This is a genomic window from Pseudomonas fluorescens, assembly GCF_003732425.1.
GTDB lineage: Bacteria > Pseudomonadota > Gammaproteobacteria > Pseudomonadales > Pseudomonadaceae > Aquipseudomonas > Aquipseudomonas fluorescens_BE.
On the sequence record NZ_MOBX01000014.1, the window covers coordinates 531,502 to 757,206 of the forward strand.

At 59.9% G+C, this 225,705-nt stretch carries 223 protein-coding genes, 4 tRNA genes, 3 pseudogenes and 1 riboswitch (2 of these 231 cut by a window edge); of the genes and pseudogenes, 129 read left to right on the top strand and 101 right to left on the bottom strand.

Annotation, left to right across the window (positions count from 1 at the left end; translation table 11 throughout):
* The 39 genes from BK670_RS19500 to recX form a co-directional block, all read left to right on the top strand.
* On the top strand, positions 1–644 hold the 3' portion of the coding sequence (locus BK670_RS19500) for a baseplate J/gp47 family protein (RefSeq protein ID WP_123452105.1). It extends 352 nt beyond the left edge of the window; 644 of the gene's 996 nt are visible here — the last part of the coding sequence; its start codon lies beyond the left edge, outside the window; its stop codon occupies positions 642–644.
* Positions 641–1,276: a phage tail protein I gene (locus tag BK670_RS19505; protein WP_123452107.1), complete on the top strand. Its 636-nt coding sequence runs from the start codon at positions 641–643 to the stop codon at positions 1,274–1,276. The genes BK670_RS19500 and BK670_RS19505 overlap by 4 nt, the downstream gene beginning before the upstream one ends.
* Positions 1,277–3,733, top strand: a complete 2,457-nt coding sequence (locus BK670_RS19510; RefSeq protein ID WP_259697579.1) for a phage tail-collar fiber domain-containing protein — start codon at positions 1,277–1,279, stop codon at positions 3,731–3,733.
* Positions 3,734–3,743: 10 nt separating this feature from the next.
* Positions 3,744–4,283, top strand: coding sequence for a DUF4376 domain-containing protein (locus BK670_RS19515; RefSeq protein ID WP_123452109.1), 540 nt, complete (start codon positions 3,744–3,746; stop codon positions 4,281–4,283).
* Between the two features lie 104 nt (positions 4,284–4,387).
* The gene (locus BK670_RS19520; RefSeq protein ID WP_003222199.1) at positions 4,388–4,573 is read left to right on the top strand and encodes a hypothetical protein; all 186 of its coding nucleotides are present in this window, start codon (positions 4,388–4,390) and stop codon (positions 4,571–4,573) included.
* Positions 4,574–4,575: 2 nt separating this feature from the next.
* Positions 4,576–5,742, top strand: coding sequence for a phage tail sheath protein (locus tag BK670_RS19525; RefSeq protein ID WP_095119266.1), 1,167 nt, complete (start codon positions 4,576–4,578; stop codon positions 5,740–5,742).
* The gene (locus BK670_RS19530; RefSeq protein ID WP_103520481.1) at positions 5,742–6,248 is read left to right on the top strand and encodes a phage major tail tube protein; all 507 of its coding nucleotides are present in this window, start codon (positions 5,742–5,744) and stop codon (positions 6,246–6,248) included. The genes BK670_RS19525 and BK670_RS19530 overlap by 1 nt, the downstream gene beginning before the upstream one ends.
* Positions 6,249–6,420: 172 nt before the next feature.
* Entirely contained in the window at positions 6,421–7,002 is a 582-nt protein-coding gene (locus BK670_RS19535) for a phage tail assembly protein (protein ID WP_123452111.1), read from the top strand.
* Between the two features lie 129 nt (positions 7,003–7,131).
* Positions 7,132–9,597, top strand: a complete 2,466-nt coding sequence (locus BK670_RS19540; RefSeq protein WP_123452113.1) for a phage tail tape measure protein — start codon at positions 7,132–7,134, stop codon at positions 9,595–9,597.
* Complete coding sequence (locus BK670_RS19545; protein WP_123452115.1) at positions 9,594–9,977, top strand: phage tail protein; 384 nt, start codon at positions 9,594–9,596, stop codon at positions 9,975–9,977. Before BK670_RS19540 ends, BK670_RS19545 begins: the two co-directional genes overlap by 4 nt.
* Positions 9,970–10,182 carry a tail protein X gene (locus tag BK670_RS19550; protein WP_123452117.1) on the top strand — a complete coding sequence of 71 codons (213 nt, stop codon included), beginning with the start codon at positions 9,970–9,972 and terminating at the stop codon, positions 10,180–10,182. The genes BK670_RS19545 and BK670_RS19550 overlap by 8 nt, the downstream gene beginning before the upstream one ends.
* Before the next feature lie 9 nt (positions 10,183–10,191).
* Complete coding sequence (locus BK670_RS19555; RefSeq protein WP_123452119.1) at positions 10,192–11,220, top strand: phage late control D family protein; 1,029 nt, start codon at positions 10,192–10,194, stop codon at positions 11,218–11,220.
* Positions 11,221–11,363: 143 nt separating this feature from the next.
* Entirely contained in the window at positions 11,364–11,948 is a 585-nt protein-coding gene (locus tag BK670_RS19560; RefSeq protein WP_123452121.1) for a phage tail terminator protein, read from the top strand.
* A complete protein-coding gene (locus tag BK670_RS19565) occupies positions 11,945–12,124 on the top strand; it encodes a DUF2635 domain-containing protein (protein WP_123452123.1) in 180 nt (59 codons plus the stop codon). Before BK670_RS19560 ends, BK670_RS19565 begins: the two co-directional genes overlap by 4 nt.
* The gene (locus BK670_RS19570; protein ID WP_123452125.1) at positions 12,124–13,620 is read left to right on the top strand and encodes a phage tail sheath subtilisin-like domain-containing protein; all 1,497 of its coding nucleotides are present in this window, start codon (positions 12,124–12,126) and stop codon (positions 13,618–13,620) included. The genes BK670_RS19565 and BK670_RS19570 overlap by 1 nt, the downstream gene beginning before the upstream one ends.
* Positions 13,621–13,687: 67 nt before the next feature.
* A complete protein-coding gene (locus tag BK670_RS19575; RefSeq protein ID WP_007908779.1) occupies positions 13,688–14,035 on the top strand; it encodes a phage tail tube protein in 348 nt (115 codons plus the stop codon).
* Positions 14,032–14,328 carry a phage tail assembly protein gene (locus BK670_RS19580; RefSeq protein ID WP_007908778.1) on the top strand — a complete coding sequence of 99 codons (297 nt, stop codon included), beginning with the start codon at positions 14,032–14,034 and terminating at the stop codon, positions 14,326–14,328. Before BK670_RS19575 ends, BK670_RS19580 begins: the two co-directional genes overlap by 4 nt.
* Before the next feature lie 130 nt (positions 14,329–14,458).
* Positions 14,459–16,444, top strand: coding sequence for a hypothetical protein (locus tag BK670_RS19585; protein WP_123452126.1), 1,986 nt, complete (start codon positions 14,459–14,461; stop codon positions 16,442–16,444).
* A complete protein-coding gene (locus tag BK670_RS19590) occupies positions 16,431–17,666 on the top strand; it encodes a DNA circularization protein (protein WP_123452128.1) in 1,236 nt (411 codons plus the stop codon). The genes BK670_RS19585 and BK670_RS19590 overlap by 14 nt, the downstream gene beginning before the upstream one ends.
* A 3-nt stretch (positions 17,667–17,669) precedes the next feature.
* Entirely contained in the window at positions 17,670–18,713 is a 1,044-nt protein-coding gene (locus BK670_RS19595) for a phage baseplate assembly protein (RefSeq protein WP_123452130.1), read from the top strand.
* A gap of 142 nt (positions 18,714–18,855) precedes the next feature.
* Positions 18,856–19,365 (top strand): phage baseplate assembly protein V, encoded by a 510-nt coding sequence (locus tag BK670_RS19600; protein ID WP_123452132.1) that lies wholly within the window; start codon positions 18,856–18,858, stop codon positions 19,363–19,365.
* A complete protein-coding gene (locus tag BK670_RS19605) occupies positions 19,365–19,763 on the top strand; it encodes a phage GP46 family protein (protein ID WP_123452134.1) in 399 nt (132 codons plus the stop codon). The genes BK670_RS19600 and BK670_RS19605 overlap by 1 nt, the downstream gene beginning before the upstream one ends.
* Positions 19,753–20,799 (top strand): baseplate J/gp47 family protein, encoded by a 1,047-nt coding sequence (locus BK670_RS19610; protein WP_123452136.1) that lies wholly within the window; start codon positions 19,753–19,755, stop codon positions 20,797–20,799. Before BK670_RS19605 ends, BK670_RS19610 begins: the two co-directional genes overlap by 11 nt.
* Complete coding sequence (locus BK670_RS19615) at positions 20,787–21,386, top strand: YmfQ family protein (protein ID WP_095112473.1); 600 nt, start codon at positions 20,787–20,789, stop codon at positions 21,384–21,386. Before BK670_RS19610 ends, BK670_RS19615 begins: the two co-directional genes overlap by 13 nt.
* 13 nt (positions 21,387–21,399) lie before the next feature.
* Entirely contained in the window at positions 21,400–22,551 is a 1,152-nt protein-coding gene (locus tag BK670_RS19620) for a phage tail protein (RefSeq protein WP_123452138.1), read from the top strand.
* Positions 22,548–23,063, top strand: coding sequence for a phage tail protein (locus tag BK670_RS19625; RefSeq protein WP_123452140.1), 516 nt, complete (start codon positions 22,548–22,550; stop codon positions 23,061–23,063). Before BK670_RS19620 ends, BK670_RS19625 begins: the two co-directional genes overlap by 4 nt.
* Positions 23,064–23,201: 138 nt before the next feature.
* On the top strand, positions 23,202–24,281 hold the full coding sequence (locus BK670_RS19630; protein WP_123452142.1) for a phage tail protein: 1,080 nt from the start codon (positions 23,202–23,204) through the stop codon (positions 24,279–24,281).
* Positions 24,282–24,288: 7 nt separating this feature from the next.
* Positions 24,289–24,855, top strand: a complete 567-nt coding sequence (locus BK670_RS19635) for a tail fiber assembly protein (protein ID WP_123452144.1) — start codon at positions 24,289–24,291, stop codon at positions 24,853–24,855.
* A 21-nt stretch (positions 24,856–24,876) separates the two neighbouring features.
* Positions 24,877–25,851 carry a hypothetical protein gene (locus tag BK670_RS29750; protein WP_221178377.1) on the top strand — a complete coding sequence of 325 codons (975 nt, stop codon included), beginning with the start codon at positions 24,877–24,879 and terminating at the stop codon, positions 25,849–25,851.
* On the top strand, positions 25,851–26,318 hold the full coding sequence (locus BK670_RS19655; RefSeq protein ID WP_123452148.1) for a phage tail assembly chaperone: 468 nt from the start codon (positions 25,851–25,853) through the stop codon (positions 26,316–26,318). The genes BK670_RS29750 and BK670_RS19655 overlap by 1 nt, the downstream gene beginning before the upstream one ends.
* Positions 26,319–26,356: 38 nt before the next feature.
* The gene (locus tag BK670_RS19660) at positions 26,357–27,277 is read left to right on the top strand and encodes a gp53-like domain-containing protein (protein ID WP_123452150.1); all 921 of its coding nucleotides are present in this window, start codon (positions 26,357–26,359) and stop codon (positions 27,275–27,277) included.
* A 2-nt stretch (positions 27,278–27,279) separates the two neighbouring features.
* Positions 27,280–27,708, top strand: a complete 429-nt coding sequence (locus tag BK670_RS19665; RefSeq protein WP_123452152.1) for a phage tail assembly chaperone — start codon at positions 27,280–27,282, stop codon at positions 27,706–27,708.
* A gap of 43 nt (positions 27,709–27,751) precedes the next feature.
* A complete protein-coding gene (locus BK670_RS19670) occupies positions 27,752–28,954 on the top strand; it encodes a carbohydrate-binding protein CenC (protein WP_123452154.1) in 1,203 nt (400 codons plus the stop codon).
* A gap of 10 nt (positions 28,955–28,964) precedes the next feature.
* Complete coding sequence (locus BK670_RS19675; RefSeq protein ID WP_123452156.1) at positions 28,965–29,183, top strand: hypothetical protein; 219 nt, start codon at positions 28,965–28,967, stop codon at positions 29,181–29,183.
* Between the two features lie 36 nt (positions 29,184–29,219).
* The gene (locus BK670_RS19680; RefSeq protein WP_123452158.1) at positions 29,220–29,786 is read left to right on the top strand and encodes a glycoside hydrolase family 19 protein; all 567 of its coding nucleotides are present in this window, start codon (positions 29,220–29,222) and stop codon (positions 29,784–29,786) included.
* The gene (locus BK670_RS19685) at positions 29,765–30,283 is read left to right on the top strand and encodes a lysis system i-spanin subunit Rz (protein ID WP_123452160.1); all 519 of its coding nucleotides are present in this window, start codon (positions 29,765–29,767) and stop codon (positions 30,281–30,283) included. Before BK670_RS19680 ends, BK670_RS19685 begins: the two co-directional genes overlap by 22 nt.
* Positions 30,284–30,350: 67 nt before the next feature.
* Entirely contained in the window at positions 30,351–30,851 is a 501-nt protein-coding gene (locus BK670_RS19690; protein ID WP_123452162.1) for a CinA family protein, read from the top strand.
* Positions 30,852–30,934: 83 nt separating this feature from the next.
* A complete protein-coding gene (recA, locus tag BK670_RS19695) occupies positions 30,935–31,993 on the top strand; it encodes a recombinase RecA (RefSeq protein ID WP_090282065.1) in 1,059 nt (352 codons plus the stop codon).
* An 8-nt stretch (positions 31,994–32,001) separates the two neighbouring features.
* Complete coding sequence (recX, locus tag BK670_RS19700) at positions 32,002–32,472, top strand: recombination regulator RecX (protein ID WP_007908744.1); 471 nt, start codon at positions 32,002–32,004, stop codon at positions 32,470–32,472.
* Between the two features lie 55 nt (positions 32,473–32,527).
* On the opposite strand, the gene BK670_RS19705 is transcribed toward recX, so the two are convergent.
* Positions 32,528–33,646, bottom strand: coding sequence for an LOG family protein (locus BK670_RS19705; RefSeq protein WP_123452164.1), 1,119 nt, complete (start codon positions 33,644–33,646; stop codon positions 32,528–32,530).
* A 338-nt stretch (positions 33,647–33,984) separates the two neighbouring features.
* Here BK670_RS19705 and BK670_RS19710 point away from each other — a divergent pair, with 338 nt between their 5' ends.
* On the top strand, positions 33,985–34,179 hold the full coding sequence (locus BK670_RS19710) for a hypothetical protein (protein ID WP_077571372.1): 195 nt from the start codon (positions 33,985–33,987) through the stop codon (positions 34,177–34,179).
* Here BK670_RS19710 and BK670_RS19715 read toward each other — a convergent pair whose 3' ends face one another.
* Positions 34,180–34,605, bottom strand: a complete 426-nt coding sequence (locus BK670_RS19715) for a PA3611 family quorum-sensing-regulated virulence factor (protein ID WP_007908738.1) — start codon at positions 34,603–34,605, stop codon at positions 34,180–34,182. It lies immediately after the preceding gene.
* Positions 34,606–34,794: 189 nt separating this feature from the next.
* Between BK670_RS19715 and BK670_RS19720 the strand changes: the two genes are divergently transcribed.
* From BK670_RS19720 to BK670_RS19730, 3 genes are all read left to right on the top strand, one after another.
* Complete coding sequence (locus tag BK670_RS19720; protein ID WP_123452166.1) at positions 34,795–35,541, top strand: tRNA-uridine aminocarboxypropyltransferase; 747 nt, start codon at positions 34,795–34,797, stop codon at positions 35,539–35,541.
* A 223-nt stretch (positions 35,542–35,764) separates the two neighbouring features.
* Positions 35,765–36,415, top strand: a complete 651-nt coding sequence (gene erdR / locus BK670_RS19725; protein ID WP_095050444.1) for a response regulator transcription factor ErdR — start codon at positions 35,765–35,767, stop codon at positions 36,413–36,415.
* Positions 36,416–36,490: 75 nt separating this feature from the next.
* Positions 36,491–36,853, top strand: a complete 363-nt coding sequence (locus BK670_RS19730; RefSeq protein WP_042607041.1) for a diacylglycerol kinase — start codon at positions 36,491–36,493, stop codon at positions 36,851–36,853.
* Here BK670_RS19730 and BK670_RS19735 read toward each other — a convergent pair.
* Positions 36,850–37,776, bottom strand: a complete 927-nt coding sequence (locus BK670_RS19735) for a LysR family transcriptional regulator (protein ID WP_038358063.1) — start codon at positions 37,774–37,776, stop codon at positions 36,850–36,852. The genes BK670_RS19730 and BK670_RS19735 overlap by 4 nt on opposite strands.
* A 133-nt stretch (positions 37,777–37,909) precedes the next feature.
* Here BK670_RS19735 and fpr point away from each other — a divergent pair, with 133 nt between their 5' ends.
* Complete coding sequence (gene fpr / locus BK670_RS19740) at positions 37,910–38,689, top strand: ferredoxin-NADP reductase (protein ID WP_007908723.1); 780 nt, start codon at positions 37,910–37,912, stop codon at positions 38,687–38,689.
* A 184-nt stretch (positions 38,690–38,873) separates the two neighbouring features.
* Here the strand turns inward: fpr and tsaA are convergent, their stop codons facing one another.
* The 6 genes from tsaA to rimO all read right to left on the bottom strand — a co-directional run bounded on the left by tsaA (position 38,874) and on the right by rimO (position 44,114).
* Entirely contained in the window at positions 38,874–39,572 is a 699-nt protein-coding gene (gene tsaA / locus BK670_RS19750; RefSeq protein ID WP_185036798.1) for a tRNA (N6-threonylcarbamoyladenosine(37)-N6)-methyltransferase TrmO, read from the bottom strand.
* Between the two features lie 168 nt (positions 39,573–39,740).
* Entirely contained in the window at positions 39,741–40,511 is a 771-nt protein-coding gene (locus BK670_RS19755; RefSeq protein WP_123452171.1) for an SDR family oxidoreductase, read from the bottom strand.
* A 129-nt stretch (positions 40,512–40,640) separates the two neighbouring features.
* On the bottom strand, positions 40,641–41,111 hold the full coding sequence (locus BK670_RS19760) for a YehS family protein (RefSeq protein WP_038358067.1): 471 nt from the start codon (positions 41,109–41,111) through the stop codon (positions 40,641–40,643).
* A 69-nt stretch (positions 41,112–41,180) separates the two neighbouring features.
* Positions 41,181–41,891: an rRNA pseudouridine synthase gene (locus BK670_RS19765; protein ID WP_123452173.1), complete on the bottom strand. Its 711-nt coding sequence runs from the start codon at positions 41,889–41,891 to the stop codon at positions 41,181–41,183.
* A gap of 191 nt (positions 41,892–42,082) precedes the next feature.
* Complete coding sequence (locus BK670_RS19770) at positions 42,083–42,556, bottom strand: GNAT family N-acetyltransferase (RefSeq protein WP_123452175.1); 474 nt, start codon at positions 42,554–42,556, stop codon at positions 42,083–42,085.
* A gap of 220 nt (positions 42,557–42,776) precedes the next feature.
* On the bottom strand, positions 42,777–44,114 hold the full coding sequence (gene rimO, locus BK670_RS19775) for a 30S ribosomal protein S12 methylthiotransferase RimO (protein ID WP_123452177.1): 1,338 nt from the start codon (positions 44,112–44,114) through the stop codon (positions 42,777–42,779).
* 350 nt (positions 44,115–44,464) lie between these two features.
* Here rimO and BK670_RS19780 point away from each other — a divergent pair, with 350 nt between their 5' ends.
* Positions 44,465–46,306, top strand: a complete 1,842-nt coding sequence (locus BK670_RS19780) for a potassium transporter Kup (protein ID WP_404942486.1) — start codon at positions 44,465–44,467, stop codon at positions 46,304–46,306.
* Positions 46,307–46,482: 176 nt separating this feature from the next.
* Here BK670_RS19780 and BK670_RS19785 read toward each other — a convergent pair whose 3' ends face one another.
* Positions 46,483–46,779 carry a DUF3077 domain-containing protein gene (locus BK670_RS19785; protein ID WP_123452181.1) on the bottom strand — a complete coding sequence of 99 codons (297 nt, stop codon included), beginning with the start codon at positions 46,777–46,779 and terminating at the stop codon, positions 46,483–46,485.
* A 637-nt stretch (positions 46,780–47,416) separates the two neighbouring features.
* On the opposite strand from BK670_RS19785, the gene BK670_RS19795 reads away from it, so the two are divergent.
* The 3 genes from BK670_RS19795 to BK670_RS19805 are packed head-to-tail and all read left to right on the top strand — an operon-like array spanning position 47,417 to position 49,564.
* Entirely contained in the window at positions 47,417–48,184 is a 768-nt protein-coding gene (locus tag BK670_RS19795) for a MarR family transcriptional regulator (RefSeq protein WP_123452186.1), read from the top strand.
* Position 48,185: 1 nt separating this feature from the next.
* Positions 48,186–48,884: a hypothetical protein gene (locus BK670_RS19800; protein WP_123452187.1), complete on the top strand. Its 699-nt coding sequence runs from the start codon at positions 48,186–48,188 to the stop codon at positions 48,882–48,884.
* On the top strand, positions 48,881–49,564 hold the full coding sequence (locus BK670_RS19805) for a serine/threonine protein phosphatase (protein ID WP_123452189.1): 684 nt from the start codon (positions 48,881–48,883) through the stop codon (positions 49,562–49,564). The genes BK670_RS19800 and BK670_RS19805 overlap by 4 nt, the downstream gene beginning before the upstream one ends.
* A gap of 198 nt (positions 49,565–49,762) precedes the next feature.
* On the opposite strand, the gene BK670_RS19810 is transcribed toward BK670_RS19805, so the two are convergent.
* The 4 genes from BK670_RS19810 to BK670_RS19825 all read right to left on the bottom strand — a co-directional run bounded on the left by BK670_RS19810 (position 49,763) and on the right by BK670_RS19825 (position 54,352).
* Positions 49,763–51,058, bottom strand: coding sequence for a virulence factor family protein (locus BK670_RS19810; protein ID WP_123452191.1), 1,296 nt, complete (start codon positions 51,056–51,058; stop codon positions 49,763–49,765).
* Entirely contained in the window at positions 51,058–53,697 is a 2,640-nt protein-coding gene (mprF, locus tag BK670_RS19815; protein ID WP_123452193.1) for a bifunctional lysylphosphatidylglycerol flippase/synthetase MprF, read from the bottom strand. The genes BK670_RS19810 and mprF overlap by 1 nt, the downstream gene beginning before the upstream one ends.
* Before the next feature lie 279 nt (positions 53,698–53,976).
* A tRNA-Met gene (locus tag BK670_RS19820) sits at positions 53,977–54,053 on the bottom strand.
* Positions 54,054–54,275: 222 nt separating this feature from the next.
* Positions 54,276–54,352 (bottom strand) — tRNA-Met (locus BK670_RS19825).
* Between the two features lie 279 nt (positions 54,353–54,631).
* Between BK670_RS19825 and dinB the strand changes: the two genes are divergently transcribed.
* On the top strand, positions 54,632–55,693 hold the full coding sequence (gene dinB, locus BK670_RS19830; protein WP_123452195.1) for a DNA polymerase IV: 1,062 nt from the start codon (positions 54,632–54,634) through the stop codon (positions 55,691–55,693).
* 123 nt (positions 55,694–55,816) lie between these two features.
* Here dinB and BK670_RS19835 read toward each other — a convergent pair whose 3' ends face one another.
* The 4 genes from BK670_RS19835 to BK670_RS19850 all read right to left on the bottom strand — a co-directional run bounded on the left by BK670_RS19835 (position 55,817) and on the right by BK670_RS19850 (position 60,589).
* A complete protein-coding gene (locus tag BK670_RS19835) occupies positions 55,817–56,770 on the bottom strand; it encodes a hypothetical protein (protein ID WP_123452197.1) in 954 nt (317 codons plus the stop codon).
* 17 nt (positions 56,771–56,787) lie between these two features.
* A complete protein-coding gene (locus tag BK670_RS19840; protein ID WP_123452200.1) occupies positions 56,788–58,503 on the bottom strand; it encodes a proline--tRNA ligase in 1,716 nt (571 codons plus the stop codon).
* A gap of 129 nt (positions 58,504–58,632) precedes the next feature.
* A complete protein-coding gene (locus BK670_RS19845) occupies positions 58,633–60,192 on the bottom strand; it encodes an AmpG family muropeptide MFS transporter (RefSeq protein WP_123452202.1) in 1,560 nt (519 codons plus the stop codon).
* Positions 60,193–60,235: 43 nt separating this feature from the next.
* Positions 60,236–60,589 (bottom strand): MGMT family protein, encoded by a 354-nt coding sequence (locus tag BK670_RS19850; RefSeq protein ID WP_123452204.1) that lies wholly within the window; start codon positions 60,587–60,589, stop codon positions 60,236–60,238.
* A gap of 163 nt (positions 60,590–60,752) precedes the next feature.
* Between BK670_RS19850 and BK670_RS19855 the strand changes: the two genes are divergently transcribed.
* Complete coding sequence (locus BK670_RS19855) at positions 60,753–61,760, top strand: DUF481 domain-containing protein (RefSeq protein WP_123452206.1); 1,008 nt, start codon at positions 60,753–60,755, stop codon at positions 61,758–61,760.
* Between the two features lie 118 nt (positions 61,761–61,878).
* Here the strand turns inward: BK670_RS19855 and BK670_RS19860 are convergent, their stop codons facing one another.
* Positions 61,879–62,088, bottom strand: a complete 210-nt coding sequence (locus BK670_RS19860) for a cold-shock protein (protein ID WP_002554837.1) — start codon at positions 62,086–62,088, stop codon at positions 61,879–61,881.
* 355 nt (positions 62,089–62,443) lie between these two features.
* On the opposite strand from BK670_RS19860, the gene dcd reads away from it, so the two are divergent.
* The gene (gene dcd, locus BK670_RS19865) at positions 62,444–63,010 is read left to right on the top strand and encodes a dCTP deaminase (RefSeq protein ID WP_007918616.1); all 567 of its coding nucleotides are present in this window, start codon (positions 62,444–62,446) and stop codon (positions 63,008–63,010) included.
* 107 nt (positions 63,011–63,117) lie between these two features.
* Positions 63,118–63,327, top strand: coding sequence for a hypothetical protein (locus tag BK670_RS19870; RefSeq protein ID WP_007918615.1), 210 nt, complete (start codon positions 63,118–63,120; stop codon positions 63,325–63,327).
* 46 nt (positions 63,328–63,373) lie between these two features.
* Here BK670_RS19870 and pdeM read toward each other — a convergent pair whose 3' ends face one another.
* The 11 genes from pdeM to BK670_RS19925 all read right to left on the bottom strand — a co-directional run bounded on the left by pdeM (position 63,374) and on the right by BK670_RS19925 (position 77,749).
* Positions 63,374–64,030, bottom strand: a complete 657-nt coding sequence (pdeM, locus tag BK670_RS19875) for a ligase-associated DNA damage response endonuclease PdeM (RefSeq protein ID WP_123452208.1) — start codon at positions 64,028–64,030, stop codon at positions 63,374–63,376.
* Positions 64,027–66,516, bottom strand: a complete 2,490-nt coding sequence (locus tag BK670_RS19880) for a ligase-associated DNA damage response DEXH box helicase (RefSeq protein ID WP_123452210.1) — start codon at positions 66,514–66,516, stop codon at positions 64,027–64,029. Before BK670_RS19880 ends, pdeM begins: the two co-directional genes overlap by 4 nt.
* 178 nt (positions 66,517–66,694) lie before the next feature.
* On the bottom strand, positions 66,695–67,459 hold the full coding sequence (locus tag BK670_RS19885; RefSeq protein ID WP_123452212.1) for an ABC transporter ATP-binding protein: 765 nt from the start codon (positions 67,457–67,459) through the stop codon (positions 66,695–66,697).
* Between the two features lie 13 nt (positions 67,460–67,472).
* Positions 67,473–68,591 (bottom strand): succinylglutamate desuccinylase/aspartoacylase family protein, encoded by a 1,119-nt coding sequence (locus tag BK670_RS19890; RefSeq protein ID WP_123452214.1) that lies wholly within the window; start codon positions 68,589–68,591, stop codon positions 67,473–67,475.
* Positions 68,592–68,619: 28 nt separating this feature from the next.
* On the bottom strand, positions 68,620–69,330 hold the full coding sequence (locus BK670_RS19895) for an ABC transporter permease (protein ID WP_007918610.1): 711 nt from the start codon (positions 69,328–69,330) through the stop codon (positions 68,620–68,622).
* The gene (locus tag BK670_RS19900) at positions 69,327–70,055 is read right to left on the bottom strand and encodes an ABC transporter permease (protein WP_123452216.1); all 729 of its coding nucleotides are present in this window, start codon (positions 70,053–70,055) and stop codon (positions 69,327–69,329) included. Before BK670_RS19900 ends, BK670_RS19895 begins: the two co-directional genes overlap by 4 nt.
* A gap of 56 nt (positions 70,056–70,111) precedes the next feature.
* A complete protein-coding gene (locus tag BK670_RS19905; RefSeq protein ID WP_007918608.1) occupies positions 70,112–70,894 on the bottom strand; it encodes a transporter substrate-binding domain-containing protein in 783 nt (260 codons plus the stop codon).
* A gap of 395 nt (positions 70,895–71,289) precedes the next feature.
* The gene (locus BK670_RS19910; RefSeq protein WP_123452219.1) at positions 71,290–72,978 is read right to left on the bottom strand and encodes an ATP-dependent DNA ligase; all 1,689 of its coding nucleotides are present in this window, start codon (positions 72,976–72,978) and stop codon (positions 71,290–71,292) included.
* Complete coding sequence (locus tag BK670_RS19915; protein ID WP_123452221.1) at positions 72,975–74,009, bottom strand: ligase-associated DNA damage response exonuclease; 1,035 nt, start codon at positions 74,007–74,009, stop codon at positions 72,975–72,977. The genes BK670_RS19910 and BK670_RS19915 overlap by 4 nt, the downstream gene beginning before the upstream one ends.
* Before the next feature lie 390 nt (positions 74,010–74,399).
* Positions 74,400–76,850, bottom strand: coding sequence for a penicillin acylase family protein (locus BK670_RS19920; RefSeq protein WP_123452223.1), 2,451 nt, complete (start codon positions 76,848–76,850; stop codon positions 74,400–74,402).
* A gap of 254 nt (positions 76,851–77,104) precedes the next feature.
* A complete protein-coding gene (locus tag BK670_RS19925; RefSeq protein ID WP_123452225.1) occupies positions 77,105–77,749 on the bottom strand; it encodes a glutathione binding-like protein in 645 nt (214 codons plus the stop codon).
* A 146-nt stretch (positions 77,750–77,895) separates the two neighbouring features.
* Between BK670_RS19925 and BK670_RS19930 the strand changes: the two genes are divergently transcribed.
* Positions 77,896–78,453 carry a cysteine hydrolase family protein gene (locus tag BK670_RS19930; RefSeq protein WP_123452227.1) on the top strand — a complete coding sequence of 186 codons (558 nt, stop codon included), beginning with the start codon at positions 77,896–77,898 and terminating at the stop codon, positions 78,451–78,453.
* A gap of 272 nt (positions 78,454–78,725) precedes the next feature.
* On the opposite strand, the gene BK670_RS19935 is transcribed toward BK670_RS19930, so the two are convergent.
* From BK670_RS19935 to BK670_RS19950, 4 genes are all read right to left on the bottom strand, one after another.
* Positions 78,726–78,929: an SEC-C metal-binding domain-containing protein gene (locus BK670_RS19935; RefSeq protein ID WP_034154967.1), complete on the bottom strand. Its 204-nt coding sequence runs from the start codon at positions 78,927–78,929 to the stop codon at positions 78,726–78,728.
* Entirely contained in the window at positions 78,926–79,420 is a 495-nt protein-coding gene (locus tag BK670_RS19940) for an LEA/WHy family protein (RefSeq protein WP_123452229.1), read from the bottom strand. Before BK670_RS19940 ends, BK670_RS19935 begins: the two co-directional genes overlap by 4 nt.
* Positions 79,421–79,524: 104 nt before the next feature.
* Complete coding sequence (locus tag BK670_RS19945; RefSeq protein WP_123452231.1) at positions 79,525–80,001, bottom strand: YchJ family protein; 477 nt, start codon at positions 79,999–80,001, stop codon at positions 79,525–79,527.
* A gap of 4 nt (positions 80,002–80,005) precedes the next feature.
* Entirely contained in the window at positions 80,006–80,503 is a 498-nt protein-coding gene (locus BK670_RS19950; protein WP_123452233.1) for a DUF6231 family protein, read from the bottom strand.
* A gap of 199 nt (positions 80,504–80,702) precedes the next feature.
* On the opposite strand from BK670_RS19950, the gene BK670_RS19955 reads away from it, so the two are divergent.
* The 4 genes from BK670_RS19955 (at position 80,703) to BK670_RS19970 (ending at position 83,408) form a co-directional block, all read left to right on the top strand.
* On the top strand, positions 80,703–81,398 hold the full coding sequence (locus BK670_RS19955; protein WP_123452235.1) for a PA1041 family peptidoglycan-binding anchor lipoprotein: 696 nt from the start codon (positions 80,703–80,705) through the stop codon (positions 81,396–81,398).
* Positions 81,399–81,489: 91 nt separating this feature from the next.
* Complete coding sequence (locus BK670_RS19960) at positions 81,490–82,212, top strand: PA1041 family peptidoglycan-binding anchor lipoprotein (RefSeq protein WP_123452237.1); 723 nt, start codon at positions 81,490–81,492, stop codon at positions 82,210–82,212.
* Between the two features lie 163 nt (positions 82,213–82,375).
* Positions 82,376–82,657, top strand: a complete 282-nt coding sequence (locus BK670_RS19965; RefSeq protein WP_123452239.1) for a DUF1145 domain-containing protein — start codon at positions 82,376–82,378, stop codon at positions 82,655–82,657.
* Entirely contained in the window at positions 82,650–83,408 is a 759-nt protein-coding gene (locus BK670_RS19970; RefSeq protein ID WP_102902680.1) for a hypothetical protein, read from the top strand. Before BK670_RS19965 ends, BK670_RS19970 begins: the two co-directional genes overlap by 8 nt.
* A gap of 219 nt (positions 83,409–83,627) precedes the next feature.
* On the opposite strand, the gene BK670_RS19975 is transcribed toward BK670_RS19970, so the two are convergent.
* A complete protein-coding gene (locus BK670_RS19975; protein ID WP_123452241.1) occupies positions 83,628–84,092 on the bottom strand; it encodes a CopD family protein in 465 nt (154 codons plus the stop codon).
* Positions 84,093–84,191: 99 nt separating this feature from the next.
* Here BK670_RS19975 and dinG point away from each other — a divergent pair, with 99 nt between their 5' ends.
* From dinG to pdxH, 5 genes are all read left to right on the top strand, one after another.
* Complete coding sequence (gene dinG, locus BK670_RS19980) at positions 84,192–86,336, top strand: ATP-dependent DNA helicase DinG (protein ID WP_007918588.1); 2,145 nt, start codon at positions 84,192–84,194, stop codon at positions 86,334–86,336.
* A gap of 95 nt (positions 86,337–86,431) precedes the next feature.
* On the top strand, positions 86,432–88,912 hold the full coding sequence (locus BK670_RS19985) for a beta-galactosidase (protein ID WP_123452243.1): 2,481 nt from the start codon (positions 86,432–86,434) through the stop codon (positions 88,910–88,912).
* A gap of 191 nt (positions 88,913–89,103) precedes the next feature.
* On the top strand, positions 89,104–90,249 hold the full coding sequence (locus tag BK670_RS19990) for a serine hydrolase domain-containing protein (protein WP_123452245.1): 1,146 nt from the start codon (positions 89,104–89,106) through the stop codon (positions 90,247–90,249).
* A 113-nt stretch (positions 90,250–90,362) separates the two neighbouring features.
* Positions 90,363–91,469 (top strand): OmpA family protein, encoded by a 1,107-nt coding sequence (locus BK670_RS19995; RefSeq protein ID WP_123452247.1) that lies wholly within the window; start codon positions 90,363–90,365, stop codon positions 91,467–91,469.
* Between the two features lie 24 nt (positions 91,470–91,493).
* A complete protein-coding gene (gene pdxH / locus BK670_RS20000; protein ID WP_123452249.1) occupies positions 91,494–92,141 on the top strand; it encodes a pyridoxamine 5'-phosphate oxidase in 648 nt (215 codons plus the stop codon).
* 5 nt (positions 92,142–92,146) lie between these two features.
* On the opposite strand, the gene BK670_RS20005 is transcribed toward pdxH, so the two are convergent.
* On the bottom strand, positions 92,147–92,383 hold the full coding sequence (locus tag BK670_RS20005) for a hypothetical protein (RefSeq protein WP_095119201.1): 237 nt from the start codon (positions 92,381–92,383) through the stop codon (positions 92,147–92,149).
* Between the two features lie 168 nt (positions 92,384–92,551).
* On the opposite strand from BK670_RS20005, the gene BK670_RS20010 reads away from it, so the two are divergent.
* Entirely contained in the window at positions 92,552–93,016 is a 465-nt protein-coding gene (locus BK670_RS20010; RefSeq protein WP_007969461.1) for an outer membrane lipoprotein, read from the top strand.
* Positions 93,017–93,081: 65 nt separating this feature from the next.
* Here the strand turns inward: BK670_RS20010 and BK670_RS20015 are convergent, their stop codons facing one another.
* Together BK670_RS20015 and BK670_RS30305 are read right to left on the bottom strand one after the other, a co-directional pair.
* A complete protein-coding gene (locus BK670_RS20015) occupies positions 93,082–93,315 on the bottom strand; it encodes a DUF7683 domain-containing protein (protein WP_123452251.1) in 234 nt (77 codons plus the stop codon).
* 9 nt (positions 93,316–93,324) lie between these two features.
* On the bottom strand, positions 93,325–93,828 hold the full coding sequence (locus tag BK670_RS30305; RefSeq protein WP_404942487.1) for a colicin E3-like toxin immunity protein: 504 nt from the start codon (positions 93,826–93,828) through the stop codon (positions 93,325–93,327).
* Between the two features lie 34 nt (positions 93,829–93,862).
* Here BK670_RS30305 and BK670_RS29995 point away from each other — a divergent pair.
* A pseudogene (locus BK670_RS29995) lies at positions 93,863–93,982 on the top strand (hypothetical protein); the annotation flags it as partial.
* Between the two features lie 67 nt (positions 93,983–94,049).
* Here BK670_RS29995 and BK670_RS20030 read toward each other — a convergent pair.
* From BK670_RS20030 to nhaA, 3 genes are all read right to left on the bottom strand, one after another.
* Positions 94,050–94,301, bottom strand: coding sequence for a pyocin S6 family toxin immunity protein (locus tag BK670_RS20030; protein ID WP_123452253.1), 252 nt, complete (start codon positions 94,299–94,301; stop codon positions 94,050–94,052).
* Between the two features lie 10 nt (positions 94,302–94,311).
* Complete coding sequence (locus tag BK670_RS20035; RefSeq protein WP_123452255.1) at positions 94,312–95,517, bottom strand: S-type pyocin domain-containing protein; 1,206 nt, start codon at positions 95,515–95,517, stop codon at positions 94,312–94,314.
* Positions 95,518–95,753: 236 nt separating this feature from the next.
* Positions 95,754–96,944 (bottom strand): Na+/H+ antiporter NhaA, encoded by a 1,191-nt coding sequence (nhaA, locus tag BK670_RS20045; RefSeq protein ID WP_123452257.1) that lies wholly within the window; start codon positions 96,942–96,944, stop codon positions 95,754–95,756.
* Positions 96,945–97,194: 250 nt separating this feature from the next.
* Here nhaA and BK670_RS20050 point away from each other — a divergent pair, with 250 nt between their 5' ends.
* Entirely contained in the window at positions 97,195–98,289 is a 1,095-nt protein-coding gene (locus tag BK670_RS20050) for a PLP-dependent cysteine synthase family protein (RefSeq protein WP_123452259.1), read from the top strand.
* Between the two features lie 153 nt (positions 98,290–98,442).
* Here the strand turns inward: BK670_RS20050 and BK670_RS20055 are convergent, their stop codons facing one another.
* From BK670_RS20055 to BK670_RS20065, 3 genes are all read right to left on the bottom strand, one after another.
* Positions 98,443–100,056, bottom strand: a complete 1,614-nt coding sequence (locus BK670_RS20055; protein ID WP_123452261.1) for an NAD(P)/FAD-dependent oxidoreductase — start codon at positions 100,054–100,056, stop codon at positions 98,443–98,445.
* 97 nt (positions 100,057–100,153) lie between these two features.
* A complete protein-coding gene (locus tag BK670_RS20060) occupies positions 100,154–100,807 on the bottom strand; it encodes a COG3650 family protein (protein ID WP_123452263.1) in 654 nt (217 codons plus the stop codon).
* Positions 100,808–100,927: 120 nt separating this feature from the next.
* Positions 100,928–101,527 (bottom strand): short chain dehydrogenase, encoded by a 600-nt coding sequence (locus BK670_RS20065; protein WP_123452265.1) that lies wholly within the window; start codon positions 101,525–101,527, stop codon positions 100,928–100,930.
* Between the two features lie 104 nt (positions 101,528–101,631).
* Here BK670_RS20065 and BK670_RS20070 point away from each other — a divergent pair, with 104 nt between their 5' ends.
* Positions 101,632–102,546 carry a LysR family transcriptional regulator gene (locus tag BK670_RS20070; RefSeq protein WP_123452267.1) on the top strand — a complete coding sequence of 305 codons (915 nt, stop codon included), beginning with the start codon at positions 101,632–101,634 and terminating at the stop codon, positions 102,544–102,546.
* A gap of 21 nt (positions 102,547–102,567) precedes the next feature.
* Here BK670_RS20070 and BK670_RS20075 read toward each other — a convergent pair whose 3' ends face one another.
* Genes BK670_RS20075 through BK670_RS20090 form a run of 4 tightly spaced genes read right to left on the bottom strand, consistent with a single transcriptional unit; the run spans position 102,568 to position 105,011 of the window.
* On the bottom strand, positions 102,568–103,044 hold the full coding sequence (locus tag BK670_RS20075) for a DoxX family protein (RefSeq protein ID WP_123452269.1): 477 nt from the start codon (positions 103,042–103,044) through the stop codon (positions 102,568–102,570).
* Complete coding sequence (locus BK670_RS20080; protein ID WP_123452271.1) at positions 103,041–103,799, bottom strand: HvfC/BufC N-terminal domain-containing protein; 759 nt, start codon at positions 103,797–103,799, stop codon at positions 103,041–103,043. The genes BK670_RS20075 and BK670_RS20080 overlap by 4 nt, the downstream gene beginning before the upstream one ends.
* Positions 103,796–104,683 carry an MNIO family bufferin maturase gene (bufB, locus tag BK670_RS20085; RefSeq protein WP_123452273.1) on the bottom strand — a complete coding sequence of 296 codons (888 nt, stop codon included), beginning with the start codon at positions 104,681–104,683 and terminating at the stop codon, positions 103,796–103,798. Before bufB ends, BK670_RS20080 begins: the two co-directional genes overlap by 4 nt.
* A 25-nt stretch (positions 104,684–104,708) precedes the next feature.
* Positions 104,709–105,011 (bottom strand): BufA1 family periplasmic bufferin-type metallophore, encoded by a 303-nt coding sequence (locus BK670_RS20090; protein ID WP_123452275.1) that lies wholly within the window; start codon positions 105,009–105,011, stop codon positions 104,709–104,711.
* Between the two features lie 387 nt (positions 105,012–105,398).
* Between BK670_RS20090 and BK670_RS20095 the strand changes: the two genes are divergently transcribed.
* Positions 105,399–106,715, top strand: a complete 1,317-nt coding sequence (locus tag BK670_RS20095; protein ID WP_259697580.1) for a DUF2599 domain-containing protein — start codon at positions 105,399–105,401, stop codon at positions 106,713–106,715.
* A gap of 33 nt (positions 106,716–106,748) precedes the next feature.
* Positions 106,749–107,987 carry a DUF2599 domain-containing protein gene (locus tag BK670_RS20100; RefSeq protein WP_123452279.1) on the top strand — a complete coding sequence of 413 codons (1,239 nt, stop codon included), beginning with the start codon at positions 106,749–106,751 and terminating at the stop codon, positions 107,985–107,987.
* A gap of 186 nt (positions 107,988–108,173) precedes the next feature.
* Here BK670_RS20100 and BK670_RS20105 read toward each other — a convergent pair whose 3' ends face one another.
* The 5 genes from BK670_RS20105 to BK670_RS20125 form a co-directional block, all read right to left on the bottom strand.
* Positions 108,174–108,875: an ABC transporter ATP-binding protein gene (locus BK670_RS20105; RefSeq protein ID WP_008082262.1), complete on the bottom strand. Its 702-nt coding sequence runs from the start codon at positions 108,873–108,875 to the stop codon at positions 108,174–108,176.
* A complete protein-coding gene (gene livG / locus BK670_RS20110; RefSeq protein WP_077571419.1) occupies positions 108,876–109,643 on the bottom strand; it encodes a high-affinity branched-chain amino acid ABC transporter ATP-binding protein LivG in 768 nt (255 codons plus the stop codon).
* Complete coding sequence (locus tag BK670_RS20115; RefSeq protein ID WP_123452281.1) at positions 109,640–110,896, bottom strand: high-affinity branched-chain amino acid ABC transporter permease LivM; 1,257 nt, start codon at positions 110,894–110,896, stop codon at positions 109,640–109,642. Before BK670_RS20115 ends, livG begins: the two co-directional genes overlap by 4 nt.
* On the bottom strand, positions 110,893–111,816 hold the full coding sequence (livH, locus tag BK670_RS20120; RefSeq protein ID WP_008082254.1) for a high-affinity branched-chain amino acid ABC transporter permease LivH: 924 nt from the start codon (positions 111,814–111,816) through the stop codon (positions 110,893–110,895). Before livH ends, BK670_RS20115 begins: the two co-directional genes overlap by 4 nt.
* Positions 111,817–112,046: 230 nt before the next feature.
* Positions 112,047–113,174 carry a branched-chain amino acid ABC transporter substrate-binding protein gene (locus BK670_RS20125; protein ID WP_123452283.1) on the bottom strand — a complete coding sequence of 376 codons (1,128 nt, stop codon included), beginning with the start codon at positions 113,172–113,174 and terminating at the stop codon, positions 112,047–112,049.
* 352 nt (positions 113,175–113,526) lie between these two features.
* Between BK670_RS20125 and BK670_RS20130 the strand changes: the two genes are divergently transcribed.
* Positions 113,527–113,847, top strand: coding sequence for a DUF2288 domain-containing protein (locus BK670_RS20130; protein ID WP_123452286.1), 321 nt, complete (start codon positions 113,527–113,529; stop codon positions 113,845–113,847).
* A gap of 279 nt (positions 113,848–114,126) precedes the next feature.
* Here BK670_RS20130 and BK670_RS20135 read toward each other — a convergent pair whose 3' ends face one another.
* A complete protein-coding gene (locus tag BK670_RS20135) occupies positions 114,127–116,325 on the bottom strand; it encodes a hypothetical protein (protein ID WP_123452287.1) in 2,199 nt (732 codons plus the stop codon).
* Positions 116,326–116,519: 194 nt separating this feature from the next.
* On the opposite strand from BK670_RS20135, the gene BK670_RS20140 reads away from it, so the two are divergent.
* Positions 116,520–117,416: an NAD(P)-dependent oxidoreductase gene (locus BK670_RS20140; RefSeq protein ID WP_185036799.1), complete on the top strand. Its 897-nt coding sequence runs from the start codon at positions 116,520–116,522 to the stop codon at positions 117,414–117,416.
* Here the strand turns inward: BK670_RS20140 and BK670_RS20145 are convergent.
* Together BK670_RS20145 and BK670_RS20150 are read right to left on the bottom strand one after the other, a co-directional pair.
* Positions 117,307–119,589: a putative bifunctional diguanylate cyclase/phosphodiesterase gene (locus BK670_RS20145; protein ID WP_123452288.1), complete on the bottom strand. Its 2,283-nt coding sequence runs from the start codon at positions 119,587–119,589 to the stop codon at positions 117,307–117,309. The two genes, BK670_RS20140 and BK670_RS20145, sit on opposite strands and share 110 nt — an antisense overlap.
* Before the next feature lie 147 nt (positions 119,590–119,736).
* The gene (locus BK670_RS20150) at positions 119,737–120,105 is read right to left on the bottom strand and encodes a YkgJ family cysteine cluster protein (RefSeq protein ID WP_123452289.1); all 369 of its coding nucleotides are present in this window, start codon (positions 120,103–120,105) and stop codon (positions 119,737–119,739) included.
* A gap of 301 nt (positions 120,106–120,406) precedes the next feature.
* On the opposite strand from BK670_RS20150, the gene BK670_RS20155 reads away from it, so the two are divergent.
* A complete protein-coding gene (locus tag BK670_RS20155) occupies positions 120,407–121,756 on the top strand; it encodes a spinster family MFS transporter (RefSeq protein ID WP_123452290.1) in 1,350 nt (449 codons plus the stop codon).
* Between the two features lie 169 nt (positions 121,757–121,925).
* On the opposite strand, the gene rapA is transcribed toward BK670_RS20155, so the two are convergent.
* The gene (rapA, locus tag BK670_RS20160; RefSeq protein ID WP_123452291.1) at positions 121,926–124,772 is read right to left on the bottom strand and encodes an RNA polymerase-associated protein RapA; all 2,847 of its coding nucleotides are present in this window, start codon (positions 124,770–124,772) and stop codon (positions 121,926–121,928) included.
* Positions 124,773–125,013: 241 nt separating this feature from the next.
* Between rapA and BK670_RS20165 the strand changes: the two genes are divergently transcribed.
* The 3 genes from BK670_RS20165 to ccoM all read left to right on the top strand — a co-directional run bounded on the left by BK670_RS20165 (position 125,014) and on the right by ccoM (position 125,894).
* Positions 125,014–125,355 carry a hypothetical protein gene (locus BK670_RS20165; RefSeq protein ID WP_003222394.1) on the top strand — a complete coding sequence of 114 codons (342 nt, stop codon included), beginning with the start codon at positions 125,014–125,016 and terminating at the stop codon, positions 125,353–125,355.
* Between the two features lie 116 nt (positions 125,356–125,471).
* Complete coding sequence (locus BK670_RS29660; RefSeq protein WP_185036800.1) at positions 125,472–125,633, top strand: hypothetical protein; 162 nt, start codon at positions 125,472–125,474, stop codon at positions 125,631–125,633.
* Positions 125,634–125,780: 147 nt separating this feature from the next.
* The gene (gene ccoM, locus BK670_RS30085) at positions 125,781–125,894 is read left to right on the top strand and encodes a cytochrome c oxidase subunit CcoM (protein WP_003222396.1); all 114 of its coding nucleotides are present in this window, start codon (positions 125,781–125,783) and stop codon (positions 125,892–125,894) included.
* 1,102 nt (positions 125,895–126,996) lie between these two features.
* Here ccoM and BK670_RS20170 read toward each other — a convergent pair.
* Positions 126,997–128,472, bottom strand: coding sequence for an inorganic phosphate transporter (locus BK670_RS20170; protein ID WP_123452292.1), 1,476 nt, complete (start codon positions 128,470–128,472; stop codon positions 126,997–126,999).
* Between the two features lie 373 nt (positions 128,473–128,845).
* Positions 128,846–129,046: a hypothetical protein gene (locus BK670_RS20175; RefSeq protein ID WP_008080067.1), complete on the bottom strand. Its 201-nt coding sequence runs from the start codon at positions 129,044–129,046 to the stop codon at positions 128,846–128,848.
* A gap of 649 nt (positions 129,047–129,695) precedes the next feature.
* On the opposite strand from BK670_RS20175, the gene pcaR reads away from it, so the two are divergent.
* The 11 genes from pcaR to pcaC all read left to right on the top strand — a co-directional run bounded on the left by pcaR (position 129,696) and on the right by pcaC (position 140,784).
* Entirely contained in the window at positions 129,696–130,538 is an 843-nt protein-coding gene (pcaR, locus tag BK670_RS20180) for a pca regulon transcriptional regulator PcaR (RefSeq protein WP_007917109.1), read from the top strand.
* Positions 130,539–130,831: 293 nt separating this feature from the next.
* Complete coding sequence (pcaK, locus tag BK670_RS20185; protein WP_123452293.1) at positions 130,832–132,178, top strand: 4-hydroxybenzoate transporter PcaK; 1,347 nt, start codon at positions 130,832–130,834, stop codon at positions 132,176–132,178.
* Positions 132,179–132,440: 262 nt separating this feature from the next.
* Complete coding sequence (locus BK670_RS20190; protein WP_041070518.1) at positions 132,441–133,298, top strand: CoA transferase subunit A; 858 nt, start codon at positions 132,441–132,443, stop codon at positions 133,296–133,298.
* Positions 133,298–134,077 (top strand): CoA-transferase subunit beta, encoded by a 780-nt coding sequence (locus tag BK670_RS20195; protein WP_123452294.1) that lies wholly within the window; start codon positions 133,298–133,300, stop codon positions 134,075–134,077. Before BK670_RS20190 ends, BK670_RS20195 begins: the two co-directional genes overlap by 1 nt.
* Positions 134,074–135,279 (top strand): 3-oxoadipyl-CoA thiolase, encoded by a 1,206-nt coding sequence (gene pcaF, locus BK670_RS20200; protein ID WP_185036801.1) that lies wholly within the window; start codon positions 134,074–134,076, stop codon positions 135,277–135,279. Before BK670_RS20195 ends, pcaF begins: the two co-directional genes overlap by 4 nt.
* Before the next feature lie 36 nt (positions 135,280–135,315).
* Positions 135,316–136,020: a protocatechuate 3,4-dioxygenase subunit beta gene (pcaH, locus tag BK670_RS20205; protein WP_123452297.1), complete on the top strand. Its 705-nt coding sequence runs from the start codon at positions 135,316–135,318 to the stop codon at positions 136,018–136,020.
* Between the two features lies 1 nt (position 136,021).
* Positions 136,022–136,588 (top strand): protocatechuate 3,4-dioxygenase subunit alpha, encoded by a 567-nt coding sequence (gene pcaG, locus BK670_RS20210; protein ID WP_123452299.1) that lies wholly within the window; start codon positions 136,022–136,024, stop codon positions 136,586–136,588.
* Positions 136,589–136,867: 279 nt separating this feature from the next.
* Positions 136,868–138,166: an MFS family transporter gene (locus BK670_RS20215; protein WP_123452301.1), complete on the top strand. Its 1,299-nt coding sequence runs from the start codon at positions 136,868–136,870 to the stop codon at positions 138,164–138,166.
* 46 nt (positions 138,167–138,212) lie between these two features.
* Positions 138,213–139,577, top strand: coding sequence for a 3-carboxy-cis,cis-muconate cycloisomerase (locus BK670_RS20220; protein ID WP_123452303.1), 1,365 nt, complete (start codon positions 138,213–138,215; stop codon positions 139,575–139,577).
* Between the two features lie 12 nt (positions 139,578–139,589).
* Positions 139,590–140,378, top strand: a complete 789-nt coding sequence (gene pcaD / locus BK670_RS20225; protein WP_123452305.1) for a 3-oxoadipate enol-lactonase — start codon at positions 139,590–139,592, stop codon at positions 140,376–140,378.
* Positions 140,379–140,391: 13 nt separating this feature from the next.
* The gene (gene pcaC / locus BK670_RS20230) at positions 140,392–140,784 is read left to right on the top strand and encodes a 4-carboxymuconolactone decarboxylase (protein ID WP_007957838.1); all 393 of its coding nucleotides are present in this window, start codon (positions 140,392–140,394) and stop codon (positions 140,782–140,784) included.
* Positions 140,785–140,879: 95 nt separating this feature from the next.
* On the opposite strand, the gene BK670_RS20235 is transcribed toward pcaC, so the two are convergent.
* The 5 genes from BK670_RS20235 to emhA form a co-directional block, all read right to left on the bottom strand.
* Entirely contained in the window at positions 140,880–141,683 is an 804-nt protein-coding gene (locus BK670_RS20235; RefSeq protein ID WP_123452307.1) for a methyltransferase domain-containing protein, read from the bottom strand.
* A 268-nt stretch (positions 141,684–141,951) separates the two neighbouring features.
* Positions 141,952–143,211 carry an OprD family porin gene (locus tag BK670_RS20240; protein ID WP_123452309.1) on the bottom strand — a complete coding sequence of 420 codons (1,260 nt, stop codon included), beginning with the start codon at positions 143,209–143,211 and terminating at the stop codon, positions 141,952–141,954.
* A 416-nt stretch (positions 143,212–143,627) separates the two neighbouring features.
* The gene (gene emhC, locus BK670_RS20245; protein ID WP_038358217.1) at positions 143,628–145,088 is read right to left on the bottom strand and encodes an efflux RND transporter outer membrane subunit EmhC; all 1,461 of its coding nucleotides are present in this window, start codon (positions 145,086–145,088) and stop codon (positions 143,628–143,630) included.
* The gene (emhB, locus tag BK670_RS20250) at positions 145,085–148,249 is read right to left on the bottom strand and encodes an efflux RND transporter permease subunit EmhB (RefSeq protein ID WP_123452311.1); all 3,165 of its coding nucleotides are present in this window, start codon (positions 148,247–148,249) and stop codon (positions 145,085–145,087) included. Before emhB ends, emhC begins: the two co-directional genes overlap by 4 nt.
* Before the next feature lie 3 nt (positions 148,250–148,252).
* Positions 148,253–149,410 (bottom strand): efflux RND transporter periplasmic adaptor subunit EmhA, encoded by a 1,158-nt coding sequence (gene emhA, locus BK670_RS20255; RefSeq protein ID WP_123452313.1) that lies wholly within the window; start codon positions 149,408–149,410, stop codon positions 148,253–148,255.
* A 266-nt stretch (positions 149,411–149,676) separates the two neighbouring features.
* On the opposite strand from emhA, the gene emhR reads away from it, so the two are divergent.
* Positions 149,677–150,309, top strand: coding sequence for an efflux system transcriptional repressor EmhR (gene emhR / locus BK670_RS20260; RefSeq protein WP_038358223.1), 633 nt, complete (start codon positions 149,677–149,679; stop codon positions 150,307–150,309).
* A 207-nt stretch (positions 150,310–150,516) separates the two neighbouring features.
* Here the strand turns inward: emhR and BK670_RS20265 are convergent, their stop codons facing one another.
* The 3 genes from BK670_RS20265 to BK670_RS20275 are packed head-to-tail and all read right to left on the bottom strand — an operon-like array spanning position 150,517 to position 153,099.
* A complete protein-coding gene (locus BK670_RS20265) occupies positions 150,517–151,566 on the bottom strand; it encodes an alkene reductase (RefSeq protein ID WP_123452315.1) in 1,050 nt (349 codons plus the stop codon).
* A gap of 29 nt (positions 151,567–151,595) precedes the next feature.
* Complete coding sequence (locus tag BK670_RS20270; protein ID WP_123452317.1) at positions 151,596–152,762, bottom strand: MFS transporter; 1,167 nt, start codon at positions 152,760–152,762, stop codon at positions 151,596–151,598.
* A 34-nt stretch (positions 152,763–152,796) separates the two neighbouring features.
* Entirely contained in the window at positions 152,797–153,099 is a 303-nt protein-coding gene (locus tag BK670_RS20275; RefSeq protein ID WP_007917068.1) for an ArsR/SmtB family transcription factor, read from the bottom strand.
* 170 nt (positions 153,100–153,269) lie between these two features.
* Between BK670_RS20275 and BK670_RS20280 the strand changes: the two genes are divergently transcribed.
* On the top strand, positions 153,270–153,854 hold the full coding sequence (locus tag BK670_RS20280; RefSeq protein ID WP_123452319.1) for an acyl carrier protein phosphodiesterase: 585 nt from the start codon (positions 153,270–153,272) through the stop codon (positions 153,852–153,854).
* A 103-nt stretch (positions 153,855–153,957) separates the two neighbouring features.
* Here the strand turns inward: BK670_RS20280 and BK670_RS20285 are convergent, their stop codons facing one another.
* Both BK670_RS20285 and olsB read right to left on the bottom strand, forming a co-directional pair.
* Complete coding sequence (locus tag BK670_RS20285; RefSeq protein WP_123452321.1) at positions 153,958–154,752, bottom strand: lysophospholipid acyltransferase family protein; 795 nt, start codon at positions 154,750–154,752, stop codon at positions 153,958–153,960.
* Complete coding sequence (olsB, locus tag BK670_RS20290; RefSeq protein WP_007916280.1) at positions 154,752–155,507, bottom strand: L-ornithine N(alpha)-acyltransferase; 756 nt, start codon at positions 155,505–155,507, stop codon at positions 154,752–154,754. Before olsB ends, BK670_RS20285 begins: the two co-directional genes overlap by 1 nt.
* A gap of 153 nt (positions 155,508–155,660) precedes the next feature.
* Here olsB and BK670_RS20295 point away from each other — a divergent pair, with 153 nt between their 5' ends.
* From BK670_RS20295 to BK670_RS20325, 5 genes are all read left to right on the top strand, one after another.
* Entirely contained in the window at positions 155,661–156,539 is an 879-nt protein-coding gene (locus BK670_RS20295) for an acyl-CoA dehydrogenase middle domain-containing protein (protein ID WP_123452323.1), read from the top strand.
* A gap of 166 nt (positions 156,540–156,705) precedes the next feature.
* Entirely contained in the window at positions 156,706–157,785 is a 1,080-nt protein-coding gene (locus tag BK670_RS20300; RefSeq protein ID WP_123452325.1) for a serine hydrolase domain-containing protein, read from the top strand.
* Positions 157,782–158,078: an amidase gene (locus tag BK670_RS20305; protein ID WP_123452327.1), complete on the top strand. Its 297-nt coding sequence runs from the start codon at positions 157,782–157,784 to the stop codon at positions 158,076–158,078. The genes BK670_RS20300 and BK670_RS20305 overlap by 4 nt, the downstream gene beginning before the upstream one ends.
* Positions 158,079–158,779: 701 nt before the next feature.
* Entirely contained in the window at positions 158,780–159,370 is a 591-nt protein-coding gene (locus tag BK670_RS20320; protein WP_123452329.1) for a YceI family protein, read from the top strand.
* A 1-nt stretch (position 159,371) separates the two neighbouring features.
* Positions 159,372–160,529: a phospholipase D-like domain-containing protein gene (locus BK670_RS20325; RefSeq protein WP_123452331.1), complete on the top strand. Its 1,158-nt coding sequence runs from the start codon at positions 159,372–159,374 to the stop codon at positions 160,527–160,529.
* Between the two features lie 98 nt (positions 160,530–160,627).
* On the opposite strand, the gene bglX is transcribed toward BK670_RS20325, so the two are convergent.
* Positions 160,628–162,919, bottom strand: coding sequence for a beta-glucosidase BglX (bglX, locus tag BK670_RS20330; RefSeq protein ID WP_123452333.1), 2,292 nt, complete (start codon positions 162,917–162,919; stop codon positions 160,628–160,630).
* A gap of 260 nt (positions 162,920–163,179) precedes the next feature.
* Here bglX and BK670_RS20335 point away from each other — a divergent pair, with 260 nt between their 5' ends.
* The 4 genes from BK670_RS20335 to BK670_RS20350 all read left to right on the top strand — a co-directional run bounded on the left by BK670_RS20335 (position 163,180) and on the right by BK670_RS20350 (position 166,875).
* Entirely contained in the window at positions 163,180–163,788 is a 609-nt protein-coding gene (locus BK670_RS20335; protein WP_123452334.1) for a LemA family protein, read from the top strand.
* Positions 163,789–163,908: 120 nt separating this feature from the next.
* Positions 163,909–164,664: a TPM domain-containing protein gene (locus BK670_RS20340; RefSeq protein ID WP_123452336.1), complete on the top strand. Its 756-nt coding sequence runs from the start codon at positions 163,909–163,911 to the stop codon at positions 164,662–164,664.
* Between the two features lie 33 nt (positions 164,665–164,697).
* Positions 164,698–165,315 carry a TPM domain-containing protein gene (locus BK670_RS20345; RefSeq protein WP_123452338.1) on the top strand — a complete coding sequence of 206 codons (618 nt, stop codon included), beginning with the start codon at positions 164,698–164,700 and terminating at the stop codon, positions 165,313–165,315.
* A gap of 342 nt (positions 165,316–165,657) precedes the next feature.
* Entirely contained in the window at positions 165,658–166,875 is a 1,218-nt protein-coding gene (locus BK670_RS20350; protein WP_123452340.1) for a class I SAM-dependent methyltransferase, read from the top strand.
* Positions 166,876–166,997: 122 nt separating this feature from the next.
* Here the strand turns inward: BK670_RS20350 and BK670_RS20355 are convergent, their stop codons facing one another.
* A complete protein-coding gene (locus BK670_RS20355) occupies positions 166,998–167,888 on the bottom strand; it encodes a DMT family transporter (RefSeq protein WP_108225299.1) in 891 nt (296 codons plus the stop codon).
* Positions 167,889–168,212: 324 nt separating this feature from the next.
* On the opposite strand from BK670_RS20355, the gene BK670_RS20360 reads away from it, so the two are divergent.
* The 3 genes from BK670_RS20360 (at position 168,213) to BK670_RS20370 (ending at position 169,641) form a co-directional block, all read left to right on the top strand.
* Complete coding sequence (locus BK670_RS20360) at positions 168,213–168,794, top strand: DJ-1/PfpI family protein (RefSeq protein WP_123452342.1); 582 nt, start codon at positions 168,213–168,215, stop codon at positions 168,792–168,794.
* Between the two features lie 13 nt (positions 168,795–168,807).
* Positions 168,808–169,113, top strand: coding sequence for a ribbon-helix-helix domain-containing protein (locus BK670_RS20365; RefSeq protein ID WP_016982789.1), 306 nt, complete (start codon positions 168,808–168,810; stop codon positions 169,111–169,113).
* A 183-nt stretch (positions 169,114–169,296) separates the two neighbouring features.
* Positions 169,297–169,641 (top strand): YegP family protein, encoded by a 345-nt coding sequence (locus BK670_RS20370; RefSeq protein WP_123452344.1) that lies wholly within the window; start codon positions 169,297–169,299, stop codon positions 169,639–169,641.
* 144 nt (positions 169,642–169,785) lie between these two features.
* On the opposite strand, the pseudogene BK670_RS20375 reads toward BK670_RS20370, so the two are convergent.
* Positions 169,786–170,247, bottom strand: a pseudogene (locus tag BK670_RS20375) (dihydrodipicolinate synthase family protein); the annotation flags it as partial.
* A gap of 122 nt (positions 170,248–170,369) precedes the next feature.
* Positions 170,370–171,389: a DUF4917 family protein gene (locus tag BK670_RS20380; protein ID WP_123452346.1), complete on the bottom strand. Its 1,020-nt coding sequence runs from the start codon at positions 171,387–171,389 to the stop codon at positions 170,370–170,372.
* 155 nt (positions 171,390–171,544) lie between these two features.
* Between BK670_RS20380 and yiaY the strand changes: the two genes are divergently transcribed.
* On the top strand, positions 171,545–172,693 hold the full coding sequence (yiaY, locus tag BK670_RS20385) for an L-threonine dehydrogenase (RefSeq protein ID WP_123452348.1): 1,149 nt from the start codon (positions 171,545–171,547) through the stop codon (positions 172,691–172,693).
* Between the two features lie 35 nt (positions 172,694–172,728).
* Here yiaY and BK670_RS30090 read toward each other — a convergent pair.
* Positions 172,729–172,869, bottom strand: a pseudogene (locus BK670_RS30090) (type II toxin-antitoxin system RelE/ParE family toxin); the annotation flags it as partial.
* Positions 172,870–173,076: 207 nt separating this feature from the next.
* On the opposite strand from BK670_RS30090, the gene BK670_RS20395 reads away from it, so the two are divergent.
* The 7 genes from BK670_RS20395 to BK670_RS20425 all read left to right on the top strand — a co-directional run bounded on the left by BK670_RS20395 (position 173,077) and on the right by BK670_RS20425 (position 177,966).
* Positions 173,077–173,811 (top strand): PA3715 family protein, encoded by a 735-nt coding sequence (locus BK670_RS20395; RefSeq protein ID WP_123452350.1) that lies wholly within the window; start codon positions 173,077–173,079, stop codon positions 173,809–173,811.
* Between the two features lie 37 nt (positions 173,812–173,848).
* Positions 173,849–174,565, top strand: coding sequence for a PA3715 family protein (locus BK670_RS20400; RefSeq protein WP_123452352.1), 717 nt, complete (start codon positions 173,849–173,851; stop codon positions 174,563–174,565).
* Between the two features lie 4 nt (positions 174,566–174,569).
* On the top strand, positions 174,570–174,986 hold the full coding sequence (fos, locus tag BK670_RS20405; protein ID WP_123452354.1) for a fosfomycin resistance glutathione transferase: 417 nt from the start codon (positions 174,570–174,572) through the stop codon (positions 174,984–174,986).
* A 60-nt stretch (positions 174,987–175,046) separates the two neighbouring features.
* The gene (locus tag BK670_RS20410) at positions 175,047–175,685 is read left to right on the top strand and encodes a LysE family translocator (RefSeq protein ID WP_123452356.1); all 639 of its coding nucleotides are present in this window, start codon (positions 175,047–175,049) and stop codon (positions 175,683–175,685) included.
* A gap of 79 nt (positions 175,686–175,764) precedes the next feature.
* Entirely contained in the window at positions 175,765–177,114 is a 1,350-nt protein-coding gene (locus BK670_RS20415) for a sensor domain-containing protein (protein WP_123452358.1), read from the top strand.
* Positions 177,115–177,230: 116 nt separating this feature from the next.
* Positions 177,231–177,386: a KGG domain-containing protein gene (locus BK670_RS20420; protein ID WP_007911485.1), complete on the top strand. Its 156-nt coding sequence runs from the start codon at positions 177,231–177,233 to the stop codon at positions 177,384–177,386.
* A 76-nt stretch (positions 177,387–177,462) separates the two neighbouring features.
* The gene (locus tag BK670_RS20425; RefSeq protein ID WP_123452360.1) at positions 177,463–177,966 is read left to right on the top strand and encodes a DUF4142 domain-containing protein; all 504 of its coding nucleotides are present in this window, start codon (positions 177,463–177,465) and stop codon (positions 177,964–177,966) included.
* Positions 177,967–178,054: 88 nt separating this feature from the next.
* On the opposite strand, the gene BK670_RS20430 is transcribed toward BK670_RS20425, so the two are convergent.
* A complete protein-coding gene (locus BK670_RS20430; RefSeq protein WP_038358294.1) occupies positions 178,055–178,465 on the bottom strand; it encodes a low affinity iron permease family protein in 411 nt (136 codons plus the stop codon).
* A gap of 165 nt (positions 178,466–178,630) precedes the next feature.
* Here BK670_RS20430 and tam point away from each other — a divergent pair, with 165 nt between their 5' ends.
* The gene (gene tam, locus BK670_RS20435) at positions 178,631–179,401 is read left to right on the top strand and encodes a trans-aconitate 2-methyltransferase (RefSeq protein ID WP_123452362.1); all 771 of its coding nucleotides are present in this window, start codon (positions 178,631–178,633) and stop codon (positions 179,399–179,401) included.
* Between the two features lie 121 nt (positions 179,402–179,522).
* Here tam and BK670_RS20440 read toward each other — a convergent pair whose 3' ends face one another.
* A complete protein-coding gene (locus BK670_RS20440; protein WP_123452364.1) occupies positions 179,523–180,251 on the bottom strand; it encodes a class I SAM-dependent methyltransferase in 729 nt (242 codons plus the stop codon).
* A gap of 573 nt (positions 180,252–180,824) precedes the next feature.
* Here BK670_RS20440 and BK670_RS20445 point away from each other — a divergent pair.
* Positions 180,825–181,187: a DUF6124 family protein gene (locus BK670_RS20445; RefSeq protein ID WP_123452366.1), complete on the top strand. Its 363-nt coding sequence runs from the start codon at positions 180,825–180,827 to the stop codon at positions 181,185–181,187.
* 86 nt (positions 181,188–181,273) lie between these two features.
* Here the strand turns inward: BK670_RS20445 and BK670_RS20450 are convergent, their stop codons facing one another.
* The 13 genes from BK670_RS20450 to BK670_RS20510 all read right to left on the bottom strand — a co-directional run bounded on the left by BK670_RS20450 (position 181,274) and on the right by BK670_RS20510 (position 195,776).
* Positions 181,274–181,678: a type II toxin-antitoxin system HicB family antitoxin gene (locus tag BK670_RS20450; protein ID WP_123452368.1), complete on the bottom strand. Its 405-nt coding sequence runs from the start codon at positions 181,676–181,678 to the stop codon at positions 181,274–181,276.
* Positions 181,679–181,898: 220 nt separating this feature from the next.
* Positions 181,899–181,972: transfer RNA gene (locus BK670_RS20455), tRNA-Gly, on the bottom strand.
* Between the two features lie 158 nt (positions 181,973–182,130).
* The gene (locus BK670_RS20460; RefSeq protein WP_123452371.1) at positions 182,131–183,018 is read right to left on the bottom strand and encodes an alpha/beta fold hydrolase; all 888 of its coding nucleotides are present in this window, start codon (positions 183,016–183,018) and stop codon (positions 182,131–182,133) included.
* A gap of 316 nt (positions 183,019–183,334) precedes the next feature.
* Positions 183,335–184,027, bottom strand: a complete 693-nt coding sequence (locus BK670_RS20465; RefSeq protein ID WP_123452373.1) for a pseudouridine synthase — start codon at positions 184,025–184,027, stop codon at positions 183,335–183,337.
* Positions 184,028–184,060: 33 nt separating this feature from the next.
* Positions 184,061–184,291 (bottom strand): cysteine-rich CWC family protein, encoded by a 231-nt coding sequence (locus BK670_RS20470; protein WP_123452375.1) that lies wholly within the window; start codon positions 184,289–184,291, stop codon positions 184,061–184,063.
* Complete coding sequence (locus tag BK670_RS20475; RefSeq protein ID WP_123452377.1) at positions 184,284–185,771, bottom strand: sensor domain-containing diguanylate cyclase; 1,488 nt, start codon at positions 185,769–185,771, stop codon at positions 184,284–184,286. The genes BK670_RS20470 and BK670_RS20475 overlap by 8 nt, the downstream gene beginning before the upstream one ends.
* Positions 185,772–185,988: 217 nt before the next feature.
* Positions 185,989–187,761 carry an allophanate hydrolase gene (gene atzF / locus BK670_RS20480; RefSeq protein ID WP_123452379.1) on the bottom strand — a complete coding sequence of 591 codons (1,773 nt, stop codon included), beginning with the start codon at positions 187,759–187,761 and terminating at the stop codon, positions 185,989–185,991.
* A gap of 24 nt (positions 187,762–187,785) precedes the next feature.
* The gene (gene uca / locus BK670_RS20485) at positions 187,786–191,421 is read right to left on the bottom strand and encodes an urea carboxylase (RefSeq protein ID WP_123452381.1); all 3,636 of its coding nucleotides are present in this window, start codon (positions 191,419–191,421) and stop codon (positions 187,786–187,788) included.
* Positions 191,422–191,697: 276 nt separating this feature from the next.
* Positions 191,698–192,339, bottom strand: a complete 642-nt coding sequence (locus BK670_RS20490) for an urea amidolyase associated protein UAAP2 (RefSeq protein WP_123452383.1) — start codon at positions 192,337–192,339, stop codon at positions 191,698–191,700.
* Between the two features lie 11 nt (positions 192,340–192,350).
* Positions 192,351–193,076 carry an urea amidolyase associated protein UAAP1 gene (locus tag BK670_RS20495; protein WP_123452385.1) on the bottom strand — a complete coding sequence of 242 codons (726 nt, stop codon included), beginning with the start codon at positions 193,074–193,076 and terminating at the stop codon, positions 192,351–192,353.
* 13 nt (positions 193,077–193,089) lie between these two features.
* Positions 193,090–193,878 carry an ABC transporter ATP-binding protein gene (locus BK670_RS20500; protein ID WP_123452387.1) on the bottom strand — a complete coding sequence of 263 codons (789 nt, stop codon included), beginning with the start codon at positions 193,876–193,878 and terminating at the stop codon, positions 193,090–193,092.
* Complete coding sequence (locus BK670_RS20505) at positions 193,875–194,690, bottom strand: ABC transporter permease (RefSeq protein ID WP_123452389.1); 816 nt, start codon at positions 194,688–194,690, stop codon at positions 193,875–193,877. Before BK670_RS20505 ends, BK670_RS20500 begins: the two co-directional genes overlap by 4 nt.
* Positions 194,691–194,708: 18 nt before the next feature.
* On the bottom strand, positions 194,709–195,776 hold the full coding sequence (locus tag BK670_RS20510) for a putative urea ABC transporter substrate-binding protein (RefSeq protein ID WP_123452391.1): 1,068 nt from the start codon (positions 195,774–195,776) through the stop codon (positions 194,709–194,711).
* A gap of 63 nt (positions 195,777–195,839) precedes the next feature.
* Positions 195,840–195,940: riboswitch (guanidine-I (ykkC/yxkD leader) on the bottom strand.
* 283 nt (positions 195,941–196,223) lie between these two features.
* On the opposite strand from BK670_RS20510, the gene BK670_RS20515 reads away from it, so the two are divergent.
* From BK670_RS20515 to BK670_RS20520, 3 genes are read left to right on the top strand one after another with little or no spacing between them, the layout of a single operon-like run.
* Positions 196,224–196,487 carry a hypothetical protein gene (locus tag BK670_RS20515; protein ID WP_123452393.1) on the top strand — a complete coding sequence of 88 codons (264 nt, stop codon included), beginning with the start codon at positions 196,224–196,226 and terminating at the stop codon, positions 196,485–196,487.
* Complete coding sequence (locus BK670_RS29665) at positions 196,474–196,611, top strand: hypothetical protein (protein WP_185036802.1); 138 nt, start codon at positions 196,474–196,476, stop codon at positions 196,609–196,611. The genes BK670_RS20515 and BK670_RS29665 overlap by 14 nt, the downstream gene beginning before the upstream one ends.
* Before the next feature lie 57 nt (positions 196,612–196,668).
* Positions 196,669–197,076 carry a hypothetical protein gene (locus tag BK670_RS20520; protein ID WP_123452395.1) on the top strand — a complete coding sequence of 136 codons (408 nt, stop codon included), beginning with the start codon at positions 196,669–196,671 and terminating at the stop codon, positions 197,074–197,076.
* A 67-nt stretch (positions 197,077–197,143) separates the two neighbouring features.
* Here BK670_RS20520 and BK670_RS20525 read toward each other — a convergent pair whose 3' ends face one another.
* Positions 197,144–198,256, bottom strand: coding sequence for an enoyl-CoA hydratase/isomerase family protein (locus BK670_RS20525; protein WP_123452397.1), 1,113 nt, complete (start codon positions 198,254–198,256; stop codon positions 197,144–197,146).
* Between the two features lie 132 nt (positions 198,257–198,388).
* On the opposite strand from BK670_RS20525, the gene ung reads away from it, so the two are divergent.
* Positions 198,389–199,081 (top strand): uracil-DNA glycosylase, encoded by a 693-nt coding sequence (ung, locus tag BK670_RS20530; protein ID WP_123452847.1) that lies wholly within the window; start codon positions 198,389–198,391, stop codon positions 199,079–199,081.
* A gap of 160 nt (positions 199,082–199,241) precedes the next feature.
* Here ung and BK670_RS20535 read toward each other — a convergent pair whose 3' ends face one another.
* The 5 genes from BK670_RS20535 to BK670_RS20555 form a co-directional block, all read right to left on the bottom strand.
* Complete coding sequence (locus BK670_RS20535; protein WP_123452399.1) at positions 199,242–200,276, bottom strand: AbrB family transcriptional regulator; 1,035 nt, start codon at positions 200,274–200,276, stop codon at positions 199,242–199,244.
* Complete coding sequence (locus BK670_RS20540; RefSeq protein WP_123452401.1) at positions 200,269–201,783, bottom strand: tripartite tricarboxylate transporter permease; 1,515 nt, start codon at positions 201,781–201,783, stop codon at positions 200,269–200,271. The genes BK670_RS20535 and BK670_RS20540 overlap by 8 nt, the downstream gene beginning before the upstream one ends.
* 1 nt (position 201,784) lies before the next feature.
* Complete coding sequence (locus tag BK670_RS20545; RefSeq protein ID WP_123452404.1) at positions 201,785–202,243, bottom strand: tripartite tricarboxylate transporter TctB family protein; 459 nt, start codon at positions 202,241–202,243, stop codon at positions 201,785–201,787.
* A gap of 56 nt (positions 202,244–202,299) precedes the next feature.
* Complete coding sequence (locus BK670_RS20550) at positions 202,300–203,277, bottom strand: Bug family tripartite tricarboxylate transporter substrate binding protein (RefSeq protein ID WP_123452406.1); 978 nt, start codon at positions 203,275–203,277, stop codon at positions 202,300–202,302.
* 92 nt (positions 203,278–203,369) lie between these two features.
* Positions 203,370–204,662, bottom strand: a complete 1,293-nt coding sequence (locus BK670_RS20555; protein ID WP_123452408.1) for an OprD family porin — start codon at positions 204,660–204,662, stop codon at positions 203,370–203,372.
* Between the two features lie 236 nt (positions 204,663–204,898).
* On the opposite strand from BK670_RS20555, the gene BK670_RS20560 reads away from it, so the two are divergent.
* A complete protein-coding gene (locus BK670_RS20560; protein ID WP_007911422.1) occupies positions 204,899–205,570 on the top strand; it encodes a response regulator in 672 nt (223 codons plus the stop codon).
* A complete protein-coding gene (locus BK670_RS20565) occupies positions 205,563–206,948 on the top strand; it encodes a sensor histidine kinase (protein WP_123452410.1) in 1,386 nt (461 codons plus the stop codon). The genes BK670_RS20560 and BK670_RS20565 overlap by 8 nt, the downstream gene beginning before the upstream one ends.
* Positions 206,949–207,085: 137 nt before the next feature.
* On the opposite strand, the gene BK670_RS20570 is transcribed toward BK670_RS20565, so the two are convergent.
* Both BK670_RS20570 and ygfZ read right to left on the bottom strand, forming a co-directional pair.
* Positions 207,086–207,907 carry an HDOD domain-containing protein gene (locus BK670_RS20570; RefSeq protein ID WP_123452413.1) on the bottom strand — a complete coding sequence of 274 codons (822 nt, stop codon included), beginning with the start codon at positions 207,905–207,907 and terminating at the stop codon, positions 207,086–207,088.
* Between the two features lie 35 nt (positions 207,908–207,942).
* Positions 207,943–208,884: a CAF17-like 4Fe-4S cluster assembly/insertion protein YgfZ gene (gene ygfZ, locus BK670_RS20575; protein WP_123452415.1), complete on the bottom strand. Its 942-nt coding sequence runs from the start codon at positions 208,882–208,884 to the stop codon at positions 207,943–207,945.
* A 150-nt stretch (positions 208,885–209,034) separates the two neighbouring features.
* On the opposite strand from ygfZ, the gene BK670_RS20580 reads away from it, so the two are divergent.
* Together BK670_RS20580 and BK670_RS20585 are read left to right on the top strand one after the other, a co-directional pair.
* Positions 209,035–209,289 (top strand): FAD assembly factor SdhE, encoded by a 255-nt coding sequence (locus BK670_RS20580; RefSeq protein ID WP_007911418.1) that lies wholly within the window; start codon positions 209,035–209,037, stop codon positions 209,287–209,289.
* Positions 209,273–209,725, top strand: a complete 453-nt coding sequence (locus BK670_RS20585; protein WP_123452417.1) for a protein YgfX — start codon at positions 209,273–209,275, stop codon at positions 209,723–209,725. The genes BK670_RS20580 and BK670_RS20585 overlap by 17 nt, the downstream gene beginning before the upstream one ends.
* On the opposite strand, the gene nadB is transcribed toward BK670_RS20585, so the two are convergent.
* Entirely contained in the window at positions 209,694–211,310 is a 1,617-nt protein-coding gene (nadB, locus tag BK670_RS20590; RefSeq protein WP_123452419.1) for an L-aspartate oxidase, read from the bottom strand. The genes BK670_RS20585 and nadB overlap by 32 nt on opposite strands.
* Before the next feature lie 558 nt (positions 211,311–211,868).
* Here nadB and rpoE point away from each other — a divergent pair.
* The 4 genes from rpoE (at position 211,869) to BK670_RS20610 (ending at position 215,686) form a co-directional block, all read left to right on the top strand.
* Positions 211,869–212,450 (top strand): RNA polymerase sigma factor RpoE/AlgU, encoded by a 582-nt coding sequence (gene rpoE / locus BK670_RS20595; protein ID WP_003172477.1) that lies wholly within the window; start codon positions 211,869–211,871, stop codon positions 212,448–212,450.
* Positions 212,451–212,480: 30 nt separating this feature from the next.
* Positions 212,481–213,068, top strand: coding sequence for a sigma-E factor negative regulatory protein (locus BK670_RS20600; protein ID WP_034153146.1), 588 nt, complete (start codon positions 212,481–212,483; stop codon positions 213,066–213,068).
* Between the two features lie 8 nt (positions 213,069–213,076).
* Positions 213,077–214,042 carry a MucB/RseB C-terminal domain-containing protein gene (locus BK670_RS20605; protein ID WP_123452422.1) on the top strand — a complete coding sequence of 322 codons (966 nt, stop codon included), beginning with the start codon at positions 213,077–213,079 and terminating at the stop codon, positions 214,040–214,042.
* Between the two features lie 210 nt (positions 214,043–214,252).
* Positions 214,253–215,686: a DegQ family serine endoprotease gene (locus BK670_RS20610; RefSeq protein WP_034153148.1), complete on the top strand. Its 1,434-nt coding sequence runs from the start codon at positions 214,253–214,255 to the stop codon at positions 215,684–215,686.
* 82 nt (positions 215,687–215,768) lie between these two features.
* Here the strand turns inward: BK670_RS20610 and BK670_RS20615 are convergent, their stop codons facing one another.
* Positions 215,769–217,202, bottom strand: coding sequence for a M48 family metalloprotease (locus BK670_RS20615; RefSeq protein ID WP_123452424.1), 1,434 nt, complete (start codon positions 217,200–217,202; stop codon positions 215,769–215,771).
* 98 nt (positions 217,203–217,300) lie between these two features.
* Between BK670_RS20615 and BK670_RS20620 the strand changes: the two genes are divergently transcribed.
* Both BK670_RS20620 and BK670_RS20625 read left to right on the top strand, forming a co-directional pair.
* Positions 217,301–217,540, top strand: a complete 240-nt coding sequence (locus BK670_RS20620) for a sulfurtransferase TusA family protein (protein WP_007911399.1) — start codon at positions 217,301–217,303, stop codon at positions 217,538–217,540.
* A 30-nt stretch (positions 217,541–217,570) separates the two neighbouring features.
* Complete coding sequence (locus tag BK670_RS20625; RefSeq protein ID WP_123452426.1) at positions 217,571–218,641, top strand: AI-2E family transporter; 1,071 nt, start codon at positions 217,571–217,573, stop codon at positions 218,639–218,641.
* A gap of 137 nt (positions 218,642–218,778) precedes the next feature.
* Here BK670_RS20625 and BK670_RS20630 read toward each other — a convergent pair whose 3' ends face one another.
* Both BK670_RS20630 and BK670_RS20635 read right to left on the bottom strand, forming a co-directional pair.
* Complete coding sequence (locus BK670_RS20630) at positions 218,779–219,252, bottom strand: peroxiredoxin (protein WP_123452428.1); 474 nt, start codon at positions 219,250–219,252, stop codon at positions 218,779–218,781.
* 10 nt (positions 219,253–219,262) lie between these two features.
* Positions 219,263–219,823, bottom strand: coding sequence for a glycine cleavage system transcriptional repressor (locus BK670_RS20635; RefSeq protein WP_034153153.1), 561 nt, complete (start codon positions 219,821–219,823; stop codon positions 219,263–219,265).
* A gap of 330 nt (positions 219,824–220,153) precedes the next feature.
* Here BK670_RS20635 and dapA point away from each other — a divergent pair, with 330 nt between their 5' ends.
* The 6 genes from dapA to BK670_RS20670 form a co-directional block, all read left to right on the top strand.
* Positions 220,154–221,032: a 4-hydroxy-tetrahydrodipicolinate synthase gene (gene dapA / locus BK670_RS20645; RefSeq protein ID WP_093438308.1), complete on the top strand. Its 879-nt coding sequence runs from the start codon at positions 220,154–220,156 to the stop codon at positions 221,030–221,032.
* Between the two features lie 17 nt (positions 221,033–221,049).
* Positions 221,050–222,165, top strand: coding sequence for an outer membrane protein assembly factor BamC (gene bamC / locus BK670_RS20650; protein ID WP_123452432.1), 1,116 nt, complete (start codon positions 221,050–221,052; stop codon positions 222,163–222,165).
* A 6-nt stretch (positions 222,166–222,171) separates the two neighbouring features.
* On the top strand, positions 222,172–222,933 hold the full coding sequence (locus BK670_RS20655) for an MBL fold metallo-hydrolase (RefSeq protein WP_123452434.1): 762 nt from the start codon (positions 222,172–222,174) through the stop codon (positions 222,931–222,933).
* 28 nt (positions 222,934–222,961) lie between these two features.
* Positions 222,962–223,675, top strand: a complete 714-nt coding sequence (gene purC, locus BK670_RS20660; protein WP_007911389.1) for a phosphoribosylaminoimidazolesuccinocarboxamide synthase — start codon at positions 222,962–222,964, stop codon at positions 223,673–223,675.
* A gap of 83 nt (positions 223,676–223,758) precedes the next feature.
* Positions 223,759–223,848 (top strand) — tRNA-Ser (locus tag BK670_RS20665).
* A 382-nt stretch (positions 223,849–224,230) separates the two neighbouring features.
* Positions 224,231–225,705: the start of a glycosyltransferase gene (locus BK670_RS20670; protein ID WP_123452436.1), read on the top strand. It continues 2,026 nt past the right edge of the window; 1,475 of the gene's 3,501 nt are visible here — the first part of the coding sequence; its start codon is at positions 224,231–224,233; its stop codon lies beyond the right edge, outside the window.

Below are 225,705 nucleotides of genomic sequence, written 5' to 3' on the forward strand. Positions count from 1 at the left end.
CGGTGCCGGCGATTTATGAAAGCGACGACGACGCTCGCTTGCGTTATTACCTGGCGCCCCATGCGCCGGCAGCCGGTTCGCGGATGCAGTATCGCCGCGAGGTTTTTACGCTCGGCGAACGTCCGACGGTGCAGGTCGAATCCACTGAGGCGGGTGTGGTGAACGTCACTTACACCTTCGACCCGGACGGCCTCGCTGCGCAGGTCAAGGATGGCAATGCTCGACGCACCGCACCCGGCGAAGTGCAGGTCACCGTGCTGTCCCGCGAAAGCGATGGCACACCTTCCGCAGCATTACTTGAGGGCGTGCGTCAGCACTTCGCGCGGCCTGATGTGCGACCGGAAACCGACCTTGTCACGGTCAAGGCTGCCGACATTCAGCGCTACAACATTCGTGTCGTCGCCAAGATCAATTCCGGGCCCGACTCGGGCTTGACCAAAGTCGCCGCGCAACAGCAATTGCAGGCTTATGCCGACAGCTGTCATCGCCTCGAAGGTCGGGTCGATCCGAGCTGGATCGACTACACACTGCACAGCGCCGGTGCCGTGCAACTGCAGATTCTCGAACCGCTGGCGCCGATCGTGACCACGGCGTTTCAAGCACCGTACTGTACGGCGGTCGAAGTCGAGGTGCTGACGCTATGAGTGAAAAAACTCAGCGCCCGACGCTGCTGACGGCGAACAGTTCGGCACTTGAACGGGGTTTGGATCTGGGCTTCGGCGCACTGCTTGATCGCATCGCGCCGCCGTTCCCCGAACTGATGAACCCGAGCGAAACGCCGGTCGCGTTTCTGCCGTATCTGGCAGCGGATCGCGGTGTTGCTGAATGGAGCACTGCTGCACCGGAAGCGGAAAAACGCCTGACCGTCGAACTGGCATGGCCCACCGCGCGCCAGGCCGGCACTCGCAAGGCGCTGGAAAACGCCGCCAAGGGTTTGCAGTTAAGACCCGAGATTCGCGCCTGGTACGAACAGACACCGCCCGGCGCGCCGTACAGCTTTTCCGTACGAGCCTTCAGCGACCAACCCTACAGCGAAGAAATCAACGCCCGTCTCGACCGACGTCTGGCCGATGCCAAAAGCGAACGGGATGTGCTGTCGGTCTCCGTTGGCTTGAGCACTTTCGGCAATCACGTCATCGGCGCCGCGACGTTTTGCGGCGAACTGACCACGGTTTATCCGGTGTTCATCGAAGGGCTCGAAACCTCGGGAGAGGCGTTCCTGGCCGCCGGCATGTACACCGTCGAAACATCCACTATTTATCCTCAGGGGGCCTGAATGGCTGACTATTACACCCTGCTCACCAACGCAGGGATTGCCTACGAAACGGCGTGCAAGGCCGCGGGCGTGCCGATCAAGTTGACGCAGATTTCTGTCGGCGATGGCGGCGGCTCGGTCTACAACCCGGCTGCGACTGCCACTGCGCTGAAACGCGAAGTCTGGCGCGGGCCGCTCAATGCCCTGTTCCAGGACGAGAAGAATCCGAGCTGGCTGCTCGCTGAAGTGACCATTCCGCCGGATGTTGGCGGCTGGTATGTACGGGAAGCGGGGCTGTGGACTGATACTGGAATTCTCTACGCCATCGTCAAATATCCGGAATCGTTTAAACCGGTTCTGGCTACGTCCGGCTCGGGGAAAGAGTTTTACATTCGCTCGATTTTCGAGACCAGCAATGCGTCGCTGGTGACGTTGTTGATTGATGACACCGTTGTTAAGGCCACGCGTGCCTGGGTCATGAGTTATCTCGCCGAAGAACTCGGCAAACTCGATGGCAAGCAGTCGGTGCGTGTTGCGGCATCCAGCAACATTGTGTTGAGCGGTGCGCAGCAAATTGACGGCGTCGCTGTGGTCGCTGGTGACCGTGTGCTGTTGCCGAATCAGACGCTGGCCAAGGACAACGGCCTGTGGATCGTTGCCAACGGCGACTGGGTGCGGGCGACCGATGCCAACAGCAGCGCCAAGGTGACGCCGGGTTTGACCGTGATGGTGGAGGAGGGCACGGCGAACGGTGATTCGTTGTGGCATCTGACCACCAATGCACCGATCACCCTTGGCACGACCGCGCTGACCTTCAAGATGCTGGCCGGGCGCACCGGGATTGCTGCCGGGACTTACAAGAGTCTGACCGTTGATGAATATGGCCGTGCGACTGCGGGTGCGAACCCCGAGACGTTGGCCGGATTTGGCATCAAGGATTCGTACACCAAGGCTGAAGTTGAAGCGCTGATTGCCAAGGCATCGGCGTTGCCGGTGGGGTCGATTGTTGCGTTTCCGGTTGATGCTCCGCCGCCGGGCTTTCTGGAGCTGGATAACAGCGTCAAGAGCAGCGCGACTTATCCGGACTTGAGCGCTTATCTTGGCGGCAAGTTCAATAAGGGGGATGAGGGGGTTGGGAACTTCCGGTTGCCGGAGGCGCGCGGGGAGTTTTTGCGCGGTTGGGATCATGGGCGGGGTGTAGACGCTGGCCGTGTGGCTGGCTCGACCCAAAAGGGTACGGTAACTACTTTCGACAGCAACCCGAATCCGAACCTCACGGTCGAGGTTGTGCAGGCATCGGTGGCGGCTGCACAGGCCGATGTATTCATATCCACTGATTATCCTGGGGTAGCCAGGACGTACACGACTTCGGGGGTTGTAACCTCATCGATACTGGCGGATGGCGGAGTTGTGAGGCCGCGTAACATCGCCGTCATGTGGTGCATCAAGGCCTGGAATGCGCCGATCAATCAGGGAACCATCGATGTAGCCGCACTGGCCAAGGAAGTCGAACGCCTCAAATCCGCCGTTCCAGTGGGGGCTGTTCTGGCATTCCCGACGGGCATCGTTGCACCCGGTTATCTGGAGCTGGATGGAAGTGTGCAGAGCATTGCGACCTATCCGGATCTAGCCGCTTTTCTCGGTACAACTTACAACAAGGGTGACGAGGGCGCGGGCAATTTCCGGTTGCCGGAGTCACGCGGCGAGTTTCTGCGTGGTTGGGATCACGGGCGTGGTGTAGATGTCGGACGAGCTGTTGGCAGTGCCCAGGTCGACACCCTAAAAAATCATTTCCACTATCTCCCGACAGAAAGTGGTGGTGGTCAGCAATTTGATCCTGCAGGGCTCATGCCTTCAGTCGTGCTGAAAGACAACCCTGTGGATTGGTTGGTTCGGACAGCGGGTGATAATCACGGCTTCAACGTGCCTTTCGGAACGCCTAGAACCTACAGTCAGAGCGCCGAAGCTGAAACCCGCCCTCGAAACATCGCTGTCATGTGGTGTATCAAAGCCTGGAACGCACCGATCAATCAGGGAAGTATCGACATCGCCGCATTGACCGTTCTGGCGCAGCAAGCGACCGAACTCAATCAAGGCACGACCAAAATCGCAACTCAGGTATTTGTTGACGCAGGCCTCGACGACACAACGATTGTCTCTCCCAAGAAGCTGAGATTTGGCTTTTCGATGAGCCTCGCCAGCAATGGCTTCATCGCACTGCCTAGTTGGCTCGGTGGTTTCATTATTCAGTGGGGAGTAACGACGTTAATCAATAGTGGCACAGGTGCCACGGTTACGCTGCCTATCCCTTTTCCTAATGCAATTTTGAATGCGTTTGCTTCAGTACACGGCAGTGGTGCCTTTACGGCACCCATCAGCGGGGCAGTGGCCCCTGCCTCTAAAAGCACGATCAGCATTTATCACTATGCCGGCGGTGGTGGCGGTGCGAGCTACCGTTGGCTAGCTTTAGGCTATTGAGGTTATGTTTATGAAATACGCAGTATTCAATGACGATGCGACTTTAATGGCTTGCCTCGTCAAAGGGATTCATGAAGTGCCGCGGGACGCCATTCCTCTGAGTGAAGCATTATTTTTGCGAATTACTCAGGAGTTAGATGGGGTATGGACGTTGGTCGATGGCGAGGTGGTCAAGATGCCATTGCCGAAAATCGTTCCTGATTTCGCAAAAAAAGTGGCCGCGGAGCGTTTCAGACGTGAAGCGGTAGGCGTTGAAGTGGATGGCATGCAGATCGAGACGACACGCGACAGCCAAGCCTTGATCGCCAGTACTGGCCTCTCGGCGGTCCTCGACTCCGAATACCGCTGTAACTTCAAGACGATGACAGGCTTTGTTTCGATCGGCTCGACACAGATCATTGCGATTGCCAAGGCCGTCAGGGCGCACGTCCAAGCCTGTTTTGACCGTGAGCTGACTTTGTTACGTGCAATCGAGGCGGGCGAGTATCGGGATGAAATGCTCGCAGAGGGCTGGCCGGATTCATCACTGCCTGAATCCGCAAGTTTGTAATAAACGCCCCGCACCCCGGGGCGTTTTATTGTCCGCTTAAAACAAATCAACACCCGCCAAGCCCCTCCCCACGAGGGGCTTTCCCGTTTATGGAGAAACGAAAAATGGCAACCCGCCAAACCTACACCGTGCTCGTCCCATTCCCCACCGGCGGTGGGCACTGGTCGAGCGTCGGTCAAGACCTTGATCTGCTCGACGTCGAGGCCAGTGCCTTGCACACCGCCGGTCGACTGGAACTGAAAACCCCCACCACCCAGGCCAAAAAGGCCGCTGCCAAGAAGGCTGACTAACCATGGCTGAGGTTCTGAACTTCGAGCACAACGGCATTACCGTCAATGCCACCGAATCCCCCGAGGCCATGGGTGGCCTGGGTGACAACGTTATCGGTCTGGTCGGCACTGCGCCGAAAGCCGATCCGCTGATTCCGCGTAACGCACCGTTCCGCATCAACAGCTTCACCACCCACGCGCTGCTCGATCCGACCGGTTCGGAAGAGGGCACCCTGTACCACGCGGTTTACCAGATCCTCAAAGTGGTCAAGGTGCCGGTCTACGTGGTGATCGTCGAGGCAGGCGCGACCCCGGCCGACACCGTTAACGCGGTAATCGGCGGCGTCGATCCCACCACCGGCCGCAAGCTCGGTCTGGCGGCGCTGGGCAGCGTTCCGGAAGACCTGACCATCATCGGCGCGCCGGGCTTCACCGGCACCAAAGCGGTGGCCGGCGAGTTCGCCTCGTTCGGCAAGCGCATCAAGGCCCGTGTGGTACTGGACGGCAAGGACGCCTCGGTTGCCGATCAAGTGCTGTACAGCCAGGAACTCGGCGGTGCCGACCTCGGTTTCGACCGTTGCCTGGTGGTGCACAACATGCCGGCCGTGTACTCGAAAGCAGCGAAGAAAAACGTCTTCCTGTCGCCTTCCAGTCTGGCGATTGCTGCGCTGGCCAAGGTCAAGCAGTGGGAAAGCCCGGGCAATCAGGTGACCTACGCCGAAGACGTCTCGCGCGTCGTCGAGTACAACATTCTCGACACCTCCACCGAAGGCGATCTGCTCAACCGCTACGGCGTGAGCTACTACGCCCGCACCGTGCTCGGCGGCTTCTCGCTGCTGGGTAACCGCTCGATCACCGGCAAGTTCATCAGCTACGTCGGCCTCGAAGATGCGATCAGCCGCAAGCTGGTCAAGGCTGGCCAGAAAGCCATGGCCAAGAACCTCACCAAATCCTTCATGGATCAAGAGGTCAAGCGCATCAACGACTGGCTGCAAACCCTGGTCGCCGACGAAACCATTCCTGGCGGCAGCGTCTACCTGCACCCGGAACTCAACAGCGTCGAGAAGTACAAGAACGGCACCTGGTACGTGGTCATCGACTACGGCCGCTACGCGCCGAACGAACACATGGTTTATCAACTCAACGCCCGCGATGAAATCATCGAGCAGTTCCTGGAGGACGTTCTCTAATGTTTACCAACCGCGTAAGACAGGCCATCGCGGCCACCCTGCAAGGCCTGCCGTTGTCGGCCACCGTTGAAGAGTTCACCCCGCCGAAGATCGACTTCGACATGGAAAGCATGACGGGCGGGCGCTTCATCGTTGAGGAAATGGCCAAGAGCGCCAAGGCGCTGAATGCCACGCTGAAGCTGCAAGGCACCGGTGCTGAAGTGTTGCTGGCGATGGGCGTGAAGCTGGGCGACGACATCCTGCTGAACGTGCGTGAAGCCGGTCAGGATCAGGACGGCAACACCTGGTTCACCTATCACACAGTAGGCGGCAAGCTGAAATCTCTGGCTGAAGATGCGCTGAAAATGGGTAGCAAAGCCATCACCACACTGGAGCTGTCCTGCCGCACCTACAACCGCCTGGAAAACGGCATCCCGGTGATCGACATCGACGTACGCACCCAGAAGTTCGTGCTCAACGGCGTCGACATCCTCGGTGATGCCCGGCGTGCGGTGCTGATGCCGTAACCCCTCCCGACACCGCAAAACCCTGTAGGAGTGAGCCTGCTCGCGATGAGGCCAGCACATTCAACATCAATGTGACTGAACGACCGCTTTCGCGAGCAGGCTCGCTCCCACAGTGGGCCAGTGTGACTGGCAGAAATTGAGTAATCCCTAAGAATCACCAAGGAATTCATACATGTCGTGGATGCCACCCCAGCATGACCTGTTGTCGCCGATCACCGGCGACGACGGTTCGCAGATCGAGACAATCCAGCTCAAGCCGCTGTTCTACGCCGCGCAAAAAGAAGCGCTGGAACGCGCCGGCGATGATGAAGACGACCAGTTCTTCGAACTGGCGCTGCTCGCCACCGGCCTGTCGGTCAAGGAACTCGACCAGCTCAAGCGCCCGGACTACGTGACCATCGCCCAGTACGTGCACGAGATGTCGACCCGTCCGGCCTCGCACTTTCTCGACCAGGTCGAAGACGCGGAAAAATCCGCCGATCCCGATCAGGTGCAATTGCTGCAACCGCTCGCCGTGACCGGCCGCACCGTGACCTCGCTGTCGCTGGAAATGCCTGCACTGCGTGCGACCAAAGTGATGAAGAAACTGAAAACGGCCAAGGAACGCGCCGAGTTCATCACTGCCCATTGCACCGGCCTGATGATCCCCGATCTGGCCCTGATGAGCGTCCCGGACTGGACGCAATTGCAGGTGCGCATCGACGATTTTTTAAACCAGCCGGCGGCCTACTTTCGGAACGCGACATCGAAGTAATCCTCGATATCGTCCCGCTCATTTACCCGGTAAGTGAGGCGGAGATTCTGGAATGGGACGCCGAAAAGGCGTTGCGCCGCTACGACATAGCGATCACTCGCCTTGGCGTGAAAAAGGAGTAGAGCGGCAATGGCAGACACATCGTTTTCGCTGATGTACGCCGCGCAAACCGCAGGCGCGGGTTCCGGTTTGTCGGCAGGGGGATCGGCCACAGACAGCCTGATCAAACCACTGTCCGAACTGAAAGAGGCGCTGCTCACGGCCAGCCTGGACATCCGCAGTCTGGTGCGTGAACAGATCAAACTCGGCGCCGTTGTCCTGGGGCTGAACACGGCCCTGGCATCGTTCAAGGTGCCAATGGTAACTGCCGCGCCGGCGGCTGGCGGCGAGAGCAAGTCAAAGCTCAAGGCTGAGATTGAACAACGCTCGCCTCCGGCCTACCTGCAATCGGCCATGGCGCTGGAAACCGCCATGGCCCAGATCAAGCAGGTTCAAGGCCTGACTGGCGACCTCGACACAATGTCGAAAGCCAACCTCAAACTGGCCACCGACAAACGATTTGCCGGCAGTGGGGCGACGGTCGTGGATCTGGTGCAGGTCGAAGTCGCGGCTGGCCGATCCGGGATTGGCGCGGGTCTCAAGGGCGCCGACAAGGAACAGGTGCTGCTGGACTTTGCCCAGGATGCAGCGGTCAATGCGTCGGCGTTCGGCATCAGCCTCAAGTCGGCCGGTGAAATGCTGTCGGCCTGGCAAGTGTCGATGAAACTGGATCGCACTCAAGGTCAGCTGCTGGCCGATGCGACTCAGCATCTGGGCAACAGCGGACTGAATGCGACGGCTGCCGACATCGGCTCGGTCGTGCAGCAATCCGGCGAGTCGGCCGTTGCAGCGGGGATCCTGCCCGAGCAGTTGGCGGCGCTGTCAGCCGCGTTGCTCAATGCTGACGTCGACAAGGCCGGTGCCGGGGCGTCGGTGAAAAGCATCAGCGCAGCCCTGGCCAAAGGCCCCCAAGGCTCGGCGGCCGAGCAGTCGGCGTGGAAGGCGTTGGGGCTTGATCCCGGCAAGTTGACCGAAAACGTACCGGACAGCCTTGTCAAAGCGTTGGCGGCATTGAAGCAACAACCGGCAGAGCAGCAAGCAGCGCTGATCAAGACACTTTTCAGTGGCGACGACGGTGTACGCAAACTGCTGGCGAAACCCGAAGACCTGCAAAAAGCGTTTTCGCTGGTCGCTCCGGCCAAACTGGAAGGAACGTCGACGCTTGTGCCCTCGCAAGCGACCCAGAGCAGCCTCGCATCGCCATTCAAGGGGGAGGGGGGCGTGCGCCAGTGGATGGGCAAACCCGGCCAGGCACAGACGCCGCTTTCATTGCTCAAGCCCAATGATCCACTGACACCGGCTTACAGCGGCGCGATTGAACGCAGCGCCGAGCCTGCGGGCAAAGACCCTCAGCGAAGCTGGAACGCGTTCGATGCCAGTCTCAATCGTCTGATCACGGCGTTGGCTCCGGATGCGACCGGCACGCTGGATTCGCTGACGAATATGACCAATGGCGTGGCCGATATCGCTGAAGCCCATCCCAAGACCTCGACGGCGTTGGCCCTTGCGGGCGTTGGACTGTCGGCCATCGTGGTGGCGGTGATGGCCAAGGCATTCGGCAATTTCACCGACAAACTGCTCAAGGGCGTCGCTTCAAAATTGCCGTTCGGTCTTGGCGGTTTGATTGCCGATATTGAAGACCCGAAAGCCAAGAAAACGTCGGCCGGAAATGGCGCGGGCCATGACTGCTGTTGCAAACCGCTGGGCGGCGGGACGGGTGGCAGACTCAAGCCTCGCCGGTCAAGCATCAAGCCTCGAGTCCGACGTGAACAAACCGGTCAAGGTGCGAAAAGCCCCCGCACGGTGACCCCTCGGCCACCACGCATCAGTGCTCCACCGGCACCACCCGTTCTGCCCCGCATGTCCGGCACGTACTGGCCGGGAACCATGACGGCATTTGCAGGCTCATCAGCCGTCAGTCCTGCACCGGCCGCTCCACTGTCCGGTTCTTACGCCAGGGCAGGCAGACTGCTTGCCAGACGGGCACCGCCGCTGCGGTTGCTTAGCGCCGGATATGAAATGGTCAACGGCGTCATGAGCGGCGATAAGCGTGCCGTCGTGTCGTCCGGTGCATCGTTAGCCGGGTCGTCTGTTGGTGCCGCTGTCGGTGCTGCACTGGGTACGTTGATTCTGCCGGGTGTGGGCACCATGGTCGGCGGGTGGCTGGGGAGCATGGCGGGCGGGGCCATCGGTGAATCCCTGGGCGACAAGCTAGGGACACAAGTCGATCGTCTCGGCTCTCCTGCACAGGTCAGTAAAGACCTCATCGCGACCTCGGCGACCTCCACGATCCCTGCGGCACTTGCCTCCACAGCCGCCAGCCAGCCTGTCACGTTCAATTCCACCATTCACATCAATGGTCAGGATCAGGGCAGCGCCCAGGCACTGGCCAATCTGGTGGTGCAGACAACAATGAGTCAGTTGGGCCAGATCATGCCGACCAATCCTCTCGCCACACGACGTGACGCAGCCCTGACCGACGGAGTCGCCACATGAAACAACAAATGGCGCTGGGCAGTTTTATCTTTGGTCTGTCACGCGGCTTTGCCTACAGCAGTTTTCTGCGCAAGTCCGACGGCGGCTGGACGGAACTGCAGATTCTCACCAGCAAACCCAAGTCCCATCAAATCGGACAGAAACCCGAAACCCTGACCATCACCGGCAAATCAATGTACGCGGTGGCCATGGATCGGCTGGATGAGCTACGGGCGCTGCAAGCCCTTCGTGTGCCGCTGCCGCTGATTGATGGCATCGGCCGAAATTGGGGCCTGTGGCGAATCACCATGGTTCAGGAAACCCAAACCTGCATCATCGATGATGGTACGGCGATGGTGGTCGACTGGACCCTCGAATTATCGGAGTTCAACAATGCGTAAGGTTCGAAGCGTGGCCGGTGATTCGTTGAATCTGCTGCTCTACCGCGAAACGGGGCGCAGCGATGATGTGGCTGAAGAAGCGTTGTGGAAACTCAATCCGACCCTGGCCGAGCATGGTCCGATCCTGCCTGCTGGTATCTGGATCGTACTGCCTGAACTCGACAGCAAACCCACCGCAATCAAACCGCTCACAGCCTGGGATTAAGGAGGTCGCATGACACTGGGTTTTACCCCGGCGGTAGAAATCTACGGCGCAAATGCGGCTCTGCTCAATCAACGCCTGATCAGTTGGGAGCACATCGATGCCGCCGGTATCGAGTCCGATCAACTGACCTTGACGGTGGATCTTGAGGGCCTCGAAGGGCTGCCGAATCTGGGCGGGAGGATCGGCCTGAAAGTCGGTTATCTGGAATCCGGGATGGTCGACAAGGGCCAGTTCAAAGTGACGCGACTGACGCCGACGCTGTTCCCGTTCCGCCTGACCCTGGTCGCCACTGCGGCGCCGTTCAGCAAGGATGATGAAACCGGCTTCAAGCAGCGCCGCACTGCCAGTCATGGGCCAACGACACTCGGTGAATTGTTTAGCAAACTGGTCTCGCTCCATGGCTTTTCACCGCGTGTCGCAGCGGACGTGTCGTCGATCAAGATTGCCCACGTCGACCAGTCCAATGAAACCGACATGGGTTTTCTGACGCGCCTGGCGAAAAAGTACAACCTGGTCGCCAAACCTTATGGCGATGCGTATGTGCTGGCGCGGCCCGGTCAGATCAAATCAATTTCGGGCCAGGAACTTCCGGATGTGACGTTGTCGGTCACCCACAACAATCGTCCCGGCGATCAGGCCTTTATCAGCGCCACCCTGGAAGAGGCCGCACGCGAACAGACGCAAGGCTGCAAAACCTGTTTCTGGGATGCGGCGGCGGGTGTGGTGCGCTGGATTGAAACCGGTGTTGCGCCGCACAAGGTCATCCGTCAGCAACAGCCCAACGAAGCCGATGCCATCGCGGTCGGCGAGGGTGAAGTACGCAAGATGTTGCGCAAAAAGTACAAGGTGAAAATCACCTGCCCGGGCAATCCGCTGCTGACGGCTGAGGGGCTGTTGTTGCTCGACGACACCTGGCCGGACTTCATGCGCGGGCGCTGGTCGATCGAAAAAGTCACTGCCAGCGGCAATCGCGAGAACAGCTATCGCTGCCTGATCGATGCCAGCTGCCTCGATCCAAAGGCTGAATCCAAAGACTGACGACACAACTCCCTGTGGGAGCGAGCCTGCTCGCGAAGAGGCCGGAACATCCAACATTGAAGGCGACTGAGACACCGCTTTCGCGAGCAGGCTCGCTCCCACATTGGGTCCTGCGCAATTCTCATCATTCTGGAACACCCCCCATGAAGATCACCCCGATCCTCACGCAGCTGCGTGGGCAATGCCCAAGCCTGGCCAATCATATTGCGGTAGGTGTCGATCTGGCATTGCTGCAAGGCAATGCAGACCTGCCGACACCCTCGGCTCACGTGCTGCCAATCGCCGACGTGGCCAGCAACAGCACCACCCAAAACCTCACCACCCAACCGATCCGTGACCGCTTCGAAATCGTTCTGGTGCTTGACGCCAGCGACGCTACAAAAGCGCTGGATCTGTTGCACGACCTGCGCGCCGAGTTGTGGCGCGCGCTGGTCGGTTTCAAACCCGATGCTGACTACAGCGCCATTGCCTATGACGGTGGTGAGTTGGTGTCGATCAACAGCAGCCGCGCCTTCTACCGGCTGCGCTTTTTTGCCGAGTTCCAGCTCGGTCGCAATCTGCCGAGTCAGCCTGCGGAGAGTTGGCACGAACGTGAACTGGACGGTTTGTCGTCCTTTACCGGGGCCACCGTGCGGGTCGATGCGATCGACCCGGCCGACCCCAACCTGAAACGCCCGGGCCCCGATGGGCGCGTGGAAATGACTTTCTCTGGAGACGTAACCCCATGAGCAATCGCATCACCGTACTGCCGGCCGCTGGCCGCGTCGTACCTGACCCGGAGGCGGGCGATCTGCTGCCGGCCGAAGGCCGTGAAGTGCTGGACAGCGCCTGGTGGCGCCGGCGTCTGGCCGACGGCGATATCACCCTCAAAACTGCAACTGCTAAACAAAAGGGAGCCAAATAATGGCGATCGGATTCAGCAACATCCCTGCGGACATTCGTGTACCGCTGTTCTATGCCGAAATGGACAACTCGGCCGCCAATAGCGCGAGCTCGACCCTGCGTCGTTTGATCGTGGCTCAGGTTAACGACAACATTGCGCCAACCGAAGTCGGCAAACTGGTGTTGGTCTCCAGCGTTGCGCTGGCGAAAAGCATCGGTGGCCAAGGCTCGATGCTCGCCTCGATGTACGAGACCTTCCGCAAGGCTGACCCGATCGGCGAGATCTGGTGCCTGCCGCTGCACAACACTGAAGGCGCGATCGCCAAAGGCGTGCTGACCCTGACCGGCACCGCCACTCAGGCCGGTGTGCTCAATCTGTATGTCGGCGGCGTGCGTGTGCAAGCCACCGTGGTCAACGGTGCTACTGCCGCACAAGCGGCCACTGCACTGGCGCAGAAAATCAACGCCACTGCCGATCTGCCGGTGAGCGCTGCCGCTGCCGAAGGTGTGGTCACCCTGAACGCCAAATGGACGGGCGACAGCGGTAACGACATCAGCCTGCAGTTCAATCGCCTGGGCAAGAGCAACGGCGAAGAAACCCCGGCCGGCCTGACCGCTGCGGTCACCGCCATGACCGGCGGCGCCGGTGTGCCGGATCAGGTGGCGGCGATTGCCGCGCTGGGCGACGAGCCGTTCGAGTTCATCGCACTGCCATGGTCCGATCTGTCGACCCTCAACACCTGGCAAGCAGTCATGGATGACAGCACCGGTCGCTGGTCCTGGGCCAAGCAACTGTTCGGTCACGTTTACAGCGCCAAGCGCGGCACCGTCGGCACGCTGGTCGCAGCTGGCCAGGCGCGCAATGACCAGCACATGACCATTCAGGCGCTGGAGCCGGGCGTACCGCAACCGTTCTGGGTACAAGCGGCGGCACTGGCTGCACGCACCGCGGTGTTCATCTCCGCCGACGCCAGCCGTCCGACCCAAAGCGGCAGCCTGCCGGGTGTCGACCCTGCGCCGGCGAGTGAGCGTTTCACCCTGACCGAGCGTCAGTCGCTGCTCAACTACGGCATCGCCACTGCTTACTACGAGGGCGGTTACGTGCGCATCCAGCGCTCGATCACCACCTACCAGAAAAACGCTTACGGTCAGGCCGACAACTCCTACCTGGACAGCGAAACCATGCACCAGTCGGCGTTCATCGTGCGTCGTCTGCAAAGCGTGATCACCAGCAAATACGGGCGCCACAAACTGGCCTCGGACGGCACCCGTTTCGGCGCCGGCCAGCCGATCGTGACGCCTGCGACCATTCGCGGTGAGCTGATCGCGCAGTACGCCAAGCTCGAACTGGAAGGCCACGTCGAGAACGCTGAGCTGTTCGCCGAGCACCTGATCGTCGAGCGCGACGTACAGGATCCGAGCCGCGTGAACGTGCTGTTCCCGCCGGATTACATCAACGGTCTGCGCGTGTTCGCACTGCTCAACCAATTCCGTCTGCAGTACGACGACGCGGCCTGATAAGCGCGTTTGACGTCAAGCATTCAGCCCACCTCGCGTGGGCTTTTTTATTCAAGGGAGTAACACCATGGGTCAACTGATTGCAGGCACCTGCTACGTCAAAGTCGACGGCGCACAACTGACCATCAATGGCGGCTGCGAAGCCCCGCTGATGGCGGTAAAACGCGAAACCGTCGTCCCCGGCTTCTACAAGGAAACCGACATCGCGCCGTCGTTCAAAGTGACCGCGCTGCACACCGCCGACTTCCCGCTGAAAAAGCTGATCGAAGGCACTGACATCACCGTCACCTGCGAATTCAGCAACGGCAAAGTCTACGTACTGGCCGGTGCCTACCTGGTCGAAGAGCCGGTTTCCAAAGGCGATGACGCCACCATCGAACTGAAATTCGAAGGCATCAAGGGGACCTGGCAATGAGCGGCGCCGTGAAGCTTCAGGTTGCGATCGAAGCTCACGGCGAGCCCCTGACCGAACTCGTCCTGCGTCGTCCGACGGTGCAGGAAGTGCGAGCGATCAAGGCGCTGCCGTACAAGATCGACAAGAGCGAAGAAGTCAGCCTCGACATGGACGTGGCGGCCAAGTACATCGCCGTGTGCGCCGGTATTCCACCGTCGTCGGTCAACCAGTTGGATCTGGCTGACCTCAACGCGCTGAGCTGGGCCGTTGCGAGTTTTTTCATGAGTGCGGCGTCGGCGCCATCACCGACCTGATCGCCGTCGCCTATGACCTGGCCTGGTTCTGGAAGGTTGACCCCGAACAGATGATGGCCAGGCCACTGGATGTGCTCCGCGAATCGCTGGAGCACGCGCAACGGATCAATGCGATGCAGCAGGTGCAGTGATGGCGAATACAAATTTGAGCCTGATCCCGCAGAACTTTCCCGTCACGGTCAACATGCTCGTGGTGCTCAAGGGCGCCGAGAAGATGGAGACCGAGATGAAGGGGCTGCGCGGCAAGGTCGCAGCATTCAAGAAAAGCATGGAAGACAGCGGCCTTGAGCCGCTGGACGTCGCCGGTTTCATTGCCGAAGGTGGTCTGCTCAAGCCGTTTCAGGACGGCATCAAAAAGGCCATCGAAGCGCAGGATGCACTGGCGAAAAAAGCCAGGGCACTCAAGGGGCTGAAAGTGCCGAAGGTGGTGCAGGGGGAAACCTCGGCCAACCTGGAGAAATTCAACAAGGCGCTGGACAACATCTCGCTGAAAATCGGTCAGGCATTGTTGCCGGCGGTTAACGGCATCGTCACGGCGCTGACACCGGTGATGACGTCCATCGGCCAGTTCGTCGCCAACAATCCGTATCTGGTTGAAGGGCTGGCAGCCGCTGCTGTGGCGTTTACGGTGGTCACGGTCGGGGCGATGGGGCTGGTCGCGGTGCTGGGAATTCTGACCTCGCCCATTGGCCTGATTGCTGCCGGGATTGCGGCAGCTGTGGCCGTGATCGTGATCGGCGCACGGTTGATCACCAACAACTGGGGGGCGATCTCGGGCTTCTTCAGCCGAACCTGGCAATCGATTGGCGATGCGACCCGACGCGGCATCGACGACGTGCGCCAAGGCTGGGATGAGATGGTTGCGGATGGAAGGCAACGGTTCGAGTCGATGCGTGCCACAGCTTCGCTGAAGTGGCAAGAGATGCGCGCCGACGCTATCGCAGGTGCCAGCCGTATTGCGGCGGGAGCGTCCGAACGTCTGCACGCATTCGGCGCGTCCATCGAGCAGACCTGGGATTCGGCTCGCACCTCTGTCGGCGCTTACTGGGACAGTGCAGCTGCCAGCACTGCGGCTGGATTGCAAAGCCTCAAGGCCCGGTTGTACACCTCGCCACTGGAGAAAATGAGCGCACTCTGGGACTCGGCCGATGAGTCCGTCACTGGTTACTGGAATCGTAGCTATGCAGCTACGCTGTCCGGTTGGGAATCGGTCAAGTCGACGTTTGACGGCACGCTGACAGCAAAAATGTCAGGCGTATGGGATTCCGCACAAAGCGCGGTCTTCACGGCCATCGACGATATGAGCACCAGGGTTGCTACCGGTTGGTCGAGCATCACATCGCTGTTCGACGGCACGCTGACAACGAATATGTCGAGGGCCTGGGGTTCCGCGCAAAGCACGGTTTTCGATGCGGTTGGCAGCATGCACAGCATTGCGGCGAGCGGATGGGAGCAACTCAAGTCGACGTTCTCCTGGTCTCCGACCGCTATGGTCGAAAGCGCCTGGCAACCCTTGGCGCCGGTTTTTTCAGCGCTGTGGGACGTTCTCCGGGCAGGTGCCCAGCCATTGAAGAACGAGTTTCAGAACCTGTTCGGCAACGCTCCCGTGGAAACGGTCATAGCGAAATGGAATGGCGTCACGGAATATTTTTCCGGTTTGTGGGCAACGCTGAACACAGACGCACAATCGGTGAAAGCAACCTTGGGTGATCTGTTCAGTCAGTCGCCGCTGGAATCTATCCAGCAGAAGTGGCAGCCCGTTCTCGTCTGGTTCAGCGATATGTCGACAAGACTCCAAGGTATTTTCGGACAGATCAAAGAACTGCTCGGCGGCAATGTCTCCGGGTTCTTCGCCACAATCACCGGCACCAGCGCTGCTGCGCCTGCCGGGGCGCCAGGAATGAGCAGCACACTGCCACAAACCTCCGGCGCACTGATTCAACAAAGCGCAATCAACAACCGCACACAACTCGAAGGCGGCCTGACCGTGCGCTTCGAAAATGCGCCGGCAGGGCTGCGCACCGATCAACCGCAAACCAATCAACCGGGCCTGGCGCTGTCTTCGCGCATCGGCTATCGCTCGCTGTCGGCAGGAGGTTCCAATGAACTGGCGTGACCGTTTGTTGCCGGCATCCTTTCGTGGTGTCGGTTTCTGGATTGATCAGGCGAAAACCCCGGTCGGTCGCAAGGGGCAGTTGCACGAGTATCCGCAACGCGACCTGCCGTATTTCGAGGATCTTGGCCAGCAGGCCAAGACCCACGACATCACGGCATTCATCATCGGCGCCGATTGCCTGGAGCAGCGCGACAAGCTGCTCAAGGCATTGGAGGCAGGCAATGGTGAGCTGGTGCACCCGTGGCTGGGACGCCTGCAAGTCAAGGTCGGTGAATGCGACATGACCCACACCCGCCAGGACGGCGGGCTGGTGACGTTCAGTCTGAAGTTCTACCCCGACCGGCCGTTGCCGTTTCCCACCGCCACCGTCAGTACGCAGAAAGTTCTGTTGGCCAAAGCTGATACGTTGCTGGGTTCGGCGGTGGCGCGTTTCGAGCAGGCGATGACGCTGATCAAGGCTGCGCGGATCGGCATCGCCAATCTGCGCAACAGCCTGACCGGGGTCTATGAGGTGATCAAAGAGCAGCTCAAACCGCTGATCGAGCAGTACCGGCAAATCACTGAACTGGTTAAAGCCGTGAAGGAGTTGCCCAAGGAAGTGGCGGCGGAGTTCAAGGGGTTGCTCGGCGATATCAAGGAGCTCAAGGCGTTCGCGAAGGAGGGCTACCGTGGCGTGATTGCCGACGTCTCCCAACAACTCGAAGCGATCCGCAAGGCCGATGCGCCGAAGATCACCACCGGCAAGGACACCAATGCGGCGGCGCAAGCCATGGCCGATCTGGTGCAGGACACGATGCTGGTCAAAGTGGCGCAATGGGTCGCGTCGATGCCGGTGGCGACCCCGGCGGTAAAACTGACGTCGACACCTTCGGTGGCGCATCAGGCGGATCAACCGGTGACCCGTCAGGAAGTACCGGTGACCGACGAAATGAAAGCGCTGCAGAAAGCGGTCGGGGTGGCTATTGATCCGATGCTGGACAAGGCCGATCCCAAGCATCACCAGGCAATCAATGATGTGAAGGAAGCGCTGATTGCGCATCTCAAGGCTGTGGCGTCATCCGGTGTGCGACAGGTCACTAAATCGTTCCAGGAAAGCCTGCCGGCGCTGGTTGTGGCGTACCAGCAATTTGCCGACGCCACACGGGTGACTCAGGTGACTCAGAGCAACGCGATGAACCATCCGGGCTTTTCACCCAACGATGTGAAAGTGTCCAGGGAGTGAGCCATGAGCGAGATGGATAACCATGTCACGCTGACCGTCAACAACATGGAATACGGCGGCTGGAAAAGCGTGGAAATCACCGCTGATCTGGAGCGCCAGTTCCGCACCTTCAAACTCGACATCACCTGGCAGTGGCCAGGGCAGACGGTGGATCAGCGGATCAAACCGGGTGACCCCTGCGAAGTGAAAATCGGCCAGGACCTGGTGCTCACCGGCTATGTGTTCAAGGCCCCGATCAGCTATGACGGACGCCAGATCAGCCTGAGCATCGAGGGCAGTTCCAAGACTCAGGATCTGGTCGACTGCGCGGCCACCAACCGGCCGAATCAATGGCAAGAGCAACCGTTGCTGAGCATCGTGCAGGCGCTGGCGATGGAGTATTCGCTGATGGTGGTCAATCAGATTCCCGAGACTGCGCGTCTCGCCAAGCACACCATCGTGCCGGGCGAGACTGTGTTTCAGTCGATCGACCGTCTGCTCTCGCTGTTTCGGGTGTTTTCCACCGATGACGAGCAAGGCCGGCTGGTGCTGGCCAAGCCCGGCAGCGGTGGTCGCGCCAGCGATGCGCTGGAGCTGGGCAAGAACATTTTGTCGGCCAGTGCGCCGATGGATCAAAGCCAGGTGTTCTCCGAATATCGGGTGATCGGCCAGCAGAAAGGCTCGGACAAGAAGAGCGGGGCGGCGGTCAGCGAGGTTGAATCCAGCGCGGCCGACCTGAGCTTCAAACGTCGACGCACCACGATCATCAACGAGGGCACTGCGCTGACCTTTGAGTTGGCCCAGCAACGCGCCCAATGGGAGAGCGCCACGCGCATGGGCCGGGCGCAGTCCACCATTTATCAGGTGCAGGGCTGGCGTCAGTCCAACGGCGATTTGTGGCGCCACAACACGCTGGTCAAGGTCAAGGATCCGGTGCTCGGGTTTGATGGCGACATGCTGATTTCCAAAGTCACGTATTCGCTGTCGGCGCAAGGCTCGGTGACCACGCTGCAAGTGGCGCCGCCGCATACCTTCGATCCTGATCCAACGCCCCCGAAAAAAACCTGAGCCTGACTCCGAATCCTGTGGGAGCGAGCCTGCTCGCGAAAGCGTCGCCAGCCTCAACATCACAGTGCCTGACCCACCGCCTTCGCGAGCAGGCTCGCTCCCACACTGACCCCATTCGGGCCACTTTTTTGAAGGACAATTCATGAGCCTACTGACACGCCTGCTGGCGCGCGGCACTGTCGTGCTCGCCAATTCGGCATCCAAGCTGCAATCGCTGCAAATGCGCCTCACCGCCGGCGAAGTGAACGACGACCTCGAACACTTCGAACCCTATGGTTTCACCAGCCACCCGCTGGCCGGCGCCGAAGGTGTCGTCACCTTTCTCGGCGGCGACCGCTCCCACGCCATCGCGCTCGTCATCGCCGACCGCCGTTATCGCCTGCAATCACTGGCGTCGGGCGAGGTGGCGATCTACACCGACGAGGGCGACAAGATTCATTTCAAGCGCGGGCGGATCATCGACATCGAGACCGCCACGCTGAACATCCGCGCCAGCAGCGCGGTGAACTTCGATACGCCGGTGATCAACCAGACCGGCAAGATCGTTTCCACTGGTGATCAACTCGCCGCTGGCATCAGCCAGATCAACCACGTGCATGTCGGCGTACAGGCCGGTAGTGGCCAGACCGGTGCGCCGGCAGGAGGCAAGTGATGCTGATCAGCCCGAACCTCCATGCCGCGCTGACCCGCGCCGTACTCATCAGCCTGTTCACCTGGCGCCGCGCCGCCGATGACGACGCCCTCGACGACGAAGAACGTTTCGGCTGGTGGGGCGACAGCTTTCCCACCGTTGCCGACGACCGCATCGGCTCGCGGCTGTGGCTGTTGCGCCGGGTCAAGCTAACTCGACAAACGCAGATGGACGCCGAGTTCTATGCCCGCGAAGCCTTGCAATGGCTGATCGACGACGGCCACTGCAGCGCCATTGACATCATCAGCGAACGCCTCGACGCCCAGCGCCTGAACCTGCGCACGGTCCTGACCCTGGCCGACGGCGAACGTCTGGACATCAACCCCGATAACAGTTGGCAGGTGATCTATGCCGTTTGAAACCCCTTCGCTGCCGGTGCTGATCAAGCGCACCCAAAGCGACCTGGCCGGCGATTCGCTGCGCCAGTCCGATGCGCAAGTGCTGGCCCGTACCCTCGGTGGCGCGGCTTATGGTCTGTACGGTTATCTCGACTGGATTGCCGAGCAGATCCTGCCCGACAAGGCTGATGAGTCGACCCTGGAGCGCATCGCCGCACTGCGTTTGAACCAACCGCGCAAACCCGCGCAAGTCGCCACCGGCAGCGTCAGTTTTACCGCCACTGCCGGTGCCGTGCTGGATGTCGATACGCTGCTGCAAGCGAGCGATGGCCGCACCTACAAAGTCACCACCGCACGCACCACCGTTAATGGCAGCAACATCACAACCATCGCGGCGCTGGATGCCGGCAGCCTCGGTAATGCCGACGCCGGTCTGGCACTGAACCCGGTGCAGCCGATTACCGGCGTCGTCGGCAACAGTTTTATCGTGCTGGCACCGGGGCTCAGCGGCGGTGTGGCACGGGAAAGTCTGGAGTCGCTGCGCTCGCGGGTGATTCGTTCCTACCGCGTCATTCCCCATGGCGGCTCGGCCAGTGACTACGAGACGTGGGCGCTGGAAGTGCCGGGCGTGACCCGCGCCTGGTGTCGTGGTGGCTTGCTCGGCCCGGGCACGGTGACAGTGTTCATCATGCGTGATGAAGACCCGCAACCGGTGCCCAACGATGAGCAATTGGCGGAGGTTCAGGACTACATCGAACCGCTGCGTCCGGTGACCGCGGAAGTGCACGTGCAGCGACCGATTCAGGTGCCGGTGGTGTATCGCTTCAAGAGCGTCAATCCGGACACCACCGCCGTGCGCGCCGCCGTTGAAGCGCAGTTGCGCGACCTGCACAACCGCGAGGCCGATCTGGGTGTGCCGTTGCTGATCAGCCATATCCGCGAAGCCATCAGCAGCGCCGGTGGTGAGTACGATCACACGCTCACTGCGCCGGCCGCTGACGTGCCTGCCGGGCAAAGCGAACTGCTCACCTTCGGAGGCTGCGTATGGGGGGCATAAGAACCGCCGCGCAATATCAGGCGCAACTGCGCGCCTTGCTGCCCAGTGGCCCGGCGTGGGATCCGGAGCGCGTGCCGGAACTGGAAGAAGTGCTGCAAGGCGTCGCCGTCGAACTGGCCCGCCTTGACGCCCGCGCCGCCGACCTGCTCAACGAGATGGACCCGGCCGGCGTCAGCGAACTGGTGCCGGATTGGGAGCGGGTGATGAACCTGCCCGACCCCTGCCTCGGCGCCACGCCACTGTTCGACGACCGCCGCCTCGCCGTGCGCCGCCGCTTGCTCGCGGTCGGCAGCCAGGCCGTCGGTTACTACCTCGACATCGCCAAAAGCCAGGGCTACCCCAACGCCACCATCACCGAACTCGAAGCCCCACGCATGGGCCGCTCGCGTTTCGGCTCGGCGCATTGGGGCACTTGGGAAGCGCAGTTCATGTGGACGCTCAACACCGGCGGACGCCTGCTGCTTGGCCGGCGTTACGGCGCGAGTTACTGGGGCGAGCGTTTCGGCGTCAACCCGGGTTCGGCGCTGGAATGCCTGATCCACCGCAGTGCGCCGGCACATACCAAGGTGCACATCAATTATGACTAGGGAGGAATGAGCCATGGACTATCCGAACAGTGTGCCCAGCGCCGGCTTGGTGAATGGGAAGTTTGTCGATGAAAACCCGATGACCGGGACGCCGGGATCTTTGATTCCGGCAGATTGGGGGAATGGGGTTACGCAGGAAATTCTCAATGTGATCAAGGCCGGGGATCTGACCCCGGACGAGAAGAAATACGATCAGTTGTTGCAAGCGATTCAGAGCGTTTCGGCCAAGGGCTGGAATTTGGATTCGGCGTTGCCGATTGGCGCCTTGCCAACCGCTACCGTTGCTACGGCAGACGGGCGATTGCCAATCACGCCGACCGCGTTTGCTACCAGTGGCGGGCGGTTATCGATTCTGCCTGGTGTACTGATCAGCCTGGGCCAGGAAGTACTGGCAGGTCAGTTGGGTCGTCCGCGCACGTTTACGACACAAGCCTGGAGCAGTGCCGATCTTTTGCCCAACTCTGGTTACTTTCTGCGTGCGCAAGTGGTTGCCGGCGTGCTGACCTTCTACACGCAGCGCGGCACGATCTATGACGCCACGCCCGAAGGCTTGAAGGGCACGATCAATGGTGCGGCGGGAGGCGGTTTCCAATCGACGACGCTGGATCTTTGTCTGGCATGGGTGGTGACAGCCGGTCCCGGGACGGTGCCGATTGTCCGGCCGATTTATAACCGCAGCCGTTTGTCGTGGACGCAGACAGTTAACGGCAATGGTGTGGTTTACCTTCCACTCGATCCACATGCGCGGGCAGCGCGGCTGGTGGTGGGCAATCCGACGCCGCATCCGACGGCTATCAGTTCTGTCGGGTTTGCACCCGCAGGGTGGCTCGGCGGCAATTACTGTTTCTTGAACCCGACGATTGGAACCTCCAATAATTGGGACGGTTGGGCAACTGCAAATGCACCTGTATTGATTTTCTCCAGCAACGTCGTGAGTGACACGACCGTCTCGACCCTCACTGCCAGCTTTGACCATGCTGAATTGCGCTCGCTTTGGCAGAGCTACCAGACAGAACACACGTGGGGCGCCAGCAACGCCGCAAGCGATGAACTGCTGTTCAGCATGGGGCTCAAGAGTCACGGTTTGTCTGACTATGCATCGGGTATCGCTGTCAATTTCACCGCAGCGGTCAACATCAGTTTTTCCTGGGAGTTGATCCGATGATCATCATTCAAGAACTGCATCAGTTCGAGGACGGTCTACGTCCGGCACAACCTTCTGTTGCTCATGATTGGGATGGCGAAAAGTGGCAGATGAATCCCGCCAGAGCCGCCGAGCTAGAACAGCAGGAAGCCGAGCAGCTGTGCAGCAAAGTCGATGCCGCCGCTGACAATGCTCGTACCGCACTGGCCGGCGACCCGCTTAAAGCCATGGAATACGCCCAGGCAGCGGCCGACGCGCAGGCCTATCAGGACGCCGGTTACCCGAAAAAGGAAGTGCCGCTGTCGGTCGCTGCCTGGGTGGTCAAAGGTCGCACCGCCAAACTGGCCGCCGAGCAGATTCTGAGCAAGGCCGATCAACTGACCGACCATCTGTTGGCGCTGCGTACGCTGCGCTTGAAGGCCAAAGCGCAGATTCGCGCGCAGGCTGCCAAAGGCAACATGGATCTGGCGCGCAGCGCTGGTGACGAAGCTTTGGTCGCCATTCGCGAACTGGTCAACGGTCCATCCAGCTAAATCAAAAACCTCAGTTCTGCGTCACCCAAGCCCACTTCGATGTGGGCTTTTTATTTTCTGAAAACAGACCGTGAACAGGCACGCAGAAAGCGCTGTGCCGATGCCGGTCATTTGTCATTTCAAAGGAACGAACATCCTATGGATTATCCAAAAAGCGTCCCCAGCGTCGGCTTGGTTGATGGCCGCTTCGTCGATGAAAACCCGGTGGCGGGAACGCCGGGATCGTTGATTCCAGCGGTGTGGGGCAACAGTGTGACTCAGGAGATTCTGAGTGTGATTACAGGGGGTGGGTTGGTGGCCTCAGAGGCGGATACTAGCCAATTATTCAAGGCGATTCAGTTGATCGTCGGCAACGCCAGCCCAATGCGTTCTGTGATTACTCGGGTTGGAGGGTCCAGGTCATTGACCACCGATGAGTTGGGCTTGGTTCTGATCGATGCCGGGGCCAGCACACTGACCGTCAGTCTGCCTCCAGCCAATACCAGTTTGGGGGTGCGTGACGTCATTGTGCGGCGCGTCGATAACAGCGGTAACCGCTTGATCGTGAGAAGTGCAAGCGGCGATGCGATCAAGTTTCACACCCACCTGAATGCTTCGGGTTATCCGTTTCTCGTATTGATGGGAGCCGGTGACTGGTGGCATTTGCGCAGTGATACAGCGGGCAATTGGTGGCCGGTCGGTCGTCTGGACGGTTCGTCACTCGGGTACGTAGCCTTCGAGACCACTCTGGCTGTGCTGCCCGGGGGCTATGCGGCATTGAATGGTTCCGTACTGAATCGCTCGGAATGGCCGTGGCTCTGGGAACACGCGCAGCAGTCGGGCATGTTGCGTTCCGAGGCGGATCGTGGCGGTGCGTGGACTTCTGGAGACGGCGCCACGACTTTTCGCCTGCCAGAAGCCCGTGGTGAATTCTTGCGTGTCCTGGCCGAAGGCGGTTTGGTCGATACCGGTCGTGCGGCGGGATCTTGGCAAAAAGGTTCGTTGGTTCAGGGGGACAACGGCGTCGCCGACAATATTTTGTTTGCGACAAACATCATTTCCCAGAAGGCCCAGTTGGGTTTCGATATGGGCAACTACGCCGATTACGCCGGCGCCACCGTCAAATACATCACACCTGCTGCGCCGATTACGCCAATTGCCGATTCAGAACTGCTGAACCACGGCGGTATCACGCGTCCTCGAAATATTGCTTATCCGGGTCGAATCAAACTTATCTGAGGTGCCCATGTTTAATTATCTGATTGATCATCTGGGCTGTTTGACCGGCCCTGTCGAGTTTGATGTCACCCCCGGTCTTGGTGTTCAACTGCCGAGTAATGCCGTTCAACTTTCATTCGAGCTGCCGTCGCCCGAAAGCGGGCGAGTGTGGACACTGGTTAACAATGTTCCTCGAGAGCTGACAGACCGGCGCGGTGTGGTTTACCGCAAACACGATGGAGTCAGGCAAATATGGACCGAACTGGGTGAGTTGTCTGACACCCATACAACAGAGCCATGGCCAGGGGAGTTCCATATCTGGCGCGACAACTCCTGGGTACTCGATGAGCAGGCTCGCCTGGCGAGCGTAAGGCAGCAATGCCTCGATCAGCGCGACGCGTTGCTTCGCGATGCCGTGCTGAGAATCGCCCCCCTGCAATACGCCGAAGACATCGGCGATGCCAGCCATGACGAACAACTGCTGCTGATCGAGTGGAAGCTCTACAGCGTAGAGCTGAACCGCATTGAAAAGCAAAGCGGTTTTCCCGAGAACATCTCTTGGCCGGTGGCGCCTGGCGCCGCTGTCGCTGACTGATCCCGCACAAGGAGTCGTGTAATGGATTATCCGAAAAGTATCCCCGGTGTGGGACTGGTCAATGGTGGCTTCATCGATGAAAACCCCGTCGCCGGAACACCGGGTTCACTGATCCCCGCCGCGTGGGGCAACAGCGTCACGCAAGAAATTCTCAATGCGATCAAGGCTGCCGGATTGACCCCGGATGAAGCCAGAACCGATCAACTGGCCACGGCCATTGGCGCTCTCGTTGATTTCACCAAACTGAAAAATACCCCAACCACGTTGGCTGGTTATGGCATCACCGATGCGGTGGGGCGGCTGCTGGCGGTCCGGCAGATCGAGACGGTCGGGATCACGGTTTACAAACCCAACCCAAGAGCCAGGCGCATTCGTGTGCGTCTGGTTGGAGCCGGCGGCTCGGGGGGCGGCTGTGCACCGGTGACAGCGGGTTATCACAGCATCGGCGGTGGCGGTGGTGGTGGTGGTGGTGGTGGTGGTGGTGGTGGTGGTGGTGGTGGTGGTGGTGGTGGCGCCTATGGCGAGAGTTTGTATGACGTGAGCGCGGAAATGATGTCCGGCGTGCCGGTTTCACTGGGAGCGGGTGGCGCTTCACGTAACGCGATGGGGCAGGCCGGTGGTGGTGCTTCTTTTGGCAGCTATATGAGCGCGGCGGGAGGCATGGGCGGGCAAATCCTGACCTTCCCCGTGACAGCCACGGCAGTCGGCTTCGTCCAGGGTGGCGCCGGAGGGCAAGCCGTCACGGGTGGCAACCTGGCTAACGCACGTGGAATTGGCGGTGGTTATGCCATGTACAACGCCAACTGGGGCGTACTGGCAGGAGGTGGTGGGGCGAGTCCATTTGATGGCGGCGGCCCGTTGATGGGCCTCAGTGGTCCCGGTACCTCAGGGAGTCGAGGCTCGGGTGGCAGTGGTTCTTGTTCAACCAGTGCGTCCGCCTCTGTCCTTAGCGGTGTCGGCGGTAACGCCTTCTGTGAAATCTGGGAGTACGAGTAATGGCCGTTTATGCACGGATCGAGAACGGCGTAGTCGTCGAACGGATCGACACCGGTGACTACGCAATCAGCCAACTGTTCGCCCCGTCTTTTGTCGAGTCGATGGTGCGAGTGCCGGATGGTCAGGCGGTCGAAATCGGCGCGCCGATCAGTCAGTTGCCGACAGCTATCGACCCACTGCCCGCGCAGGAAAGTCCGGTGATCCTCCAGGCGTCGGTTGTTGCAGATCAAGCGCCTTCGACAGCCGAACGTAGCTGGCGTCAGGCATCCCTTTCAGCGACCGAATGGCTGGTCACTCGCCATCGCGATGAGCAGGAACTGGGGCGCGGAACCTTGCTCAAGGCTGCGCAATATCTGGAGCTGCTTGAGTACCGACAAGCGCTGCGCGACTGGCCTGATTCTGCGCTTTTCCCCGCAGCGGATTCCCGGCCGTCAGCACCGCTTTGGCTGGTCAGCGTGATTGGCTGAATTCGCCCCGAACTGTATTTCAATCAAGGAGATGAACATTGGACTACCCAAAAAGTGTGCCCAGTGTCGGCCTGGTCAATGGCCAGTTTGTCGATGAGGACCCGATTGCCGGAAAACCCGGCTCGCTGATCCCGGCGGCGTGGGGTAACAGCGTCACGCAAGAAATTCTCAACGTCCTTCAGGCGGCCGGCATGACGCCGAACGAGTCGTCGAACAATCAGTTGTTGGCAGCGTTGCGCAGTCCGGCGCTGTTCATGACTGCGCCGCAGTTTGATGGCGGACGCTCGGCAGCAACGTCCGAGTTTGTGCAGCGGGCGCTGGGCAGCTATGCCAGTGCTCGTGGTATATCCACCGCCGCCCAATTGACTCAGGCCGATGTCGGCTGCTCAATCGGTCTGGGCGGTAACGCGGCATATACCGTGACGCTTCCGGATGCCGCTGCGGTGCCAAGCGGCGCGACGATTAGCCTGCATTGCCGTAACAGTGCGCCCGTCACGGTGGCCAGTAAAACCGGCACGCAGATCAGTCCGCAAGGGGCTTATCTGGCGTCGATCGTGATGAACAATGGGGAGAGTGCGAACTTCGTCAGGGAGTCTGGAGTGTGGGTGGTCTATGGCACCGCTGCGCTGAAGTATTCAGCTAATTACGCCGCACAGTTCGCCACATCGGGATATCAAAAGTTTCCCAGCGGTTTGATCATTCAGTGGGTAACGGGGGGCTCCGATGCGAATGGCAACATGACGGTGTCCTTGCCGATCAGGTTTCCCAATGCTGTCCTCGGCGGTGTTGCCAATGAAGGCTATCCGGCAGGTTGGGGGAGCTCCAACGTCACCGTTTGGGCATTTGACGGCGCGAACTCCACTACAACGACAGTGGTTGCGCGGGTCCGAAATGTGCTGGCTGCAAGTGTGAAGGCTGAGCCGGGTATCTCGGGCCGTATTCTGGTTTGGGGGTACTGACCATGACGATTTACTTTTATGCACAAAGTCTCGGCTTTGATCGCGTCGACAGCGCGCTTCCTGAACTGCCTGCAGGGGCGGTGGAAATCACCCAGGCGCAATACACCGAACTGTTTGCCGGGCAGGCTAGTGGCAAAGTCATCAGCGCCAGTGCCAGTGGTCAGCCCGTTTTGACCGACCCCGTCGTTTCTCCTGAAACGCTTGCCAGCCACGAGCGCGCATGGCGCAACCGCGTTCTGCAAAACACCCAGTGGCTGGTGTTTCGTGATGCCGAAGAACTGGAGGTGGGTGAGGGCACGACCCTGCGTACCGAGGAGTTCAAAGAACTCCTGGCCTATCGGCAGGCGCTGCGCGACTGGCCCAATCATCCAGACTTCCCGGAGGCGCGTTCGCGCCCGGTCGAGCCTGACTGGCTTGAAGATTTGCTGTAGGCCAATGGCTGAGCGGTTCGCTCTCAATCAAGGATAGATATACATGGATTACCCAAAAAGCGTTCCTGGCTCAGGCTTGGTCGACGGCAAGTTTGTCGATGAAGATGCCATCGCTGGAACACCGGGATCGTTGATTCCGGCGAGCTGGGGCAACAGTGTTACTCAGGAAATACTCAGCGCAATTACCGCAGCGGGGTTGAGCCCGGATGAGCAGCAGACCGACCAATTGGCGCAAGCGATCCGGCAGTTGTCCAGACCCGACCCGATGCAACAATTTCCTGTGCAGGTGTATCGCAGGAATCTGCTCATTAATGGCGATTTCCGAATCTGGCAGCGTGGGGCGAGCAATCAGGCCCCCAATATCGGTGGTTACGTGGCAGACCGTTTTCGTTGCGACTGGAACGGCAACGCCGGAGTAAGTATCACGCGTCAGACGTTTCCACTCGGGCAAGGGGAGGTTCCTGGCGAACCTGCCTGTTTCATGCGCTGGCAACAAACTGCGGCAGGCGCAGGGGCAACGACTCACAGAATTTCACAAAGTATCGAATCGGTCAGAACACTCGCCGGTAGGACTGCAACATTGACGTTCTGGGCGCGATCCGATGCCGCGCGGCCATTGCAAGTCGCCATCGCCCAACAATTCGGTGTGGGAGGATCGGCCGCTGTTGTGAGGGTTGTTGACGTCTTTCAGCTGAGTACAACGTGGAGCCGACACACAGCAACGTTTCAGGTGCCTGCCATTTCCGGAAAAATGCAAGGGGCCAGCGATTGCCTGACATTGTCTTTCGACCTGCCTTTGAATGTTTTGCAGACGGTCGATCTGACCCTTGTGCAGCTGGAGGAGGGACCTGTTTCCACGCCTTTCGAAGTTCGACCACTCGCCGAAGAACTGATGTTGTGTCAGCGCTATTACGAAAAGTCTTTTGCGAGCGGAATACCGGTCAGGGCAAACAACGGAACCAACACCTGTATTTCGACATTTACCCAAGTACCGTCAGGCAACATGGGGCAATACGGTATGACCATCGGTTTTCTGGTGCAGAAAAGAGTTCAGCCCACCGTGACCGCGTATTGCCCGGCTGACAGCAGCAATCAAGTCTGGAATCAAACGATCAGCAAGGCATGCACTGGCACTACGTTGCAAGGTGTAACGGATCGCAGTATTTCATTTGCAACTGTCACGCCTGTAGGAAGTGCCCCTGGGCAAACCTTGCAACTGGAATGGACAGCGGACGCGGAAATCTAGGAGAGAATTCATGACCTATCAATTGACCGCTTGCGGTGTACTGCGCACGGAGGATTCAGCGTTCATCCCACCTGATCCAACCAATCGTGACTGGCTTGAATATCAGGAGTGGCTTTTATCGGGCGGTCAGGTGCAGTCCCCCGAGGGAACACTTGGAGAAGCCGTAGAGCAGAGCACCCTGAAAAGTCTGGCAAATAAATGGCTGGCAGGCCTTGGCCGTCAACCATGATTCAATCGGGGCAATATCCAGGGAGGATCAAGCATTATGCAAATAACTGAAAACAACCTTATCGACATCATGCCCAACGCCCGCTCCCAAGCGGGCGTTTTTGTTTCTGCACTCAACAGTGCCATGGCTCGCCGCCATATTGACTCGCCCAAACGTGTCGCGGCGTTCCTCGCGCAAATCGGACACGAGTCGGGTCAATTGCGTTACGTGCGCGAACTGGGCAACAACCAGTACCTGAGCAAGTACGACACCGGGACGCTGGCGCTGCGTCTGGGCAACACGCCCGAGGCCGATGGCGATGGACAGAAATATCGCGGTCGCGGGCTGATTCAGATCACTGGCCGCAGTAACTATCGTCAGTGCAGCCTCGGATTGTTCGGCGATGAACGTTTGTTGTCCCTGCCCGAACTCCTCGAACAACCACAATGGGCCGCCGAGTCCGCAGCATGGTTCTGGGAGCAGAAAGGTTTGAACGCACTGGCCGACCGCGACGAGTTCAACACCATTACCCGGCGCATCAACGGCGGGTTGAACGGTTTGCAGGATCGCCTGGAAATCTGGGCGCGGGCGAGGGCGGTGCTATGCCAATCCCCTGGCGAGTGATCGGCATCCTGTTGCTGGCCGCTGGTGCGTTTGCAGCGGCCTGGCAGTTTCAGGAGTGGCGCTACGGTCGGCAACTGGCCGAGCAGGCCCGGTTAAACGCCGAAACCCTCAATCAACTGACGCAGACCGCCGCGACCGCGCAACAGGCCGAGCAGGATAAACGCCTGGCGCTGGAGCAGCGGCTCGCGACCAGTGAACAAACCCATTATCGAGCGCTGAGCGATGCCCAACGTGATCAGGATCGCCTGCGCGATCGCCTTGCCACTGCTGATCTGCGCCTGTCAGTCCTCATCGACGCAGGCGACGCTGCCCCAGGCTGCAACGTGCCAGCCACCACCGGCGCCAGCGGCGTGGATCATGCAACCGTACGCGCCCGACTTGACCCGGCGCATGCTCAACGAATTATCGCCATCACCGACAGCGGCGACCGTGGACTGATCGCCTTGCAGGCGTGTCAGGCCTATGTCAGAGCGCTGGCGCCCGAACATTTTGAATGAGTCTGTGTATTGAAAGCGCAACCTGCTCGTGTACGGTGGAGGCATTCCACACGATCCGGAGCACGCCGTGAAAGAGATCACTCAACTGGCCGCCGACCTTGGCCGACGTCTGCAACTGCTCAATGCCCACGTCACCACCGCTGAATCCTGTACCGGTGGCGGGATTGCCGAAGCGATCACGCGGATCCCGGGCAGTTCGGCGTGGTTCGAGGCCGGTTACGTCACGTACTCCAACCGGCAGAAAACCCAGCAACTGAATGTGTCGGCCGAGTTGTTCGAGTCGGTGGGCGCTGTCAGTCGCGAGGTCGTTGAGGCGATGGTGCGTGGCGCTCAGGAGAAGAGTCTGGCGCGATTTGCCGTGGCGGTCAGTGGTGTGGCCGGGCCGGACGGCGGCTCGCCCAACAAACCGGTCGGTACGGTGTGGCTGGCCTGGGGCGTTGGCGAGACGGTCACCACTGAGGTTCAGCACTTCCCCGGCAACCGCGACGAAGTCCGCCGACAAACGGTGAAGGCCGCGCTAGAGGGGCTCCTGCGACTAGCGGCACGAGAAATCGAAAATCAGGGGTAGGCGATCCGCGAACGCTGTGGAATAATACTGGCTACTTATACAGGTGTTGGCCGTCAGGCCTTATTGATTACGTGAGGACTTTAATGGACGACAACAAGAAGAAAGCCTTGGCTGCGGCCCTGGGTCAGATCGAACGTCAATTCGGCAAGGGTGCCGTAATGCGTATGGGCGATCAGGACCGTCAGGCGATCCCGGCTATCTCCACTGGCTCTCTGGGCCTGGACATCGCACTCGGCATTGGCGGTCTGCCAAAAGGCCGTATCGTTGAAATCTACGGTCCTGAATCTTCCGGTAAAACCACGCTGACCTTGTCCGTGATCGCCCAGGCGCAAAAAGCCGGTGCGACCTGCGCATTCGTCGACGCCGAACACGCCCTCGATCCTGAGTACGCCGGCAAACTTGGCGTCAACGTCGACGACTTGCTGGTGTCCCAGCCGGACACCGGCGAACAGGCCCTGGAAATCACCGACATGCTGGTGCGCTCCAACGCCGTTGACGTGATCATTGTCGACTCCGTGGCAGCCCTGGTACCGAAGGCTGAAATCGAAGGCGAAATGGGTGACATGCACGTGGGCCTGCAAGCCCGTCTGATGTCCCAGGCGCTGCGTAAAATCACCGGTAACATCAAGAACGCCAACTGCCTGGTGATCTTCATCAACCAGATCCGTATGAAGATCGGCGTGATGTTCGGTAGCCCGGAAACCACTACCGGTGGTAACGCGCTGAAGTTCTACGCCTCGGTCCGTCTCGACATCCGCCGTACCGGCGCGGTGAAGGAAGGCGACGAAGTGGTCGGCAGCGAAACCCGCGTCAAGGTTGTGAAGAACAAGGTCGCTTCGCCGTTCCGTCAGGCCGAGTTCCAGATTCTTTATGGCAAGGGTATCTACCTCAACGGGGAGATGATCGACCTGGGCGTGCTGCACGGTTTCGTCGAGAAGTCCGGCGCCTGGTATGCCTACGAAGGCACCAAGATCGGTCAGGGCAAGGCCAACTCGGCCAAGTTCCTGGCGGATAACCCGGAAATCGCCGCGAAGCTCGAGAAGCAACTGCGTGACAAACTGCTGTCGCCAGCAGTGATCGCCGACTCCAAGGCCTCTGCAGTCAAAGAGACTGAAGACGACCTGGCTGACGCTGATATCTGATTACAGCGATGACCACCGCCGTACTCGATACCCTCGTCGCGGTGCGGCGAACCGCCATGGACCTGCTCGCACGTCGCGAGCACGGTCGAGTCGAGTTGACGCGTAAATTGCGACAACGCGGCGCAGAGGCGGAGATGATCGAAACAGCCCTCGACCGTTTGACGGAAGAGGGGCTGCTTTCAGAAGCCCGTTACCTTGAAAGCTTTGTTTCCTACCGCGCCCGTTCCGGCTATGGCCCTCTGCGGATTCGCGAAGAGCTGAGCCAACGCGGTTTGCAACGCGCCGATATCGAACTCGCCCTGCGCGAAAGTGGTATCAGTTGGCAGGAGCAATTGCAGGAGACGTGGCAACGCAAGTTCTCCGGGCATTTACCGATTGACGCAAAAGAACGGGCCAAGCAGGGCCGTTTCCTGGCCTATCGGGGGTTCTCGATGGAGATGATCAACCGCTTGTTCAGCGGTCGAGGGATGGACGATTAAATCGCTACAATAAAAACGGCCCGCTATGAAAATAGCGGGCCGTTTTTTTTTGCCTTCAGATTGCCTTTGACGGCTCGCGGCTGCGTTGTGCTGTTGGGGGTCTTAAGTCGGCCCAGTTTTCCGGCAGGTTGATGTAATCAATCAACTCCCTCAGACGCCCGTGAGTGCGGGCATTGAAGGCGAAGGCCAGTCGCGTCAGATGGCTGAACTGCGCATCATCCTGTTCCTCACCGCTGTAGGCATGTTGATGAAACTGGTCGCTCAGGCACAGATCGGCAAAGGCCTCCTGCATATGTTCCAGCGCTTGATCGCTAAGTTTGTGATTCATGCGGATCACGAATTGGCGCTTGAGCCAGCGGCTGGAGTGGAAGTTACTGTAGAACTGGTTGATCTGTTCCACCGCTTCCTCAACGGTGTAAACCAGTCGCATCAGTTTCAGATCGGTCGGCAAGATGTAATGGTTTTCCTCCAGTTGCTGGCGGATGAAGTCCATCGCGCCTTGCCAGAATGTGCCGCCCGGCGCATCCAGAAGCACCACCGGCACCAATGGACTTTTACCGGTCTGGATCAGCGTTAGCACTTCCAGCGCTTCATCCAGCGTGCCGAACCCGCCGGGGCATAAAACCAGAGCGTCAGCCTCTTTGACGAAAAACAACTTGCGGGTGAAGAAGAAGTGGAACGGCAGCAGATTGCCGGTGCCATCGACCGTGGGGTTGGCATGTTGTTCGAAGGGCAGGGTGATATTGAACCCGAGGCTGTGATCGCGCCCGGCGCCTTCGTGCGCGGCGGCCATGATGCCGCCCCCGGCGCCGGTGATGACCATCATTCCCGAACGCGTCAAAGCCGCACCGAGCTCGCGGGCCATGGCATACAACGGATGTTCGACCGGCGTGCGCGCCGAGCCGAACACGGTGACTTTGCGTCGGCCCTTGAACTGCTCCAGTACCCGAAACGCCTGTTCCAATTCGCGCAGGGCTTGCAAGGTGATCTTGGCGTTCCAGCGATTGTGATCTTCCTGGGCCATGCGTAGCACGGTCAGAATCATGTCGCGGTAGATAGGGATATTCGGACTGTTGGGGGAAACACGGTTGAGTTGTTCTTCGACCTTGCTGATGAGGTCGGGGCCGCTTTCCTGAAAATGACGGCTGAGCAAGTCATTCGGTTGGTAAGGCATTCAACGTCTCCTTCTGCACAGAGCGGATGGCCCTGACGAGCGGCGTCAGTGCCGCGCTGCAAAAAACACACGATCGGCAGTTCCTTGCCTGCCGTTGAAAAATGATCGGGAATACTCTGAATCTAGACCCTTGCACGCATTTGCGCTGACTTGATCATTGCGCCGTAAAGTTTTGGCTGGCAACCGTTTATTGATTTTCCGCCCGTTGTTTCACCGCTCGTCCGAACGTACACCGAACCGCAAACCCTCTGATTAACTAAAGTACAGGCGCCTTGCGACAGCTTTGCGTATAGGCGCATGCGATTCAAGGATTTGCGGGTGGCAAGGAGGCGGGACACATGGCCAGAGTGATTCTGGAGATCGATACGCAGCTGTATCGAATGTTGAAAGCGGCAGCCGAGACCAATCAACTCAGTCTTGAAGAGGAGTGTTGCCGGCGCTTGGCGGGCGGCGAGCGCCGTTCGCACTATCTGCAGGCCTTGCTGGCCGAACTGCGCGCCGAGGATGAACAGCGGCGCGCCAATTCGAGATGATTACTTCTTCTTCGCCGGGGCCGCTTTCGGGCAATCCGATTCCTGGTAGCTGGCGGAGCCGATCGCCTTGTTGGTTTTTACTTCCGTGAAGTCGTAACGCATGATCGCGCCCTTGGCCATCAGCTTACGGTACGACGGGTTGTTGCACACCGAGGCGCCCAACTGGAAATACACGGCTTTAGGGTCAGCACGCATCTTGTCGGCGTGGCTTTTTTGCACGCTCAGGTGGTTGATCAACTGAGTGCCTTCAACGGTGTAGCCCTGATCAAGAATGTCTTCATTGATTGCGCGTGGCGTGCCGACGCTGCTTTGGGCGGCGACGTTGCGCAGCTCGCGGTTCAGATTCTGCTCACTCAGGGATGCAGCCTGAGCGGTGAAGGACGACGCCAGCAGAATGGCAGCGGTGGGAACGATAAGGCGCAGCATGAAACTCTCCTGATTCGGTGACTGGTGGTTCGACCAGCCCCGTGACTGTGCGTTCAGTGGCGGCGAATTATAGGGGAGCCGGTCGGGAGGGTACAGGCTTGTGCCCGTCGCTCTGATAAACTGCCGGCCTTTATTGCCCTGCCGAGTGTTGTTCGTGTCGAGTTTCCCTGTCTGCCGGCGCTGCCCGCGATGAATCATGCCCCCAACGCCGTAGCTCGCCTGCGCGATCAGCGTGAAGACGAAGGCATCAAGCCGATTCAGGCCCGTGGCTTTCGCTCCGAGCGTTGCCGCGATTGCCGGGTGATCATCAGCCATTGCCTGTGCGCCTGGCGTCCGACTGTCGAAACCCGTTCGGGCGTGTGCCTGATCATGACCGGCAAAGAAGTGTTCAAACCGAGCAACACCGGTTGGCTGATTGCCGACGTCGTGCGCGACAACCACGCGTTTATCTGGTCGCGCACCGAGCCCGATCCGCAGATGCTGGCGCTGCTCAATGATCCGCAATGGCAACCGTATCTGGTGTTTCCCGGCGAATACGTGGAGCCGTCGCGAGTGACCAATACTGTCGCGATCGATAGCAACAAGCGCCCGCTGTTCATTTTGCTCGATGCCACCTGGACTGAGGCACGGAAGATTTTCCGCAAGAGCCCGTATTTCGACCGTTTGCCGATTCTCAGTCTGCTGCCCGACAAACTTTCGCGCTACCGCTTGCGCCGTTCAACCCGCAGCGAGCACTTATGCACCGCCGAAGTCGCGGCTTTGTGCCTGGAGCTGGCCGGTGACAGCGACGCCGCCTCGGCGCTGGACGCCTATTTCGACGTGTTCAGCCAGCACTACCTCGGTGCCAAACAACAGTTGGACATGAATGAATCGACGCCGGCCCACGCCGAGTTGTTGCCCTATATACGAAAGCCGCAGCCGGAGTTGGCCCAATAGTGGCCCATACTGTACAAGCCAGCGGCCGTGCTGCTTGACCACCCCGTCTTCGCTGGGCATGCTTGGCGCCGATTAGGGTGCGGCCAAGGTTTGAAACGCCGTGTTTGCTGATGATTGGCGTTGAACGTGCCCCTGTAGATACCGCTTTCAAGCGGCATCTTGAGTTGCTTTGGCCAGCCCGGAATGCACCGGGTCTGCCATCAAAAACAGGATCATTTGAAAAATGGCCACATACGACATCCTGATTGCCGATGATCACCCCCTGTTTCGTAGCGCCCTGCATCAAGCGGTGACGCTGGGCCTTGGCCCGGATGTTCGGCTCGTGGAAGTGGCGAGCATCGCCGAGCTGGAAACACGCCTGACCGAAAAAGCTGACTGGGATCTGGTCCTGCTGGACCTGAACATGCCCGGCGCTTTCGGGTTTTCCGGGTTGGTCATGCTACGCGGACAGTACCCGCAGATTCCGGTGGTGATGGTCTCGGCGCAGGAAGAGGCCTCGGTGATGGTCAAATCCCGTGAGTTCGGCGCCAGTGGTTTTATTCCCAAGTCCAGCGACCTCAGCGTGATTCAGGAAGCCGTACGCAAAGTGCTCGATGGCGATGTGTTCTGGCCGCCACAAGCGTTCGAGGCGGTCAGTGTTTCCGACGAAGCCAAAGCCGCCAGCGATGGTCTCGCCAGCCTGACGCCGCAGCAGTTCCGCGTGCTGACCATGGTCTGCGAAGGCCTGTTGAACAAGCAGATTGCCTATGAACTGAGCGTGTCGGAAGCGACCATCAAGGCCCACGTCACGGCGATCTTTCGCAAGCTGAATGTGCGCACCCGCACGCAAGCGGCTTTACTGCTGCAACAACTTGAGTCAATTCCGAGCCAATAAAGGCTGGCGTCTTCACGCTTTTTTGACTTTTGTTGATCTAGCTTTCCCCACTTCTTTTTGGTTGGTTTCTACTTTATGTCACCTTTCAAGGGCCAGACCGGCCTGAAACGTATCCTCAATGCCTCCGGTTATTCGCTGGACGGCCTGCGCGCAGCTTTCACCGGTGAAGCGGCCTTCCGCCAATTGGTACTGCTCAATGTCGTGCTGATTCCGTTGACGTTCTTTCTCAATGTCAGCCGTGTCGAGCAGGCCGTGCTGATTGCCGTGTGCCTGCTGGCGCTGATCGTCGAGTTGCTGAACTCGGCGGTGGAAGCGGCCATCGACCGCATTTCGCTGGAACTGCACCCGCTGTCGAAGAACGCCAAAGACATGGGCAGCGCCGCGCAATTCGTCGCACTGAGCATGATCGCGCTGGTGTGGGCAGTGATTCTGCTTTAAGCGATTGTCGGCAAAACGATCTCGTCGCTGCGCTGCACCCCGGCGGTGAAAGCGCGGCACAGATCGAGAAACTCGCGCATGGCTGAAGTCTGATATTTCTGTTTATGCCAGATGAAGTAGAACTGCCGCGCCAGGTCCAGGTCCGGCGTCTCCACCGGCACCAGACTGCCACGGCGGAACGCATCACGCAGTGCGAGCCGCGAGATACAGCCAATCCCCAGCCCCGATTCCACTGCGCGTTTGATCGCTTCGGTGTGTTCCAGCTCCAGACGGATATTCAGCGCGCTGCGATGATGCCGCATGGCCTGATCGAACGTCAGGCGCGTACCGGAACCCTGTTCACGCAAAATCCACGCTTCGTGAGTCAACTCTTCCATGGTCGCGCTGCCGCGTTGGGCCAATGGATGCTGCGGCGCGCAGAACACCACCAGCTCATCCTCGACCCAGCTTTGCACTTCGATGTCCGGGTGGCTGCAATCGCCTTCGATTAGACCCAGATCAATTTCGTAGTGGGCGACTTGTTGCACGATATTGGCAGTGTTCTGCACGTGCAGCTTCACCTGGCTTTCCGGATGGCGCTGCATGAAGCTGCCGATCAGCAGGGTCGCCAGGTAATTGCCGATGGTCAGTGTCGCGCCCACCGACAGCGAGCCGAAACCGGATTTGCCGTTGAGCAGGTCTTCGATTTCCTTGGCCTGATCGAGTAGCGCCACCGCTTGTGGCAACAGCTGTTTGCCGAGGGCGTTGAGGCTCAGCCGTTTGCCGGCGCGGTCGAACAGCTGGCAGCTGGATTGGCGCTCGAGTTCGGTGATCGACGTGCTGGCGGCCGACTGCGAGAGGTTGAGCAGACCCGCAGCACGGGATACGCTTTCCTGCTGAGCGACGGCGACGAAGACTTGCAGTTGACGGAGAGTAAATCGCATATCGATATAACCGATAACCCTTATCTTAATAATCCAGTTAACAGATATTGTCGTCGCTATTAGAATGCGATGCAATTGCGCACCGTCGCCTTCAAAAGCCAGCGCAGACCCAATATCCAGGAGTCAAACGTACATGAGCAACATGAACCACGAGCGTGTCCTCAGTGTTCATCACTGGAACGACACTCTGTTCAGCTTCAAGTGCACCCGCGATCCGGGCCTGCGCTTCGAGAACGGTCAGTTCGTGATGATCGGCCTGCAACAGCCCAACGGCCGGCCGCTTATGCGCGCTTACTCGATCGCCAGCCCGAACTGGGAAGAGCATCTGGAGTTCTTCAGCATCAAGGTGCAGGACGGCCCGCTGACCTCGCAACTGCAGCACTTGAAAGAAGGCGACGAGATCATCATCTCGAAGAAGCCTACCGGCACTCTGGTTCTCGACGACCTGAACCCGGGCAAGCACCTGTACCTGCTGAGCACCGGCACCGGTCTGGCGCCGTTCATGAGCGTGATTCAGGACCCGGAAACCTACGAGCGCTTTGAGAAAGTGATCCTGGTTCACGGTGTGCGTTACGTCAACGAAGTCGCCTACCGCGAATTCATCACCGAGCACCTGCCGCAGAACGAGTTCTTCGGCGAGGCGCTGCGTGACAAGCTGATCTACTACCCGACCGTGACTCGCGAGCCTTTCGAGAATCAGGGCCGTCTGACCGACCTGATGCGCAGCGGCAAGCTGTTCAGCGATATCGGTCTGCCACCGATCAACCCGCAGGACGACCGCGCGATGATCTGCGGCAGCCCGAGCATGCTCGACGAGACCAGCGAAGTGCTCGACAGCTTCGGCCTGAAGATCTCGGCGCGGATGCGCGAGCCGGGTGATTACCTGATCGAGCGTGCGTTCGTCGAGAAGTAAGCCCCCCCTAAAAAGCCCCCATTGCCTATGCAGGCAATGGGGGCTTTTTTATGCCTGAAATATTTCCTTCATGCCTGCCACGATCCATGTAGGAGCTGCCGAAGGCTGCGATCTTTTGATCTTGATCTTAAAAAGCAAGATCAAAAGATCGCAGCCTTCGGCAGCTCCTACATTGGGCGCGGCCTCAGGCCGTGGCAGGAATGACTTCGAGTACGCGGATCTGCTCAGGCGTCGGGTAATGCCAGCGCACATCCAGATCCCAGAATTGCGCGCCGTATTCGCGTTCTGGCGCCGGGGTTTGGTAGGCCGGACGCGGATCCTGGGCCAGGCACTGCTCGATCAGCTCGACCAACGGCTCGCCAAGGCGCTGAGCGTGCGTGTGCGCCTGTTTCAGTGCAGCGTCCGTCCACTGCACGTCAATCAGTTGCGGCGCGGCACTGGCGATGCTGTTGGAGGCGCCGGGGATAATATCGGCGTACGGTACGTAGGGTTTGATGTCGAGAACCGGCGTGCCGTCGAGCAGGTCAATGCCGGAGATGAACAGCCGATTGGCTTCGACTTTGTCCAGCTTCACCACCGATTGACCGATGCCGTTTGGCCGGTGTGTGGCGCGGGTGGCGAACACGCCCATGGACTTGTTGCCGCCCAAACGGGGCGGGCGCACTTTCAGGCGCGGTTTGTCCTCAAGCGCCTGATGGAACAGAAACAGCAGCCACACATGGCTGACCTGTTCCAGGCCCTGCACGGCGTCACCCTGATCGAACGGCGTCACCAGTTCCAGCACGCCACGGGCGGCGGGGGCCAATTGCGGTTGGCGGGGGATGGCGAATTTCTCCTTGAAGCAGGAGCGCACGAAGCCGATGGGGGAGACGCTGTAAGTCATGGTTTGCATTCGAAGCGGGGCGGGGTGCGCATGATAACCCGGCGGGCTTCAAGTCTGGTGCTGCTAGGGCTGGCCTATTCGCGAGCAGGCTCGCTCCCACAGGGGTTGTGTGCATGACACAGATCCAATGTGGGAGCGAGCCTGCTCGCGAAGGCCGCACCGCCGATGTCAGAGGCTAAACCCACCATCCAGCGGAATAATATTTCCGGTCATATAAGCCCCTGCCGTACTCGCCAGACTGATCGCCAACGCCGCCATCTCTTCCTCCCGCCCCCAACGCTTCATCGGGATCAACGCGGTGTCCTCAGCCAACGCCTGCTGATCATTGCCAATATGCTGAGTCATCTTGCTCGGAAAGCGCCCCGGCGCAATCACATTGACGTTGATGTGCTGGCTCACCAGTTCGCGGGCGAGAATCCGCGACAATTGGTGTAGGGCGGCCTTACTTGGCCCGTAGGCATACGCCTGCTCACCAAACGAAGAAATCCCCGCCACCGAACCAATGTTGATAATCCGCGCCGGGTTCGCCGCCGAACCAGCCTTGCGCAACAGCGGCAGAAATTGCTGGATGCAGCTGAACACCGAGGTCACGTTGAGCTGCATGACTTTTTCCCAGCCCTTGACCGGGTAACTTTCCAGCGGCGCGCCCCACGTGGTGCCGGCGTTGTTCACTAGAATATCCAGATGGGTGATCTGCTCGCCCAGGCGTGCGGCCAGTTCCTGCACGCCTTCTTCGGTCGCAAGGTTCGCCGCCACGCCGTGGCACTTGCCCAAGGCGCTGAGCTCTGCCGCGGTTTGATGGCAGGCTTCGGCGTCGCGCGAGCAGACGTAAACGCGCGCGCCAGCCTCGACAAAGGCTTTGGCGATCATTTTGCCGATACCACGGGTGCCGCCGGTCACCAGAGCGGTGCGGCCTTGCAGGGAAAAATACGGGTGCATGGCGAGTCCTGAGTGCTAGGGATCAATACACCCTAGTCGTCAGCCGCAAAAAGCGGAGCCACTATTTTCGCAGGGAATGAACGGTCATGCGCTGCGGTGGCGACCATCAGTCGCCACCGCAGAAGGGGATCAGGCCGGGCGAACGCGCAGGGTCAGACCCTTGAGGAAGTTGCGCAGCAACTGGTCGCCGCATGGGCGGTAGTTGGTGTGGCCAACCTTGCGGAACAGCGCGCTCAGCTCAGGCTTGGACACCGGGAATTCGGCGGCCTTGAGGATCGCGTGCATGTCGTCTTCTTTCAGCTCGAAGGCCACGCGCAGCTTTTTCAGGATGATGTTGTTGGTCACCGGCACTTCGATCGGCTGCGGCGGACGGCTTTCGTCCTTGCCACGCTTGAAGATCACCAGACCGTCGAGGAAGTGCGCGATGACTTCGTCCGGGCAGCGCACGAAACCTTCTTCGTCTTCTTCTTTCTTGTCGAGCCAGGTCACTACGTCAGCGAGCGCCACTTCCATGCCGCCGAGTTTGATGATCTCGACCACCTTCTTGTCGCTGATGTCGAGCATGTAGCGCACGCTGCGCAGTACGTCGTTATGAACCATGTGGGTAATCCTGATGCGTTGTGGGCAGCACGCGGGCGCGCTGCCGGAATGTGTGGCGGCAGTGAAGTCTTAGAACTTCTCTTTGCCGGACAGGTAGCGCCATTGGCCGACCGGGACCTTGCCGATCGAGACGCCGCCGATGCGGATGCGGCGGATTCCGACGACCTTCAGGCCGACCGCTTCGCAGAACTGGGCGATGATCCCCGGCTGCGGGTTTTTCATGGCGAAGCGCAGACGGTTTTCGTTCTGCCAGCTGGCCTTGACCGGCGGCAGTTCCTTGCCCTTGTGGGTCAGGCCGTGCTGCAAGCGGTTGAGGCCGTGAGCGACCATGTCACCTTCGACCTCGACCACGTATTCCTGCTCGATCTTCGCGGCGTCAGCGGTGAGCTTGCGCAAGATCTTCCAGTCCTGGGTGAACACCAGCAGGCCGCTGGCCTTGGCTTGCAGGTCGGCGCTGGCGGTCAGGCGCAGGAAGTGCCCGCGCAAAGGGCGCTTGCTGAAGCGGTGCTCTTCGCTGAGGGTTTCGGCGCTGAGCGACTGCATGGCGGTCTCGACGTCCATACCGGCCGGCGCGTTGAGCAGGATGGTCACCGGCTCCGGCGCAGTGGCTTTGGCGTCCTTGTCGAGCTCGACCTTCTGATCGCCGACCTTGAATTGCGGCTCATCAATGACTTCGCCGTCCACGGTGACCCAGCCGCCCTCGATGAACAGCTCGGCCTCCCGGCGGGAGCAACCGACCAGTTCGATGAGGCGTTTGGAGAGGCGAATCGGGTCAGTCATGACAGGGCCGTAACAAAAAAGGGGTGGGCATTGTACCTGTGTGGCGCCGGTTAAGCCCGGTTCCATTTACACGGTGTTCGTATTCCTTGTGGGAGCCAGCCTGCTGGCGATTGCATCACCGCGGTGTATCTGACTGACCGCGGTGCCTGCATCGCTAGCAGGCTAGCTGCCACAGTTGTTTTTGGGTTGTGTCAGCCGTTACTGGTGCGTTGTTGGTTTTGGCGCAAACGCATGTGCAGCAACGGGTACGGCTGGCCCATGCCATCCACCTCCGAGCGGCCGATCACTTCAAAACCCTGCTTGAAGTAAAAGCCCAAGGCCTGCGGGTTCTGTTCATTGACGTCGAGTTCATCGGCATTCAAATGTTGCAGGGCGTAATTGAGCAGTTTTTTGCCCAATCCCTGGCCGCGATGGGTGGGGTCGATGAACAGCATCTCGATCTTGCCCGCTGCAACTCCGGCAAACCCGGTGATGCGCTGATTGGCGTCTTTGGTGCAGACCAGCATCACCGCATCCAGATAACGGGTGAGCACCAGGTTGCGCAACAGTTCGATGTAGCTGTCCGGCAGAAAATCATGGGTCGCACGAACCGAGGCCTCCCAGACCCGGGTCAGTTCCTGATAATCGCTAAGTTTCGGTGTGTGGATGACCGAATGGTGACGCATGCCCGTCTGCCTCTTGTCCGTTTCAAGGGAGTCCGTCCCCCGCTAAACGATAGCCGTAAAAAAGCCCCGCATCTTGTAAAAAGAGTGGGGCTTTTCAATACAACACTATTCCCTTTGTGGGAGCGAGCCTGCTCGCGAAGGCGTTGGTTCAGTCAACATTTTCAGCAAGTGACCCACTGCATTCGCGAGCAGGCTCGCTCCCACAGGTATGGGGTGATGCTTAGATCTGCTCAGCCCACAGATCATATTCGTCAGCGTCAGTCACTTTGCACCAGACCTTGTCGCCCGGCTTCAGATTGCTGCCATTGTCGATAAACACGTTGCCGTCGATTTCCGGGGCGTCGAAGAAGCAGCGGCCAACCGCGCCTTGCTCGTCGACTTCGTCCACCAGCACTTCGATTTCACGGCCGATGCGCATTTGCAGGCGGGCCGAGCTGATCGCCTGCTGGTGCGCCATGAAACGATCCCAACGGTCCTGCTTGACGTCGTCTGGCACCACTTCCAGATCCAGATCATTGGCCGGAGCGCCATCAACTGGCGAGTACTGGAAGCAGCCAACGCGGTCGAGCTGGGCTTCGGTCAGCCAGTTCAGCAGGTACTGGAAATCTTCTTCGGTTTCGCCCGGGAAGCCGACGATGAAGGTCGAACGGATGATCAGGTCCGGGCAGATTTCGCGCCAGTTCTTGATCCGCGCCAGGGTCTTGTCTTCGAACGCCGGGCGTTTCATCGACTTCAACACTTTCGGGCTGGCGTGCTGGAACGGGATGTCCAGGTACGGCAGGATCTTGCCGGCGGCCATCAGCGGGATCAGCTCGTCAACGTGCGGGTACGGGTAAACGTAGTGCAGACGGACCCAGACGCCGAGGGTGCTCAGCGCTTCGCAGAGTTCGGTCATGCGGGTTTTCACCGGCGCGCCGTTCCAGAAACCGGTGCGATATTTGACGTCAACGCCGTAGGCGCTGGTGTCTTGCGAGATCACCAACAGCTCTTTAACGCCGGATTTGACCAGACGCTGAGCTTCGTCGAGGACGTCGCCGACCGGACGGCTGACCAGTTTGCCGCGCATCGACGGGATGATGCAGAAGCTGCAGCTGTGGTTGCAGCCTTCGGAAATCTTCAGGTAGGCGTAGTGGCGCGGAGTCAGCTTGATGCCTTGCGGCGGCACCAGGTCGATCAGCGGGTTGTGATCCTGACGCGGCGGCACCACTTCGTGCACGGCGTTGACCACTTGCTCGTACTGCTGCGGACCGGTCACGGCCAGCACGCTCGGGTGCACGTTGCGGATATTGCCTTCTTCCACGCCCATGCAACCGGTGACGATGACCTTGCCGTTTTCCTTGATCGCTTCGCCGATCACTTCCAAAGATTCAGCCTTGGCCGAATCGATGAAACCGCAGGTGTTGACCACCACGACGTCGGCGTCCTGATAGGTGGACACCACGTCATAGCCTTCCATGCGCAGCTGGGTCAGGATGCGCTCGGAGTCGACCAGTGCTTTCGGGCAACCCAGAGATACAAAGCCAACCTTTGGATTGGCCGGCGCAGGAGTGGTGGACATGTCTAACCTCGGTATTTTGTGACATCGCTTTCTTGGTGCGAAAGCCGACGGACGGGCGCTTAGGGCGCGCCTCTGATCAAAAAGTGCGCAATTCTAGCGGTGAGCAACGCACTTGACCAGCTTTATGCAGGGAAATACGACGAGTGCTGCGCTATGCTTCGCGCCGTTGAGCTTTACCAATTTTTTACAGTCAACAAAACGTCTGTAACAACCGGTAAAACAGCGCATGCTGCACCACAAAGCATAGTGCTTCATTCAAAGAAGCCGGATCTGAGAAGTAGGAGTGTTGGATGGGTCAGGCAAGTAGTCAGGCGGCGGGCGCCGAGCATTCGGCTGCAAAACCGCTGAGCATGCTGGTCGCGGCAGTCGGGGTGGTTTACGGCGACATCGGCACGAGCCCGTTGTACACCCTCAAAGAAGTTTTCGCTGGTCACTATGGGGTGCCGGTTAACCACGACGGAGTTTTCGGGATTCTGTCGTTGATTTTCTGGTCGCTGATTTGGGTCGTCACCATCAAGTACGTGTTGTTCGTACTGCGCGCTGACAACCAGGGGGAAGGGGGGATCATGGCGCTGACCGCTCTGGCGCGACGTGCATCCAGCCGCTACCCGAAACTGCAAACGGTGCTGGTGATTCTGGGGCTGATCGGTGCAGCGCTGTTTTACGGCGACAGCATGATCACGCCGGCGATTTCTGTATTGTCCGCGGTTGAAGGTCTGGAGCTGGCGTTCGATGGCCTGGAGCGCTGGGTGGTGCCGATGGCACTGGTGGTGCTGGTCGCGCTGTTCCTGATCCAGAAACACGGTACCGATCGCATCGGCAAGCTGTTTGGCCCGGTGATGGTGGCGTGGTTCCTGGTACTGGGCGGTTTGGGTATCAGCGGAATTATTAAACACCCGGAAGTATTGAGCGCGCTGAACCCGATTTGGGGTGTGCGTTTCTTCATCGTGCATCCGGGCATGGGCGTGGCGATTCTCGGCGCGGTGGTGCTGGCACTGACCGGCGCCGAAGCCTTGTACGCCGACATGGGCCACTTCGGCCGCAAGCCGATTGCCCGCGCCTGGCTGATTCTGGTGCTTCCGGCCCTGGTGCTGAACTACTTCGGTCAGGGCGCGTTGCTGCTGGAAAACCCGGAAGCGGCGCGTAACCCGTTCTACCTGCTGGCGCCGAGCTGGGCACTGGTGCCACTGGTGGTACTGGCGACCCTGGCCACGGTCATTGCTTCGCAGGCGGTGATTTCCGGCGCGTTCTCGTTGACCCGTCAGGCCATCCAGCTTGGCTACATTCCGCGCATGCACATACAGCACACTTCCAGTGCCGAACAGGGCCAGATTTACATCGGCGCGGTGAACTGGGCGCTGATGGTCGGCGTGATCCTGTTGGTCATTGGCTTCGAATCCTCGGGCGCGCTGGCGTCGGCTTACGGTGTGGCGGTGACCGGCACGATGCTGATCACCAGCATATTGGTGTCGGCAGTGATTCTGCTGTTGTGGAAATGGCCGCCGTTGTTGGCGGTGCCTATTCTGATTGGCTTCCTGCTGGTCGATGGCCTGTTCTTCGCGGCCAACGTGCCGAAGATCATTCAGGGCGGTGCGTTCCCGGTATTGGCGGGGATCGTGTTGTTCATCCTGATGACCACCTGGAAACGCGGCAAGGAGCTGCTGGTCGATCGCCTCGACGAAGGCGCGCTGCCGCTGCCGATATTCATCAGCAGCATCCGCGTGCAGCCACCGCACCGCGTGCAGGGCACAGCGGTGTTCCTCACCGCGCGCTCCGACGCCGTGCCGCACGCGCTGTTGCATAACCTGCTGCACAACCAGGTGCTGCACGAGCAAGTGGTGCTGTTGACGGTGGTCTACGAAGACATCCCGCGCGTACCGCCATCACGGCGCTTCGAAGTCGAAGCGCACGGCGAAGGCTTCTTCCGGGTGATCCTGCACTTTGGTTTCACCGACGAGCCGGATGTGCCGCAAGCGCTGAAGCTGTGTCATCTGGATGATCTGGATTTCAGCCCGATGCGTACCACGTACTTCCTCAGTCGCGAAACGGTGATTGCTTCGAAGCTGGAAGGCATGGCGCGTTGGCGTGAGGCGTTGTTTGCGTTCATGTTGAAGAATGCCAATGGCAATTTACGGTTCTTTAATTTGCCGTTGAACCGGGTGATTGAGTTGGGGACGCAGGTGGAGATGTAAGCTTCTCCTCAACTGAAAAGCCCCCGTCAGCCTAGTGGCTGGCGGGGGCTTTTTTGTGGGCGGCAACTTCAGATCAAAAGATCGCAGCCTTCGGCAGCTCCTACAGGTTTCGCATTCCATGTAGGAGCTGCCGAAGGCTGCGATCTTTTGATCTTCAAACCTCTACAGGCCTTCAGTTATCTCTGCTCAGACTCGGTCTTCGTCCGCGCAGGTCGTGGGATCAGTGTCTGTATCACATCATCAAGCAAAGCCTTGCCCATCACCGTCAGGTAATGCGCCGCCCAAGCGTGGCGGTCGGTGTCTCTGATGAAGGCAGCGTCCTCGGCGAAGGATTTTGCGAGGGATAGCAGGTCGGAGGATTGGGACAAGGCATCGATGATCGGGATGCCGGCGCGGACGTTGAAGAACGCTTGATCCGAGTTGTAGAGGAAAGGGGTGAAGCCGATGGTTTTAAGATCAGATGGATTGTTCATTGTCAGTTCCCTTGATTTTGAGAGCTGCCGCATCCGATACCAAGCGAATGGGTGGCAGCTGTGCGCAGGTTGGTAAACCGGGGAACCAAGGAAACCGGCACGCTCGAAAGCGTCCCACACACAGCTGCCATAACACAGGGGCTCGGACGGGATTTCGCCTGAGTCGTGTCGGGTGCGCTGTTGCGCCTTATTCCACCGGGTTACCAAGCCCGATCGCTGAATGGGTCAGCGACGTCCGGAGGGTATCCCGTCAAAAAACAGCGCAATAGAGCGGCAGAGCGTCGAAACACGAGTTTCGGAGTTTGCCTACAAGGTCTGTGGGCGTCATCTGATATTGCGAGACGGGAAGTAAACGATACTAAACGTCACGCACGAACCGACGTGTGCAAAGCATTCAGGTACGTATGACGGCATCAGCGGAACAAGAAGTACAGGATGAACCAGAGGAGCTTCGGATCGAAAAGAAGGCCAGTGAACGATTGCTCATCTTTGATTTGGCCCAAGCAATCAGCCATGACGATATGAGGGCAAGGTATGCAGCGATTAGTGATCGACTCAAGGGCTTGACGACCCGGCCTCGTCAGTGAGACAAGTGTCCACGTTTTATGGAATGTGGACACTTGAGGTTTTGATCTAAATGAAGAGTCAAGACATTTTACTTTTGTTCAAAATGGCCAGTCTCCACGCTCAGGAAGAGAACCTCTTGGGGGAGATGGAGGCCGAATCGAATTCGGACAGGGTCGAAGAGCTGCTCAGGCCTTATGTCGTCAGCCGAATGACCGCAGGGGAGAGTGTGGGGAAGCCATTGGTCACCTACTCCACTGATGGGGAAGACACAATCTTCCATCGCCGCGAACTTGATTCGCCTTTCGCTGATGGGCCAGGCTGGGAGGGATGGGCGGAACCAGCATCTGATCCACCGCTGACCAGTTGGAGCGATCTGTACTCTCTGCGTGCGCTGTCTGCCTCTCTCGGACTGAGCAAAAGCGAAGTCTCAAATGCTCTCGCCCGATGCCGGGAATCCGGACTGCTCATTCATGACTACGACACCGGGCTTGCCAAAGTGCACCGCCGGGAACTGCTGAAAATTACCGAGCACGCGCTGAAGTACTTCTTCCCGGTCAAGCCTGGCGCGATGGTTCGTGGCATACCCACAGGTTTTGCGGCGCCTGCGCTGTCCAAAAGCATCAAGAGTGCGGGTGGTTTGATTCCGGTCTGGCCGGATGCGCAGGGAACCGAGCGAGGCCAAGCGATAGTGCCGCTTTACAAAACAGTGCCGGAAGCGGTGAAAAAAGACCGGATCCTTTACCACTATCTGGCGCTAGCTGATGCAATCCGTCTGGGGGGGCCACGTGAGTGTGGTGTGGCAATCAGTATTCTGAAGGCAGGGATGGGGCTGAAATAACATGTCGTCAAACGCGGATCACAACTACGAACTCATTGAGTTCGTGGCTGAAGGCTTGGGCGAGGCGTTTCTCGCCGAAGTTGCCTTTGTTGGCGGTTGCACAACCGCCATGCTGGTTACAGATACAGCCGTGCTGGACGACATTCGTTTCACTGATGACGTTGATCTAGTGATCGAGTTGGCCGGTATCAGCGCCTGGAACCATCTCACCGAACGGCTGGCGGCCAAGGGTTTCAAGATCACGGGTGAAGACGAGGTCAATTGTCGTTTTCGCTTCAATGACGTCGTCGTTGATGTCATGCCTTCCGACCCAGCAGTGCTCGGCTATGCCAACCGCTGGTTCGTCGAGGGGCTGGCGAGGGCGGATAAATTCACCCTGCCCAGCGGCACTGTCATCCAGATATTCCAGCCCACGTATTTTCTCGCGACGAAACTGGAAGCTTTCGCCGGTCGGGGAAATGGCGATCCTTATCACAAGGATGTCGAGGACATGATCATCTTGATCGATGGTCGGCCTGAGCTGTTGGAGGAGGTGGGCCAGACTGACAAGGACCTCAAGGGGTTCATCACAGAGGGAGTCCAGAAGCTGATGGCGCTCGATGGGGTTGGCTACGTGATCGAAAGTTCAGGCTCGGTGCAGGCGAATCCGGGCAGAGGGCAGATTATTCACAGGCGTATGAAAGCGCTGGCCAACGCATGAGATACCACTCCCGATCAATCACTGGGCAAGCCAGCAGAACAAATAATGACTATGCCGGAGCGACCTGTGAGGGTGACGGTGGTTTTTTTGTTGTCGCGGATGGCACTTCCAAGCGCGGCAGTGGACAGCTGGCTGAAAGCTTCGTAAGCGGCATGTTGGCGGCTCATTCCACACAGATGGAGCAGGGGAGCTATCCTGCAGAGCCCGCAGCTGTTGAGCATCTATTGGGTTCAATACTGGCGGATTTTCATGCGTCGTTGCCTGCTGATCAGGCGGGAGCCATCTGTTACCTGATTGGCTTGGTCGCTCATGGCCGACTCACCGTTGCATACGAAGGTGACTGTTCATGCGGGATTGTGACGCTTGCGGGAGCCATCGAGTGGATTACGTCACCTCACTGCAAAGCCAATTGGCGGCGCGACCGTTCGCACTGCGAGTTGGCGCAAGACCCCGCGCGAAATTCGGTAACACGATGCTTGAAGATCAATCGGGTTCCGAACCCTGACTTTGTTTGTTGTGCACTGGACGCTGTTGAGCGCTTGGTTTTTGTCACTGATGGCTTTTGGGCGGATTTGACGCAAGCCCAGCAAAGCAGTTTGTTGGCGGCGCCGGATAGCGACATTAGCGTTGGCGACGATGATGTCACATGGATAGATGTTCAGCTTGGCCAGCAAGACTGAAGAGTTGTCTGAGTTCGGCCCAATACCCCTGTGGGAGCGAGCCTGCTCGCGAAGGCGTAGTGTCAGTCGACGAATCTGTAAACTGACCCACCGCTTCGCGAGCAGGCTCGCTCCCACAGGGGATTTTCGTGGCTGCTGGAATGTAAAAAGCCCCCGTAACTGTGAAGTTGCGGGGGCTTTTTTTGGGCGCGGCTCAGATCACTCTTCGGCAACCGAGTCCTTGCTCTGACGCTTTTCGATCAAATCCACCAGACGCTTGGCCAGCGCCGGATAGTTCTCGTCGAAGTGGTGGCCGCCAGGCAGTTTCACCGCTTCACCCACCGCAGTCTTGTCCGTGCAGCCGCTTTCATCCGTCTCTTCTTCACCATAGATGCACACAACCTTGGCGGCTGGCAGCTTGGCCATTTCCGGGCCGGTGGCGGCTTCTTTGCCGGCGTTGCCGAGCCAGCCTTCGACTTCGATTTCGAAGCTGCCGGTGCGGGCGAAGGCCAGCAGGATGATTGCGTCGACGCGTTGCTGCTCGGTGTCCGGCAGGCGGTTGTAGATCGCCGGCAGGACGTCAGCACCGAACGAGTAACCGGTGAGGATGAAGCGTTTGGTGCCCCATTTCTGCCGGTAGTGCTGCATCAGTTCGGTCAGGTCCAGGGCGCTTTGCTCCGGGCTCTTGTGCTGCCAGTAGTAGCGCAGGGTGTCGATGCCGACCACCGGGTAGCCGATCTTCGCCATCTCGCCGGCCACGTCGCGGTCGAGGTCGCGCCAGCCGCCGTCACCGGAGAGGAACAGGGTCACGGTGTCTTTCGCTTGGCCGGCCGGCACTTCCACCACCGGGATGGCCAGACCGCCGTTGGCCTTGTCGCCGCCAACGAGGATCTTGCGCAGTTCGTTGTTCAGCACTTGCGGCAGGTTGATGTCGTAGTCGCTGATGCTGGTTTCGGCGTTCGGTTGATCGCGCACGAAACCTGCGCTGGCGTCGTCCGGGTTGTCGTTCCAAGCCACCAGCCAGTGGCCGTGGGCGGCGGATTTCGGCAGCAGGTGGGTGCAGCCACCCTTTTCCAGGGCGAGGTCAACGGAGACGGCTTGGGCCTTGTCGTCTTTTTGCTCGGACAACCAACGCCAGGCCAGTACCGCGCCGGGGCCGATACCGCTGACCAGCGTGGCCGGGCCGTTCAGTTCGCGCAGACCGGTTTGCAGGGCGCGGCTTTGCAGCAGGCAGTCCTTGGGCAGAATCACCTGAACGATCTGCGCCGAAGCGCTGCGGCTCAGGGTGGTCAGTTGTTTTTCACTGAGCTTCTGGTCGTCATTAACGGCGATCAGCACCTGCGCCTTGGGCTTGGTGCCGGGGATGATGCGGGTCAAAACGGTGCCGTCTGCCGCCGTAATAGGTTCGAGCGTCGGTTCCGGTGCCGGACGTTTGAGGTACCAGAAACCGCCGCCGGCAATCACGGCCAGCACGATCAGTGCGGCCAGGATGTACTTCAGGGAGCGTTGAATCATCAGCGTTTCACCAATCCAGTCAAGCCGCCCGCGATCAGGGCAGCAGTGTCGGCCAGCGCTACCAACGGATCGAGTCCGGCGGGCACGGCCATATAACGGGGTTCCCAGTCAGGCTGGAACTTGTCTTTGAAGCGGCGCAAGCCTTGGAAGTTGTACAACTGCTCACCACGGCGGAAGACCATCGAGCCCAGACGCTGGGTCAGCGGTGCACCACGCCGGGGTTGCAACCCCGACAACGGCACCATGCCCAGACTGAAGCGCGCGTATCCGTGACTCTTATAGTGTTGAATCAGGCCGACCATCATGAATTCCATGGTCAGCTTGGGGGCATCCGGGTGCGAACGCATCAGATCGAGGCTGGCCAGGTCGTGGCTGTAAGTCTCGAGCAGGTTGGCGAATGCCACCGGGCGCCCTTCGAAGCGAATCACCGCGATGCGGAAATGCTTTAGGTAATCGTCACTGAAACGGCCGAGGGAGAAACCTTTCTCACGCACGTTCTTGCCGGTCAGCCACGCATCGGAAATCACTTTCAGCTCGTCCATCGGCGCCTGACCGGGCTCATGGATTTCCAGCGACAAGCCGTCGCGGGTGCCACGGTTCCAGGTGTAACGCAGGTCCTTCATCTCTTTGCCCTTGGCTTCCAGGTCAAAGCGATGCAGATCGACCCGGGCTTCTTCGCCGAGTTTGATCGCGGTCAGGCCGATGTCCATGTAGTACGGCAGGTTCTCCGCGCGCACCTGGTAGAAGACCGGGCGGGCGTGGTGAATATCGCAGAGGTCGCGGAACTGCCAGATCATCTCGGCGCGTTGCTGGCCGGGGCCGATCGGGTCGTACAGCGCCACCAGGCTGCGGCCACGGCGTGCGTACATCAGGAACGCTTCGTCGTTCTGGTAAAACAGCAACGCCTTGTCACCGGTCAGCGCGAGGCCACCGTCGGGTTGCGACGATGCCATCAAAATCTTCGCCGCGCGATCGAGCTCGTCAGGCGTCGGCAGGTGAATGACCGGGCGCGCGGTGCGCAACAGCCAGGTCAGTGCGATCACCAGCAACAGCACAGCGGCACCGAGCAGCGAGCGCAGGCCACGCGGGGCGTCAGCGTCGAGGGTGAACTGCCACCACAGTTGATGGCTGTACGGTACGTCCTGATAGGCGAACAGCAGTAGCCACGTCGAAGCGCCCAGCACGCAGAGGCTGGCCACCAGATACAACGGCGAGAACGGCAGTTCGGTCAGGCGGCTCGGGCGATAGAACGAGCGACGGAACACACCGAGCAATGCTGCGGTGAGGGTCATCAGCGTGGCTTCTTCCCAGTCGAAGCCTTTGAGCAGCGAGAGCAGGGCGCCGACCAGCAGCAGAATGGTGGTGAGCATCCACGCGGCCGACAGGCGCCGACGCAGGCCCTGAGCCAGCATCAGACAGAGTACGCCGATCAGGCTGGCGCCGAAGTGCGAGGCGTCGACCAGACGATGCGGGATCAGAAAACCGATGTGCTCCAGGCGTGTATCGATCTCGGGGGTAGCGCCAGAAAACAGCAGTACCACACCGGACAGGAACACCAGCACCGCCAGAATAGGTGCTGCCAGACCCGATGCTGCGCGCATGGTCTGAGTCTGAAACAGGCGCTGACCTTCGTTGATCAGCAGGAATACGCACGCGACCAGCAGCGGCAGCACCACATAGATCAAGCGATACAGCAGCAACGCCGCGGCCAGTGGTGCGGCGCCGAGCGTGTCGGCGAAAGCGGCCAACAGGATCGCTTCGAAGACGCCGACGCCGCCGGGCACATGGCTGAGTACGCCGGCAGCCAGCGCCAACAGGTACACCAGCAGGAATGCACCAAACGGCGGCGCTTCTGGCAGCAATAGATAGAGGACAGTCGCTGCAGCGGCAACGTCGAGCGCAGTGATGACCAGTTGCAGGAACGTCAGGCGGCGACCCGGCAGGCGCAGGGTACGGCGACCAACCCTGACCAGCAGGTTGTCGCGCAACGGTTGTTCCGGCAGGCGCCGACGGTAGATGCCGATAGCCAGTACTGCGCCTAGCAACAGCACGGCAGCGGCGACCGTGCCGAGCAAGCCTTCGGACAAACCCAGTGCCTGGGAGGCCGCTGGCAGGTCGCTCAGCGTTGCCAGTGCGGCCAGCGGCGGCAATGCGCAGCCCAGCGACAGGCTGGCGAACAGGGTCATGTGCGCGACTTCCGACGCCCCTAGCCCCAGCCGTGCATATAAACGGTAGCGCACCGAACCGCCGGACAGCAGCGACAGACCGATTGCATTGCCGATCGCAAACGCGGTGAAGCCGCCCAACGCCAAGGTGCGCGGCGGCAAGGTCACGCCGGCATAGCGGCTGGCCGACCATTCGTAGCCGAGCAGGATAATGAAGCCGACCACCGTCGCACCGAATGCACCGAGGAGCGCGGGTTTCGGCACGTCGAGAATCGAGTCGTGCAAGGCATCGAGATCGAGTTCGGCGAGCAGATGACGACAGGCAATCAGCGCAATGGCGAACAACAGCAAGGTGACCCCCAGCCCGATGGGCTGACGGTATTTGCTCAACCGATCCAGCAAGCGCAGGCGCTCGGGTTTGATCGGGTGTTCCGCTGTGACGGTGTCTTGTGGATCAGACGAGTTGGCGCGCATCAATCACCTCTTGGATTGTGCGCGACAGGATGGAGGTATCCAGCCAAGTTACCAATCCCTGTAGAAAAAAATAATCACAAAATACTACGCCTCTCACCGGGCATCGGCGAGGGCAGTTCCTGGATTGCAGAGGCCTTGCCTGCGACTCAAGCATAGTCGCAAGTGAGTACTTCTGAAGATCCCAAGCGGTTCACTGCACAGTGACAGATCATTGTTGCGAAAGGACTTTTTCAACAGATACAAAAAAGGCCACTCTTTCGAGTAGCCTTTTTTGATGTTTGGTTGCGGGAGCCGGATTTGAACCGACGACCTTCGGGTTATGAGCCCGACGAGCTACCAGACTGCTCCATCCCGCGTCTGTGTGGCGGCATTCTACAGGCGAACGGCGAGGTGTCAACCGCTAATCCCATAAAGGGTCAAATAAGTGTGCATTCGCGTCAAACGGTCGCAGCTGATGCGTTAAGTTTCGGAAATGCAAAGAATTCCTGTTTGGCGATCGCTTCTTTATAAGAAGAGGAAATCGACAAAACAGACGCGCACAAAAAAGGCCACTCTTTCGAGTAGCCTTTTTTGATGTTTGGTTGCGGGAGCCGGATTTGAACCGACGACCTTCGGGTTATGAGCCCGACGAGCTACCAGACTGCTCCATCCCGCGTCTGTGTGTCGGCATTCTACAGAGGAACGCAGGGGTGTCAACCCGAAATCTGGATAAATCTGTTGAGGTTCAATCGGTTAGCGCATTTTTCCGGGTGTTTGTTACGCTACAGGTCAGGCTGGGCAAGGCTTTCAGCTCTATTGGCGGCCGCTCGTCGATTGAGAAAATAAATTCAAAGGACATTTCCTACCGCCTGGAAAGAACATTCACACCACTGGTGCTATATACAGGTGTCAGTGAGATACTGCCGATCCGGTTCGCCACGTTTCCTTTTCTGACATGACTCAGCGAAAAATCATCCACATTGACTGCGACTGTTTCTACGCCGCCATCGAGATGCGCGATGACCCGCGTCTGGCCGGCAAGCCGTTGGCGGTGGGTGGTTCGGCGGACCGGCGCGGGGTGATCGCCACCTGCAATTACGAAGCGCGGGCCTATGGCGTGCGTTCGGCGATGGCTTCGGGACATGCTTTGAAGCTGTGCCCGGACCTGACCATCGTCAAGCCGCGCATGGACGCCTATCGCGAAGCGTCGAAAGAAATACACACGATCTTCAGCGACTACACCGACCTGATTGAACCGCTGTCGCTGGATGAGGCTTATCTGGATGTTTCCGATAGCGCGCATTTCGGCGGCAGTGCCACACGCATTGCCCAAGACATTCGCCGGCGGGTCTCCAATCAATTGCACATCACCGTGTCTGCGGGCGTGGCGCCGAACAAGTTTCTGGCAAAAATTGCCAGTGACTGGAAAAAGCCCAACGGCTTGTTCGTGATTACGCCGGATCAGGTCGAGGACTTTGTCAGCGGTTTGCCGGTGAGCAAGTTGCACGGCGTCGGCAAGGTCACCGCCGACAAGCTCGGCAAACTCGGCATCGTCGACTGCCAACACCTGCGCGAGTGGGACAAGCTGGCGCTGGTGCGCGAATTCGGCAGTTTTGGCGAGCGACTGTGGAGTCTGGCCCGTGGGATCGATGATCGGCTGGTGCATAACGACAGTCGGCGTCAATCGATCAGCGTGGAAAATACCTACGACGTTGATCTGCCGGATCTACGCAGTTGTCTCGACAAACTGCCAGAGCTGCTGGAAACCCTGAAAACCCGTATGGCGCGGATCGACAGCAGTTATCGACCGGGCAAGCCGTTCGTCAAAGTGAAGTTTCATGACTTTACCCAGACGACACTTGAGCAGGCCGGGGCAGGGCGGGATCTGGGCAGTTATCAGTTGATGCTGACGCAGGCGTTCAATCGCGGCGGCAAACCGGTGCGGTTGTTGGGGGTTGGGGTGAGGCTTGAGGATTTGCGCGGCGGGTTTGAGCAGATGGAGTTGTTTGAGCGGTAGTTTTCCGGTGTGTCTCAGGGCCTCTTCGCGAGCAGGCTCGCTCCCACATTGGATTGTGTTGTTCACCAATCCCCTGTGGGAGCGAGCCTGCTCCGGGCGGCGTTCCGACGAAGCTTTTAGCTGTCAGTTCGGCCCTGGATCAGCCACCAGACGCCCGGCATCCTTGGTCAGCGACTTGAGAAACTCAGCCTGCAACTCAGGATCGTTTCGCGTCAGTTCGATCAGGCTTTGTTCCAGTTCGCTGGCTTCTTCTTCCAGACCCAGTTCCGACAGGCGTTTGACCCGGTGCACCCACTGGCTCACTTCGTCGTCTTCCAGATCGTCATAGATCAGCCCGTGCGCTTCCAGCAACTTGCCGCGCAGACGACTGCTGATCATCAGCGATGAGTCAGAGTGCACGTCATCCTTGGCGTCTTCGACGCTGATCTGCAGTTTGCCGACATGATTGAGGTCATTTTCGGCAAATGGACTGTCGAGCAGGTTCAGGCGCAGCACACCGTTACGATCGGTGGTCATGTCGAAGGTCTGTTTGCCAGCCTTGACCTGTACCGGACGCTCGCTCCACGGCAGGCTCGAATACTCCGTGCGCTTGTCGCGCTGGACTTCATCAATGCCGGCCAGGTTCTGTTGCGCACGACCGTTGGACTGCGCGTTCATGAACGGGTTGAGCCCGGCAAAACCATAGCTCAGCCAGTCCCTGGTGACGCTGTCCGGCAAGTTGCCGAGGGCGAACACATTGACCACGTTGGCGCCGATGCCACCCACCACGGCTACCGCGCCCAGCGGAATCTCATAGACTTCCCGCCAGGGTTGGTAAGGCGTGTAGCGGTCGTAGCGACGCGTCACTTCGAACTCGGTGACTTCGAAGGTCTTCTGCTCGTTGATCTTCACGCGTCGTTGCGGCAGCTCAAGTTCCTTGGGCTCACCGACATCGATCTGCAGGCTGTGGTCGAGCAGTTTTCGCTCGACCCGCTCTTCGTGCTCGCTGCGTTGTGACATGTGATTGGCACAGCCGCTGACCAGCAGGGCACCGCACAGGGCGGTGCCTCCGAGGCCTAAGGTGTTTCGCTTGAACATGACGTCTCTATCTGGTTTCAGCGGCGGATACGGGCCTGAAGGAAGGACACCACATCGGCGACCGGCAGCGCTTGCGCTTCCGGCTCGGTACGGCTCTTGTATTCCAGATTGCCTTCGGCGAGGCCGCGGTCGCTGACCACGATCCGGTGTGGAATGCCGATCAGCTCCATGTCCGCGAACTTGATGCCCGGGCTGGTTTTCTTGTCGCGATCGTCCAGCAGCACTTCGAAGCCGGCCGCCGTCAGTTCGGCGTACAGCTTGTCGGTGGCTTCGCGCACCTGCTCGGTTTCATAACGCAGCGGTACCAGGGCGATCTGGAACGGCGCCAGGGTGTCGCTCCAGATGATGCCGTTTTCGTCGTTGTTCTGCTCGATGGCCGCAGCCACCACGCGGGATACGCCGATACCGTAGCAACCCATTTCCAGGGTCACCGGCTTGCCGTTCTCGCCCAGCACTTCGCACTTCATCGCCTTGCTGTACTTGTTGCCCAGCTGGAAGATGTGCCCGACTTCGATGCCGCGCTTGATTTCCAGGGTGCCTTTGCCGTCCGGGCTTGGATCGCCGGCGACCACGTTACGCAGGTCTGCGACAGTCGGAACCGGCAGATCACGCTCCCAGTTCACGCCGAAGTAGTGCTTGTCGTCGATGTTCGCGCCGATACCGAAGTCGCTCATCAGCTCGACCGAGCGGTCGATGATGATTGGCAGTGGCAGGTTCAGCGGACCGAGCGAACCGGCGCCGGCGCCAATGGCGTCACGCAGTTCGGCATCGCTGGCCATGACCAGCGGGCTGGCCACGCCAGGTTGCTGGGCAGCCTTGATTTCGTTGAGCTCGTGGTCGCCACGGATGACCAGTGCGATCAGCTTGCCTTCTTCTTCGGCGTGCACGATCAGGGTCTTGATGGTCTTTTCAATCGGCAGATTGAATTTTTCCACCAGCGCCGCGATGGTTTTGGTGTCTGGCGTATCGACCAGGCGCAGCTCTTCGGTCGGAGCAGGGCGCGACGTTTCACGCGGCACCGCTTCGGCTTTTTCGATGTTCGCCGCGTAGTCGGAGCCATTGCTGAAGACGATGTCGTCTTCGCCGGACTCGGCCAGTACGTGGAATTCGTGCGAACCGGCACCACCGATCGAACCGTTATCGGCTTCAACCGGACGGAATTTCAGGCCCAGACGCGTGAAGATGTTGCAGTAGGCTTCATGCATGCGGTCATAGGTGATCTGCAGCGACGCCTGATCAGCGTGGAAGGAGTACGAGTCCTTCATGATGAACTCGCGACCGCGCATCAAACCAAAGCGTGGGCGGATTTCGTCACGGAATTTGGTCTGGATCTGGTACAGGTTGATGGGCAGCTGTTTGTAGCTGCTCAACTCGTTGCGCATCAGATCGGTGATCACTTCTTCGTGGGTCGGGCCCGCGCAGAAGTCGCGACCGTGGCGGTCTTTGATGCGCAGCAGCTCAGGGCCGTACTCTTCCCAGCGCCCCGATTCCTGCCACAGCTCGGCCGGTTGGGTGCTCGGCATCAACACTTCGAGAGAACCGGCAGCGTTCATCTCTTCGCGAACGATCGCTTCAACCTTGCGCATTACCCGCAGACCCATGGGCAGCCAGGTGTACAGGCCCGAGGCGAGTTTGCGGATCATGCCGGCGCGCAGCATCAGCTGGTGGCTGATCACGACCGCATCGGAAGGCGTTTCTTTCTGTGTGGCGAGCAAAAATTGACTGGTGCGCATGGTTGGCCGTTGTCGGTTGCTATGACTGGAAATGACGGAGCAGTGTACCGGCGAGTTTTGCTGACGTACAGAAGTGTGGCCGGAGGAGGGGGCCAACGGCAGGAATCCTCCTGCCGTTGGTGAAACGTCTTACGACTCTTCTGTAGCCGGCGTCGGTACAGGCTCGGGCGTTGGCGTCGGGCCTTCGCGGCGGCTTTCCTGAAACCAGTGCAGGGCGATCAGTATCAGCGTCGGCACACCGAGCAGGGCGGTGATCAGGAAGAAGCTGTGGTAACCGAATTTCTCCACCATCACGCCGGAATAGCCACCCATCAGGCGCGGTAGCAGCAACATGATCGAGCTGAGCAGGGCGTATTGCGTGGCCGAGAACTTCAGGTTGGTCAGGCTCGACAGGTAGGCAACGAACGCCGACGTCGCCAGGCCCGAGCTGAAGTTGTCGAGGGAAATGGTCACCATCAGCATCTGCAGGTTCGGGCCCATGTCAGCGAGCATCACGAACAGCAGGTTGGTGGCTGCCGAGGCTGCGCCGCCGATAAACAGAATCGGCAGAATGCCGAAGCGCACGATCAGCAGGCCACCCATGCCGGCACCGACCAGCGTCATGATCAGGCCGAAGATCTTGCTGACACTGGCGATCTGATCCTTGGTGAAACCCTGATCGATGTAGAACACGTTGGCCATGACGCCCATCACCGTGTCTGACATTCGATACGTGGCGATCAGGCCGAGCAACAGCAGCGCCTGCCAGCGATAGCGCAGAATGAAGTCGTTGACCGGCGTCAGCACCGGGGCGAGGCCGCGACGCCCCATGGTCGACAGGCACAGACCGGTGAGCAGCGTATACAGAATGGCGCGCAGAAAGGCGCGGTCTTCGAGCAGCAGGTCGAGCGGGCTCATGCCGCCGAACAAAACGCTGGCGAAATCGGTGTTGTAGAGCTGAGTGAACATCGCTGGCACGGAGACCAGCAACACGATCAGCACGAACACCGACATCAACTGATGCATGAATGTATAGCGACCGGCCTGCAACTGCGTGCGCAGCGGCACCGGCGGCTCGCGCATGAGCAGCGTGGTCAGCAGCGCGGGAATCATCAATGCGCCGAACAGCGCGTACGTACCGGCCCAGGCTGAGTGCTTGTAATTGAACCCGGTAGACCCGAAGCCCTCAGCGAAGAACAGCGCGCCAGCGGTAGCCAGCAGCGCCGCTACGCGATACCCGGACATATAACTGGCGGCGAGGGCGGCCTGACGGTTGTCTTCGGCGATTTCCAGGCGATAGGCGTCCACCGCGATATCTTGAGTGGCGGAGGCGAAGGCAACGACGACGGCAATGGCGATCAGCCAGGACAGATGCTTCTGCGGATCACAGAAACCCATGCCGATCAGGCCGAGGATCACCAGCGCTTGCGAGAGCACCAGCCATGAACGGCGACGGCCGAGTTTGCCCAGCAACGGCAGGCGCCATTGGTCGAGCAGCGGTGACCAGACCCATTTGAACGCGTAGGCCAGGCCGATCAGACTGGCGTAGCCGATGGTTTCACGGGCGACACCGGCTTCACGCAGCCAGACGGAAAGCGTAGAGAACACCAGCATGTACGGCAGGCCGGCGGCGAAACCGAGCAACAACAGCACGAGCGTCGAAGGACTGGCATAAGCGGCTAGCGCGGCGCGCCAGGTTTTACGGGGCATGGGCTGAAGTCTGCCTCAAGATTGCGAAAACAAAGCGCGCACTCTAACCGCTGTGCTCTACCGGACGCCAGCCATGGCGCTGAATATCCACACGATTGTTCCGGACGGTGATGCCTTCCATGCGCAATCGCGCCCGTTGTTCATCGCCGGACGGGCTGCCGACCGGCAGGCTGATCCGACCGCCAGCGCCCAGTACGCGGTGCCAAGGCAGTTTGGTATCGCCGGGCAACTGACTCAAGGTGCGACCGACCCAGCGGGCGGCGCGCCCCAACCCGGCCAGCTCGGCTAACTGACCATAGCTGACGACTTTGCCTTTGGGCACTTGGGCGAGCGTCGAATAAAGCGCCGTGCGTCGGATTTGCGCATCGTTTTCAACGCTGTCGAGCGGGTCTGTCACGTACACGGTTCCTGAGCATGAACAGTTTGATGGCTTTCAGAGTAATCGGTGATCGCGCAATTGAGAAATGAACTCATCGGAAATAGTCCGGTCAGTCCTTGTCAGGGTCTTATTCCTACGGATAATGCCGACCTTTTCGCAAACTTGAGCCTTAGATTTGCTTATGTTGTCCAGATCCTTGCTGTGCCTTGCTGTTCTCAGTGCGTCCACGCCCCTGCTTGCCGACACCGTCTGGTTGAAGAACGGTGACAAGTTGAGCGGCACCATCACCGTATTCGATGGCGGCAAGCTGTTGATCCAGACCAAATACGCCGGTGCGGTCACCATTGACTGGAAAGAGGTCAAGACGCTGGACAGCGATCAGCACCTGCTGGTCAAGCAGGATGCCTACAGCGGTGAAGTCTCCAAATCGTTGACGGCTGCTGAAGATGGCAAGGTCACTCTGGCCAACGGTGAGGCGCCGAAAACCGTTGAACTGGCGAGCATTCAGCAGATTCTCAAGCCGAAACCGGTAGTCGAGGATCTGGTCTGGAAGGGCAATGTCGACCTGGCACTGGATTATCAGCGCGCCGAGAAAGACACCGATGACTACGATATCGGCTTCAAGACCACGGCGCGTCATGGTCGCTGGCGTCATACCGCCGAAGGCGAGTACAACCGCGAAGTGCAGGACGACGAGACCACCACCGACAACTGGCGCGCCGAATACGCACTCGACCGCTTCATGACCGATAAATGGTTTTGGCAAGGCCGTCTGAACTACAAGCGTGATCACATCGAAGAGCTGGCCCGTCAGCGTGTGGTCGGTACCGGTCCCGGCTACCAGTTCTGGGATGATGAGCTGGGAGCGTTCTCGCTGGGCTCGCTGCTTAACCGCACCGACTACGAGTATCGCGATGGCAGCAAGGACAACTTCTATTCTGTCGCCATGAAGTGGGATTACAACCGTTACCTGATTGGCAAGAAGGTCGAGTTCTTCACTAACGGTGAGGTGGGCAAGCCGCTGTCGGGTGTTGCCGATTACGCGCTGGATGCCGAGATGGGCTTGCGCTACAAGGTCACCGATTGGGCCTCGCTCAATCTCAAGGCTGAGCGTGACATCATCAGCGGCACCAATGATGCGGACTTGAGCAAGACCCGTTACACCGCGGGGTTTGGCGTGGCCTGGTAAGCCATCCACAAAAAAATCGCAGCCTTGCCGGCTGCGATTTTTTTTGCCTGTACAAAACAGACGCCCACAAAAAAGCCCCGCTTTTAAGGGCGGGGCTCTTTTCTAAAGAAGCTACAAGTTAGATAACTTGTACTTCTTCAGCTTGCATGCCTTTCTGACCGCGGGTAGCGATGAAAGAAACCTGTTGGCCTTCTTTCAGGCTTTTGAAGCCGTCGGATTGGATAGCTTTGAAGTGAACGAACAGGTCGTCACCGGATTGTGGAGTGATGAAGCCGAAGCCTTTTTCATCGTTGAACCACTTAACGGTACCGGTTTGGCGATTAGACATGGTGTAACTCCTTGAACAAAGATAACTGCGACTCAGGAAGAACCCTGGCCGAGACTGAGTGCAAAGAGCAGGAAAAATTCTTGTAGATGGTTGGATCGAAATTCAACATATCGTGTAGAGATTCTCAGTGACACAAGCAACACAGTGACGCCACCTTAACCCAGTTTCCGAGAAGTGCCAATGCTTCTTGCGAAGGTTTCTCTGTTTTCGGGATCGGCGGTGTGACGGTTCGTCGCCAAAGCCCGTATTTCATGGGTGTTCGGCGAGAATTGCAGCCCGCACTTTGAACCCGGCGGCGCGCCCGGTAAGATGCGGGACAGAATTTTTCCACCTCGCTATTCAGGACACCCCCGCCATGAGCATCAAATCGGACAAGTGGATTCGCCGCATGGCGCAGGAACACGGCATGATCGAACCGTTCGTCGAGCGCCAGATGCGCGGCAGCGATGACAGCCGAGTGATCTCCTACGGTGTGTCGAGCTACGGCTACGACGTGCGCTGCACCAACCACTTCAAGGTGTTCACCAACATCAACTCGTCCATCGTCGACCCGAAAAATTTCGATCCGGGCAGTTTCGTCGACGTCCACAGCGACGTCTGCATCATTCCGCCGAACTCCTTCGCCCTGGCCAGCACCGTCGAATATTTCCGTATTCCGCGTAACGTGCTGACCATCTGCCTGGGTAAAAGCACCTACGCGCGTTGCGGCATCATCGTTAACGTCACACCGCTCGAACCTGAGTGGGAAGGTCACGTGACCCTGGAATTTTCCAACACCACCAACCTGCCGGCGAAGATTTACGCCAACGAAGGCGTGGCACAGATGCTGTTCCTCGAATCCGACGAGGAATGTGAAGTGTCCTACAAGGATCGCGGCGGCAAGTACCAGGGCCAGCGCGGCGTGACCTTGCCGCGCACCTGATCGGTCCATTCGACAGATCGCGGGAATTCTTTGGCGGGCAGACACTCTATGGGGTGTACTGCCCGTTTTTGCTTTTGGCAAAGCGGGCCTTCGCCGAGGAGTGCCCTATGAAGATCGATCCGCAAATCACTGCCGAACTGGCAAGGCTCGAGCCCAATCAGATTGGCGTATTGGCCTGGTCCTTGTTGGCGCATCCGCCACTGAGCATGGCCGGCGGAATTCCCGGACAGCCCGATCCCGATACCCCCAACGAACAACCGACCGAGCCGGGCGAACCGACGCTTCCGGACGAGCCACCACCGGCACCGGTTGCCTGATCTGCATTGAAAATGAATGGCCAGTCAGCTGAGGTCTACCCAGATTTCAACTGACTGGCCATATTTCGTTGTCACCGATGACGAAAATCCTGCAGCTATCCTCCTTCTCGACCGGATAGCCCCCGGTAAACGCGCCAAAGGCCGGCAACAGGCTAATGCTTTCGCTGAGCCTGAAACACGCCAGACGCAAGCTTTGTCGACCCCTGCCATGCAGCCGATAGACCGGATGCACATGCCCGGCCAGCACGTGTCGTTCAGGATGCGGGTCCGGTTCATGTTGCAAGGCGAATGGCCCGATCAACAGCGGTTCGGGCACGACGCGGATGTTCAACGAGTCAGGCGGATCGCCCGCCCGTTTGTCGTGGTTGCCGCGAATCAGCGTCATTGGCAGCTCGGCATGACGCGCGCGCCATTGCGCCAGAGCGTTTAGCGTGCCCGCTGCATGGGAGCCGGGCCCGTGCAGAAAATCGCCGAGAAATATCAACTGGCGGCAGGGCAGTTTCGCCAGCAATCGATCAATCACCGCGATATTGCTCGCCGTGGTGCCTTGCGGGACCGGTTGACCGAGGCTGCGGTAAGCGGCGGCTTTGCCGAAATGCACGTCGGCAATCAGCAAGGCCTGCTGCGCCGGCCAGTACAGCGCTTTTTCCGGCAGCAGCCAGAGGTCTTCACCCGCGAGGCGCACCGGGTAGGGCGCGCTCATCGGGAGTTGCCCTTGTCGGCGGATTTTTCCAGGTCACCGACCATACGTCTGATGCGGTCAGCCAGTTTCTCTGAGCTCATGCTTTCGCGCATGCGTTCCACCAGCAGTGGAAAACCCAAAGGTGTAGGACGCTTTATCTGATGCACGTCGAGTTTCATCCGGTTGATGTGCTCCAGTGTCTGTTCCAGACGTTGAATATCCAATTCTTCTCGTAAGACTTCTTCCCCGGCCTGGGCCAGCAACAGGTTATCGGCGTCGTATTGTTTGAACACTTCGAAAAACAGACCGCTGGACGCCTGTACCTGCCGGGTGCTTTTTGGCGCACCGGGGTAACCGGCGAAGACCAAACCGGCAATCCGGGCAATTTCACGGAAGCGGCGCAGCGCCAATTCACCTGCGTTGAGGCTGGCCAGCACATCCTTCAACAGGTGATCGGCGTTGAACAGCTGTGCATTCAAATGCTCAGTCCAATCGACGGGTGTAGCGCTGAGCAATTCCAGACCGTAATCATTCACCGCAATCGAGAAGGTCACGGGCTGGCGCTGGCTGACACGCCAGGCCAGCAGGCTCGCCAGCCCCAGATGCACCTGGCGCCCGGCAAACGGGTAGAGGAAAAGGTGCCAGCCTTCGCGGGATTTCAGCACTTCGGCCAACAGGTTTTCGGCGCTGGGCAAGCCAGACCAGCGCATCTGCGTTTCCAGTAATGGCCGCAGTGCGTGCATTTCCGGCCCGACAAACTCACCCTGCGCGGCCGCGCTGAAACGACTGACGACGGCAGCGGCAAGTTCATTGGAAAGTGGCATCCGCCCGCCATTCCAGCGCGGTACGGCGGCTTTTTTCGCGGTGCTGCGTTTGACGTAAGCGGTCATGTTTTCCACCCGCACCAACTCCAGCAAACGCCCGGCGAAGAGAAAACCGTCACCGGGTTTGAGCCGCGCGATAAAACCTTCCTCGACACTGCCCAACTGTTTGCCACCGCCGCCCTTGCTCCAGAATTTCAGATGGATGCTCGCGTCGCTGACGATAGTGCCGATGCTCATGCGATGGCGCCGTGCCAAGCGCGCATCCGGCACCCGCCAGATACCGTGTTCGTCTGGCTCGACCCGGCGGTAATCCGGATAGGCTGTCAGAGACATTCCGCCATGGCGTACGAAAGCCAGCGCCCAGGCCCATTCGGCAGCTGTCAGGTCGCGATAGGCCCAGGCGCCGCGGACTTCTTCGTACAACTCATCGGGTAAAAATCCGCCACCGAGGGCCATGCTGACCAAATGCTGGACCAGCACATCCAGCGGTTTGTGCGGTGACTGACGTGGTTCAATGCGCCGCTGTTCGACGGCGTCACGGGCGGCGGCCGCCTCGATCAACTCTAGGCTGTGAGTGGGCACCAGCGTCACCCGCGACGTGCGCCCCGGGGCATGACCGGAGCGCCCGGCACGTTGCATCAAACGCGCGACGCCTTTGGCCGAACCGATTTGCAGCACGCGCTCGACCGGCAGGAAATCCACGCCCAGGTCCAGGCTTGAGGTGCAGACCACGGCTTTCAGTTGCCCATCCTTCAAGGCTTTTTCCACCCAGTCACGGGTATCGCGTGACAACGAACTGTGATGCAAAGCGATCAACCCGGCCCAGTCCGGCCGCTGTTCTAGCAGCGCCTGATACCAGATTTCCGATTGCGCCCGCGTATTGGTGAACACCAAGGTGCTGGCGCAGGCATCCAGTTCGGCAACGACCTGCGGCAGCATCTTCAGACCGATATGCCCGGCCCAAGGAAAACGCTCGATGGCCGGTGGGAGGAGGGTATCGACCTTAAGCGTTTTTTCGCTTTGCCCCTGAATGCTGATGCCGCCGCCCTGTGGGATCAGCACCTGTTCGGCGTGGGATTGATTACCGAGGGTGGCCGACACACCCCAGACGATCAATTCGGGTTGCCAATGCCGGAGGCGGGCCAGGGCCAATTGCAATTGCACGCCGCGCTTGTTGCCGAGCAATTCGTGCCATTCATCGACGACGATCATGCGCAGGCTCGACAGCGCCACTTGTGCATCGGCGCGGGCGAGCAGCAGGGTCAGGCTTTCCGGGGTGGTGATCAGCGTGGTCGGCAGGCGTCGGCTCTGCCGGGCGCGCTCGCTGCTGCTGGTGTCGCCGGTGCGCAGGCCAATGCTCCACGGGATCTGCAAGTCATCGACCGGCGCTTGCAAGGCGCGCGCGGTGTCGGCGGCGAGGGCGCGCATGGGCGTTATCCACAAGACGGTCAGTGGTTCGGCCGGTGGTTTGCGTTTGCGTGGGCTTTCAACGACAGCGGCGGGTTTGGCAAAGCGATTGAGCGCGGCGAACCACACCGCATAGGTTTTACCGGCGCCGGTGCTGGCGTGGAGCAAACCGGATTCGCCGTTTTTGACCGCTGTCCAGACCTGTTTCTGAAAGGCGAACGGCTTCCAGTTGCGGGCGCTGAACCAGATTTTTGCCAGGTCGGAGGATTTCGCCATGCGGGCTGCGCGCGTTCTGGAGGGGGTTCTTCCAGTGACCACATCAGTGGGCGAAAGGTTTAATCAGGGTGACCGTGTAGGAGCTGCCGAAGGCTGCGATCTTTTGATCTTGATCTCTACAAAGCAAGATCAAAAGATCGCAGCCTTCGGCAGCTCCTACATGAGCCGCACGGCGGCGTTATTTCAGGTTGCCGCTGAGGAATTGCTTCAGGCGTTCGCTTTTCGGGTTGCCGAGTACATCCTCGGGCGCACCTTCTTCTTCCACCAGACCTTGATGCAGAAACAGCACTTGGCTCGACACCTTCCGGGCGAAGCTCATCTCATGGGTCACCATGATCATGGTCCGGCCTTCTTCGGCGAGCCCCTGAATCACCTTCAGCACTTCCCCCACCAATTCCGGATCAAGCGCCGAAGTCGGTTCATCGAACAGCATCACCTCCGGCTCCATCGCCAGCGCCCGGGCAATCGCCACGCGCTGTTGCTGCCCGCCGGAGAGAAACGCCGGGTATTGATCCGCCACCCGCGCCGGCAGGCCGACCTTGTCCAGATAACGCCGCGCACGATCGTCGGCTTCCTGTTTGCTACAGCCCAGCACCCGGCGCGGGGCCATGGTGATGTTTTCCAGCACAGTCATGTGGCTCCACAGGTTGAAATGCTGGAACACCATCGCCAGGCGCGTGCGCAGACGTTGCAGTTCATCGGCGTCGGCGACGTGCATGCCGTGGCGGTCGGTGACCATGCGGATCGCCTGGCCATCGAGGCTCATGGCGCCGTCGTTGGGTTGTTCGAGAAAGTTGATGCAGCGCAAAAAGGTGCTTTTGCCCGAGCCGCTGGCGCCGATCAGGCTGATCACGTCGCCGGTCTTGGCCTTGAGCGAAACGCCTCTGAGCACCTGATGGTCGCCATAGCTTTTGTGCAGGCCTTCAACGGTCAGTTTGTACATGGGACAGACATCCTCAAGGCGAAAGTAGGTAGCCGCTGCGATAGGCTTCAGCGCCCGCGACGTGGGCGATGACCATGCCGGCAGTGGCCATGCGTCGCAGCGAGCGGGCGTACATCACGCCGGCGCTGGTGCAATGAACGGGGGTGACCCGATCGTGGATCGGGTCGATGATTTCAGCGATCTGTTGTCCGGCTTCGAGGTATTGCCCCGCCGTGGCGGTGTACACCAGCAGACCACCGACCGGGGTGGTCACCGGTTCCACACCGGCCAGCGGCGTGGCGGGGAACGGCAACGGCGGTTGCGGTTTGGTCTCGCCGACAATCGCATCGGACTGGATCAGGTAATCGATCAGCGCCTGGCAGTCGCGACTGGCCAGCGGATGGGTAACGTCGCCCTGGCCGCGCAACTCGACGGTCACCGAGAAACTGCCCAGCGGAATCTCGAAGTGTTCGCCGAAGCGCTCCTTCAATTGCCACCACAGCAGGGTGAAGCATTCGTCGAACGACTGACCGCCGGAGTCGGTGGCGAGCAGGCTCGCCTGGGCTTCGATATAGCGCGCCAGCGGTTCGACCTGCGGCCATGCTTCGGGCGTGGTGTAGAGGTGCACCACGGACTCGAAATCGCAGTGCAAGTCCAGCACCATGTCAGCGTCGCAGGCCAACCGTTGCAGGGTCAGACGCTGGGATTGCAGTTGCGTGCTGGCGGTCTGGCGGGCGAGGGCGTCGCGCAGATGCGTGCGGATCAGTTCGAGGTTGTGCTGCGGGTCATCCTTCAGCTTGCCCTCGATGGCGTTGCCGATTTCTTCGCTGAGATCGACGAACCAGCGGTTGAAGTTCTGCCCGCTCTCCAGTTCGTAGCGGCCCAGCGGCACGTCCATCAGCACTTGTTCGAGGCCGACCGGGTTCGCCACCGGCACCAGCACGATTTGGCTGCGCAGGCGCCCGGCGGCTTCCAGCTCCGTCAGACGCTGCTTGAGGTGCCAGGCCACGAGCATGCCGGGCAGTTCATCGGCGTGCAGCGAGGACTGGATGTAGACCTTGCCCTTGGCCTGCTCCGGGCCGAAGTGGAAGCTGTGGATCTGTCGTGCGGTCCCCGGCAGCGGGGCCAGCAAGTCATGAATCAGGTGGCGCATTGTTTATCTCTTTATTCCTGAGCTGGGCCTAGTGAGTCGGCCCGAGGAAGGCCAGCCATCGGCGTTCGGCAAGGCGGAACAGGCCGACCAGCGCAAAGGTGATGGTCAGGTAGATCAGCGCGGCGATGCCGAACGACTGAAAGGTCAGAAAGGTAGCCGAGTTGGCGTCCCGTGCAACTTTCAGGATGTCGGGGATGGTCGCGGTGAAGGCCACGGTGGTCGAGTGCAGCATCAGGATCACTTCGTTGCTGTAATACGGCAACGAACGGCGCAGCGCCGAAGGCATGATCACGTAGGCGTAGAGCTTCCAGCCGGTCAGGCCGTAAGCCTTGGCCGCTTCGACTTCGCCGTGGTTCATGCTGCGGATCGCCCCGGCGAAAATTTCCGTGGTGTAGGCGCAGGTGTTCAGGGCGAAGGCGAGGATCGTGCAGTTCATCGCATCGCGAAAGAAACTGTCGAGCAGCGGCTGCGCACGCACGGCGGCGAGGCTGTAGATCCCGGTGTAGCAGATCAACAGCTGGATATACAAAGGCGTGCCACGGAACAGGTAGGTGTAGAACTGCACCGGCCAGCGGATGTAGAAGTGCGGCGAAACCCGCGCGATCGACAATGGAATCGATACAAGGAAACCGAAGAAGATCGAGGCGCTGAGCAGCCACATCGTCATCGCCAGCCCGGTGATGTTCTGGCCGTCGGTATAGAGGAAGGCGCGCCAGTATTCCTGCAGAAGTTCGATCATCGTACGGCCTCCCGGGCACCGGCGGCGTAGCGGCGTTCGAGCCAGCGCAGAATGACGTTCGAGGCACTGGTGATCAGCAGATAGATCAACGCGGCGAGGACCAGGAAGTAGAACAGTTGATAAGTGCTTTTACCGGCGTCCTGCGCGGCTTTGACCAGATCGGCCAGACCGATGATCGACACCAGCGCGGTGGCCTTGAGCATCACCATCCAATTGTTGCCGATGCCCGGCAGGGCGAAACGCATCATTTGCGGGAACACCACGAAGCGAAAGCGCTGGCCGCGTTTGAGGCCATACGCGGTGGCGGCTTCCACCTGACCGCGCGGCACGGCGAGGATCGCGCCACGGAAGGTTTCGGTGAAATACGCGCCATAAATGAAGCCGAGGGTCAGCACCCCGGCGCTGAACGGGTCGATTTCGATGTATTCCCATTCCAGGTAATCGGTCAGGGTCGTCAGCCAGGTTTGCAGGCTGTAGAAAATCAGCAGCATCAGCACCAGGTCCGGCACCCCGCGAATCAGCGTGGTGTAGAGCTGGGCGGGCAGGCGCACCAGTTTGACTTTTGACAGCTTGGCACTGGCGCCGAGCAGGCCGAGCAACACGGCCACCAGCAGCGACAACGCCGACAATTTGATGGTCATCCAGGTGCCTTCCAACAGCAAAGGGCCAAAACCCTTGAGGCTGAAGGCTGCAAGCCCCAGATTTTGTAAGAGGTTTTCGAACATAAATCAGCAACCTGAGCGGATGGAAAAGGCGCCCATCGAGGATGGGCGCCGGGGCATTATTTGCCGCTGTACAGATTCAGATCGCCAAAGTGTTTCTTTTGAATCTCGGCGTATTTGCCGTCATCGTGTAACGCTTTGATACCTTTATCTAAAAGCGCTTTCAGCTCAGTGTTACCTTTCTTAATACCGACAGCGGTTTTGGCTGGCAGCAATTCGCTGTCGACTGGCTTGCTGACGTCATAGTCGGCGCCCTGTGGCGACTTCAAAAAGCCCAGTTCGGCTTGCAGCATGTCCTGAATGCCGGCGTCGAGACGGCCGGAGGTCAGGTCGGAGTACACCTGATCCTGGTTCTGATAGGCCTGGGTTTTCACGCCGGCCTTGTCCAGCACGGCTTTGGCGTAGGCTTCCTGAATGGTGCCTTGCTCGTAACCGACGGTTTTACCTTTCAGCGACGCAACGTCGGCGGTGATGCCGGAGCCTTTCTTGAACACATAAGCGGTCGGGCCGGAGAACAGCTCGCTGGAGAAGTCGATGACTTTTTCGCGGGCCGGGGTCACGGTCATCGACGAGATCACACCGTCGAATTTATTGGCCTTGAGGCCCGGAATCATGCCGTCGAAGTCACTTTCGACCCACTTGCACTTGACCTTCAGTTCAGCGCAAATCGCGTTGCCCAGGTCGATGTCGAAGCCCACCAGGCTGCCGTCGGCCGCTTTCGACTCGAACGGTGCGTACGAAGGGTCAACGCCAAAGCGCAGCTCTTTGTATTCCTTGGCCAGCGCGGAGCCGGCGGCCATGCACAACGCCAGTGCAGAAAGGGTCAGCAATGCTTTTTTCATTATTCAATCCCTAAGAACCAATATGAGCGCTTGTGGCGCAGAATTATTGTTACTGGAACGCGTACGACCTATAGAAAGTAGCAATTTCCGAACCAGAGTCCCGAACAAGTGTTTTAAAAGGTTGGAGAGAGGTCGTCGAAGAGGATTGCATGCCCGGAAATGGGCATGGCGATTTCGTTGCACTGTTTCGGATCAAAACCCGACCTGGAACGGTGATTTCCTGTGGCGAGGGAGCTTGCTCCCGCTCGGCTGCGCAGCAGTCGCATAACCTGCAATCCAGGTATGTCTGGAAAAATGCCGGGGAGTGCTTCGCCCTCCAGCGGGAGCAAGCTCCCTCGCCACAGGTGATCCAGGCAAGTGAGCTGTTCCCAAAAACACTGTCCCGGGAAAAGGGGTCAGGCCAGCAGATCCTGCAGGGTGGCGAGGCTATCGGCCTCATCCACGGTTTTGTCCTGGCGCCAGCGCAACATCCGTGGAAAGCGCACGGCGATCCCGCTCTTGTGCCGCCGCGACAGGGCAATGCCTTCGAAACCCAGTTCAAACACGAGGCTCGGTTTCACACTGCTGACCGGGCCGAACTTTTCCACGGTGGTCTTGCGCACGATGCTGTCGACCTGGCGCATCTCCTCATCGGTCAGCCCCGAATAGGCCTTGGCAAACGGCACCAGCGCGCGCTGGCTCGACTCGGGCGGGCCGTCCCACACGGCGAAGGTGTAATCGCTGTACAGACTGGCCCGGCGGCCATGACCGCGCTGCGCGTAAATCAGCACCGCGTCGACACTGAACGGGTCGACTTTCCACTTCCACCAGACGCCCATGTCCTTTGTCCGGCCGACGCCATACAACGCGTCGCGTGCCTTGAGCATCATGCCTTCGACACCCAGTCGCCGTGAGGCTTCGCGCTGACGGGCGAGGTCGAGCCAGTCGCTGCCGGTCAGCACCGGCGAGGGTAAAAGTACCGGGCTGTTGCAGCGGGCGATAACATCTTCCAGCTGCGCGCGGCGTTTGATCTGTGGCTGGTTGCGCCAGTCGTCACCCTGCCATTCCAGCAGGTCGTAGGCGAGCACCACCACCGGCACGTCTTCGAGGATTTTCTTGTCGAGGGTTTTGCGGCCGATGCGTTGTTGCAGCAGGGCGAAGGGTTGCACCGCCGGCGGTTCGGTCGATTGCGGATCGAAAGCGTCTTCAGTGCGGGGATGCGTGCTTTTCCACACGACGATTTCGCCGTCGATCACCGTGCCGTCGGGCAAGCCGTGCACCAAGACATCCAGTTCCGGGAAGCGCTCGGTCACCAGTTCCTCGCCCCGCGACCAGATCCACAACCGGCCTTCACGCTTGACCACTTGTGCGCGGATGCCGTCCCACTTCCACTCAATCTGCCAATCGCTGGCCGGGCCGATCAGCGTTTCGAATTCTTCCACCGGTTGCGACAAGGCATGGGCGAGGAAGAACGGGTACGGCTGACCGCCACGCTGGGCATGTTCATCGCTGGATTCAGGCGCAATCAGCTTCAGATAGCTGGCGGCGCTCGGCCGGTTGGACAGATCGGTGTAACCGACCAGACGCTGCGCCACACGCTTGCTGTCCAGCCCGGCCATCGAGGCCAGGGCTCGGGTGACCAGTAGCTTTGACACACCAACGCGGAAACTGCCGGTGATCAGTTTGATGCACAGCATCAGGCTCGATCGATCCAGTTGCGCCCACAGCGCAGGCAATTGGCGGCTCAGGTATTCCGCGGTTTCACCGCGCAGCGGCAGCAGTTTGTCTTCGATCCACTCGGCGAGGCCGGCGTCGGAAGTGTGCGGGTTTTCCGCGAGCACCAGCGAAATGGTTTCCGCCAGGTCGCCGACCGCTTGATAGCTTTCCTCGAACAACCACGGTTGCAGGCCGGAGACCTCGACGGCGAGCTCGCGCAGAATTCTCACCGGGACCAGTTGCCGGGGCCGGCCACCGGACAGAAAGTACACCGCCCATGCGGCATCATGCGGTTCGGCTTGGGCGAAGTAAGTCTGCATCGCCGCCAGTTTGGCGTTGCTCGAGGTGGTCGCGTCGAGTTCGGCGTATAGCTCGGCAAAGGCTTTCATGCGGGCATCTCGGCGATGGTCGGTTCGGTGGCGAGGTTTTCTTCTTCGTCATCGCCGTATTCGGTGTTGAACCCCTGGGCATCCAGACCCTGTTCGCGCAGATGCCGCACCAGTACGCCGATCGAGCCGTGGGTGACCATGACGCGTTCCGCGCCGGTCTGCTCGATAGCCCAAAGCAAGCCGGGCCAGTCGGCGTGATCGGAGAGCACGAAACCGCGGTCAACGCCGCGCCGCCGTCGGGTGCCACGCAAACGCATCCAGCCGCTGGCAAATGCGTCGCTGTACTCGCCAAAACGGCGCATCCAGCTGCTGCCTCCGGCCGAAGGCGGGGCGATGACCAAGGCCTGGCGCATGATCGGGTCGTTCTTTTTCACGTCTCCGGCGTAGATCGTCGGCGGCAAATACACGCCGGCCTCGCGGTAGACCCGGTTCAGCGGTTCGACCGCGCCGTGGCTGAGGATCGGGCCGAGGGTTTCATCGATGCCGTGGAGAATCCGCTGGGCCTTGCCGAACGAGTAACAGAACAACACGCTGGCCTTGCCGGCCGCGATATTGGCCGCCCACCACTGGTTGATCTCGCTGAACACCTGCGCCTGTGGCTGCCAGCGATAGATCGGCAGGCCGAAGGTCGATTCGGTGATGAACGTGTGGCAACGCACCGGTTCGAACGGGGCGCAGGTGCCGTCCGGTTCGATCTTGTAGTCACCGGAGGCTACCCAGACTTCGCCACCGTACTCCAAACGCACTTGTGCCGAACCAAGCACGTGGCCCGCAGGATGAAAACTCAGGGTGACACCGTGGTGCGTCAGGCGCTGGCCGTAGGCGAGGGTTTGCAGGTTGATGTCCTGACCCAGGCGCGCGCGCAGAATCCCTTCGCTGGCGCTGCTGGCCAGGTAATGTTGGTTGCCGCTACGGGCGTGATCGCCGTGGGCATGAGTAATGACCGAACGCTCGACGGGGCGCCACGGGTCAATGTAGAAATCTCCGGCAGGGCAGTACAGACCCTCGGGGCGGGCGATAACAAGGTCCATGTCCTTACCAGAATGGGGGGCTTGTTAGCTATGAGGCTGGCGCCTGTCTGGAAGTTCTATCGACTTTGAAGAGCAACCCTCACCCCAGCCCTCTCCCGGAGGGAGAGGGGGCCGTCCGAGGTGTCTGGCGAGTGACATCGACCTGAGAAACCGAGTCGATTATGGATTCGGCAATGCTCGTTCAGGTCGGCGTATGACTCCAGCAATCCCCGATCAGTCTCTCTCTTTTTGAGGCGACCGAGGTGTCTGGCGAGTGACATCGACCTGAGAAACCGAGTTGATTATAGATTCGGCAATGCTCGTTCAGGTCGGCGTAAGTCTGCAGCAACCCCCAATCAGTCCCCTCTCCCTATGGGAGGGGGTTAGGGTGAGGGGCTTTTGATCTGCAGCTTATTTGCCGGGAGTAAGGGTCAAACGAGTTTTGCCGTACACCCGGTCAAAGTTCTGCGGCTGCATCGGCAAACCGATGTATTGCCCCTTCAACCACGCATCGATGCCATTGAGGTAATTCGGACTCACCGGATTACCCGACTGCCCCGTACCGTTCTGGCCCATCAGCGGTTCGGCCTGGCCGAAGTCGACGATGAAACGCATGGACGGCGCGCGCGTCGTGGTGAAATCCTGACCCCAGGCGAACGCCGAGGTGTTCAGCGTGGTGTGATCACCACCGGCTGCCAGTGGTCCGCGCACGGTCTGGCCATTGCTGTTCTTCCAGGCATAGCTGTGCAGCTTGCCCCACTGCCAGGCGCGGTGGTCGCCGCCCAATTGGCTGTCGCCCGCGCTGATCGCTGCTGCGAGGCTGCGCGCGAGAATCACCGCTTTGTCTTCTTTCTGTGGCGTGCGCAGATCATCCCAGAACGGACTGTCCTCGCGTCCCAACAAATGGTCAGCCTGCGCTGCGTAGGACAAATCACCATTGGCGATAAACGCTTTCCACGCCGGGCTGGATTCCGGGCCGAGTTCGTCGAGGAAGATCTGCTTCATGCTTTCCTGCAGGAACAGCTCATAGATCGCCGCGTCCGCCGACGTCGGGCTGAGCTTGCCGTCGAACGCCATCAACCGCGTGAACGCTTCGCGCGCCTTGCTGCGATCCGCTTCCGGCAGAGCATCGATCGCCTGTTTCAGCGGCTGCTTCATGCCCGGCGCTTCGAAGACTTTCTTCAACTTGGCGGCGAAGGTGGTGGTCTGGTCGTACTGCATGGCGATCACGCTGCGGCTGTCGTGCTTGCCGCTGCCGGCCAGTTCCGCCATGCGCTCGCCACGTTCCGGCGCCGCCCAGGAGTTCGACAGTTGCATGCCGTAACCGTGAGGAATCACGCGCTGGTTAGCGGTGCCGAGCCAGCCTTGCGCCGGATCCTGATCGTACGGATGCAGCATCGGGTCGGCGTAACCGTCCCAGTCGTAGCGGCCTTCCCAGCCCGGCGACGGCAGCAAGCCTTCGCCTTCGCGGCGATTCGGGAAACGGCCGGTGACTTGCCAGCCGATGTTACTCGCGTCGGCAAATACCAGATTCAGGGCAATGGCGCGGATTTCACGGCTGGCATCCGAGGCGCGTTCAACAGTTTGCGCACGGGTCAGATCAAAAAATGCATCCAGCGACTTGTCGTCGGTGAAGCTCGGGGTCTGTAAGGCCAGGCCGAAACCGTTGCCTTGCGCCGCGGCTTGAGCGCTGTTGAGCAACGCGCCGTGGCGGGTTTCGTACACCGCTTCGCGAATCGGCCGCTGGCCTTTGACGAAGTAGGTTTCGTTACGTACGCCCAGCGGTTGCCATTTGCCGTTGACCTCGTAGGTCAGGCTGCTGCCCTGGCGACGAATTTTTTCCAGAAACAGATCCTGGTTGTCGCCGAGCACGCTGGTCATGCTCCACGCGACTTTGCCGTTGAAACCGCCGAGGACCAGTGGCAAACCGGCAACGGTGACGCCGGCAGCCTGATATTTCGGTGCACGAATCTGCACGAAGCTCCACAGCGATGGCGCGGCCAGCGGCCCATGGGCGTCGCTGGCCAGCAGGCTCTTGCCGCTGCGGCTGCGTTGCGGGGCGATTGCCCAGTTGTTCGAAGACGTCGTGCCGAGCAGGGTCAGCGCCGACAGTTGCTGGCTGGCATTGCTCAGCTCGGTCAGCCCCGGGATCTGCCCGTTGAGCTTGAGCCCTTGCAGCTTGTCGGCCTCGGCCAGTGGCAGGTTTTCGTCAGGCGCGGACGGCGTCAGCCAGGCGAGCTTGTCGCTGGTGACGGTTTGCGCGAGTACCAGCGAGGAAATTTCCTCCGGCAGGTTGGCCGACTGGCTGAAATTCAACAGAGCAAAAATCAGCGCCGAATCTTCCGGTTTCCAGTATTCCGGCTTGTAGCCGCTGGAGGCGAGGTCGCCCGGCAGTTTGTCGGCGTAGCGGAACAGGTAGGCGTTGACGCCCCGCGCATAGACTTCAAAGAAGCGCTTGAGGCGGGGCGACGAGGCTTTGTACAGCTCGCCGGCGCTTTTCTTCAGATTGACCGCGCGCATGTAGCGGTCGGCGTCGAGCATCGACGCGCCGGACATTTCCGCCAGACGGCCCTGCGCCAACAGGCGCAAGGTCACCATCTGATTGATGCGATCACTGGCGTGGACGTAGCCGAGGCTGAACAGTGCGTCGTGGAAGGTGTTGCTTTCGATCAACGGCATGCCCATGGCATTGCGACGTACCGACACGTTCTGCGCCAGACCCTTGAGCGGTTGCACGCCGGAGGTCGGCGGGAGGGTGTCCTGAGCGTTCCAGGTCTGGCAACCGGACAGGCCCAAAACACCGGCCACTGCTGCGGCAACGCCGAACCGGGGAAGAAAATGTGTGAGGGCTGGCGAGGCCATGGCAAAGCTCCTGCGGGGGGTAGCGTCAGTAAAGGCGCTACGTTAGTGAGCAGGAGGGTGCCGCGCAAGCGGACGACAGAGTTATTTCTGCGTTTATAGGAAACCTGTGGCGAGGGAGCTTGCTCCCGCCGGCTGCGCAGCAGTCGTCATCCGGACATCGCGGTTCGTCTGATAAATCGCGGTGTCTGGTTTGGGAGCGCTTCGCACTCCAGCGGGAGCAAGCTCCCTCGCCACAAAGGGCTCCTCAGCGATCCTCAGGATTTGGGTGGATTGATCTTCTGCACCAGTGCATACGCCTTCACCGTCGCCGGGCGATCCTTGATGTGGTTGAACCAGCGCAGCACATGGGGGAAGTCCTCAAGGTTCTGGCTCTGCCACTTGTGCGAGACGATCCACGGGTAAATCGCCATGTCGGCAATGCTGTATTCGCTTCCGGCGACGAATTCGTTATCGGCGAGTTGCTTGTTCAGCACGCCATACAAACGTGCGGTCTCGTCGATGTAGCGTTTGATCGCGTAAGGGATTTTCTCCGGGGCGAACTGGCTGAAGTGATGATTTTGCCCGGCCATCGGCCCCAAACCGCCCATCTGCCAGAACAGCCACTGCAGCGCCGTTTGTCGACCGCGCAGGTCTTTGGGCAGGAACTTGCCGGTCTTCTCCGCCAGATACAAAAGAATGGCCCCGGATTCGAACAACGACAGCGGCTCGCCGCCATCGGCCGGCTCATGATCGACGATGGCCGGGATGCGGTTGTTGGGGGCAATCTTCAGGAAGTGCGGCTGGAATTGCTCGCCCTGACTGATGTTGATCGGATGCACGTTGTACGGCAGGCCGGCTTCTTCGAGGAACAGGGAGATTTTGTGGCCGTTGGGGGTGGTCCAGTAATACAGGTCGATCATGGAGAACTCCAAAACTGAAATGGACTTGCGTGCGGACAGCAAACGCCGGCGTCAGGTCGTCCCGTGTGCGTTCGATAGCTTGCTCAACAAGAACAGGTGATGCTGAACTGCGCAGAATTCAATGACCTCGCGTGAGAAAAATCGCCATGGAGCTTCAGGGCAACGCTGCACTGATCATCATCGACCAGCAAAAAGGCATCCTGCAGCCACGTTTGGGGCGGCGCAATAATCCGCAGGCGGAAGAGCGAATCCTTGATTTGCTGGGGCTTTGGCGGCGTAGCGGGCGACCGGTGATTCATGTGCAGCATCTGTCGCGTGAGCCGGATTCGGTGTTCTGGCCGGAGCAGGACGGGGTGGAATTTCAGCAAAGGTTTTTGCCCCAGGACGGTGAATGGCTGATTCAGAAACAAGTGCCGGATGCGTTTTGTGCCACCGGGTTGGCGGTGCGGTTAGCAGAGGCGGGGATCGGGCAATTGGTCATCGTCGGCGTGGCCACTAACAACTCCGTGGAATCGACGGCGCGCACGTCGGGGAATCTGGGGTTTGATGCGTGGGTGGCGGAGGATGCGTGCTTTACCTTCGACAAGGCTGATTATTTCGGCACGCTGCGCACAGCTGAAGAGGTGCACGGGATGTCGTTGGGGAATTTGCACGGTGAGTATGCGACGGTGGTCAGCTGTGCACAGATTCTGGCGGCTGGCTGACAAATCTCTGTTGAATCTCCCGCCGCCATCGCTGGCAGGCCAGCTCCCACAGTGGATTGCATTACAACTGAAGAAACCCGCTTACCTGTAGGAGTGAGCCTGCTCGCGATAGCGGTCTGTCAGGCGACAACGTTGTTGCATGTGCCGGCCTCATCGCGAGCAGGCTCACTCCTACAGGGATTGCATTCCAGCTGAAAGAACGCGGTCAACTGTGGGAGCGAGCCTGCTCGCGAAGGCGTCAGGTCAGGCGAAGTGATTTTTCGCCCAGAGCATCAAGCGCCGTGGCACTTCTTGAATTTCTTGCCGTTGCCGCATGGGCACGGGTCGTTGCGGCCGACGTCTTTCAGGGCGTTGCGCACCGGTTCCTGGTGGGCGTGGCCGCAGTTCGGGCCGTGCACGTGGCCATGGTCATGCTCGTGATGATGGTCATGATCGTGGTTGCAGTCAGGGCCATGGACATGAGGTTGCTGGGTCATCGGTGTTGCTCCGGAATTAAATCGGCGGGGATTATCACGCCATTGCGCTCAAGGTGCACGTAGTGGGCGATGAATAAACCGGTTTCCATCTCACCCTGCAAGCGATAGGGAATCTGCTGGTTCGAGCTTTTCAGCATTTTCACCACGTCTTTTACCCGCGGCCACAGGTTGGTGCGGATCGGCACTTTGAAATACGCGCTGCGTTTCGGCCCGACGGTGAACCAGTGTTCATGCTCGCCCTCAGCCAGCAACATGTCCGCCAGATGAATGCGGTATTCGATGCCGCGTACGGTCAGGTCGCTGTCGTTAGGGTTATCGACGCGAAAGTGCAGGATAAATTTCTGTTCGAGCAGTTTGGCCCGCACCACCTCGACTTTCACCAGATGCACGGCGGGATCGACGCTGTCATCGCTGAACCACGACGCGCAACCGCCGAGGTTCAGGATCAGCATCAAAAACAGAAAATGTAGTGTGCGCCAGCGACCGAGCATGGTTTTACTCCCTTTGCGGGCAGTCTAGCCGCTAAAAGATCGCAGCCTTCGGCAGCGCCTACACGGGAAACGCAAATCCTGCCGCAGGCTGCGATCTTTTGCTCTTAAGCGCCGAAATACCCCGCACAGCACTTCTTGAACTTCTGCCCACTGGCGCACGGGCAACTGTCATTGCGCCCCAGCTTCAACTGCACCGTCGGGTCGATGAAGTACCAGCGCCCGGCGTTCTGCACAAATGAGGAACGCTCGCGATGGCTGTGTTCACCCTGGCTGTCATGCCAACGCGCGGTGAAGGTGACGAAGGCGTGTTCCGGCTGGCCGCCGAAGACTTCCGAACTCTCCACCTCAAGGCCGAGCCAGGTGCTCTGAGCGCTCCAGTTGCTGATCGACTGGCGATCCAGGCCCGCCTGCTGGGCGGGCAGGGTGGTCGCCACCAGATACTCAATCAGCCCCAGCACATAGGCGCTGTAGCGCGAACGCATCAGCGCTTCGGCGCACGGTGCTGGATGGCCGTCGTGATAATGGCCGCAGCAGGCCTCCAGCAGATTGCCGCTGCCGCAAGGGCAAATGGCTGTACTCATTGCATTACCACCAGTATTTCCCGAAGTTTTCCGGATTGGCCCAGAACCGTGAGTTGAGCCAGTCGGGGACTTGTTTGTAGTCAAGCAGATCATAGGTGAACAGGGTCAGCACTTGCTCGTCGCGTTGAAAACGTTCACTGGCTTGCAGCGCCAGTGAATAGAAGTCGGTTTCCTGCCAGCCGCTGGCCGACAGGTCCGCCAGCACGGCGATGCGGCTGGCGTTGAGATTGCGAATCCCGCCCAACAGGTTCAGGCCATCGCGCTTGGGCAAATGTTCCAGGCAATCGACCACCAGCGCCAGGTCGAAACGCTGCGCCGCCAGTTCAGCAGGCAGTGCGCCCGGTGCGGCATGGGCGACAACGGTATCTGGATGTGCCTCTTTAAAGGCATTCAAGGCCGGAAACTCGCTGGCGCCAATCAGCAGCAGACGCGCCGGGGCGTAACGATCCAGCAAAGCGGCCAACGCCTGTTGCGGCGTTCGTTTAGAAATGGCGACGTTCATCAAGGCTCCTCAATCAGACCGCCAAGACTAGCCTGCCTGACGGTAGCGGCAAAGAGCCCTGTTTCGCCCGTTTGCGGCAAATGTGCCGAAGTCCTGTGAACACGCTTGCAAACAGCGGTGGCCTATTGCTGGCGGAGATTAAAACTCCGGTCTTTACTCCCTGAATCGGTTCTAAGCCGATCCCTCAGGAGAAAACCAGATGAGCATAGTTCGGACAGCATTACCTTTGATTCTGCTAACCAGTGTGTTGACGGGTTGCGCAGGTTTACAGAAAACCGACTGGCCGACCTGTGCGGCGGTCGGTGGTGTTGTCGGTGCCGGTCTCGGCGCGACCGAGAGTTCGGCGTGGGCGGGCTACGGCGCGCTGATCGTCGGTGGTACGGCAGCGGCCTATTGCTGGGTACACGGTGACGGCGACGAAGATGGCGATGGTGTGCCGGACAGTCGTGACAAGTGCCCGGGTACGCCTAAAGGCGTACAGGTCGACGCTGACGGTTGCCCTCCACCAGCCCCTGCGCCGGTGGTTGAAGAAGCTGTAGTGGTCAAGGAAGAAACCATTGTCATCCGCGATGTTCACTTCCAGTTCGATAAAGCCACGCTGACCGGCCCTGACAAGCAAGTGCTCGACAAGGTCGCCACCCGCCTGAAACAGGAATCCTCGACGGCGCAACTGACCGTGACCGGTCATACCGACAGCGTGGGCAGCGATGCCTACAACCAGAAACTGTCGGATCGTCGCGCGCACTCGGTGGTTGAGTACTTGATCCAGCAGGGTGTGCCACGCGCCAGTTTCGTTTCGGTGTCCGGTATGGGTGAAAGCCAGCCAGTGGCCGACAACAAAACCGCCGACGGTCGTGCGCAAAACCGTCGTACCGAAATCAAAATCCAGCGTTAAGCCCCTCTCGCATCTGCGGCTTGTGCAGTCGCGGATGCGGGTCTTTACTCCTGTGTAACCGGTATGGGCCGGTGACACAGGAGCTTTCACAATGACTGTTTTCTCAAGGTCCGTCTTGCCGGTGCTGCTGCTAGGCAGCTTGCTCACCGGTTGCGCCACCCACAGCGATGGCACTGCACCCCTCAATCAACGTACGTGGCCGATCTGCAGCCTTATCGGCGGGCTGGTCGGTGGCGGTCTCGGCGCCCTCGAAAGTGGCGGCTGGGCCGGTGGCGGCGCAGCGCTGGGGATTCTTACTGGCGGACTGATCTGTTACGCCCAGGACGGCGATGAAGACGACGACGGCGTATTCGACCGCCGCGACCGTTGCCCGGACACCCCGGAAAATACCCCGGTCGATCACCGTGGTTGCCCGCTGCCACAGTACCCGGTCACGGAAAAAGTGCCGGAGCCTGCGCCGCAAACTGAAGTCATTACCCTCAGTGATGCCGGCAACGTGCTGTTCGATTTCGACAAATCTGACCTGACCCCGGCGGCGAAAGCCCAGCTCGATACGCTGATGGATAAACTGCGCAATGCCGACGTGGTGAGCATCAAGGTCATCGGTCATACCGACAGCAAAGGTTCGGATGCGTACAACCAGGCCTTGTCGGAACGGCGTGCGAGCAGTGTCGCCGCGTATTTGCTGAGCCAGGGGCTGGCGCCGGACAAACTCACCAGTGAAGGGCGCGGTGAAAGCGAACCGGTTGCCGATAACGCCAGCGATGAAGGTCGCGCGCAGAACCGTCGTGTGGAGTTGCATATCAACCGATAGGAAGCGTCTGTAGGGCGCAGACTAGAGCTGCCGGGCGACGATCAGCGTCGTTTCGGCAGCCATTTGGCAGGCGATCGGTGTTTTTTCATTTCCCCCTCTGGCTTATCCCCCGCAGAAGCCGTTACTGTGCGCCCAAAGAATAATTTGCAACACGGGGGAGCGTATGAAAGTGTTCTGGGGGCTGGGGCGGTTGTTGACCCTGCTGTTCTGCTGCGTGGTGCTGGCCAATCAACTGGTGCCGTTCGTACATCCGTTGCATCTGCTGGTCAATCTGGCCGGCGGTCTGTTGTTGCTGATCCATCTGCTCGAAGTCCTGCTGTGCAATCGCAGCCTCAAAGGTCGCCCGCACCCTTGGCGCGATCGTGGCCGCATCCTGCTGTTCGGCGTATTCCACCTGCAAACCATCCCGGCCCCGGCCGCTCCGGAGGCTTCTTCCCATGCGTAAACTCTGCTTGCTCGCTGCATTCATCAGCCCATTGGCCTGCGCCCAAGTGGTCAGCGTCGAAACCAATTCCCTGATGCGTTTGCCCAACACCACTAGCACCTTGCAACTCGAACGTCTGGATGTGGCTGATTACGGCACCTTGCTGATTCCCGCCAACGTGACCGAGCTGACCGTGGGCGAGTTGCGTCTTGGCCATGAAGCGCGCATTGCGATCGTTCCGGCTGAACAAGCGCTGGAATTGAAAGTGGCCCGCGCCGAACTGAGCGAAGGCAGCCAGATCACCGCGCGCGGGGCGCCGGGGACTTATGAAAAAGCTGCCCGTGCGGGGCGCAATCTGAATCTGCAATTCAAGGCGTTGAACGCGCCGCAACTGTTGGTCGATGCCCGTGGCGGCACCGGTGCGCCGGGTTTTGTCGGCCTCGATGGCGGGAATGGTGAAGACCCGGGCTGTACCTATGGCTCGGCCGGGCATGGTTTTGATGGCAGTAACGGCAGTGACGGCCAACCGGGCGCACCGGGTGCGCTGGTGCGGCTGGAAGTACCGCGTGAATTTCCGGCTGAGCTGATCAAGGTCAATGTGGCGGGTGGCAACGGTGGCCCGGCGGGTGTTGGCGGCAAAGCAGGGAAGGGCGGCAAGTCCAAGGGCTGCCTGGTGTACCGCGCCGATGGCGGCAAGAACGGCAAGGCCGGGGCTGATGGTCAGCCTGGGCCAGTGGGGGCGGCGGGTGCGGTGACTGTGCAGCGCCTGTAAAGCTTTCCCTCATCGGAACGCCGCCCGCCCAGCCCTCTCCCGGAGGGAGAGGGGGCCGACCGAGATGTCTGGCGTTATACATCGACCTGAAATTCCGAGTCGATTATGGATTCAGAGCCAATCGTTCAGGTCGGCGTATCCCTCAAATATCCCCCATTCAGTTCCCTCTCCCTCTGGGAGAGGGCTAGGGTGAGGGGCTTTTGATCTTTGCCCCTATCTTCAGAATAACGGCCGAGCCGCCGCAATCGCCACCAACACCAACCCGACAATCAGATTAAGCCCCACCACCCGGCGAATTCGCCCCAGCACCGCCGCACCCGCCGGCCAGTCCTTTGCTTCCACCGCTTTACGCAGCTCAGGCAGCATCAACCCCTGAATGCGGATAAACAGCGCCGTCATCACCACATACAAGCCCATCATCACCTGCACATACTTCGGCGCGGTCTCAAAGCCGACCTGTTGCAAATGCAACATGCCCACGCCGCTGATCGGCAACAGGATCACCGCGACCCACACCCAGCGGAAAAAACCTTGAAACACTTCCACCCACAAGGTCAGGCGGGCAGGGCCGTCGAGGGCCTTCACAGCCGCCGGGCGCAGGACCATCCAGGCGAAAAACATGCCGCCGACCCAGACTAAAGCGGACAGGACATGCAGGGGGTAAACGAGGCTAAAAGGTGTCATTGGGGCACTCCGTTCTGCGCGGGATTAATTAGCGGGGTATGATAGCCGCCATCCGAAACCACTGAAAATTTATCCAGCGTTTTTTGCGCCCGACAATCCATGATCAGCACTGAACTCAAAACCACGATCCAGGGCGCCTATTCGCGTTTTCTAGAGGCCAAGAGCCTCAAGCCGCGTTACGGCCAGCGCCTGATGATCGCTGAAATCGCCAAAGTCCTCGGGGATATCGACACCGACGACGAAGGCCGGCGCAGTGGCGACCCCGCAATTGTTGCGGTGGAAGCCGGCACCGGTACCGGCAAGACAGTCGCCTACAGCCTGGCCGCGATCCCCACCGCGAAACTGGCCGGCAAGCGCTTGGTGATCGCCACCGCGACCGTGGCCCTGCAAGAGCAGATTGTCTACAAGGATTTGCCCGACCTGATGCGCAACAGCGGGCTGAACTTCAGCTTTGCCCTGGCCAAGGGCCGTGGCCGCTACATGTGCCTGTCCAAGCTCGACATGCTTTTGCAGGAAGGCCACGCGCAAACCGCTACGGCGCAGTTGTTCGAAGAAGAAGGCTTCAAGATCGAGGTCGATGAGGCCAGTCAGAAGCTGTTCACCAGCATGATCGAAAAGCTCGCCGGCAATAAATGGGACGGCGACCGCGACAGCTGGCCGAATGCGCTGGAAGACGCTGACTGGGCGCGCCTGACCACCGACCACAGCCAGTGCACCAACCGTCATTGCCCGAACTTCGGCCAGTGTGCCTTTTACAAGGCCCGCGAAGGCATGGGCAAGGTCGACGTGATCGTCACCAACCACGACATGGTCCTGGCTGACCTGGCGCTGGGCGGCGGCGCGGTACTGCCGGATCCGCGCGACACCATTTATGTGTTCGACGAAGGCCACCACCTGCCGGACAAGGCCATCGGCCACTTCGCCCATTACACCCGCCTGCGTTCCACCGCCGACTGGCTGGAAACCACCGCGAAGAACCTGACCAAACTGCTGGCCCAGCATCCGCTGCCGGGCGATCTTGGCAAATTGATCGAACAAGTGCCGGAGCTGGCGCGCGAGATCAAGGCCCAGCAACAATTCATGTTCAGCGCCTGCGAGCAGGTCGCCGATTTCAAACCCGGCGAAGACGTCGAGGGCCGTGAGCGCCCGCGCCATCGTTTCGTCGCCGGGGTGATTCCCGAACACATGCGCGAAATGGGCATCGAGCTGAAAAAGGGCTTTGCCCGTCTCAACGATCTGTTCACGCGCCTGACTGACCTGCTCAAGGAAGGCATGGACGGCGAGGTCAACATCGGCATCGCCAGCAATCAGGCCGAAGAGTGGTACCCGCTGTTCGGCAGCCTGTTGTCCCGCGCCTCCGGCAATTGGGAACTGTGGACCGCATTCACCGCCGAAGACCCGGAAGACAGCCCGCCGATGGCGCGTTGGCTGACATTGGCCGAAAGCGGTTCGCTGTTTGACATCGAGGTCAACGCCAGCCCGATTCTGGCAGCGGAAACCTTGCGCCGCAGCCTGTGGAACGTGGCGTACGGCTGTCTGGTGACCTCGGCGACCCTGACGGCGCTGGGCACGTTCGACCGTTTCCGCATGCGTGCCGGCCTGCCGAAAAAAGCCGTCACCGCCGTGGTGCCGAGCCCGTTCCATCACGCCGATGCCGGCGTGCTGCGGGTACCGGATCTGAAAGCCGACCCGCGCGATGCCGCTGCTCATACGGCGGCGATCATTCGTGAATTGCCGGATCTGGTCGAAGGCTCGCGCGGCACGCTGGTGCTGTTCTCTTCGCGCAAACAGATGCAGGACGTGTTCGACGGTCTCGATCGCGACTGGCGCAAGCAAGTGTTCATTCAAGGCAACCTGTCGAAACAGGAGACCCTGAACAAGCACAAGGCGCGGGTCGATGGCGGTGATTCCAGCGTGCTGTTCGGTCTCGCCAGTTTCGCCGAAGGGGTCGACTTGCCGGGTGCCTACTGCGAGCACGTGGTGATCGCCAAGATCCCGTTCTCGGTGCCGGATGATCCGGTCGAAGCGGCGCTGTCGGAATGGATCGAGGCCCGTGGCGGCAATCCGTTCATGGAAATCTCCGTGCCCGATGCTTCGCTGAAGCTGGTTCAGGCCTGCGGGCGACTGCTGCGTACCGAAGAAGACCGCGGCACCATCACTTTGCTTGATCGGCGTCTGGTCACCCAGCGCTATGGCAAGGCGATCCTCAATGCGTTGCCACCTTTCCGTCGTGAAATATCCTGAGACAACGGTGGGCAGTTTTGCCCGCCGTGTTGTCTATCTCTCTGCCATCGCTTTTCCATTGGCCATTATTGGTCGTTAGGGAGAACTCCGTTCTTATGATCCGCCGTTCGTTGCCCGCTGTTTTTGCCTTGATCTTCGCTGCCCCGTTGCTGGCAGCGCCCGCCGGTCAGCAGACTCTGTTCAACTTTGTCCGTCCTGCCGACGTGGTGAAAATCGCCACAGAAAACGCTGATCTGCCGCAAGCCAACGCCGAGCAAACGCCTGAGGGCGAAGTGCTGCGCCGGGTGACCTTCAACCCGGTCGCCCGCCCGACCTTGCGCTTGACGCCACAGGCCGGCGCCTGGGACTGGTCGCAGTCGGGCTTGATGACGTTGCGTTTGCAGAGCGCAATGGACTGGGCGGTGACGGTCTACGTACAGATCCAGAGCAACGACGGCCGCACCCTGGTCAGCCGCGTCGACCTGCCGGCCGGGCCTGCACAAACCTTGTTGGTACCGCTCGTCGCGTCGACACCGCTGAGTCAAGGCATGAAAGCCGGGCCGCCGATGCCGATGACGGTTGATGGTCAACGGATCCTGTTGGCCAGCAGCAGCGGTGAGATCGACCGTAGCCAAGTGGTTTCGGTGAGCCTGTCGATGGATCAGCCGAAGGTCGCGCAGAGCTTGCTGCTCGAACGCTTCGGTGTGCAGGACGGCGATTCGGTCACCCAGGCCGTTTACGGCAACCTGGTCGACGCCTACGGGCAATCAACCCGCAGCAAGTGGCCGGAAAAGATCAGCAACGACGAACAACTGAAATCCGCCGCCGCCAAGGAACAGCAACAGCTGAAAACCTGGCTGGCCGAGCGCGAGAAGTCCGCGCTGGACAAGTTCGGTGGCTGGAGCAAAGGCCCGGCCTTCAAGGCCAGCGGGTTCTTCCGCACCGAGAAGCGCGATGGCCGCTGGTATCTGGTCACGCCTGAAGGTCACCCGTTTTACTCGCTGGGGGTGAACACCGTCAGCCCGCAGGTCAACCAGACCTACGTGGCGGGTCGTGAGTACATGTTCGAATCCCTGCCTAAACCTGATGAACCCTTGGCCAGACATTTTGGCGAAGGTGACAACCGTGGCGGTAATGGCGTTGATCAGGGCCGGGGTTATGGCAATGGGCGCTGGTACGACTTCTACGGCGCCAACCTGCAACGCGTGTACGGTGAGCCGTGCAAAGCCGACAGTGAGAGCAAATCCGGGGTAGCCGAAGCGGCCCAGTCGGCAGCTGCTGAAACGGCCGCGGTGAAAGCCGCAGAGCCTGCCTCTGTGCCTGTCGAGCCGAAGTCTGGCGTCGCTGAAGCGGCCAAGACTGAAACCGTACAAGCGACGACACAGCAGGCTGTCGAGCCGTGCAAGGCCACTATCGATGAGCAGCAGTGGACCAGCCACACGCTCGATCGCCTGCAAGCCTGGGGCTTCAACACGGTCGGCAACTGGAGTGCCGACTCGCTAAGTGATGCCGAGCGGGTGCCGTACACCTTGCCGTTGTCGATCGTCGGCGACTACACCAGCATCAGCACCGGCAGCGACTGGTGGGGCGGCATGCCGGATCCGTTCGATCCGCGTTTCGCCATGGCCACCGAGCGCGCCGTCGCCATCGCTGCCCGCGATCACCGTGATGATCCATGGCTGATCGGCTACTACGCCGACAATGAACTGGCCTGGGCCGGTCCCGGCGATGATCCGAAATCCCGCTACGCCTTGGCTTACGGCACGCTGAAAATGACCACCGACGTGCCGGCCAAACGTGCGTTCCTCAAGCAGTTGCGCGACAAGTACCGCAATCAGGCGGGGCTGTCGAAGGCATGGGGCATTGATCTGCCGGCGTGGGAGTTGATGGAGGATCCGGGTTTTGTGCCACCGCTGCCGAACCCCGAGCATCCGGAAATCGAGGCGGACTTCAAATACTTCCAGAAGGTCTTCGCCGACACGTATTTCAAAACCATCTCCGACTCACTGAAATGGCACGCGCCGAACCAGTTGCTGCTCGGCGGCCGTTTCGCCATCAGCACGCCGGAAGCCGTGGCCTCCTGCGCGCAGTATTGCGATGTGCTGAGCTTCAACATGTACACGCTGAAACCCCAGGACGGTTACGACTTTGCCGCGCTGGGCGCCTTGGACAAACCGGTGTTGATCACCGAGTTCAACTTCGGCTCAGCGGATCGTGGCCCGTTCTGGGGCGGCGTGACGCAACTGGCCAAAGAAGAAGATCGCGGCCCGGCGTATGCCAACTTCCTCAAGCAAGCCTTGAGTGAGCCATCAATTGTCGGCGTGCATTGGTTTCAGTATCTGGATCAGCCGGTGACCGGGCGTTTACTGGATGGCGAGAACGGTCATTTCGGGCTGGTCGGGGTGACGGATCTGCCGTATCAGGGCTTTGTCGAGTCGGTGCGCAAGAGCAATTTGCAGGCGATTGATCAGTTGGGCAAAGAGGCTGAGAAAGCCGCCGCAGCGGCGGGGCATGAGGCTGAGGGCGGGCGCAAAGGCGAGGCCGGTAAAGGGCCGGGGGCAGGGCATGCCGGTGGGCATTCGGGGAATGGTCATTAACGTGTGATGCTTTAAAAAGATCGCAGCCTGCGGCAGCTCCTACAGAGGAACGCGATCTCATGTAGGAGCTGCCGCAGGCTGCGATCTTTTGACTTGGCTTTTAACCGTCTGGCCCGCAGCTGTTCCCAAATCCCTCTAGGGCTGGAACAATGCGGGCCACTTTGTAGAGCGTTTTCGCGGGGGAGTTGCGGGTGCAGATTCAGGGACATTACGAGCTTCAATTCGAAGCGGTGCGCGAAGCCTTTGCCGCACTGTTCGACGATCCCCAGGAACGCGGCGCAGCCCTGTGCATTCAGGTCGGTGGAGAAACTGTTCTCGACCTCTGGTCCGGTACCGCCGACAAGGATGGCGCTGAGGCCTGGCACAGCGACACCATCGCCAACCTGTTCTCCTGCACCAAAACCTTCACCGCCGTCACCGCTCTGCAACTGGTCGCCGAAGGCAAGTTGCAACTGGATGTACCGGTCGCCCGCTACTGGCCGGAATTCGCCGCCGCCGGCAAAGAATCCATCACCCTGCGCCAATTGCTTTGCCATCAGGCCGGTCTGCCAGCCCTGCGTGAGCTGCTGGCGCCGGAAGCCCTCTACGACTGGCAAACCATGGTCGACGCCCTCGCGGCTGAAACACCGTGGTGGACGCCGGGCACCGGTCACGGCTATGCCGCGATCACTTACGGTTGGCTGGTCGGCGAATTGCTGCGCCGTGCCGACGGCCGCGGGCCGGGTGAATCGATCGTCGCCCGTGTCGCCAAGCCGTTGGGCCTGGATTTCCATGTGGGTCTGGCTGACGAAGAGTTCCACCGTGTGGCGCACATCGCTCGCGGCAAGGGCAACGCCGGTGATGCTGCCGCACAACGTCTGCTGCAAGTGACCATGCGCGAACCGACCGCGATGACCACCCGTGCTTTCACCAATCCGCCCTCGGTGCTCACCAGTACCAACAAGCCGGAATGGCGCCGTATGCAACAGCCTGCCGCCAACGGCCACGGCAACGCGCGCAGCCTGGCTGGTTTTTACGCCGGTCTGCTCGACGGCAGCCTGCTCGAAAGCGACATGCTCGAAGAGCTGACCCGCGAACACAGCCTCGGCGAAGACAAGACCTTGCTGACCCGCACCCGTTTCGGTCTGGGCTGCATGCTTGATCAACCGGATGTGCCCAACGCCACCTACGGCCTCGGCGCACGGGCGTTCGGTCATCCGGGCGCGGGTGGTTCCATCGGTTTTGCTGACCCTGAACATGATGTGGCGTTCGGTTTTGTGACAAATACCCTTGGGCCATACGTCTTGATGGATCCGCGCGCGCAGAAGCTCGCGCGGGTGCTTGCCACTTGTCTGTAAAACATCACTCGAGGTTCCAGGGCCGGAACCTCGACTGGATTTTCGATTCAAAGCGACTGTTTATCCGGGCGAAAGTGCTCTGATTTTTCATTACTTCATTTTGTGGATTTTCAATGTCATCTAAAAAGACTCTCGCCCTGGCCCTGTGTGTAGCGATCACCGGTTGTGCACAGACCCCGAAAAACGATGCGGACGGCGGTAGCTGGTGGCCGTTCGGCTCTTCCGACAAAGTCGCGGCCAAGGAGCCGTCTCCGGCCCCAGCCCCGCTGAAACCCGCCGCCACGGCGCCCGTGGCCAAGACCGAAAGCAGCAGCCCGTGGTACTGGCCGTTCGGTTCCGATGATGAAGTGGCCAAGGCCGACATGAAGGCTGAGGTCGCCCCCGAAGCGAAAAAGCCGGTAACCGTGGCCAAAGCTGAAGCGGATGCGGGTGGTAAATGGTGGTGGCCGTTCGGCGGCAAGGATCAACCCACCACCAAAGCCGTGCCGATGCCGGATCCGAAAGTGACCCAGGCCTGGCTCGACGACTACGAACCGCGCCTGCGTGAAGCGGTCAAGGACAGCAATCTGCAACTCGAACGCCGTGAAAACGTGCTGGTTGTCACCGCACCGGTGGAAGGCTCGTTCAACCCGGATCGTCCAGCCATGCTGCTGCCGGTCACCCTCGGCCCGTTCACCCGTGTGGCGAAAATCCTCGAAGCCGACCCGAAAACCGCCGTGCTGGTACTCGGTCACAGCGATACCACTGGCGCAGCGCCAGCCAACATCAAGCTGAGCCAGGAACGCGCCCAGGCCGTTGCCGCGATCTTCCGCCTCAGTGGTTTGCAGCGTGATCGCCTGATGCTGCGCGGTATGGGTTCGGAAGCGCCGCGTGCCGCCAACGACAGCGTTGAAGGTCGAGCCCTGAACCGCCGCGTCGAACTGCTGGTGACCCCGCAGAACACCATGGTTGCCTTGCTGAGCAAGTACAACATGCCTGCACCGAAGCCCGTGACCATGGTCGCCGCGCAAGACGCCAAGCCCGCCGTCAAACCGGCAACCCCGGCCCCGGCTGCGAAAAAAGCCGCTGTTCCGGCGACCAAGAAGGCTCCAGCGAAAAAAGCGGCTGCCAAGGCCCCGGCTAAAAAGGCTCCGGCCAAGGCTCCAGCGAAAAAGACTGCTCCAGCCAAAGCCGCCGCGACCGACAAGAAAGTCGCCGCGACTGATACCACCAAGAAGTAATCCGCTAACGAAAAGGAATGCGCCATGACCCAGGCTCTGGCAGATATGCGTCGTGATTACACCCGGGATGGTCTGACCGAGGCGCAAGCCCCGGCCGAACCGTTTGCGTTGTTTCACCAGTGGTTTGCCGACGCGGTGAAAACCGAACAGGTACCGGTGGAAGCCAATGCCATGACCCTGGCTACAGTCGACAAGGATGGGCGACCGCATTGCCGCATTCTGCTGCTCAAGGGCCTGGACGAGCAGGGTTTCACCTTTTTCACCAATTACGACAGTGCCAAGGGCCAGCATCTGGCGGCTAATCCGTTTGCCGCCATGACCTTTTTCTGGCCAACCCTGGAGCGTCAGGTGCGCATCGAAGGACGGGTGGTGAAGGTCACGCCTGAAGAATCCGATGCGTATTACCAAGTTCGCCCCTTGGGCAGCCGCCTCGGTGCCTGGGCTTCACCGCAGAGCCGGGTGATCAACGGGCGCGGTGAGCTGGAAGATTTGCTCAAGGCCACCGAGCAGCGTTTCTCCGACACGCAACCCGACTGCCCGGAACATTGGGGTGGTTACCGCTTGCTGCCAGAGCGCATCGAATTCTGGCAGGGCCGTCCGAGCCGTCTGCACGATCGCCTCAACTACCGTTTGCAGGGCGCCGACTGGATTCTTGAACGTCTGGCACCTTAAGCAGTCTACCGAGCGGGATAGCCTGCCGCAGCGGCCTCCAGCCACTTCGGCAGATCCCGGCGCTTGATCTTCTGCGCCTGAGCGTTCGCCAACTGTTCGAGCATGAAGGCGCGTTTGCCTTCATCCTTGCCCGCCAGCGACAACGCCAGGTCGCGATCCATCCAGCGTTTGATCCGCACGTACAACCACCAATGGAAGTACAGACCGGCGGCTGTGGTGACGACGATGATGAAGTAATCCATGAAAATCCTTGGTGTCGGTGGCGCAGAATCGCTAATTTGGCGCTACTGTTGGGAAACCTTGCAGGCGTCTGTACCGCGCCTGAATGAAAGCCAATTTATCCGGGCTGCGTCGTGACAGGCGTCAAGCCACGGAGTTTAATGAATATATGTTCCTTTGGAGTTGATGCTATGCGTAAGTCTGTTCTGCTGGTTGCTTCCTTTTCCACGATGGCGATGTTGCTTACCGGCTGCCAATCGAGCCTGACCGGTGACTCCTACTCCCGTGACGAAGCGCGTCGTGTGCAGACGATTCGCATGGGCACCATCGAATCCCTGCGCCCGGTGAAAATCGAAGGTACCAAGACCCCAATCGGCGGCGCTGCAGGCGCAGTGGTCGGCGGCGTCGGCGGTAGCGCCATCGGCGGCGGCAAGGGCAGCATCGTTGCCGCGGTTATCGGTGCGGTGGCGGGTGGTCTGATCGGTTCGGCGACAGAAGAAGGTCTGACCCGTACCCAGGGTGTGGAAATCACCGTGCGTGAAGACGACGGCAGCATGCGTGCCTATGTGCAGCAGGTTCAGGAGAACGAAGTGTTCCGCGTTGGCGAGCGCGTGCGCATCTCCACCGTTGGCGGGACCAGCCGCGTTTCGCACTAAGCGGGAACGAGCGGTAAAAGAAAACCCCGATCAGGTGACTGGTCGGGGTTTTTCTTTATCGTGTTTCAACGTCCATTACACGTCAGTTGGAAGGTGTACTTCGGATCGAAGACATTCTTCCCGATCAGCTTCTCCAATGAGGCAAGCTGATCATTTGAGAGGTCGTAACCCTCCCAGCCCTGCTGCTTGGAAGACCAGCTCATGATGGCTGCCAGATTCTCGTCAAATCCTGGAGGTAATTCCTCTTCAAAAACGAGAACCTCTGTTTTCCTATCGAATGCTTCAATCCTATAAATCATAAGAGACCGTCACCAGACATCGCTGTAGTCAAAAGAGAACTGATAATCGTAAATTTTGAAGACGATGCTATGTTGAAAGTACGGCTGAATGACTCGAATCCACTCTTCGAGAACATTGAAACCGCCATTGTTTATGTTGTTTTCCACAGGTATACCCAAAGCATTCAAAACGGTTTCATCATCGCCTAAATCCTTAGAATACTCTTCGCCCTCGCATAGATGGTTTTGCTTGTCGTACCACTCCAGCCTCAGTTTTAATCCCATCATCAACCTCACAAGTATTTTTTTTCTGATGCTTCTTTCATCTTTCGGGTCCTCGCTTCGCTCTCCTGTAAAAGGGTCAAACGCGCCTAGGTGAGTTCCGTCACTTGCTCGGCAAACCTCCAACTCTCCGTGCATCGAGTCCCACTCGTAAGTTCTCCTGCCTTTTGCATCCTTCCAGCGATCCCGATGCCCCTCCGTTGTATGGAGGTTTCTTTTTTGCTCTTCTAAAATCAGGAAAGGCTGGGATATCTACCGTTTCAGAAGCTGGGTGATAGGTATGTTCCGTGAAGACGACGGCAGCATGCTTGCCTATGTGCAGCAGGTTCAGGAAAATAAAGTGTTCCGCGTTGGCGAGCACGTGCGCTTTCCCGCCGTTGGCGGAACCAGCCGAATTTCGCACTAAGCGGGAACGAGCGATAAAAAATAACCCCGATAAAGTTACTGGTCAGGGTTGTCTTTTTTACTTCAAATCAGTAATCAGCACATGTGCCCATAAAAAATTCTAAACCCTTCGGAAAGTTAACGTTTAGAAGGGTTTCCAGCGCTGCTACTTGATGTGCGCTCAGTAACAACTCCCCAGGTTCCAGTTCGCTGAGGGGCTTGGACTCGATGAGCTGAGCGACTTTTTCATTTAACTCGCTTCCGGTGATATCCAACTCGAACTGCAAAGAGTTATCTTGAGCGTCATCAGGATAAAAACCGGTTATCGAAAGGTAGCGCATGTATCAATCCTTAATTTCTGGAGGTTTTTCTGTCCGGTACTGCAGGCCCGGTTTGTTCACCCGTCAGGTGATTGAATTCGCCCAAATGAGTTGTTCCCAATTTGTCGTATTTTTCCACAGCGTTACTTTTGTAATCCCATTCATAGATTCGACCTTTGCGATCTACCCACCGTGCTCGCTGCTTTCCGCCACCTTTGACCGATGATTTCGACTTTACTCTAACTGCGTCAGGGAAGGCCGGTAGTGTCTTTGGGTGGCCGTAGTAAACATGGTCGCGAGCCCGGCTTAAAACGATGTAAACCGGCCGAATCCCAGAATGCGCCGGAAAAACCAAAATAAAATCCCGATACTCTGGAGGATAAACCGGATTCACCAGAATCCCGTCCGCCGCTTTCGTCGGCGGATACACCCAGATATGCGGCGCTTGCGGTGCAGCCTCCAGCGCCGGAATACCGAGGATGTCGGAGCCGTCCACAGCAGGCGTCCAGATCAGTTCGACGCCCTCACCAAGATCCGCAATAAACTGACTGCCTCGCGCGCTGAACTGCACGACATCAACCATTTCCCAATCGCGATTCTTGCCGGTGTAAAAGCCGTAGCCCATCAGACTGCCGTCGGTCTGCTGCTCCACCCGCAGGCGCACGCGAGTTCGGGCCTGTTTGAGGCTACGCAGTTGTTCTTCGGTATAGAGAGCGCTGTCGCCGAGTGTGGGCGTCCAAAAAATTGCAACAAGCCCGGTGAGCAAAGCTGCCCCCGTTGCACCGATGACCGCAGCGGCACCCTGGACTGGAACTGCGATGGTGGGCGTGCGCAGAGCAACTTGGCCAACGCCAAGTGCGACAGCGTTGCCGCTGATGGTTTGCAGGCTCAGCAAGCCACTCTCATCAGCCTCACGCGCACCCAACAGAATCAGCTCGCCGTAATCCTTCAGGCTGTCAGTCGGCACCATTCCCGAAGAATTGGAGTAATCGATAATCGCATCCGGCAATTTGTAGGACTTGGCGAATACGCAGCCAGCACGAACGGGCTCAGTCTTTTTGACCGCCACCTCACGGCTGCGCTCGAAAGCCTCCTGCCGCGCCAGCATGGCGTCGTAAGCGTTTTGTCTGGCGTCGCGTTCGGCCAGTTCCGTGGCCGTCATGTAGCGGTAAGTGACGTGGTGCCCGTCGCCTTGAGGTGGGTTGGGAACCCGGGGAATGTCCTTGTTGCCAGCCACTGATCGTCCTTTCGTTCATCCGTCGACAGCCCTTCGCAAAGGGCTGCGCAACGTTAACGAAGCAGGAAAATAGTGGCTGTAGGACGCGTCGCTAAAGACGTGGGGATTGTTCGCCGTGTAACAGGACGCAGGAAATTTGTGGCGAGGGAGCTTGCTCCCGCTGGGGCGCGCAGCTCCCTCAAAGGATGGGCCTGCTGCGCAGTCCAGCGGGAGCAAGCTCCCTCGCCACAATCGTTCTATGAGGCAGACAATGCTGTATTCCGGCGACTCGCCGCCGCCGTCACCGCATAACCAATCAACGCTGCCAGAATCGACCCCGTCAAAATGCCCATCCGGTCCATCCCGGCGTAGTCGCTTACACCCGGCTCAAAGGCCAGCGAACCGACAAACAGGCTCATGGTGAAGCCGATGCCGCACAGAATGGCCACGCCCAACACCTGACCCCAGTTGGCGCCTTGGGGCAGGGTGGCGATGCCGATCTTCACGGCCAGCCATGTCAGGCCGAAAACACCGACGGTCTTGCCCAGCAGCAGGCCCACCGCAATGCCCATCGGCACGTGATGGGTGAAGCTTTCGACGGTGACGCCGCTCAGCGACAACCCGGCGTTGGCAAAGGCAAACAGCGGCAGAATGCCGTAGGCCACCCACGGGTGCAGCGCATGTTCCAGGGTTAGCAACGGCGACGGCTCGGCATTTTTCGTGCGCAGCGGGATGCAGAAGGCCAGAGTCACACCGGCCAGTGTCGCGTGGACACCGCTCTTGAGTACACAGACCCACAGAATCAAACCGATGATCATGTAAGGCCCGAGCTTGACCACGCCCAAGCGATTCATCGCCACCAGCGCCGCGATGCACGCTGCCGCCAGACCCAGCGAAAGAGTCGACAGTTCGCCGGAGTAGAAGATGGCGATGATCACGATGGCGCCGAGGTCATCAATGATCGCCAGGGTCATCAGGAACAACTTCAGCGACACCGGTACGCGCTTGCCGAGCAGAGCCAGCACGCCGAGGGCGAAGGCGATGTCGGTCGCGGTCGGGATCGCCCAGCCGTCGAGGGCTGCCGGATTGTCGCGGTTGAGGAACCAGTAGATCAGCGCTGGCACCAGCATGCCGCCGATCGCTGCCGCACCGGGCAGGACGATCTGCGACGGTTTCGACAGCTGACCGTCGAGGACTTCGCGCTTCACTTCCAGGCCGATGAGCAGGAAGAACATCGCCATCAGACCGTCGTTGATCCAGAGCAGCAGGGGTTTAGCGATTTTCAACGCACCGATCTGCGCCACCACTGGAGTGTCGAGCAGGCCGGTATACAGCCACGACAGTGGCGAGTTGTTGATAATCAGAGCCAGGATGGCCGCGGCGATCAATAACAGACCGCTGGCAGCTTCCAACTGAAAGAAACGCGTGAAAGTGCTACGCAGAGGCAAGGTCGCTCTCCATCGATTAAGTCAAAAGGTGGGACACCCTAACCCGTACTGTTAGTTGTTAAAACAAAAGTTATATTCTTTTTTGTTATATGTCGTTACAGAGTGTCTGGCTCAAGCCACGCTGAGCCTAGCAGTTGCCTGACATATTGAGACTCAGCTGTATCTGTGCGCGCTATAGGATTTTTCCTAAGCTGATGATTGAGCCTTTCGAACAGCTTCATCTCCTGCCGAATCAACGAGAACCATCACCATGAGCGACAACCGACAGTGGGCCCGCGAAGCCATCCGCATCATCGAAGCGGATTTCCAGCGCAGCGCCGACACCCACCTGATCCCTTTGCCGCTGCCGGGTTTTACGGGCATCGAGTTGTACTTCAAGGATGAGTCCAGCCATCCGACCGGCAGTCTCAAACATCGGTTGGCGCGCTCGCTGTTCCTCTATGCATTGTGTAATGGCTGGCTGAAACCCGGCGCACCGGTGATCGAGGCGTCCAGCGGTTCGACGGCCATTTCCGAGGCGTACTTTGCGCGGATGCTCGGATTGCCATTCATTGCGGTGATGCCGGCGACCACCTCCAAAGAGAAGATCGCGCAGATTGCGTTCTACGGTGGCCAGAGCCATCTGGTGAAAGATCCGACGCAGATCTACGCCGAATCCGAGCGCCTGGCCCGTGAGCATGGCGGCCACTTCATCGACCAGTTCACCTACGCCGAACGTGCCACTGACTGGCGCGCGAACAACAACATCGCCGAGTCGATCTTCCAGCAGATGCGTTACGAGAAACACCCGGAACCGAGCTGGCTGATCTCCAGCCCCGGCACCGGCGGCACCACCGCGACCCTGGGCCGTTACGTGCGCTATCGCCAGCATTGCACCCGCGTGTTGTGCGCCGATGCCGAGCGTTCGGTGTTCTTTGATTACTACCAGACGGGCGACGCCGGTTTGCGCCTGGATTGCGGCTCGCGCATTGAAGGCATTGGCCGGCCGCGCGTTGAGGCGTCGTTCCTGCCCAAGGTGATCGATGCGATGGTCAAGGTCCCGGATGCCCTCTCGCTGGCGGCCATGCATTATCTGGCGCAGCGCCTGGGGCGGCATGTCGGTGGGTCGAGCGGAACCAATCTGATCGGCGCCCTGATGGCGGCGCAGCAGATGAAAGCAGCGGGGGAGTCGGGATCGATCGTGGCAATTCTATGCGATGGCGGCGAGCGGTATGCCGACACTTATTACGATCAGGATTGGTTGAAGGCCCAAGGGTATGAGTTGGCAGGGTTGATCGAAGCGGTGACGGCGAGTGCCGAGCGCGGTGAGCCGCTGCCTGACTCAGTCCTGCGCGCCAATATCTGAAGCCAAATACAGAAACCAATGTGGGAGCGACGGTGCGACGATTCGACCTGCTCGCGAAGGCGTCATCTCATTCAACATCATCGTTGTCTGAAATACCGCCTTCGCGAGCACGCTCGCTCCCACAGGGTTTTGTGTTGGGTCAGCTAATGCTGATCAGGCTTCGAGGCCAAGAATGTCCCGCGCCACAGCTTCAGCAATACGAATCCCGTCAACACCCGCCGACAGAATCCCGCCCGCATAGCCCGCGCCTTCACCGGCCGGGAACAAGCCCTTCACGTTCATGCTCTGCAACGACTCGTTACGGGTGATGCGCAGCGGCGACGAAGTGCGTGTCTCGATTCCGGTCAACACCGCGTCGTGCAGCGAGTAGCCGCGAATCTGCTTCTCGAACGCCGGCAGTGCTTCACGGATCGCCTCAATGGCAAAGTCCGGCAGAGCCAAGGCCAGATCACCCAGCGCCACCCCCGGTTTGTACGACGGCTCGACTTCGCCCAGTTCGGTCGAAGGAATGTCGTTGATGAAGTCGCCGACCAGTTGCGCCGGTGCCTTGTAATCACTGCCGCCGAGGATGAACGCGTGGGATTCCAGACGCTCCTGCAACTCGATCCCGGCCAGCGGGCCGCCCGGGTAATCGACTTCCGGGGTGATGCCGACGACGATACCGGAGTTGGCATTGCGCTCGTTACGCGAGTACTGGCTCATGCCGTTGGTGACCACGCGGTTCGGCTCGGAGGTCGCCGCAACCACGGTGCCGCCCGGGCACATGCAGAAGCTGTAGACCGAACGGCCGTTCTTGGCGTGGTGCACCAGTTTGTAGTCGGCGGCACCGAGTTTCGGGTGGCCGGCGTACTTGCCCAGGCGCGCACGGTCGATCAGCGATTGCGGGTGCTCGATACGGAAACCCACCGAGAATGGCTTGGCTTCCATGAACACGCCACGGCTGTGGAGCATGCGGAAGGTGTCGCGGGCGCTGTGGCCGAGGGCCAGAACCACGTGTTTCGAATGCAGGGTTTCGCCGCTGGCCAGTTGTACACCGACCAGTTGGCCGTCTTGGATCAGCACGTCGCTGACGCGTTCCTGGAAGCGCACTTCGCCGCCAAGATCACGGATCTGCTCGCGCATGTTTTCAACCATGCCGGTCAGGCGGAACGTACCGATGTGCGGTTTGCTGACGTAGAGGATTTCTTCCGGTGCGCCGGCCTTGACGAACTCGTGCAGGACTTTGCGGCCAAGGAATTTCGGGTCCTTGATCTGGCTGTACAGCTTGCCGTCGGAGAACGTGCCCGCGCCACCTTCGCCGAACTGCACGTTGGACTCGGGGTTGAGTACGCTTTTACGCCACAGGCCCCAAGTGTCCTTGGTACGCTGACGGACTTCGGTGCCGCGTTCGAGAATGATCGGCTTGAAGCCCATCTGTGCCAGCAGCAGGCCGGCGAAGATCCCGCACGGGCCGAAACCGACAACGATCGGGCGCTGGCTCAGGTCGCTTGGCGCTTCGCCGACGAATTTGTAGCTGACATCCGGCGCCACGTTGACGTTACGGTCGTCGGCGAACTTGCCCAACACTTTGGCCTCGTCGCGCACTTCGAGATCGATGGTGTAGATGAAGCACAGTTCGGAGGACTTTTTGCGCGCGTCGTAGCTGCGCTTGAACAAGGTGAAATCGAGCAGATCATCGCTGGCGATGCCCAGACGTTGCACGATGGCAACGCGCAGGTCTTCTTCGGGATGGTCGATTGGCAGCTTGAGTTCAGTGATTCGTAACATGGCGAGGATCCGGGTTCGCGGGGCGCACAACTGCGCCAGGGCGTTTGAAGGCCGCGATTATAAGCCGCAAAGGCCGGATCCGGTGAGGCTAAAACGCTCAGTCGTTGCGCGATCCGCCGAAATACCCGCAACCGCGCTGCGCCTGGCCGTCGATGCGCAGTTCGGCGCTCATGTGCTGCACGCTGCCGGTGCTGCTGTCGACGCAGCGCTGCGGCGCGACCCACAACTCGATGCGCTGGTTGTTGGCTTCACTGCTCAGGTTGAAACGGCCGTCGCCCAGTTGTTCTTCAACATACGGCACGGCGAGAGGCGGCTGGCCTGCACGATCGATGACCATGCCTTTGCCGCTGACTTTGATATTCCATTCCGGGCCATGGCCGGCCGCGCGCAGGATCAGTTGTTTGAAGTTGGGATCATCGCAAGCCGTGCCCGAGCGCTCGACGCGGTACAACTGAGTCAGGTCAAGTCGATCGCCGGCGACTTTGCCACGAACATCGGCAAACAGTTTGCCTTGCTCATCAGCGAGGGTCGCCGCTTCTTGCAGAATGCTGGTGCCGCCGATGTCATTGACCACCAGTTGACGCTGCTCCTGACACGGCTGGAACACCAGCTTGCCGTCGGCAGCGGTCAGTTGCCCTTGCATCCGGGTTTGCCCGACATGCGAGGCACTTTCTCGCTGGCCATCGAGCAATTGGCAGGCGGCAAACAACGGCAGCAGGGCAACAAGGACTAACGAACGGGCAACACGCATCTTCGGCTCTCCAGACAAGTGCCGCCACGTTACGCAGCCTGTCAGGCAAATGCAAAAGATCGCAGCCTGCGGCAGCTCCTACAGGTAACGCGAGCTGCCGCAGGCTGCGATCTTTTGATCTTATCCGACGTGAAATGTCTGACCTGTCTGCAGGCCTTCAACACTTTTCGCGTAGGCCAACGCTACATCCGCCGCAGGAACCGGCTTGTAGCCGCGGAAATACGGGGCGTAGCTGCCCATGGCTTCGAGCAGCACGGTCGGGCTGATTGAGTTCACTCGCATACCGCGTGGCAGTTCGATGGCGGCGGCGCGGACAAAGCTGTCGAGGGCGCCGTTGACCAGCGCTGCCGAGGCGCCGCTGCGAATCGGATCATGACTGAGTACGCCGGTGGTGAAGGTGAACGAGGCGCCATCGTTGGCGAATTCGCGGCCGATCAGCAGCAGATTGACCTGGCCCATCAGCTTGTCTTTGAGACCGAGGGCGAAGCTGTCTTCAGTCATTTCATTCAGCGGTGCGAAGGTCACGTTGCCCGCAGCGCACACCAGCGCATCGAACTTGCCGGTCTGTTCGAACAGTTTGCGGATCGATGCGCTGTCGCTGATATCCACCTGCAAGTCACCGCTGGTGCGGCCAATGCGAATGACTTCGTGGCGTTGCGACAGTTCTTTGTCCACCGCCGAGCCGATGGTGCCGCCAGCGCCTATCAACAGAATCTTCATCGTGCTGTACCTCAAGTGATTGGACGAGGTTTCAGTCTAGAGTGGTTTTTTCTGCGGATAAGCGCGCTAATAGGCAACCTTTGGTTTTCAATTGGAAACAATCCATGAGCGAAATGGATGATCTGGCGGCGTTCGCGGTGTTGATCGAAGCGGGCAGTTTCACTTTGGCGGCGCAGCAGTTGGGCTGCAGCAAGGGCCAGTTGTCCAAACGCATCAGCCAGCTCGAAGCGCAGTTCTCCGTGGTGTTGCTGCAACGCACCACCCGGCGCTTGAGCCTGACTGCCGCCGGCGCTGCGTTGTTGCCGCAGGCGCAGGCGCTGGTAGTCCAGGTGGAAAGGGCGCGTCAGGCCCTGGCGCGGTTAAAGGACGATATGGCCGGACCAGTACGAGTGACCGTGCCGGTGTCACTAGGGGAAACCTTCTTCGAGGGTTTGTTGCTGGAATTCTCGCATCAATACCCCGAGGTGCAGATCGAGCTGGAGCTGAACAACAGTTACCGTGATCTGTCCCGGGACGGCTTTGATTTGGGGATCCGCAGCGAGGTGGCCAATGACCAGCGACTGGTGGCCAAACCGTTGCTCGCATGGCAGGAAATGACCTGCGCGAGTCCGGCTTATCTTGAGCGCTTCGGTGAACCGCAGACGCCGCAGGCACTGGCCGAGCATCGCTGTTTGCTCAACAGCCACTACAGCGGGCGCGAGGAATGGCTGTATCACCAGCAGCATGAATTGCTGCGGGTGCGCGTGTCAGGACCGTTTGCCAGCAACCATTACAACCTCCTCAAGAAGGCCGCGCTCAGTGGCGCCGGCATCGCGCGACTGCCTTCCTATTTGCTGCAGGCAGAATTGGCTGACGGCCGATTGCGCTGGCTCCTGCGCGACTTTCAGACCCGGCGCATGCCGATGTATCTGGTGCATCCGTATCAGGGCGGTTTGCCGAAACGCACGCAGGTGCTCGCGGATTATCTGATCGGCTGGTTCAAGCGCAGCGGCGAGGCGCTGGATCGCCTTCAGCGCTGATCGCTCCCACAAGGATTTTGTTTATTTTGCGAAACGACGTGCGATCAGGTGATCGATCGACAATTTGCCCGGCCCGGTCGCCATCAGGTACAGCAACACCGCTGCCCAGGTGCCGTGAGTCGGATAGGCATCCGGATACACAAACAGTTGAATGGTCAGCGTCATGCCCAACAATGCCAGCGCCGAAAACCGTGTGGCGAAGCCAATCAGGATCAACACCGGAAAGCAGTGCTCGGCGAACGCCGCCAAGTGCGCGGCTAGCTCCGGCGACAGCAGCGGCACGTGGTATTCGCTTTGAAACAGCGGAATCGTCGAGTCGGCCAGACGTGGCCAGCCGAGCTGAAAAGTGCCGTCGATCAAATCAATGGCCAGCCCCTCGACCTTGGTCTGTCCGGACTTCCAGAACACTGCGGCAATCGAGAACCGCGCAATAAGGGCGATCAGGCTGTGAGGAATGTGCTCCAGCAATGTGATGGCGCGGGTGATGAGCGTTTTCATGGCAGTTCCTTGTTCTTCAAATGAGTGATGGCGTTGCGCGCGATCAGCAAACCGAGGGTTTGCGCGAGGTCGAACTCAGCACTGTTTTCAGCCGCTGCCAGCAGTGGCTGGCCATCGATCAGGTTGCGGATAAACACACTGGCGCCGGGTTCGAGGGCGAACACCTCGACGTCCAGGCCGTTGCGCAGGATCAGGGCGTGCTGGCCTTGATCAAGGCTGATGCCCGCAAGTGATGCGTCGTGCTGATGTGCGCCCCAGATCGCAACCACGGCATAGGCTGAGTCGAGCAGGTGCAGGGACGGATGCAATTGGAGGCGCAGTTCACTCAGCGTCTGCGCATCAGCCAGTGCTGCCGTGATCTTTTCCGGGCACACGGGCAGGGCGTCAGCCGCGTGGTAGGCGAGGGTGCGCAGGTGCTCAAGGCGCGCCACGTCTGCCAGATAAGGCACGCCGCTGGCCGGCTCAAACGCTGCAATGAAGTGCGCAAATGCTTCGCCGTAGCGGCTCATCAACGGACTTTGCGGCGGTTGCTGTTGGACGAAAATGGCCGCCATGGCACGGAAGAATTCTTCGCCCACCAATTGCGCCACCACCGGATAGCTGTCGCCCAGCGCATTGATCAGTGAGCCCTGCACATTGTTGCGATACACCGCAAAACGGCTCGCCGGATCGGCACCGTTGGCGCTGCACAGACCTTCCGGGCAGGGCAGCCGCGTGTCGATAAGCGCGGCAGCGAAAGCGCGTTGAGTGCTCATGTGCGTCCTCCAGCATCCAGCAACAGCGCATCAGCTTGCTGAGCTTCCGCCAGTAGCACCTCGAACGCCGGCACTTGATTGTCGCGCTCGATCAACGTCGCCACCGGGCCGACGCGTTGCAGTACGTGCCGGTACAAACTCCAGACCGCTTGATCAATCGGCGCGCCGTGATCGTCGATCAGTAAACGATCACCGAGGCTGTCGCTATCTTCGGCAAAACCGGCCAGATGAATCTCACCGACGGCATGCAGTGGCAGGGCATTGAGATAGGCCAGCGGATCACGCTGATGATTGACGCACGAGACATAGACGTTGTTTACGTCGAGCAACAGACCACAGCCGCTGCGACGGATGACTTCGCTGATGAACTCCGCTTCGTCGAACGTCGAGTGATGGAAGCCCAGATACGTCGCCGGATTCTCCAGCAGCATTGACTGCTTGAGGCTGTTCTGTACCTGATCAATGTGTTCGCAGACCCGCTTCAGCGTCGGCGTGTCATAGGCCAGCGGCAGCAGGTCGTTGAGAAACACCGGGCCGTGGCTCGACCACGCCAGGTGTTCGGAAAAGGATTGTGGTTGATAGCGCTGAATCAGCGCTGCCAGTCGTTTGAGGTGCTGTTGATCCAGCGGCCCTTCAGCGCCGATGGACAAACCGACACCGTGCAACGACAGCGGATACTGTTCGCGGATCAAACCGAGAAAATGATGAAAAGGACCGCCGGCGACCATGTAGTTTTCGGCGTGGACTTCGAAGAACCCGATGTCCGGTTGTGAGCCGAGCACTTCACGAAAGTGCCCGGTCTTGAGCCCCAGCCCGGCACGGGGCGGGAGCCCGAGCAGGGCGGCCTGAGTGGCGGGGAGGGCAGGGTGATTGGCTGTAAACATGATCGTCACTCAGGCAGGTCGCCGATCAGGACTTGGCTTTGAACGCTTCCATCTGGCCGAAACCGGTCGGCGAAGTCTTGCTCTCAGTGGTGGCGCAGGTGCCTTTCGGTACGAGCTTCCAGGCATTGGCCTGATAGTCCATTTTCGACGTGCCGGCACAGGTAGTGCCTGCACCGGCGGCGCAATCGTTTTTGCCTTTCATCGCCACGCCGAAGCATTTTTCCATGTCGTCGGCGGCGTGGGCGGTGGAGACGGCGGCGATGCTCACGGCAGAACCGAGGGCCAGAACCAGGGCGGTGGCGGTCAGGGTGCGGGTGGTAGCAGTCATGATGTTTCTCCAGTCTTGGTCAGGGTTTTTACAAGCGCTTTGTGCTTGCTTACCCCACTAGAGAAAGCTCACTGCGATGCGTTACAGCCGAGCCGAAATTTTTCAGAAAAAATGCAAAACCTTGTAGGAGCTGCCGAAGGCTGCGATCTTTCGATCTTGATTCTGTTTTAACAATCAAAGTCAAAAGATCGCAGCCTTCGGCAGCTCCTACTGGGGGAATCCACCTCACCGGTTTTTTCCACTCTGTCACGCGTGTTCTATAGTCAACTCGAAGGCCCCTTTGCCCGGGCCGATTTACCAGGACGGTATCTCATGAAAAAGGATCGCTCAGACTGTGCTGTGCTTTCGCGCCGGATTTTATCTTTTGCCCTGGCCTGCGCATTTCCCTTGTGGTTCAGTTCGGCGGCTGCCCAGACAGTTTCCGATCCGCAGGAAACGCTCAAGCGCATCAACCTCAACTACAACACCCTCAAGGACGCCTGCCAGGAACCCGACACCGGTGCCGCGCGGGGCCTCTACTATTGCAGCGGCGTGACCTTGCGCATGGTCAACGACGGGCCGTTCAATCCATGGGATTACAGCCCCTATGCGATCAAGATTGGTGCGACCTCCTATTCATGGATCCGCAAGGATCTGAGCACGCGCATTCTTATCCACCCGGCCGGTTTCATCCTGCGCACGCCCACCGATGCGGCGGCGCTGAAGTTGCCGGTCAAGGAGCAGGGATTCACCTGCATCTACGCCTTCGATGGCGGCACCGGGCCTGAGCGCAAGTGGTATGGCTGCGGTTTCTTCGACAGCCGTGAGCCGCCGCGCGCCGCTCAAGCTGCGATGAACAATCGCAATGCCGCGCTGGCGTACGGCACGTGTGCGGAAGCCGGGGTCAGCACCGCTGAGCAGTGGACACAGAAATACACCGGGTTGATGAAGGGCCCGATCCAATATGGTCAGTGCTCGTGGAACGCGGAAAAACCCAGCGACTGGAAAGCGATGATCCGGGTTCACGAGTCGCGGCCGAACACCACCAATAAAGACCCTTTCGCCTTCAGTGCGCAGGTCAACGAGTTCATGTTGAAGAATGCCACCGCGACCAACGACGGCAGCGAAAACATGAAGTACATCGATGCCGTTATCTACAACGTCAACAGCACGCAGAACTTCGCCACGCGCGGAGATCAGGCGCCACCGAAGCCGGAAAACGGCCTGAACAGCGCCCGCACCTTTCAGAAGAAACTCCACGCCCAAGGCTACAGCGTGCCGATCCTGCGCCTGGACTTCACCAAGCCGCCCGAGCAGCGTTTCAGTTATGTCGCCGCTGATCAGGCAATCGAGTCGATGATGATTGGCGGCGTGCAGCCGCCCCCCGCTGCGCCTGCGCCCAGCTACATCGCCTCGGCCAACTGGATCAAGCGTTACGACCCCGGCACGCGCAAGGATGAGTGGAGCTTGAGTGTGGTGCCCACAGCGGCAGGTCGAGCATTACCCAACGAACAAATCGGGGTGATGTACGAGCAGTTGTTCGCCCTCAAAGGCGCCGACAGCAACTGGCGCGACAATGAAAAATCCGTCGGCAGCATGCGTCAGCAATTGAGCTGCGTCCTGGTCAATTACCGCGCCAAGACGCCATGGAATCTCGAGCCGTTTCGCCCGGCCTTGTCGGACAGCGAGACTCGAGCAGCGGGCTGCAATCCGGTCCCGCGTTGAAGGTGTGTTTGGCTAATCAAGGAGATGCAAGCCATGAAAAAACGCTTGAACAGGATCGCGCCGTTGCTGATGTTGCCCCTGCTGGTGCAGGCCACCTGGGCCCATGCCGAGTCATGCGACGAGACGCTGAAAAAGGTCGAAACGTTGTACAACAAGACCGTCGACAGTTGCGGCCAGGATCCCGCCTCCGACTGTTCCGGGCTGCTGGTGCGGGGCACGCACCGGGCGGATCCGGCGAAGGGGCAAAAATGGGACGTGTGGAATCCTAGCCCGAAAGCCTTGGAGTTGGGGACGTTTGCCGCTTCCTTCATGCGCGCCGACGGCATCAGTTATGAAGACCCCGGCATGAGCACGCAGAACGGCTACCTCATCACACCAAGGGATCTGGTGCGCGACCCCGAGACGCCGGTGCACGTTTACTGTGCCTTTCCCAATGACGCCTGGACCGACTTTCGCAATGACCGTGGTTGTGGCGACAACAAGAACACCGCGCCGGCAGAAGCCGTTTGCCAGGCGATGAAACCATTGATCACCAGTCCGAATGCCTGGGTTGCGCATTTCACTCAGTTCAACAACAACCGACAGCAGGACCAGTTGCAGTGTGGCTTCAATATGCGCAATCCGATGAGCAGCAAGGAGCGGGTCGACGCCTTTCGCAATTTCATGGGCGCGCGCAAAGTCATCAACAGCCACGAGTTCCAGACCCAGACGGAACTGCGTCTGGGCAATCCGAAAACCGATGAACTTCCGATTCTGGCGTTTTTCTACAGCGATCAGCGCGGCTTGAATGACGCGCTGGCCAATCAAAAGGACTACAAGGCCAAGACCGGCAAGGACCGCAACATCATCAAGATCGACTTCCCGAAAACGCCGGTGGCCAAGGCCAGTTTCTCGTGTATCCAGACCGCGACGCCGACAGAACCGAAATTCTGCGAGAAGTACATCGAGTCGAGCACCTGGGTACAACGTCCCGATCCGAAGCTGGGGCCGAACACCTGGTCGCTCTCGGTGGTGCCGACCGCGTGCGGACGCGCGATCAAGGATGACCAGACCGACCGGATGTTTGCCGAGCTGTACAACAAACACAAAGACGATCAGCAGTGGCGGCAGTACAGCATCAATGGCGGGTCGCTGCGTCGGCAGATGGTCTGTCATCTGGCGGCTGTCTACGACGGCAAGCCGGTGCGCAACAAGCCTGAGTGGAACCTTGAGCCGGCACGGCCTTATGTCGATCAAGCGACGGCGGTGGCGCAGCACTGCAATCCGTACTAAGCGATTGCTATAACTCTCCCCTGTGGGAGCGACCTGTTCGCGAAGAGGGAGTGTCAGTCAGCACATTTGCTGAATGACACACCGCTTTCGCGAGCAGGCTCGCTCCCACAGGGGGCTTATGTTGAATTCAGGATTGGCGCATAAAAAAAACGGCCCGAAGGCCGTTTTTTTGTGGGGTGAAATGCATCAACCGCCGAGGTACGCCTCGCGTACTTTCGGGTCAGTCAGCAGCGCTTCACCGGTGCCTTGCATGACCACACGGCCGTTCTCCAGAACGTACGCACGGTCGGCGATTTTTAGCGCCTGGTTGGCGTTCTGCTCGACCAGGAACACCGTCACACCGTCCTTGCGCAGCATTTCGATGATGTCGAAAATCTGCTGGATGATGATCGGTGCCAGGCCCAGCGACGGCTCGTCGAGCAGCAGCAGCTTCGGCTTGCTCATCAGCGCACGGCCGATGGCGAGCATCTGCTGTTCGCCGCCGGACATGGTGCCGCCGCGCTGGTTGAAGCGTTCTTTCAGACGCGGGAACAGGCCGAGAACCTTGTCCATTTGTTCCTGATAGTCGCCCTTGTCGGTGAAGAAGCCGCCCATCGACAGGTTTTCTTCAACGGTCAGACGGGCAAACACCCGACGACCTTCCGGCACCACGGCGATGCTCTTGCGCATGATCTGCGACGAGTCCTGGCCGACCAGTTCCTCACCCATGTAGCGGATGCTGCCGCTGTGCGCCTGCGGCGAACCGCAAAGCGTCATCAGCAGCGTCGACTTGCCGGCACCGTTGGCGCCGATCAGGGTCACGATCTCGCCCTGACGGACTTCGACGTTGACGCTGTGCAGGGCCTGGATCTTGCCGTAGAAGGTGGAAACGTTTTCGAACTGCAGCATTTACGCTTCCCCCAGGTAGGCTTTGATCACTTCAGGATTGTCGCGGATCTGTTCCGGTGTGCCATCGGCCAGAGGCGTGCCCTGGTTGATCACGACGATGTGGTCGGAAATGCTCATGACCAGTTTCATGTCGTGTTCGATCAGCAGCACGGTCACATTGTGCTCTTCGCGCAGCACGCTGATCAGCGCCTTGAGGTCTTCGGTTTCCTTCGGGTTCAGGCCGGCCGCCGGTTCGTCGAGCATGAGGATCCGCGGACGGGTCATCATGCAGCGAGCGATTTCCAGACGCCGTTGCTGACCGTAGGCCAGGGTGCCGGCGGTACGGTTGGCGAACTCCTTGAGATTGACCTTTTCCAGCCAGTACTCGGCAAACTCCATGGCCTCGCGCTCGCTTTTGCGGAACGCCGGGGTCTTGAACAGACCGGCCAGGAAGTTGGTGTTCAGGTGACGATGCTGGGCGATCAACAGGTTCTCGACCGCCGTCATGTCCTTGAACAGGCGCACGTTCTGGAAGGTGCGCACCACGCCTTTGAGGGCGATCTTGTGGCCCGGCAGGCCCTGAATCGGCTCGCCGTCCAGCAGGATGCTGCCGCCGGTGGGCTGATAGAAACCGGTCAGGCAGTTGAACACGGTGGTCTTGCCGGCGCCGTTCGGGCCGATCAGTGCAACCACTTGTTTCTCTTTGACGGTCAGGGCCACGCCGTTGACCGCCAGCAAGCCGCCGAAGCGCATGCTCAGGTTTTCGACTTTAAGGATCTCGCGGCTCATTTTCGCAACTCCATGTGTGGGCGTTGCATCGGCAGCAGACCTTGTGGACGCCAGATCATCATCAACACCATCAGGGCACCGAACATCAACATGCGGTACTCGCTGAACTCACGCATCATTTCCGGCAACAGGATCATCACCACGGCAGCCAGAATCACACCCAACTGCGAGCCCATGCCACCCAGCACCACAATGGCGAGGATGATCGCCGACTCGATGAAGGTGAACGACTCCGGGGTCACCAGACCCTGACGGGCGGCGAAGAAGCTACCGGCGAAACCGGCGAAGCTCGCCCCGAGGGTGAAGGCCGACAGCTTGATCACGGTCGGATTCAGGCCCAGGGCGCGGCAGGCGATTTCATCTTCACGCAGCGCTTCCCACGCACGGCCAATCGGCATGCGCAGCAGACGGTTGATGATGAACAGCGCCGCCAGTGCCAGCAACAACGCCACCAGGTAGAGGAAAATCACCTTGTTGATCGAGTTGTATTCGAGGCCGAAGTATTCGTGGAAGGTTTGCAGACCTTCTGCGGCTTTGCGTTCGAAGGTCAGGCCGAAGAACGTCGGTTTCTCGATGTTGCTGATGCCGTTCGGACCGCCAGTGATGTCGGTCAGGTTACGCAGGAACAGCCGGATGATCTCGCCGAAACCGAGGGTCACGATCGCCAGATAGTCACCGCGCAAACGCAACACCGGGAAGCCCAGCAGGAAGCCGAACGTCGCCGCCATCAGGCCGGCAATCGGCAGGCAGATCCAGAAGCTCAGGCCGTAGTAGTGCGACAGCAGCGCGTAGCTGTAGGCGCCGACGGCGTAGAAGCCGACGTAACCGAGGTCGAGCAGACCGGCCAGACCGACGACGATGTTCAGGCCGAGGCCGAGCATCACGTAGATCAGGATCAGCGTCGCGATATCCACCGCGCCACGCGAACCGAAGAACGGCCATACCAGGGCACCGATGATCAGCGCAATGATGAAGTAGCGTTGGGTGGTCGGCAGGGTCAGGAAGTTGCTGGCTTTGGCCGGGATCAGCGGCAAGCCTGGCGAAGAGTTCCACGCCTTGCTGATTTGCTGGTTGAACAGCACCCGCAGGAACATCAACACCGAGCAGATGGCGATGGTCGCCAGAATCATCGGGCTGGTGTTGTGCACTTCGAGGTTGATGCCGACGATGGTCAGTTTCAGACCGAGTACCGGGTAGGCCACGGCCCACACCAGCAAGGCACTGAACAGTGCCTGTTTAAGATTCCTAGTCATACTTTCTCAACCTCCGGACGGCCCAGAATGCCGGTCGGACGGAACAACAGCACCAGAACCAATAAGCCGAAAGCCACGACGTCCTTGTACTGGTCGCCGAAGATATCGGCACCAAAGGCTTCCGCCACCCCAAGCACCAACCCGCCGAGCATGGCGCCGGGGATGCTGCCGATGCCGCCGAGTACCGCAGCGGTGAAGGCTTTGAGGCCGACGAGGAAACCGGCGTTCGGGTTGATCACCCCGTATTGCATGCTCAGCAGCACAGCCGCGATGGCCGCCAGCGCAGCACCAATGACGAAGGTCAGGGCGATGATGTTGTTGGTGTTGATGCCGAGCAGGTTGGCCATCTTGATGTCTTCGGCGCAGGCGCGGCAGGCGCGACCCAGGCGAGAACGGGAGATGAACAGCGTCAGGCCGAGCATGGCGATCAGGGTCACCACGAACACCACGATTTGCATGTAGGAAATCAGCACTTCATGTGCACCACCTGGCCCGAAGGAAATGTTCCCGGGGATCAGGTTGGGGATGGATTTGTCCTTGGAGTCTTGCGCCAGCAGAACCGTGTTCTGCAGGAAGATCGACATACCGATGGCGGAGATCAGCGGGATCAGACGGTTGCTGCCGCGCAGGGGGCGGTAGGCGATCCGTTCGATGCTGTAGCCGTACGAACTGGTGACAACGATGCTCGCGATGAAGGCTGCGGTCATCAACAGCGGGACGTTGTCGATTCCCATCATGGCCAGCCCGGCGATGGCGATGAACGCCACGTAGGAACCGATCATGTAGACCTCGCCGTGGGCGAAGTTGATCATTCCAATGATGCCGTAAACCATCGTATAGCCGATGGCAATCAGGGCATACGTGCTGCCAATGGTCAGGCCATTAACCAGCTGTTGGAAGAAGTGATAGAGGTCAGGCATTACAGCGCTCCTAAAAACCTGATACGCATTTCACTGGTGGAGTCATTTTCCCGCCCGGCCCCGTGGATCTCTATCCACTTCGAATCCGGGTTTTGCCAGCGAACCGCTGATGACGGTTTTGAGATTTTCAGGTGGGGAGACTGGCGGATCACGCCAGCGCGGCCCATACATTCGTAAAACAAAGCCCACGGCACGCCGTGGGCTTTATTGGCAGTCAGTCAGGGCGCGCCTTACTGAGGTGAAGCTTCAGTTTTTGGTTTGCCGAAGTGCCACTCGTAAACCACAAATTTGAAGTCCTTCAGGTCGCCCTTGGCGTCGAAGCTCAGGTCGCCAGTCGGGGTTTTGAAGGTGCCGGCGTGAATGGCTTCAGCCACTTTGGCCGGGTCTTCGGATTTGGCTGCGGTGATACCGCCGGCAATCACTTCAACCGCCGAGTAGGAAGGGAACACGAACGGGCCGCTCGGATCTTCTTTCTTCGCCTTGAATGCATCAGCCAGGGCAACGTTCGCTGGATCCTGGTCGAAGGATTTCGGCAGGGTTACCAGCAGACCTTCGGAAGCGTCTTTGGCGATCTGCGAAATGGAGTCGTTACCCACGCCTTCCGGACCCATGAACTTGGCTTTCAGGCCTTTTTCAGCGGACTGACGCAGGATCAGACCCAGCTCCGGGTGGTAGCCGCCGTAGTAAACGAAGTCGACGTTGGCTTGCTTGAGTTTGGCGATGATCGAGGAGAAGTCCTTGTCGCCGGCGTTGACGCCTTCGAACACGGCAACTTTGGTGCCTTTCTTCTCGAGGGTGGCTTTAACGGCGGTGGCGATGCCTTCACCGTATTGTTGCTTGTCGTGCAGCACAGCAACGATTTTCGGTTTCACGTGATCGGCAATGTAGTTACCGGCGGCAGGGCCCTGGGCGCTGTCCAGACCGATGGTACGGAAGACCATTTTGTAACCACGGGCGGTGATGTCCGGGCTGGTGGCAGCCGGGGTGATCATGATCACGCCTTCGTCTTCGTAGATGTCCGAAGCCGGTTGAGTAGAGCTGGAGCACAGGTGACCGACCACGAACTTGACGCCGTCGTTGACGACCTTGTTCGCGACCGCTACCGCTTGTTTTGGATCGCAGGCATCGTCGTATTCAACGGCTTCGAGTTTCTTGCCGTCGACGCCGCCCTTGGCGTTGATTTGTTCGATGGCCATTTTTGCGCCACTGAACTGCATGTCGCCGTACTGGGCTACTGGACCGGTCTTGGGACCGGCGATACCGATTTTGATGGTGTCAGCTGCGAACGAATGGCTGGCAACCCCGGCCAGAACCATAGCGGCAAACAGTTTGGAAATCTGCTTAGTAGCCTTAGTCATAGTGCTCCACTCTTACTGTTGTAATTTTTTTGAGTTCTGGCGCCGTAGCAGCAGAACCGGGTCAGATATCTTTGCGATACCCTCCGGAAATGCCCCCGGCAACTGTACCGGTACAGTGTAGAGCGCCGGTTGTCAGCCTGGGAAGCGGGCGCCGAGGGGCAAAACTTGGGGGTGTCGCATTTTTGAATGAAAAAGACAGAATTGCGGCGGGACGTTCGTGGGCATATAGCCCAATCAGCAGCATTCCCTGGCGTTCCTGCTCTTTTCGTTCGGTGCAGCCATTTGCAACCGGGTTTTGCTGACGGACCACCGACGTTATTATTCGCGTCGATTTCTTTTCCGGACAGCACCCATGAATCAAGAACCTAGCACCCTCTATGCCAAGCTGCTTGGTGAAACCGCATCTATTACCTGGAAAGAGTTGGAGCCGTTCTTCGCCAAGGGTGCCCTATTGTGGGTCGACCCGCTGCTTGATTTGATCGCTGCCGCCGAGGCCGTGGCGTCGGATGAGGGCGAGAAAGTGGCTGCCTGGCTGGCCGAAGACAAGGTCGCCAAGCTGTCTGAAACGCGGGCGCTGGATCTTTTTGAACGTGATCCGCAACTCTGGGCAGTGGTGGTTTCGCCGTGGATTCTGATCCAGGAAAGGGCAGTCGCTTCTGACGCTGCACCTTGATGGTGCGACCGGTCGTCAGCGGAAAGTGTGTAGCGGAGTAGCGTGATGGCACGTTGCCGTAGAGAAACACCACAAGCGCGGGTGGCATCACGGTGACGTAAACGTAACGGGAACAGTTTAGTAAGCAGCCTAACGGCTGCTTAATTGTTTCTGGATATTGGAAAGGCTGAAATCTTCAGTGAATTTGAAGGCCTCTTCGCGAGCAGGCTCGCTCCCACAGGGGAATGCATTCCAATGTGGGAGCGAGCCTGCTCGCGAATGGGGCGACTCGGTTCTGGATCAGACCGAGAACGACTTGCCGGTATGGTTATTGAGGGAAATAACCTTGGTCTTGCCAATCCGGTGACGGTAAATCTCGCGCAAGTACTTGATCGACTTCTTCACGCAATCCCGCGACAGACGAATGTCGTTGATCGAGACAAACTTTTCTTTGTCATTGATCAGTTCGCGGTACTTTTTCTCGTACATCGGTTTGATCGCGTACCAGTTGGTATCGAGGATTTTTGCCGGGTTTTCGAATTCGTTGAGCAGGTCATCGATGCGGTCTTCGTCGAATTCTTCGTTGATGATGAAATCGAGGATCGAGTTGTCGAGGGTCTCGTCGAAACGATACGGGTTCTTCGCGAAGCAGCGCTTGATAAACGCCACGATCAGGGTCAGGAAGTCGTCCGACAGGCACGGGCTCTTGGCGATTAGCGTGGTCAGCGAGAGGTTGGCCGAGGCGCCGATTACCAGCGCGTAACGCTTGAGCGTGGTGTTGGGGAACAGGCTGTTGAGGTGGGTCTTCAACCGGTTCAGGTCCATGTACGACAGCTTGTAGTCTTTCGGCAGCGAGACGATCGAGACCACCGACGAGCAGTTCTTGAAGAAGTGCAGGTCGTGCAGCGCGGCAGCGTCGTAGCCGGAATTCTTGTACTGCTCAAGCGACGCGCGATAACGCTTGGACTCGATCGGCAGCAGGCTGATGCCTTCGATCGCCTGGGTGACTTTGTTGAAGTGCGGCAGGTCGATCGAGCGGAAGAACAGGTCGTCGATGTTCAGGCGCTGCGGTTCTTTGTCGAACACCTTGAACTTGTCGCTGCTTGGCGGCGGGGTTTCCGGCACCACCGATTCGGCGTAGGCGATCGCCACCGGGCCGGCCAGACTCATGAACAGGTCGTTGGCGTCGAGGCGAATGGTTTCGCCGATGTCGATGCCGGCGCGGCGGAAGTAGTTCTGGTCGTAGTCAGTGGTGACTGCCTGCGCGGTCAGAATGTTGAAGATCTGCTGCGAGATGTATTGGTTGGCGTGCTTCTCCATGGCATTGACATCAATGTTCTGGATGTTGCCGTCATCGCTCTCTTCGGCGTAACGCATGATGTCGTTGGAGATCAGCATCATCGCGTTCCATGGGCGAATACGCCCCATGACGCTGGCTTCGCTGCTGTCTTCGTTGGCGAAGTTGTAGGAGAAATCCCATTCTTCCGAGAGGTATTTGCACAGCAGGCGCCCGGCGTTGATGTGCAGCGCCTCGGACATTTCGCTGCGGTGATCGGAAATGTTCGGCAGTACGCAGATGCCGCTGGTGAAGATCGGTTCGAAGACGAACGAATGCCCGCTCTTGCCGTCATGCTCGTCCATCGGTTTGGTGTCGAACGTCTTATTCATGTACGAGTGCTGCTGGGCCAGGCCGAATTCCGAGGCCATGCCGGAACCGGTTCCGCCGCCGGCACTGAAGATCGAGAAATACAGGCGCGACTGGTTGGCCTTGATGCCGCAGCTGTCGATCAGGTACGAGTGGATCATTTTCCAGTCAGGGCTGGAGAAGCGCTGGGTGTCCTTGTTGAGGATGATCTTCGCCAGGTACTGGCCGAGGATCGGCGCGTTACCGGCGCCACCGGCGTGGACTTCGGACAAGTCCATGATCTTCATTTTGCTGTAGTCGCGCAGGAAGCCGCTTTTCTCGCCCTTGCGCGAAAAACGGATGCGCCCGGCGATGTCCTTGTCGAGGTCGCCGAGCATCACCAGCGGTTCGACCAGAAACACCGGTTTGGTCGATTTGTTCGGGCCGATCCGCAGGTTTTGCTTGATCCACTGCGCCGGGCTGTAGCCCTTGTCAGCCAGTCGGCGATCAGCCGCACGGTCTTCGTTGTTGAATTCGTTGAGGTAGAACTTGCGCGCGTTGTACACCAACTCCGCGACGTCGAGGGCGATGTTCGAGCCGCAGCGACCGAGGCCGATCAGGCACACCGAGGGAAATTCCTGATCGCTGTGCTGTTCGTTGTCGCCTTCCAGGTGTGGCGGGCGCGGGAACACCAGATCACGCAAACCGTCGAGGTTGTCGAGGATGCGGTCGGTATTGGTTTCGGTGAAGTACAGGTATTGCTGGGTCGACAGCGGGCGCGACGGGAGCAATGGCTTTGACGGTGACGGGCTGTTGGCGGCGGGGCTCAAAGTCAGATCGGACACCGCAGTGGCGGGATTGTTTTTAGAAGTCATTGTGCGCCATATACCTGGACTGGGTTGGCTCGCTGGCCAATGCCTGCGAACCTCACGGAATAAGATCTCGCGTCTTTGTGCGCGAATTGAGCCCGAGCGCCAGGGTTTTGGCCTGACTATCGCTGGGGGGAATCCTTTCCTGATCGTTGATGAATCGGCCATTATTCGGCGATCTTTAATGGAAAAGAGGCAAAATGATGTCAACGCTACCTTCGTTGGGGTTCGCCGGAATCGGGCTGATGGGCCTGCCCATGTGCCGGCGCCTGTTGGCGGCGGGTTATCCGCTGACCGTTTGGAATCGCAACCCGGACAAGTGCGCGCCACTGGTCGAAGCCGGCGCGCGACAGGTCGTGAGCCCCGCTGAACTGTGCGAACACGCCGACGTGGTGATGCTGTGTCTGGCCGACACGGCGGTGGTGCGCGAAGTGGTTTTTGGCGCTGAAGGTATCGCCGAAGGCGCGAAAAACGGCCAGTTGCTGGTGGACTTTTCCAGCCTTGAGCCGACGGCCACTCGCGAGATGGCGGCAGAGCTGGTGGAGAAAACCGGCATGAGCTGGCTGGACTCACCGGTGTCCGGCGGCGTGGTGGGTGCCGAGGCGGGCAGCCTGGCGATCATGGTTGGTGGCGCTGCGGCCGATCTTCAGCGCGTACGTCCGGTGCTGCTCAACCTCGGACAACGCGTCACGCACATGGGCGGCATCGGCGCGGGGCAGGTGACCAAGGCCTGCAATCAGATGATCGTCGCCTGCAACGCGCTGGTGATTGCCGAGGTGGTGGCGCTCGCCGAACAAGCGGGGGTCGATGCGAGCCTGATCGCCGAAGCGCTGGCCGGTGGTTTTGCCGACTCCAAACCGTTGCAGATCCTCGCCCCGCAAATGGCTGAAAGCCGTTTCGAACCGATCAAATGGCACGTGCGCACGCTGCTCAAGGATCTCGACACCGCCGTCAAATTCTCCCGCGAACAGGGCTCGGCGACGCCAATCAGCGGATTGGCCGCACAACTGATGCGCCTGCATGGGGCGCAAGGCTTTTTGGCGCAGGATCCAGCGACACTGGTGCAAATGTACCGCGCGCCAGAATCAGCGGATTGACCGCGTGTGAATGCTTGCGCTGATTGATTTCTTCCAGCACCGGACGCAGCTCGTCCAGCGGCACCGGGCGGCTGAGCAGGTAACCCTGAATGAAATCGCAGCCCGAGCGTTCAAGGAATTCGTACTGCTCCAGGCTTTCCACGCCCTCGGTCACCACCTGTAAATGCAGGGTGTGCGCCATGACGATGATCGCCTGGACGATCTCCATGTCGGCGGTCGCCGTGGGAATGTCGAGGATGAACGAGCGGTCGATCTTCAGGGTGTTGAGCGGCAGGCGCTTGAGGTAGGCCAGCGAGGAATAGCCGGTGCCGAAGTCGTCAATCGACAGTGAGACGCCAAGCGCGCGGATCTGGCGCAGCAGTACCAGGGTGTTGGCGATGTTGCCCATCAGCGCATTCTCGGTGACTTCCAGCTCCAGCCGTTCCGGCGCCACCCCGGCGCTGCGTAATGCGCTTTCGATTTCGTTGGCCAGTTCCTCCCGGGTGAGGTTGAGTGGTGAGCAGTTCCAGGCAATTTTCAGTTCTTCGCAGCCATGCCGCGACAATTCACCCAGATCCTTGCAGGCCCGGCGCAGCACCCAATTATCCAGCTCGGCAATCAGGCCGTTGTTTTCGGCGATGGAGATAAAGCGATCCGGGGTCAGTAAACCGTGCAGCGGATGCTGCCAGCGGATCAGCGCTTCGAGTTTGGTGACGCGGCCAGTCTTCAGTTCGAAGATCGGTTGGTAATACAGCGTCAGGCCGTTTTCTTCGCGCAAGGCGTGGCGCAATTCTTCTTCCAGTTGCAGCTCGAAGCTGGCGCGGGTCTTGAGGTTGGAACTGAAAAAATGCAGGCCGTTGCGCCCCGCGCCTTTGGATTGATACAGCGCCAGATCGGCGTGTTTGAGCAGTTCCTCGCAGGTGCTGCCATCTTCCGGAAACAGGCTGATGCCAATGCTGGTGGTCATCACCATGCGGCGTCCAGCCAGTTCGATTGGCTCTTTCATCTTGAGCATGATGCGCTGGGCCATATTGCGGGCTTCTTCGCGGTCACGCAGGTTGATGAGGATGCAGAACTCGTCGCCGCCGAAACGCGCGACCACGTCTTCATGGCTGCGCACCGAGCCTTTGATGTGATTGGCGATGACCTTGAGCAACTCGTCACCGGCGTCATGGCCGAGGCTGTCGTTGATCCGTTTGAAGTGGTCGATGTCGAGAAACATCACCGCGAGCATGCCGCCCTCGGTGGTCTTCTGGCTGAGCTTTTCGGCAAAGATCTGATTGAACCCGCGACGGTTGATCAGGTTGGTCAGGGCATCGTAGTTGGCCGCTTGTTGCAGCGACGCGCGCGCCTGATCGAGCTGGCTAAGCAGGGCGTTGACGCGACGCAGGTCCTCTTCCTTGTTCTGCAGTTTCTTGTCGGCCAGCGCCGCACTGATCGCACTGCCAAGGATCAGCAGGATGATCAGCGCCACGGTCAGGCCCAGTTGCAGATGCCCGTTATCGCCGCCGCTCGCTGTCAGGTCTCCCTCGGGAAGAACCAGATCCAGCGCAGCCATGCCGGTGAAATGCATGCTGATGATGCCGGCGCCGAGAATCAGCGCAGCGCTGTACTTGAGCAACTGATGCGCCACGCCCCTGCCTTCGCTCAGATAGCGGGCCACCCACAGCGCGGAGAAACTGGCGCCGATGGCGATCGCCACCGACAGCGCGAACAGTCCTGGATGATAGTAGGCGGTGGCGCTCGACTTCATGGCCGCCATGCCAACGTAATGCATGCCGGCGATGCCCAGGCCGATGAAAAACGCGGTTTTCAAGCAATGCAACGCACTCGGCTGCACTTCGCTCAGGGTTTGCATGGCCAGCCAAGAGGCGAGCAGGGCGATCAGCAACGAGAAAAGGGTGATGCCGAGGTCGTACTGAATGTCGATCGGTGTCTGAAAAGCCAGCATGCCGATGAAATGCATGGCCCAGATGCCGCCGGCCAGGCAGGTCGCGCCGATCCAGCGCCAAATTCGCCGCGACCCCGGATCTTCGGCATGTACCACGCGCTCAGCCATATCCAGGGTGGCGAAACTGGCTGCGCAGGCGACCAGATACGCCACCATCACCAGGAGAGGGTTGTGACTGCAATCGAGGAGAACCCGCCCGCTCGCCGGCAGCTCGGCAACAAACTGCAAACCAAGCCACTCCATAGCATGCCCCGTCTCTGAAGTCGTCCCGAGTGCGCGTTGAACGCAGTTGAATGTCAGGAGTATAGAGGCCGATTTCGGGGTGCAAGCGGTAGTGGCACATTGGCGCTAATGATTTTGGCATTAGCGTCATAGCGATTGGCGCTAACGTCAGGCGCTGCGTTCGAGGGGGAGTTCGTTCCAGTGTGGCGGCAGGGGAGGCAGGCCATACGCTGCGCGGGCCTTGTCGCAATCGGGGTTCTGCTCGCCGTTCTCCCAGGAGGCCTCGAACTCACGGCAAGTGCTGGAGCGTTTGTCATAAATGGTGCATTGCACGGTGCTGCCAACTTCACCGGCCAACGAGGTGCAGCGCGGTGGTTTGCGGTCAGTGCCGATCATGGCCACCCGGCTCGGCGTAATTTGTGTGACCAGTTCATCAGGCACCGTACCGCCGGAGGAGGAACACTCACCCCAAAAGAAAGACACGCGAAAATGGGAACAGCAGGCACCGCAATTCAGACACGGACTGACTTCGGACATGGGCGAGGGTATCAAAGGGATTGATCGGGAGATCCGGACGGATCCGGCGGCCATTCTAGGCTTTGCCACAGACTTGGGAAGGGGGGCGCGAAAGTATTTTTTTGTGCCAGGATTTTGCCGCAAAAGCCCCGGTTTTCGGGGGATTGCAGGCTTATCAAGGGCTTACGTTTCGTTACAGTGCCATGGCCCGATATCAGGCAGACGAATGATCACAGACAGGTCTGTCCGCGCTGACTAGATTGCAGGTTCCGGGCTCGGATGCGGTGGCAGTGAAGCCCTATAACAATAAAGAGACGGACCCATGCAGAACTCGACCCAAGCGGCGAATGCCTGGCGCATTCTGTTCCTGCTGTTCCTGGCCAACCTGTTCAACTTCTTCGACCGCACCATTCCGGCGATCATCATCGAACCGATTCGCATGGAATGGCACCTCAGTGATTTTCAACTGGGCATCGTCGGCACCGCATTCACCATTGTTTACGCGATTGCCGGCCTGCCGCTGGGGCGCATGGCTGACACCGGTTCGCGCAGCAAATTGATGGGCTGGGGGCTGGCGACGTGGAGTGCGCTGACGGCGGTCAACGGCCTGGTCGGCAGTTTCTGGAGCTTTCTGATCGTGCGCATGGGCATCGGCATCGGTGAAGCCAGTTATGCGCCGGCGGCCAACTCGTTGATTGGTGACCTGTTTCCGGCCCATCGTCGGGCGCGGGCGATGGGCATTTTCATGCTCGGTTTGCCATTAGGGCTGTTGCTGGCGTTCTTCACCATCGGCGCGATGGTCAAGGCGTTCGATAGCTGGCGTGCGCCGTTCTTTATTGCGGCGGTGCCGGGGCTGTTCCTGGCGATCTTCATGTTCTTCATCAAAGAGCCGAAGCGTGGTGCGGCGGAGACCGTGCAGGTCTCGCAGGAGAAAGTCGACAAGCCGATCCGGCGGATTCTCGCGGTGCCGACTTTTCTGTGGCTGGTGATGGCCGGGTTGTGCTTCAACTTCGCGACGTATGCCTGTAACTCGTTTCTGGTGCCGATGCTGCAGCGCTATTTCCTCATGCCGTTGCAGGAAGCGGCGGTCGCGACCGGGGTGATTGTCGGCGTGACCGGACTGGTCGGGTTGACCCTGGGCGGCTGGATTGCCGACAAGATTCACCAGCGCGTGGCCAATGGCCGGCTGTTGTTTGCAGCGTTCAGCCTGATTATCTCGACCCTGTGCACGGCGTGGGCGTTGCACGCCGGGCGGATCGAGATTGGCGTGTTTGTCGCAGTGTTCAGTGTGGGTTGGCTGTTTGCCTACAACTTCTACACCTGCGTTTATACGGCGATTCAGGACGTGGTCGAACCACGCCTGCGGGCGACGGCGATGGCGTTGTTCTTTGCCGGGTTGTATTTGCTCGGCGGCGGTCTGGGGCCGGTGGTGGTCGGTGGTCTGTCGGATCATTTTGCGCATACCGCGATGCTGTCGGCGGGGGCGGAGCAGATGACCGAGGCGTTCAAGGCAGTCGGGCTGCATGATGCGATGTACCTGATTCCGGTGGCGCTGTTTTTGACCATGGTGTTTCTGTTTCTGGCGGCGCGGTGTTTTGTGCGGGATGCGCAGCGGATGAAGGAGGGGTTGGTTGCTGTGGTTGAGCCAGAGGTTGCGGCGGCGACGGCATGATTGCCTTCGCGAGCAGGCTCGCTCCCACATTGGATCTGCGTTGTGAACTCGGTCCCTGTGGGAGCGAGCCTGCTCGCGAAAGGGCCATTAGCATCACCGGATAAATAGCAGGCAAAAAAAGGCCCGCATCGCTGCGGGCCTTTCGTTTTTAGCGGTGGAGCAGGGCGGTTTAGCCCGCCACCAACACCCGAATCGCTTCCAGGCGCAACGCCGCTTTGTCCAGCATCGCCAGACCCTGCTCACGTTGCGTGCGCAGCGCATCCAGTTCGCTGTCACGCACGGTCGGGTTGACCGCTTGCAACGCGGTCAGGCGCGCCAGTTCTTCGTCGGTGTCGGCCGCCAGACGGCGACGGGCCTCGGCCACGCGCTCGGCGTGACGCGGGGCGATCTTGTCTTCACCGGCGTTGATCCGTGGCGTCAGCTGATCGCGCTGGGCCTGGATGAACTTGTTGGCGCTGGCACGCGGCACGCTTTCCAGCTGATCGTTCAGCGTTTCAAAGGAAACCCGTGGCGACAGGTCGTTGCCGTTGGCGTCGAGCAGGCAGCGCAGGGCGGCCGGCGGCAGGTAGCGGCCCAGTTGCAGCGAGCGCGGTGCGACCACTTCGCTGACGTAGAGCAGTTCCAGCAGCACGGTGCCCGGCTTCAACGCCTTGTTCTTGATCAGCGCGACGGCGGTGTTGCCCATCGAGCCAGACAGCACCAGATCCATGCCGCCCTGCACCATCGGGTGTTCCCAGGTGATGAACTGCATGTCTTCGCGCGACAGCGCCTGGTTGCGGTCGTAGGTGATGGTCACGCCTTCGTCGTCGCCCAGCGGGAAACTGGCGTCGAGCATTTTTTCGCTCGGCTTGAGGATCAGGGCATTTTCCGAATGGTCTTCGCTGTCGATGCCGAACGCGTCGAACAGGGTTTCCATGTAGATCGGCAGCGCGAACTGGTCGTCTTGCTCAAGGATGTCCTCGACCAACTGATCGCCTTCGCCCGAACCACCGGAGTTCAGCTCCAGCAGACGATCGCGGCCAGTGTGCAGTTCGGCTTCCAGACGCTCGCGCTCGGTGCGCGCTTCGTCGATCAGCGCTTGCCACTCGCTGTCGTCGGCTTCTTCGAGCAGCGGCAGCAGGCGCGGGCCGAACTGGTGCTGCAAGGCGTTGCCGGTCGGGCAGGTGTTGAGGAACGCGTTCAGCGCTTCGTGGTACCACTGGAACAGACGCTCTTGCGGGCTGGTTTCCAGGTACGGCACGTGCAGTTCGATAATGTGTTTCTGGCCGATCCGGTCGAGACGACCGATGCGCTGCTCAAGCAGGTCCGGGTGCGACGGCAGATCGAACAGCACCAGATGGTGAGCGAACTGGAAGTTGCGACCTTCACTGCCGATTTCCGAGCAGATCAGCACTTGCGCGCCGAACTCTTCATCGGCGAAGTAGGCGGCAGCGCGGTCACGCTCAAGGATGTTCATGCCTTCATGGAACACCGTGGCCGGGATGCCGGAGCGCACGCGCAGGGCGTCTTCCAGGTCCATCGCGGTCTCGGCGTGGGCGCAGATCACCAGTACTTTGGTGCGCTTGAGCATTTTCAGCTGATCGATCAGCCACTCGACGCGTGGGTCGAATTTCCACCAGCGCTCTTCTTCGCTGGCGTCCGGCTGCGCCTGGAAGCTGACTTCCGGGTACAGCTCGGCGTGTTCGCCCAGCGGCAGTTCGAGGTATTCGTCCGGGCATGGCAGCGGGTACGGGTGCAGTTTGCGCTCCGGGAAACCCTGCACCGCTGCGCGGGTGTTACGGAACAGCACGCGGCCGGTGCCGTGGCGATCGAGCAGTTCACGCACCAGGCGCGCGCTGGCTTCGGTGTCGCCATCGTTGACCGCGGTCAGCAGGGCTTCGCCTTCGTTGCCGAGGAAACCGTGAATGGTCTTGTGCGCTTCGGCCGAGAGACGGCCCTTGTCGAGCAGTTCCTGCACGGCTTCAGCCACCGGGCGATAGTTATCGCTCTCGGCGCGGAACGCGGCCAGGTCATGGAAACGGTTCGGATCGAGCAGGCGCAGACGGGCGAAGTGGCTGTCCTGACCGAGTTGCTCCGGGGTGGCGGTGAGCAGCAGCACGCCCGGGATGACTTCGGCGAGTTGCTCGACCAGCGAGTATTCCGGGCTGGCTTTTTCTTCGTGCCAGACCAGGTGGTGCGCTTCGTCGACCACCAGCAAATCCCAACCGGCGGCGAACAGTGCGTCCTGGGCCTTCTCGTCGTCGACCAGCCACTCCAGCGCAACCAGCGCCAGTTGGGTGTCTTCGAACGGGTTGGTGGCATCGCTTTCGATGAAGCGTTCTTCGTCGAACAGCGCAACTTGCAGGTTGAAGCGGCGGCGCATTTCGACCAGCCACTGGTGCTGGAGGTTTTCCGGGACGAGGATCAACACGCGGTTGGCGCGGCCCGAGAGCAGTTGGCGATGGATCACCAGACCGGCTTCGATGGTTTTACCCAGACCTACTTCGTCCGCCAGCAGAACGCGCGGCGCGATACGGTCGGCGACTTCGCGAGCGATGTGCAATTGGTGCGCGATCGGCTGAGCGCGAACGCCACCCAGGCCCCAGAGCGACGATTGCAACTGGCGGCTGGTGTGTTCGAGGGTGTTGTAACGCAGCGAGAACCACGCCAACGGGTCGATCTGCCCGGCGAACAGACGGTCGCTGGCCAGACGGAACTGGATGAAGTTCGACAGCTGGGTTTCCGGCAGCGTGACGGCTTCGTTCTGCCCGTTGAGACCGTGATAGACCATCAGCCCGTCGACATCATCGACTTGCTGCACGGTCATCTTCCAGCCTTCGAAGTGGGTAATGCTGTCACCCGGCGAAAACCGCACGCGGGTCAGGGGCGCATTCCGTAGCGCGTACTGGCGGGTTTCGCCAGTGGCCGGGTAAAGCACGGTCAACAAGCGGCCGTCCTGTGCCAGAACGGTGCCTAAACCAAGCTCTGCTTCGCTGTCACTGATCCAGCGTTGCCCCGGTTGATACTGCTGCGCCATGCTGCCTGACTCCCACCTTGAAAAAGCGGGCTATCTTAACGGAATGCAGGCTTCAGGGCCAAAGGATTAGGAGCAGCGGCGAGCTTTTAGCCGCGAGCTGCAAGCTGAAACGAAAAGCGTCATGCGTCTGTTTTCTTCCTGTGCAGGGCACCTGTGAGTGCTAACCAGGTCACAGATTTACGACGGATGGCTCAAGGCGCCTTTGCCGCAGCCGATAGCCTGCCGACAGGAGACCCTTTATATGTTGCCACCGATGCTCCCCCTGAGCGCTGTGCCGATCACTTCCCAGCAGGATCCGATCCGCCAGCGGCCGGACATTCCTCCGGTGGTGCCGGTGCAGGAAAGCTCCAACGAAAGCACGATCGATCTGCAAAAACGTGATCCGGAAGAGGATCGCCTGCTGGCGCGCGAAGAACAGCGTCGCCAACAGGAGCGTGACCGGCGCCGTCGCGAAGCCGACGAAGACCCGGAAGAACACCTCGCCGTGCCTGGCACCGAACTGAATGCCGACAATACCGTGCCGGTGGTGCCGCTGATGGAAGATCAGCCGCGTCAGGGCTTGTGGGTCGATATCGAGATCTGAGGCGTTGTACCGCGCGGGGCTTGCCGGCTGGTCAGCGCGCGGCTGAGGCTGCATTATTGGCGCAGTCCTGCCGGTGATGTGGCAGTTGTGATTCTTTCAAGTGATGTACTGACGCCATGAGCCAAGACGACAAACTGATTGACCTCAGCACTGAACGCGCCAAGCGCGTGCATGATCTCAACGAGAAGCGCCTGAATGAAGTGCGCCAGGCGTTCGAACAGGCGATGCCGTTGGGAAAAACCAAGAAAAAGTCGAAAAACAAGCCGAAAAAGCGTTGATCTCTGCCTGCATCCGTTGATGCAGGTCATTTAATTTCCCTCCTTTACTCCCCTTTGTTGCTGGTATTGATCCCGGTCAATTTGTGCGCCTGTGTGTTTGGTAACTTAGGTTCCATCGCAGCAGAGCAGAGGCCCGGGAGGCCAGTCATGTTTTTCGATAACGTGGTGTTTGCCGGGGTCCTGACTGTAGGGCTGATGGTTCTGTTTTTTGCAGGGTTTGGATTTTTTATCTGGAAGGATGCGAATAAGCGCAAGAAGTGATTCTTCTGGATTGATGAGCACGCAAGGCATTTTGGGGCGACTTCGGTTGCCCCTTTTTTTTGCCTTGGCGGCCTTTGGGCCGACCATGCTGTGGGTGTTTTTTGTGAATATCCGTTGCTGCGGTAACGGCGGCTTAGGGTTCCGCCCTTACGGCGGGTCACTTTTTCCAGACGCCGAAAAAGTAACCAAAAAGGCTTGCTCCTACGTGCGGCCCGCTCGCTGAGGCTCGGGGTTCCTTCGCTCCGGGATCGATCCGGGCGCAGCGGCTCCGGTTTGCTTCGCTGCACCTCCTTCCGCTGTGTACGACTGCGTCGTACGGTCGCTGCGCTCCCACCCCCGGATCAATCCCTCCACTCAGCCTTCCGACGTCGCTTTACAGATCAAAAGCCGCAGCCGAGCTAACGCTCATCCTGTTGAGTGGTGAGGAGCGGGGCGTGGTCGGCTTTGGATTTGTGGTGGGTTTGCCTCTTACCCCAGCCCTCTTCCGTGGGAGAGTGGGCCGATTAGTGGGCTTTTCAAGAACTGAGTTCAATGCGGTATTGCACGTCGGCGTATCTCCCCCAAACACCTTGATCAGTCCCCTCTCTCTCCGAGAGGGTGAGGGCCCGATTTGTTTGCTTTTTAGGGCCTGAGTTCAACTCGGTATCGCACGTCGGCGTATTTCTCGAAAACACCTCGGTCAGTCCCCTCTCCCTCTGGGAGAGGGCTAGGGTGAGGGACTTTTGATCTGGCTTTTGATCTTGCTTTGGTTTTTGATCTTTTGCCCCATCGGCAGGCCGAGCGAAGGTGTTCATCCGGGGGTAGGCGCGTAGCGCCGTGCGGCGTAGCCGCATACATCGAGAGGAGGTGCAGCGAAGCAAACCGTAGGCGATGCCCCCGGATGGACACCGTAGCGAGGGAACACTGAGCCTCAGCGAAGTGCCGTACGCCGGGGCAAGCCTTTTTGGTTACTTTTTCGGCGTCTGGAAAAAGTGACCCGCCGTAAGGGCGGAACCCTGATCAGCAACACCCGCAGCAACGGATATGCCCCCAATCCCAAAAAACCAAAAACAAAAAAGGCGCGATCCTCTCGAATCGCGCCTTTCTCATGTGCCGCTAACTATCAACTAGCCAGCGCCTTCGACGCCAGCCAGAACAACCCAGCCGACAGCGCCACCGTCGCCGGCAGGGTCAACACCCACGCCAACAGAATGGTGCGAACCGTGCCACCCTGCAGGCCGCTCTTGTTGGCGACCATGGTGCCAGCCACGCCCGAAGACAGAACGTGAGTGGTCGACACCGGCAGGCTGAAGATATTGGCCATGCCGATCAAACTGGCAGTAGTGATCTGCGCCGACATGCCCTGGGAATAGGTCATGCCTTGCTTGCCGATCTTCTCGCCGATGGTCAGCACTACGCGTTTCCAGCCGACCATGGTGCCGAGGCCAAGGGCCAGGGCGACCGCCAGAATCACCCAGAACGGGGCGTATTCGGTGGTGGTGGTCAGGTCTTTGCGCAGCTTGTCGAGGTCAGCCTTTTCACGGGCTTCCAGGCCAGGCAGCTTGCCAACCTTCTTCGCGGTGTCGTCCAGGCAGAGCAGGTAGCGACGCACTTCGATACGGCTGTCGGACGACAGCGAATGGTAGTCCGCTACGCCTTTAAGCGTGTGCAGCAGGGCGCTGATGGTCGGTTCGGTCTGCTGCGGGTTGCAGCGGAATTTCTCCGGCAGGTCGCCTTCCACGCTTTTGCCCAGGGCCAGGAATTCACCCAGCGAATCGGCGTTGCGCTGGTAGAACTGGCTCAGGTGCAGGGTCGCATCGCGAGTGCGTTCGATCTGGTACGTGGTGCTGTTCAGGTCGAGGACGAACTGCGCGGGGACGATACCGATCAACACCAGCATGATCAGGCCGATGCCTTTCTGGCCATCGTTGGAACCGTGCACGAAGCTCACGGCCATGGCCGAGATCACCAGGACCAGACGGTTCCAGAACGGTGGATGCTTCTTGTCGTCGATCTTGCGGCGCTGTTCCGGTGTCTTGTGCATCTTCGACAGCGGACGCCACCACTTCAGGCCGATCAGGATCAGCGCGGCAATCAGGAAGCCGGCCATTGGCGAGAACACCAGCGAGGCGCCGATGTCGATCGCTTTCTGCCAGTTCACGCCGTCGGCCAACGGAATGTCGTTGATCAGGGCGTTGGCCAGGCCGACACCGAGGATCGAGCCGATCAGGGTGTGCGAGCTGGAAGCCGGGATACCGAAGTACCAGGTGCCCAGGTTCCAGGCGATTGCCGCGGCGAGCAACGAGAACACCATCGCCAGGCCATGGCCGGTGTTCACATTGATCAGCAGTTCAACCGGCAGCAGATGGACGATGGCATACGCCACGCCAACGCCGCCCAGCAGCACGCCGAGGAAATTGAACACACCGGAAAAGAACACCGCCAGGTGGGGCGGCATGGCTTTGGTGTAGATAACAGTGGCTACCGCGTTAGCGGTGTCATGAAATCCATTGATGAACTCGAAGGCGAGGACAAACGTCAGGGCGAGCAAGAGGCTCACAAGCACCCAAGCATCCAGTCCGCTGAATAAATCGATCATGAAGGTTTTCTGACCCGGTCGTAAGGGGGCGCGATTATGCCAGAAAAGACTGGAAATCGATCCCCTACCTGCTCATCGGTTACACACTTCTTCGAATTAATTTGTTGCAGCGCATGAAAACCCAGCGTTGTGCGTGGTTTTTCAAGTCCTTGATTTAATTGGAAAATAGCTTGTTTTGCAGGCGATTTGATCGACGTGGAGAGGTCTCAAACGCTTGTCTGAAATATCTGTGAAACCTGTAGGACGCCCGTCCTCAGTCAGCCAGACCGGTGATGGCCGCTGCCCGCGGGTAGCGGGCGCGCAAGGCATCGTCGTTCCACCGCGCTTGTAACCGGTGTGGACGCAAACCTTCAGAAAGTCCAGAAAACGTCGCTCAAGGCTCTTCGGCTTTGAGTTCCTTTTCGATCTTTTCGATTTCTTGCTTGAAGACCTGATCCTGAACGGTAGGGCGTTTACGCCATGCTTTGCGTTCCGGTTCGGGCTGAGCGGCATAGGTGGTGACTTCCCCGCCGTAAACTTCCTTGTAACGTTGTTCCTGGCGCTCAAGTTCCGCGCGCAGTTCGTCTTTCGTCACAGTGCTACCTGTATGAGTTGAGTTAAGTGTCTGGTGAAACGCACTGCAACGAATCGATTGAACCGAGCCACCGCGAGTTCAACGCCCGGACAGGCATTGGTGTAAACGGTGGGGCGATCAAGACTTCCGTGTTACAGGCGGCTACGGCACCAGATAAAAACTGACGCAGCATCAGTTTCCTGTTTCAGCGAGCGCAGGCGTTGCATGAGTGATGCGCGTCGGGCGCTGGCCGGGCTGTTGGCGATGGACATCGCCGCAGCGGGTTGTGGCCTCGGCGATTAAAAACGAGGTGCCACTGAGGTGCATTATAGCGGTCGATTCAGGAATGACTATCTTTGCCAAGTTAAAAACGGTTCCGGATGTGTGATTGTTTTGTGACTCGCAACTTTTGTTACTAGTTGAAGTGCGTGTTGGCCATTATTGGCCGGGTGATCTGTTTTTGGCGCCATTTAGTCGGACAACTAATGATGATTCAGATAACGGTCGAAGTTGAGCGAGCCCCGCAAAAGGTTTGAGGCAACCGGCACAGCTGATTGCGATTATCGGTCGACGGTTCGATAATCGCCCAATCTTGCAGCCCGACGCTTGTGCATTTTTCGGCAAGCCGCTTGTATAGCCCATTGATCCGAGCCGGATAAAAGGACAATAAATGAACGATCAAATGCGCAACTCCTTCACCTCCGTGGCGCCGCCGATCGTTGCCTCGCCGGCCAAACGCATCCAGGCGCTGACCGGTGATCCGGACTTCATGACTTCACTGGCCCGGGGACTGGCGGTGGTGCAGGCATTTCAGGAGCGCAAGCGCCATCTGACCATCGCCCAGATCAGCCACCGCACGGAAATTCCCCGCGCCGCGGTGCGTCGGTGCCTGCATACGCTGATCAAACTCGGCTACGCCACCACGGACGGTCGCACTTATTCCTTGCTGCCCAAAGTGCTGACCCTTGGCCACGCCTATCTGTCGTCGACGCCGTTGGCGGTGTCCGCCCAGCCGTATCTCGACCGCATGAGCGAGCAACTGCACGAAGCCTGCAACATGGCCACGCTTGAGGGTGACGACATTCTCTACATCGCACGCTCGGCGACCACCCAGCGACTGATCTCGGTTGACCTGTCAGTGGGTGGTCGCTTGCCAGCGTATTGCACGTCGATGGGGCGGATTTTGCTGGCGGCACTGGACGACACGTCGCTGCGGGAATACCTCGATCACGCCGAACTGGTCGCCAAGACCAGCCGCACGATCCACACCCCCGACGCTTTGCTCGAATGCCTGCAGGAAGTGCGGCAACAGGGCTGGTGCATCGTCGATCAGGAACTGGAACAAGGCCTGCGGTCGATTGCCGTGCCGGTCTACGATGCCTCCGGCCAAGTCGTCGCGGCGCTCAACGTCAGCACCCACGCCGGTCGCGTCAGCCGTACCGAACTGGAACAGCGCTTCCTGCCGGGCCTGCTCAGCGCCAGTCGCGACCTCAGTGCGCAGTTGTTTGCCTGATGAAGTGTTCGATAAACGCACAGTGTTGCGTTTATCGAATTGACGCTAAAACCCTCGGATCATTAATGTCGCGGCAGCGTCATCCGGCGCTGATGTGAATGAGCCCGCCGGACTGTCGACTCCGATAATAATGACAAGAGGCAACTCACCATGCGCATGCTCCCCGACTGTCTCCGCCTCCTCCGCTGTTGCCGGATTGACCGCAACGCCTGATCCAGATCTTCTATTCTTGTGACCGTGCCGCTCACTGGCCGGCCGCCGTTCGACTGCGTTTTTTGCGTGGAATAAAAATAATGAACCAGCCTCAGTCCGCTGTAGGTCAATGCCTCGACGTGCAGACCTTCATCAATGCCCAACCGATCTCGCGTTATCAGTGGCGCGTGGTGATTCTGTGTTTCCTGATTGTCTTCCTCGATGGCCTCGACACTGCCGCGATGGGCTTTATTGCCCCGGCGTTGTCGCAGGACTGGGGCATCGACCGCGCCAGCCTCGGCCCGGTGATGAGTGCCGCGCTGATCGGCATGGTCTTCGGTGCATTGGGCTCCGGCCCATTGGCTGACCGCTTCGGACGTAAAGTTGTCCTCGTTGGCGCCGTCGTCCTGTTCGGTGCTTTCAGTCTGGCGTCGGCGTACAGCTCCAACGTTGAACAGCTGCTGGTGCTGCGCTTCCTGACCGGTCTCGGACTGGGCGCGGGGATGCCGAACGCCACCACACTGCTCTCGGAATACACCCCGGAGCGCAAGAAGTCGCTGCTGGTGACCAGCATGTTCTGCGGTTTCAACCTCGGCATGGCCGGTGGCGGGTTTATTTCCGCCAAACTGATTCCGGCGTTCGGCTGGCATAGCCTGCTGCTGATCGGCGGGATCCTGCCGTTGATCCTCGCCGTGGTGCTGCTGTTCTGGCTGCCGGAGTCGGCGCGCTATCTGGTGGTGCGCAATCGTGGCACCGACAAGATTCGCAAAACCCTGGCACCGATTGACCCGGTCACCGTCGCTCAGGCCTCGAGCTTCAGCGTACCGGAACAGCAAACCGTCAAGGCGCGCAATGTGTTCGCGGTGATCTTTTCCGGCACTTACAGCACCGGCACTTTGCTGCTGTGGCTGACCTACTTCATGGGCCTGGTGATTGTTTATCTGCTGACCAGTTGGTTGCCGACGCTGATGCGCGATAGCGGCGCAAGCATGGAGCAAGCCGCGTTTATCGGCGCGCTGTTCCAGTTCGGCGGGGTGTTGAGCGCGGTCGCTGTCGGATGGGCGATGGACCGCTTCAATCCGCACAAGGTCATCGGCACGTTCTACCTGCTGGCCGGGGTGTTTGCCTACGCGGTGGGGCAGAGTCTGGGCAACATCACCTTGCTGGCGACTTTGGTGCTGGTGGCGGGGATGTGCGTCAACGGCGCGCAATCGGCGATGCCGTCGTTGGCGGCGCGGTTTTATCCGACTCAGGGGCGGGCGACCGGGGTCTCGTGGATGCTGGGCATCGGCCGCTTCGGCGCGATTCTCGGCGCGTGGATGGGCGCAACTTTGTTGGGCCTGGGCTGGAATTTCGAGCAGGTGCTGACGGCGTTGGTGATTCCGGCGGCATTGGCGACCACGGCGGTGGTGATCAAAGGCATGGTCAGTCATGCGGATGCCACCTGATATCCCGATGTAAAGCGAAAAGATCGCAGCCTTCGGCAGCTCCTGCATGGGAATGCGTCAGCTTGTAGGAGCTGCCGCAGGCTGCGATCTTTTGCCGGCAACACAGAACGATAGGTTGACAACAATCTGTTCGATAAACGAACACTCAGTCGATTATCGGATTGTTTGGCGATTTTCCCAGGCTTAATCTGCAGTGACTCCGGCGCTGAACCTCGCGCCTTTTTATCACTGGCGATCCATTACAAAAACAGGAGCCCGCTCCATGGCTGAGATCCTTTCGCTGCACGACGCGGTGAAGCAATTCGTCAACGACGGTGACACCGTCGCACTCGAAGGCTTCACTCACCTGATCCCTACGGCAGCGGGTCATGAAATCATTCGTCAGGGCAAGAAAGATCTGACACTGGTGCGGATGACGCCTGACCTGATCTACGACCAACTGATCGGCGCCGGTTGCGCACGCAAACTGATTTTCTCCTGGGGCGGCAACCCGGGTGTGGGTTCGCTGCACCGCCTGCGTGACGCGGTCGAGAAACAATGGCCGCATGCGCTGGAAATCGAAGAGCACAGCCACGCCGACCTGGCCAACGCCTACGTCGCTGGCGCCTCCGGCCTGCCGTTCGCGGTGCTGCGCGCCTACGCCGGCTCCGACCTGCCGAAGGTCAATCCGCTGATCAAGTCCGTGACCTGCCCATTCACCGGTGAAGTGTTGGCGGCAGTGCCGTCGGTGCGCCCGGACGTGACCGTGATCCACGCACAGAAAGCCGACCGTCAAGGCAACGTCCTGCTGTGGGGCATTCTCGGCGTGCAGAAAGAAGCGGCACTGGCGGCCAAGCGCTGCATCGTCACGGTTGAAGAAATCGTCGACAACCTCAACGCGCCGATGAATGCCTGCGTGCTGCCGACCTGGGCCTTGAGCGCAGTCTGCCACGTACCCGGCGGCGCGCACCCGTCCTACGCCCACGGTTACACCGAGCGTGACAATCGTTTCTATCAGGCGTGGGATCCGATCGCCCGCGACCGTGAGACCTTCACCGCGTGGATCAACGAATACATCCATGGCTGCGCTGACTTCAGTGCGTTCCAGGCCAAGTTGGCCGCTGCTTCGGAGGCCAAGTAATGACTTACACCACCAATGAAATGATGACCGTCGCTGCGGCCCGTCGCCTGAAGAACGGCTCGGTGTGCTTCGTCGGCATCGGCCTGCCGTCGAAAGCTGCCAACCTCGCGCGTCTGACTTCTTCGCCGGACGTGGTGCTGATCTACGAATCGGGTCCGATTGGCGCCAAGCCAAGTGTGCTGCCGCTGTCGATCGGTGACGGCGAGCTGGCAGAAACTGCTGACACCGTCGTACCGACCGGTGAGATTTTTCGCTATTGGTTGCAGGGCGGACGCATCGACGTCGGTTTTCTTGGCGCTGCGCAGGTCGACCGTTTCGGCAACATCAACACCACCGTGGTCGGCGATTACTTCTCGCCGAAAGTGCGTCTGCCGGGTGCCGGTGGCGCGCCGGAAATTGCCGGTTCGGCAAAAAGCGTGTTGATCATCCTTAAACAGTCGGCGCGCTCGTTTGTCGACAAGCTCGATTTCATCACCTCGGTCGGCCACGGCGAGGGCGGCGATTCACGCAAACGTCTGGGCCTGCCGGGCGCCGGGCCGGTCGGGATCATCACCGACCTGTGCATCATGGAGCCGGAAGAGGGCACCCACGAATTCGTGGTCACCGCACTGCACCCGGGCGTAACCCGCGAGCAAGTGGTCGCGGCTACCGGTTGGGCGATTCGTTTTGCCGAGCATGTTGAAACCAGCGCTGAACCGACCGACGTCGAACTGACCGCGCTGCGCGATCTTGAAGCGCGCACCGCCGCCGCCCACGGCCAGGCACCGGGAGAAGCATGATGCGTGACGTTTATATCTGCGACGCGATTCGCACGCCCATCGGCCGCTTCGGTGGCGGTTTGTCCGCCGTGCGTGCCGATGACTTGGCCGCGGTGCCGATCAAGGCCCTGATGGAGCGCAATCCATCGGTCGACTGGAACGCCATCGACGAAGTGTTCCTCGGCTGCGCCAACCAGGCCGGTGAAGACAACCGCAACGTCGCGCGCATGGCGCTGCTGCTGGCCGGTCTGCCGGAAACCGTACCGGGCGTGACCCTCAACCGTCTCTGCGCTTCGGGCATGGACGCCATCGGCACCGCGTTCCGCGCGATTGCCAGCGGCGAGATGGAGCTGGCGATTGCCGGCGGCGTCGAGTCGATGTCCCGCGCGCCGTTCGTGATGGGCAAGGCTGATGCAGCGTTTTCGCGCAACATGAAACTGGAAGACACCACCATCGGCTGGCGCTTCATCAACCCGTTGATGAAGGCGCAATATGGCGTCGACGCGATGCCGCAGACCGCCGACAACGTCGCCGACGACTATAAAGTGTCGCGCGCCGATCAGGACGCGTTCGCCCTGCGCAGTCAGCAACGTACCGCCGCCGCGCAGGCTGCCGGCTACTTCGCTGAAGAAATCGTCGAAGTGCGGATTGCCCACAAGAAGGGCGAAACCGTGGTCAGCCAGGACGAACATCCGCGCGCTGACACCACGATTGAAGCGTTGACCAAATTGAAACCGGTCAACGGTGCGGACAAAACCGTCACCGCCGGCAATGCTTCCGGGGTCAACGACGGTGCCGCCGCGCTGATTCTCGCGTCCGCCGAAGCGGTGAAAAAGCATGGTCTGACCGCCCGCGCCAAAGTGCTCGGCATGGCCAGCGCCGGTGTGGCGCCGCGCGTGATGGGCATCGGCCCGGTGCCGGCGGTGCGTAAACTGATCGAGCGCCTGGGCGTCGCGGTCAGCGATTTCGATGTGATCGAACTCAACGAAGCGTTTGCCAGCCAGGGTTTGGCGGTGTTGCGTGAACTGGGTCTGGCCGACGACGCCGCGCAGGTCAACCCGAATGGCGGCGCGATTGCCCTCGGTCACCCGTTGGGCATGAGCGGTGCACGACTGGTGCTGACCGCGCTGCATCAGCTGGAAAAGACCGGCGGCAAGAAAGGTCTGGCGACCATGTGCGTCGGTGTCGGCCAAGGTCTGGCCCTGGCCATTGAACGCGTCTGACGCAAGCCGTGACGAAAAAGAACAGAGGAAAGCGACATGTCTGACAAGCCTGGTTACCGTCGTCCGCAGGAAGGCACTCAGCCTGAGTACCTGCATCCGACGTATCAATCCACCAACCTGCGCTCGCCGTCCAAGCCACTGGTGTTTCTGCCGCATTCGCTGTCGGAAATCACCGGGCCGACCATCGGCGCCGAACGCGTGGGCGATAGCGATAACGACCTGACCGCACAGCACAGCGGCGAACCGCTGGGTGAGCGCATCATAATTCACGGCCGCGTGCTCGACGAAAACGGTCTGCCGGTGCCAGGGATTCTGGTGGAGATCTGGCAGGCCAACGCCGCCGGTCGCTACAACCACAAGCGCGATCTGCACGACGCGCCGCTGGACCCGAACTTTACCGGCACCGGCCGCACCGTGACCGACGCCGATGGCTGGTATCAGTTCCAGACCATCAAGCCCGGCGCTTATCCATGGGGTAACCACCACAACGCCTGGCGCCCGGCGCACATCCATTTTTCGCTGTTCGGGCCGAGCATCCTCACCCGACTGGTCACGCAAATGTATTTCCCGGGCGATCCGCTGCTGGCGTATGACCCGATCTACAACTGTGTGCCGGACACCTCGGCCAAGGAACGCCTGATCGCCAGTTTCGATCTGGAAAAAACCATTCCGTCCTACGCCCTCGGTTATCGCTGGGACATCGTGCTGCGCGGCCGTGAAGCCACGCCGATGGAGAAATAAGATGACGCTGACTGCGACCACGTCCCACACCGTCGGGCCGTATTACCACATCGGCCTGACCTGGCTGAACCGCGAAAACCTCACCGTCGAGCAAACCCTCGGCGAGCGCGTGGCAATCACCGGGCAGGTGCTGGATGGCAATGGCGATGTCGTCAACGACGCCATGCTTGAAGTCTGGCAGGCCAACGCCGCCGGCAAATACGATCACCCGGAAGACGAGCAGGACAAACCGCTCGATCCGCATTTCGAAGGCTTCGGCCGGGTGCCGGTGGATGCGGAAGGGCGCTTTCGTTTCACCACGATCAAACCGGGCACCGTCGAAGGCCTGAAGGGCTCGACCCAGGCGCCGCATCTGGTGGTGCTGGTGTTTGCCCGCGGCTTGGTGAAGCACTTGCTGACGCGGATTTACTTTGAAGGCGAGCCAGCCAACGTTGATGATCCGTTGCTCGAATGCGTGCCGGCTGAACGCCGCAGCACGTTGCTGGCCAAGCAGGACGCCTCGGGTGGTTACCAGTGGAATGTGATTCTGCAGGGGACTGATGCAGAGACGGTGTTCTTCGATTATTAAAAGCAAAAGATCGCAGCCTGCGGCAGCTCCTACATGGCGCCGCTATTGATCTTTATGTGGCGAGGGAGCTTGCTCCCGCTCGGCTGCGCAGCAGTCGTAACAGCGGATAACGCGGTCATCCAGTTCGACCGCGTTCGCCGGATTGGGGCTTGCTGCGCAAGCCGGCGGGAGCAAGCTCCCTCGCCACAGTGTCGTGTTGTGCCCTTGACGATGTATCTGTGGAACGGGACTGTTGCAAAGTATGTCTAGACTCTCACTGTCCCTATCGAGTGAAAAACAATGACAACCACCACTGCCTCCCATTACACCGGTGAAGAGCGCAGCAAGCGTATCTTCGCCATTGTCGGCGCCTCGTCCGGCAACCTCGTCGAATGGTTCGACTTCTACGTCTATGCCTTTTGTGCGATCTATTTCGCCCCGGCGTTTTTCCCCTCTGACAACCCGACAGTGCAACTGGTCAACACCGCCGGCGTGTTCGCAGCGGGCTTCCTGATGCGCCCGATTGGCGGCTGGATTTTCGGCCGGGTCGCCGACAAGCACGGGCGCAAGAATTCGATGCTCATCTCGATTCTGATGATGTGCTTTGGCTCTCTGCTGATTGCTTGCCTGCCAACGTACAAGGACATCGGCGTCTGGGCGCCAGTCCTGCTGTTGTTCGCCCGCTTGCTGCAAGGCCTGTCGGTCGGCGGTGAGTACGGCACCACCGCCACCTACATGAGCGAAGTCGCCCTCAAGGGCCAGCGCGGATTTTTCGCCTCGTTCCAGTACGTGACGTTGATTGGCGGGCAACTGCTGGCCGTGTCGCTGGTGGTAGTGCTGCAGCAATTCCTCACTGAAGAAGACCTGCGCGCCTACGGCTGGCGGATTCCGTTCGTGGTCGGTGCGATCGCCGCGCTGATTTCGCTGTTCCTGCGTCGAAGCCTAAAAGAAACCACCAACAAGGAAACCCGCGAACACAAAGACGCCGGCAGCATTAGCGCACTGTTCCGCGATCACAAAGCCGCGTTCATTACCGTGCTCGGTTACACCGCTGGCGGTTCGCTGATTTTCTACACGTTCACCACCTACATGCAGAAGTACCTGGTGAACACCGCCGGCATGCACGCCAAGACTGCCAGCTACATCATGACCGGGGCGCTGTTCCTGTATATGTGCATGCAGCCGCTGTTCGGCATGCTTGCTGACAAGATCGGTCGACGTAATTCGATGCTCTGGTTCGGCGCGCTCGGTACGCTGTTCACCGTGCCGATTCTGTTGAGCCTGAAAAGCGTCAGCAGCCCGTTCCTCGCGTTTGTATTGATCACCGTAGCGCTGGCGATTGTCAGTTTCTACACCTCGATCAGTGGCCTGGTAAAAGCCGAAATGTTCCCGCCGGAAGTCCGTGCCCTCGGTGTCGGTCTGGCCTACGCGGTGGCGAACGCGATCTTCGGCGGTTCGGCGGAATTCGTCGCCCTGAGCCTGAAAAACATCGGCATGGAAAACTCCTTCTATTGGTACGTGACGGCGATGATGGCGATCGCGTTCCTGTTCAGCCTGCGCCTGCCGAAACAGGCGGCGTATTTGCACCACGATCTCTAACCCGAAGCGCGCGGGCCGTGATGGCCCGCGCCGGCAAGGACTGTTTATGACTCAGCGACCGGGCAATCAATTGTTCGATGCCTACTTCACTGCCCGCGATATGCGCGAAGTGTTCTGCGATCAGGGCCGCGTGCAAGCCATGCTCGACTTCGAAGCAGCGCTGGCCCGGGCCGAGGCGCGGGTCGGCTTGATTCCGGCGCCTGCCGTGGCTCCGATTGCGGCGGCGTGCAACGCCGGTCTGTATGACTTCGCAGCGCTGGGCGAGGCGATTGCCACGGCCGGCAATTCGGCGATTCCGCTGGTCAAGGCATTGGGCAAGCAGATTGCTGCCAGCGACGCTGAAGCCGAACGTTACGTGCATTTGGGCGCGACCAGTCAGGACGTGATGGATTCCGGGCTGGTGCTGCAATTGCGTCAGGCGCTGGTGTTGATCGAGAACGATCTCGCGCAACTCGCTGATTCCCTCGCGACCCAAGCGCAACGCCATGCGGCGACGCCGTTGGCCGGGCGCACCTGGCTGCAACACGCGACGCCGGTGACCCTCGGCATGAAAATCGCCGGATGGCTGGGCGCTGTGACGCGCAGCCGTCAACGCTTGCGCGAACTCAAGCCGCGTCTGCTGGTGCTGCAATTTGGCGGCGCGTCCGGAACCCTCGCCGCGCTGGGCGAGCAGGCCTTGCCGATCGCTGAGGCGCTGGCTGAAGAACTGCAACTGACCTTGCCGGAACAACCGTGGCACACCCAGCGTGATCGCGTGGTCGAGTTCGGCGCGGTGCTGGGTTTGATCGCCGGCGGTCTCGGCAAATTCGGCCGCGACATCAGCCTGTTGATGCAGACCGAAGCGGCTGAGGTGTTTGAGCCATCGGCACCGGGCAAGGGCGGTTCGTCGACCATGCCGCACAAGCGCAATCCGGTGGGCGCAGCGGTGTTGATCGGCGCAGCGACGCGGGTGCCAGGTCTGGTCTCGACGTTGTTCAGTGCCATGCCCCAGGAGCACGAGCGCAGCCTCGGTCTGTGGCACGCCGAATGGGAAACCCTGCCGGAGATTTGCTGCCTCGTTTCCGGTTCGCTGCAACAGGCGCGCTTGCTGGCCGACGGCCTGGAAGTCGATGCCGAACGCATGGGCCGCAACCTCGAATTGACGCAGGGGCTGGTGCTGGCCGAAGCCGTCAGCATCGTCCTCGCCCAGCGTGTCGGCCGCGACGCCGCGCATCACCTGCTCGAGCAATGCTGCAAACGCGCAGTGGCCGAGCAGCGCCATTTGCGCGCCGTACTCGGTGACGAACCGCAGGTCACTGCTGAGCTGAGCAATGCCGAACTGGATCATCTTCTGAACCCCGCCCATTACCTCGGTCAGGCGAAAACCTGGGTCGAGCGCGCGGTGGCCGAACACAACACATTGTCTGTCTGAAAGGAGAGGGCTGTGGCTTTCGTTCAACTCGCCGATGGCGAACTGCACTATCAAATAGAAGGCCCGGTCGATGCACCGGTGCTGGTGCTGTCCAACTCGCTGGGCACCGACCTGCATATGTGGGATGCGCAGATGCCGGCGTTTACCGAGCATTTTCGTGTGCTGCGTTTCGACACCCGTGGCCATGGCCAATCGCTGGTGACGCCGGGGCCTTACAGCATCGAGCAACTGGGTCATGACGTGCTCGGCTTGCTGGATGCGCTACACATCGAGCGCGCGCATTTTTGTGGGCTGTCGATGGGTGGCCTGATCGGCCAGTGGCTGGGGATCAACGCCGGGCATCGCCTGAACAAGCTGATCGTCTGCAATACCGCGGCGAAAATCGGTGATCCGTCGGTGTGGAATCCACGCATCGAAACCGTGCTGCGCGACGGTGCCGCAGCGATGGTAGCCCTGCGTGACGCGTCGATTGCGCGGTGGTTTACTCCGGACTTTTCGGCGGCGCATCCGGCGGCAGCCAAGCAGATTACCGACATGCTCGCCGCCACTTCGCCTGAAGGTTATGCGGCCAACTGCGCAGCGGTGCGTGATGCCGATTTCCGCGAGCAACTGGCGTCGATCAACGTGCCGTTGTTGGTGATTGCCGGTACTGAAGATGCGGTGACGCCGCCATCGGGTGGGCACTTCATTCAGGAACATGTACGCGGCGCCGAATACGCCGAGTTCTATGCGGCGCATCTGTCCAACGTGCAGGCTGGCGCAGATTTCAGTGATCGTGTTCTGGCGTTTCTGAACGCTTGATAAGGGGATTTTCGTGGACGAGAAACAACGTTACGACGACGGCATGCAAGTGCGCCGCGCGGTGCTCGGTGATGCGCATGTCGATCGCAGCCTGACCACGCTGACCGAGTTCAACTCGGAGTTTCAGGAAATGATCACCCGGCATGCCTGGGGCGATATCTGGACGCGTCCGGGCTTACCGCGGCACACGCGCAGCCTGATCACCATCGCCATGCTGATCGGCATGAACCGTGAAGGCGAGCTGAAACTGCACCTGCGCGCGGCGGCCAATAACGGCGTGAGCCGGGGCGAGATCAAGGAAGTGATCATGCAGAGCGCGATTTACTGCGGGATTCCGGCGGCGAATGCGACGTTTCATCTGGCCGAGTCGGTGTGGGACGAGCTAGGAGTCGAATCCCGGGATTGACGGTTGAAACCGAAAAAGATCGCAGCCTTCGGCAGCTCCTACATTTGGAATGCGTTCCCCTGTAGGAGCTGCCGAAGGCTGCGATCTTTTGCTCTTCAAACCGTGGCGACAATGAATATCCGCTTGAACGCAAACAACGTACGCCCATCGCCCTCCTGCGGATAATGCTTATGCAGCCGCATCAGGTAGTGATAGATAAACCGCGTCTGTTCCGCTGGACTCAGCGCCTGCATCACCGGCCGCAGCGCCGAGACCTTCACCCAGTCATACACCGGTGATTTGCCGTCGACCACCTGCAACTGCTCGGTCTCCCAGATATCCAGCGACGAGGTCAGCGGCGCGAGCAAACGGTAGTAATCCTCCAGTGCCAACAACGGCCGCGCTGCCATGCGCTGGCGCAGCTCAGGTGTGCCCATTGGCGTGCCACCGGGGCCGGCGTTTTCGAGGGTGTCGAGCATCAGCCGATACCACAGCGCATCGCACCAGTCCGGCATGTGCGCCGCCAGACAACCGCCGGGATTGAGATAGCCCAGCAGCTGCGGCAGCAGCGTTTCATGGCCCTCGATAAAGTGCAGCACGGCGGCCGCGAGCAGCAGGTCCGCCGGCTGCTCCGGTTGCCAATCGAGCAGATCGCAACGTTTCCACTGCGCCCGGATCGGCAGGCTGCGCGCTTCCTCAAGCATCTGTGCGGAGCTGTCGACGCCCTGCAACTGCGCGCGCGGCCAGCGTTTGGCCAACAATTGCGTGGCAATGCCGGTGCCGCAGCCGAGGTCGTAAATGCGTTGCGGGTTCGGCAGGTCAACACGGTCGAGCAATTCATTGACCGGTTGTTTCCTGAGACGGGAAAACTGCTGGTACGCCTTGGCGTCCCAGTCGTGTGTTGCAAGACGAGAGATCATTGAGGTGGTCCTCCAGTGATCGATGGTGTCTTCCGATGACAACCTGGCTCACAGCTTGAGGACCGACTACGACGACGGAAGCGGGAAGGGTTAAGCACCTGAGTCCTTCAGGTTTTGTCACTTTACCTGCCGGCCGGCAAAGTGCGACTTGTCCCGACAAATGGCAAAACGCCAATGTAGAAGCTGCCGCAGGCTGCGATCTGTTGATCTTAAAAACAAGATCAAAAGATCGCAGCCTTCGGCAGCGCCTACAGGGTTGGATCGGTGATTAGAGCAGGCTGATCGGGTAACTGACGATCAAGCGGTTCTCGTCGAACTCGTTGTTGCTGAAGTCGCGACGTATGGTCGAGTTGCGCCATTTGACGTTCAAATCCTTAAGCGCGCCGCTCTGCACGGTGTAGCCGAGTTCCGATTCGCGGCCCCATTCCTTGCCGTCGGTGATCGTCCCGGTGTGCACGTTGTCGCCGCTGATATAGCGGTTCATCAGGGTCAGGCCGGGGATGCCCAGCGCCACGAAGTTGTAGTCATGGCGCACTTGCCAGGAGCGTTCCTGCGCATTGTCGTAGCTGGCGTTGTAGCTGTCGTTGGCCAGGGTGCCGCCGCTGGTGCCGTTGACGCGCATCCATGCACTGTCGCCGGTGAGTTTCTGCAGGCCGACGTAAAAGGTGTTGCCGCCGTATCGGGCCGAAAACATCCCGGACCAGGTTTTGTTATCGAGGTCTCCGGCGCGGGCGCTGCCGTCGTCCTTGCCGTAGAAGAACCCGAGGTTGGCGCCGAGGGTCCAGTCGCCCAGCGGCTGGCTGTGGATCAGGTTGACGTATTGCTGGCTGTAGATGTCCTTGAGTTCGGCGTTCCACAGGCCGATTTGTGTGCGTTTTTCGTTGAAAACGTATTCACCACCCTGGAAGTTGAAGCGATCAGAGGTGAACGCCGCTTTGCCGTTCATCGACATGTCACTCATGCTGCTGTCGTCGCGCGGGCTGTTGGCGCGGAACTGGCCGCCGTAGAGGGTCAGGCCGTCAATTTCTTTGGACGTGATCTGCCCGCCGCGAAAGGTTTGCGGCAGCGAGCGGCCATCGTCCGAACGCAGGATCGGCAACACTGGCATCCATTCGCCGACCTTCACTTCGGTCTGGGAAAGCTTGGCCTTGAAGGCGACGTTGGTGCGGCCGAAGTTGTCCGCCGGGCGGCCGTCGTGATCCAGCGGCAGTAACGCCGTGCCGCCGGTGCCTTTACCGCCATCGAGCTTCACCGAATACAGCCCCAGCACGTCCATGCCGAAGCCGACGGTGCCCTGGGTGAAGCCGGACTTGGCGTCGAGGATGAAGCTCTGCGTCCATTCTTCAGCCTTGCCCTGAGCTTTGGTCGGGTTGGTGAAGTTGCGGTTGATGTAGAAGTTGCGCAGGTTGAGGTTGACCTTGGCGCCTTCGACGAAACCGGCTTCTTCGGCCACAGCGGGCAAAGCGGCACTGGCCAGAGCGAGGGCGATCAGACCGGGAAACGCGTAAGGCGCAGGGGAGGTTGTCATGGGCTCGGGTCTCTCTTGTTTTTTTAAAGCAAACGGGTGCACTGCTGCCGGTTTTGCGGTGCAGATATTGAAGGTGTTCAGGGATGAGGCGGCGGCAATCAGTCGGGCGGGGCAGGGCGCGGGAGCATGGTGTCTAACCTGTTGTTATTGGTTTTGTTGAGCGAATGGTGCGGGGCGCGCAGGGCCGGTTTCAATTGGAAAAATCGGGTTTTGGGCGATTATCGAACGCAAGATTGCGCCGGTTTTTTGGGTGAATGTGACGGCCCCTTCGCGAGCCGGCTCGCTCCCACATTGGGCATGCGTTCCCCTGTGGGAGCGAGCCTGCTCTCGAAAGGGCCAGACCCGACAACACAACTTTCTGACAGGCAACAAAAAGCCCACCAAGCGGTGGGCTCCTTGTGTTCACCTGATGATGATCAGAACAACTTCATCTTCGGTGCTTCTTCTTTCAGCGGTTCGTTCTGCGCGGTTTGCGCATTCCAGCCACCGCCCAAGGCCTTGTACAGGTTGACCGCACTGGTCAGCTGCGCGAGGCGGTCAGTGATCAGCGCTTGTTGCGCGCTGAACAGCTGACGCTGGGCATCGAGGAAGGTCAGGTTGCTGTCGACGCCGATGCGATAACGACGTTCGGCCAAACGGTAGTAATCCTGGTTGGCCTGCACGAAGTCACGCTGCGCTTGCAACTGCTCGGTGTAGGTCTGGCGTGCGGCCAGGCCGTCGGCGACTTCCTGGAAGGCCGTTTGAATGGACTTCTCGTAGTTCGCCACGCCGATGTCCTTCTGGATCTTGGCGTAGTCGAGGCTGGCGCGCAGGCTGCCGGCGTTGAAGATCGGCAGGTTGATCTGCGGCTGGAACAGCCACGTCCCCGAACCACCCTTGAACAGGCCGGACAGGTCCGGGCTCAGGCTACCCGCGTTGGCGGTCAGGCTGATGCTCGGGAAGAACGCGGCACGGGCCGCGCCGATGTTGGCGTTGGCCGCTTTCAGGTTGTACTCGGCCTGGAGGATGTCCGGACGACGTTGCAGCAGGTCCGAAGGCAGGCCGGCCGGTACGTCGCTGAGCAGGTCATCCGCCAGCGGTTTGGCCGCTTGCAGATTGGCCGGGATACCGGTGCCGAGCAGCAGGGTCAGGCTGTTTTCGTCCTGCGCCACCTGGCGGGTGTAGCGCGCCAGTTGTGCCCGGGCGTTTTCCACCGAGGTGCGCGACTGCGCCAGATCCAGTGCCGAAGCCACACCGACTTCGTTGCTGCGGCTGGTCAGCTTGTAGCTTTCTTCGAAGGCACCGAGGGTGTCCTGGGTCAGCTTGAGCAGTTCCTTGTCAGCTTGCCAGGTCAGGTAAGCATTGGCGACGCTGGCAACCAGACTGATCTGCGTGCTGCGGCGTGCTTCTTCGGTGGCGAAGTATTGCTGCAGTGCTTGTTCGCTCAGGCTGCGAACGCGACCGAACAGGTCGAGTTCGTAGGCGCTGATGCCGACAGTGGCGGAGTAGGAGCTGGTGATGCCCGCTTCACCGGTCTGCGATGCACGGGCCGGAACCCGCTGACGGCTGCCGCTGGCATTGGCCGATACCGCCGGGAACAGGTCGGCGCGCTGGATGCGGTATTGAGCCGCATAGGCGTCGATGTTCAGCGCCGCGACACGCAGGTCGCGGTTGTTTTCCAGGGACACCTGGATCAGCTGTTGCAGCGCCGGGTCATGGAAAAACTGCTTCCAGCCCTGCTCGGCAGCGGCTTGCGCCGGTGCCTGGGCCGGCGAATAGGCCGGCCCCTGCGGGTACTGACCTGCGACCGGAGCCTCAGGCTGCTGATAATCAGGTATCAGCGAGCAACCGCTCAGCACGAAGGCGGCGACTGCGATGGAGAGTAGCGACTTGCTCATTGGCCAGCCTCTTTAGGAGTTTCAGTCGTTTCATCCTCGTCAGCGATTTTACGCTGGCCCATGGACGAAACCGTAACGAAGAACAGTGGGACCCAGAAGATCGCCAGGATCGTGGCCGTGAGCATACCGCCAATCACGCCGGTACCGATCGCGTGCTGACTGCCCGAACCGGCGCCGGTGGAGATCGCCAACGGTACAACACCGAGGACGAAGGCCAGCGAGGTCATGATGATCGGTCGCAGACGCATGCGGCAGGCTTCGATCGCTGCATCACGCAAGCTGCGCCCTTGCTCATGCAGTTCCTTGGCGAACTCAACGATCAGAATGGCGTTTTTAGCGGCCAGACCGATGGTCGTCAACAGTCCCACCTGGAAGTACACGTCATTGGACAGACCGCGCAGGCTGGTGGCCATCAGTGCGCCGATGATCCCCAGCGGCACCACGAGCATAACGGCAATCGGAATCGACCAGCTCTCATACAGCGCTGCGAGACACAGGAACACCATCAGCAGCGACAGGGCGTACAGCGCCGGCGCTTGTGAACCGGACAGACGTTCCTCGTAGGACAGACCGGTCCAGGAGATACCGACGCCGGCCGGCAGTTTCTTGGCAATCGCTTCGACTTCGGCCATCGCTTCACCGGTGGAGTAACCCGGCGCAGGAGCACCCAGCACTTCGACCGCTTCCACGCCGTTGTAACGCGCCAGTTTCGGCGAACCGTAGATCCACTCGCCCTTGGCGAATGCCGAGAACGGAACCATGGTGCCGGCGGCGTTCCGTACGTACCACTTCTTCAGGTCTTCCGGACTCATGCGCGAATCCGGCTGGCCTTGTACGTACACCTTCTTCACGCGACCACGGTCGATGAAGTCGTTGACGTAGCTACTGCCCAAGGCAATCGACAGGGTGTTGTTGATGTCACTGATGGTAATGCCCAGGGCACTGGCCTTCTCGTCATCGATTTCCAGCTGGAACTGCGGCTCGTCGTTCAGGCCGTTCGGACGCACTTGCGTCAGGACTTTGCTCTGCGCCGCCATGCCGAGGAACTGGTTGCGCGCTTCCATCAGTTTTTCGTGGCCGATACCGGCACGGTCCTGCAGGAATACGTCGAAACCAGTGGCGTTACCCAGTTCCAGTACCGCTGGCGGGGCAAAGGCAAACACCATCGCATCGCGGAAGCTGAAGAAGTGCTGCTGGGCACGGGCAGCGAGGCTGAACACGCTGTTGTCGGCGTTACGTTCACCCCACGGTTTGAGCATGATGAACGCCATACCCGAACTCTGACCACGACCGGCGAAGTTGAAGCCGGTCACGGTGAACACCGAAGCCACCGCGTCTGCCTCGCCGCCGTCCTTGTTCGGACGTAGCAGGTATTCACGCATTTCATCCACGACCACCTGAGTTCGCTGGGCACTCGAGCCGGCCGGCGTCTGTACCTGAGCGAACAGAACGCCCTGGTCCTCTTCCGGCAGGAACGCGGTCGGAATGCGGGTGAACAGCCAGATCATGCCGACGACGATCAGCAGGTAGGCCAGCAGGTACGGCGCTTTGCGCGAGAGCATGTTGCCGACACCGCGCTCGTAGCTCTGCACGCCACGGTCGAAGTTGCGGTTGAACCAGCCGAAGAAGCCTTTTTTCGGCGTGCCATGCTCGCCTTTCGGAATCGGCTTGAGCATGGTGGCGCACAGCGCCGGGGTGAAGATCAGGGCAACCAGTACCGACAGGGCCATCGCCGAGACGATGGTGATCGAGAACTGCTTGTAGATCACCCCGGTGGAGCCGCTGAAGAAGGCCATTGGCAGCAATACCGCCGAGAGCACGAGGGCGATACCGACCAGTGCACCCTGGATCTGGCCCATGGACTTCTTGGTCGCCTCTTTCGGTGACAAGCCTTCTTCGCTCATCACCCGCTCGACGTTTTCCACCACGACGATGGCGTCGTCCACCAGCAAACCGATGGCCAGCACCATGCCGAACATGGTCAACGTGTTGATGCTGAACCCGGCGGCGGCGAGGATACCGAACGTACCGAGCAGTACAACCGGCACGGTCATCGTGGTGATGACGGTGGCGCGGAAGTTTTGCAGGAACAGGAACATCACCAGGAACACCAGCGCGATCGCTTCGACCAGGGTGTGAACCACACCTTTGATCGACTCGGTCACCACGGGGGTGGTGTCGTACGGGAACACCACTTCCATGCCTTGCGGGAAGAACGGCTTGAGGTCATCAATCGTCTTGCGCAGGGCCTTGGCGGTGTCGAGGGCGTTGGCGCCGTTGGCCAGTTTCACCGCCAGACCGGAAGCCGGGCTGCCGTTGAACTGGGCGCTGATCGCGTAGTTCTCGCCACCCAGGCCAACGTCGGCGACGTCCTTGAGGCGGACCTGCGAGCCGTCCTTGTTGACCTTGAGCAGAATCTCTTTGAACTGCTCGGCAGTCTGCAGACGGGTCTTGCCGATGATGGTCGCGTTGAGTTGCTGGCCCTGCACGGCAGGCAAGCCACCGAGCTGACCGGACGAGACCTGAACGTTCTGCGCGGCGATGGCGGTTTTCACGTCAACCGGCGTCAGGTTGAAGTTGTTCAACTTGGCCGGGTCGAGCCAGATACGCATCGCGTACTGGGCACCGAAGACCTGGAAGTCACCGACACCGGCGGTCCGCGAAATCGGGTCCTGCATGTTCGACACGATGTAGTTGGACAGGTCGTCCTTGCTCATGCTGCCGTCACGCGAAACCACACCGATCACCAACAGGAAGTTCTTCACTGCCTTGGTCACACGGATACCTTGTTGCTGCACTTCCTGCGGCAACAGCGGGGTAGCCAGGTTCAGCTTGTTCTGAACCTGCACCTGCGCGGTGTCGGAGTTGGTGCCTTGCTCGAAGGTCGCGGTGATGGTCATGCTGCCGTCGGAGTTACTTTCCGAGGACACATAACGCAGGTTGTCGATACCGTTGAGCTGCTGCTCGATGACCTGGACCACGGTGTCCTGCACGGTTTGCGCCGAAGCGCCCGGGTAGGTCACGGAGATCGCAATGGCCGGCGGCGCAATGCTCGGGTACTGGTTGATCGGCAATTTCAGGATCGAAAGTGCCCCGACCAGCATGATCACCAGGGCGATTACCCAGGCGAAAATCGGACGGTCGATGAAGAATTTTGACATGGGTTACTCCCCTTTGCCGCCGGCGGCTTTGTCAGCTGCCTGTGCGGGGGCCGGGTTCTTTGCGTGAACGTTCGTCGCTTCGGTAGCTTTGACTTCAACACCCGGTTTGACGTACTGCAGACCTTCGGTGATCAGGCGATCGCCAGCCTTCAGGCCATCTTCGATCAGCCACTGGCTGCCCACGGTGCGGCTGGCCTTGAGCTGACGCAGTTCAACCTTGTTGTCCGCACCCACGACCAGCGCGGTCGGCATGCCTTTGAGGTCACGGGTCACGCCTTGCTGTGGCGCGAGGATCGCGGCGCTGTTCACACCGGCCTGCAACTGTGCGTGGACGAACATGCCTGGCAACAGGGTGTGATCCGGGTTCGGGAACACGGCGCGCAGGGTGACCGAACCGGTGGTCTGATCGACCGACACTTCGGAGAATTCCAGCTTACCGTCGAGCTTGTACTGGCTGCCGTCTTCAAGGGTCAGCTTGACTGCGGCGGCGTTGTCGCCGGCCTTTTGCAGACGACCGCTTTCCAGCTCGCGGCGCAGTTCCAGCAGTTCAACCGAAGACTGGGTGACGTCAACGTAGATCGGGTCCAGTTGCTGGATCACGGCCATGGCGTCGGTCTGGCCATTGCTGACCAGCGCACCTTCAGTCACGGAAGAACGGCCGATACGCCCGGAGATCGGCGCGTAGACCTTGGTGTAACGCACGTTGATCTGCGCGCTCTGCAGCGACGCTTCCGATTCCATGCGGTTGGCCACAGCAGTGTCGTATTCCTGACGGCTGACGGCCTGCTCATCGACCAGTTGCTTGTAGCGGTCGGAGATCGACTTGGTCGAACGCAGGTTGGCTTCGGCGCTTTTCAGGGTCGCTTCATAGACCGACGGGTCGATCTGATACAGCTGCTGGCCGGCCTTGACGTCGCCGCCTTCCTTGAACAGACGCTTGAGAATGATGCCGTTGACCTGTGGTCGCACTTCCGCGATGCGGAAGGCACTGGTGCGGCCCGGCAGTTCGGAGGTGAGGGTAAACGCTTGTGGTTGCAGGGTAACGACGCCGACCTGAGGCGGTGGAGCGGCCGGTGCCGCTTCTTCCTTTTTACATCCGCTGAGCAGCGATGCCAGGGCGACGGCAGTGACCAGAGCGGTAACAGCTGGCTTGAATTGCATGAAAATCCTCGGGTCAGGCGCGCGAAAAGCGCACAAGAAGTGTGGAAGGGTAAAAAAAGGTTACCGGGTGGATAAGTAGCTTGCTAAGGAATATACTTACGTTCATGGTTGTTTGTAAATACCTTCGCCACGTACCCAAGCCGTTACAAAAGGCGTCGCAAGGTTTGAAATTGTAGGCCGGGGAGTCGATCCGCGAGAGATCGCCCCCTCTTTATTCAGCGGATATTCAGCCATCCCTGAAACATCCTGTTTGAGGTTTTACTGTCATGGTCCGTCGTACCAAAGAGGAAGCTCAAGAAACCCGTAGCCAGATTCTGGAAGCGGCGGAGAAAGCCTTTTATGAAAGGGGCGTCGCTCGTACGACGCTGGCCGACATCGCAACAATGGCCGGGGTCACGCGCGGCGCCATCTACTGGCATTTCAGCAATAAGGCGGATCTGGTCCAGGCCATGCTCGACAGCCTGCATGAGCCGCTGGATGAGTTGGCCAAGGCCAGCGAGAGCGAAGACGAACTCGATCCACTGGGCTGCATGCGCAAATTGCTGATTCATTTGTTTCATCAAGTTGCGCTGGACCCGAAAACCCGGCGTATCAACGAAATTCTGTTTCATAAGTGCGAGTTCACCGATGAAATGTGCGATTTGCGCCAGCAGCGCCGGGTGGCCAGCCTCGAATGCAATGAGCGCATCGGGCTGACCCTGCGTAATGCAGTGAATCGCGGCCAGTTGCCAGAAGATCTTGACACTGCCCGCGCGGCCATCAGCATTCACGCTTACATCGATGGCCTTCTGTATGGATGGCTTCTGGCGCCGGACAGCTTTGAGCTGCATGCCGAGGCCGAGCGTTGGGTCGATACAGGGTTGGATATGCTGCGCCTGAGCCCCAGCCTGCGCAAATGAAACAAAATGCGTAATTGGCACAGCTTATGTCAATTGGCCTGCTTTTATATACGTTCGCGGCGGGGAGTTTATACGTAGCGAGCTACGCATTTTGTAGGGAATTTGTGTCGTCTGTGTGAAGGAGTGTGAGCCGCCTGCTTGGCACTCGGCCAACAAAAAGCCCCCGACTCTCACAAGTCGGGGGCTTTTGCATTTCTGCGTGATGCCTTACAGCGTCGGATAGTCGATATAGCCGACCGGGCCCTTAGCGTAGAACAGCTCTGGACGCGCCTCGTTCAGCGGCGCATCGGCTTTCAAGCGCGCCGGCAGGTCCGGGTTGGCAATGAACGGCACACCGAACGCCACGGCGTCAGCCTTGCCGCTGGCCAGCCATGCGTTGGCGCTGTCCTTGGTGAAGCGTTCGTTGGCAATGTACGGGCCGCCGAAGGCTTCTTTGAGTTGCGGGCCGAGGCTGTCGGCGCCTTCTTTCTCACGGGAGCAGATGAACGCGATGCCGCGCTTGCCCAGTTCACGTGCGACGTAGGTGAAGGTTTCTGCCAAATTGTCATCGCCCATGTCGTGGGAGTCCGCGCGCGGTGCCAGGTGCACACCGACACGGCCGGCGCCCCAGACTTCGATCGCCGCATCAGTCACTTCCAGCAGCAGACGCGCACGGTTTTCCAGCGAGCCACCGTAGTTGTCGGTGCGCTGGTTGGTGCTGCTTTGCAGGAACTGGTCGAGCAGGTAACCGTTGGCACCGTGGATTTCCACGCCGTCGAAACCGGCGGCTTTGGCGTTCTCGGCGCCGGTGCGGTAGGCGTCGACGATGTCGGCGATTTCAGCGGTTTCCAGTGCGCGCGGGGTCGGGTAGTCGGCCAATGGGCGAACCAGGCTGACGTGACCTTTTGGCTGGATCGCGCTCGGCGCAACCGGGGCTTCACCGTTCAGGTACGACTCGTGGGAGATGCGGCCTACGTGCCACAGTTGCAGGAAGATCTTGCCGCCGGCAGCGTGAATCGCTTTGGTGACGTTGGCCCAGCCACGCACTTGATCGTTGGACCAGATGCCCGGGGTGTCCGGGTAACCGACGCCCATCGGCGTCACCGACGTGGCTTCGCTGAGGATCAGGCCAGCGGAGGCGCGCTGTACGTAGTATTCAGCCATCAGCGCGTTCGGTACGCGGCCTTCGTCGGCGCGGCAGCGGGTCAGCGGGGCCATGATGATGCGGTTGGCCAGCTCGATGTCGCCGAGTTTGATTGGATCGAAAATAGTTGCCATGTCTACAACCCTCGTAAGTGAAAAATTAATCAGTTGGTAGCAGGGGCCAGATCGGCATTGCCGTTCTGACGGAAAGTAATCAGGGTCACCAGCAGGGCGAGCACGGCCAGCGCGGCGGCTGCGAGCGGCACGCGGGTCAGGCCGTAGCCGTGGGCGATAACGCTGCCGCCGACCCAGGCGCCAAGGGCATTGCCGACGTTGAACGCGCCGATGTTCAGGGTCGAAACCAGGTTCGGCGCGGCTTTGCCGAAGGTCACCACGTTGACTTGCAGCGCCGGCACGGCGGCGAAACACGCGGTGGCCCAGAGGAACAGGGTGATTTCAGTCGGGATCAGCGCGACGCTGGTCCAGGTCAGCACGGTCGAGACCACGGCCATGGCGATGAACACGCCGATCAGCGTCGCGGCCATGCCCTTGTCGGCGAGTTTGCCGCCGATGATGTTGCCGACGGTCAGGCCCAGGCCGATCAGCATCAGCGTCCAGGTCACGCCACGCGGCGACACACCGGTGACCTCGCCAAGCAGCGGGGCGACGTAGGTGAACAGGGTGAATACGGACGCGGCGAACAGCGCGGTCATGCTCAGCGACAGCCAGATACCCGCACCTTTGAGGGCGGCGAGTTCGGCGCGCATGTCGAGTTTCTCTTCGTCACGCTTGGCCGGCAGGAAGCGAATCAGGCCGATCAGCGCAATAACACCGATGACGGTCACCGCCCAGAAGGTCGAGCGCCAGCCGTATTGCTGACCCAGCGCAGTGCCCAGCGGTACACCGAGGACGTTGGCCAGAGTCAGGCCGGTGAACATCAACGCCACGGCCGAAGCGCGTTTGTTCGCGGGCACCAGATTGGCCGCCACCACCGAACCGATACCAAAGAAGGCACCGTGACACAGCGCGGTGACCACGCGGGCAAACATCAGCACGTTGTAATCACTGGCAATGGCGCAGAGCAGGTTGCCGACAATAAAAATGCCCATCAACGCCACCAGTGCTGCCTTGCGCGGCAGTCTGGCCGTGGCCATTGCCATGAACGGCGCACCGATGGCCACGCCCAAGGCGTAACCGGTCACCAGCCAGCCGGCGCCGGGGATCGACACACCGAGGTCAGGCGCCACATCGGGCAGCAGGCCCATGATGACGAACTCGGTGGTGCCGATGGCGAAAGCGCTCAAGGCGAGTATGAGTAGCGAGAGGGGCATGCAGGTTTCCTTGTCGGCTGGCTGACGTTAAGGGTCAGAGCTCTTTACTGAGGGTGCTGAGGAACGCTTGGATGACGTCCTCGTTACGTTTGAAAAAGTGCCATTGACCGGCCTTCTGGCTGCTGATCAGACCGGCGCGTTGCAACGTTGCGAGGTGTGCCGAAACGGTCGACTGCGACAGGCCGCAGCGTTGATCGATCTGCCCGGCGCAGATGCCGTACTCGTGGTTGTGCAACTGTTCCGGAAATTCGTTTTTCGGGTCTTTCAGCCAGTTGAGGATGTCTCGCCGTACCGGGTGCGCCAGGGCTTTTATTATTTCGTCGAGGTCGAGGTTCATGGCAGGGTGCTCACAATGTGTACAACGCTATATCGCGATGAAGCGAACTTTAAATCGTTAGATCGCGATACACCAATATGATTTTGATCTGATGTCAGCATAAATTGGTATATCGCGTTATAACGATACGTGGGTGTATGGCTTGTGGGTCGCAGTGCTAAGCTGCGCCCATGAACTATCTCGCACATTTACACCTCGGTGGCCAGCGCCCCGGGCAACTGCTCGGCAGTCTGTATGGCGATTTCGTCAAAGGTCGGCTGCAAGGGCAGTTTGCCCCGGAGGTCGAGGCGGCCATTCAACTGCATCGACGGATTGACGTGTTTACTGACCGCCATCCGTTGGTGGACATTGCGTTGGGGCGATTTTCCGACACGCGCCGGCGTTACGCCGGGATCGTGCTCGATGTGTTTTTCGATCATTGCCTGGCGCGGGACTGGACGCTGTACGCCGATCAGCCGCTGGAGCACTTCACCGCCGATGTGTATCGGGTGCTGTCCCGTGAACCGCAATTGCCCGAACGGCTGGCGAAGATCGCCCCGCACATGGTCGCCAATGACTGGTTGGGCTCGTATCAGGAGTTCGAAGTGCTGGAGCAGGTGTTGCGCGGGATCTCGCGACGACTGACCCGGCCGGAAGAGCTGGCGGGGGCGATGCAGGAATTGCGGCGTTTATATGAGCCGTTGAGTGAAGACTTCCGGCTCTTCTACCCACAGCTTCAGGACTTCGCGCAAAACCCTCAGACATCGCCGATCTAATGTAGGAGTGAGCCTGCTCGCGATGGCGGTGGGTCGGTCGATACTCATATCAACTGATCGACCGCCATCGCGAGCAGGCTCACTCCTACAGGGGATGTGTGTTTCAGGCGGCGATCAGTTCGCCGGCGCGACGCGGTTCGGCCGGTTTCGCCACCTCACCAAACAACGCCTTCTGCACCGCCTGCTGCGCTTCAAACGCCAGCGCCGCACGTTCACGCCCCTGACAGGCGAGCGGCTTGAGCAAGTGCACTTCAACATCGCCGCAGTCATTACTGAACAGGCGCATCAGGTGCGACAGCAGATCGTCATCACCAATGAACGGCGCCAGCGCATCGATTTCGCCGTCGCGCAGATAACGGATCGCCACCGGTTGCAGCATCACCTCGGAATCAATCGCCGCTGCTAGCAAGCGACCATGAAAGGTGCGCAGCGAGCGGCCATCGGTGGTGGTGCCCTCGGGGAACATCAACAGCGCATGGTCGGTTTGCAGGTGACGGGTCATCTGTTTGCGGATCAACTGGCTGTCGCCCGAACCGCGACGAATGAACAGGCTGCCAGCCTTCGCTGCGAGCCAACCGGCCACCGGCCAGGTGCGTACTTCGGCTTTGGACAGAAACGACAGCGGCGTCAGCATGCCGAGCAGCGGAATATCGGTCCACGACACATGATTGCTGACCCACAGCATCGGCTGTTTTGGTAACTCGCCGTGTACCGTCACGCGAAAGGGCAGGGCATTGCTCAGGCGCGCCATAAAGAAGCGCGACCAGCGCTGACGGCGCTCCATCGAATGCGCCAGGCCAATGCGTTCAAACACGCCAAAGACGCTGGCCATGGTCAAACCCAGCGCCACCACCAGCAGCACTCGCGCGATTCGCGCGTACACGCGCAACCGGCTCATCACACGGCCGCCTTGAAGTGCTTGGCGTAGCGCGGGCAGAGTTCGTCGCGCTTGAGCAGGATAAACACGTCGGCAACCTGGAAGTCTTCGTCCCAGCACGGCTCGCCGCAAATCTTCGCGCCCAGGCGCATATAAGCCTTGAGCAGCGGCGGCATTTCGGCGATCACGTTGGAAGGGATATCCAGCGTCGGCAGTGGATTTTTCGGCTCGGCGCGCAGGTGTTCGGTGCACAGATAACGTTCGCGCAGGCGCTGCATGATCGCGTGGGCCTGGATGCCGCCGTCCTGCATCGGAATGCTCGCGCAACCCATCAAGTAGCTGTAACCGCCCTGATTCAACACTTCGGCCAATTCGCCCCACAACACCGCAATGGTGCCGCCGTTGCGATAGGCCGGGTCGACGCAGGTGCGGCCGATTTCGAGGATCGGGCCTTGCAGATGCGCGAGGCCGTGCAGGCTGAATTCTTCTTCGCTGTAGAACTTGCCGAGGCTGCTGGCGGCGGTGTGATCGAGCAGACGCGTGGTCGCAACCAGACGCCCGGTGTTCAAGTCACGCACGCCGATGTGGCTGCAGTGAACATCATAATCATCCATGTCCAGACCCAGTTCCGCGCCTTTCAGTTTGGCGTTGAACTCGCCGCTGAAGACGTTGAAGCGCAAGGCCTGGGCTTGCTGCAAGGCCTCGGCGCCGATCAGGCGTTCGGCTTGCAGGCGGCGTTCATTGCCGGTGTCGCTGATGCGGGCGATCTGAGTCATGTGAATCTCCGTACGGGCCTTTAACCCGTCGTGGGTTGCAGCCGATCGACTTTCTTTATGCAGCCGTGTTGTGCAAAGTCAGGCTATGTAGCCCCGGTGTCATCGCCATGAACGTTCGGTGATGCTTATATGACAGCCCACAAGGAGCCTCTTATGCCCTGGTCAGATCTGCTGCACTGCCGTGAACGATTGCCCGCCGTTACCGACCTGGCCGAGGGTTTTGCGACGTTGTTGCAGCAACTGGGCAACGTCACCCCGTTCGAACTGGCGGTTGCGGGCGGGCGGCGGATGGCGACGCCGGGGCTGGCGTTTCTGGTCGGTTATCAGGCGGCCTTGCGCATGTTGTGGCCCAGTGCACCGCTGAGCCTCGGTGCGTTGTGTGCGACCGAACAGCGCAGTCTGCGTCCGGCGGACATGCAGACACGGCTGAGCGATTTGCGTCTGCATGGCCGCAAGGATTTCGTCACCGCTGGCGATGCGGCGGACTGGTTGCTGATTGCTGCGCGCAGTGAAGCGTCCGGCGAAAGTCCGCGCCTGAGCCTGGCCGTGGTCTATCCCGGTGAACCCGGCGTGAGCGTGGAAAAACTGCCGGCGCTGCCGTTGATGCCGGACATCAGTCATGGCCGCCTGCACTTGGAAGGCGCGATGTGCGAATTGCTCGCGGGTGATGGTTGGGACGCTTACGTCAAACCGTTCCGCACCCTTGAAGATGTCTATGTCTTGAGCGCGATGACCGCGTGGCTGTATGGCGTCGGCCAGGACAGTGACTGGCCGCAGGCCCTGAAATTGCGCTTGCTGGCGCTGTTGGCCGGATGTGCCGAGGCGAGCCGGCAACCGCCGAACAATCCCGCCGGGCATGTGTTGCTGGGCGGGTTGTTTGCGCAGTTTGAGGCACTGGAGGGCGAGGTGAGTCAGGCGTTGCGCGACGGTAATCCCGAGTGGGCGGCGATGTGGCAGCGCGATCAGGGGGTGATGCTGTTGGCGGCGGGGGCTCGTGCCAAGCGCTTGGCCAAAGCCTTGGCGGTGAATTGACCGGCCTCATCGCGAGCAGGCTCACTCCTACAGTTGATCGAGTTTCGTCAGTTGAAATGCGATCCCCTGTCGGAGTGAGCCTGCTCGCGATAGCAATCTAAATAACGCCGCATACTTGTCATCAACCCCGACTAATCTCAGCAGGTTCTTTCCATGAGCCCTCACCATGTGCAAAGGCCTGTCGCTGTTTCTGCTGCTGATCAGCTTCACCGTTCAGGCTGAACCATGGCCCGGCGAACAATGGCCAACCGGCCCGAAGATCACCGGCCCGGCCGTTGAGGCCTTGGAGCGGTACGCCTTCCCGCCCCGCGATGACACCAGGCGCCAGGGCATCCGCACCGATGCTTTGCTGATCGTCCGCGACGGCCAGATCATCTACGAACGCTACGCCGGCCCGACCACCGAACAAACCCCGCACCTGACCTGGTCGATCAGCAAAAGCCTGATGGCCACTGTCCTTGGCGTGGCGTACGGCGAAAGCCTGTTCAAACTCGAAGACCGGGCCGTGCAGTTTTACCCGCCGCTGGAACAACACCCGGCCATCAAAATCGCCGACCTGCTGCACTGGGCCTCTGGTATCGACTGGCAGGAAGATTACGAATATGCGCCACTGAAATCCTCGGTGGTGGCGATGCTCTACACCCGTGGCCATCGCGACATGGCCGCGTTCACCGCCGATCATGACGCTTACGCCGAACCGGGGCAGGCCTTCCGTTATTCCAGCGGCGACAGCAACCTGCTCGCGGCGGCGTTGAAAAATGTCGTTGGCCCGCAGCGTTATCCGGATTATCCGTGGACGGCGTTGTTCGAACCGTTGGCTATCCGTCATGCCGTGTGGGAAACCGATGCCACTGGCACCTTTGTCGCGTCGTCGTACGCTTACCTGACGGCGCGGAATCTGGCGCGAGTCGGTTTGCTGATGGCCCGTGACGGGCGCTGGCATGATCGGCAGTTATTGCCCAAGGAGTGGGTGGCGTTCAACCGCACTCCCTTCGCCGGTTACAAGGCCCATCAGGACGAAGCTGTGCCCGGCGGCCACTGGTGGCTCAACCGCCCGGCCGATGGCGCCGCGTCGCCGTGGCCAGACGCACCGCCCGATACGTTCGCCGCGCTCGGTCATTGGGGGCAGGCCTTGTACGTGATTCCCAGCGAGAAGTTGGTGATCGTGCGCTACGCCGATGACCGTGACGGCAGCTATCGCCATAACGAGTTGCTCAAGCATGTGCTGAAGGCGGTGCAGCCATGAAGCGCTTCTTGTTGTTACTGTTTGCCCTGCTGCTCGGCTGGGTTGGCTACGAGCGCGAAAATCTGTGGGCCTTCCCCGACATCATCAGCGCCTACACCGCCAAGGAATACTGTTCCTGTCGTTATGTGATGAACAACGACGCGCAATACTGCCGTGGCTACGTAAAACAGTGGCTGCCGACCAGCACATTCACCGATGACAGCGCCAGCAAAACCATCACCGTCAGCGGTATGGGCCGCAGCAATCGCGCGCAGTGGTTGAGGGAACGGCAAGGCTGCCGCCTCAATCCCTGATATCAGAGACACCACCATACCCCTGTGGCGAGGGAGCTTGCTCCCGCTGGAGTGCGAAGCGCTCCCAAAACCGGGCAGCGCGATTCTGCAGTCAGAACGTGTGTTCAGGTTTTACGGCTGCTGCGCATCCGAGCGGGAGCAAGCTCCCTCGCCACAGCGGTATGGGCCGCAGCAATCGCGCCCAGTGGTTGAGCGAACGGCAAGGCTGCCGCCTCAATCCCTGATATCAGAGACACCACCATACCCCTGTGGCGAGGGAGCTTGCTCCCGCTGGAGTGCGAAGCGCTCCCAAAACCGGGCAGCGCGATTCTGCAGTCAGAACGTGTGTTCAGGTTTTACGGCTGCTGCGCATCCGAGCGGGAGCAAGCTCCCTCACCACAGCGGTATGGGCCGCAGCAATCGCGCCCAGTGGTTGAGCGAGCGGCAAGGCTGCCGCCTCAATCCCTGATATCAGAGACACCACCATACCCCTGTGGCGAGGGAGCTTGCTCCCGCTGGAGTGCGAAGCGCTCCCAAAACCGTGCAGCGCGATTCTGCAGTCAGAACGTGTGTTCAGGTTTACGGCTGCTGCGCATCCGAGCGGGAGCAAGCTCCCTTGCCACAAGAAATCAGCAGAAGCTCAGCAGGTGATCTCTGAAAGTTTGCAATAACGCCCCAGCCGGTTAAGGTTCGTGCAGGTTTATCGGCCCCACGAGTGTTCAATGTTCAACCGCTCTCTCTGTGCAACCCTCTCCAGCCTGCTGCTCGCCACCGTCGCGTTGCCGGCGCAAGCCAATTGGTACCTGGACGGCGAGTCGTCGCGGCTGTCGTTCGTCAGCACGAAAAACGCGAATATTTCCGAAGTGCAGCGCTTTCTGGTGCTGCACGGCAAGGTCGACCCCAACGGCCGCGCCGAAGTCGAAGTCGAGCTGGATTCGATCAACAGCGGCATCCCGCTGCGCGATGAACGCATGCGCAAAGAGCTGTTCCAGATCGAGCAATTCCCCGAAGCGACCATCACCACCCAGATCGACCTGCGCCCGATCAACGATCTGGCCCCCGGTGCGCAGCTGGAATTGCGCCTGCCGCTGACCGTCAACCTGCACGGCAAGCAACACGAATACCCCGCCGAGCTGCTGGCGACCCGTCTCGATGACCGGCGCTTTCAAGTGGTGACGCTGGAGCCGCTGGTGATCAACGCCGAGGATTTCGATCTGGTGCCGGGGCTGGAAAGCCTGCGCAAACTCGCCGATCTGTCAGCCATCAGTCTGTCGGTACCGGTGGGTGCGGTGCTGATTTTCACGGCGCGCTGACATGCGCGGCGCGGTGTTTCCGTGGCGCGATGGCAACCGCTTCGAGCTGTTGATCGACGGCCCGCAATTCTTTCCGCGTATGCTCGAGCAGATTGCCGGCGCGCAGGAGCAGATCGAACTCGAGTTGTATCTGGTCGAGGCCGGCGCCTGTGCCGAAACCATCGTGCAAGCGTTGGTGCTGGCCGCCGAGCGTGGCGTGCGCGTGCGTTGCCTGTTCGATGATTACGGCAGCCTCGCGTTTACGCTCAACCTGCGTCAGCGCCTGACGCACGCCGGGGTCGAACTGCGTTTCTACAATCGCCTGAACTGGCGGCGCTGGGTCGGTAATTTCTATCGCGATCACCGCAAGCTGTTGCTGGTCGATCAGCATCTGGCGGTGGTCGGCGGTACTGGCGTCACCGATGAATTCTGGACGCCGGGCCACGACACCAGCGAGTGGCACGAGGTGATGGTCGAGATCAGCGGCCCGCTGGTGATCGACTGGCAATTGCTGTTTGATCGTCAGTGGATCGCCAATCGTTATCGCCGCGCCTGGCGCCCGGCCGCGCATTTCGGTCTGCCACGTTTACCGCGAGTGCCGGACAAGGGCGAGGGCATGGGCCGCGTGGCGTATGCCGACGCCCGCCAGCATCGCGACATTCTGCAGTCGTTGTTTCGAGCGTTGAACAGCGGGCAAAAACGCATCTGGATGGCCACGCCGTACTTCCTGCCGACCTGGAAAATCCGCCGCTCCCTGCGCAAGGCTGCCGCGCGCGGAGTCGATGTGCGACTGCTGCTGACCGGGCCGCGCACTGATCACCCATCGGTGCGTTACGCCGGGCATCGTTATTACCCGCGACTGCTCAAAGCCGGGGTGCAGATCTTCGAATACCAGCCGTGCTTTCTGCATTTGAAAATGGTGCTGGTGGATGATTGGGTGAGCATCGGTTCGTGCAACTTCGATCACTGGAACCTGCGCTTCAATCTGGAGGCGAATCTGGAGGCGCTGGACCCGTCGTTGACGGCAGCGGTAGAGGCGAGTTTTGTGAAGGACTTCGGGCTGAGTCAGCAGGTGAGTCTGGAGGAGTGGCAGCGCCGGCCGTTGTGGCGGCGGGTGAAGCAGCGGGTGTGGGGGTGGGTGGATCGCTTGGTCGTCAATATCCTCGACCGCCGCGGGTAGAGCGAGATCAAAAGATCGCAGCCTGCGGCAGCTCCTACAGGGTGTACACCATCCCAATGTAGGAGCTGCCGAAGGCTGCGATCTTTTGCTTTTAGCGGTTACAGCAATTCAAAGCTCTGCTGCGTCACGTCCTGGGAATCCAGGCCGATCTGCACGTTGAACTTGCCAGGCTCGGCGGCGTATTTGAGCTGGGCGTTGTAGAACTTCAGGTCATCCTCGCTGATGGTGAAGTGCACGACTTTCTGTTCGCCGGCCTTGAGCATGATTTTCTGGAAGTTCTTCAGTTCTTTCACCGGGCGGATCATCGAGCCGGTGACGTCCTGAATGTACAACTGCACCACGGTTTCACCGTCACGCTTGCCGGTGTTCTTCACCATGACGCTGGCGTCGAGTTTGCCGGTGGCGTTCAAGGTGGTCGACGACAGCGCCATGTCGCTCAGGGCGAATTGGGTGTAGCTCAGGCCATAACCGAACGGGAATAGCGGCCCCGTGGTGTCATCGAAATACTGCGACGTGTAGTTGCCCGGTTTGCCCGGTGTGAACGGCCGGCCAATGCTCAGGTGGTTGTAGTACGTCGGGATCTGGCCGACGGAGCGCGGGAAGGTCACCGGCAGTTTGCCCGACGGGTTGTAGTCGCCGAACAGCACATCAGCGATGGCGTTGCCGCCTTCGGTACCGCTGAACCAGGTTTCCAGAATCGCGTCAGCCGACTGGTTCTCTTCGAGAATGGTCAGTGGGCGGCCGTTCATCAGCACCAGCACCAGCGGTTTGCCGGTGGCTTTCAGCGCGCGGATCAGCTCGCGCTGGTTTTCCGGGATGTTCAGGTCGGTGCGGCTGGAGGATTCGTGGGACATGCCACGGGATTCGCCGACTGCCGCGACGATCACGTCAGCATCCTTGGCAGCTTTCACCGCTTCGTCGATCAGCACGTTGGCCGGGCGCGGGTCATCGACCACTTCCGGGGCATCGAAGTTGAGGAAGTTCAGGTAGTCGAGGACTTTCTTGTCGCTGGTGATGTTGGCGCCACGGGCGTAGATCAGGTTCGCCTTGTCGCCGATCACCGAACTCATGCCGTCGAACAGGGTGACCGACTGCGCCGGACGCCCGGCGGCGGCCCAACTGCCCATCATGTCGATCGGCGCCTTGGCCAACGGACCGACCAGCGCGACTTTTGCGTCTTTCTTCAGCGGCAGGGTTTCGTTCTGGTTCTTCAGCAGCACCAGACTGCGACGCGCCACTTCACGGGCCTCGGCGCGGTGCAGACGGCTGTCAGCGTAGGTGTCGGCCGGATCGTCCTCAGCCTTGCCGATGCGCAGGTACGGGTCTTTGAACAGGCCCATGTCGTACTTGGCCGCGAGCACTTCACGCACGGCATTGTCGATGTCCTTCTGTTCGATCTCGCCGGACTTGAGCAGCCCCGGCAGCTCTTTGCCGTACAGGGTGTCGTTCATGCTCATGTCGATGCCGGCCTTGATCGCCAGCTTCGCCGCTTCACGACCGTCGCGGGCGACGCCGTGCTTGATCAGTTCGAAGATCGCGCCGTGGTCGCTGACCGCCAGGCCCTTGAAGCCCCAGTCTTTGCGCAACAGATCATTCATCAGCCAGGTGTTGGCGGTGGCCGGAATGCCGTTGATCGAGTTCAGCGCGACCATCACACCGCCAGCGCCGGCATCGATCGCCGCGCGGTACGGTGGCAGGTAGTCCTGGTACATCTTCACCGGGCTCATGTCGACGGTGTTGTAGTCGCGACCGCCCTCAACCGCGCCGTACAGGGCGAAGTGCTTGACGCTGGCCATGATGCTGTCGGCCGCGCTCGGGGTGGCGCCCTGATAGGCGCGGACCATAACGCCGGCGATGCGCGAAGTCAGGTAGGTGTCTTCACCGAAACCTTCGGAACTGCGGCCCCAGCGCGGGTCACGCGAGATGTCGACCATCGGCGCGAAGGTGATGTCGAGGCTGTCGGCAGCGGCTTCCTTGGCGGCAACGCGCCCGGACTGGCCGATCGCGTCCATGTCCCAGCTCGAGGCGAGGGCCAGTGGAATCGGGAAAATCGTACGGTGACCGTGGATCACGTCGTACGCAAAAAACATCGGAATCTTCAGGCGGCTGCGCATGGCCGCGTCCTGCATCGGCCGGTTTTCCGGGCGGGTGATCGAGTTGAACGTGCCGCCGATGTTGCCGGCGGCGATTTCCTTGCGGATCAACTCGCGAGGCATTTCCGGGCCGATGCTGATCAGGCGCAACTGGCCGATCTTTTCATCGAGGGTCATCTGGCTCATCAGGTTGCTGATGAACGCGTCCTTGTTTTCCAGGGGTACCGGGGTCGTGGCGGCCAATACTTGATGACTGGCCAGGCTGACGAACAGACCCAGCAAACACAGCTTCTTCATGAATAGTTTTCTCAAGGGCCGAAGCGGCAATGCAACGCCGGCCAGCCAAAATTTAGGGAGCGACTATTGTTGTTCGGGTACAGGCTCAAAGAACCAGAGCCAAAACGGCAGCCAACACTTGGCAGCATGATCACGCAGGGCACTTTTTAGCCCATTGCCCCGTCGTAATCCAGCGACGCGGCCGATTATGCCCCAAGAGCCCGCTGAGAAGGTTTCGCGCTCGGTTTTTAAAATGATATGTGCCAAGGAGCATCACTGCGATGAATGCAAGTCCAACCTATCGTTCACGTTTGCAGGTCGCCACATTGTTGGTGCTGGCCACACTGCTGACCGCGTGCGGCATCAACAATATCCCGACCCTCGACGAACAGGCCAAAGCCGCGTGGGGGCAGGTGCAGAACCAGTACCAGCGCCGCGCCGACCTGATTCCCAATCTGGTGGAAACGGTGAAGGGTTACGCCGCTCATGAGCAGGAAACGTTGACCGCTGTGATCGAGGCGCGGGCGAAAGCGACGTCGATTCAGGTTGACGCCAGCACCCTCGACAATCCCGAGAAGCTCAAGCAGTTCCAGCAGGCGCAGGATCAACTGACCGGCGCATTGAGCCGCTTGATGGTGGTCTCCGAGCGTTATCCGGACCTGAAAGCCAACCAGAACTTCCTCGCCCTGCAATCGCAGCTGGAAGGCACGGAAAACCGCATTGCCGTGGCACGCCGCGATTTCATTCTGGCGGTGCAGAAATACAACACCGAGATCCGCACCTTCCCCGGTCGCCTCTGGCACAGCGTGATGTACAGCGATCTGCCGATTCGCGAAACCTTCGAAGCCACCACGCCGGATGCCGATAAGGCACCCCAGGTCAAATTCTGAGAACACACCTGTGTAGGAGCTGCCGAAGGCTGCGATCTTTTGACGTTGGTTGGTAAAAAAACAAGATCAAAAGATCGCAGCCTTCGGCAGCTCCTACAAGGGGATCGGTGGGGGGTATTCATGCGCGTGTTGAAAATGGGCCTGGTGCTGATGCTGTGGCTGTTCGCCGTCAGCGCCCGGGCCGAGTTGACGTTCCCGGCGCTGAGCGGGCGGGTGGTGGACGAAGCGCAGATGCTCGAGCCGTCGGTGCGTGCGCAACTGAGCCAGCAATTGCAGGCCCACGAGCAGGCAACCGGCGAGCAGTTGGTTGTGGTCACGCTGCCGGATCTGCAAGGCACGACCATTGAGGACTTTGGCGTTCAACTCGGGCGCCATTGGGCCATCGGGCAAAAGGACAAGAACAACGGCGCGCTGCTGATCGTCGCCCGTGACGAGCGCAAACTGCGCATCGAAGTCGGTTATGGTCTGGAAGACCGGCTCACCGATGCGCAGACTTCAGTGATCATCCATCAAGTGATCACCCCTGCATTCAAGAGCGGCAATTTCAGCAAAGGCATCAGCGACGGCGTGGCGGCGATGCTGGTGGTGCTCGGCGGTAATCCGCTCGACGAGCCGTCGACGGTGTATGAATCGAGCGGTGATCCGTCCGATGATTTCATTTCGCGGCATCCGGGATTGTTCGTGTTTTTGGTGATGTTGTTCATCCTGACGGTGTTTGTCTGCCAGATGCTCGGTATCCTGCCTGCCGGCCGGGGTGGCTCCGGAGGAGGGGGCGGCTTTGGCGGTGGTGGCGGTTTTGGCGGCGGCGGTGGAGGCGGAGGCTTCAGCGGCGGCGGGGGCAGTTTCGGCGGCGGTGGTTCGTCCGGCGGCTGGTGATCTCAGAAGAATAATGAGCAGGCACTTTTCAACATGGCACTACTGACCGAACACGAACAACGCAAGGTCGCCGAGGCGATTGCCCGGGTCGAGCGCGACACCGATGCCGAACTGGTGACGGTGCTCGCTGCCCGCGCCGATGACTACGCGTACATCCCGCTGTTGTGGGCGAGCCTCTTGGCCTTGGTGGTGCCCGGCGTCGTGCACTACCTGACCGGCTGGCTGACCATGCACAGCCTGCTGTTGGTGCAGTGGATCAGTTTTGTCGTGCTGTGCCTGCTGTTTCGCTTGCCCAAAGTCACCTCTCACCTGATCCCGCGCCATGTGCGGCACTGGCGCGCCTCGAACCTGGCGCGGCGGCAGTTTCTCGAACAGAACCTGCATCACACGGTGGGCGGCACCGGCATGCTGATTTTTGTCTGTGAGGCTGAACGGTATGTGGAGATTCTGGTGGATGAAGGGATTTCCAAAAGGCTGGACAATAAAACCTGGGATTCGATTGTTGCAGCGTTTACCGAACAGGTGAGGCAGGGGCGCACGCTGGAGGGGTTTGTCACCTGTATCGAAGCGTGTGGTGAGTTGCTGAAAGTGCATGTGCCGGTGACGCAGGTGAGGAATGAGTTGCCGAATCGGTTGGTGGTGTTGGGCTGAAGTAATTTCTCCTGTTTTAGATCCAAACCCTCACCCCAGCCCTTCCCAGAGGGAGAGGGGGTCGACCGAGGTGTCTTGCGCTCGACATCGACCTGAAAGACCGAGTCGATTATGGATTAACGGATACCGTTGAATTTATCGCTTCTGATACCTGAGATCGGCTCGGTATTTCAGGTCGGCGTAACTCTTAAAAACACCTCGGTCAGTCCCCTCTACCTCTGGGAGGGGCTAGGGTGAGGGCCGCTTTAACCAACCGTTCGGTAAATAAGAGCGTGTCCCCGACCCCCATCCCCCCTAAAATACCCGCCATTCCCGATTTCGCCCGTCCGAGGCCGCTTTTCCATGTCCGTTACTGCCCCGTCCATCAAGCCTGCGCCCGATCACCACGCCCAGTTCATCGAGCTGCTGCAAACCAGCCTCGAACAGAACGGCTTCATCAAACTGGTGTTGGCCAAGTACGTCGGTGAAGAGGCGGATCTGCAGCGGGTCATCATCAAACCGGTGACCGTCAAAGCGCAGCCAAACCTGTCGTTCGTCTATCGCTACAAAACCCGCGACATCACCAAAAACTTGCCGTTGGTTGAAGGTGTGGCGGCGATTGCCGCGTTGTTGCCGGCCTCGTTCAAGAACGCGCATTTGCTCGCGCTGACCGACGAAGCGCAGCTGGAATACAGCAAAAAGGGCAAGAGCTCGCTGTTCAAGAGCAAACCTCAGCAATTGCGTGAGGCACCGTCGGCCGAGCACAACCGTGAGAAAAACCGCTTCCTTGAGTTGAGCCGGCCATTCCTCAAGGACCTGGGCGTGACCAACGCGCAACATGAGCTGATCCCGGCGATGTCGCGCAAGTGGAAGCAGATCAACAAGTTCATCGAAGTGTTCAGCCATGCGCTGACCTCGTCGCCGCTGGCGCTGGACAAACCGGTGCGCGTGGCGGATTTCGGTTCGGGCAAGGGTTACCTGACGTTCGCGATTCACGATTACCTGCGCAACACGCTCAAGGCTGAGGGCGAGGTCACCGGCGTCGAGCTGCGCGAAGAAATGGTCAACCTGTGCAACGCCGCCGCGGCAAAACTCGATCATCCGGGGCTGGTGTTCAAGTGCGGTGACGTGCGCAGCGTGGCGCCGAGCGAGCTGGACGTGATGATTGCCCTGCATGCCTGCGACATCGCCACCGACTACGCGATACACACCGGCATCCGCTCGGGCGCGTCGATCATCATGTGCTCGCCGTGCTGCCACAAACAGATCCGCCTGCAGATCCAGAGCCCGGCGTTGCTCAAACCGATGCTGCAATACGGTTTGCACCTGGGCCAGCAGGCGGAAATGGTCACCGACAGTCTGCGCGCGTTGTTCCTTGAGGCCTGTGGTTATGAGACCAAGGTCTTCGAGTTCATCTCGCTGGAACACACCAACAAGAACAAGATGATTCTGGCGGTGAAACGCGCCGAGCCGGTGGACCCGGCGCAGTTGTTGGTGAAGATTCAGGAATTGAAAGACTTCTACAACATCAGCGAGCACTGCCTGGAAACCCTGCTGCGCGCGGACGGTTTCCTAGCCTGACACTGACTGAGCTTGAAATGCAAACCCTGTAGGAGCTGCCGCAGGCTGCGATCTTTTGATTTTGACCTTAAAAACAAGATCAAAAGATCGCAGCCTGCGGCAGCTCCTACAAGGGAATGTGTTTAGGCTGTGGCAGGTTGGGCAGGGCGCACGGCGGTTTTGCGGCCGAGCATGACCGTTGCGATGACACCGCAGGCAAACACCCAAGTGATCGGCTCGACATGTTCACCAAAGAACAGCGCCGAAAATGCGATGGTGAAGAAGATCTGCAGCAACTGGATCTGACTGACCCGGGCGATGCCACCCATGGCCAGCCCGGCGTACCAGGCGAAGAAGCCGAGAAACTGCGAGAACAACGCGACATAACCAAACGCCCACCAGGTCTTGGCTGACACCGCGCCCTGATGTTGCAGGGCCAGATACAGCACCGGCCCGATCAACAGCGGCGTCGACAGCACCAGCGCCCAGCAGATCACCTGCCAGCCGCCCATCTCCTTGGCCAAGCGGCCGCCCTCGGCGTAACCCAGTCCACCGACCGCAATCGCACCGAGCATCAGCAAATCACCCGCTTGAATACTGCCGGCTCCGGTGTACAACGCATAACCGAGGACCAACGCACTGCCCAACGCCGCGCAGGCCCAGAAGGCTTTTGACGGCCGCTCATGGGACAACCACGCGGCATACAGCGCCACGCACAGTGGTTGCAGTCCGTTGACCAAGGCACCGTGGGATGCCGGCAACGTCTGCATGGCCCACGCCGACAACACCGGAAAACCCAGAATCACCCCGGCGATGACCAGGCTCAGGCCTTTGACTTGCTGCCAGGTTGGCCATTTCTCGCGCCGCCACAACAGCAGCAGCGCCGCCGGAATCGCCGCGAACAACGCGCGACCCAAACCGTTGAGCAGCGGATGCAGTTCCTGCACCACGATGCGGGTGAAGGGCAGGGTGAGGCTGAAAATCACCACGCCGAGCAGGCCGAGGGCCATGCCGGTGTTTTCGCGCGAGGACATGATGGTGGACCGAAAGTGAAGGTGGCTGGGAATGACCTTCATCAAGCCATAAACCTTGGCCTTCTGGCTGTTACAGCTAGACACAGACTTATCCGTACAGTTGCGGGAATCCCTGTGGCGAGGGAACTTGCTCCCGCTGGGTGGCGAAGCCGCCCCAAAAACAGCCAATGCGGTCTGTCAGTTGAACCGTATCAAGCGATTCGGGAGCGCTGCTCCAGCGGGAGCGAGCTCCCTCGCCACAGAGGTAGTAAGTGGCTATTACCCACCCGGGCAGATTAGGTCTACCTTGAACACTCCCAGGCAATTCCCAGAGGAGTCCACCCCATGGCCGCGAAAAAGATCCTGATGCTGGTCGGCGATTACGTCGAAGATTATGAAGTGATGGTGCCGTTCCAGGCCCTGCAAATGGTCGGTCATACCGTCCACGCCGTGTGCCCGGACAAGGCTGCCGGTCAGACCGTGCGCACCGCGATCCATGATTTCGAAGGCGACCAGACTTACAGCGAAAAGCCCGGTCACCTGTTCGCGCTCAACTTCGATTTCGCCAAGGCCAGCGAGGCCGATTACGACGCGCTGCTGATCCCCGGCGGTCGTGCGCCGGAATACCTGCGTCTCAACGAAAAAGTCCTCGACCTGGTGCGTGCCTTCGACAAGGCCGGCAAGCCGATTGCAGCGGTCTGCCACGGTGCGCAATTGCTCGCAGCGGCGGGCGTGCTTGAAGGTCGCGAGTGCAGCGCCTATCCGGCGTGCGCGCCAGAAGTGCGACTGGCGGGCGGTACGTACATCGACATTGCGGTGACGGACGGCCACGTTCAAGGCAATCTGGCCACTGCCCCGGCCTGGCCGGCGCATCCGAACTGGCTGGCCGGTTTCCTCGGCTTGCTCGGTACTAAAATCACCCTGTAACGAGGATCCGCCGATGTGCGAGCTCTACGTCAAGGCTGACCCGATTCTCTATGAATCACGCTCACGCTCGTTGCGCATCTGCGGCGTGGTGACGACGCTGCGCCTGGAAAATCAGTTCTGGGACATCCTCAGCGAAATCGCCGAGGTCGACGGCATGACCACCAACCAACTGATCGCCAAGCTGTATGAAGAGGTGATGGATTATCGCGGCGAAGTGGTGAATTTTGCCTCGTTCCTGCGGGTGAGTTGTACGCGCTATCTGAGTCAGCGGCGGGTGAGTGCGCCGGAGTTGTCGGTGGTCCGGGCGGTGGTGAAATAGCCAGCACCGGGTTGCCTCATTCGCGAGCAGGCTCGCTCCCACTTTCGACCGCGTTCTCCAACTGGAATGCGCTCAAATGTGGAAGCGAGCCTGCTCGCGAAGGGGCCGGAACAGGCGACAGATAATCAGGACTGGTCTTTACTCATTGGCGCCAAACCTTTCAATTGCCAAGGAGAAACACGCATGTCCGGATGGTACGAAATCAGTAAAAGCAGCAACGGCCAGTTCAGGTTCGTGCTGAAAGCGGCGAATGCCGAAACGATTCTGACCAGCGAGCTGTATACCACTCGCGCCGCGGCCGACGGCGGCATCGCCTCGGTGCAAACCAACAGCCCGCTGGATGAGCGCTACGAGAAGAAGTCGACGAAGGACGGCCATCCGTACTTCAACCTGAAAGCGGCCAACCACCAGATCATCGGCAGCAGCGAATCGTATTCCTCGGATGCGGCGCGCGATAAGGGTATTGCCAGTGTGAAGGCGAACGGTCCGAGCAAAGTGATCAAGGACAAGACCTTGCCTGTCCTCTGACCTCACTTTCAAATCCATTACAAATCCCCTGTGGGAGCGAGCCTGCTCGCGAAAGCGGTGTATCAGTCAATATCATCATCGACTGATCCACCGTCTTCGCGAGCAGGCTCGCTCCCACATTAAATTTGCTTTGTGCCAGGGAGATCAGCGCAGGGTTTTCAGGATTGCTTGCAGCTGAGTCTGACCCGCCTCACTCAACGGAAATACCGGCAAGCGCGGATCGCCCACCTCCAGCCCGGTCTGACGCAATCCGGCCTTGATCGTCGCCGGCAAGCCACCCTTCAAGATGAAATCCAGCAGCGGTAATTGGCGGTAGAACAAATCCCGCGCCCGATCCAGATCCCCAGCCATAGCCGCGTCATAGAGATCCAGGTTCAACTGCGGGATCAAGTTCGGCGCCGCCGTGCACCAGCCTTTCGCCCCGGCCGCAAACGCTTCCAGCGCCAGCGGGTTGCAGCCGTTGTAGAACGGCACCTGACCTTGGCCAAGCAATTGCAGTTTGTGCATGCGCTGAATATCGCCGGTGCTCTCCTTGACCATGGTCACGTTTTCCACGGCATTGACGATGCGCAGAATCAAATCTACGGACATGTCAGTGCCGCTGGTGGTGGTGCACAGCAGCGAAGAATGAACCTTGAAATCAAAAGATCGCAGCCTTCGGCAGCTCCTACAGGGGAACGCATTCCAACTGTAGGAGCTGCCGAAGGCTGCGATCTTTTGATCTTGCTTTAAATCTCGACGGGGACCGATAACTTCGGATTGCCCAACGCATGTGTTTTCGCATCAAAAAACCGCAACTCAACACCTGTGCCCTCGAACACCTTCGCGTAATGCCGCTTCTGATGCTGAATGAACGCCGCACTGCGCGGATAAATCGAGATCGCCACCGTCGCAGGCTTGGCCAGGCGCAGCGCCCGCACGATGTGCGAATCCTGTTCGCCCAAGGCGTGGCCAAAGATGCACAGATCGCCACCATGCCCCAACAACTGCTGATAACAGAACGACAGATAATCCGAGCTGCGGATGGTCTTGAGTTTGTCCGCACTCGGCCCTTCGGTGACGAACAGCGGCACGTCATCCAGCGTCTTGATCGTATTGTTGATCGCGAAACTGCCGAGCAGCGTGCCTTCGGTTGAGGTCAGTTTGCGTGCGGTGCCGTCCTGATTGCGCACCAGATGCAGGCCACCGTGCAGGTACAACAAGCGCGGTTTGTCGGTGGCACTTTCGGCCAGATCGAAGCGGGCATTCGCGCCGTTGAACAGATCGTCGATGGCTTCGCTGTTGTGCTGCAGCGCCCAGTAGTTGAGCAAGTCGTAATTGGTGGTGAACACCGTGCGATAGCGCGCCAGTTCTTCATTCAGCGTCGCCAGCGTCGAGGCTTTCACCAAGCGCCACGGAATGTGCACGGCGTGCACGGTGTTGATCAGCGCTTCCTTGATCGCGTAGTAGCGGTTGCGCGGCGCCGCCGAGCTGACAGCCAGTGCCTTGTTGACCCGGCTGGTGGTTTTCAGCGCGCCGAGGACCTGCTCGAAGCTGCGCGTTTGCATGGCGTCGAACACCGCCAGTTCCGACGGGCTCAGCGGTTTTTCTTCAACAGTACGGGCGTTTTCGAACAGCGAGTCATAGCCGAAGTCGTCCCACACCGCACGACTGGCGCCATTGCCCACCAGCAGGCCGTTGAAGTCGCTGGCGGCGCGCAAGGCGTTCCAGTCTTCGAGGGTGGCGTCGACATCCAGAAAATCGGTCATTGCGCAGGTGTCTCAAAACAAAGGGGCTGATGGGCGGCGACTTTATCACGAGCGGGCATTGAGCCAGATCAACATCGGTGGTGACCGATCGGTCGATGCTGTGCCTGTCCGCCGGTTCGCGGCAATCGATTCGGTCCCTGTCAGGAGATGCACGTATGACCAGCAGCTTTTTTATTCCGGCGGTAAACATCATGGGCAGCGGCTGTCTCGACGAAGCCATGGTCGCGATCCGCAACTACGGTTTTCGCAAGGCGCTGATCGTCACCGACGCCGGCCTGGCCAAGGCTGGCGTGGCCACCATGGTCGCCGAGAAACTGGCGATGCAGGACATCGATTCGGTGATCTTCGACGGCGCCAAACCCAACCCGAGTATCGCTAACGTCGAATCGGGTCTGGGCCTGCTCAAGGAAAGTCGCTGCGATTTCGTCGTGTCGCTGGGCGGTGGTTCGCCGCACGACTGCGCCAAAGGCATCGCCCTGTGCGCGACCAACGGTGGGCAGATTCGCGATTACGAAGGTGTCGATCAATCGAGCAAGCCGCAACTGCCGCTGATTGCCATCAACACCACCGCCGGCACTGCCAGCGAGATGACCCGCTTCTGCATCATCACCGACGAATCGCGTCACGTAAAAATGGCCATCGTCGACCGCAACGTCACGCCGCTATTGTCGGTCAACGACCCGGCACTCATGGTCGCCATGCCGAAAAGCCTGACCGCCGCCACCGGCATGGATGCGCTGACCCACGCCATCGAAGCCTACGTCTCGACTGCCGCCAACCCGATCACCGATGCCTGCGCGCTGAAAGCCATGACCTTGATCAGCAACAACCTGCGTCTGGTCGTGCGCGATGGCGGTGATCTCGCCGCGCGGGAAAACATGGCGTACGCGCAGTTCCTTGCCGGCATGGCGTTCAACAATGCCTCACTCGGGTATGTGCATGCGATGGCGCATCAATTAGGCGGTTTCTACGACTTGCCCCATGGCGTCTGTAACGCCGTGCTGTTGCCCCATGTGCAGACGTTCAACGCGCTGGTTTGTGCCGAGCGGTTGACCGATGTCGCGCATGCAATGGGCGCTGACATTCGTGGTTGCAGCGCGGAAGAGGGCGCTCAGGCCGCGATCAGCGCAATCCGTTGTCTGGCCAAAGACGTTGACATTCCCGCGGGTTTGCGTGAACTCGGCGCCAAGCTCAGCGACATCCCGTTACTCGCCAGCAATGCCATGAAGGACGCCTGCGGGTTGACCAATCCTCGGGCGGCGGATCAGCGCCAGATCGAGGAGATCTTCCGCAACGCGTTCTAACCGTCGTGAGGGGATAGTGCGCGCCGCCTGAGCCTCTACCCTGCCTTGGGTGGGAGTCGACGGGTATGGACAATACGCAAAATCTGCAACCGGCTTTGGCGGACGCGATAGGGAATCAAACAGGGGCGATCAGAAGCCCCCCACCCTTGAGTGCCTGGAAGGCGACCTTCGCGACCTGAGATGATCAACGTAGGCGAAAATTGCCTGAGATGGACTGCTCGGTTTAGTGACGTGTAATACGTGACACTACAGCGTGATACAGAGAGGGGCGAGTTCGCCTTTAGAGTAAAGCGAAAGATGTATTAATGGGTTGATGATTCGGTTGAAAGGGCCGATACAGCAGGGGATAGTGCGCGGCTGAAAACGTGATCAAGGAGTGGCAAGTGACAGTGAAGTCTGGCTGGGTCGGGTGTGCGGTATTGTGCGGATGGTTGCTGACGGGGCAGGTATTTGCCGATTGCACACCGCCGGCAGTGTCGGGGGATCAGGATTTTTCGGTTTGCAAGGATTGGCCGGCCTATCCGGGGCAGACCATCGGCGCCACCGCCAGGTTCGAGCGCGCTTCCGATTATGTCGAGGGGAACTCGCACGGCTTTTACGATGTTGATTTGTCTGTATGGCAGGAAGGACGATCAGTTCCTGTCGCCACTTATCATCAAGCCGCTGCTTTCGAAACTGACGGCGTAGCCTTGGTGGAACTGGCGCTCGATACTGCACGCTACAAAGTGGCTGCCGATTTCCGGGCCTTCGGTGTGCGTGCCCGTGTCACTAATGCATCCCGTCTCAATCCTTTGGAAGAGGTGCAGCTCTCGCTCTACGTGAGAGAGGGAGCAACGTTGCGTCCAGTCCTGAGCCAGTTGCTGGTCTCCCAATACAGCGGCGAGTGGAATGATATTTGCGAAGGTGAACGCAGCGAAATTACCAGAACGGTGGAAGTCGCCAAAACAAGCTCCCATGGTTACGCTGACCTGATCGTCAAGACTCAGCAAACCGGCACAAGCAGCGTGGGTGACGCAGAGGCTTGTGAAGATAAAATCACCCATTACCCAGCCGTTCTCACAACATTGCGTTATGACGGAAAGTCTTACGTCTTGCCGCAAGACTTCAAAGGCCTGTAAACGGCCTGCTTAACACAACTCTTATCAAGGAAGAGCAATGCTCACGCCCACCAGACTCCTTATCGCCCTCGGTATTCTGGCCCTCGCTCCTCAAGTTCAGGCCGCCTGCCAAACCAAAGACTTCGACGGCAAAACCCTGTCGCGCTGTAAAGTCTGGCCGGCCGTGCAGAACCAGGCGATTTCGGTCAAATCCACTTATCTTGCCGACGCCGGCGGCGATGATGCCGGGGTGTTCGATCTGGATCTGTCGATCGTCAACGCCAGTACTTACAACCCCATCGCCAGTTACCGTAAACCGGGCGCTTACAACTCCGATGCTGTGCGCTTGGATGATCTGCGTATCGACACCGCCCGTTATCGACTGGCGCCGCAGGTTCGGGCTTTTGGTCTGCGTTCAATGTTCGCGCACAGTTCCCACGCCATGCCCTACGAGAAAACCGATCTGGCGCTGTACGTGCGCGAAGGCAATGAGTTGCGTCCGGTGCTGGAGGGCCTGGTGGTCGCCAAGAACAACGGCGAGTTCATCAATGATTGCGAAGGCTATACCAAGACCATTCGCCGAACCGTCGAGATCGGCCCTTCCAGCCATCATGGTCTGGCCGATTTGATCGTCACCACCAACGGCAGCAAGATGAAAAATACGCAGTCGGGTAAGGAGTGTCTTTCCAAGACCACCCGCCTGAAGCAAAAACAGATCACCCTGACCTACGACGGCCAGCAATACATCGTCCCCGAAGACCTCAGAGGTTACTGACCCGATGCTCACCGGCCTCAACCACTTGACCCTCGCGGTCAACGATTTGCGGCGCAGCCTGACGTTCTACCGCGATGTCTTGCAGTTGCGCGTCGAGGCGACGTGGGATGCCGGTGCCTACCTGTCGCTGTCCGGTTTGTGGTTGTGTCTGTCGCTTGATCCGCTGCGCAAAACCCAAGCCTGTGGCGACTACACCCATTACGCGTTCAGCCTCAATGCGGCAGATTTCTCAACGTTCGTGCAGAAGCTAAAAGTGGCGAACGTGCAGGAATGGCGTGATAACCGCAGCGAAGGTGCGTCGTTCTACTTTCTCGATCCCGACGGCCATAAACTCGAGGCCCATGTCGGCGATCTCGCTTCACGGCTGGCGGCGTGTCGGCAAAAACCGTATGCCGGCATGCGTTTTTACGACGAGTCATGATCAGACACATTTGTCTGTTATAGACTGGCGGCCACGTGTTCTGGCGCTTGCAGGTTTTCCATGACTCCATCGTTGCTAATGGCCGTGCTGGCCTCGGGTTTCATTTACGGCATTACGCCCGGGCCGGGTGTGCTGGCGGTGTTCGGCATCGGTGCAGCCCATGGGCGGCGGGCCGGGGCGGGGTTTCTGTGCGGGCATTTGCTGGGTGATGTGGTCTGGTGCAGCACGGCGCTGATCGCCATTGTCGGCGCCCGGGAAATCGGCAGTACTGCGTTTGATGTGCTTGGTGTGCTCAGCGGTCTGTACCTGTTCTGGCTCGGCTGGCGCGCGGTGCGGGCCCGGCGTCGCAATGGCGATGAACCCCAGGGTGCGGCGCGCAAGCCGTTCTGGCACGGCATTCTGTTTGGTTTGACCAATCCCAAAGCCTATCCGGTGGCGGTCGCGACATTCACCGCGCTGCTGTCGAGTCGTGCCGAACTGCTCAACTGGTCGATGTTGCCAGCGCTGATTGCCCTGAGTTTTCTCGGCGGCTTGCTGGCCTACGCAATTCTCATCGGTGTGGTCGGCGCGCAGCGGGTACGCACGCTGTATCAGCGCCACGAACTGTTGATCACGCGGCTGTGCGGTGTGATGTTTATCGGTTTCGCCATCAACGCGCTGGTGCACGCGCTGCCGGGGCTGATGCCGAACAAGGCTTGAACGTGAGTGCAGGGAGGCGCAATCACGAGGTCAGGGATGGTTGATCAGTGCTGCATTACCCGGACACCCACGCTGAACCATGGAAAGCCGAAATTCCGCGCCGTTGGCGAGTTTTATCGATCTGTTGCTGGACGCCGTTTGTGCGGTCGACAAGCAGGGTCGCTTTGTTTTTGTCAGTGCTGCCTGTGAGCGCGTTTTCGGCTATTCGCCTGAAGAATTGATCGGCCGGCCAATGATCGAGCTGGTGCACCCGGCGGATCGGCAACGCACCCTCGCCGCCGCGAAGGAAATCATGGGCGGCGAACCCAAGCTCAACTTCGAAAACCGTTACCTGCGCAAGGACGGCAGCGTTGTGCATATCCTCTGGTCGGCGCGCTGGTCGGAAGTTGATCAACTGCGCATCGCCGTGGCGCGAGACATCACCGAGCGCAAACAGGCCGAGTCGCGTCAGGCGGCGTTGTACGCGATTTCCGAAGCGGCCCATGCGGCGGAAGATCTGCTGGCGCTGTTCAAGCGCATTCACCTGATCATCGGCGAATGGCTGCCAGCGATGAATTTTTCCGTGGCGCTGTACGATGAACACCGCGCACAACTGAATTTTCCATATCACGTCGACGATGACGAGTTGCAACCCGAGCAGCCGGGCACTGTCACCGGGCGTCTGTGCACGGAAGTCATCCGTAGTGGCCAACCGATTCTTCTGACCCCGGACAGCCCCGATTCCCCAGCCGATTTCGCCGAACTGGTGACAGGGCAGAACACGCCTTGCTGGCTCGGCGTGCCGTTGAACTCGAAAAACGGCACCATCGGCGCCTTGATCGTCAAAAGCCTGCCCGGCGGCGAGCGCTACACCGAGCAGGACAAGGAACTGTTGCAGTACGTTTGCGCCCAGGTCGCCACAGCCATCGAGCGCCAGCAATTGCACGCCCGCCTGCGGCGCATGGCGCAGTACGATCAACTGACGCAACTGCCCAATCGTGAATTGCTGCGTGACCGCCTGAAGGCTGCTTTGGCCGGCGCTCGCGAGCAATCCGGGCACATGGCTTTGTTATATGTCGACCTGGACCGCTTCAAACAGGTCAACGACACCTTCGGCCATGCCGTGGGCGACATGCTCCTGCAAACCGTGGCCAATCGCCTCAAGGGTTGCGTGCGGGAAAGCGACACCGTGGCCCGAATTGGCGGCGATGAGTTTGTCGTACTGCTGCACAGCGTTCAGGTTTCGGAAGATGCTGACAGCGTGGCGGAAAAAATCCGACAGGTACTGGTGCAACCGATGCGTCTCGATGGCCACAACCTGCACATCGAGCCAAGCATTGGCGTTGCCCGCTATCCAGAGCACGGCAGTGAAGAACAGCAACTGTTCCGCCATGCCGATCAGGCGATGTACGCCGCCAAACGCTTGAACCATCACGCACTGAATGGCTGAAAGAGCGGCGCCGTTCGTCGCAGCGACTGCAACTTTTCTAAACCTTTGCCGGCCAGAAAATTCTCAATCTAGGCGGGCACCTGCTCGCCACGATCATTACCAAGAGGTAGAGAATCATGCCTAACTCAAGAAACTCGAACTCGGGAAACTTCGCCAACGATCGAACGAAGGCCTCTGAAGCGGGTCGCAAAGGTGGGAAAACCACCACAACGACTGTCGACAAAGAGCCAAAACCAGACATGGGCCGCAAGCCCGCTCAGAAATCGAAGTAGTCGGTGAAGGTAGTTTTGATTGAGAGGCGGGGGCGTAAGCTCCCGCTTGAATTTCGCAAGTAAGGAGGGCGCGACCATGAGCCGAATGGCCACCCGTATACGCACCATGAGTTTTGCATCGCTGTTGGGCCTGTGTGCCAGCAGTGCTTTTGCCCAGTCGCCCGCCGATTTCATCAACGATGCCTCGGCCAAAGGCATGGCCGACATCGAGGCCAGTCGTCTGGCCCACAGCAAAGCCGAATCGAAAGAGGTCAAGGACTACACCATCGTCGTCATCAACGACCGCACCACGGCCAACCAGCATCTGGCGAAGATCGCCAAGAAGCTTGACCTGCCTGTCGCGCCCCGTGAACAACTGGCCGACAAGGCCAAGGAATTGATGCCGCCAGTGACCGACGGCGCCTCCTTCGATCAGGCCTATGCCGCCAGTCAGGTCAAAGCCACTGAAGAGGCCATCGAGCAGATTCAGCAAGAGGCACAGACCACTGACGTGCCGGAGATCAAAGCGTTCGCGGATGAGACGTTGCCGAAATTGCAAAGCCATCTGGAGATGGCCCGCCAGTTACAGGCCAGTCGCTAATCAAGAGCAAAAGATCGCAGCCTTCGGCAGCTCCTACACCCGTTTCTGTAGGAGCTGCCGAAGGCTGCGATCTTTTGATTTTAAACCCTCAACACTCATTCAAATCCTGCTTCGACTTGCTCTTCTCGCCAAGCCCCTCAAGATTGAAAACTTCTCCCTCACCCAACGAACGGTAGTGTCTGCGCAACGCTTCCAACTGTTTCAGATCCAGCGCCTCCAGCCCGAGCATCGCGTTCTGCGCCTCTTTGGTCACCAGCAGCAACTCATCGATTTTCAAATGGAGAATGTCGGTATCGCGGTTCTGCGTGTTCTGGATCAGGAACACCATCAGGAAGGTGATGATGGTGGTTGAGGTATTGATGATCAGTTGCCAAGTGTCGTTGTAATCAAAGATCGGCCCGCTCAACCCCCACAACCCGATCAAGATCAATGCCCCCATGAAGGTCTTTGGACTGCCCGCCCACAGCGCGAGCTTCTGGGAGATCTTTGCGAATTTCATAGCGGTGTTCCTTATTGGGGGAGTGCTTGAAATTCAGACATCTGCGGCTGGTGGAAAATTCTAATTACAAATCCGCCCACGTCACCGGACGTTGGTAGGAGAGGCAGGCGCGCCAGATCGCGGTATCGTGACCAACCGCTGGAATGTCCCGAACAGGAGAACGCAATGAGTTGGTCCGCCAAACAATACGTCGCTTTCGAAGATGAACGCACCCGCCCGGCCCGCGATTTGCTGGCGGCGATTCCCACGCCAGCAGCGCGAATAGTGGTCGATATTGGATGTGGCCCTGGCAACTCGACGGAGCTGCTGGTACAGCGTTTTCCCAGGGCGAAAGTCAGCGGGCTGGACAGCTCGGCGGACATGATCGACGCGGCCCGCAAGCGCTTGCCGCAGTTGCAGTTCGAGGTGGCCGAGATTGATAAGTGGGCCGATGCCGGGCCGTTCGATGTGATCTTCGCCAACGCCGTGCTGCAGTGGGTGCCGGATCACGCGACGTTGTTGCCGGCGTTGGTCAGCAAGTTGTCGGCGGGTGGCAGCCTGGCGATCCAGATGCCGGACAACCTCAACGAACCCTCCCATCGCTTGATGCGTGAAGTCGCCGCGAATGGCCCGTGGGCAAGCAAGCTCAGCGGTGCAGCGGGGCAACGTACCGACATGGCGAGTGCCAGCGATTATTTCTCGATGCTGCGGCCACACTGCGCGCGGGTCGATGTGTGGCGCACGACCTATCACCATCAGCTGTCTGGCGGGGCGGCGGGGGTGGTGGAGTGGTTCAAGGGCAGCGGGTTGATTCCGTTTTTGAGTCCGCTGACCGAGGCGGAGAAGGCGCAGTACCTGGAGCAGTATCTGGCAGAGATCGAGAAGGCTTATCCGGCGTTGGCGGATGGCTCGGTACTGTTGCCATTTCCACGGTTATTTATCGTCGCGACACGTTAAGCATCTGTGGCGAGGGAGCTTGCTCCCGCTGGACTGCGCAGCAGGCCCAAGAGCTTCGGGGGGCGTTGCGCACCCCAGCGGAAGCAAGCTCCCTCGCCACACGTCAGCGACGGTTTTTGGCTTAGCGTTGCACTGCCACAAGCATCATCATCGGCCGCTCCCGCTCTTCCGCCAGCGCCGGTTGCGCCGCCACTTCAGCATCGCTCGGCCCCCATTCGTTGACATGACGAATCGTGAACCCTGCGTCGATCAGCGAATTGAGCAATGTCCCGATTGTACGGTGCTGCTTGATCACGCCCTCAGCCAGCCAATTTGTCACCCGCTCACCCTCCAGCTGATAGCTGTCCAGCGGCCAACGCTTGTGGCCTTCAGCGTCAATCAACCAACCCGGATTACGCGGCGCCATAAAGATTGGATGCTCAATGGAAAACACAAAATGCGAACCCGGTTTCAGCGCCGCATACAGGTGCGCAAACAGCCCCGGCAGATCCTTGATGTAATGCAGCGCCAGTGAACTGTAAGCCAAATCAAAACTGCAGGCGGGCAAGTCCAGCTGTTCCAGATCGGCGCGCTCATAACGAATGTTCGCCGCCGTCGTAGTTGCCCGCGCGCGCTCCAGCATCTTCTCCGAAACATCCAGCGCCAACACACTGGCCGCACCATTCTCAATGGCCCAGCGACTGAACCAGCCATAACCGCAGCCCAGATCCACCACGTTCAAGCCGTGCATGGATGGCAGCAATGCCTTGAGCGCAGGCCACTCCGGCGCCGCGTCGAGCCCGCCGATGGAGCGGTTCATCTGGCTGTAGCCCTGGAAAAACTCGGGATCGTCGTAAATGTTTTGCGTCATGGTGAAGGGCTCTTTTGAGTTCGGTCGTCAACGGCAAAGTGGCCGCGATTGGAATCCCTCGAAAGTGATGGCGCGTATTCGTCGATGGCCGCGCAGGGGGAGGGTGGTGGTCGATGGAGAAATGCTAGTCGGTTGGGCGGGAGGTGAAAACCGGTGGTGTGTTGTGGATCTGTAACGACGGAAAATTCTGCAGGTTTTTTCGACTGTGTAAACGTATTCGGTGATCAGTGTTTATAAATGTTCTGTGTTACGTCCTGAGGCCTACAAATCCTTGCGCCGTTGCCTACCGCTACGCCAGAATCCGCCGGCTTGTGCGCTTTAGGGGTGGTCGGTAACTTGGTTCGCGTCACTGATTTCCAGTGATCGGGTTTAGTAGCCCGGCATCCTCAATCTGAATAGCTGCATGAGTACCACTCAGTCAGGCGAATGCTTGCACCTGATGGTGGCTGTGCGCATGGCGCCCTCGGGTGCGCCGGATTTGGATTGGGGTCCGGTCTACTAACTTGCGCACAGCTGCCACCCATCCGTTTAGTAGCGAGATCGGTTGCGGCCTCACTAAAAGGTCTCAATCCAATGTTCAAAGTTACGCCAAATCCGCCGGAAATCGATCCGGCATCTCCCTACGAATCACCCAACTCAAAGAAATTCCACGAAGCCGCCGAACGCGCCCTCGACCACTACCTCAGCCCGACTGCGCAGATCATGGGTTCCACCCACGAACCCGAACCGATGTACCTCGCCAATCCGAAATACGACACCGAATCCCTACTCGCCAACGCCAGCGAAACACTCGGCTCGGCCACCACCATGCTCAACAACTTCGCCGCGCTGCTCGACACCTCACACCGCAAAACAGCGCTCGGCATCGCACAAGTCGTCATGTTGGGGGAATTGGCGGTGAATCAGGCACTGGATAAGGTCGTGCCGGCGGCGTAATCACAACATCGTCGATTTGTAGCAGGCACAAAAAAACCGGCCCTAGAGGCCGGTTTTTTGAAGTTGCGCCTACAGACATTCGCGGTTCAGGGCGCCAACATCCGCAACGCCGCCGATGTCAAAAACGCCGAACGATTCTTCTCCTCCGGATGATGGTGAACGTGAAGATCAATGCGTTCCAGCAGGTAGCCCGGCAGCGTAATACTCACTTCCTGCGGACTACCGAGGCACCGACCGACATCCGCGTCCACCAACGCCCAAACGCAGCCTGCGTATTTCGGATTGGAAAAGTGAGTTCCAAGTTTGCCTGCGACCGGAATGGCTGCACCACTTTCGGCCAGAATCTCGATGTGGGCCTCTATGGCCGCTTTTGCCATCTCAATGGCATTCTCTTGATCCTCTCCTGCAGAAAAACATCCCGGCAGATCCGGCACCTCAACACCCCAGGCACATTCACCGTCACTGGCAGAGATTGCGATTGGATAGAGCATCTAGATCATCCCCTTGAGCACGCAGCGCTTCTTATCGTTAGAGAGCTCAAAGGGTAAAGCGGGATGGCGAATCTGCAATCAACGGTGTGTTTCTGAAAGGTTCCGCGCTGCCCATTTGGCCAATCTCAAATCCCAGACACAAAAAAACCGGCCCTATAGGCCGGTTTTTCTATCCCTGCATCCCCCGTCAAAAAAAAACAACGTGAGACCAATATTCGAGTGGAGCGGGTAGAGGGAATCGAACCCTCGTCGGAAGCTTGGGAAGCTACTGTTCTACCATTAAACTATACCCGCTCAGAGCGGCTGACTTTGTACCAGACTCGGCCACGGATTTGAAGTTTTTCTTTTACTCATGAACGCTTTAAATCAGTGAAAACGGTCAATCGCGGGCGAGCACTGCGGTGAGAAAAGCAAAATCCCAACCCGACAGCCTCGCTCGCGACGACACCCTTTCAAATAGCCAATGCATGTTGATCCTGAACAAACGAGTAACGCGTTCGGCTGGCCTGCTGCTGCGCCGGTTTCAGAAAGCCGAGCAAGGCGTTCTGGCTATCGCGGCACGCGGCCTTGTGTTCCATGTCGAGGAAGTGCCCGGTGGCCTGCAGCGTGGTGAACGTGCTCTGCGCCACATGATTGCCGAACAGGCGTGCGTCTTCGGCTGCGGTGTATTCGTCCCATTCGCCGTTTAGAAACAGCACCGGCACGTTGATCTTTTTCGCCGCATTCAGATAGCACTGCCGATCGCTGTGCAACACGTCGCTGATGTGGAAGTGCATCTGCCCGTATTCGTGCTCGGCCAGGCTGCTGACGTGGCGGTAGTTGAAGCGCTTGAACAACGACGGCAGGTGTTTGCCGATGGTGGTGTTGACCAGATGGCCGACGCGGTCGCCGTCGCGCTGGCCGAGGTAGTCGACGCCGCGTTCGAGGTAGTCGAGCATGTGCGCGTTGATCACTGGCGAGAACGAGCTAATCACCGCCCGTTCGATGCGCCGTGGCTGGTGGGCGAGGGCGACCAGGGTCGCGGCGCCGCCCCAGGAGAACGACAGCACGTGTTCGGCGGCGAAGTGGTCGATCAGCTCGAGCAGAATCTGCCCTTCGACGTCCTTCGTCAGATGTTTCTCGTGGCGGTTGTGGGCTTTTGACCGGCCCGCGTAGGGCTGGTCGTAGCAGACCACGTTGAATTGCGGGTGCAGGTTTTTCACAGTCTGTGCAAACGACGCAGTCGTGGCCATCGAGCCGTTGACCAGGATGATGGTCTTTTCTGCGGCGTCTGCGCGATAGAACTCCGTGTAAACCCGATACTGACCCTGTATATCCAGCACAGCGATTTCTGGCCTCATGTCATAAGACTCCTGGCAAGCAAGCGGGTATGCGCGCAAATAGAGATTGCACGAGCTTTGTGACAGGTAGGCATACGCCTGGAATTTGCTTGGCCCATGTCGATCCATGACTGCGGTCGACGGGTATTGTTATTGGCGGGCAGTCTGCCGGCTGAGGCGGAGCCTTGAAGGCTCTCTACCGGCAAAAAGTTTCTTGGATGTATGTTGTGACTCATCGGTCACAATCTGGCCGACGTCCTGATTCAAGCAGGGGAGTCGGGATCGCGCAAGTGCCGTTGGTAAATTGTTCGACAACTTCTGCTGAGCGGTCGCCGGCTTAGAACAAATGGATCTCTTCGGTGCGCAAAGCGCGGTACTCGCCCGGTTTTAGCGCGTTATCGAGGTGCAGAAGACCCATGGATTCGCGGTGCAGGCGCAGGACTTTGTTGTTGAAGAAACCAAACATGCGCTTCACCTGATGGTAGCGGCCCTCGACGATGCTCAGCCGCGCCGAGCGTGGGCCGAGCAGTTCCAGTTGCGCCGGCTGCGTGGTCAAGTCTTCGAAGGCGAAGTAGATCCCCTCGGCAAAGGTGATCGCATACTGCGCGCCAATCTCTTGCTCGGTCTCGACGTAATAGACCTTCGGCAGTTTGGTCTGCGGCTGGGTCAGGCGTCGCGACCACGCGCCGTCGTTGGTGATCAACATCAGGCCAGTGGTGTTGAAGTCCAGGCGTCCGGCGATGTGTAGGTCGTCCTTGTCCGGCTCATCGATCAGGTCGAGCACGGTCGGATGTTGCGGATCGCGGGTGGCGCTGACGCAGCCCGGCGGCTTGTGCAGCATGAAGTAGCGCGCCGGTTTGCCGCTTTGCAGCACTTCGTCATCGACTTCGACGCGGCTGAACTCCAGCACTTCGCTGTGCGGATCGCTGACGACTTTTCCGTCAATCCGCACGCGCTTCTCCACCAGCAACAGGCGAACCTGCTGACGGTTATAGCGGGGCAGGTTGCTGAGGAAACGGTCGACGCGCATGTTCAGTGTTCGATGAGTGGCGGGGCGCGCATCTTACGGGATCGGCCGTTTGGCCGCTTGCAGTTGCGCCTCGACCTGCGCGCAACGCGGGCACAGGCAGGATTGGTCGCGTAGTTCTGGCGGCAGTGCTTCGAGCACGGCGGGATCGATGCTCACGCCATAGCACCAGCATTCGCGGTCGGCGGTGCGCGGGTCGGCGAGGCTGCAGTCGTTGCGGGCGCCGCAGGCCGGGCAATGGTCGGGTTTAACGTCAGAATCAGGCATAAGTCGAGTGAGGCATTTCCACGCAGGTGCGATTGCGGCCGGTTTGTTTGGCTCGGTACATCGCATGATCGGCCCGCGACAGCAGGGTGTGCAAGGTGTCATCGCGTTGCAGGGTGGTGGCGCCGATGCTCACCGTCAGATTGAGGCGCTGGCCGTCGTAGGCATATTCCTGCTGTTCGACGTGCTGGCGGATTTTTTCGGCAATTTTCTGACCGGTGTCGCCGTCGGTGTCCTTCAGCAATACGATAAATTCCTCACCGCCCCAGCGGCAGACAATGTCGGCGTGGCGCAGACAACTTTGCAGATCGCGGGCAAAACCGATCAATACCTGATCGCCGGCCATGTGCCCGTAGGTGTCGTTCAACGCCTTGAAGTGATCGAGGTCGAGCAGCAACGCGGTCAGCGGTTTGGTCTCGCGTTGCGCTTCGTGCAGGGCCTGCGCGGCGAGAATATCGAAGCCACGGCGGTTGGGCAGTTCGGTGAGGCTGTCGAGAATGGCCTGCGCCTGGATTTTGCTTTGATAGCGCTTGATCACGCGGTTGAGCAGCGCCAGGACAATCAGCGTCACCAACAGGCAGATCAGCAGATTCAGATACAGCGACTGGCGGATTTCACTCAGCGCGCCGTCTTCGCGTTTATCGACGAACAGGTACCAGTTCAACTCCGGGATAAACCGCACGTTGAGAAAATGCCCCTGGCCGTGGGCGGAATATTCGTAGCTGCCGCTGTGCGGTTTCGGCAACTGGCTGACCAGACTCTTCATGCTCTGCAGTTCACTCAGGCTCTGGCCAGTGTGCGCGCCCTCAGGGCCGCCATCAGCGCCGGTCAACACCAGTCGGCCGAAGGTGTCGACGAAGTACACGCTGCGTTGATAGCGCTGTTGATACTTGTCGATCAGCTTGATCACCGCGTCCACGGTCAGACCGACGCCCGCCGCGCCGATGAAGCGGTTGTGGTAGTCGTAAACCTTGTAGTTGATGAAGAAGGTCAGGTTGTCCTTGTTGGCCAGATCCGGGTCGACGTTGATCTCGTACGGATCCTTCATGTCGCGCACGCGGAAGTACCAGGCATCGCGCGGCTCATCGACTTTGACCTGCTTGAGCACGCCTTTGGCGTGATAGTAGGTGTGGGTGCTGTCGGAAACGAAGAACGCCGTGTAGGCGCCGTAATGACTCATGACCTCGTCGAGGTAGCGGGTCATCTGCTCGGGATTCTGCTCGCCATTGACCACCCAGTCGCGCATGAAGGTGTCGCGGGACATCATCGAGGAAATCAGGATCGGCCGGACCAGGTCTTTCTGGATCTCCGAGTAGACCGTGTCGGACGTCAGCGGCAGCTCAGTGTTGACGATGTTGTCGCGGATCGACGCGCGGGAGGCGTAGTAGCTGAGCAACGACGTGGCGAGGAACCCGGCGCCGAGCAGGGCGATCAGCGTCAGGACCAGCGAACGTTGCGAGTACAGGGGAGAACGAAGCGGCATGGCGGTTCCGTTGGCAGTGGCCCGATGGCATGCATTCTAGTGGGACTGCGGGGAAATAACTGCTACATGTGCAGCGCGAATGGTCGTTCCTGTTTTTCCCTGTTGCTAAGTTGTCCCTGTAGGAGTGAGCCTGCTCGCGATAGCGGTAGATCAGTCACATCTTCGGTGAATGTCATGCTGATATCGCGAGCAGGCTCACTCCTACAGGGGGAAAGATTCAGACCAGGGTTTTGAGGTAAGCCCGCCACCCGCCCAGATGGCTGATGTCCAGCGCACCCTCCAGACCATACGGCTCACAGATAAACCCGCTCTCCCATCGCCCATCCGCCAGTTGCACCTTGCCCAGTCCAAGCGGCGCCGGAATCCCGGTCAGGAACGATCCCAATTCGCTGCTTGGCAACTCCCACACTTCCACCGCAATCGCAACGCCGCCGTCCTTGACCCGTACCATCCCCGGACGCAGCGGCGGGCCGCCGGCCAATGCATGCAGTTGATAGTCCGGCGAACTGAACGTCGTCTCCAGCAATCTCCCGCCACGCTGGGTCAGTTGCCAGTTCAACGCCAACCCCTGCAGATGCGCGCCACACACCACGATGCGTGCGCGATCATGGCGCGCTGCGTTCGCTGGTGTCGGCAGGTCTGAATCCAGCTGGCGCTGCAGCGCATCGGCCACGCTCAGCAGATATTGATCAGTGAACGCCCGGCCAAACAGCGTCACGCCCCACGGCAAACCGTTGGCCATGAACGCGCTCGGCACGGCGACGGCGGCGTAGTCGAGCAGGTTCATGAAGTTGGTGTAGTAACCCAGTTCGGAGTTGCGCAGCACCGGTTCTGCATGCAGTTCGGCGAGTGTCAACGGGCGGCCGATGGTCGGGGTGAGTACGCAGTCGAGGCCTTCGAGGGCCTGATCGCACAGTGCTTTCAAGGCTTGCAGTCGATACTGCGCGCGGAAGGTCTGCACGCCGGTCACCTCCGGCGCCTTGGCCAGCACGGCGCGGATCACCGGCAAAACGGCCTCGGGATTTTTCTCCATCAACTCGCCCGCCACGCTGTAACGTTCGGCCACCCACGGCCCTTCGTAAAGCAGGCGCGCGGCTTCAAGGAAGGGCGACAGGTTCAGTTCGACCGCTTCGCCACCCAAGGCCTTGAGCCGGTCGATGGCGTCGCCGAACAACAACGGGCCTTCGACGCAGCCGAAAAACTCAAGGTCCTGTGCGCGCGGCACACCGAAACGAAACGCCTGTGGCGCACCAAACGCCGAGCCGTCATTCCACGAGGGATTGCGGCGGCTGTATTCGTCGCGCGGATCAAGTTTGGCGGTCAGCGCCAGCAACTGACTGGCCTCACGCGCAGTGGCGGTGAACGTGGTCACGCAATCCAAAGTGCGGCACGCGGGCAGCACACCAGCAGTGGAAATCAGCCCTTTGCTCGCCTTCAATCCGACCAGATTGTTCAGCGCCGCCGGCACCCGACCGGAGCCTGCGGTGTCGGTGCCCAGGGCAAAACTTGCCACGCCCAGCGCCACCGCCAGCGACGACCCGGCGCTGGAACCGCCGGACGGATATTCCGTCAGCACACTGTTCGGGCACGCGCCGTAAGGCGAGCGACTGCCGTTGAGGCCCGTGGCAAATTGATCGAGATTGGTCTTGCCCAGGGGAATCGCTCCCAAGGCGATCAACTGCTCGACGATGGTCGCCGAGCGCTCCGGCACATAAGCAAAGTCCGGGCAGGCGGCGGTGGTCGCAATCCCCGCCAGATCAATGTTGTCCTTGATCGCAAACGGCACGCCGTACAGCGGCAGGCTGTCGAGGTCGCGACCGTCGAGGGCGGCAAGGTAGGGCTCCAGCTCGGCGACGCTGAGCAGGTGGATGAACAGGTGATAATCCGGGTTCAGCGCGGCGGCTTTTTCCCGTAGTTTCAGCAGCAGTTGGCGCGGTGTGGTGTCGCCATTGCGATAGGCCTGGCGCAGAACATCGAGTTGCAGATTCATGAGTTGATCCTTATCCAATTGGCTTCAGTCGAGTGCCAGCACCACGACCCGTTGTCCGGCGCGCACCGCCGAACCGGGCTGCACGCGGATCTCGCGCACCACCCCGGCCATCGGCGCGAGTACCGGGATTTCCATCTTCATCGACTCGAGAATCACCAGCACATCGCCCGCCGCGACACGGCTGCCGGCTTCGACCTGCACCTGCCAGAGATTGCCGGCAATGTGGCTGTCGACGCTGTGCTCACCGTCGACCAGCGGTGCGTCTTCGCTGGACTCAGCCACGGCTTCTTCGCTGTCGAAATGCGCCTGACCGCTGGCGATCCAGCGTTCACGCTCAGCATTGAACGCGCCCTGTTGCTGGGCACGAAAGGCGTTGATGCTCTCGGCTTCGCGATTGAGAAACGCCTGATAGTCGGCAAGGTTGAGCTGGCTGTGTTCGATGTTGAGATCGAAACGCCCCAGCGGAAAATCGCGGCGGATGCGCAGCAGTTCTTCGGCGCTGACCGGGTAGAAGCGAATCTGATCGAAGAAGCGCAGCAGCCACGGTTTGCCGTCGAACGCGGCGACTTCGCGGTAGCGATTCCACATCTGCAAGGTGCGCCCGACAAACTGATAACCGCCGGGGCCTTCCATGCCGTACACGCACATGTAGGCGCCGCCGATGCCCACCGAATTCTCGGCGGTCCAGGTACGTGCCGGGTTGTATTTGGTCGTGACCAGGCGATGACGCGGATCGAGCGGCGTGGCCACCGGCGCACCGAGATAAACGTCGCCAAGGCCCATCACCAGATAGCTCGCGTCGAACACCGTGCGCTGCACTTCGTCGAGGTTGGGCAGGTCGTTGATGCGGCGGATGAACTCCAGATTGCTCGGGCACCACGGCGCGTCCTTGCGCACGGTGGTCATGTATTTTTCGATGGCCAACTGACAGGCCGGGTCGTCCCACGACAGCGGCAAATGGACGATGCGCGACGGCACTTGCAGGTCCTTGGCGGCGCACACCGCGTCCCACTCGCCGGCGATGAGGCCGAGCAGATCGGCCAATGGCAGTTGCTCGGGTTGATAGTGGATTTGCAGCGAGCGAATGCCGGGGGTGAGGTCGATCACGCCGTGCAGGGTTTTGTGTTCCAACGCTTGCATGAGGGCGTGAGCGCGGAAGCGCAGGACGAGATCCAGTTCCGGCTCGCCGATTTCCAACAGTAAATGAGTGTCGCCAGAAACCCGCCCGACCAGGCGCATATCACCCTGACCCAACTCCAACACCACAGGCGACACAAGAACCTGTAGGAGTGAGCCTGCTCGCGATGAAGTTGATGCGGTGTCTGATCTGGCCCCATCGCCAGCAGGCTGGCTCCCACAGGGGAGATCCCATTTCAGGGCGAGATCGCGGGCGTCAGTGAGAGAGACAGGAATGAACTGGATTTTATCGCCCGCCTTGAGCTGCCCCAGTTGCCACAGATCCGCTTCGATCACCGTCACCGGGCAGACAAACCCGCCAAGGCTCGGGCCGTCCGGGCCGAGGATCACTGGCATGTCGCCGGTGAAATCGACGGCGCCGATGGCATACGGATTGTCGTGAATGTTCGACGGATGCAACCCGGCCTCGCCGCCGTCGGCGCGCACCCATTCCGGCTTCGGCCCGATCAGCCGGACACCGGTGCGGCTGGAGTTGAAATGCACTTCCCACTGGGTTTCAAAAAAGGTGCCGATGTAGTTTTCGGTGAAGTACTCCGGTGCGCCGTGCGGGCCGTAGATCACCCGGACCTGCCGCATGTCTGGCAACGCGGTGATGTGCTGCTCGGCCAGTTGCTCACCAGCACTGCGGTCCGTCAGTGCAGGGATATGCAACACATCACCGGCACGCAGCGCCCGACCACCATGCCCACCAAACTGGCCAAGGGTGAAAGTGCTTTTGCTGCCCAGATAATCCGGCACCTGCAAACCGCCACGCAGGCACAGATAACTGCGTGCCCCGGCGCCGCTGATGCTGCCCAGATGCAACGTCGCGCCCGCCGGGATCAGCAGCGCGGTGTTCATCGGCACGCTTGCACCTTCAAGCGTCAAGGCAATCGGCGCACCTGTCACCGCGACCACCGCTGCACAATTGAAGCGCAGCAGCGGCCCGCTCATGGTGATTTCCAGCGCCGCCGCACCTTCGGCGTTGCCAAGCAGACGATTGCCCAGACGCAGCGCGCGACTGTCCATCGGCCCCGATGGCGGCACACCGACCGCCCAGTAGCCGAGGCGACCGGGATAGTCCTGCACGCTGGTTTGCGTGCCGGCGCTGAGCACTTCGACAGTGTTGGCGCGATACACCAGACCTTCCAGGCAACGGGTCCACGGCTCGCCGCTGGCGAACGGCGTGTCGAGGAGAATCTGCCGCAGGTAAACGCGGTTGGTTTCCACGCCGTACAACAGACTGTCGCCTAACGCTTGATGCAACTCGGCACGCGCCTGTTCGCGGGTCGGCGCCCAGGTAATGACTTTGGCAATCATCGGATCGAAGTACGGCGGAATCTCGCAACCGGCCTCGACCCAGGTATCGATGCGCAGCTGAATGCCGTTGGCCGGCGGGAATTCCACTGCCGTCAGCAGGCCCGGGCTCGGCTGGAAATCGCGCCCCGGATCTTCCGCATACAACCGCGCCTGAATCGCATGACCTTCAGGTTTCAACTGGCGATACAACTCGCTCAGCGGCGGCAGCTCACCCGCCGCCAACTCAACCATCCAGCGCACCAGATCGACACCCCAGACCTGTTCGGTGACGCCGTGTTCCACCTGCAAGCGCGTGTTCACTTCAAGAAAATAGAAACGCTGCGCCTCGCTGTCGAAGACGAATTCCACGGTGCCGGCGCTGCGGTAGTTCACCGCTTTCGCCAGTTTGATCGCCGCCGCACAAAGCGCTTCGGCCATGCCGTCGGGCAGGTTCGGCGCCGGGGTTTCTTCGAGGACTTTCTGATTGCGCCGCTGCACCGAGCAGTCGCGCACGCCGAGGGCGATGACCTCACCGCGACCGTCGCCGAACACCTGCACTTCCAGGTGCCGGGCGCGCTGGATGTACTTCTCGATGAACACGCCGGCGTCGCTGAAGTTGTTCTGGCCGAGGCGTTTCACCGCTTCGAAGGATTCGCTCAATTCGCTGGCGCTGCGGCACACGCGCATACCGATGCCGCCACCGCCGGCGGTGCTTTTCAGCATGACCGGGTAGCCGACTTGTTCGCCGGCAATCAGCGCGGCGTCGAGGCTGTCGAGCAGTTCGGTGCCTTCGAGCATGGGCACGCCGTGCTGTTTGGCCAGCGCACGGGCGGTGTGCTTGAGGCCGAACACCCGCAGTTGTTCCGGCGTCGGGCCGATGAAGGCGATGTCGTGCGCTTCGCAGGCTTCGGCGAACGCGGCGTTTTCCGAGAGAAACCCGTAACCGGGATGGATCGCCGTGGCGCCGCTTTGTTGGGCGATGGCGAGGATTTTGTCGACCGCCAGATAGGTGCCGGCGGCGGCGCCTTCGCCGAGGCTGTGGGCTTCATCGGCGTGCAGAATATGCAGGCTGGCGGCGTCGGCTTCGGAATACACCGCCACGCCTTTGACCTGCAGTGAAGCGAGGGTGCGCAGGATGCGGCAGGCGATGGCGCCACGGTTGGCGATGAGGACTTTTTCGAACATGGCATAACCCCTGAAGGGGAAGCGGGCCGTCCCGCCGTTTTTCGACAGACATCCGGGCCGTCCCGGATGAAAAAACCACCTCAGAACACCACCAATCCCCTGTAGGAGTGAGCCTGCTCGCGAAGGCGGTGGATCAGCCACATCAATGCTGAATGACACACCGCATTCGCGAGCAGGCTCGCTCCCACAGGGTTTAGGGATGTTTGGGGGATTTCAGGCACTGGCCGGAACGCGCCTGGCACAGGGCGAAAAGCCAACGGCGTAAACGGCTGATGGTCAGTTCCATACCAGCAGCTCCGCAGGTGTCGGGTTGTAGGCGTTGCACGGGTTGTTCAGCTGCGGGCAGTTGGAAATCAGCACGATCACATCCATCTCCGCGCGCAAGTCGACGTACTTGCCTGGCGCGGAAATCCCGTCTTCGAAGGTCAGCCCGCCATCTGCGGTCACCGGCACATTCATGAAGAAATTGATGTTCGGCCCGATGTCGCCTTTGCCCAGTCGCCCGTCATGGGCACAAGCGCGCAGGTAGTTGTCGCGGCAGCTGTGCATGTAGCGTTTTTCCAGGGCGTAGCGCACGGTGTTGCTCTCTTGTGCGCAGGCGCCGCCGAGTGTGTCGTGGCGTCCGCAGGTGTCGGCGACGATGGTCAGCATCGGTTGGCCGAGGTTGGAATACAGCACGCTGCCGGTGCTCAGGTAGACGCTGTTCTGCCGACGCAAGGTGCGCTGCACGTCGTAGCGTTCCTTGGGATTGGCGAGGCTGTAGAACAACGTATCGACGGCCTGATTGCCTTCCAGGTCGAGGATGCGCAAGGTCTGGCCGGCCTTGACCTCCATCAGCCATGGCTCACCGGCCGGGATCGTGGCGCGGTACACCGCAGCGTCGGGTTGTTTTTGCGAAGTGGCGATAGCAACTGACATGGCAGCGATCCTCAGGCGAACAAACGGTCGGTGTTGATAAAGCCGCGCTCATTTTCCGGGCGCGAGGTGCGGCAGTGTTCGGCGACGCTGGCGTCGGCGTTCATCCAGCTCAGCTTCAGCGGTTTGGGCGAGTATTCCGGCGCCGGGTCCATCGGGTGTTGCAGGGCGGTGAGCACCACCAGCGTGTCCATCGGCGCGTACAGTTCGATGTAATCGCCAGCCTTGGAATTGCCCTCGACGAAGTGGAAGCGCCCGGCCTCATCGACGTTGACCCGGCTGAACAGATTGAGGGTCATCAGCAGATCGGAGAGGCCCAGGCCCCACTTGCCGAGTTCCACCAAAAGGTTGTCGGTGCCGTTGCGGAAGAAGCCGTTGCGCAGTTCCTGATAGCGGCCCTGGCCGTACTTCTGCGCGACTTCTTCGGCGCAGAGCACACCGCCGAGGCTGTCGCTCCAACCGCAGGTGTCGGCGGTGATTGCGGCGAGTACGCGGCCCATGTCCGAGTACAGGCAGTGGCCGCTGGTGAGCTTAGCGGTGTGTTGGCATTTGAGGCTGTCGGGCAGGTTCAGCCGCTCGGTTTTTTCATTGGCGTTGAGCAGGGTCAGGCTGACGTTGGCGCCGCCGCGCAGATCGGTCAGGCGCAGCAATTGACCGCGCTTCAATACGAAGGAGCGGTGGCCGCCACCGGGGAGCATTTCTTCGGCAAACGGTGGGAACAGTTGGGTTGAATCAATCATGGGGTCAGTCCTCTCAAGCGGTGCGAAGGGCGCCTGCCAGTGGCAACGGCAGGGCGTCGACGGCGGCGCGCTGGGCGCGGCGGTCGCTGTTCAAAGGGATGTCGTAGGTGATGCGTGCGCCATAGGCGCCGGGGGCGTGCGGGTCGAGGCGGACCTTGTCGAACACCAGCAGACGGGTGCCGAGGCTGAAGCCTTCGGACAAGTCGTGGGTGACCATGAACACCGTCAGTCTGGTTTCGCGCCACAGCTCCAGCAGCAAGGCGTGCATGTCTTTGCGGATGCCCGGATCGAGCGCGCCAAACGGCTCGTCGAGCAGCAACACGCGCGGTTTCATGATCAGCGCCTGGGCAATCGCCAGCCGTTGCTGCATGCCGCCGGAGAGCTGCGCCGGGTATTTGTCGAGCGCATGGCCGAGGCCGACTTTGTCGAGCAGTGTCGCGGCCTGTTCGCGCGCCTCACGTTTGGCGCTGCCGAACAACCGACCGAGCAACCGCGCACGCGGCAGTTCGAGGCCGAGGGCGACGTTGTCGAGCACGCTCAAATGCGGGAACACCGAGTAGCGCTGGAACACCACGCCACGGCTGGCATCTGGTTCACTGGCCAGCGCTTGACCGTCGAGCAGGATCTCGCCGCGACTCGCCGTTTCCTGACCGAGCAGCAGGCGCAGGAAGGTCGATTTGCCGCAACCGGACGCGCCGACCAGGGTGCAGAACTCGCCCTCGTTGACGCTCAGGTTCAAGCCTTCCAGCACCACTTGATCGGCGTATTGCTGCCAGACGTTTTTGACCGTGATGAAGCTCATTTGGCCGCCCCCTCATACCAAGGGAAGGCGCGGCGGGTCAGGTACTTCAGGCCCCAATCCATCAGCCAGGCGAGGAGGGTGATCCACACCACGTACGGCAGAATTACGTCCATCGCCAGATAACGCCGCACCAGAAAAATCCGGTAGCCGAGGCCGTCGGTGGAGGCAATCGCTTCGGCGGCAATCAGGAACAGCCACGCCGAACCGAGCATCAGCCGTAACGAGATCAGCAAGCGTGGCAGCAGTTGCGGCAGCACCACCCGCAGCATCAGCGTCCAGGTCGAGGCACCGAGGGTCTGTGCCTTGATCAGCAGTTCGACGGGGATTTCCCGGGCGCGTTGTTCCAGATCGCGAGCAAGCGCCGGGGTGATGCCGATCACGATCAGCATGACTTTCGACAACTCGCCCAAGCCGAAGACGATGAACAGAATTGGCAGGATTGCCAGCGGTGGCACCATCGACAGCACCGTTAGCAGCGGCGACAACGGCGCGCCAAACAACGGCAACGTGCCGGCGGCGATGCCCAGGCACAGCCCGACCAAAGCAGCGATGCCGAGGCCGATGGCCAGACGCCGCAGGCTCGACGCGGTGTCCTGCCACAACAGGTAGTCACCGGTGCGGCTGTCGGCATTGAAGGCCAGGCGTTTTACCGCGTCGGTCATCTGCACGGCGCTGGGCAGCAGTTTGTCGTTGGGGTTGTCCGCCAGGCGCTCGGCCGAACCCATGAAGTAGGCGAACAGCACCAGGGCGAACGGCAGGATCACCAACAACAGGCGACTCGGGCGATCCGGGTGGCGATTGATCAGGCGCATGGCCAAATCCTCCGTGGCTTACAGCTTGGCGTCGGCGGCCATCTGCACGTAGGTCGGATCGAAACGCAGCTTGAGGTTGCCGGTATCGCCACTGGTCACGCCGTTGGCGAAGGCCATGCCGACCGCGCTGGTGTCTTTCGCGCCTTCGCCGAGCAAGCCGTGCTGGAAGGAGAACTCGGCGACCTTGCGCATGGTTTCCGGCAGTTGTTTGCTGGTAGCGAAGCTCAGGGCTTCCTTCGGTGTGGCGAACAGTTTGGTGGTGTCCAGTTGTGCCTGGAATCCGGCCAGATCCGTGCCCGAGGCCTTGGCCATGTGCTCCAGCGCAACCTTGCTCGCGGCGCTCTTGGCGTTCATCAGCTCGACCACTTCGAACCACGCACCGGTCAGCGCTTTGCCCAGCGCCGGGTTGTCTTTGAGGGTGGCGCTGTTGACCACCATCATGTCCATGATCTCGCCAGGAATCTGGCTGGAATTGAACACTTCGGTCACGCCCGGTTTGGCCTTGATGTCCGAGAGCATCGGGTTCCAAGTAGTGACGGCGTTGACCTGTTCGGTGTTGAAAGCGGCGGAGATATCGGCGTCGGAAGTGTTGACCACTTTCAGGTCTTTCTCGCTCAGGTCAACCGAGTCCAGTGCACGGGCGAGCAGGTAGTGCGAGACCGACAGTTCGACCAGATTGACGTCCATGCCCTTGAGGTCGGCGGCTGTCTTGCCGTCGCCCTTGAGGACAATGCCGTCGTTGCCGTTGGAGAAGTCGCTGACGATCAGCGCGGTGCTATCGACGCCGCCGGCGGCCGGAATGGTCAGCGCGTCCATGTTGGTCATGGTGCAGCCGTCGAACTGGCCGGCGGTGTACTGGTTGATCGATTCGACGTAGTCGTTGAGCTGCACGACGTCGATCTTGATCCCGTACTTCTTCGCCCATTTGTCGACGATGCCCTGGCTGCCGGCGTATTCCCAGGGCATCCAGCCGGCGTAGATCGTCCAGCAGACGCTGAAGTGATCTTTCTGGGCGGCGGGGGATTGCGTGCTGAGGAGCGCGGCGAACGCGGCGGCGAGCAGGGCGGGCAAACGTAGTCGGGTCATGGTGGGTTCTCCAGTTGATCAAGGGCGGACAGGAAGGCAACGCGGCACCGCGAACGGTGGCTTGTCTCCCGGGCTTTTGTCCCGCCGTGTAACCTCAACTGGAGGTCGCCAACTCTCGGACCAGCCACTCGCGATTGCGAGCCGGAACCCTAGTCAGCCATTGCAAATTGTGGTGCCGCGAACCTGTGATGACTCCTGCACGGGTTTGCTAAAGCGAGACCCGTGCCAAGTCGCGTCAGGCGCTCTGGCACGGGCGCGCGGGTTGCATCGGGTTGGCGGCGAGGGCGCTGAGGCGCTTTGAGTTGGTGCGCGGCTGCACCGTGATGCAGCGCGATTGCCGCTGATCCGATGGTTTTGGCGGGTTGGCACTCGGCATGGCTTCGTCAGTCAAAACAGGTGTCAGCCGGTCTGTGCCGACTGCTGTCGCAGGTCTTTCAGGAGGCCGCCATGCTTATTCATAAAACGTTGCGAAGGGCGCTGCTGGGCGCGGTGCTCGGTTTCGGTCTATCCGGTTGTTACTATTACGCCGGACCCTACGATGCTTATCCGTCTACCTACTACTCTCCCGGCTATTACTCGCCTTATTACTACGGGGGTTATTACGGTCCGCGCTACTACGGCGGCGCGCGTTATTACCACGGTGGCTACGGCTATCGAGGCGGTTACGGACGGGGTTATCACGGCGGCGGATATCACGGTGGTCACCATTAATCAGCGGCTGAATGACGGCGCTTTTGCCGATGAACAAGGTTTTATCAATCACTTGTTTCAACTTGTTGCAGGAACGCACCAGATGCCGAAAACGCTGTCTGATTTTTCGACAGTCACCGATTAAATGACTGTCGCCTGCCAGCGTCGCTGGTGTGGCCAACCCGCGGTCCAGGAGGCCGCCATGTATAGACGAATTCTTCTGCTTGCTGCGTTGATGTTTTCCGTTGCCGGTTGCGTCCCGTACTCCTACGCGGACTCGTATTACAGCTCAGAGGTCTACACCTCACCTGCACCGGCCTACTACAACACGGGTGGCACGTATTACAACGGTGGCAGCAGGTATTACGCGCAGCCTCGTTACTACCAACCGCAACCGCGGTACTACCAGCAACCGCGTTATTACCAATCGGCGCCGCGTTACTACCAGCCGGCTCCACGTTATTACGAAAGCCGTCGCTGGCACGGCAATGATCGCGGACGCTGGGATGGCCACCGTCGCGGCGGTTGGGATAACGATCACCGCGGTCGTGGCAACTATGACCGACACAGTGGACGTGGCGACCACAACGGACGTGGCAACCGCTGGTAATCATCCGAAAATGAAAAGCGGCGCTTGAAGCGCCGCTTTTTTTGTACCTGGATTTTGTCCGAGGCACTCAATACTGCGTCAAATCCGCCAACGGATGCCGCCCCTCCCACACTTTGTGAAAGTGCGCCTCGACCACCGCATCCGGCACGCTGCTGACGTCCGGCCAATGCCAGTGCGGTTTCTGATCCTTGTCGATCAACCGCGCGCGAACCCCTTCGCTGAACTCCGGATGCCGGCAGCAATTGAGGCTCAGGGTGTATTCCATCTGAAAGACTTCGGCCAGCGACATGTGCCGAGCGCGGATGATCTGTTCCCAGACGAGATGCGCGGTCAGCGGCGAGCCTTCGCTCATGGTTTTCGCCGCGCGGGCGATCAGCGGATCACTGCTGTCGCGCTGCAGGCTGATGGCTTTCCACGCACAGGTCACATCGCTGACGTCGAGCAGTTCGTCGATCTGCTGACGCCGCGGCAGCCACTGCGCCTCGGGCATTTGCACCACGGCTTCCTGTTGCAGGGCCTTGAGCAGACTGTTGAGTTGCATGTCGGTCTGCTCCTGCCAGTTCAGTTGCAGCAGGCCTTCGATCAGGTCTGGCTGCTGTTCGTCGAGCAGGAAGCGGTCAGCCAGATCCAGATCGATCGCATCACGCCCGTTCATGTGCGCCCCGGTCAGGCCCAGAAACAAACCGAGCTTGCCCGGCAGCCGGGCGAGAAACCAACTGGCGCCGACATCTGGATACAGACCGATGGTGATTTCTGGCATGGCCAAGCGGCTGCTCGGTGTGACGATCCGCGTACTCGCCCCTTGCAACAGGCCCATTCCGCCACCGAGCACGTAACCGTGGCCCCAGCAGATCAGCGGTTTCGGATAGGTGTGCAGGCTGTAATCCAGGCGGTATTCCGCGCTGAAAAACTGTGCGGCCAGCGGTGGTACCTCGCCGGGGTGGGCGCGACAGGCCTCAACCAGGCTGCGCACCTCGCCGCCGGCGCAGAAGGCTTTGTCGCCGTTGCCGCGCAGCAGTACACAGACGATTTGTGGATCCTTGGCCCAGGCGTTCAGTTTGTCGCTGAGGGCGTTGATCATCGGCAGCGACAGTGCGTTCAGCGATTTTTCAGCATCCAGGCTGGCGATACCGATACGGGCGCCGTCGGTGCCGGTGAGTTCTTCGAAGTGCAGATTCATCGTGACCTCGATCGGGAATTTGAACGATCAGTATGATCGTTGTGTGGGAAAGTGCCGGATCTGCGTCAGATCAATTGACAAGCGTGGTCGGCTTTCCTAGGGTTCGCCCCATTGTTTTTGCCGGGTATGACCATGACTGCTGACGACCGTATCAAACTCGAACCGAGCTGGAAGGAGGCACTGCGTGCTGAATTCGACCAGCCTTACATGGCAGAGTTGCGCCAGTTTCTGCAGCAGGAGCGGGCAGCCGGCAAGGAAATCTATCCGCCGGGACCGATGATTTTCAACGCACTGAACTCCACGCCGCTGGATAAAGTGAAGGTAGTGATCCTCGGTCAGGACCCGTATCACGGCCAGGGCCAGGCCCACGGCTTGTGCTTTTCGGTGCAACCGGGCGTGCCGGCGCCGCCGTCGCTGGTCAACATCTATAAAGAGTTGAAACGCGACCTGAACATCGACATTCCCAATCATGGTTACCTGCAGAGCTGGGCCGATCAGGGCGTGCTGATGCTCAACACCACCATGACCGTCGAGCGTGCCAACGCCAATGCGCACAAGGACAAGGGCTGGCAATTCTTCACTGATCGGATCATTGAATTGGTCAGCGAGCGCCAGCCGCATCTGGTGTTCATGCTCTGGGGCGCCCATGCGCAGAGCAAGCAGAAGCTGATCGACGCCACCAAGCATCTGGTGCTGACGTCGGTGCACCCTTCGCCGTTGTCGGCCTATCGCGGGTTCTTGGGTTGCGGGCACTTTGGCCGGACCAACAAGTTTCTCGAGCGGAATGGCGAGACGCCGATCGAGTGGCGTCTGCCGCCGATTTGATGGGGTGATGACTTTCTGTGGCGAGGGAGCTTGCTCCCGCTGGGCTGCGCAGCAGCCCCGATTTCTGCTAACAGGCTCCTTCATACAGACCGCATTTGTTGGGTTTACGACTGCTGCGCAGCCGAGCGGGAGCAAGCGCCCTCGCCACAGGGACGCGGTTTTACTCGGGATTACGATCCCAGTACTTGAACAACGGCTCCGCCAGAAACAGTACAAACAACAGTCGCATCACCTGCATCGCCGTCACCAGCGGCACCGATAATTGCAGGGTCTCCGCCGTCAGGCTCATCTCGGCAATCCCGCCGGGCATCATGCCCAGTGTCAGTGAGCGCAGATCCAGATGGGTCAACGCACTCAATCCCAACGCCGCCAGTGCCGCGATCAACATGGTCAACGCCGTGCCAATCAACGTCCGCCCCATAAAGGAAGGCGCGCGCCGGAAGAACTGCCGGTTGAAGTGACAACCCAGACCGCTGCCAATCAACCACTGGCCAATCTGACTGCCGCCATTGGGCAAGCTGATGTGCAAATCCCAGCCAATGCTCACCGCCGCACTCACCAGCAACGGCCCGAACAGCCACGGATTGGGCTGGCGCAAACGCTGCCAGAGCCACGCGAGCAAACCACCCGCCGGAAACAGAATCGCCAGCCAGCGCCAATCGACGCTGCCTGCATGAGAAATCGGTGTACCGTCGCCGAGCAGATACTTGAACGTCGCTGGCACACACAACACTACCACCAGCACCCGTAAACTCTGCCCCGCCGCGACGTGGCTGAGCATCGCGCCGTTACGTGCGCCGAGGTTGACCATCTCTCCGGAACCGCCCGGCATGCTCGAGAAAAACGCCGTGGCGCGATCCTCGCCGGTGCGGCGCATCAACCACACGCCGACCACCGCCGACAAACTGGTGACCAGCGCCCCGAAGAAGATCAAACCGAAATGGCTGAGCACCTGCTCCATCACCACCGGGGTGAAGTGCAGGCCGATGCCGATGCCGACAATCCACTGGCCGCACTTGCGGCCGCCAGGGATTTCCGTGAGTTGCCACGGGGTCAGGCAGCGCACGAGGATGATCGCCAGCAACGAGCCGACCATCCACGGCAGTGGCCAGCCGATCTGGCTGGCGATAAAACCGCCAAGCAGACCGACCAGCGGGGTTCCCCACCAGGATTTCAGTGAGGCGCGATCAAACATCGGCAAGGGCGCGGCGTGCGACCGAACGTTTGCGCCAGATGCGGATGATCGGCATCAGCAGCATGATTGCCGTCAGCACCCAGACACCGAGGGTGATCGGGCTCGACCAGAGGATTTCCAGCGCACCGTTAGAGATCGAAAGGGCGCGACGCAGGTTCTGCTCCATTAGTTCGCCAAGGATGAAGCCCAGCAGCAGCGGCGACAGCGGGAAGTCCAGCTTGCGCAGGATGTAACCGAAGATGCCGATGCCGATCATCAGGAACAGGTCGAACGTGGTGGCGTGCACCGCGTAGACGCCGATCCCGGTGATGATCGCGATCACCGGCACCAGTGCCCAGTTCGGCACGGCAAGGATGCGGGTGAAGATGCGGATCATCGGGATGTTGAGGATCACCAGCATGATGTTGGCGATGAACAGCGAGGCGATCAGGCCCCAGACGATGTCTGGTTGTTGCTGGAACAGCAGCGGGCCGGGAGTGATGTTGTACAGCGACAGGGCGCCGATCATCACCGCCGTGGTGCCCGAGCCTGGAACGCCGAGGGTCAGCATCGGCACCAGCGCACCGCAGGCTGCGCCACCGATCGCGGTTTCCGGCGCGGCGAGGCCACGGGCATCCCCTTCACCGAACTTGCCGCTGGCGCCGGCCAGACGTTTCTCGGTCATATAGGCCACGGCACTGGCGAGGGTCGCGCCGGCACCCGGCAACACGCCCATGATGAAGCCCAGCACGCCGCAACGGACGTTGACCACGAACACCGACGCCGCTTCCTTGAAGTTGAACATCATCCGGCCGGTGGCTTTTACCGCTTCCTGGCCGTGGTGGGTTTTTTCCAGCAGCAGAAGGATTTCGCTGATCGAGAACAGACCCAGCACCAGCACGACGAACTGAATGCCGTCAGTCAGGTGAATGTTGTCGCCGGTGAAGCGATATACGCCGCTGTTGGCATCGATGCCGACCGTTGACAGGAACAGACCGATCAACGCCGCAATGAATGTTTTCAGCGGACGGTCACCGGCCATGCCGCCGAGACAGACGATCGCAAACACCATCAGCACAAAATATTCCGCCGGGCCAAAAGCAATCGCCCATTTCGCCAGCAACGGTGCGAAGAGGACCATGCCGCAGGTGGCGATGAACGCGCCAATGAACGAGCTCCACGCCGACAGCGACAGCGCCACACCGGCCAGACCTTTGCGGGCCATCGGGTAACCGTCGAGGGTGGTCATTACAGTGGAGGCTTCGCCTGGAATGTTCAGCAGGATCGAGCTGATCCGGCCGCCGTATTCGCAGCCCAGGTACACCGCTGCCAGCAGGATCAGCGCTGACTCCGGTGGCAGGCCGAGGGCAAATGCGATCGGGATCAGCAACGCCACGCCATTGATCGGGCCGAGGCCCGGCAACAGGCCGACGACGGTGCCGATCAGTGTGCCGCACAGCGCGGTCACCAGGTTGTAAGGGCTCAGCGCGACGCCGAAACCCTGACCCAAATAGCCAAGAGTATCCATATCAGTTCTCCAGAACGCTGAGCAGGCCAAGGGGCAGCGGAACGTCCATCACACGGTCGAACAGCAGGTAAAGACCAATGGCCATCAGGCTGATGATCACCACACTCGGTAGCCAGCGGCCGCCATACAGGCGCGCCATCGGTACGCCGGTGATGATGCTGGCGATGATGAAACCCAGTGATTCGAACGTGCCGGCGAACACCAGCAGCAGTGCGACGCAGATCGCAATCTTGGTCAGGGTTTCGCGATCCAGTGGCGGCTCGTCTTCGCTGTGTTTGATCGGTGCCGGGCGGAACACCATGTACAGCAGCGCCGCGCCCATCAGGCCGAGCATCAGCAGGGGAAAGGCGCGCGGGCCCACCGGTTCGTAGGAAAAAGCCGCTTGGTACGGCCACGCCATCAGTGCCAGGCCGGCACAGACCAGCAACAGCACCGAGGCGAAAATGCGTTGAATAAGCATGGGAGCTCCTGTGCCGCGTCCCCGCAACCGGGAACGCAGCCGCTAGACAGAGGCGATCACTGGATCAGGCCGAACTCTTTGGCCAGCACTTTGTAGTCCGCAACCTGCTTCTTCACGTAGGTGTCCAGTTCCGGGCCGGTCATGGCGAACGGGAACAGTTCACGCTGATCGCGCAGTTTGGCGAACTCATCGGAGGCCAGCAGTTTGTCGAACGCATCTTTCCACCAGGCGTAGTCTTCATCGCTGACTTTTGGCCCGAGGTAGAAGCCGCGCACCACCGGCCAGACGATGTCGTAGCCTTGCTCGCGAGCGGTCGGGATGTCTTTCATTTCCGGCTCGTCGAGACGCTTGTCGGCGAACACCGCGAGCAGGCGCATGTCACCGCTCTGGATGTGCGGCATGGAGTCGGAGATGTCGGTACTGCCGACTTGAATGTGACCGCCGAGCAGGGCCGTGGCGATTTCGCCGCCACCCTCCAGCGCCACGTAACGCAGGTCGCGTGGGTTGATCCCGGCCGCTTTGGCGATCAGTGCGGTTTGCATCCAGTCTTGACTGCCAACGGTGCCTCCGGAACCGATCACCACGGAGCTCGGATCTTTCTTCAGCGCCTGAACGAGATCGTCGAGGGTCTTGTAGGGCGAATCGCTCTTCACCGCGATGGCGCCGTAGCTGGTGCCGACCGCTGCCAGCCAGCGCACGTTGGTCTCATCGAAACGACCGAACTTGCCTTGGGCCAGGTTCAACAGCGAACCGCTCGACCACGCGACCAATGTGCCGGCATCGGCCGGACGCTGCGCGACCACGGCGTTATACGCCACCGCGCCGACACCGCCGGGCATGTAGGTCACACGCATCGGTTTGGTCAGCAGTTTCTGGTTGACCAGGGCGCTCTGCACCAGTTTGCAGGTCAGGTCGAAACCACCGCCGGGGGAGGCCGGGGCGATACATTCCGGACGTTTCGGTTCGGCCATCAGTTGGCCGGCAAACAGGATGCAACTGGCGGCCAGTGCAACTTTACGCAGTGACAAATTCATTGGTCTCTCCACAGTTTCTTGTTGTAGGGGCTTTGTGTAGGAGCTGCCGAAGGCTGCGATCTTTTGATCTTGATCTTCGACGTTTCAATCAATTACCAAAGAGCAACGCTGTAGCTCACCAGCAAACGCACTTCGTCTGCATCGCGAGCCGAGTAGTTGGAGCGGTAAGTGGCATTACGCAAACGCACGGCGACATCCTTCAAGGCGCCGCTTTGTACTACATATTTGATTTCGGTGTTGCGCTCCCACTCTTTGCCTTCTTCGCCGTTCTTGAGCTTGATGTTGTCACCGCTCAAGTAGCGGCTCATGAAGCTCAGGCCAGGAATGCCGAGCTTGGCGAAGTCAAAGTCGTAGCGAGCCTGCCAGGAGCGTTCTTCAGCGCCGGCGAAATCGTTGATCTGGACGAAGTTGACCAGGTACGGGTCGCTGCCATCGACATACGGGAAGGCGCTGTCGCCGGACATGTGCTGATAACCGGCGCTGAACTTATGGCCGCTCAGCGCATAGCTGACCAGACCATTGAGCGAGCGGTTGTCGATCTCGCCACCACGGGCGGCACCCTGATCATCACTTACGGCGAAACGCAGGTCGGTGGCGAAAGTGCCCGGGCCCATCGGCCGCGAGGCCACCAGGCCAAAGAAATGCTGGTTGTACACTTCGTCGAGTTGGGCAAAGTGGTAACTGCCGGTGATCTTGTCGGTGAACTTGTAGTCCACGCCGCCAAAATCGAAATGCTTGCCGGCAACGGTGCCAGCAAAACGGCTGTTCTTGTTGTTGAGGGCGATGTCCTCGAAATCGGTGCTGTCGCGATCCTTGGCTTTCTCCAGACGGCCGCCGGTGAAGGTCAGGTTCTTGATCTCTTTGGATGTCAGCAAACCGCCTTCAAAGGTCTGCGGCAGAATGCGTCCGTCGTTGGGCTTGAGGATCGGCAGTTCTGGAATCAGGCTGCCGATTTTCAGTTCGGTGGCGGAAATTTTCACTTTGCCGGTCAGGCCGACTTTCGAGTATTCATCCGCAGCGCGCCCGTCATCGTGGGTCGGCAGCAGGCCGGTACCGGTGCGGTCCGGACTCGAATCAAGTTTGACCCCGAGCATGCCCAGTGCGTCGACACCGAACCCCACGGTGCCGTCGGTGTAACCCGATTGCAGATTGAGCATGAAACCCTGAGCCCATTCGTCACGCTTGGACTGTTGAGCACTGGTGCCATCGCGAAAGTCGCGGTTGAAATACATGTTGCGGGTTTCAAAGGTGGCGCTGCTGTCTTCAATGAAGTCGGCAAAACTCAACGGCGAAAAACCGGCAAGAGCGGCGGCACTGGCGAGGGCGGTGTGGCTGAAACGGGAAGGGCGAACAGGCGTGGACGCCTGAGGCTGCATGGACGGCATGCGGGTGTACTCCGTTTATTGTTCTTATTGGTCGAAAACGCTTCGAGGCGTTTTTCTTTGCGCTGTGTGGCATCAGCGACGGCAGTCGGAACTGTCCGTGGGCCGATTCTAATCCGCTAACCTTTCGCTAACCTTTCAGCTGACTTTCAAGGTTTTCGGGCTTCACAGCGGCGGTTGCGGCTGTAAACTCCGCGGCAAAGCGTGGCGTTGGCCATCCCTGAACGAGGTAAAAATCCATGCGTGTTCTGCTCGTCGAAGACCATCTGCAACTGGCCGAAAGCGTTGCGCAGGCGCTCAAGAGCACCGGTCTGACCGTGGATGTTTTGCACGATGGCGTGGCTGCCGACCTGGCGCTGGGCAGCGAGGAATACGCCGTGGCGATCCTCGATGTCGGCCTGCCGCGCATGGACGGTTTCGAGGTGCTCGCGCGTTTGCGCGCACGCGGCAAGAATCTGCCGGTGTTGATGCTGACGGCGCGCAGCGATGTGAAGGATCGCGTCCATGGCCTCAATCTGGGCGCCGACGATTACCTTGCCAAACCGTTCGAACTGACTGAGCTGGAAGCCCGCGTCAAAGCCTTGCTGCGGCGCAGTGTGCTCGGTGGCGAACGCCAGCAGCGCTGCGGCGTGCTGGCCTACGACCTCGACACCCGACGCTTCACCCTCGGCGAAGAGTTGCTGACGTTGACGTCCCGCGAGCAAGCGGTGCTGGAAGCGCTGATTGCCCGGCCGGGGCGGGTAATGAGCAAGGAGCAACTGGCGTCCCAGGTGTTCGGCCTCGACGAAGAGGCCAGCCCCGATGCCATCGAAATCTACGTGCACCGCTTGCGCAAGAAACTCGACGGCCAACCGGTGGCGATCGTGACGTTCCGTGGTCTGGGTTATCTGCTGGAAAGTCGCGATGCATAAGCCCAGCAGCCTGCGCTGGCGCTTGCTGTGGAACCTCGCATTGCTGCTGGTGGTGCTGATGCTCGCCAGCGGCTTGAGCGCGTACTGGAATGGTCGCGAAGCCGCCGACACCGCCTACGACCGCACGTTGCTGGCCTCGGCGCGAACCATCGCCGCCGGCCTCTCGCAACGTGACGGTACATTGAGCGCCGATGTGCCTTACGTGGCACTCGACACCTTCGCTTACGACAGCGCCGGGCGGATTTACTATCAGGTCAACGATATCCATCAGAAGCTGATTTCCGGCTACGAAAACCTTCCCGGCCCGCCGCCGGGAACGCCGCGAACGGACAGTTATCCCGCGTTGGCGCGGTTCTACAACGCCACCTACCAAGGTCAGAACGTGCGCGTGGTCAGTCTGCTCAAAGCGGTGAGCGAGCCGAACATGAATGGCATGGCGGAAATCCGCGTCGCCGAAACCGACGAAGCGCGGGTGAGCATGGCACGCAGCCTGGCGGCCGATACCTTGCTGCGCTTGGGCATGTTGGCGATTGGTGCGTTGTTGCTGGTCTGGTTCGCGGTCAGTGCGGCATTGCGCCCATTGGAGCGTTTGCGCACGGCGGTGGAAGAGCGTCAGCCTGATGACCTGCGTCCGCTGCCATTGGTTGAAGTGCAGCATGAGCTGTGGCCGTTGGTGCGCGGCCTCAACCATTTCACCGAGCGCTTGCGCGGGCAGTTCGAGCGGCAGGCGCAGTTCATTGCCGATGCCGCCCATGAGTTGCGTACGCCTTTGGCAGCGCTGAAGGCGCGGCTTGAATTGGGCCTGCGTTCCAATGATGCCGAGGTCTGGCGTTCGACGCTGGAGTCCTCGGCACAAAGCACTGATCGCCTGACTCATCTGGCCAATCAGTTGCTGTCGCTGGCGCGGGTCGAAAACGGCGCCCGGGCGATTGCCGAGGGCGGCGCGCAGTTGCTCGATCTGAGTCAGTTGGCCCGAGAGCTGGGCATGGCCATGGCGCCACTGGCGCACAAACGCGGGGTGGCGCTGGCGCTGGAGGCGGACGAACCGGTCTGGCTGCGTGGTGAGCCAACGTTGTTGAATGAGTTGCTTAGCAATTTGGTCGACAACGCGCTGGCGCACACGCCACCGGGCGGCAATGTGATTCTGCGGGTGACGGCGCCGGCGGTGCTTGAGGTTGAAGATGACGGGCCGGGCATTCCGCTGGAAGAGCGCGATCGGGTGTTCGAGCGGTTCTACCGGCGCAATCAGCAGGTGGCGGGTTCAGGGCTGGGACTGGCGATCGTCGGCGAGATCTGCCGGGCGCATCTGGCGCAGATCAGCTTGCATGATGGCGAGCAGGCGGGTTTGAAGGTGCGGGTCAGTTTTATTGCCGGGTGATTTGCAGTGTCTGTTCTGGCGCAATCGCTAGCAGGCTAGCTCCCACAGAGGGAATGCATTCCACTGCGGGAGTTAGCTGGTATGTAGTTCTTTTGTGGGAGCTAGCCTGCTAGCGATGGCAGCACTGAGGTCCTGGATCAGTAAAACATCGTCCGCGATTCTTCCAGGTCTTCACACAGCGCTTTGTTCTCCGGATCAATCCCGAGTTTTCTGAACGCCGGCACACTCAGCGGATCAATCCGCGCAAATGGGTGATCAGTGTCCTTGTGGCAATACAGGCTGGCCACCTGCACCAGATCGACATAGTCAATAGCAGTCGAGTCGCGCTTGAAGTCCTGATAGCGCCCGGGCAACTCCACCAATCGTTCCGGAAACTCCCACACGCGTAGCAACTTGTCGCCCAGCAACGGGTGAATATGGTCGATCACATGGTTGAGGCTGACCGGATCCGATAGCAGCTCATAGTGATCTTCGGCGTAGGTCAGAATCGGCAGCACGCCGATCTGATGCACCAGTCCACCAAGTGCTGCCTGATCGGGCTTGAGTTGCGTGTAGCGGCGGCACAACGCGTAACTGACCCCGGCAATTTCCAGGCTCTTGCGCCAGACTTCGCGCATCTTCTGTTCCACCACTTCGGAGCGAGCGTGGAAAATCTGCTCCATCACCAGGCCGATCGCCAGGTTGCTGCTGTAGTTGATGCCCAGCCGGGTGATGGCGGTGTGCAGGTCGGTGACTTCCTGGGCGGCGCGCAGCAGCGGGCTGTTGACCACTTTGATCAGGCGCGCAGACAGCGCGGTGTCACGGCCGATCACTTTGCTCAGGTCGCTGACGCTGATTTCCGGATCTTCAGCGGCCTTGCGAATCTGCAGGGCCACTTCCGGTAACGTGGGCAGAACCAGGTCATCTTTATCGATGGCCGCAACCAAATCCTGTTGGACTTTTTCCGCCAGTTCGCTCATTTAAACTCTCTAGGGTGTTGCAACAAATGCTGCGATCAGCGCTGGATTTCGCGGTCGCGATCCAGTTCGTAAGGCAGGTCGAGCAGATGCAGCGCGGGACCTTCGAGGGTGCCCAGATGCAAATCACCGGCTTCGACAGCTTCGGCCTGCAGCACCGCCAGGAGTTCAATGTTTTGTCCGGCATGGGCGGCCAGTACCACTTCACCGATGGAGCTGTTGTGGCTTGGCGCGAACAATTGCGTACCTGGCTCCGGCAAATCAGCAGCGTCCAGGCTCAAGCGATACAGACGACGTTTGAGTTTGCCCAGGTATTGCATGCGCGCGACGATTTCCTGGCCGGTGTAGCAGCCTTTCTTGAAACTCACGCCGCCAACGGCTTGCAAGTTGAGCATTTGCGGGATGAACAGCTCGCGGGTGCTTGGCATGACCTGGCCGATACCGGCGCGGATCTGGCCCAGCAGCCATTGATTCAGCTCGGCTTCAGGCAGGGCGGCGGACAATTTGGCTTTGATCGCGTCAGCCTGATCGGCCGGGGCCCAGAGTTCGGCGCGGTCGGGCGAGACGCGAATCGTGATCAGGCCTTCGTTGCGCACAACACTGTCGGTTTCCGCCGGCAGGTCCAGGCCGAGGCTGGTCAAGGCAGTGTCGCCATGCTCCAGGCCGAAGCGTACCCACGCGGCGCTTTCGTCGGTCAGTTTCGATTTGGAGAACACCGCGTACTTTTTCAGGTCCGCCAGTTGCGGCTCGAGCAGCTCGCTGGCCATCGCCAGGACCACACCATCGCCTTCGAGCAGAATGCGGAAGCTCGACTGCATCCGGCCTTTCTGCGTGCAGCGGGCGCCGAGGCTGGCGCGATTGTCGCTCAGGTAATTGAGATTGCAGGTCAACTGGCCTTGCAGGAATTTTCCGGCATCCGCGCCGCGAACCGCGAGAACGCCTTCATGAGACAGGGTGCAGAAAAAAGCAGAATCGGCCATGGGTCATCGCAGGGTAAATAGACTGGGGCACATCATAAGGGGGCATGGTTGAAATGGGTAGTTGATAAAGGATCGGTGGTGCCCGACCAAAGCCGACTGTGCGACCCGCCTCGGGGCTGTATACTTGCCGCCAAATTTGAGGAGGGCTCCATGGTCGAACAAGTTGAACTGAATCGCCTCTTTTGGCACAGCCGTCGCGGCATGCTTGAGCTTGACGTACTGCTGGTGCCGTTCGTGCAGGAGGTTTACGCGACGTTGAACCAGGTGGATCGCGATCTGTATGTCCGTCTGTTGACGTGCGAGGATCAGGACATGTTCGGCTGGTTCATGGAGCGCAGCGAGTCTGAAGATCCGGAACTACAGCGCATGGTTCGCATGATCCTGGACCGTGTCCAGCCCAAGTAATACGTTCGAATGCCGCTGGCATGCCTCACGGCAGTTGCTGGCGGCGTATCTGTTGGCCCAGGCGTTCGCACTGGGCTCCTTGTTTCTGCTTTCGATTCCACTCTGGGCCAGTCTACTCGGGGCTTGCGCTTGCCTGCTTCACGGGATTCGGGTGTTGCCACGGCAGATTCTGCTGAGTCATCCCAAGGCATTTCGCGGATTGCGCCGTGACGCCGATGGCTGGCAGTTGTGGAATCAGGCGCAGGGCTGGCAGGCGGTACAACTGCGCCCGGACAGTCTCGCGTTACCGCTGATTGTGGTGTTGAGGTTCAGGCTGCGCGGGGAATGGCGGGTCAGATCAATCTGCGTGCCACGGGACTCGCAGGCGGCGGATCTGCATCGACGCCTGCGAGTACGGCTCAAGTTCAGCCGACGTAGGTGGGCGGCACCAGAATAGTGTCGAGCGCCTCGGGCAGCAGGTCGGGATAGTCGAGGGTGTAATGCAGACCGCGACTTTCCTTGCGCTCCATGGCTGAGCAAATCATCAGTTCGGCGACTTGTGCCAGGTTACGCAGTTCGATCAGATCGCGGCTGACCTTATAGTTGCTGTAGAACTCGTCGATCTCGTCCAGCAGCAGACGCACGCGGTGCTGCGCCCGTTGCAGGCGCTTGTTGGTACGCACAATGCCGACGTAGTCCCACATGAAACGCCGCAATTCATCCCAGTTGTGCGCGATGATCACGTCCTCGTCCGAATCGGTCACCTGGCTGGCGTCCCAGGCGGGCAGGGCGTTGGGCGCAGCTACATCGTCCAGTTGCGCGAGGATGTCTGCCGCCGCTGACCGGGCATAGACAAAGCATTCCAGCAGCGAATTGCTGGCCATGCGGTTGGCGCCATGCAGGCCGGTGAAGCTGGTTTCACCGATGGCGTACAGACCGGGTACATCGGTGCGGCCGTTCTGATCGACCATCACGCCGCCGCAGGTGTAATGCGCGGCCGGGACGACCGGGATCGGTTGCTTGGTGATGTCGATGCCGAAACCCAGGCAGCGCTCATAAACAGTCGGGAAGTGACTTTTGATGAACGCTTCGGGTTTGTGGCTGATGTCGAGATACACGCAGTCGACGCCCAAGCGCTTCATTTCGTGGTCGATGGCCCGGGCGACGATGTCGCGCGGTGCCAGCTCGGCGCGCTTGTCGAAGCGGGACATGAAGCGTTCGCCATTGGGCAGCTTCAAATGGGCGCCTTCGCCGCGCAGGGCTTCGGTAATCAGAAAACTCTTGGCCTGCGGGTGGTACAGGCAGGTCGGGTGAAACTGGTTGAACTCCAGGTTCGCCACGCGGCAGCCCGAACGCCAGGCCATGGCGATGCCGTCACCGCAGGCGCCGTCGGGGTTGCTGGTATAGAGGTAGACCTTGGCGGCACCGCCCGAGGCCAGAATCACGAAGCGTGCGCCGTAGGTGTCGACTTCACCGGTCTTGCGGTTGAGTACGTAGGCGCCGAGGCAACGTTCGCCGTCCATGCCCAAGCGCCGTTCGGTGATCAGGTCGACGGCAACCCGCTGCTCCAGCAGTTCGATGTTCGAACGCTCTTTGGCCTGGGCCAGCAGGGTTTTGAAGATGGCCGCGCCGGTGGCATCGGCCGCGTGGATGATGCGTCGGTGGCTGTGGCCGCCTTCGCGGGTCAGGTGGAATTCGAACCCACCATCTTCAGTGCCTGACTGATCGTCGCGGGTGAAGGGCACGCCTTGATCGATCAACCACTGGATGGCTTCGCGGCTGTGCTCGACGGTGAAGCGCACGGCGTCTTCGTGGCACAGGCCACCGCCGGCGTTCAGGGTGTCATCGACGTGGGATTCGACAGTGTCGGTATCATCCAGCACGGCAGCGACGCCGCCCTGGGCCCAATAGGTGGACCCGTTGGCGAGATCGCCTTTGCTTAATACGGCAATGCGCAAATGACCTGGCAGGGTCAGCGCGAGACTCAAACCGGCAGCACCGCTGCCTATGACCAGAACATCATGTTGGAATTGTTGGCTCATTACAGGATTCCGCTCAAAGCGACCCGGGTCGGGGGTGGTGCAAGACAGCTGGATCGGCGAGTCAAGACAGCCACACAGCCCACTAGTATATAGAGGGGGGGAGCGGCACAATAGCCGGGCCGATATGGCATTGTGAAACTACTGTGACCGAAAAAACCGTGTGCTTCGTCGGAAGTTTTTCTGACCCGTTTGGGGGGAAGGCGACTGTATCGGTGCTGAAACAGCCTTTTTCTGCACAGGGTTGCCCAATGTCAGGTGGTGACGGCTATAAATAATTGGAACTTTTGCCAAAGGCCTAAGATCAATAGTCGGTGCCAGAGATAAGGGACAGTGTCGGCTTCAGTGCGGAATCTGCGGTTGGATTCCTGCCGGCGAAACCGATGACAAGATTATTCGCGCAGCCGGTTTATCCCGAGCTGCGTTTTTCGTGCGTGCCAAATCAGAGCTCGCAGGAAACTTGCCTGGAGGGGGAGAACTTTTGCGAAAAGCCCGAGTCTATGTTTGCAAGTCTGGTCGTTTAGTTATGCAAGTCTCCTTCGGGCTTATCGAGGAGTGTTCATGCTAACCCAGGAAGAGGATCAGCAGCTGGTCGAGCGCGTTCAACGCGGCGACAAGCGAGCTTTCGATCTGTTGGTGCTGAAGTATCAGCACAAAATTCTCGGGTTGATCGTGCGTTTCGTGCACGACACCCATGAAGCCCAGGACGTGGCTCAGGAAGCCTTTATCAAGGCGTATCGAGCGCTTGGAAATTTTCGCGGTGACAGTGCGTTTTATACGTGGCTCTACCGCATTGCCATTAACACGGCGAAGAATTACCTGGTTTCACGCGGCCGCCGGCCGCCGGATAGCGATGTAAGTTCCGAAGATGCAGAGTTCTACGATGGCGATCATGGCCTCAAGGATCTCGAGTCACCAGAACGTGCACTGCTGCGGGATGAGATCGAAGGCACTGTCCATCGAACCATTCAGCAACTGCCAGAAGATTTGCGTACGGCTTTAACTTTACGTGAGTTCGATGGTCTGAGTTACGAGGACATTGCGAGCGTCATGCAATGTCCGGTGGGTACCGTGCGCTCCCGGATTTTCCGCGCTCGGGAGGCCATCGATAAAGCCCTGCAGCCGTTGTTGCAGGAAAACTGAGACAGCGGCGACAGCCAAGAGAGGAACGCCATGAGTCGTGAAGCCCTGCAGGAATCGCTGTCCGCAGTGATGGATAACGAAGCGGACGAACTGGAATTGCGTCGAGTGCTCAACGCACTGGATGATGTTGATACCCGTGAGACCTGGGCTCGTTACCAGATCGCTCGGGCAGCCATGCACAAGGATCTGCTGCTTCCACGTCTGGATATCGCTGCGGCAGTGTCTGCTGCACTGGAAGACGAAACGGCTCCGGCCAAAGTATCTCGCAGCCCATGGCGCAACCTGGGCCGTCTGGCTGTTGCAGCCTCGGTGACTGTTGCCGTTCTGGCCGGTGTTCGCCTGTACAACCAGGACGAAATCGCGGGTGTCGAATTGGCTCAGCAATCCAATCAGCCAACCCTGGCCACTCCGCAGGTCAAAGGTCCGGCAGTTCTGGCTGGCTACAGCGAGAGTTCGGAAGCGACTGGCCCTATGGCCAACGGCGTACTGCAAGGTCAACCAGGTTGGCACGATCAGCGTCTGCCAGGCTACCTGCGTCAGCACGCTCAACAGGCTGCACTGAAAGGCACTGAAAGCGCGTTGCCATACGCCCGTGCAGCAAGCCTGGAAAACCGTTAAGGAGGATCATGCGCGCCATACCTCTACTTTCGCTTCTGCTCAGTGGCTGGTTCGTTGTTCCAGCCCATGCTAGTGAGGCCCAGGACTGGTTGACCCGTCTGGGCCAGGCCGAGCAGCAGCAAAGCTTTCACGGCACTTTCGTTTACGAGCGTAACGGTAGTTTTTCTACCCACAACATCTGGCATCGCGTCCAGAATGGCCAGGTCCGCGAGCGTTTACTCCAGCTCGATGGTTCGGCGCAGGAAGTCGTGCGCATTGATGGACGTACTCAATGCGTCGGCGGCACCTTGATTGCCGGACTGGGGGATTCTCCTAGCACGGCCGCTCGTCCTCTCGATCCGCAAAAGCTGAAAAACTGGTATGACCTTGCCGTCATCGGCAAATCGCGCGTGGCTGGGCGAGACGCAGTGATCGTATCGCTGACGCCTCGCGATCAGCATCGCTACGGTTTTGAATTGCATCTGGACAAGAAAACCGGCTTGCCGCTGAAGTCGTTGCTGCTGAACGACAAGGGGCAGTTGCTCGAACGCTTCCAGTTCACCAGTCTGGATACTGACCAAGTCCCGTCGGATAAGGATTTGCAGGCTGATGCCGACTGTAAAGCGATAACGCTCGACAGTGACAAGGCATCGGCGGCCAAGACCGCTCAGGTCTGGCATTCGGACTGGCTGCCGCCGGGTTTTGAACTGACCAGCAGCACCTCGCATAAAGATCCGGAAACCAAGACTCAGGTTAACAGCCTGATGTATGACGACGGTCTGGCGCGTTTCTCGGTGTTCCTCGAGCCGTTGAACGGTGCGACGGTTACCGATACCCGCACTCAGCTCGGTCCGACCGTTGCCGTTTCCCGTCGCCTGACCACGCCCGAGGGCGAAATGATGGTCACGGTGGTTGGCGAGATCCCGATTGGCACCGCCGAACGAATTGCTCTGTCGATGCGTAATACCGATGGCACTGCAACCAGCAAGCAGTGAGCTGATTTCAGTCATTACCACTTCTTCGTTGAGACGTAGATGAAATGTTTGCTGAGCATTTTCATTTGCAAATACCCCGAAAATTTTTTATAGGTCAGAGCCTCACGGCTCTGGCCTTGTTTGTTGTTCCCGGAACAAAAATGCCGGTCGGTGGTTTCCGGTGTTCCTTGCTCCATATCGCTTAACCCTGCTCGTCGTAACGGGAGCTGTATGTCGATACCAAGTTTGAAATCCTATCTCTCCATTTTCGCCACTGTGCTGTTGCTCGGTCAGGCGGTGCCTGCTGCGCAAGCGGCCGATCTGCCTGACTTCACCCAATTGGTCGAACAAGCTTCGCCAGCCGTGGTGAACATCAGTACCACGCAGAAACTGCCGGATCGCAAAGTGAACCAACAGATGCCTGATCTGGAAGGCTTGCCGCCGATGCTGCGCGAGTTCTTCGAACGTGGCATGCCGCCTCAGCAGCGTTCGCCGGGCGGTGGTGGTCGTCAGCGGGAAGCGCAGTCGCTGGGTTCGGGCTTCATTATCTCCCCGGATGGCTACATCCTGACCAATAACCACGTGATCGCCGATGCCGACGAGATCCTCGTCCGCCTCGCCGACCGCAGTGAAATGAAAGCCAAGCTGATCGGCACCGATCCACGCTCCGACGTGGCCTTGCTGAAAATCGAAGGCAAGGACCTGCCTGTGCTCAAACTGGGTAAATCCCAGGATCTGAAAGCCGGGCAGTGGGTTGTGGCAATCGGTTCGCCGTTTGGCTTCGACCATACCGTGACTCAAGGCATCGTCAGTGCCGTGGGCCGTAGCCTGCCAAACGAAAACTATGTGCCGTTCATTCAGACCGACGTGCCGATCAACCCAGGTAACTCCGGTGGTCCGCTGTTCAACCTGAACGGTGAAGTGGTCGGCATCAACTCGCAGATCTACACCCGTTCGGGCGGATTCATGGGCGTGTCGTTCGCGATCCCGATCGACGTGGCGATGGACGTTTCCAATCAGTTGAAGAGCGGGGGCAAGGTCAGCCGCGGCTGGTTGGGCGTGGTCATCCAGGAAGTGAACAAGGATCTGGCCGAGTCGTTCGGTCTGGATAAACCGGCCGGCGCGCTGGTTGCACAGATTCAGGATGATGGTCCGGCAGCGAAGGGCGGCCTGCAAGTCGGCGACGTGATCCTGAGTATGAATGGGCAGCCGATCGTCATGTCGGCGGATCTGCCGCATCTGGTCGGAGCACTGAAAGCTGGCGCCAAAGCCAATCTGGAAGTGATTCGTGAAGGCAAGCGCAAGAATGTCGAACTGACGGTTGGCGCGATCCCGGACGAAGACAAAGAGCTGGATGCGCTGCCGAAGTCCGGTACTGAAAGCACCAGCAACCGCCTCGGAGTGTCGGTGGGCGAGCTGACCGCCGAGCAGAAGAAAACCTACGACCTCAAAGGTGGTGTGGTGATCAAGGAAGTGCAGGACGGTCCTGCGGCCCTGATCGGTCTACAGCCAGGTGACGTGATCACGCACTTGAACAATCAAGCCATCGGCTCCACCAAGGAGTTCGGCGAGATTGCCAAGGCGCTGCCGAAGAATCGTTCGGTGTCGATGCGCGTTCTGCGTCAAGGTCGCGCCAGCTTCATCACCTTCAAGCTGGCTGAATAATCCAGCGGCAGGGTAAAAAAGAAACCGCCTCGAAAGAGGCGGTTTTTTTATGCGTGAAGCTTTTGTCTGGATGGCAGGAGGCTTAGCCCATCATGTCCTTGATCATTCGCTCCTGCTCCATCAGCTCACGCTGGCGGGCATCGATTCGCGACGACAGCGGGAAGTTGCTGCCCGCCTTGCGCTTGGCAAAATCGAGTTGCTGGATCGCTTGGCGATAATCACCAACCAACGCGAAATACTCGGCGCGCGCCTGATGCAGGCCAATGATGTTGCCGGACAAACCACGGGTTTCGGCGACCTGATACCAGACGTCCGGATCATCCGGGCGTGATTTGAGTAACGCTTCCAGGGCCTTCTCGGCATCTGGTGCGCGATTCTGTTTCAGAAGCAGATCCACACGAACCTGGTTAAGCGGATAGTTGCCCGGATATTGCGTGAGCATCCGGTCAACCCGCGATTGCGCGTCGGGCAAACGATTATTGGTGATGTCGAGATCGACCTGAGCGAGGTTGTAGATGATTTCGTTTGGCGACGTCGCGAGCAATTGCTTGAGATTCTCGCGCGCCTCATTCAACTGACCGCCCTTGATCTGCGCAATCGCCAGGCCGTAGCGCGCCACGTCGTTTTTCGGGTTTTCATCCAGCTGCGCACGGAAACGCTTGGCGCCCAGGCCAGGGGTTTCTTCGTAGATCAGCTGCACGCGCGCGCGGATCAATTGATAGCGCTTGGAGTCTTCAATGCCGCCCGGTCTGGCCTGCTCGGCACGGTTGCGGGTGTCGGCAATCCGCGATTCGGTTACCGGGTGAGTCAGCAGGAATTCCGGCGGCTTGGCATCGAAACGATATTGACGCATCAGGCGTTCGAACATGGTTGGCATCGAGCGCGGGTCATACCCGGCCTTTTCCAGATTGAGGATGCCGATGCGGTCGGCTTCCTGTTCGTTCTGGCGGGAAAAGGTGCGTTGCGACTGAATCGCCGCTGCCTGCGTACCGGCGATGGTCGCAATCCCGGCATCGCCGCCTCCGGCCGCCGCAATGACGATCCCGGCCAGCAGCGCGGCCATCATCGGCACCTGCATCCGTTGCGAAGCCTCTACACCACGAGCAAAGTGGCGTTGCGACAAGTGCGCCAATTCGTGCGCCAGTACCGAAGCGTATTCGCCCTCGGTCTGCGCATTGAGGAACAAACCACCGTTGACCCCGACCACGCCACCCGGCGCCGCGAAGGCGTTGAGTTGCGGGCTGTTGATCAGAATGAATTCAAGGCGTCGGTCAGTGACTTGACTGGTCTCCACCAGCTTGTACACGCTGGATTCGACGTAGTCCTTGAGCTGTGGGTCGTTGAGTTGGGAAACCTGGCTGCGCAACATCGCCAGCCAGGCGCGGCCCAGCTGATATTCCTGTTGCGGCGAGACAATGGCAGAACTGGCGTCGCCGAGTGACGGCAGATCGTCGGCAAAGCCTGGTGAGGCGAGCAGGCAAGCGAGCGTCAGCAGGGTAGGGCGCAGAAAAGTCATGCACAGAGCCTTAGAAGACAAAGACCTTACTGTAGCCGGACACCGGAGCTGCGACCAGATATTCTAGGCAGCTCGACGACCTGAACCGGAGTGACGCAATGACTGACGCTGTAGCCCATGACGTGGAACTGGACGCCAGTGGCCTGAATTGTCCGTTGCCGTTGCTCAAGGCAAAAATGGAACTCAACAAGCTCCAGAGTGGCGCAGTCCTCAAGGTCATCGCGACCGACGCGGGCTCACAGCGCGACTTCCGCACCTTTGCCAAGTTGGCCGGTCATACGCTGCTGCGCGAAGAAGACGAAGCAGGCGTCTACCGTTACTGGTTGAAAAAGGCCTGAAACCGACAGCGTTAAATCTAAGGATTATTGATGTTCAAAGTGTTACGCGACTGGATTCAGCGCTACTTCTCCGACGAAGAAGCAGTGGTGCTGGCGGTGCTGCTGTTTCTCGCTTTCACGGCCGTGCTAACGCTCGGCGGCATGCTCGCGCCGGTGTTGGCGGGGATGGTGCTGGCGTATCTGATGCAGGGCCTGGTGGTCACGCTGGAGCGTCTGCGCGTGCCGGGTGGCGTGGCGGTAGGGTTGGTGTTCGCGCTGTTCATGGGCGTGCTGATGCTGTTTATCGTCGTGGTCCTGCCGTTGCTCTGGCATCAGTTGATCACGCTGTTCAACGAGCTGCCGGGCATGCTCGCCAAATGGCAGTCGCTGCTGTTGCTGTTACCGGAGCGCTATCCGCATCTGGTGTCCGATGAGCAAGTGTTGCAGGCAATCGAGGCGGCGCGTGGCGAGATCGGCAAGTTCGGCCAGTGGGCGCTGACATTCTCGCTGTCGAGTCTGCCGCTGCTGGTGAATATCATGATCTATCTGGTGCTGGTGCCGATTCTGGTGTTCTTCTTCCTCAAGGACCGGGTCATGATCGGCGAGTGGGTGCGTGGCTACTTGCCGCGTGAGCGCGCGCTGATCACTCGGGTTGCGCAGGAAATGAACCGCCAGATCGCCAACTACATTCGCGGCAAGGTCATCGAAATCGTGATTTGCGGCGGCGTGACCTACATCGCGTTTGTCGCCCTCGGACTCAACTACGCGGCGCTGCTGGCGTTGCTGGTCGGTGTGTCGGTGGTGGTGCCGTATGTCGGCGCGGTGGTGGTGACCGTGCCAGTGATGCTGATTGCGCTGTTCCAGTGGGGCTGGAGTGATCAGTTCATCTATCTGATGGCGGTCTACGGGATCATTCAGACACTGGACGGCAACGTGCTGGTGCCGCTGCTGTTTTCCGAGGCGGTCAATCTGCACCCCGTGGCAATCATCTGCGCGGTGCTGTTGTTTGGTGGGTTGTGGGGATTCTGGGGAGTGTTCTTTGCGATCCCGCTGGCGACGCTGTTCAAGGCTGTGCTGGATGCATGGCCGCGCAAGGAGCCGGCGGTGGCGCCACTGCTGTAGCGATTGATCCAAATTTTGCAGGAAGGCTATTCGCGAGCAGGCTCGCTCCCACATTTGATCGATTCGCCCATGCGAACACGGTTTAATGTGGGAGCGAGCCTGCTCGCGAAGGCGTCAGTAAAAATGACGCAAAACCATTAGGCCTTGTTCAAATCCTGAGCAGCAGCCAGAACGGCATCAACATGCCCCGGCACCTTCACCCCGCGCCATTCCTGACGCAGTACACCGTCCTTATCAATCAGGAACGTGCTGCGATCAACGCCCAGGTATTCCTTGCCGTACAGCTTCTTCAACTTGATCACGTCGAACAGTTGGCAGACGGCTTCGTCCTTGTCGCTGATCAGCTCGAAGGGGAACTCCTGCTTGCACTTGAAGTTCTCGTGGGACTTCAGGCTGTCGCGGGAGATACCGAAAATCTCGGTATTGGCGGCCTTGAATGCGGCGTATTGATCACGAAAGCCCTGGCCTTCTGTGGTGCAGCCCGGGGTGCTGTCCTTCGGGTAGAAATAGATCACCACTTGTTTGCCCTTGAGGGCAGACAGGCTGACGGTCTGCCCGCTGGTGGCAGGTGCTTCGAAATCGGCAACCGGTTGGTCGATGGCAACGGCCATGAAAGCTTCCTTACATTGGGTTCTGTGGGCGCCAAGGCTCGATCAGTGCGTCCAGGTTCATCGCGTCGGAGAAATCGAGGAACTGGTCGCGCAGCCAACTGATCTGGGTGCCGGCTGGCAGGGTCACGGTGAACGTGGCGTTGAGCATGGTGCCGCCGGTCTGCGGCGCCTGATATGTGTCGCAGGTCAGGTTTTCCAGTTCGACGTTGTGATCCATGAAGAACTGGCACAGCTCATTGATGATGTCCGGGCGATACGCCGAGCTGACATACGCCACATACGGCAGGGCCTGCGGACGATTTTCCAGTGGTGCGCTGCGCACCACGTTGGCGGTAAAGGCGTGTTTCTTGGCCAGGCCCGGCAGACTGCCTTCCAGGCGGGCGAGGGCGTCCCAACTACCGGAGACCTCGAGGACCAGCGCGCTGCACTCGCCGTGGCGAGTCAGGCGCGAAGTAACCACGGCGCAGCGATTTTCATGGCTGGCGCGGCACAGGACGTTAGTCAGCTCCATGGGGTTGGCGCCGAGGGCACTGATGACAAGGAATTGTTCGCGAACTGTGGGGGTGGACATGCAGCATTCCTAAAGCGATGAGCGGTCGGTAGGTTTACGGGCGTTGGCTGCCGGGGAGTGCCTGTTCTGGCTGTCCGTACAAAGAGGCCCGGCAAGCGCTCGCGGCTCGCTCCACTATAGCGGGAGCGCGTCGATGCGACGCAGGAACGGGGTCTGGGAGGCCGTAAAGGGAGGCTGGAACCCGGCGTACAAGCTGATCAGTACCGATCAAAGTCTGAAGGGTAGCGAAAAGCGGCGCCAAGGGGAATGGCGGCAGCGCAGTACTTCGCTTGTGCAAGCATCTTGGCGCCAGTACCATTACCGCTCTCTTTTTCCGGCAGGAGCGGTTTCATGATTGCGGGCAGTATGGTGGCACTGGTCACTCCCATGGATGCACAAGGGCGTCTTGACTGGGACAGCCTCAGCAAACTCGTGGACTTCCATCTCAAGAACGGCACCCATGCCATTGTCGCGGTCGGTACTACCGGCGAGTCGGCAACCCTTGATGTAGAAGAACACATCGCCGTCATCAAAGCCGTGGTCAAACAGGTTGCCGGGCGCATTCCGGTCATCGCCGGCACTGGCGCCAACTCGACCCGCGAAGCCGTCGAGCTGACCCGCAACGCCAAAGAAGCCGGCGCCGATGCCTGCCTGCTGGTCGTTCCGTACTACAACAAGCCGACTCAGGAAGGCCTGTACCAGCACTTCAAGCACATTGCTGAAGCGGTCGACATTCCACAGATTCTCTACAACGTTCCGGGCCGCACGTCTTGCGACATGCAGGCCGAGACCGTGATCCGCCTGTCCACCGTGCCGAACATCATCGGTATCAAGGAAGCCACCGGCGACCTGAAACGCGCCAAAGCGATCATCGATGGTGTGAGCAAGGACTTCATCGTGCTGTCCGGTGATGATCCGACCGCTGTCGAACTGATCCTGCTGGGCGGCAAAGGCAACATCTCGGTGACCGCCAACGTCGCTCCGCGCGAAATGGCTGATCTGTGCGAGGCCGCGCTCAAAGGCGACGCCGACACCGCACGGGCGATCAACGAAAAACTGATGCCGCTGCACAAAGACCTGTTCATCGAAGCCAACCCGATTCCGGTGAAGTGGGCTTTGGTGGAAATGGGTCTGATGCACGAAGGCATCCGCCTGCCACTGACCTGGCTGAGCACACCTTGTCACGAAACGCTCCGCTCGGCCCTGCGCCAGTGCAGCGTCCTGGTTTAATTGAGGAAGTACAACGCATGAAGCGAATGGCCGGACTTTCCGCACTTGCCTTGATTATCTCCAGCACCAGCGGCTGCGGATGGGTCTGGGGGCCGGAAGGTTATTTCCGCGACCGTGGTAGCGATTACCTGCAAGCGCAACAGACTGCACCGATGCAACTGCCACCGGAAGTCAGCACGTCCAAGCGTCTGGATCCGCTGTTGCCGATCCCGCGTAACGTCGCTGATGACACCGAGAAAGGTGAATACATTGTGCCGCGTCCTCAGCCGCTGTCGGCCGTTGCCGATGCCAGCGATTACTCGCTGCAGAAGAGCGGTGACTCGCGCTGGGTCGTGGCCCAGCACCCACCGGCCGAAGTCTGGCCAGTGGCAGTGCAGTTCTTCCAGGACAACGGTTTCCGTCTGGATGAGCAGCGCCCGCAAACCGGCGAATTCACCACCACCTGGCAGCATTCCGACGAACTGTCCGCCGCCATGGCCAAGCGCCTGAGCGCGGCCGGTATCGCCAGCGACAGCGAAACCCGCGTGCGTGTGCGGATCGAGCCGGGCGTGCAGCGCAACACCAGTGAAATCTACGTGGTCAGCGCCGAGCGTCCTGCCGGCAGCACGGCCGACGTCGCCTTCACCAACCGTTCGGTCATCACTGGCCTGGACGCGGCGCTGGTCGACGACATGCTCGCGAGCATGAGCCGGATCTCCGAGAAGGGCGGTTCGGTGTCGATGCTGGCCTCGCGTGATTTCGATACGCCGAGCCGTGTCAGCCTCAGCGAAGACGGCAGTGGTAACCCGGTGTTGAACGTTGGTACCGATCTGGACCGTGCCTGGTCGAGCGTTGGCCGTGCACTGGAACAAGGCGAATGGCGCGTTGAAGACATCAACCGTAGCCTGGGCCTGTACTACATCAACCTGGCCGAAAAAGCCGAGAAGAAAGACGACAAGCCTGGTTTCTTCAGCAGCCTGTTCGGCAGTGCGCCGAGCAAGGAAGAAGTTGAAGCCCGTGCCGAGCGTTATCAGGTTCGCCTGAGCAAGGTTGGCGAGAACATTCAGGTGACCGTCGAGAAAAACATCAACACCGTCGCGCCGGCTGAAGTGGCACGCAAAGTGTTGAGCGTGATTCAGGACAACCTGGGCTGATCAACCATGCGTTTTGCCGTTCTCGGCAGCGGTAGCCAAGGGAACGGCACGCTGATCGCCAGTGCTGATACGTATGTGCTGGTGGATTGTGGTTTTTCCCTGCGGGAAACCGAAAAACGCCTGTTGCGCCTGGGTGTGAACCCGGCGCAACTGAGCGCGATACTCGTAACCCACGAACATGCCGACCACGTGCATGGCGTGGGTTTGCTGTCTCGGCGCTACAATCTACCGGTCTACCTCAGTCGCGGCACATTGCGCGGGATGCGCAAACCGATTGAACCCGCAGGCTTTCTGGCCGGCGGCGAGCAGTTGCAGATCGGTGCACTGAGCATCGGGGTCATTGCCGTGGCCCATGATGCGCAGGAACCGACACAGTATGTCTTCAGTGATCACGAGCAACGGCGCTTCGGCCTGTTGACCGACCTGGGGTCCTACTGCGAGCGGGTGCTGGACGGTTATCGGGACCTTGATGCGTTGATGATCGAGTCCAACCATTGCCGTGACATGCTGGCCCGTGGTCATTACCCGTACTTTCTCAAGCAGCGGGTGGGCGGCGAGCTGGGACATTTGAACAACCATCAGGCGGCATTCCTGGTGTCCGAGTTGGGCTGGCAGGGCTTGCAACACCTGGTCCTGGCCCATCTGAGCAGCAAGAACAACATGCCGCAGCTGGCCCGGCAATGTTTTGTCGACACCCTCGGGTGCGACCCGGACTGGCTGCAACTGGCCGATCAAGATTCAGGGCTCGACTGGCGCCACATCGCCTAGCCCACCTACTTAGCAAGCGGAGCCCATCATGGAAAAACGTGAAGAACTCTACCGCGGCAAAGCCAAATCGGTTTACAAGACCGACGACGCTGACCGCTTGATCCTGCTGTTTCGCAACGACACCTCGGCGTTCGACGGCAAGCGCATCGAGCAGCTCGACCGCAAAGGCATGGTCAACAACAAGTTCAACGCCTTCATCATGCAGAAACTCGAAGCGGCCGGCGTACCGACCCAATTCGACAAACTGCTGGCTGACAACGAAGTGCTGGTCAAGAAGCTGGACATGATCCCGGTCGAGTGCGTCGTGCGTAACTACGCCGCCGGCAGCCTGGTCAAGCGTCTGGGTGTGGAAGAAGGCCTGAAGCTCAACCCTTACACCTTCGAACTGTTCCTGAAGGACGACGCCAAGGGCGACCCGTTCATCAACGAATCCCACGTCGTGGCATTCGGTTGGGGCACCGCCGAACAACTGGTTCGCATGAAAGAACTGTCGCTCAAGGTCAACGAAGTGCTGACCAAGCTGTTCGACGACGCCGGCCTGCTGCTGGTCGACTTCAAGCTTGAATTCGGCGTGTTCAGCGACGGCTCGATCGTCCTCGGTGACGAGTTCAGCCCGGACGGCTGCCGTCTATGGGACAAGGACACCAAGAAGAAGATGGACAAGGACCGCTTCCGTCAGGGCCTCGGTGACGTCATCGAAGCCTACGAAGAAGTCGCCAATCGTCTGGGCGTACCGCTTTAATCGACGCAAGCATCTGATAGCACGAAGAAAATTTCGAAAGAGGGTTTGCTTTCGGTAAAAGTGTTGTTATGATGCGCGCCGTTGGAGAGATGCCAGAGTGGCCGAATGGGACGGATTCGAAATCCGTTGTACCTTCACCGGTACCTAGGGTTCGAATCCCTATCTCTCCGCCATTACATAGAAAAAGCCCCGTAGATGAAAATCTACGGGGCTTTTTCGTTTCTGCGAATTCAGTATTCATGGCGATAGCGAAGGCGCTGAAGTGCATCTTGCGCGGAGAGGTCATTGGGTGCGAGGCAATTTAAGTAAACACAGCCTCTGCCGACATTAGAGGTGCGACGCTCACAGGACTCACCGACCCATTTAAAGTCGCGTTCGCAGAGTAGGGGCGGTCTTTATTGGCCAGCGTCGGCAGCCAGATCACACCTGTCGTCGTTTATCCTCTGCCCAGCCATGAGGCCAGCGCTTTCACTAAAGTGGATACTTGCTCACCTCGGCCGTGAAAGGCGCATCCAGCGAGTTCCAGCCTCGCTCCCTATTTGAATTGGTTTGAATATGATAATTCCACCGTCAGCCCAAGGTGCTCACCGCGTTTCTGAACGTCAGTCGGTCAAGTCAGGCAGCGGCGCCGTTTCCCATGTCGAAGACTGCGAAGTGCTGGTTGCCCGGCAGCCAGTATTCGAGGATGGCGAGCCGCCAGTCGGCGTGGTTATCCATGCTTATTACCCCGAAGTGCTGCGAGATATTCTGGGCCGTTTGATTAAACTGTCTGAACGCCTGCATCTCTACGTAACCTGCGTAGCCGGACGTGAAGATGAGATCTGTGCGCAGCTGACGGCCAGTGGATTGAGCTATTCGCTATACCGGGTGCCGAACCGCGGCAGGGATGTTTTGCCGTTTCTGCGCATGCTGCCATTCTTGCGGGCCGATAACATCCGCACGCTGGTCAAGCTGCACACCAAGCGCTCGCTGCACTTGGGTGGGGAGAACGATTGGGGCGTTGAGCTATTTGATGACCTGCTGGGCTCGGTACGATTCAGTCGAGCGCTGGAACACCTTGCCGACCCGATACACGTTCCAATGCTGGGTCCCCAGCGATACCTGCTGCCAGTCACCCGATTCCTCAGCGAAAGCAACCGCGCGTTGCTTGTCACCTTGGCCGAGCGTGGCGGCATTGATCCGCAAGGTATCAACGAAGCGGATTATTTTGCTGGCACCATGTTCTTTGCGCGCACTGAAGTGTTTGCCCCTCTGGAGCGGATGCAACTCACGGGCAACGATTTCGAAGCTGAAAGTGGCCAGCTCGACGGCACCTTGGCACACACCTTAGAGCGGTTTTTCGGCGTTCTGGCGAATGTTGGCCGCCAGCAGCGCAATATCGACCTTTATCAGCGCTGGCTGGCGAGTCGGCAACTGGCTGCCGTCGAGGTCGAAGGTTTATCCGCGCGACTGGGGAGCTGGCCGCGGCAACCGGACGTGTTGTTGGTGTTGACCGACACCACGGGTGACATTGGATTGTTGCGTTCCAGCCTGGAAAGCATCGACCGCCAGCTTTATCCGGCGGCGGCCATCGTGGTGCTCTCCAACGCCGAACCTGTTGGCGTGACGCCGGCTGCCAATCTGGTCTGGCTGCCGCTGGCCGAATCCTGGCCGAGCCAGCTCAATCAGCTGTTGCAGGACATCGAGGTTGACTGGTGGTACTTGTTGCGGGGCGGAGACGAACTCGATCCCCATGCGCTGCTTTTGCTCGCCGAAGGCATCGCCCTCAATCCCGGTGTCAGCGCTTGCTACAGCGATGAAGACTCACTGACCGCTGAAGGCTGCCAAAGTCCGGTATTCAAGCCGGATTTGAATCTGGATATGTTGCGCAGTTATCCATATGTCGGCCGCGCACTGGCTTTCAGTCGCGAGGCCGCGCTGTTTGTCGACGGCTTTGATCCCGCCTTCAGCGAACTGGCGCCCCATGATTTGCTTTTCCGGCTGATTGAAACGTACGGTCTGGGTACGGTCGGGCACCTCGCGGATGTGCT

Coding starts and splice junctions, on each gene's coding strand:
- BK670_RS19505 (WP_123452107.1), top strand. CDS start 641: ATGAGTGAAAAAACTCAGCGCCCGACGCTGCTGACGGCGAACAGTTCG.
- BK670_RS19510 (WP_259697579.1), top strand. CDS start 1,277: ATGGCTGACTATTACACCCTGCTCACCAACGCAGGGATTGCCTACGAA.
- BK670_RS19515 (WP_123452109.1), top strand. CDS start 3,744: ATGAAATACGCAGTATTCAATGACGATGCGACTTTAATGGCTTGCCTC.
- BK670_RS19520 (WP_003222199.1), top strand. CDS start 4,388: ATGGCAACCCGCCAAACCTACACCGTGCTCGTCCCATTCCCCACCGGC.
- BK670_RS19525 (WP_095119266.1), top strand. CDS start 4,576: ATGGCTGAGGTTCTGAACTTCGAGCACAACGGCATTACCGTCAATGCC.
- BK670_RS19530 (WP_103520481.1), top strand. CDS start 5,742: ATGTTTACCAACCGCGTAAGACAGGCCATCGCGGCCACCCTGCAAGGC.
- BK670_RS19535 (WP_123452111.1), top strand. CDS start 6,421: ATGTCGTGGATGCCACCCCAGCATGACCTGTTGTCGCCGATCACCGGC.
- BK670_RS19540 (WP_123452113.1), top strand. CDS start 7,132: ATGGCAGACACATCGTTTTCGCTGATGTACGCCGCGCAAACCGCAGGC.
- BK670_RS19545 (WP_123452115.1), top strand. CDS start 9,594: ATGAAACAACAAATGGCGCTGGGCAGTTTTATCTTTGGTCTGTCACGC.
- BK670_RS19550 (WP_123452117.1), top strand. CDS start 9,970: ATGCGTAAGGTTCGAAGCGTGGCCGGTGATTCGTTGAATCTGCTGCTC.
- BK670_RS19555 (WP_123452119.1), top strand. CDS start 10,192: ATGACACTGGGTTTTACCCCGGCGGTAGAAATCTACGGCGCAAATGCG.
- BK670_RS19560 (WP_123452121.1), top strand. CDS start 11,364: ATGAAGATCACCCCGATCCTCACGCAGCTGCGTGGGCAATGCCCAAGC.
- BK670_RS19565 (WP_123452123.1), top strand. CDS start 11,945: ATGAGCAATCGCATCACCGTACTGCCGGCCGCTGGCCGCGTCGTACCT.
- BK670_RS19570 (WP_123452125.1), top strand. CDS start 12,124: ATGGCGATCGGATTCAGCAACATCCCTGCGGACATTCGTGTACCGCTG.
- BK670_RS19575 (WP_007908779.1), top strand. CDS start 13,688: ATGGGTCAACTGATTGCAGGCACCTGCTACGTCAAAGTCGACGGCGCA.
- BK670_RS19580 (WP_007908778.1), top strand. CDS start 14,032: ATGAGCGGCGCCGTGAAGCTTCAGGTTGCGATCGAAGCTCACGGCGAG.
- BK670_RS19585 (WP_123452126.1), top strand. CDS start 14,459: ATGGCGAATACAAATTTGAGCCTGATCCCGCAGAACTTTCCCGTCACG.
- BK670_RS19590 (WP_123452128.1), top strand. CDS start 16,431: ATGAACTGGCGTGACCGTTTGTTGCCGGCATCCTTTCGTGGTGTCGGT.
- BK670_RS19595 (WP_123452130.1), top strand. CDS start 17,670: ATGAGCGAGATGGATAACCATGTCACGCTGACCGTCAACAACATGGAA.
- BK670_RS19600 (WP_123452132.1), top strand. CDS start 18,856: ATGAGCCTACTGACACGCCTGCTGGCGCGCGGCACTGTCGTGCTCGCC.
- BK670_RS19605 (WP_123452134.1), top strand. CDS start 19,365: ATGCTGATCAGCCCGAACCTCCATGCCGCGCTGACCCGCGCCGTACTC.
- BK670_RS19610 (WP_123452136.1), top strand. CDS start 19,753: ATGCCGTTTGAAACCCCTTCGCTGCCGGTGCTGATCAAGCGCACCCAA.
- BK670_RS19615 (WP_095112473.1), top strand. CDS start 20,787: ATGGGGGGCATAAGAACCGCCGCGCAATATCAGGCGCAACTGCGCGCC.
- BK670_RS19620 (WP_123452138.1), top strand. CDS start 21,400: ATGGACTATCCGAACAGTGTGCCCAGCGCCGGCTTGGTGAATGGGAAG.
- BK670_RS19625 (WP_123452140.1), top strand. CDS start 22,548: ATGATCATCATTCAAGAACTGCATCAGTTCGAGGACGGTCTACGTCCG.
- BK670_RS19630 (WP_123452142.1), top strand. CDS start 23,202: ATGGATTATCCAAAAAGCGTCCCCAGCGTCGGCTTGGTTGATGGCCGC.
- BK670_RS19635 (WP_123452144.1), top strand. CDS start 24,289: ATGTTTAATTATCTGATTGATCATCTGGGCTGTTTGACCGGCCCTGTC.
- BK670_RS29750 (WP_221178377.1), top strand. CDS start 24,877: ATGGATTATCCGAAAAGTATCCCCGGTGTGGGACTGGTCAATGGTGGC.
- BK670_RS19655 (WP_123452148.1), top strand. CDS start 25,851: ATGGCCGTTTATGCACGGATCGAGAACGGCGTAGTCGTCGAACGGATC.
- BK670_RS19665 (WP_123452152.1), top strand. CDS start 27,280: ATGACGATTTACTTTTATGCACAAAGTCTCGGCTTTGATCGCGTCGAC.
- BK670_RS19670 (WP_123452154.1), top strand. CDS start 27,752: ATGGATTACCCAAAAAGCGTTCCTGGCTCAGGCTTGGTCGACGGCAAG.
- BK670_RS19675 (WP_123452156.1), top strand. CDS start 28,965: ATGACCTATCAATTGACCGCTTGCGGTGTACTGCGCACGGAGGATTCA.
- BK670_RS19680 (WP_123452158.1), top strand. CDS start 29,220: ATGCAAATAACTGAAAACAACCTTATCGACATCATGCCCAACGCCCGC.
- BK670_RS19685 (WP_123452160.1), top strand. CDS start 29,765: ATGCCAATCCCCTGGCGAGTGATCGGCATCCTGTTGCTGGCCGCTGGT.
- recA (WP_090282065.1), top strand. CDS start 30,935: ATGGACGACAACAAGAAGAAAGCCTTGGCTGCGGCCCTGGGTCAGATC.
- recX (WP_007908744.1), top strand. CDS start 32,002: ATGACCACCGCCGTACTCGATACCCTCGTCGCGGTGCGGCGAACCGCC.
- BK670_RS19705 (WP_123452164.1), bottom strand. CDS start 33,646: ATGCCTTACCAACCGAATGACTTGCTCAGCCGTCATTTTCAGGAAAGC.
- BK670_RS19710 (WP_077571372.1), top strand. CDS start 33,985: ATGGCCAGAGTGATTCTGGAGATCGATACGCAGCTGTATCGAATGTTG.
- BK670_RS19715 (WP_007908738.1), bottom strand. CDS start 34,605: ATGCTGCGCCTTATCGTTCCCACCGCTGCCATTCTGCTGGCGTCGTCC.
- BK670_RS19720 (WP_123452166.1), top strand. CDS start 34,795: ATGAATCATGCCCCCAACGCCGTAGCTCGCCTGCGCGATCAGCGTGAA.
- erdR (WP_095050444.1), top strand. CDS start 35,765: ATGGCCACATACGACATCCTGATTGCCGATGATCACCCCCTGTTTCGT.
- BK670_RS19730 (WP_042607041.1), top strand. CDS start 36,491: ATGTCACCTTTCAAGGGCCAGACCGGCCTGAAACGTATCCTCAATGCC.
- BK670_RS19735 (WP_038358063.1), bottom strand. CDS start 37,776: ATGCGATTTACTCTCCGTCAACTGCAAGTCTTCGTCGCCGTCGCTCAG.
- fpr (WP_007908723.1), top strand. CDS start 37,910: ATGAGCAACATGAACCACGAGCGTGTCCTCAGTGTTCATCACTGGAAC.
- tsaA (WP_185036798.1), bottom strand. CDS start 39,572: ATGACTTACAGCGTCTCCCCCATCGGCTTCGTGCGCTCCTGCTTCAAG.
- BK670_RS19755 (WP_123452171.1), bottom strand. CDS start 40,511: ATGCACCCGTATTTTTCCCTGCAAGGCCGCACCGCTCTGGTGACCGGC.
- BK670_RS19760 (WP_038358067.1), bottom strand. CDS start 41,111: ATGGTTCATAACGACGTACTGCGCAGCGTGCGCTACATGCTCGACATC.
- BK670_RS19765 (WP_123452173.1), bottom strand. CDS start 41,891: ATGACTGACCCGATTCGCCTCTCCAAACGCCTCATCGAACTGGTCGGT.
- BK670_RS19770 (WP_123452175.1), bottom strand. CDS start 42,556: ATGCGTCACCATTCGGTCATCCACACACCGAAACTTAGCGATTATCAG.
- rimO (WP_123452177.1), bottom strand. CDS start 44,114: ATGTCCACCACTCCTGCGCCGGCCAATCCAAAGGTTGGCTTTGTATCT.
- BK670_RS19780 (WP_404942486.1), top strand. CDS start 44,465: ATGCTGGTCGCGGCAGTCGGGGTGGTTTACGGCGACATCGGCACGAGC.
- BK670_RS19785 (WP_123452181.1), bottom strand. CDS start 46,779: ATGAACAATCCATCTGATCTTAAAACCATCGGCTTCACCCCTTTCCTC.
- BK670_RS19795 (WP_123452186.1), top strand. CDS start 47,417: ATGAAGAGTCAAGACATTTTACTTTTGTTCAAAATGGCCAGTCTCCAC.
- BK670_RS19800 (WP_123452187.1), top strand. CDS start 48,186: ATGTCGTCAAACGCGGATCACAACTACGAACTCATTGAGTTCGTGGCT.
- BK670_RS19805 (WP_123452189.1), top strand. CDS start 48,881: ATGAGATACCACTCCCGATCAATCACTGGGCAAGCCAGCAGAACAAAT.
- BK670_RS19810 (WP_123452191.1), bottom strand. CDS start 51,058: ATGATTCAACGCTCCCTGAAGTACATCCTGGCCGCACTGATCGTGCTG.
- mprF (WP_123452193.1), bottom strand. CDS start 53,697: ATGCGCGCCAACTCGTCTGATCCACAAGACACCGTCACAGCGGAACAC.
- dinB (WP_123452195.1), top strand. CDS start 54,632: ATGACTCAGCGAAAAATCATCCACATTGACTGCGACTGTTTCTACGCC.
- BK670_RS19835 (WP_123452197.1), bottom strand. CDS start 56,770: ATGTTCAAGCGAAACACCTTAGGCCTCGGAGGCACCGCCCTGTGCGGT.
- BK670_RS19840 (WP_123452200.1), bottom strand. CDS start 58,503: ATGCGCACCAGTCAATTTTTGCTCGCCACACAGAAAGAAACGCCTTCC.
- BK670_RS19845 (WP_123452202.1), bottom strand. CDS start 60,192: ATGCCCCGTAAAACCTGGCGCGCCGCGCTAGCCGCTTATGCCAGTCCT.
- BK670_RS19855 (WP_123452206.1), top strand. CDS start 60,753: ATGTTGTCCAGATCCTTGCTGTGCCTTGCTGTTCTCAGTGCGTCCACG.
- BK670_RS19860 (WP_002554837.1), bottom strand. CDS start 62,088: ATGTCTAATCGCCAAACCGGTACCGTTAAGTGGTTCAACGATGAAAAA.
- dcd (WP_007918616.1), top strand. CDS start 62,444: ATGAGCATCAAATCGGACAAGTGGATTCGCCGCATGGCGCAGGAACAC.
- BK670_RS19870 (WP_007918615.1), top strand. CDS start 63,118: ATGAAGATCGATCCGCAAATCACTGCCGAACTGGCAAGGCTCGAGCCC.
- pdeM (WP_123452208.1), bottom strand. CDS start 64,030: ATGAGCGCGCCCTACCCGGTGCGCCTCGCGGGTGAAGACCTCTGGCTG.
- BK670_RS19880 (WP_123452210.1), bottom strand. CDS start 66,516: ATGGCGAAATCCTCCGACCTGGCAAAAATCTGGTTCAGCGCCCGCAAC.
- BK670_RS19885 (WP_123452212.1), bottom strand. CDS start 67,459: ATGTACAAACTGACCGTTGAAGGCCTGCACAAAAGCTATGGCGACCAT.
- BK670_RS19890 (WP_123452214.1), bottom strand. CDS start 68,591: ATGCGCCACCTGATTCATGACTTGCTGGCCCCGCTGCCGGGGACCGCA.
- BK670_RS19895 (WP_007918610.1), bottom strand. CDS start 69,330: ATGATCGAACTTCTGCAGGAATACTGGCGCGCCTTCCTCTATACCGAC.
- BK670_RS19900 (WP_123452216.1), bottom strand. CDS start 70,055: ATGTTCGAAAACCTCTTACAAAATCTGGGGCTTGCAGCCTTCAGCCTC.
- BK670_RS19905 (WP_007918608.1), bottom strand. CDS start 70,894: ATGAAAAAAGCATTGCTGACCCTTTCTGCACTGGCGTTGTGCATGGCC.
- BK670_RS19910 (WP_123452219.1), bottom strand. CDS start 72,978: ATGAAAGCCTTTGCCGAGCTATACGCCGAACTCGACGCGACCACCTCG.
- BK670_RS19915 (WP_123452221.1), bottom strand. CDS start 74,009: ATGGACCTTGTTATCGCCCGCCCCGAGGGTCTGTACTGCCCTGCCGGA.
- BK670_RS19920 (WP_123452223.1), bottom strand. CDS start 76,850: ATGGCCTCGCCAGCCCTCACACATTTTCTTCCCCGGTTCGGCGTTGCC.
- BK670_RS19925 (WP_123452225.1), bottom strand. CDS start 77,749: ATGATCGACCTGTATTACTGGACCACCCCCAACGGCCACAAAATCTCC.
- BK670_RS19930 (WP_123452227.1), top strand. CDS start 77,896: ATGGAGCTTCAGGGCAACGCTGCACTGATCATCATCGACCAGCAAAAA.
- BK670_RS19935 (WP_034154967.1), bottom strand. CDS start 78,929: ATGACCCAGCAACCTCATGTCCATGGCCCTGACTGCAACCACGATCAT.
- BK670_RS19940 (WP_123452229.1), bottom strand. CDS start 79,420: ATGCTCGGTCGCTGGCGCACACTACATTTTCTGTTTTTGATGCTGATC.
- BK670_RS19945 (WP_123452231.1), bottom strand. CDS start 80,001: ATGAGTACAGCCATTTGCCCTTGCGGCAGCGGCAATCTGCTGGAGGCC.
- BK670_RS19950 (WP_123452233.1), bottom strand. CDS start 80,503: ATGAACGTCGCCATTTCTAAACGAACGCCGCAACAGGCGTTGGCCGCT.
- BK670_RS19955 (WP_123452235.1), top strand. CDS start 80,703: ATGAGCATAGTTCGGACAGCATTACCTTTGATTCTGCTAACCAGTGTG.
- BK670_RS19960 (WP_123452237.1), top strand. CDS start 81,490: ATGACTGTTTTCTCAAGGTCCGTCTTGCCGGTGCTGCTGCTAGGCAGC.
- BK670_RS19965 (WP_123452239.1), top strand. CDS start 82,376: ATGAAAGTGTTCTGGGGGCTGGGGCGGTTGTTGACCCTGCTGTTCTGC.
- BK670_RS19970 (WP_102902680.1), top strand. CDS start 82,650: ATGCGTAAACTCTGCTTGCTCGCTGCATTCATCAGCCCATTGGCCTGC.
- BK670_RS19975 (WP_123452241.1), bottom strand. CDS start 84,092: ATGACACCTTTTAGCCTCGTTTACCCCCTGCATGTCCTGTCCGCTTTA.
- dinG (WP_007918588.1), top strand. CDS start 84,192: ATGATCAGCACTGAACTCAAAACCACGATCCAGGGCGCCTATTCGCGT.
- BK670_RS19985 (WP_123452243.1), top strand. CDS start 86,432: ATGATCCGCCGTTCGTTGCCCGCTGTTTTTGCCTTGATCTTCGCTGCC.
- BK670_RS19995 (WP_123452247.1), top strand. CDS start 90,363: ATGTCATCTAAAAAGACTCTCGCCCTGGCCCTGTGTGTAGCGATCACC.
- pdxH (WP_123452249.1), top strand. CDS start 91,494: ATGACCCAGGCTCTGGCAGATATGCGTCGTGATTACACCCGGGATGGT.
- BK670_RS20005 (WP_095119201.1), bottom strand. CDS start 92,383: ATGGATTACTTCATCATCGTCGTCACCACAGCCGCCGGTCTGTACTTC.
- BK670_RS20010 (WP_007969461.1), top strand. CDS start 92,552: ATGCGTAAGTCTGTTCTGCTGGTTGCTTCCTTTTCCACGATGGCGATG.
- BK670_RS20015 (WP_123452251.1), bottom strand. CDS start 93,315: ATGATTTATAGGATTGAAGCATTCGATAGGAAAACAGAGGTTCTCGTT.
- BK670_RS20030 (WP_123452253.1), bottom strand. CDS start 94,301: ATGCGCTACCTTTCGATAACCGGTTTTTATCCTGATGACGCTCAAGAT.
- BK670_RS20050 (WP_123452259.1), top strand. CDS start 97,195: ATGAGCGACAACCGACAGTGGGCCCGCGAAGCCATCCGCATCATCGAA.
- BK670_RS20055 (WP_123452261.1), bottom strand. CDS start 100,056: ATGTTACGAATCACTGAACTCAAGCTGCCAATCGACCATCCCGAAGAA.
- BK670_RS20060 (WP_123452263.1), bottom strand. CDS start 100,807: ATGCGTGTTGCCCGTTCGTTAGTCCTTGTTGCCCTGCTGCCGTTGTTT.
- BK670_RS20065 (WP_123452265.1), bottom strand. CDS start 101,527: ATGAAGATTCTGTTGATAGGCGCTGGCGGCACCATCGGCTCGGCGGTG.
- BK670_RS20070 (WP_123452267.1), top strand. CDS start 101,632: ATGAGCGAAATGGATGATCTGGCGGCGTTCGCGGTGTTGATCGAAGCG.
- BK670_RS20075 (WP_123452269.1), bottom strand. CDS start 103,044: ATGAAAACGCTCATCACCCGCGCCATCACATTGCTGGAGCACATTCCT.
- BK670_RS20080 (WP_123452271.1), bottom strand. CDS start 103,799: ATGAGCACTCAACGCGCTTTCGCTGCCGCGCTTATCGACACGCGGCTG.
- bufB (WP_123452273.1), bottom strand. CDS start 104,683: ATGTTTACAGCCAATCACCCTGCCCTCCCCGCCACTCAGGCCGCCCTG.
- BK670_RS20090 (WP_123452275.1), bottom strand. CDS start 105,011: ATGACTGCTACCACCCGCACCCTGACCGCCACCGCCCTGGTTCTGGCC.
- BK670_RS20100 (WP_123452279.1), top strand. CDS start 106,749: ATGAAAAAACGCTTGAACAGGATCGCGCCGTTGCTGATGTTGCCCCTG.
- BK670_RS20105 (WP_008082262.1), bottom strand. CDS start 108,875: ATGCTGCAGTTCGAAAACGTTTCCACCTTCTACGGCAAGATCCAGGCC.
- livG (WP_077571419.1), bottom strand. CDS start 109,643: ATGAGCCGCGAGATCCTTAAAGTCGAAAACCTGAGCATGCGCTTCGGC.
- BK670_RS20115 (WP_123452281.1), bottom strand. CDS start 110,896: ATGACTAGGAATCTTAAACAGGCACTGTTCAGTGCCTTGCTGGTGTGG.
- livH (WP_008082254.1), bottom strand. CDS start 111,816: ATGCCTGACCTCTATCACTTCTTCCAACAGCTGGTTAATGGCCTGACC.
- BK670_RS20125 (WP_123452283.1), bottom strand. CDS start 113,174: ATGACTAAGGCTACTAAGCAGATTTCCAAACTGTTTGCCGCTATGGTT.
- BK670_RS20130 (WP_123452286.1), top strand. CDS start 113,527: ATGAATCAAGAACCTAGCACCCTCTATGCCAAGCTGCTTGGTGAAACC.
- BK670_RS20135 (WP_123452287.1), bottom strand. CDS start 116,325: ATGACTTCTAAAAACAATCCCGCCACTGCGGTGTCCGATCTGACTTTG.
- BK670_RS20140 (WP_185036799.1), top strand. CDS start 116,520: ATGATGTCAACGCTACCTTCGTTGGGGTTCGCCGGAATCGGGCTGATG.
- BK670_RS20145 (WP_123452288.1), bottom strand. CDS start 119,589: ATGGAGTGGCTTGGTTTGCAGTTTGTTGCCGAGCTGCCGGCGAGCGGG.
- BK670_RS20150 (WP_123452289.1), bottom strand. CDS start 120,105: ATGTCCGAAGTCAGTCCGTGTCTGAATTGCGGTGCCTGCTGTTCCCAT.
- BK670_RS20155 (WP_123452290.1), top strand. CDS start 120,407: ATGCAGAACTCGACCCAAGCGGCGAATGCCTGGCGCATTCTGTTCCTG.
- rapA (WP_123452291.1), bottom strand. CDS start 124,772: ATGGCGCAGCAGTATCAACCGGGGCAACGCTGGATCAGTGACAGCGAA.
- BK670_RS20165 (WP_003222394.1), top strand. CDS start 125,014: ATGTTGCCACCGATGCTCCCCCTGAGCGCTGTGCCGATCACTTCCCAG.
- BK670_RS29660 (WP_185036800.1), top strand. CDS start 125,472: ATGAGCCAAGACGACAAACTGATTGACCTCAGCACTGAACGCGCCAAG.
- ccoM (WP_003222396.1), top strand. CDS start 125,781: ATGTTTTTCGATAACGTGGTGTTTGCCGGGGTCCTGACTGTAGGGCTG.
- BK670_RS20170 (WP_123452292.1), bottom strand. CDS start 128,472: ATGATCGATTTATTCAGCGGACTGGATGCTTGGGTGCTTGTGAGCCTC.
- pcaR (WP_007917109.1), top strand. CDS start 129,696: ATGAACGATCAAATGCGCAACTCCTTCACCTCCGTGGCGCCGCCGATC.
- pcaK (WP_123452293.1), top strand. CDS start 130,832: ATGAACCAGCCTCAGTCCGCTGTAGGTCAATGCCTCGACGTGCAGACC.
- BK670_RS20190 (WP_041070518.1), top strand. CDS start 132,441: ATGGCTGAGATCCTTTCGCTGCACGACGCGGTGAAGCAATTCGTCAAC.
- BK670_RS20195 (WP_123452294.1), top strand. CDS start 133,298: ATGACTTACACCACCAATGAAATGATGACCGTCGCTGCGGCCCGTCGC.
- pcaF (WP_185036801.1), top strand. CDS start 134,074: ATGATGCGTGACGTTTATATCTGCGACGCGATTCGCACGCCCATCGGC.
- pcaH (WP_123452297.1), top strand. CDS start 135,316: ATGTCTGACAAGCCTGGTTACCGTCGTCCGCAGGAAGGCACTCAGCCT.
- pcaG (WP_123452299.1), top strand. CDS start 136,022: ATGACGCTGACTGCGACCACGTCCCACACCGTCGGGCCGTATTACCAC.
- BK670_RS20215 (WP_123452301.1), top strand. CDS start 136,868: ATGACAACCACCACTGCCTCCCATTACACCGGTGAAGAGCGCAGCAAG.
- BK670_RS20220 (WP_123452303.1), top strand. CDS start 138,213: ATGACTCAGCGACCGGGCAATCAATTGTTCGATGCCTACTTCACTGCC.
- BK670_RS20235 (WP_123452307.1), bottom strand. CDS start 141,683: ATGATCTCTCGTCTTGCAACACACGACTGGGACGCCAAGGCGTACCAG.
- BK670_RS20240 (WP_123452309.1), bottom strand. CDS start 143,211: ATGACAACCTCCCCTGCGCCTTACGCGTTTCCCGGTCTGATCGCCCTC.
- emhC (WP_038358217.1), bottom strand. CDS start 145,088: ATGAGCAAGTCGCTACTCTCCATCGCAGTCGCCGCCTTCGTGCTGAGC.
- emhB (WP_123452311.1), bottom strand. CDS start 148,249: ATGTCAAAATTCTTCATCGACCGTCCGATTTTCGCCTGGGTAATCGCC.
- emhA (WP_123452313.1), bottom strand. CDS start 149,410: ATGCAATTCAAGCCAGCTGTTACCGCTCTGGTCACTGCCGTCGCCCTG.
- emhR (WP_038358223.1), top strand. CDS start 149,677: ATGGTCCGTCGTACCAAAGAGGAAGCTCAAGAAACCCGTAGCCAGATT.
- BK670_RS20265 (WP_123452315.1), bottom strand. CDS start 151,566: ATGGCAACTATTTTCGATCCAATCAAACTCGGCGACATCGAGCTGGCC.
- BK670_RS20270 (WP_123452317.1), bottom strand. CDS start 152,762: ATGCCCCTCTCGCTACTCATACTCGCCTTGAGCGCTTTCGCCATCGGC.
- BK670_RS20275 (WP_007917068.1), bottom strand. CDS start 153,099: ATGAACCTCGACCTCGACGAAATAATAAAAGCCCTGGCGCACCCGGTA.
- BK670_RS20280 (WP_123452319.1), top strand. CDS start 153,270: ATGAACTATCTCGCACATTTACACCTCGGTGGCCAGCGCCCCGGGCAA.
- BK670_RS20285 (WP_123452321.1), bottom strand. CDS start 154,752: ATGAGCCGGTTGCGCGTGTACGCGCGAATCGCGCGAGTGCTGCTGGTG.
- olsB (WP_007916280.1), bottom strand. CDS start 155,507: ATGACTCAGATCGCCCGCATCAGCGACACCGGCAATGAACGCCGCCTG.
- BK670_RS20295 (WP_123452323.1), top strand. CDS start 155,661: ATGCCCTGGTCAGATCTGCTGCACTGCCGTGAACGATTGCCCGCCGTT.
- BK670_RS20300 (WP_123452325.1), top strand. CDS start 156,706: ATGTGCAAAGGCCTGTCGCTGTTTCTGCTGCTGATCAGCTTCACCGTT.
- BK670_RS20305 (WP_123452327.1), top strand. CDS start 157,782: ATGAAGCGCTTCTTGTTGTTACTGTTTGCCCTGCTGCTCGGCTGGGTT.
- BK670_RS20320 (WP_123452329.1), top strand. CDS start 158,780: ATGTTCAACCGCTCTCTCTGTGCAACCCTCTCCAGCCTGCTGCTCGCC.
- BK670_RS20325 (WP_123452331.1), top strand. CDS start 159,372: ATGCGCGGCGCGGTGTTTCCGTGGCGCGATGGCAACCGCTTCGAGCTG.
- bglX (WP_123452333.1), bottom strand. CDS start 162,919: ATGAAGAAGCTGTGTTTGCTGGGTCTGTTCGTCAGCCTGGCCAGTCAT.
- BK670_RS20335 (WP_123452334.1), top strand. CDS start 163,180: ATGAATGCAAGTCCAACCTATCGTTCACGTTTGCAGGTCGCCACATTG.
- BK670_RS20340 (WP_123452336.1), top strand. CDS start 163,909: ATGCGCGTGTTGAAAATGGGCCTGGTGCTGATGCTGTGGCTGTTCGCC.
- BK670_RS20345 (WP_123452338.1), top strand. CDS start 164,698: ATGGCACTACTGACCGAACACGAACAACGCAAGGTCGCCGAGGCGATT.
- BK670_RS20350 (WP_123452340.1), top strand. CDS start 165,658: ATGTCCGTTACTGCCCCGTCCATCAAGCCTGCGCCCGATCACCACGCC.
- BK670_RS20355 (WP_108225299.1), bottom strand. CDS start 167,888: ATGTCCTCGCGCGAAAACACCGGCATGGCCCTCGGCCTGCTCGGCGTG.
- BK670_RS20360 (WP_123452342.1), top strand. CDS start 168,213: ATGGCCGCGAAAAAGATCCTGATGCTGGTCGGCGATTACGTCGAAGAT.
- BK670_RS20365 (WP_016982789.1), top strand. CDS start 168,808: ATGTGCGAGCTCTACGTCAAGGCTGACCCGATTCTCTATGAATCACGC.
- BK670_RS20370 (WP_123452344.1), top strand. CDS start 169,297: ATGTCCGGATGGTACGAAATCAGTAAAAGCAGCAACGGCCAGTTCAGG.
- BK670_RS20380 (WP_123452346.1), bottom strand. CDS start 171,389: ATGACCGATTTTCTGGATGTCGACGCCACCCTCGAAGACTGGAACGCC.
- yiaY (WP_123452348.1), top strand. CDS start 171,545: ATGACCAGCAGCTTTTTTATTCCGGCGGTAAACATCATGGGCAGCGGC.
- BK670_RS20400 (WP_123452352.1), top strand. CDS start 173,849: ATGCTCACGCCCACCAGACTCCTTATCGCCCTCGGTATTCTGGCCCTC.
- fos (WP_123452354.1), top strand. CDS start 174,570: ATGCTCACCGGCCTCAACCACTTGACCCTCGCGGTCAACGATTTGCGG.
- BK670_RS20410 (WP_123452356.1), top strand. CDS start 175,047: ATGACTCCATCGTTGCTAATGGCCGTGCTGGCCTCGGGTTTCATTTAC.
- BK670_RS20415 (WP_123452358.1), top strand. CDS start 175,765: ATGGAAAGCCGAAATTCCGCGCCGTTGGCGAGTTTTATCGATCTGTTG.
- BK670_RS20420 (WP_007911485.1), top strand. CDS start 177,231: ATGCCTAACTCAAGAAACTCGAACTCGGGAAACTTCGCCAACGATCGA.
- BK670_RS20425 (WP_123452360.1), top strand. CDS start 177,463: ATGAGCCGAATGGCCACCCGTATACGCACCATGAGTTTTGCATCGCTG.
- BK670_RS20430 (WP_038358294.1), bottom strand. CDS start 178,465: ATGAAATTCGCAAAGATCTCCCAGAAGCTCGCGCTGTGGGCGGGCAGT.
- tam (WP_123452362.1), top strand. CDS start 178,631: ATGAGTTGGTCCGCCAAACAATACGTCGCTTTCGAAGATGAACGCACC.
- BK670_RS20440 (WP_123452364.1), bottom strand. CDS start 180,251: ATGACGCAAAACATTTACGACGATCCCGAGTTTTTCCAGGGCTACAGC.
- BK670_RS20445 (WP_123452366.1), top strand. CDS start 180,825: ATGTTCAAAGTTACGCCAAATCCGCCGGAAATCGATCCGGCATCTCCC.
- BK670_RS20450 (WP_123452368.1), bottom strand. CDS start 181,678: ATGCTCTATCCAATCGCAATCTCTGCCAGTGACGGTGAATGTGCCTGG.
- BK670_RS20460 (WP_123452371.1), bottom strand. CDS start 183,018: ATGAGGCCAGAAATCGCTGTGCTGGATATACAGGGTCAGTATCGGGTT.
- BK670_RS20465 (WP_123452373.1), bottom strand. CDS start 184,027: ATGCGCGTCGACCGTTTCCTCAGCAACCTGCCCCGCTATAACCGTCAG.
- BK670_RS20470 (WP_123452375.1), bottom strand. CDS start 184,291: ATGCCTGATTCTGACGTTAAACCCGACCATTGCCCGGCCTGCGGCGCC.
- BK670_RS20475 (WP_123452377.1), bottom strand. CDS start 185,771: ATGCCGCTTCGTTCTCCCCTGTACTCGCAACGTTCGCTGGTCCTGACG.
- atzF (WP_123452379.1), bottom strand. CDS start 187,761: ATGAATCTGCAACTCGATGTTCTGCGCCAGGCCTATCGCAATGGCGAC.
- uca (WP_123452381.1), bottom strand. CDS start 191,421: ATGTTCGAAAAAGTCCTCATCGCCAACCGTGGCGCCATCGCCTGCCGC.
- BK670_RS20490 (WP_123452383.1), bottom strand. CDS start 192,339: ATGTCAGTTGCTATCGCCACTTCGCAAAAACAACCCGACGCTGCGGTG.
- BK670_RS20495 (WP_123452385.1), bottom strand. CDS start 193,076: ATGATTGATTCAACCCAACTGTTCCCACCGTTTGCCGAAGAAATGCTC.
- BK670_RS20500 (WP_123452387.1), bottom strand. CDS start 193,878: ATGAGCTTCATCACGGTCAAAAACGTCTGGCAGCAATACGCCGATCAA.
- BK670_RS20505 (WP_123452389.1), bottom strand. CDS start 194,690: ATGCGCCTGATCAATCGCCACCCGGATCGCCCGAGTCGCCTGTTGTTG.
- BK670_RS20510 (WP_123452391.1), bottom strand. CDS start 195,776: ATGACCCGACTACGTTTGCCCGCCCTGCTCGCCGCCGCGTTCGCCGCG.
- BK670_RS20515 (WP_123452393.1), top strand. CDS start 196,224: ATGCTTATTCATAAAACGTTGCGAAGGGCGCTGCTGGGCGCGGTGCTC.
- BK670_RS20520 (WP_123452395.1), top strand. CDS start 196,669: ATGTATAGACGAATTCTTCTGCTTGCTGCGTTGATGTTTTCCGTTGCC.
- BK670_RS20525 (WP_123452397.1), bottom strand. CDS start 198,256: ATGAATCTGCACTTCGAAGAACTCACCGGCACCGACGGCGCCCGTATC.
- ung (WP_123452847.1), top strand. CDS start 198,389: ATGACTGCTGACGACCGTATCAAACTCGAACCGAGCTGGAAGGAGGCA.
- BK670_RS20535 (WP_123452399.1), bottom strand. CDS start 200,276: ATGTTTGATCGCGCCTCACTGAAATCCTGGTGGGGAACCCCGCTGGTC.
- BK670_RS20540 (WP_123452401.1), bottom strand. CDS start 201,783: ATGGATACTCTTGGCTATTTGGGTCAGGGTTTCGGCGTCGCGCTGAGC.
- BK670_RS20545 (WP_123452404.1), bottom strand. CDS start 202,243: ATGCTTATTCAACGCATTTTCGCCTCGGTGCTGTTGCTGGTCTGTGCC.
- BK670_RS20550 (WP_123452406.1), bottom strand. CDS start 203,277: ATGAATTTGTCACTGCGTAAAGTTGCACTGGCCGCCAGTTGCATCCTG.
- BK670_RS20555 (WP_123452408.1), bottom strand. CDS start 204,662: ATGCCGTCCATGCAGCCTCAGGCGTCCACGCCTGTTCGCCCTTCCCGT.
- BK670_RS20560 (WP_007911422.1), top strand. CDS start 204,899: ATGCGTGTTCTGCTCGTCGAAGACCATCTGCAACTGGCCGAAAGCGTT.
- BK670_RS20565 (WP_123452410.1), top strand. CDS start 205,563: ATGCATAAGCCCAGCAGCCTGCGCTGGCGCTTGCTGTGGAACCTCGCA.
- BK670_RS20570 (WP_123452413.1), bottom strand. CDS start 207,907: ATGAGCGAACTGGCGGAAAAAGTCCAACAGGATTTGGTTGCGGCCATC.
- ygfZ (WP_123452415.1), bottom strand. CDS start 208,884: ATGGCCGATTCTGCTTTTTTCTGCACCCTGTCTCATGAAGGCGTTCTC.
- BK670_RS20580 (WP_007911418.1), top strand. CDS start 209,035: ATGGTCGAACAAGTTGAACTGAATCGCCTCTTTTGGCACAGCCGTCGC.
- nadB (WP_123452419.1), bottom strand. CDS start 211,310: ATGAGCCAACAATTCCAACATGATGTTCTGGTCATAGGCAGCGGTGCT.
- rpoE (WP_003172477.1), top strand. CDS start 211,869: ATGCTAACCCAGGAAGAGGATCAGCAGCTGGTCGAGCGCGTTCAACGC.
- BK670_RS20600 (WP_034153146.1), top strand. CDS start 212,481: ATGAGTCGTGAAGCCCTGCAGGAATCGCTGTCCGCAGTGATGGATAAC.
- BK670_RS20605 (WP_123452422.1), top strand. CDS start 213,077: ATGCGCGCCATACCTCTACTTTCGCTTCTGCTCAGTGGCTGGTTCGTT.
- BK670_RS20610 (WP_034153148.1), top strand. CDS start 214,253: ATGTCGATACCAAGTTTGAAATCCTATCTCTCCATTTTCGCCACTGTG.
- BK670_RS20615 (WP_123452424.1), bottom strand. CDS start 217,202: ATGACTTTTCTGCGCCCTACCCTGCTGACGCTCGCTTGCCTGCTCGCC.
- BK670_RS20620 (WP_007911399.1), top strand. CDS start 217,301: ATGACTGACGCTGTAGCCCATGACGTGGAACTGGACGCCAGTGGCCTG.
- BK670_RS20625 (WP_123452426.1), top strand. CDS start 217,571: ATGTTCAAAGTGTTACGCGACTGGATTCAGCGCTACTTCTCCGACGAA.
- BK670_RS20630 (WP_123452428.1), bottom strand. CDS start 219,252: ATGGCCGTTGCCATCGACCAACCGGTTGCCGATTTCGAAGCACCTGCC.
- BK670_RS20635 (WP_034153153.1), bottom strand. CDS start 219,823: ATGTCCACCCCCACAGTTCGCGAACAATTCCTTGTCATCAGTGCCCTC.
- dapA (WP_093438308.1), top strand. CDS start 220,154: ATGATTGCGGGCAGTATGGTGGCACTGGTCACTCCCATGGATGCACAA.
- bamC (WP_123452432.1), top strand. CDS start 221,050: ATGAAGCGAATGGCCGGACTTTCCGCACTTGCCTTGATTATCTCCAGC.
- BK670_RS20655 (WP_123452434.1), top strand. CDS start 222,172: ATGCGTTTTGCCGTTCTCGGCAGCGGTAGCCAAGGGAACGGCACGCTG.
- purC (WP_007911389.1), top strand. CDS start 222,962: ATGGAAAAACGTGAAGAACTCTACCGCGGCAAAGCCAAATCGGTTTAC.